The organism is Streptomyces sp. NPDC044719 (assembly GCF_056433405.1).
Genome location: NZ_JBWKHE010000009.1, coordinates 227,925 through 453,300, shown reverse-complemented (window position 1 = coordinate 453,300; position 225,376 = coordinate 227,925). Strand labels below are relative to the sequence as shown.

At 70.7% G+C, this 225,376-nt stretch carries 200 protein-coding genes and 4 pseudogenes (2 of these 204 only partly in view); 103 read left to right on the top strand and 101 right to left on the bottom strand.

The window, feature by feature from the left end; translation table 11 throughout:
- Positions 1-498, bottom strand: the 5' portion of a protein-coding gene (gene purU / locus AC07DF_RS34010) for a formyltetrahydrofolate deformylase (RefSeq protein ID WP_478980089.1). It extends 375 nt beyond the left edge of the window; 498 of the gene's 873 nt are visible here — the first part of the coding sequence; the start codon lies at positions 496-498; its stop codon lies beyond the left edge, outside the window.
- A gap of 190 nt (positions 499-688) precedes the next feature.
- On the opposite strand from purU, the gene AC07DF_RS34005 reads away from it, so the two are divergent.
- Together AC07DF_RS34005 and AC07DF_RS34000 are read left to right on the top strand one after the other, a co-directional pair.
- Positions 689-1,831: an aromatic ring-hydroxylating oxygenase subunit alpha gene (locus AC07DF_RS34005; RefSeq protein ID WP_478980087.1), complete on the top strand. Its 1,143-nt coding sequence runs from the start codon at positions 689-691 to the stop codon at positions 1,829-1,831.
- 190 nt (positions 1,832-2,021) lie between these two features.
- A complete protein-coding gene (locus tag AC07DF_RS34000) occupies positions 2,022-2,234 on the top strand; it encodes a hypothetical protein (protein WP_478980085.1) in 213 nt (70 codons plus the stop codon).
- On the opposite strand, the pseudogene AC07DF_RS33995 reads toward AC07DF_RS34000, so the two are convergent.
- Positions 2,221-2,904 (bottom strand): annotated as a pseudogene (locus AC07DF_RS33995) (L-serine ammonia-lyase); the annotation flags it as partial. The gene AC07DF_RS34000 and the pseudogene AC07DF_RS33995 overlap by 14 nt on opposite strands.
- A 76-nt stretch (positions 2,905-2,980) precedes the next feature.
- Complete coding sequence (locus tag AC07DF_RS33990; protein WP_478980083.1) at positions 2,981-4,096, bottom strand: hypothetical protein; 1,116 nt, start codon at positions 4,094-4,096, stop codon at positions 2,981-2,983.
- 745 nt (positions 4,097-4,841) lie between these two features.
- Here AC07DF_RS33990 and AC07DF_RS33985 point away from each other — a divergent pair.
- Genes AC07DF_RS33985 through pstB form a run of 4 tightly spaced genes read left to right on the top strand, consistent with a single transcriptional unit; the run spans position 4,842 to position 8,562 of the window.
- Complete coding sequence (locus tag AC07DF_RS33985; protein WP_478980081.1) at positions 4,842-5,780, top strand: PstS family phosphate ABC transporter substrate-binding protein; 939 nt, start codon at positions 4,842-4,844, stop codon at positions 5,778-5,780.
- On the top strand, positions 5,777-6,727 hold the full coding sequence (gene pstC, locus AC07DF_RS33980; protein WP_478980079.1) for a phosphate ABC transporter permease subunit PstC: 951 nt from the start codon (positions 5,777-5,779) through the stop codon (positions 6,725-6,727). The genes AC07DF_RS33985 and pstC overlap by 4 nt, the downstream gene beginning before the upstream one ends.
- The gene (pstA, locus tag AC07DF_RS33975; protein WP_478980077.1) at positions 6,727-7,638 is read left to right on the top strand and encodes a phosphate ABC transporter permease PstA; all 912 of its coding nucleotides are present in this window, start codon (positions 6,727-6,729) and stop codon (positions 7,636-7,638) included. Before pstC ends, pstA begins: the two co-directional genes overlap by 1 nt.
- A 6-nt stretch (positions 7,639-7,644) precedes the next feature.
- Positions 7,645-8,562, top strand: coding sequence for a phosphate ABC transporter ATP-binding protein PstB (gene pstB / locus AC07DF_RS33970; protein ID WP_478980075.1), 918 nt, complete (start codon positions 7,645-7,647; stop codon positions 8,560-8,562).
- A gap of 41 nt (positions 8,563-8,603) precedes the next feature.
- Here the strand turns inward: pstB and AC07DF_RS33965 are convergent, their stop codons facing one another.
- Complete coding sequence (locus tag AC07DF_RS33965) at positions 8,604-9,053, bottom strand: SRPBCC family protein (RefSeq protein ID WP_478980073.1); 450 nt, start codon at positions 9,051-9,053, stop codon at positions 8,604-8,606.
- 411 nt (positions 9,054-9,464) lie between these two features.
- Between AC07DF_RS33965 and AC07DF_RS33960 the strand changes: the two genes are divergently transcribed.
- Complete coding sequence (locus AC07DF_RS33960; protein WP_478980071.1) at positions 9,465-12,581, top strand: glycosyl hydrolase family 95 catalytic domain-containing protein; 3,117 nt, start codon at positions 9,465-9,467, stop codon at positions 12,579-12,581.
- Between the two features lie 86 nt (positions 12,582-12,667).
- Here the strand turns inward: AC07DF_RS33960 and AC07DF_RS33955 are convergent, their stop codons facing one another.
- Together AC07DF_RS33955 and rph are read right to left on the bottom strand one after the other, a co-directional pair.
- Positions 12,668-15,262: an alpha/beta hydrolase gene (locus AC07DF_RS33955; protein ID WP_478980068.1), complete on the bottom strand. Its 2,595-nt coding sequence runs from the start codon at positions 15,260-15,262 to the stop codon at positions 12,668-12,670.
- A gap of 421 nt (positions 15,263-15,683) precedes the next feature.
- Positions 15,684-18,302: a rifamycin-inactivating phosphotransferase gene (gene rph, locus AC07DF_RS33950; protein WP_478980066.1), complete on the bottom strand. Its 2,619-nt coding sequence runs from the start codon at positions 18,300-18,302 to the stop codon at positions 15,684-15,686.
- A gap of 388 nt (positions 18,303-18,690) precedes the next feature.
- Between rph and AC07DF_RS33945 the strand changes: the two genes are divergently transcribed.
- From AC07DF_RS33945 to AC07DF_RS33935, 3 genes are all read left to right on the top strand, one after another.
- Positions 18,691-19,341, top strand: a complete 651-nt coding sequence (locus AC07DF_RS33945; protein WP_478980064.1) for an aminoglycoside phosphotransferase family protein — start codon at positions 18,691-18,693, stop codon at positions 19,339-19,341.
- Positions 19,342-19,803: 462 nt separating this feature from the next.
- Entirely contained in the window at positions 19,804-20,367 is a 564-nt protein-coding gene (locus tag AC07DF_RS33940; RefSeq protein ID WP_478980062.1) for a snapalysin family zinc-dependent metalloprotease, read from the top strand.
- A gap of 51 nt (positions 20,368-20,418) precedes the next feature.
- Positions 20,419-20,532 carry a helix-turn-helix transcriptional regulator gene (locus tag AC07DF_RS33935; protein ID WP_478980060.1) on the top strand — a complete coding sequence of 38 codons (114 nt, stop codon included), beginning with the start codon at positions 20,419-20,421 and terminating at the stop codon, positions 20,530-20,532.
- 4 nt (positions 20,533-20,536) lie between these two features.
- Here AC07DF_RS33935 and AC07DF_RS33930 read toward each other — a convergent pair.
- The 5 genes and pseudogenes from AC07DF_RS33930 to AC07DF_RS33910 form a co-directional block, all read right to left on the bottom strand.
- Positions 20,537-20,884: pseudogene (locus AC07DF_RS33930) on the bottom strand (lasso peptide biosynthesis B2 protein); the annotation flags it as partial.
- Positions 20,885-20,919: 35 nt separating this feature from the next.
- A complete protein-coding gene (locus tag AC07DF_RS33925; RefSeq protein ID WP_478980058.1) occupies positions 20,920-21,129 on the bottom strand; it encodes a lasso peptide biosynthesis PqqD family chaperone in 210 nt (69 codons plus the stop codon).
- 28 nt (positions 21,130-21,157) lie between these two features.
- Positions 21,158-23,014 carry an asparagine synthase-related protein gene (locus AC07DF_RS33920; RefSeq protein ID WP_478980056.1) on the bottom strand — a complete coding sequence of 619 codons (1,857 nt, stop codon included), beginning with the start codon at positions 23,012-23,014 and terminating at the stop codon, positions 21,158-21,160.
- Between the two features lie 105 nt (positions 23,015-23,119).
- Complete coding sequence (locus AC07DF_RS33915; protein WP_478980054.1) at positions 23,120-23,260, bottom strand: lasso RiPP family leader peptide-containing protein; 141 nt, start codon at positions 23,258-23,260, stop codon at positions 23,120-23,122.
- A 210-nt stretch (positions 23,261-23,470) separates the two neighbouring features.
- Complete coding sequence (locus tag AC07DF_RS33910) at positions 23,471-23,989, bottom strand: hypothetical protein (RefSeq protein ID WP_478980052.1); 519 nt, start codon at positions 23,987-23,989, stop codon at positions 23,471-23,473.
- A gap of 182 nt (positions 23,990-24,171) precedes the next feature.
- Between AC07DF_RS33910 and AC07DF_RS33905 the strand changes: the two genes are divergently transcribed.
- A complete protein-coding gene (locus AC07DF_RS33905; protein ID WP_478980050.1) occupies positions 24,172-25,887 on the top strand; it encodes an IlvD/Edd family dehydratase in 1,716 nt (571 codons plus the stop codon).
- Positions 25,888-25,908: 21 nt separating this feature from the next.
- On the opposite strand, the gene AC07DF_RS33900 is transcribed toward AC07DF_RS33905, so the two are convergent.
- Positions 25,909-27,120, bottom strand: coding sequence for a cytochrome P450 (locus AC07DF_RS33900; RefSeq protein ID WP_478980048.1), 1,212 nt, complete (start codon positions 27,118-27,120; stop codon positions 25,909-25,911).
- A 126-nt stretch (positions 27,121-27,246) separates the two neighbouring features.
- Here AC07DF_RS33900 and AC07DF_RS33895 point away from each other — a divergent pair, with 126 nt between their 5' ends.
- The gene (locus AC07DF_RS33895; protein WP_478980046.1) at positions 27,247-27,906 is read left to right on the top strand and encodes a TetR/AcrR family transcriptional regulator; all 660 of its coding nucleotides are present in this window, start codon (positions 27,247-27,249) and stop codon (positions 27,904-27,906) included.
- 9 nt (positions 27,907-27,915) lie between these two features.
- Here the strand turns inward: AC07DF_RS33895 and AC07DF_RS33890 are convergent, their stop codons facing one another.
- Complete coding sequence (locus AC07DF_RS33890) at positions 27,916-28,308, bottom strand: winged helix-turn-helix transcriptional regulator (RefSeq protein ID WP_478980044.1); 393 nt, start codon at positions 28,306-28,308, stop codon at positions 27,916-27,918.
- 127 nt (positions 28,309-28,435) lie between these two features.
- On the opposite strand from AC07DF_RS33890, the gene AC07DF_RS33885 reads away from it, so the two are divergent.
- Entirely contained in the window at positions 28,436-29,281 is an 846-nt protein-coding gene (locus AC07DF_RS33885; RefSeq protein WP_478980042.1) for an NAD(P)H-binding protein, read from the top strand.
- Between the two features lie 194 nt (positions 29,282-29,475).
- Here the strand turns inward: AC07DF_RS33885 and AC07DF_RS33880 are convergent, their stop codons facing one another.
- Complete coding sequence (locus AC07DF_RS33880) at positions 29,476-30,678, bottom strand: acyl-CoA dehydrogenase family protein (protein ID WP_478980040.1); 1,203 nt, start codon at positions 30,676-30,678, stop codon at positions 29,476-29,478.
- A gap of 82 nt (positions 30,679-30,760) precedes the next feature.
- On the bottom strand, positions 30,761-31,765 hold the full coding sequence (locus AC07DF_RS33875) for an amino acid ABC transporter permease (RefSeq protein ID WP_478980038.1): 1,005 nt from the start codon (positions 31,763-31,765) through the stop codon (positions 30,761-30,763).
- A gap of 540 nt (positions 31,766-32,305) precedes the next feature.
- On the opposite strand from AC07DF_RS33875, the gene AC07DF_RS33870 reads away from it, so the two are divergent.
- Genes AC07DF_RS33870 through AC07DF_RS33840 form a run of 7 tightly spaced genes read left to right on the top strand, consistent with a single transcriptional unit; the run spans position 32,306 to position 38,787 of the window.
- Complete coding sequence (locus AC07DF_RS33870) at positions 32,306-33,442, top strand: LLM class flavin-dependent oxidoreductase (protein ID WP_478980036.1); 1,137 nt, start codon at positions 32,306-32,308, stop codon at positions 33,440-33,442.
- The gene (locus AC07DF_RS33865) at positions 33,439-33,936 is read left to right on the top strand and encodes a GNAT family N-acetyltransferase (RefSeq protein ID WP_478980033.1); all 498 of its coding nucleotides are present in this window, start codon (positions 33,439-33,441) and stop codon (positions 33,934-33,936) included. The genes AC07DF_RS33870 and AC07DF_RS33865 overlap by 4 nt, the downstream gene beginning before the upstream one ends.
- A gap of 2 nt (positions 33,937-33,938) precedes the next feature.
- Positions 33,939-34,889 carry an ABC transporter substrate-binding protein gene (locus AC07DF_RS33860; RefSeq protein ID WP_478980216.1) on the top strand — a complete coding sequence of 317 codons (951 nt, stop codon included), beginning with the start codon at positions 33,939-33,941 and terminating at the stop codon, positions 34,887-34,889.
- A 4-nt stretch (positions 34,890-34,893) separates the two neighbouring features.
- On the top strand, positions 34,894-35,826 hold the full coding sequence (locus AC07DF_RS33855) for an amino acid ABC transporter permease (RefSeq protein ID WP_478980031.1): 933 nt from the start codon (positions 34,894-34,896) through the stop codon (positions 35,824-35,826).
- Complete coding sequence (locus AC07DF_RS33850) at positions 35,823-36,587, top strand: amino acid ABC transporter ATP-binding protein (protein ID WP_478980029.1); 765 nt, start codon at positions 35,823-35,825, stop codon at positions 36,585-36,587. The genes AC07DF_RS33855 and AC07DF_RS33850 overlap by 4 nt, the downstream gene beginning before the upstream one ends.
- A gap of 34 nt (positions 36,588-36,621) precedes the next feature.
- Positions 36,622-37,605, top strand: a complete 984-nt coding sequence (locus tag AC07DF_RS33845; RefSeq protein ID WP_478980027.1) for an ABC transporter substrate-binding protein — start codon at positions 36,622-36,624, stop codon at positions 37,603-37,605.
- A gap of 54 nt (positions 37,606-37,659) precedes the next feature.
- Entirely contained in the window at positions 37,660-38,787 is a 1,128-nt protein-coding gene (locus tag AC07DF_RS33840; protein WP_478980025.1) for an LLM class flavin-dependent oxidoreductase, read from the top strand.
- Between the two features lie 54 nt (positions 38,788-38,841).
- On the opposite strand, the gene AC07DF_RS33835 is transcribed toward AC07DF_RS33840, so the two are convergent.
- From AC07DF_RS33835 to AC07DF_RS33815, 5 genes are all read right to left on the bottom strand, one after another.
- Positions 38,842-39,840 (bottom strand): sugar phosphate isomerase/epimerase family protein, encoded by a 999-nt coding sequence (locus AC07DF_RS33835; protein WP_478980023.1) that lies wholly within the window; start codon positions 39,838-39,840, stop codon positions 38,842-38,844.
- Positions 39,841-39,866: 26 nt separating this feature from the next.
- On the bottom strand, positions 39,867-41,063 hold the full coding sequence (locus AC07DF_RS33830; protein WP_478980021.1) for a Gfo/Idh/MocA family protein: 1,197 nt from the start codon (positions 41,061-41,063) through the stop codon (positions 39,867-39,869).
- A gap of 48 nt (positions 41,064-41,111) precedes the next feature.
- On the bottom strand, positions 41,112-41,237 hold the full coding sequence (locus AC07DF_RS33825; protein WP_478980019.1) for a hypothetical protein: 126 nt from the start codon (positions 41,235-41,237) through the stop codon (positions 41,112-41,114).
- 169 nt (positions 41,238-41,406) lie between these two features.
- The gene (locus AC07DF_RS33820) at positions 41,407-42,264 is read right to left on the bottom strand and encodes a sugar phosphate isomerase/epimerase family protein (RefSeq protein ID WP_478980017.1); all 858 of its coding nucleotides are present in this window, start codon (positions 42,262-42,264) and stop codon (positions 41,407-41,409) included.
- Positions 42,265-42,312: 48 nt separating this feature from the next.
- A complete protein-coding gene (locus tag AC07DF_RS33815; protein WP_478980015.1) occupies positions 42,313-43,344 on the bottom strand; it encodes a sugar ABC transporter substrate-binding protein in 1,032 nt (343 codons plus the stop codon).
- A 203-nt stretch (positions 43,345-43,547) separates the two neighbouring features.
- Between AC07DF_RS33815 and AC07DF_RS33810 the strand changes: the two genes are divergently transcribed.
- From AC07DF_RS33810 to AC07DF_RS33785, 6 genes are all read left to right on the top strand, one after another.
- Positions 43,548-44,585 (top strand): LacI family DNA-binding transcriptional regulator, encoded by a 1,038-nt coding sequence (locus tag AC07DF_RS33810; protein ID WP_478980013.1) that lies wholly within the window; start codon positions 43,548-43,550, stop codon positions 44,583-44,585.
- A 250-nt stretch (positions 44,586-44,835) separates the two neighbouring features.
- A complete protein-coding gene (locus AC07DF_RS33805) occupies positions 44,836-45,939 on the top strand; it encodes a sugar ABC transporter substrate-binding protein (RefSeq protein ID WP_478980011.1) in 1,104 nt (367 codons plus the stop codon).
- A gap of 98 nt (positions 45,940-46,037) precedes the next feature.
- Positions 46,038-47,099, top strand: a complete 1,062-nt coding sequence (locus AC07DF_RS33800; protein ID WP_478980009.1) for an ABC transporter permease — start codon at positions 46,038-46,040, stop codon at positions 47,097-47,099.
- A gap of 2 nt (positions 47,100-47,101) precedes the next feature.
- Positions 47,102-47,893 (top strand): ATP-binding cassette domain-containing protein, encoded by a 792-nt coding sequence (locus AC07DF_RS33795; protein WP_478980007.1) that lies wholly within the window; start codon positions 47,102-47,104, stop codon positions 47,891-47,893.
- 131 nt (positions 47,894-48,024) lie between these two features.
- A complete protein-coding gene (locus AC07DF_RS33790) occupies positions 48,025-49,125 on the top strand; it encodes a winged helix DNA-binding domain-containing protein (protein ID WP_478980005.1) in 1,101 nt (366 codons plus the stop codon).
- A 76-nt stretch (positions 49,126-49,201) separates the two neighbouring features.
- Positions 49,202-49,783 carry an Rv1733c family protein gene (locus AC07DF_RS33785; RefSeq protein ID WP_478980003.1) on the top strand — a complete coding sequence of 194 codons (582 nt, stop codon included), beginning with the start codon at positions 49,202-49,204 and terminating at the stop codon, positions 49,781-49,783.
- Positions 49,784-49,999: 216 nt separating this feature from the next.
- Here the strand turns inward: AC07DF_RS33785 and AC07DF_RS33780 are convergent, their stop codons facing one another.
- The 9 genes from AC07DF_RS33780 to AC07DF_RS33740 all read right to left on the bottom strand — a co-directional run bounded on the left by AC07DF_RS33780 (position 50,000) and on the right by AC07DF_RS33740 (position 58,566).
- Entirely contained in the window at positions 50,000-51,253 is a 1,254-nt protein-coding gene (locus tag AC07DF_RS33780; protein ID WP_478980001.1) for a cation:proton antiporter, read from the bottom strand.
- A 6-nt stretch (positions 51,254-51,259) separates the two neighbouring features.
- The gene (locus AC07DF_RS33775; protein WP_478979999.1) at positions 51,260-51,745 is read right to left on the bottom strand and encodes a cation:proton antiporter regulatory subunit; all 486 of its coding nucleotides are present in this window, start codon (positions 51,743-51,745) and stop codon (positions 51,260-51,262) included.
- Between the two features lie 131 nt (positions 51,746-51,876).
- Positions 51,877-52,332, bottom strand: coding sequence for a hypothetical protein (locus tag AC07DF_RS33770; protein ID WP_478979997.1), 456 nt, complete (start codon positions 52,330-52,332; stop codon positions 51,877-51,879).
- Positions 52,333-52,435: 103 nt separating this feature from the next.
- Positions 52,436-54,109 carry a purine-cytosine permease family protein gene (locus AC07DF_RS33765; protein ID WP_478979995.1) on the bottom strand — a complete coding sequence of 558 codons (1,674 nt, stop codon included), beginning with the start codon at positions 54,107-54,109 and terminating at the stop codon, positions 52,436-52,438.
- 135 nt (positions 54,110-54,244) lie between these two features.
- Positions 54,245-55,507 carry a glycosyltransferase family 39 protein gene (locus AC07DF_RS33760; protein ID WP_478979993.1) on the bottom strand — a complete coding sequence of 421 codons (1,263 nt, stop codon included), beginning with the start codon at positions 55,505-55,507 and terminating at the stop codon, positions 54,245-54,247.
- Positions 55,507-56,784, bottom strand: a complete 1,278-nt coding sequence (locus AC07DF_RS33755) for a bifunctional glycosyltransferase family 2/GtrA family protein (RefSeq protein WP_478979991.1) — start codon at positions 56,782-56,784, stop codon at positions 55,507-55,509. Before AC07DF_RS33755 ends, AC07DF_RS33760 begins: the two co-directional genes overlap by 1 nt.
- A 136-nt stretch (positions 56,785-56,920) precedes the next feature.
- Complete coding sequence (locus AC07DF_RS33750; RefSeq protein WP_478979989.1) at positions 56,921-57,442, bottom strand: cellulase; 522 nt, start codon at positions 57,440-57,442, stop codon at positions 56,921-56,923.
- A gap of 11 nt (positions 57,443-57,453) precedes the next feature.
- Positions 57,454-57,960 carry a SigE family RNA polymerase sigma factor gene (locus AC07DF_RS33745; protein ID WP_478979987.1) on the bottom strand — a complete coding sequence of 169 codons (507 nt, stop codon included), beginning with the start codon at positions 57,958-57,960 and terminating at the stop codon, positions 57,454-57,456.
- A gap of 240 nt (positions 57,961-58,200) precedes the next feature.
- The gene (locus AC07DF_RS33740) at positions 58,201-58,566 is read right to left on the bottom strand and encodes a DUF6479 family protein (protein ID WP_478979985.1); all 366 of its coding nucleotides are present in this window, start codon (positions 58,564-58,566) and stop codon (positions 58,201-58,203) included.
- 104 nt (positions 58,567-58,670) lie between these two features.
- On the opposite strand from AC07DF_RS33740, the gene AC07DF_RS33735 reads away from it, so the two are divergent.
- From AC07DF_RS33735 to AC07DF_RS33725, 3 genes are all read left to right on the top strand, one after another.
- Positions 58,671-59,045: a four-helix bundle copper-binding protein gene (locus AC07DF_RS33735; protein ID WP_478979983.1), complete on the top strand. Its 375-nt coding sequence runs from the start codon at positions 58,671-58,673 to the stop codon at positions 59,043-59,045.
- 75 nt (positions 59,046-59,120) lie between these two features.
- A complete protein-coding gene (locus AC07DF_RS33730; protein ID WP_478979981.1) occupies positions 59,121-60,299 on the top strand; it encodes an acyl-CoA dehydrogenase family protein in 1,179 nt (392 codons plus the stop codon).
- Positions 60,300-60,479: 180 nt separating this feature from the next.
- The gene (locus tag AC07DF_RS33725; protein ID WP_478979979.1) at positions 60,480-62,822 is read left to right on the top strand and encodes a hypothetical protein; all 2,343 of its coding nucleotides are present in this window, start codon (positions 60,480-60,482) and stop codon (positions 62,820-62,822) included.
- A 276-nt stretch (positions 62,823-63,098) separates the two neighbouring features.
- Here the strand turns inward: AC07DF_RS33725 and AC07DF_RS33720 are convergent, their stop codons facing one another.
- Together AC07DF_RS33720 and AC07DF_RS33715 are read right to left on the bottom strand one after the other, a co-directional pair.
- Positions 63,099-63,401, bottom strand: coding sequence for a hypothetical protein (locus tag AC07DF_RS33720; protein ID WP_478979977.1), 303 nt, complete (start codon positions 63,399-63,401; stop codon positions 63,099-63,101).
- A gap of 119 nt (positions 63,402-63,520) precedes the next feature.
- Positions 63,521-65,293 (bottom strand): PucR family transcriptional regulator, encoded by a 1,773-nt coding sequence (locus tag AC07DF_RS33715; RefSeq protein WP_478979974.1) that lies wholly within the window; start codon positions 65,291-65,293, stop codon positions 63,521-63,523.
- A 217-nt stretch (positions 65,294-65,510) separates the two neighbouring features.
- Here AC07DF_RS33715 and AC07DF_RS33710 point away from each other — a divergent pair, with 217 nt between their 5' ends.
- From AC07DF_RS33710 to AC07DF_RS33650, 13 genes are all read left to right on the top strand, one after another.
- The gene (locus AC07DF_RS33710; RefSeq protein ID WP_359636235.1) at positions 65,511-65,999 is read left to right on the top strand and encodes a general stress protein; all 489 of its coding nucleotides are present in this window, start codon (positions 65,511-65,513) and stop codon (positions 65,997-65,999) included.
- 51 nt (positions 66,000-66,050) lie between these two features.
- Positions 66,051-67,961 carry a molecular chaperone DnaK gene (dnaK, locus tag AC07DF_RS33705; protein ID WP_402074320.1) on the top strand — a complete coding sequence of 637 codons (1,911 nt, stop codon included), beginning with the start codon at positions 66,051-66,053 and terminating at the stop codon, positions 67,959-67,961.
- A gap of 9 nt (positions 67,962-67,970) precedes the next feature.
- Positions 67,971-68,588 (top strand): nucleotide exchange factor GrpE, encoded by a 618-nt coding sequence (locus AC07DF_RS33700; protein WP_402074318.1) that lies wholly within the window; start codon positions 67,971-67,973, stop codon positions 68,586-68,588.
- Between the two features lie 6 nt (positions 68,589-68,594).
- A complete protein-coding gene (locus tag AC07DF_RS33695) occupies positions 68,595-69,548 on the top strand; it encodes a DnaJ C-terminal domain-containing protein (protein WP_478979971.1) in 954 nt (317 codons plus the stop codon).
- The gene (locus AC07DF_RS33690; RefSeq protein ID WP_189591915.1) at positions 69,548-69,955 is read left to right on the top strand and encodes a chaperone modulator CbpM; all 408 of its coding nucleotides are present in this window, start codon (positions 69,548-69,550) and stop codon (positions 69,953-69,955) included. Before AC07DF_RS33695 ends, AC07DF_RS33690 begins: the two co-directional genes overlap by 1 nt.
- Positions 69,946-72,585 carry an ATP-dependent chaperone ClpB gene (gene clpB, locus AC07DF_RS33685; protein WP_388133662.1) on the top strand — a complete coding sequence of 880 codons (2,640 nt, stop codon included), beginning with the start codon at positions 69,946-69,948 and terminating at the stop codon, positions 72,583-72,585. Before AC07DF_RS33690 ends, clpB begins: the two co-directional genes overlap by 10 nt.
- The gene (gene trxA / locus AC07DF_RS33680; protein ID WP_388133660.1) at positions 72,582-73,040 is read left to right on the top strand and encodes a thioredoxin; all 459 of its coding nucleotides are present in this window, start codon (positions 72,582-72,584) and stop codon (positions 73,038-73,040) included. The genes clpB and trxA overlap by 4 nt, the downstream gene beginning before the upstream one ends.
- A gap of 6 nt (positions 73,041-73,046) precedes the next feature.
- A complete protein-coding gene (locus AC07DF_RS33675) occupies positions 73,047-73,310 on the top strand; it encodes a UBP-type zinc finger domain-containing protein (RefSeq protein WP_359636245.1) in 264 nt (87 codons plus the stop codon).
- Positions 73,310-75,091, top strand: coding sequence for an FAD-dependent oxidoreductase (locus AC07DF_RS33670; RefSeq protein WP_478979967.1), 1,782 nt, complete (start codon positions 73,310-73,312; stop codon positions 75,089-75,091). Before AC07DF_RS33675 ends, AC07DF_RS33670 begins: the two co-directional genes overlap by 1 nt.
- A 47-nt stretch (positions 75,092-75,138) precedes the next feature.
- The gene (locus tag AC07DF_RS33665) at positions 75,139-75,636 is read left to right on the top strand and encodes an Hsp20/alpha crystallin family protein (protein WP_478979965.1); all 498 of its coding nucleotides are present in this window, start codon (positions 75,139-75,141) and stop codon (positions 75,634-75,636) included.
- 470 nt (positions 75,637-76,106) lie between these two features.
- Positions 76,107-78,038, top strand: coding sequence for an MFS transporter (locus tag AC07DF_RS33660; RefSeq protein WP_388133654.1), 1,932 nt, complete (start codon positions 76,107-76,109; stop codon positions 78,036-78,038).
- 40 nt (positions 78,039-78,078) lie between these two features.
- Entirely contained in the window at positions 78,079-78,471 is a 393-nt protein-coding gene (locus AC07DF_RS33655) for a DUF2267 domain-containing protein (protein WP_356917600.1), read from the top strand.
- Positions 78,472-78,505: 34 nt separating this feature from the next.
- Complete coding sequence (locus tag AC07DF_RS33650) at positions 78,506-78,934, top strand: DUF2267 domain-containing protein (protein WP_356917601.1); 429 nt, start codon at positions 78,506-78,508, stop codon at positions 78,932-78,934.
- Between the two features lie 65 nt (positions 78,935-78,999).
- On the opposite strand, the gene AC07DF_RS33645 is transcribed toward AC07DF_RS33650, so the two are convergent.
- The gene (locus AC07DF_RS33645; protein WP_359636253.1) at positions 79,000-80,193 is read right to left on the bottom strand and encodes a PP2C family protein-serine/threonine phosphatase; all 1,194 of its coding nucleotides are present in this window, start codon (positions 80,191-80,193) and stop codon (positions 79,000-79,002) included.
- 148 nt (positions 80,194-80,341) lie between these two features.
- On the bottom strand, positions 80,342-80,791 hold the full coding sequence (locus AC07DF_RS33640; RefSeq protein ID WP_388133651.1) for a DUF1931 family protein: 450 nt from the start codon (positions 80,789-80,791) through the stop codon (positions 80,342-80,344).
- Between the two features lie 577 nt (positions 80,792-81,368).
- On the opposite strand from AC07DF_RS33640, the gene AC07DF_RS33635 reads away from it, so the two are divergent.
- Together AC07DF_RS33635 and AC07DF_RS33630 are read left to right on the top strand one after the other, a co-directional pair.
- Complete coding sequence (locus tag AC07DF_RS33635) at positions 81,369-82,502, top strand: hypothetical protein (RefSeq protein ID WP_402074313.1); 1,134 nt, start codon at positions 81,369-81,371, stop codon at positions 82,500-82,502.
- 244 nt (positions 82,503-82,746) lie between these two features.
- Positions 82,747-84,921, top strand: a complete 2,175-nt coding sequence (locus AC07DF_RS33630; RefSeq protein ID WP_361298753.1) for an FUSC family protein — start codon at positions 82,747-82,749, stop codon at positions 84,919-84,921.
- On the opposite strand, the gene AC07DF_RS33625 is transcribed toward AC07DF_RS33630, so the two are convergent.
- The gene (locus tag AC07DF_RS33625) at positions 84,895-85,431 is read right to left on the bottom strand and encodes a phosphate-starvation-inducible PsiE family protein (RefSeq protein ID WP_359636259.1); all 537 of its coding nucleotides are present in this window, start codon (positions 85,429-85,431) and stop codon (positions 84,895-84,897) included. The two genes, AC07DF_RS33630 and AC07DF_RS33625, sit on opposite strands and share 27 nt — an antisense overlap.
- A 449-nt stretch (positions 85,432-85,880) precedes the next feature.
- Between AC07DF_RS33625 and AC07DF_RS33620 the strand changes: the two genes are divergently transcribed.
- The 4 genes from AC07DF_RS33620 to AC07DF_RS33605 all read left to right on the top strand — a co-directional run bounded on the left by AC07DF_RS33620 (position 85,881) and on the right by AC07DF_RS33605 (position 91,628).
- Positions 85,881-87,038 carry an acetate/propionate family kinase gene (locus tag AC07DF_RS33620; protein ID WP_478979959.1) on the top strand — a complete coding sequence of 386 codons (1,158 nt, stop codon included), beginning with the start codon at positions 85,881-85,883 and terminating at the stop codon, positions 87,036-87,038.
- Between the two features lie 1,704 nt (positions 87,039-88,742).
- Positions 88,743-89,006 (top strand): helix-turn-helix transcriptional regulator, encoded by a 264-nt coding sequence (locus tag AC07DF_RS33615; RefSeq protein ID WP_361298760.1) that lies wholly within the window; start codon positions 88,743-88,745, stop codon positions 89,004-89,006.
- Between the two features lie 159 nt (positions 89,007-89,165).
- The gene (locus tag AC07DF_RS33610; RefSeq protein WP_466359058.1) at positions 89,166-90,074 is read left to right on the top strand and encodes a DUF6083 domain-containing protein; all 909 of its coding nucleotides are present in this window, start codon (positions 89,166-89,168) and stop codon (positions 90,072-90,074) included.
- A gap of 81 nt (positions 90,075-90,155) precedes the next feature.
- Entirely contained in the window at positions 90,156-91,628 is a 1,473-nt protein-coding gene (locus AC07DF_RS33605) for a UvrD-helicase domain-containing protein (RefSeq protein WP_466409617.1), read from the top strand.
- Positions 91,629-91,640: 12 nt separating this feature from the next.
- Here AC07DF_RS33605 and AC07DF_RS33600 read toward each other — a convergent pair whose 3' ends face one another.
- From AC07DF_RS33600 to AC07DF_RS33585, 4 genes are read right to left on the bottom strand one after another with little or no spacing between them, the layout of a single operon-like run.
- A complete protein-coding gene (locus AC07DF_RS33600; RefSeq protein ID WP_478979956.1) occupies positions 91,641-93,620 on the bottom strand; it encodes a TniQ family protein in 1,980 nt (659 codons plus the stop codon).
- Positions 93,617-94,867 carry an AAA family ATPase gene (locus AC07DF_RS33595; protein ID WP_478979954.1) on the bottom strand — a complete coding sequence of 417 codons (1,251 nt, stop codon included), beginning with the start codon at positions 94,865-94,867 and terminating at the stop codon, positions 93,617-93,619. The genes AC07DF_RS33600 and AC07DF_RS33595 overlap by 4 nt, the downstream gene beginning before the upstream one ends.
- Positions 94,864-97,269 (bottom strand): transposase, encoded by a 2,406-nt coding sequence (locus AC07DF_RS33590; protein ID WP_478980214.1) that lies wholly within the window; start codon positions 97,267-97,269, stop codon positions 94,864-94,866. The genes AC07DF_RS33595 and AC07DF_RS33590 overlap by 4 nt, the downstream gene beginning before the upstream one ends.
- A 17-nt stretch (positions 97,270-97,286) precedes the next feature.
- Positions 97,287-98,036, bottom strand: a complete 750-nt coding sequence (locus tag AC07DF_RS33585) for a TnsA-like heteromeric transposase endonuclease subunit (protein ID WP_402074308.1) — start codon at positions 98,034-98,036, stop codon at positions 97,287-97,289.
- 1,897 nt (positions 98,037-99,933) lie between these two features.
- Here AC07DF_RS33585 and AC07DF_RS33580 point away from each other — a divergent pair.
- On the top strand, positions 99,934-100,110 hold the full coding sequence (locus AC07DF_RS33580) for a hypothetical protein (RefSeq protein WP_388165623.1): 177 nt from the start codon (positions 99,934-99,936) through the stop codon (positions 100,108-100,110).
- A gap of 33 nt (positions 100,111-100,143) precedes the next feature.
- Here the strand turns inward: AC07DF_RS33580 and AC07DF_RS33575 are convergent.
- A pseudogene (locus AC07DF_RS33575) lies at positions 100,144-100,608 on the bottom strand (TniQ family protein); the annotation flags it as partial.
- Positions 100,609-100,890: 282 nt separating this feature from the next.
- Between AC07DF_RS33575 and AC07DF_RS33570 the strand changes: the two are divergent.
- Positions 100,891-101,150: pseudogene (locus AC07DF_RS33570) on the top strand (winged helix-turn-helix transcriptional regulator); the annotation flags it as partial.
- A gap of 196 nt (positions 101,151-101,346) precedes the next feature.
- Here the strand turns inward: AC07DF_RS33570 and AC07DF_RS33565 are convergent.
- From AC07DF_RS33565 to AC07DF_RS33540, 6 genes are read right to left on the bottom strand one after another with little or no spacing between them, the layout of a single operon-like run.
- Positions 101,347-102,390, bottom strand: a complete 1,044-nt coding sequence (locus AC07DF_RS33565; protein WP_478979951.1) for an LLM class flavin-dependent oxidoreductase — start codon at positions 102,388-102,390, stop codon at positions 101,347-101,349.
- The gene (locus AC07DF_RS33560) at positions 102,387-102,617 is read right to left on the bottom strand and encodes a tautomerase family protein (protein WP_478979949.1); all 231 of its coding nucleotides are present in this window, start codon (positions 102,615-102,617) and stop codon (positions 102,387-102,389) included. Before AC07DF_RS33560 ends, AC07DF_RS33565 begins: the two co-directional genes overlap by 4 nt.
- Before the next feature lies 1 nt (position 102,618).
- Positions 102,619-104,106, bottom strand: a complete 1,488-nt coding sequence (locus tag AC07DF_RS33555; RefSeq protein ID WP_478979947.1) for an aldehyde dehydrogenase — start codon at positions 104,104-104,106, stop codon at positions 102,619-102,621.
- Positions 104,099-104,830 carry an alpha/beta fold hydrolase gene (locus tag AC07DF_RS33550; protein ID WP_478979945.1) on the bottom strand — a complete coding sequence of 244 codons (732 nt, stop codon included), beginning with the start codon at positions 104,828-104,830 and terminating at the stop codon, positions 104,099-104,101. The genes AC07DF_RS33555 and AC07DF_RS33550 overlap by 8 nt, the downstream gene beginning before the upstream one ends.
- A 9-nt stretch (positions 104,831-104,839) precedes the next feature.
- Positions 104,840-105,391, bottom strand: coding sequence for an amino acid synthesis family protein (locus AC07DF_RS33545; protein WP_478979943.1), 552 nt, complete (start codon positions 105,389-105,391; stop codon positions 104,840-104,842).
- Positions 105,388-106,002, bottom strand: coding sequence for an amino acid synthesis family protein (locus AC07DF_RS33540; protein WP_478979941.1), 615 nt, complete (start codon positions 106,000-106,002; stop codon positions 105,388-105,390). The genes AC07DF_RS33545 and AC07DF_RS33540 overlap by 4 nt, the downstream gene beginning before the upstream one ends.
- A 253-nt stretch (positions 106,003-106,255) precedes the next feature.
- Here AC07DF_RS33540 and AC07DF_RS33535 point away from each other — a divergent pair, with 253 nt between their 5' ends.
- From AC07DF_RS33535 to AC07DF_RS33520, 4 genes are all read left to right on the top strand, one after another.
- A complete protein-coding gene (locus AC07DF_RS33535) occupies positions 106,256-107,872 on the top strand; it encodes a BCCT family transporter (RefSeq protein WP_478979939.1) in 1,617 nt (538 codons plus the stop codon).
- A complete protein-coding gene (locus AC07DF_RS33530) occupies positions 107,847-108,272 on the top strand; it encodes an ester cyclase (protein ID WP_478979937.1) in 426 nt (141 codons plus the stop codon). The genes AC07DF_RS33535 and AC07DF_RS33530 overlap by 26 nt, the downstream gene beginning before the upstream one ends.
- A gap of 26 nt (positions 108,273-108,298) precedes the next feature.
- Positions 108,299-108,802: a flavin reductase family protein gene (locus AC07DF_RS33525; protein ID WP_478979935.1), complete on the top strand. Its 504-nt coding sequence runs from the start codon at positions 108,299-108,301 to the stop codon at positions 108,800-108,802.
- Positions 108,803-108,899: 97 nt separating this feature from the next.
- Positions 108,900-109,547: a GntR family transcriptional regulator gene (locus AC07DF_RS33520; protein ID WP_478979933.1), complete on the top strand. Its 648-nt coding sequence runs from the start codon at positions 108,900-108,902 to the stop codon at positions 109,545-109,547.
- A gap of 35 nt (positions 109,548-109,582) precedes the next feature.
- Here AC07DF_RS33520 and AC07DF_RS33515 read toward each other — a convergent pair whose 3' ends face one another.
- Together AC07DF_RS33515 and AC07DF_RS33510 are read right to left on the bottom strand one after the other, a co-directional pair.
- Entirely contained in the window at positions 109,583-109,888 is a 306-nt protein-coding gene (locus AC07DF_RS33515; RefSeq protein WP_478979932.1) for a hypothetical protein, read from the bottom strand.
- Positions 109,889-109,906: 18 nt separating this feature from the next.
- Positions 109,907-111,556, bottom strand: a complete 1,650-nt coding sequence (locus AC07DF_RS33510) for a M6 family metalloprotease domain-containing protein (RefSeq protein ID WP_478979931.1) — start codon at positions 111,554-111,556, stop codon at positions 109,907-109,909.
- A 643-nt stretch (positions 111,557-112,199) separates the two neighbouring features.
- Between AC07DF_RS33510 and AC07DF_RS33505 the strand changes: the two genes are divergently transcribed.
- A complete protein-coding gene (locus AC07DF_RS33505; RefSeq protein ID WP_478979929.1) occupies positions 112,200-114,179 on the top strand; it encodes a M20/M25/M40 family metallo-hydrolase in 1,980 nt (659 codons plus the stop codon).
- Positions 114,180-114,231: 52 nt separating this feature from the next.
- A complete protein-coding gene (locus tag AC07DF_RS33500) occupies positions 114,232-116,247 on the top strand; it encodes a M36 family metallopeptidase (RefSeq protein WP_478979927.1) in 2,016 nt (671 codons plus the stop codon).
- Between the two features lie 54 nt (positions 116,248-116,301).
- Here AC07DF_RS33500 and AC07DF_RS33495 read toward each other — a convergent pair whose 3' ends face one another.
- Positions 116,302-118,065: an ABC transporter permease subunit gene (locus tag AC07DF_RS33495; protein WP_478979925.1), complete on the bottom strand. Its 1,764-nt coding sequence runs from the start codon at positions 118,063-118,065 to the stop codon at positions 116,302-116,304.
- Between the two features lie 6 nt (positions 118,066-118,071).
- On the bottom strand, positions 118,072-119,589 hold the full coding sequence (locus AC07DF_RS33490; RefSeq protein WP_478979923.1) for an ABC transporter substrate-binding protein: 1,518 nt from the start codon (positions 119,587-119,589) through the stop codon (positions 118,072-118,074).
- 226 nt (positions 119,590-119,815) lie between these two features.
- On the opposite strand from AC07DF_RS33490, the gene AC07DF_RS33485 reads away from it, so the two are divergent.
- The 3 genes from AC07DF_RS33485 to AC07DF_RS33475 all read left to right on the top strand — a co-directional run bounded on the left by AC07DF_RS33485 (position 119,816) and on the right by AC07DF_RS33475 (position 124,608).
- Positions 119,816-120,664 carry an oxygenase MpaB family protein gene (locus tag AC07DF_RS33485; RefSeq protein ID WP_478979921.1) on the top strand — a complete coding sequence of 283 codons (849 nt, stop codon included), beginning with the start codon at positions 119,816-119,818 and terminating at the stop codon, positions 120,662-120,664.
- 66 nt (positions 120,665-120,730) lie between these two features.
- Positions 120,731-122,959 (top strand): serine/threonine-protein kinase, encoded by a 2,229-nt coding sequence (locus AC07DF_RS33480; protein ID WP_478979919.1) that lies wholly within the window; start codon positions 120,731-120,733, stop codon positions 122,957-122,959.
- Positions 122,960-123,030: 71 nt separating this feature from the next.
- Positions 123,031-124,608 carry a phytoene desaturase family protein gene (locus AC07DF_RS33475; protein ID WP_478979916.1) on the top strand — a complete coding sequence of 526 codons (1,578 nt, stop codon included), beginning with the start codon at positions 123,031-123,033 and terminating at the stop codon, positions 124,606-124,608.
- Between the two features lie 4 nt (positions 124,609-124,612).
- On the opposite strand, the gene AC07DF_RS33470 is transcribed toward AC07DF_RS33475, so the two are convergent.
- Positions 124,613-126,394: a serine hydrolase domain-containing protein gene (locus AC07DF_RS33470; protein ID WP_478979914.1), complete on the bottom strand. Its 1,782-nt coding sequence runs from the start codon at positions 126,392-126,394 to the stop codon at positions 124,613-124,615.
- A 161-nt stretch (positions 126,395-126,555) separates the two neighbouring features.
- On the opposite strand from AC07DF_RS33470, the gene AC07DF_RS33465 reads away from it, so the two are divergent.
- The 3 genes from AC07DF_RS33465 (at position 126,556) to AC07DF_RS33455 (ending at position 130,577) form a co-directional block, all read left to right on the top strand.
- Complete coding sequence (locus tag AC07DF_RS33465; protein WP_478979912.1) at positions 126,556-127,668, top strand: NAD(P)H-dependent flavin oxidoreductase; 1,113 nt, start codon at positions 126,556-126,558, stop codon at positions 127,666-127,668.
- Positions 127,665-129,215: an acyl-CoA synthetase gene (locus AC07DF_RS33460; protein ID WP_478979910.1), complete on the top strand. Its 1,551-nt coding sequence runs from the start codon at positions 127,665-127,667 to the stop codon at positions 129,213-129,215. Before AC07DF_RS33465 ends, AC07DF_RS33460 begins: the two co-directional genes overlap by 4 nt.
- Positions 129,216-129,317: 102 nt before the next feature.
- Complete coding sequence (locus AC07DF_RS33455) at positions 129,318-130,577, top strand: DUF418 domain-containing protein (RefSeq protein ID WP_478979908.1); 1,260 nt, start codon at positions 129,318-129,320, stop codon at positions 130,575-130,577.
- Between the two features lie 44 nt (positions 130,578-130,621).
- Here AC07DF_RS33455 and AC07DF_RS33450 read toward each other — a convergent pair whose 3' ends face one another.
- Positions 130,622-133,048: an acylase gene (locus tag AC07DF_RS33450; protein WP_478979906.1), complete on the bottom strand. Its 2,427-nt coding sequence runs from the start codon at positions 133,046-133,048 to the stop codon at positions 130,622-130,624.
- A gap of 155 nt (positions 133,049-133,203) precedes the next feature.
- On the opposite strand from AC07DF_RS33450, the gene AC07DF_RS33445 reads away from it, so the two are divergent.
- From AC07DF_RS33445 to AC07DF_RS33435, 3 genes are all read left to right on the top strand, one after another.
- Complete coding sequence (locus AC07DF_RS33445) at positions 133,204-134,727, top strand: acyl-CoA synthetase (protein ID WP_478979904.1); 1,524 nt, start codon at positions 133,204-133,206, stop codon at positions 134,725-134,727.
- Between the two features lie 122 nt (positions 134,728-134,849).
- Entirely contained in the window at positions 134,850-135,692 is an 843-nt protein-coding gene (locus tag AC07DF_RS33440; RefSeq protein ID WP_478979902.1) for an alpha/beta fold hydrolase, read from the top strand.
- 65 nt (positions 135,693-135,757) lie between these two features.
- Positions 135,758-136,471, top strand: coding sequence for an alpha/beta fold hydrolase (locus AC07DF_RS33435; RefSeq protein ID WP_478979900.1), 714 nt, complete (start codon positions 135,758-135,760; stop codon positions 136,469-136,471).
- Here AC07DF_RS33435 and AC07DF_RS33430 read toward each other — a convergent pair.
- Both AC07DF_RS33430 and AC07DF_RS33425 read right to left on the bottom strand, forming a co-directional pair.
- Positions 136,443-138,305 (bottom strand): LTA synthase family protein, encoded by a 1,863-nt coding sequence (locus tag AC07DF_RS33430; RefSeq protein WP_478979898.1) that lies wholly within the window; start codon positions 138,303-138,305, stop codon positions 136,443-136,445. The two genes, AC07DF_RS33435 and AC07DF_RS33430, sit on opposite strands and share 29 nt — an antisense overlap.
- A 115-nt stretch (positions 138,306-138,420) precedes the next feature.
- Positions 138,421-140,040 carry an acyl-CoA synthetase gene (locus AC07DF_RS33425; protein ID WP_478979896.1) on the bottom strand — a complete coding sequence of 540 codons (1,620 nt, stop codon included), beginning with the start codon at positions 140,038-140,040 and terminating at the stop codon, positions 138,421-138,423.
- A gap of 175 nt (positions 140,041-140,215) precedes the next feature.
- On the opposite strand from AC07DF_RS33425, the gene AC07DF_RS33420 reads away from it, so the two are divergent.
- From AC07DF_RS33420 to AC07DF_RS33385, 8 genes are all read left to right on the top strand, one after another.
- Positions 140,216-141,016 (top strand): crotonase/enoyl-CoA hydratase family protein, encoded by an 801-nt coding sequence (locus AC07DF_RS33420; RefSeq protein WP_478979894.1) that lies wholly within the window; start codon positions 140,216-140,218, stop codon positions 141,014-141,016.
- An 18-nt stretch (positions 141,017-141,034) separates the two neighbouring features.
- Complete coding sequence (locus tag AC07DF_RS33415; RefSeq protein ID WP_478979892.1) at positions 141,035-141,976, top strand: Zn-ribbon domain-containing OB-fold protein; 942 nt, start codon at positions 141,035-141,037, stop codon at positions 141,974-141,976.
- Complete coding sequence (locus tag AC07DF_RS33410) at positions 141,973-143,037, top strand: thiolase domain-containing protein (protein ID WP_478979890.1); 1,065 nt, start codon at positions 141,973-141,975, stop codon at positions 143,035-143,037. Before AC07DF_RS33415 ends, AC07DF_RS33410 begins: the two co-directional genes overlap by 4 nt.
- The gene (locus AC07DF_RS33405) at positions 143,034-144,200 is read left to right on the top strand and encodes a thiolase domain-containing protein (protein WP_478979888.1); all 1,167 of its coding nucleotides are present in this window, start codon (positions 143,034-143,036) and stop codon (positions 144,198-144,200) included. Before AC07DF_RS33410 ends, AC07DF_RS33405 begins: the two co-directional genes overlap by 4 nt.
- 106 nt (positions 144,201-144,306) lie before the next feature.
- The gene (locus AC07DF_RS33400) at positions 144,307-144,549 is read left to right on the top strand and encodes a DUF397 domain-containing protein (RefSeq protein ID WP_215123856.1); all 243 of its coding nucleotides are present in this window, start codon (positions 144,307-144,309) and stop codon (positions 144,547-144,549) included.
- A gap of 163 nt (positions 144,550-144,712) precedes the next feature.
- Positions 144,713-145,615, top strand: coding sequence for a universal stress protein (locus AC07DF_RS33395; protein ID WP_478979885.1), 903 nt, complete (start codon positions 144,713-144,715; stop codon positions 145,613-145,615).
- A gap of 40 nt (positions 145,616-145,655) precedes the next feature.
- Entirely contained in the window at positions 145,656-146,255 is a 600-nt protein-coding gene (locus AC07DF_RS33390; protein ID WP_478979883.1) for a CGNR zinc finger domain-containing protein, read from the top strand.
- A gap of 72 nt (positions 146,256-146,327) precedes the next feature.
- Positions 146,328-146,825 carry a glycosyltransferase family protein gene (locus AC07DF_RS33385; RefSeq protein WP_003987988.1) on the top strand — a complete coding sequence of 166 codons (498 nt, stop codon included), beginning with the start codon at positions 146,328-146,330 and terminating at the stop codon, positions 146,823-146,825.
- Positions 146,826-146,899: 74 nt separating this feature from the next.
- Here AC07DF_RS33385 and AC07DF_RS33380 read toward each other — a convergent pair whose 3' ends face one another.
- On the bottom strand, positions 146,900-148,039 hold the full coding sequence (locus tag AC07DF_RS33380; protein WP_399014674.1) for an aminoglycoside phosphotransferase family protein: 1,140 nt from the start codon (positions 148,037-148,039) through the stop codon (positions 146,900-146,902).
- 234 nt (positions 148,040-148,273) lie between these two features.
- Between AC07DF_RS33380 and AC07DF_RS33375 the strand changes: the two genes are divergently transcribed.
- Complete coding sequence (locus tag AC07DF_RS33375; RefSeq protein WP_454363662.1) at positions 148,274-149,767, top strand: DNA-binding protein NsdB; 1,494 nt, start codon at positions 148,274-148,276, stop codon at positions 149,765-149,767.
- A gap of 4 nt (positions 149,768-149,771) precedes the next feature.
- On the opposite strand, the gene AC07DF_RS33370 is transcribed toward AC07DF_RS33375, so the two are convergent.
- The 3 genes from AC07DF_RS33370 to AC07DF_RS33360 form a co-directional block, all read right to left on the bottom strand.
- Positions 149,772-151,160 carry a PP2C family protein-serine/threonine phosphatase gene (locus AC07DF_RS33370; protein WP_478979880.1) on the bottom strand — a complete coding sequence of 463 codons (1,389 nt, stop codon included), beginning with the start codon at positions 151,158-151,160 and terminating at the stop codon, positions 149,772-149,774.
- A 271-nt stretch (positions 151,161-151,431) separates the two neighbouring features.
- The gene (locus AC07DF_RS33365) at positions 151,432-152,526 is read right to left on the bottom strand and encodes a baeRF3 domain-containing protein (protein WP_478979878.1); all 1,095 of its coding nucleotides are present in this window, start codon (positions 152,524-152,526) and stop codon (positions 151,432-151,434) included.
- A 75-nt stretch (positions 152,527-152,601) separates the two neighbouring features.
- Complete coding sequence (locus AC07DF_RS33360) at positions 152,602-154,173, bottom strand: alpha/beta fold hydrolase (RefSeq protein WP_478979876.1); 1,572 nt, start codon at positions 154,171-154,173, stop codon at positions 152,602-152,604.
- A 274-nt stretch (positions 154,174-154,447) separates the two neighbouring features.
- On the opposite strand from AC07DF_RS33360, the gene AC07DF_RS33355 reads away from it, so the two are divergent.
- Positions 154,448-155,131 (top strand): chaplin, encoded by a 684-nt coding sequence (locus AC07DF_RS33355; protein WP_478979874.1) that lies wholly within the window; start codon positions 154,448-154,450, stop codon positions 155,129-155,131.
- Positions 155,132-155,423: 292 nt separating this feature from the next.
- Here the strand turns inward: AC07DF_RS33355 and AC07DF_RS33350 are convergent, their stop codons facing one another.
- The gene (locus AC07DF_RS33350; protein WP_478979872.1) at positions 155,424-156,158 is read right to left on the bottom strand and encodes a class I SAM-dependent methyltransferase; all 735 of its coding nucleotides are present in this window, start codon (positions 156,156-156,158) and stop codon (positions 155,424-155,426) included.
- Between the two features lie 132 nt (positions 156,159-156,290).
- Complete coding sequence (locus tag AC07DF_RS33345) at positions 156,291-156,776, bottom strand: nucleoside deaminase (protein ID WP_478979870.1); 486 nt, start codon at positions 156,774-156,776, stop codon at positions 156,291-156,293.
- A 134-nt stretch (positions 156,777-156,910) separates the two neighbouring features.
- Here AC07DF_RS33345 and AC07DF_RS33340 point away from each other — a divergent pair, with 134 nt between their 5' ends.
- Entirely contained in the window at positions 156,911-157,834 is a 924-nt protein-coding gene (locus AC07DF_RS33340; RefSeq protein ID WP_478980212.1) for an NAD-dependent epimerase/dehydratase family protein, read from the top strand.
- Between the two features lie 148 nt (positions 157,835-157,982).
- Here the strand turns inward: AC07DF_RS33340 and AC07DF_RS33335 are convergent, their stop codons facing one another.
- Both AC07DF_RS33335 and AC07DF_RS33330 read right to left on the bottom strand, forming a co-directional pair.
- Positions 157,983-158,246: a GlsB/YeaQ/YmgE family stress response membrane protein gene (locus AC07DF_RS33335; protein WP_184595905.1), complete on the bottom strand. Its 264-nt coding sequence runs from the start codon at positions 158,244-158,246 to the stop codon at positions 157,983-157,985.
- Between the two features lie 160 nt (positions 158,247-158,406).
- Positions 158,407-158,847: an SPW repeat protein gene (locus AC07DF_RS33330; protein ID WP_478979867.1), complete on the bottom strand. Its 441-nt coding sequence runs from the start codon at positions 158,845-158,847 to the stop codon at positions 158,407-158,409.
- A gap of 228 nt (positions 158,848-159,075) precedes the next feature.
- Between AC07DF_RS33330 and AC07DF_RS33325 the strand changes: the two genes are divergently transcribed.
- Together AC07DF_RS33325 and AC07DF_RS33320 are read left to right on the top strand one after the other, a co-directional pair.
- Positions 159,076-159,255 carry a hypothetical protein gene (locus AC07DF_RS33325; RefSeq protein ID WP_189725354.1) on the top strand — a complete coding sequence of 60 codons (180 nt, stop codon included), beginning with the start codon at positions 159,076-159,078 and terminating at the stop codon, positions 159,253-159,255.
- A gap of 232 nt (positions 159,256-159,487) precedes the next feature.
- Positions 159,488-160,699, top strand: a complete 1,212-nt coding sequence (locus tag AC07DF_RS33320; RefSeq protein WP_478979864.1) for a serine hydrolase domain-containing protein — start codon at positions 159,488-159,490, stop codon at positions 160,697-160,699.
- Here the strand turns inward: AC07DF_RS33320 and AC07DF_RS33315 are convergent.
- Positions 160,696-161,745 carry an acyl-CoA dehydrogenase family protein gene (locus AC07DF_RS33315; RefSeq protein WP_478979861.1) on the bottom strand — a complete coding sequence of 350 codons (1,050 nt, stop codon included), beginning with the start codon at positions 161,743-161,745 and terminating at the stop codon, positions 160,696-160,698. The two genes, AC07DF_RS33320 and AC07DF_RS33315, sit on opposite strands and share 4 nt — an antisense overlap.
- A gap of 131 nt (positions 161,746-161,876) precedes the next feature.
- Here AC07DF_RS33315 and AC07DF_RS33310 point away from each other — a divergent pair, with 131 nt between their 5' ends.
- The gene (locus AC07DF_RS33310; RefSeq protein ID WP_478979859.1) at positions 161,877-162,227 is read left to right on the top strand and encodes a YciI family protein; all 351 of its coding nucleotides are present in this window, start codon (positions 161,877-161,879) and stop codon (positions 162,225-162,227) included.
- On the top strand, positions 162,227-163,459 hold the full coding sequence (locus tag AC07DF_RS33305; RefSeq protein ID WP_478979857.1) for an RNA polymerase sigma factor: 1,233 nt from the start codon (positions 162,227-162,229) through the stop codon (positions 163,457-163,459). Before AC07DF_RS33310 ends, AC07DF_RS33305 begins: the two co-directional genes overlap by 1 nt.
- On the opposite strand, the gene AC07DF_RS33300 is transcribed toward AC07DF_RS33305, so the two are convergent.
- Positions 163,434-164,537: a substrate-binding domain-containing protein gene (locus AC07DF_RS33300; protein WP_478980210.1), complete on the bottom strand. Its 1,104-nt coding sequence runs from the start codon at positions 164,535-164,537 to the stop codon at positions 163,434-163,436. The two genes, AC07DF_RS33305 and AC07DF_RS33300, sit on opposite strands and share 26 nt — an antisense overlap.
- A 221-nt stretch (positions 164,538-164,758) precedes the next feature.
- Between AC07DF_RS33300 and AC07DF_RS33295 the strand changes: the two genes are divergently transcribed.
- The 4 genes from AC07DF_RS33295 to AC07DF_RS33280 all read left to right on the top strand — a co-directional run bounded on the left by AC07DF_RS33295 (position 164,759) and on the right by AC07DF_RS33280 (position 168,699).
- Positions 164,759-165,196 (top strand): MarR family winged helix-turn-helix transcriptional regulator, encoded by a 438-nt coding sequence (locus AC07DF_RS33295; RefSeq protein WP_478979855.1) that lies wholly within the window; start codon positions 164,759-164,761, stop codon positions 165,194-165,196.
- A gap of 195 nt (positions 165,197-165,391) precedes the next feature.
- Entirely contained in the window at positions 165,392-166,282 is an 891-nt protein-coding gene (locus tag AC07DF_RS33290) for a glycoside hydrolase family 19 protein (RefSeq protein ID WP_478979853.1), read from the top strand.
- A 92-nt stretch (positions 166,283-166,374) separates the two neighbouring features.
- On the top strand, positions 166,375-167,739 hold the full coding sequence (locus AC07DF_RS33285; RefSeq protein WP_478980208.1) for a phosphoinositide-specific phospholipase C-related protein: 1,365 nt from the start codon (positions 166,375-166,377) through the stop codon (positions 167,737-167,739).
- A 42-nt stretch (positions 167,740-167,781) separates the two neighbouring features.
- Entirely contained in the window at positions 167,782-168,699 is a 918-nt protein-coding gene (locus tag AC07DF_RS33280; RefSeq protein WP_478979851.1) for an aldo/keto reductase, read from the top strand.
- Here the strand turns inward: AC07DF_RS33280 and AC07DF_RS33275 are convergent.
- Both AC07DF_RS33275 and AC07DF_RS33270 read right to left on the bottom strand, forming a co-directional pair.
- Positions 168,696-169,154 carry a pyridoxamine 5'-phosphate oxidase family protein gene (locus AC07DF_RS33275; protein WP_478979849.1) on the bottom strand — a complete coding sequence of 153 codons (459 nt, stop codon included), beginning with the start codon at positions 169,152-169,154 and terminating at the stop codon, positions 168,696-168,698. The genes AC07DF_RS33280 and AC07DF_RS33275 overlap by 4 nt on opposite strands.
- Before the next feature lie 62 nt (positions 169,155-169,216).
- Positions 169,217-169,612, bottom strand: a complete 396-nt coding sequence (locus AC07DF_RS33270; protein WP_478979847.1) for a tautomerase family protein — start codon at positions 169,610-169,612, stop codon at positions 169,217-169,219.
- A 127-nt stretch (positions 169,613-169,739) separates the two neighbouring features.
- Here AC07DF_RS33270 and AC07DF_RS33265 point away from each other — a divergent pair, with 127 nt between their 5' ends.
- Both AC07DF_RS33265 and AC07DF_RS33260 read left to right on the top strand, forming a co-directional pair.
- The gene (locus AC07DF_RS33265) at positions 169,740-170,132 is read left to right on the top strand and encodes a VOC family protein (protein WP_478979845.1); all 393 of its coding nucleotides are present in this window, start codon (positions 169,740-169,742) and stop codon (positions 170,130-170,132) included.
- A gap of 45 nt (positions 170,133-170,177) precedes the next feature.
- On the top strand, positions 170,178-171,257 hold the full coding sequence (locus AC07DF_RS33260; protein WP_478979843.1) for an adenosine deaminase: 1,080 nt from the start codon (positions 170,178-170,180) through the stop codon (positions 171,255-171,257).
- Here the strand turns inward: AC07DF_RS33260 and AC07DF_RS33255 are convergent.
- Positions 171,239-171,754 (bottom strand): mycothiol transferase, encoded by a 516-nt coding sequence (locus AC07DF_RS33255; RefSeq protein WP_478979841.1) that lies wholly within the window; start codon positions 171,752-171,754, stop codon positions 171,239-171,241. The genes AC07DF_RS33260 and AC07DF_RS33255 overlap by 19 nt on opposite strands.
- 41 nt (positions 171,755-171,795) lie before the next feature.
- Positions 171,796-172,680 (bottom strand): LysR family transcriptional regulator, encoded by an 885-nt coding sequence (locus tag AC07DF_RS33250; protein WP_478979838.1) that lies wholly within the window; start codon positions 172,678-172,680, stop codon positions 171,796-171,798.
- A gap of 120 nt (positions 172,681-172,800) precedes the next feature.
- Here AC07DF_RS33250 and mgrA point away from each other — a divergent pair, with 120 nt between their 5' ends.
- Complete coding sequence (gene mgrA, locus AC07DF_RS33245; protein WP_478979836.1) at positions 172,801-173,793, top strand: L-glyceraldehyde 3-phosphate reductase; 993 nt, start codon at positions 172,801-172,803, stop codon at positions 173,791-173,793.
- Between the two features lie 45 nt (positions 173,794-173,838).
- On the opposite strand, the gene AC07DF_RS33240 is transcribed toward mgrA, so the two are convergent.
- Positions 173,839-174,126 carry a DUF1905 domain-containing protein gene (locus AC07DF_RS33240; RefSeq protein WP_478979834.1) on the bottom strand — a complete coding sequence of 96 codons (288 nt, stop codon included), beginning with the start codon at positions 174,124-174,126 and terminating at the stop codon, positions 173,839-173,841.
- 69 nt (positions 174,127-174,195) lie between these two features.
- Positions 174,196-174,579: a nuclear transport factor 2 family protein gene (locus AC07DF_RS33235; protein ID WP_478979832.1), complete on the bottom strand. Its 384-nt coding sequence runs from the start codon at positions 174,577-174,579 to the stop codon at positions 174,196-174,198.
- Positions 174,580-174,906: 327 nt separating this feature from the next.
- On the opposite strand from AC07DF_RS33235, the gene AC07DF_RS33230 reads away from it, so the two are divergent.
- Genes AC07DF_RS33230 through AC07DF_RS33215 form a run of 4 tightly spaced genes read left to right on the top strand, consistent with a single transcriptional unit; the run spans position 174,907 to position 179,787 of the window.
- The gene (locus AC07DF_RS33230; protein WP_382488502.1) at positions 174,907-175,317 is read left to right on the top strand and encodes a hypothetical protein; all 411 of its coding nucleotides are present in this window, start codon (positions 174,907-174,909) and stop codon (positions 175,315-175,317) included.
- Positions 175,318-175,363: 46 nt separating this feature from the next.
- The gene (locus AC07DF_RS33225; RefSeq protein WP_478979829.1) at positions 175,364-177,694 is read left to right on the top strand and encodes an FHA domain-containing protein; all 2,331 of its coding nucleotides are present in this window, start codon (positions 175,364-175,366) and stop codon (positions 177,692-177,694) included.
- Between the two features lie 9 nt (positions 177,695-177,703).
- Entirely contained in the window at positions 177,704-178,804 is a 1,101-nt protein-coding gene (locus AC07DF_RS33220) for a hypothetical protein (RefSeq protein WP_478979827.1), read from the top strand.
- Complete coding sequence (locus AC07DF_RS33215) at positions 178,801-179,787, top strand: serine/threonine-protein kinase (RefSeq protein WP_478979825.1); 987 nt, start codon at positions 178,801-178,803, stop codon at positions 179,785-179,787. The genes AC07DF_RS33220 and AC07DF_RS33215 overlap by 4 nt, the downstream gene beginning before the upstream one ends.
- 10 nt (positions 179,788-179,797) lie before the next feature.
- Here the strand turns inward: AC07DF_RS33215 and AC07DF_RS33210 are convergent, their stop codons facing one another.
- Positions 179,798-181,093 carry a streptophobe family protein gene (locus tag AC07DF_RS33210; protein WP_478979823.1) on the bottom strand — a complete coding sequence of 432 codons (1,296 nt, stop codon included), beginning with the start codon at positions 181,091-181,093 and terminating at the stop codon, positions 179,798-179,800.
- Between the two features lie 179 nt (positions 181,094-181,272).
- Here AC07DF_RS33210 and AC07DF_RS33205 point away from each other — a divergent pair, with 179 nt between their 5' ends.
- Complete coding sequence (locus AC07DF_RS33205; RefSeq protein WP_478979821.1) at positions 181,273-182,433, top strand: DUF6777 domain-containing protein; 1,161 nt, start codon at positions 181,273-181,275, stop codon at positions 182,431-182,433.
- A gap of 1 nt (position 182,434) precedes the next feature.
- Here AC07DF_RS33205 and AC07DF_RS33200 read toward each other — a convergent pair whose 3' ends face one another.
- From AC07DF_RS33200 to AC07DF_RS33190, 3 genes are read right to left on the bottom strand one after another with little or no spacing between them, the layout of a single operon-like run.
- On the bottom strand, positions 182,435-182,851 hold the full coding sequence (locus AC07DF_RS33200; RefSeq protein ID WP_478979819.1) for a PRC-barrel domain-containing protein: 417 nt from the start codon (positions 182,849-182,851) through the stop codon (positions 182,435-182,437).
- A complete protein-coding gene (locus AC07DF_RS33195) occupies positions 182,848-183,432 on the bottom strand; it encodes a PRC-barrel domain-containing protein (protein WP_478979817.1) in 585 nt (194 codons plus the stop codon). Before AC07DF_RS33195 ends, AC07DF_RS33200 begins: the two co-directional genes overlap by 4 nt.
- The gene (locus AC07DF_RS33190) at positions 183,429-183,569 is read right to left on the bottom strand and encodes a hypothetical protein (protein ID WP_478979815.1); all 141 of its coding nucleotides are present in this window, start codon (positions 183,567-183,569) and stop codon (positions 183,429-183,431) included. The genes AC07DF_RS33195 and AC07DF_RS33190 overlap by 4 nt, the downstream gene beginning before the upstream one ends.
- A 190-nt stretch (positions 183,570-183,759) precedes the next feature.
- Between AC07DF_RS33190 and AC07DF_RS33185 the strand changes: the two genes are divergently transcribed.
- Entirely contained in the window at positions 183,760-184,224 is a 465-nt protein-coding gene (locus AC07DF_RS33185) for an ATP-binding protein (protein WP_478979813.1), read from the top strand.
- 153 nt (positions 184,225-184,377) lie between these two features.
- Here AC07DF_RS33185 and AC07DF_RS33180 read toward each other — a convergent pair whose 3' ends face one another.
- On the bottom strand, positions 184,378-185,262 hold the full coding sequence (locus AC07DF_RS33180; protein ID WP_391111546.1) for an RNA polymerase sigma factor SigF: 885 nt from the start codon (positions 185,260-185,262) through the stop codon (positions 184,378-184,380).
- A 243-nt stretch (positions 185,263-185,505) separates the two neighbouring features.
- Between AC07DF_RS33180 and AC07DF_RS33175 the strand changes: the two genes are divergently transcribed.
- Positions 185,506-185,898 (top strand): helix-turn-helix domain-containing protein, encoded by a 393-nt coding sequence (locus AC07DF_RS33175; protein WP_478979810.1) that lies wholly within the window; start codon positions 185,506-185,508, stop codon positions 185,896-185,898.
- A 21-nt stretch (positions 185,899-185,919) separates the two neighbouring features.
- Here the strand turns inward: AC07DF_RS33175 and AC07DF_RS33170 are convergent, their stop codons facing one another.
- The 3 genes from AC07DF_RS33170 to AC07DF_RS33160 form a co-directional block, all read right to left on the bottom strand.
- Complete coding sequence (locus AC07DF_RS33170) at positions 185,920-186,522, bottom strand: ClpP family protease (protein WP_478979808.1); 603 nt, start codon at positions 186,520-186,522, stop codon at positions 185,920-185,922.
- Entirely contained in the window at positions 186,522-187,163 is a 642-nt protein-coding gene (locus AC07DF_RS33165) for an ATP-dependent Clp protease proteolytic subunit (RefSeq protein ID WP_478979806.1), read from the bottom strand. Before AC07DF_RS33165 ends, AC07DF_RS33170 begins: the two co-directional genes overlap by 1 nt.
- A 107-nt stretch (positions 187,164-187,270) precedes the next feature.
- A complete protein-coding gene (locus AC07DF_RS33160) occupies positions 187,271-188,476 on the bottom strand; it encodes an epoxide hydrolase family protein (RefSeq protein ID WP_478979804.1) in 1,206 nt (401 codons plus the stop codon).
- Between the two features lie 122 nt (positions 188,477-188,598).
- On the opposite strand from AC07DF_RS33160, the gene AC07DF_RS33155 reads away from it, so the two are divergent.
- Positions 188,599-189,081 (top strand): VOC family protein, encoded by a 483-nt coding sequence (locus tag AC07DF_RS33155; RefSeq protein ID WP_478979802.1) that lies wholly within the window; start codon positions 188,599-188,601, stop codon positions 189,079-189,081.
- Between the two features lie 39 nt (positions 189,082-189,120).
- Here AC07DF_RS33155 and AC07DF_RS33150 read toward each other — a convergent pair whose 3' ends face one another.
- From AC07DF_RS33150 to AC07DF_RS33120, 7 genes are all read right to left on the bottom strand, one after another.
- A complete protein-coding gene (locus tag AC07DF_RS33150; RefSeq protein ID WP_478979799.1) occupies positions 189,121-189,996 on the bottom strand; it encodes an aminoglycoside phosphotransferase family protein in 876 nt (291 codons plus the stop codon).
- 32 nt (positions 189,997-190,028) lie between these two features.
- Positions 190,029-190,931, bottom strand: a complete 903-nt coding sequence (locus AC07DF_RS33145; RefSeq protein WP_478979797.1) for an SGNH/GDSL hydrolase family protein — start codon at positions 190,929-190,931, stop codon at positions 190,029-190,031.
- Positions 190,932-191,045: 114 nt separating this feature from the next.
- A complete protein-coding gene (locus AC07DF_RS33140; RefSeq protein WP_478979795.1) occupies positions 191,046-191,927 on the bottom strand; it encodes a geranyl diphosphate 2-C-methyltransferase in 882 nt (293 codons plus the stop codon).
- 44 nt (positions 191,928-191,971) lie between these two features.
- Complete coding sequence (locus AC07DF_RS33135; protein ID WP_478979793.1) at positions 191,972-193,060, bottom strand: family 2 encapsulin nanocompartment cargo protein terpene cyclase; 1,089 nt, start codon at positions 193,058-193,060, stop codon at positions 191,972-191,974.
- A gap of 622 nt (positions 193,061-193,682) precedes the next feature.
- Positions 193,683-195,140 (bottom strand): family 2B encapsulin nanocompartment shell protein, encoded by a 1,458-nt coding sequence (locus AC07DF_RS33130; protein ID WP_478979791.1) that lies wholly within the window; start codon positions 195,138-195,140, stop codon positions 193,683-193,685.
- A 482-nt stretch (positions 195,141-195,622) separates the two neighbouring features.
- Positions 195,623-196,027, bottom strand: coding sequence for a hypothetical protein (locus AC07DF_RS33125; protein WP_478980224.1), 405 nt, complete (start codon positions 196,025-196,027; stop codon positions 195,623-195,625).
- Positions 195,925-196,377: an alcohol dehydrogenase catalytic domain-containing protein gene (locus AC07DF_RS33120; RefSeq protein WP_478979789.1), complete on the bottom strand. Its 453-nt coding sequence runs from the start codon at positions 196,375-196,377 to the stop codon at positions 195,925-195,927. The genes AC07DF_RS33125 and AC07DF_RS33120 overlap by 103 nt, the downstream gene beginning before the upstream one ends.
- Here AC07DF_RS33120 and AC07DF_RS33115 point away from each other — a divergent pair.
- Positions 196,376-197,176, top strand: coding sequence for a VOC family protein (locus AC07DF_RS33115; RefSeq protein WP_478979787.1), 801 nt, complete (start codon positions 196,376-196,378; stop codon positions 197,174-197,176). The two genes, AC07DF_RS33120 and AC07DF_RS33115, sit on opposite strands and share 2 nt — an antisense overlap.
- Before the next feature lie 41 nt (positions 197,177-197,217).
- On the top strand, positions 197,218-197,931 hold the full coding sequence (locus AC07DF_RS33110) for a ribonuclease H family protein (RefSeq protein WP_478979784.1): 714 nt from the start codon (positions 197,218-197,220) through the stop codon (positions 197,929-197,931).
- Here the strand turns inward: AC07DF_RS33110 and melC2 are convergent, their stop codons facing one another.
- Both melC2 and melC1 read right to left on the bottom strand, forming a co-directional pair.
- Positions 197,932-198,753 (bottom strand): tyrosinase MelC2, encoded by an 822-nt coding sequence (gene melC2 / locus AC07DF_RS33105; protein ID WP_478979782.1) that lies wholly within the window; start codon positions 198,751-198,753, stop codon positions 197,932-197,934.
- A gap of 31 nt (positions 198,754-198,784) precedes the next feature.
- Positions 198,785-199,153: an apotyrosinase chaperone MelC1 gene (gene melC1, locus AC07DF_RS33100; protein WP_478979780.1), complete on the bottom strand. Its 369-nt coding sequence runs from the start codon at positions 199,151-199,153 to the stop codon at positions 198,785-198,787.
- Between the two features lie 407 nt (positions 199,154-199,560).
- Here melC1 and AC07DF_RS33095 point away from each other — a divergent pair, with 407 nt between their 5' ends.
- Together AC07DF_RS33095 and AC07DF_RS33090 are read left to right on the top strand one after the other, a co-directional pair.
- Positions 199,561-201,024 (top strand): MFS transporter, encoded by a 1,464-nt coding sequence (locus tag AC07DF_RS33095; RefSeq protein WP_478979778.1) that lies wholly within the window; start codon positions 199,561-199,563, stop codon positions 201,022-201,024.
- Positions 201,021-201,605, top strand: a complete 585-nt coding sequence (locus AC07DF_RS33090) for a TetR/AcrR family transcriptional regulator (RefSeq protein ID WP_478979776.1) — start codon at positions 201,021-201,023, stop codon at positions 201,603-201,605. The genes AC07DF_RS33095 and AC07DF_RS33090 overlap by 4 nt, the downstream gene beginning before the upstream one ends.
- Here AC07DF_RS33090 and AC07DF_RS33085 read toward each other — a convergent pair.
- Complete coding sequence (locus AC07DF_RS33085; protein ID WP_478979774.1) at positions 201,595-203,316, bottom strand: cholesterol oxidase substrate-binding domain-containing protein; 1,722 nt, start codon at positions 203,314-203,316, stop codon at positions 201,595-201,597. The genes AC07DF_RS33090 and AC07DF_RS33085 overlap by 11 nt on opposite strands.
- 153 nt (positions 203,317-203,469) lie before the next feature.
- Here AC07DF_RS33085 and AC07DF_RS33080 point away from each other — a divergent pair, with 153 nt between their 5' ends.
- Positions 203,470-204,453: an aldo/keto reductase gene (locus AC07DF_RS33080; protein ID WP_478979772.1), complete on the top strand. Its 984-nt coding sequence runs from the start codon at positions 203,470-203,472 to the stop codon at positions 204,451-204,453.
- A gap of 24 nt (positions 204,454-204,477) precedes the next feature.
- Here the strand turns inward: AC07DF_RS33080 and AC07DF_RS33075 are convergent, their stop codons facing one another.
- Entirely contained in the window at positions 204,478-204,822 is a 345-nt protein-coding gene (locus AC07DF_RS33075) for a hypothetical protein (RefSeq protein ID WP_478979770.1), read from the bottom strand.
- Positions 204,823-204,971: 149 nt separating this feature from the next.
- Here AC07DF_RS33075 and AC07DF_RS33070 point away from each other — a divergent pair, with 149 nt between their 5' ends.
- Positions 204,972-205,469, top strand: coding sequence for a DUF6328 family protein (locus AC07DF_RS33070; protein ID WP_478979768.1), 498 nt, complete (start codon positions 204,972-204,974; stop codon positions 205,467-205,469).
- 36 nt (positions 205,470-205,505) lie between these two features.
- Here the strand turns inward: AC07DF_RS33070 and AC07DF_RS33065 are convergent, their stop codons facing one another.
- The 3 genes from AC07DF_RS33065 to AC07DF_RS33055 all read right to left on the bottom strand — a co-directional run bounded on the left by AC07DF_RS33065 (position 205,506) and on the right by AC07DF_RS33055 (position 208,088).
- Positions 205,506-205,931, bottom strand: a complete 426-nt coding sequence (locus AC07DF_RS33065) for an SsgA family sporulation/cell division regulator (protein ID WP_454359782.1) — start codon at positions 205,929-205,931, stop codon at positions 205,506-205,508.
- Positions 205,932-205,993: 62 nt separating this feature from the next.
- Positions 205,994-207,025, bottom strand: a complete 1,032-nt coding sequence (locus tag AC07DF_RS33060; protein ID WP_478979765.1) for a hypothetical protein — start codon at positions 207,023-207,025, stop codon at positions 205,994-205,996.
- A gap of 91 nt (positions 207,026-207,116) precedes the next feature.
- Positions 207,117-208,088, bottom strand: coding sequence for an LLM class F420-dependent oxidoreductase (locus AC07DF_RS33055; protein ID WP_478979763.1), 972 nt, complete (start codon positions 208,086-208,088; stop codon positions 207,117-207,119).
- A gap of 73 nt (positions 208,089-208,161) precedes the next feature.
- Here AC07DF_RS33055 and AC07DF_RS33050 point away from each other — a divergent pair, with 73 nt between their 5' ends.
- Positions 208,162-209,595, top strand: coding sequence for a serine hydrolase domain-containing protein (locus AC07DF_RS33050; RefSeq protein ID WP_478979761.1), 1,434 nt, complete (start codon positions 208,162-208,164; stop codon positions 209,593-209,595).
- On the opposite strand, the gene AC07DF_RS33045 is transcribed toward AC07DF_RS33050, so the two are convergent.
- From AC07DF_RS33045 to AC07DF_RS33020, 6 genes are all read right to left on the bottom strand, one after another.
- Positions 209,587-211,224, bottom strand: coding sequence for a serine/threonine protein kinase (locus AC07DF_RS33045; protein ID WP_478980206.1), 1,638 nt, complete (start codon positions 211,222-211,224; stop codon positions 209,587-209,589). The genes AC07DF_RS33050 and AC07DF_RS33045 overlap by 9 nt on opposite strands.
- Positions 211,225-211,569: 345 nt before the next feature.
- A complete protein-coding gene (locus AC07DF_RS33040; RefSeq protein ID WP_478979758.1) occupies positions 211,570-212,529 on the bottom strand; it encodes a threonine/serine dehydratase in 960 nt (319 codons plus the stop codon).
- 101 nt (positions 212,530-212,630) lie between these two features.
- Entirely contained in the window at positions 212,631-213,650 is a 1,020-nt protein-coding gene (locus AC07DF_RS33035) for a polyprenyl synthetase family protein (RefSeq protein WP_478980204.1), read from the bottom strand.
- 140 nt (positions 213,651-213,790) lie between these two features.
- On the bottom strand, positions 213,791-214,858 hold the full coding sequence (locus AC07DF_RS33030; protein WP_478979756.1) for a tetratricopeptide repeat protein: 1,068 nt from the start codon (positions 214,856-214,858) through the stop codon (positions 213,791-213,793).
- Positions 214,859-215,042: 184 nt separating this feature from the next.
- Complete coding sequence (locus tag AC07DF_RS33025; RefSeq protein ID WP_478979754.1) at positions 215,043-215,720, bottom strand: AIM24 family protein; 678 nt, start codon at positions 215,718-215,720, stop codon at positions 215,043-215,045.
- An 80-nt stretch (positions 215,721-215,800) separates the two neighbouring features.
- A complete protein-coding gene (locus AC07DF_RS33020; RefSeq protein WP_478979752.1) occupies positions 215,801-217,252 on the bottom strand; it encodes a CAP domain-containing protein in 1,452 nt (483 codons plus the stop codon).
- A gap of 324 nt (positions 217,253-217,576) precedes the next feature.
- Here AC07DF_RS33020 and AC07DF_RS33015 point away from each other — a divergent pair, with 324 nt between their 5' ends.
- Positions 217,577-218,830, top strand: a complete 1,254-nt coding sequence (locus AC07DF_RS33015) for an SGNH/GDSL hydrolase family protein (RefSeq protein WP_478979750.1) — start codon at positions 217,577-217,579, stop codon at positions 218,828-218,830.
- Positions 218,831-218,996: 166 nt separating this feature from the next.
- Here AC07DF_RS33015 and AC07DF_RS33010 read toward each other — a convergent pair whose 3' ends face one another.
- The 4 genes in view from AC07DF_RS33010 to AC07DF_RS32995 are tightly spaced (at most 46 nt apart) and all read right to left on the bottom strand, a layout consistent with a single transcriptional unit that may run on beyond the window.
- Positions 218,997-221,933, bottom strand: coding sequence for a helix-turn-helix transcriptional regulator (locus tag AC07DF_RS33010; protein ID WP_478979748.1), 2,937 nt, complete (start codon positions 221,931-221,933; stop codon positions 218,997-218,999).
- A 46-nt stretch (positions 221,934-221,979) separates the two neighbouring features.
- Positions 221,980-222,342, bottom strand: a complete 363-nt coding sequence (locus AC07DF_RS33005; RefSeq protein ID WP_478979746.1) for a UBP-type zinc finger domain-containing protein — start codon at positions 222,340-222,342, stop codon at positions 221,980-221,982.
- Positions 222,339-223,784: an ATP-binding protein gene (locus AC07DF_RS33000; protein WP_478979744.1), complete on the bottom strand. Its 1,446-nt coding sequence runs from the start codon at positions 223,782-223,784 to the stop codon at positions 222,339-222,341. Before AC07DF_RS33000 ends, AC07DF_RS33005 begins: the two co-directional genes overlap by 4 nt.
- Positions 223,781-225,376, bottom strand: the 3' portion of a protein-coding gene (locus tag AC07DF_RS32995) for an NAD(P)/FAD-dependent oxidoreductase (protein ID WP_478979742.1). It continues 81 nt past the right edge of the window; only the last 1,596 of its 1,677 coding nucleotides appear in the window; its start codon lies beyond the right edge, outside the window; the stop codon is at positions 223,781-223,783. Before AC07DF_RS32995 ends, AC07DF_RS33000 begins: the two co-directional genes overlap by 4 nt.

Below are 225,376 nucleotides of genomic sequence, written 5' to 3'. Positions count from 1 at the left end.
GTCGACGAGCTCCAGCAGCCGCGCCTCCGCCTCGGGCTTCGTCTCCCGGGTCACGGGCACGTGGTGGAACGGGATCCCGTAGCTCTCGGCGAGCGGCTCGAAGTCCCGGTGGTTGGAGACGATCGCCGGCACCTCGATGTTCAGCGCGCCGGTGCGCCGGCGGAAGAGCAGGTCGTTCAGGCAGTGCCCGAACTTCGACACCATGATCAGGGCGCGTGTCGGGGTCGACGCGTCGTACAGCTGCCAGGAGATCCGGTACGCCTCCGCCACCGGGGCGAAGCCGGTCTTCAGGTCCTCCAGTGAGGTGCCCGGGTCCGAGACGTCGAAGTGGACCCGCATGAAGAAGCGGTCCTGCAGCCGGTCGTCGAACTGCTGGCTCTCCTGGATGTTTCCGGAGTGCCGGACCAGGAAGCCGGTGACCGCGTGGACGAGGCCCGAGCGGTCGGGGCACGACAGGGTGAGGACGAACTCGCGGCCGGTCGTGGGTCCAAGAGACATTGAGCCCTCCCTGAGGGTGCGCAATACGCAACAGTCGGACTGATACGCAACATGGTCCTGGTTGTGACGGCCTGTGGTCAAGGTCTTGACAGTGGTTCGGGCGGACTGCACTGTGAGTTGCGTAGCAAGAATCTCGTTGCGCATGAGGCAACCGTCCGCCCGCCAGGGGCGCTTCACTTCGAGGTGAACCATGACTACGACCGGCCTGCCGGAGAGCCTGATCGCGACCCTCCCCGGAGACCACTACACGGACCCGGAGATCTTCCGCCTGGAGCAGGAGCACATCTTCGAGTCGATGTGGTTCTGCGCGGCACGCTCGTCGGAACTGGCGAAGCCGGGTGCGTTCCGGACCGTGGACGTCGGGCGGGAGAGCGTGCTGCTGACCCGCTCGCGGGACGGCTCCGTCAAGGCCTTCTTCAACGTGTGCCGGCACCGGGGCGCGAGGCTGTGCACGCAGGAGTCCGGCGAGGTGAAGCGGGCCTTCCAGTGCCCGTACCACGCCTGGACGTACGACCTCAACGGCAAGCTCGTCGCGGCCCCCAACCTCACCAAGATGCCGGACGTCGGCCGGACCGAGTACGGACTGGCGAGCGTGGCGGTACGCGAGTGGCTCGGCTATGTGTGGGTGTGCCTGGCCGAGAACCCGCCGTCGTTCGAGGAGTCGGTGATCGCGGACGTGGTCGCGCGCCTGGGTGACGTGGAGTCCGTCGAACGGTACGACGTCGAGACCCTGGAGATCGGCAGGCGGATCGTCTACGACGTCAAGGCCAACTGGAAGCTGATCATCGAGAACTTCATGGAGTGCTACCACTGCGCGACCATCCACCCCGAGCTGACCGAGGTCCTGCCGGAGTTCGCCGACGGCTACGCGGCGCAGTACTACGTGGGACACGGCGCCGAGTTCGGCTCGGAGGTCCAGGGCTTCACCGTCGACGGCTCGGAGGGCCTGGACCGCATACCGGGCGTCACCGAGGAACAGGACCGCCGGTACTACGCGATCACGGTGCGCCCGCAGGTGTTCATCAACCTCGTCCCGGACCATGTGATCTTCCACCGGTTGTTCCCGGTGGCGGTGGACCGCACGATCGTGGAGTGCGACTGGCTGTACCTGAAGGGCGTGGTGGAGAGCGGCCGGGACGTCAGCCGGTCGGTGGAGCTCTTCGACCGCGTCAACCGGCAGGACTTCGACGCCTGTGAGCGCTGCCAGCCGGCGATGAGTTCCCGCCTGTACGCCAAGGGCGGCGTCCTGGTGCCCAGCGAGCACCACATCGGCGAGTTCCACGGCTGGGTCCAGGACCGCATCGGCATCCGCGCCGACCTCGCGGAGCACTAGACGATGGCCCGCAAGGCACCCGCCGAGACCCCGGTGACTCCCCTCTGTGGGTGGGCCCGCCGAAGAATCACGCCGCGGGCCTTCCCGCGGTCACGACCTCGCTGCGCCACGCCCACGCGCAGATGGGGGCCCGCCGCCGTCTGCTGACCTTGCTGAGCGTCAACCAGAAGCCGGGCTTCGACTGCCCGGGGTGCGCCTGGCTCCTCGTCGTGGGCAGAACCCGGGCACAGGCCTGCTGCGCTTCAAGAACCCCCAACGGCGGCCCTCCGGCGTACGGGGGGGCGGCACCCAACTCACCGACCGGTTCCCGCAGATCCGGCTCGGCGGCGACCAGGCCCTCCAGAAGACCGTCGTGTGCTGGGTGCCGCTCATACCCAGCCGCTGCGTCGTCAGCACTCGATGACGTTGACCGCGAGCCCGCCGCGTGCCGTCTCCTTGTACTTGACCTTCATGTCGGCGCCCGTCCCCTTCATGGTCTTGATGACCTTGTCCAGGGAGACGTGGTGGCGGCCGTCGCCCCGCAGTGCCATGCGCGCCGCGGTGACGGCCTTGACCGCCGCCATGCCGTTGCGCTCGATGCAGGGGATCTGCACCAGCCCGCCGACCGGGTCGCACGTCAGGCCCAGATTGTGTTCCATGCCGATCTCGGCGGCGTTCTCCACCTGTTCCGGAGAACCGCCGAGGACTTCCGCGAGGCCGCCCGCGGCCATGGAGCAGGCGGCGCCGACCTCGCCCTGGCATCCGACCTCAGCGCCGGAGATGGAGGCGTTCTCCTTGAACAGCAGGCCGATGGCACCGGCCGCCAGCAGGAAGCGGACGACGGCGTCGCCGTCGGCGCCGTGGACGAAGTTGGCGCAGTAGTGCAGGACGGCCGGGATGATGCCGGCGGCCCCGTTGGTCGGGGCGGTGACCAAACGACCGCCGGCCGCGTTCTCCTCGTTGACCGCCATGGCGTAGAGAGTCACCCACTCCAGCGCCCGCCCCGCCGGATCACCGTCGGCGCGCAGCGCCTTGGCCACGGCGGTGGCGCGGCGGCGGACCCTGAGCCCGCCCGGCAGAACACCGGTTCTCGAGCCAGTTGGGGTCCTCGGGGAAGGCCGCGTAGGCGCCGGTGCCGCCGACGACCGCGCCGGAGAGCGGGGCAGAAGGTCAGACCCTTTCCCGCGTCCACACCCTGCGCATCCGGCTGTCGGTGCCGACGTGGACCGTGCGCGAGTCACGGCCGACGTGCGCGTTCATCGCTGACCGCAGCCGGTGGCGGAAGGTGAACCCCGGGGCCGGACCTGCCTTCGCGGACCGCTCCCGTACGTCAGCCTTCGCGCACAGCACGTCCCACACCCGCTGCGGGCACTCCCCGCGCCGCCAGAGGAAGTCGCAGTAGGGGATGTGCGCGATCTCCAGGTTCAGCCAGCCGTCCTTCTTCAGTACGCCCTCCCACTCGGACAGGCGGAGCTTCAGGTAGCCGCGCGGCCGGTCGGACTTGTCGACGCTGGTGATGCCGAGCACGCGGACGAAACCGGGGGTGCGTTCCAGCACGACCACCGGACGCTCCTTGTAGGTGTTGTCGTCGTGGGTGAGCTCGGCCGTCCACACGTCGCCGACGGCCGGTGGCCAGGACGCCACTCCGGGGGGCGCTGGGCGGGCCGGCGGCCCCGTCCTCAGCCAGCGGACCAGGCGGAGGGCGGCGGCCACCGCGCAGCCGGCGGACAGTCCCACGAGCGACCACCACAGGACGGCGAGCAGCAGCGTCCCGGGGGTGGCCTCTTCCGGGTCGGGGAAGAGGGTGCCGCCGGTGTCGTGGATCCAGTACCCGGTCACGACGGCCAGGAGCGCCTTCCACAGCGCCGTCCGCAGCAGGACCAGCGGGAAGTAGCCGTGGTCCACGATCCGCATCAGACCCAGTACGGCGGCGTTCGTCGCGTAGACCACGGTCATCCCGGCCATGGGCTGCTTGTCGACCTCCGTCTCCAGCGGTGCCATGACGCCCGCCACGACGCAGCAGAGGCCCACCGCGCGTGCCGCGACCAGCAGGCGGCTCCCCTTGAGCCGCGCGGGCGCCACCATCCGGACCATCGGCCGGGCGACCAGTACGCACAGCACGAGCAGCGCGACGCATATCCAGGTGTTCCTGGTATCGGTGAAGCCGACGCGGAGCACCGGGAACATCAGCACCCACATCACCCAGGAACCGAGCCCCACCGCCAGCGGCGCCCCTGCCGAGTATTCGGGTGTCAGCCGCTTCGTCCTCAGCCGTGGCTGCTGCATCCCTCCCATCAGCGGCGTGCTCAGACACACCAGAAGTACCGCCCCCGCCAGAATCGCCTGCACGTTCCCCCCGGCTCTCGTCGCTGGGAGCAGCTTGGCCCCGCGACCGGCGTGCCCGGCCTCGTTTCGTCCTTCCGGACCAGCGCGCCGGGGCGGTCTGGTAAGGCGCCCGGCGGTCGGCATCCCGCAAGGGCCAGCAGCGCGCATGCGCTCGGCCAGCGGGTAGAAGATCCCAGTGGCGTCGCGGGCCTCACTGACGCCGTCCGTGTGCAACAGAAGGGTGTCGCGGGTTCGAGGGAAGGGTCTCCGCGGTGAAGGGGGAGTCGGTGAACTCGGCGACGAGGGAGTCGTCGACCAGCGCGGGAAGGCCGGCCGCTTCGGCGGCCACGTAGGCCGAGGCGACGCGAAGGGGGCCGATCCGGCGCGGCAGGGGTCGCAGGCTGGAGGCCGTGGTTGAGGTCGGTGAGGCTGGTGCGCACGGTCGCGACCACAGCCTGGGCCAGAACCGAGCGGAACCGCCGGCAGAGCCTGACGCGGCTCTCGTGATCGGCGAGGGCTGCGGGGCAGCCGTCGAGGCCCCATGGACCTGGATACACCTCTGATACCGCCGCCGACTCGATGGAATGCCCGAGTCGTCAGCTTTGTCCATTTGGTTCATAGTGGCGATGGGGAAGCCGACGCGAGGATCGGAAGCCACGTGGACATTCACACTTCGTCGCGCAGATCAGTGCCCCCTGTGGCACTGATGGCCGCTGCCCTGCTGGCAGCGAGTGCGTGCGGTGGTTCCGGCAGCGACCTCAGTTCCGGCGAAGGCGCTGTCGAAGGCGACCTGTCCGGCACCATCCGGGTGGACGGCTCCAGCACGGTGGCTCCGCTGTCCACGGCCGCGGCCCAACTGTTCCAGGGGGAGAACCCCGACGTCAGGGTGACTGTGGGCACGTCGGGGACGGGCGGCGGGTTCGAGAAGTTCTGTGCGGGCGAGACCGACATCTCCGATGCCTCGCGCCCGATCGAGAGCGACGAGAAGGCGGCCTGCCAGAAGAACGGCATTCAGTACGCGGAGCTCCAGATCGCCAACGACGGGCTGTCGATCGTGGTGAACAAGGACAACGACTTCGCGGAGTGCCTGACCGTGGCGCAGCTGAAGAAGATCTGGGCGCCCGGCTCGAAGGTGAACAACTGGAACCAGGTCGATTCCAAGTTCCCGGACGAGAAACTGGAGCTCTTCGGCCCGGGCACCGATTCGGGCACCTTCGACTACTTCACCGAGGCCATCAACGGTGAGGAGGGCGCCTCCCGTACGGACTACTCGCCGAGCGAGGACGACAACGTCACCGTGCAGGGCGTGTCCGGCTCCGAGGGCGGCATGGGCTACTTCGGCCTGTCGTACTACGAGGAGAACAAGGACGAGCTGAAGCTCCTCAGGGTCGACGACGGAGACGGCTGCGTCGCTCCTACCACCAAGACCGTGCAGAACGGCAGCTACAAGCCGCTCTCGCGGCCGCTGTTCATCTACCCGAAGGCGTCCTCGCTGGACAAGCCAGAGGTCGAGGGATACGTCGAGTACTACGTGCGGAACAGCGCCGAGATCGCGGAAAAGGCACAGTTCGTTCCGCTGAACCAAGAGCAGCAGACCGAGCTGAACAAGAACTGGGACGATCTGCGGGAGCAGCACGGGGCATGACCTTCACGCGCGGCAGGAATTCGGCCGCTTCAGGAAGCCCCGGCTTCCTCAAGCGGTCCCAGCCGCGCTATGGCGAGAAGGCCATCAAGGTGCTGCTCGTCGCCGCCTCATTGGTGTCGGTGCTGACGACCATCGGAATCGTCATCGCCCTCATCCCGCCCGCCACCGACTTCTTCGGCAAGGTGAGCTTCGGGGACTTCATCACCGGCACCACCTGGGCGCCGCTGTTCAAGCCGCCGCACTTCGGCGTACTGCCCCTGGTCACCGGCACTCTGATGGTCACCCTGATCGCGCTGCTGGTCGCCGTCCCGCTGGGCCTGGGCGCGGCGGTGTACCTGAGCGAGTACGCCAGGCCCCGGGTCCGCTCGGTCTTCAAGCCGATCCTCGAGGTGCTCGCCGGTATCCCCACCGTCGTCTACGGGTTCTTCGCCCTGCAGGCCGTCACCCCGCTGTTGCAGGACATCTGGCCGACCGGCGAGGGGCCCCAGGTCTTCAACGCGCTCTCGGCGGGCTTCGTCATGGGCATCATGATCATCCCGACGATCGCGTCGCTTTCCGAGGACGCCATGAACGCCGTACCGAACGACCTGCGCGATGGCGCCTTCGCCCTTGGATCGTCCCGTATGCAGGTCTCCACCCGGGTCGTCTTCCCGGCCGCACTGTCCGGCATCATCGCAGCGATCGTGCTGGGTGTCTCACGCGCGATCGGCGAGACGTTGATCGTCGCCATTGCCGCCGGCGGCCGGCCGAACCTGTCCTTCAACCCGCTCGAAGGCATGCAGACGATGACCGCGTTCATCGCCGCGGCCGGCATCGGCGACCTGCCGACCGGCTCCATCGGCTACCAGACGATCTTCGCGGTCGGCTCGCTGCTGTTCGTGATGACGCTGGTGATGAACCTGGTCAGCATTCGCCTGGTGCGCAAGTACCGGGAGGTGTACGAGTGATGGACACGCGTGTCCTCGACGAGGGACCGGAGGCCGACGTCCCGGAGGTGCGCCGGCTCAAGGGCGATGGCACTCCGTGGCGGGAGCGGTTCTTCCAGCTGAGCCTGTGGGCCTCGCTCGCCGTCGGTGTCGTCTTCCTCGGCTCCCTGCTCGTCTACGTCGTGGTGGAGGCGTGGCCCCGGCTGGACTCGCGGATCCTGACGAACTTCCCCGACATCATCGACCCGTCACAGGCCGGCGCCCAGTCGGCGATCATGGGCACCATCTGGGTCATCGCCTTCACCGCGCTGTACTGCCTGCCCGTCGGCATCCTCACCGCCATCTACCTGGAGGAATACGCCGCCCCCGACCGCTGGTGGAACCGCGCGATCGAGATCAACATCCAGAACCTGGCGGCGGTACCGTCGATCGTCTACGGCATCCTCGGGCTCGGCATCATCTCCCGCGGCCTCGGATTCGGGCAGACCGTGCTCACCGCCTCGCTCACGCTGTCGCTGCTGGTCCTGCCCACTGTGATCATCGCCGCCCGGGAGGCGATTCGCGCCGTACCGCAGTCCATCCGCGAGGCTTCCCTGGCGCTGGGCGCCACCCAGTGGCAGACCATCTGGCGCCAGGTGCTGCCCGCAGCGGTGCCCGGCATGGCGACCGGCTCGATCCTCGCCCTGTCCCGCGCCATCGGCGAGGCGGCGCCGCTGCTGCTCCTCGGCGGGCTGACGTTCATCACCTTCAACCCCAGCGGCCCGGACAGCGCCTTCACGGTGCTGCCCATCCAGATCTTCAACTGGATCAGCCAGTCCCGTGCCGAATTCGTCTCACTCGCGGCCGCCGCGATCGTGATCCTCCTGGTGATCCTGCTGGTCATGAACTCACTGGCCATCTGGCTCCGCAACCACTACTCCCACCGCTGGTGACGCGCCATGACCTCACAGCCCCCTCGCCGCCTCCACCGCCTTCGGCAGCGGATCCTCCGTCCCGCGCAGCCCTCCGTGGCCTCCCGCCCCGGCGTCCCCGACTCCACGAGCGGCGGTCAGGTCTCCTTCCGCGATGTCCCGCCGCTGGCCACCCCGGTCTTCGAGGTGGGCAGCCTGTCGGTGTTCTACGGCGACCTCGAGGCCGTCCGCGACGTCAACATGACCATCGCCGACCGTCAGATCACGGCGATGATCGGCCCCTCCGGCTGCGGCAAATCCACCATGATCCGCTGCTTCAACCGGATGAACGACCTCATCCCCACGGCCCGGGTGACCGGCAAGATCCGCTACCACAACGAGAACCTGTACGGGAAGGACGTCGACCCCATCGAGGTGCGCCGCCGCATCGGCATGGTCTTCCAGAAGCCGAACCCCTTCCCCAAGTCGATCTTCGACAACATCGCGTACGGGCCGCGCGTGGGTGGTTTCAAGGGCAACCTCGACGATCTGGTCGAGGAGACCCTCACTCACGCGGCACTGTGGGACGAGGTCAAGGACAAGCTCAAGACCTCCGCGCTGGCGCTGTCCGGCGGCCAGCAGCAGCGGCTGTGCATCGCCCGCACCATCGCGGTCAAGCCAGAGGTGATCCTCATGGACGAGCCCTGCTCGGCCCTCGACCCCATCGCCACCGCGAAGATCGAGGACCTCATGGAGCACCTGGCCCAGGAGTTCACGATCGTCGTCGTCACGCACAACATGCAGCAGGCCGCCCGCGTCTCGCACCGTACCGCCTTCTTCACGGCGGAAGTCGACGACAACGGCGAACGGCACGGCCGGCTCGTCGAGTACGACGAGACAGAGCGGATCTTCTCCACCCCCTCCGACCAACGCACCGAGGACTACATCTCCGGGCGCTTCGGCTGATGCCCGCGGCGGTCACGGCGATGCTGACTTGTCTGAGACGTCTAGATCGCTGCTTCAGCTGCCGCCTTGATCCGGGCTCCGAAGCTCGCGGCATCCTTGCGGGCCGCGGCGAGGGCCAGTCCGACGAGGAGCTTGCCGAAGCCGTGGCCCTCCAGAACGTTGTAAATACGGACCCGGGTCCTGTCACCGGCCAAGGGCTCCAGGTCGTAGCCGCCTTCCCTGGCCGTCACACTGTTCTTCGACACCTCGGCCCACCGGATCCTCACCGGGGCTTCGAGGTCGGTGATACGGAACTCCCTGGCAGTTTTCATCCCGGCGTCCTTGACCGTGCTGCGGAAGACCGTCCCCACGGCGGTCGGGCTATCGGGAACCCGCTCGATCTTGAGCACGCGGGGGCTGAACTGCGGATCGTTGCGTCCGTCGGCGAGATAGTCGAAGACTGCCTCGACTGGCCGATCGATCTCGATGGTCGCCTCGAACTGTCCTGACATGAGCGCTCCTCGATCGCCTGAGCCGTGGCGTGCCCGCGACTCTCTCCGGAAGATGCCCGCCCGGCCGCAGGCCTCTTCGGTTCCGCCCCGTACACACCCGAAGGGCCCAACCGCAGGCGGGCCGATCCTCACCGGAGACTTCGGATGTTCGCCTCACTCGGCCGGTGCTGTCCGCGCCGATTCGGGAAGTGGCGCACGCCTCTAGACATCCGATCTATTCCCCGGCGACGATGTTCGCGCCCCCGACACGAGTCGATGCGGCTGCCGCCGCCTCCGTGAAAAGAGCCGATGAATGGGCCGGGAGATCTCACCGTGATCAATGCATCCCAACCGCAGCGACGAAGCGTTCTCAAGGTCGGCGGTGGCCTGGCCTTCGCGCCTCTGCTCGCTCAGCTGGCCGGTGGAACTCCCGTGGGGCAGGCCGTTGCCGCCGGGGCCGACGCAGCGGCGGCTGCCCAGTGGCCGATTCTGTCGCGTGAGGCGCTGACCTACTCTGTCCCCGCGCTGGACTGGCAGTCGCAGGCACTGCCGATCGGCAACGGCCGGCTCGGTGCCATGCTCTTCGCCGATCCCTACGAGGAGCGCGTCCAGTTCAACGAACAGAGCCTGTGGGGCGGTGTCAACAACTACGACAACGCCCTCGCGGGCAAGCCGGACAGCGAATTCGACACCGGCATGACCGGCTTCGGCTCGTACCGGAACTTCGGCGACGTCGTCGTCACCTTCGCCCGCCGTGCGAGCCCGAAGGTCACGGCCCCGGGCGGGCCGTACAGCAGTTCCTCCTCGGAGGGCGTCGACAAGACGTACGACGGTGACTCGAGCACCAAGTGGTGCATCGATGGGCCCGGTTCGAAGGTGCGCTGGCAGGTCGAGCTTCCCGACCCCGTCGTGGTCGCCTCCTACCGTCTGACGAGTGCCAATGACGTGCCGCAGCGCGACCCGCAGGAGTGGACGTTCTCCGGTTCCGCCGACGGTGTCACCTGGACCCCGCTCGACAGACGCACGCTGGAAGCGCCCTTCGAAAGCCGCTTCCAGACCAAGGAGTTCAGCTGCGCCGACCCCACGGCCTACCGGTTCTACCGGTTCGACTTCGTCCCCAAGGCAGGCATCAGCCACTTCCAGGTGAGCGAGATCGCTCTGTCCGGCGTCGACCTCGGCGCAGGCGGCGCCCTGTACCTGTCGTCGCCGAGCGGGCACTCCGAGGGATCCGGCGACGGGGCCGGGCCCGGAGGCCGGGCCACCGACATCTCGAGTTCGGTGGACGGCGATCCGGCCACGGTCTGGCGGATCGACGCGCCCGCACCAGCGGTCGTATGGCAGGCCGAGTCGCCCCGCGCGGTCGCCGTCACGTCGTACGCGCTGACGGCGGCACCGGACCGTCCGAAGGACGACCCCCGGCGATGGCGGCTCGAGGCGTCGCAGGACGGGACCGTCTGGACGACCCTCGACACGCAGAACCCCGAAGCGCCCTTCGCGGGCCGCGGCGAGACCCGGACCTTCCGGATCGCCAACAGCACGGCCTACCGCGTCTACCGGCTCACCCTGACCCCTGGCGCGTCGTCCACCGGCTTCCAGATCGCCGAGATCGCGCTGGAAGGCAAGAGCTTCGACACGCGCACACAGCGGACGGTCGTCGACTACCGGCGCACCCTCGATTTCGTCAAGGGACTGCACGTCACCCGTTTCGGCGCACCGGGACAGCGTGTCCTGCGGGAGGCGTTCGCCAGCCGGTCCGCGGACGTCATGGTCTTCCGCTACACGTCGGACCGCGCCCATGGACTCTCCGGAGCGATATCGCTGACGTCCGCACAGGACAACACTCCGACGACCGTCGACGCCGGCGCCCGCCGGATCGCCTTCAGCGGTGTCATGGGCAACGGACTCAAGCACGCGTGCACCGTCCAGGCCGTACACACCGACGGCGACCTCCGCGCCGACGGATCGGTACTCCGTTTCAGCGGCTGCACCACCCTGACCCTGCTCCTGGACGCCCGCACCGACTACAAACTCGACGCCGCCGCGGGGTGGCGCGGCCCCGATCCGGGGATCGGCATCGCCAGGGCGCTCGGCAAGGCCGCCTCCCGGCCCTACGGCAAGCTGCGCGAGAAGCACATCGCCGAGACGCGCGCCCTCATGAAGCGTGTGTCGGTCGACTGGGGCAGCTCCGACGCCGCAGTCGTCGCTCTGCCGACCGACGTCCGGCTGGCGCGTTATGCGGCGGGACGCCAGGACCCCACACTCGAGCAGACGATGTTCGACTACGGCCGCTATCTGCTGGTCAGTTCCTCGCGCCCGGGCGGCTTGCCCGCCAACCTCCAGGGCCTTTGGAACGACAGCAACCAGCCGGCATGGGCCTCCGACTACCACACCAACATCAACATCCAGATGAACTACTGGGGAGCCGAGACGACCAACCTCCCGGAGTGCCACGAGGCACTGGTCCGGTTCATCGAGCAGGTGGCGGTGCCCAGCCGCGTGGCGACCCGCAACGCCTTCGGCAAGGACACGCGCGGCTGGACCGCCCGCACCAGCCAGAGCGTCTTCGGCGGCAACGCGTGGGAGTGGAACACCGTCGCGAGTGCCTGGTACGCACAACACCTGTACGAGCACTGGGCGTTCACCCAGGACCTGAGCTACCTCCGCACCCTTGCCTACCCGATGATCAAGGAGATCTGCGAGTTCTGGGAGGACCACCTCAAGGAACGCGAGGACGGACTCCTCGTCGCACCGAACGGCTGGTCACCCGAGCACGGGCCGCGCGAGGACGGCGTCATGTACGACCAGCAGATCATCTGGGACCTGTTCCAGAACTACCTCGACTGCGAGGCGGTGCTCAAGGCGGACCCCGCCTACCGGGCCAAGGTCGCGGACCTGCAGGCACGCCTTGCCCCGAACAAGATAGGCAAGTGGGGCCAGTTGCAGGAGTGGCAGGAGGACATCGACAGCCCCACCGACATCCACCGCCACACCTCGCACCTCTTCGCGGTCTACCCGGGCCGCCAGATCACCCCGAGAACGCCCGAGTTCGCGTCCGCCGCCCTCGTCTCCCTCAAGGCGCGATGCGGAGAGAAGGAAGGCGTGCCGTTCACAGCGGCGACGGTGTCCGGCGACAGCCGCCGATCATGGACCTGGCCCTGGCGGGCTGCTCTCTTCGCCCGCCTGGGCGACGGGCATCGCGCCCAGATCATGCTGCGCGGACTGCTGACCTACAACACGCTGCCCAACCTGTTCTGCGACCACCCGCCCTTCCAGATGGACGGCAACTTCGGCATCTCGGGCGCCGTGGCGGAGATGCTCCTGCAGAGCCACGACGGCGTCATCCACCTGCTGCCCGCCCTGCCGGAGGGCTGGAAGCCCAAGGGCTCCTTCACCGGACTCCGGGCCCGGGGCGGCTACGAGGTCAGCTGCGAGTGGCGCGACGGCAAGGTCACGTCGTTCAGCGTCACGGCCGACCGGGCGCGGAACCGGAGGAAGGTCACCGTGCGGGTGAACGGCACCGACAGGAAGGTGAAGCCGAGCAAGCCCTGAGTGAACCGAGGGACGCGGGGGGCGTGAAACCGGCCCCCGCGTCCGCCTGTGCCCGGCCGCCCGTCAGGGAGTGCCAGGCGCTTCGGCTACGGTGCGTCCACCACCGTGCCGTCGAGCATCGGGCCCTCCACTTCGCCGCGCTCGTCCTCCCAGAGGGACAGCCGCATCCGCAGTGACTCCTCCGGCTCGCTCACCCCGTCCACGACAGTGGGTACGGTCATCTCCGTGCTCAGCTCTCCCGCGGGTACGGTGATGTCCGGGTAGAACACCTCCACCTCGGACAGCGGCCGGGCCGGGCTCGGTGACTCGCCGGTGTTCCGCTCGAACCACTGCGGGTCGACGTCGGTGCTGGACAGTTCCGCGCCGCCGTCGACCTTTACGAACGCGGCCCCGAGCCAGAGATCCGTGTCGGCGGCCGCGGACTGGTCGATCCGCCACTTCAGGCTCTGGCCCTCGGTGACCCGGCCCGCGAGCGGTGTCGCCTTGAACGTGGGCATCGGGTCGTCGTCCGTCACGGTCAGGCCGCCGAGGTGGTTGCCGACCACGGCGCCCCGGACGGCCTTGGCGAACACGTTGTGCGTCGAGCCGTAGCTGAAGCGGGTGTTGCCGCGCACGTCGATGGGCACGTCGACACTGCCGCTGCCGGGGCGCACCGTCACCAACCGGGACGTGACCTCACGGGTCTCGGAGTCCGCGACGTAGAGCCTGATCTGGCCAGTGCCCTGCCCCGAGAGCCGCACCGGCACCTTGTGGGTCCGGACTCCGGAGTCGCCCTCGTCGGCCGTCAGCAGGCCGATGTCCACGCGGGGCAGCGCGACCGGCCGAACCGCCGCCATGCCGGGACGCCAGCCCCAGGCGTCCATCAGCCACGCCTGTCCCGATCCGCTGCGCGGGGTCAGTACCAGGGATTTCACCCGCTTCAGGTCCAGCCCGGCCGCCGTCGCGGCGGTCAGCGGTACGCGCACCTCCTGCCCCCAGTACGAGGCCGTCCGGTCGGAGCCGGGCAGTCCGTCGAGACGGATGGCACCCAGCTTCGCCTGCCGGCCCGCGGAGTCCGTGAGGGACACGTCCATACGGGTGCCGGTGGTGTTCGGCGGCACGATGACCCGCAGGGCCAGCGCCTCGGCTCCGCTCAGGGAGACCGGCCGCCCCGGCCGCACCTGTACCGCGGAACCCGGCGCCGACCAGTCGAACGCCACGGCGTTACGGCCCGGTTCCCGCTTCGTCTCCCACTCGGCGAAGTGCGGTGACCTGCCGGGCTTCTCAGGCTCCAGGCAGGCGGTGGCGGGGTCGGGGTCCACCTGTGCGCAGAGCCGGCCGCCGTCCACCGTGACCGGGGCGTCCGGCAGGAACGCGGCCGTGCGCCGGGCACCGACGGCGTGCGTCAGGACCCGCGCGGGACCCGCGGACGCCGCGCGGACGCCCGAGCCGTCCAGCAGCGGCCGGACCCGCTCGTCGCCCGCGACGAACAGCCGGGCCGCGGCGGCTATGTACGTCGAACCGGCGGCCTGCTGCCGCTCGGCCGTCAGCCGGGTCGCGGTGCCCGGCGTGCACACCGGGTCCGGCGGCGTCTCCTCGTCGTGCCAGAAGTCGTCGTCTGCCGGTGCCTCGGCCTGTCCCGGGGTCCACTCGGTGTTGAAGTAGTTGTGGTTGGCACCGACCATGTAGACCGCGCTGTGCAGGGCGGCACCACGGCTCACGCCGCGTGTCCCGTCCACGTAGATCTCGCCCTGCAGGTCGGACACGTCACCGTCGCAGCCCGGCAGGATCGTCATGGACGGCACATCCGGAGCCGGGTTCTGCCCGAAGACGGTGGGGCCGATGAGCACGGTCCCACGGATCTTCCAGCGCGCCGGACCCCGGTAGCCGTCCTTGTCCGCGGGCGGCTTGGCGAGGCTGTCCATCGCGGCCCGGTTCACGCCCTCGCCGCCGCGCGAGTGACCGACCAGGAGGACACGCGACAGGTCGGCCCGCGCGGCCTTCCGTACGATCGCCGGTGCCTTGGTCCGTCCGGCGCCCGACCAGTCGGCCCAGCGGGCGAGGTGCTGCCGTACCAGGGAGGAGCGGGCCTGGGTTCCGGCGTCCTGCGCCGCGTAGTCCTGCCCGTTGATGCCGTTGGCGGATATGGACACCGTCACATATCCCTGGGACGCCAGGAGCTTCTGGTCGTGCAGATAGCCGCGGTGGCTCGGTATCGGCTTCGAGCCGGTGGGGCAGGGCCACGCGCCGAGTGCCTCACCGTCCGCGCCCCCGGTGAAGCAGGTGGCGTGACGGCCGTGCAGGAAGAGGGCCAGCGGCCGCTTGCCCTGGGCGCCGGTGGGCGCGGTGACGGTCGCGCGCATCTCCACCGGGGCGGGGAAGTCGGGCAGTTGCACCGACTTCAGCGTGTACTCGCCGCTGACCGTGCGGTACGGGCCGGGGACACCGGGGTCCACGGGGTTGGCCGGCGGTAGGGCCGAGGGCTTCACCGGCTTCACCTGCTTCTTGGCGTGCCGGCGCTTCGCTGCGGCCTTGACGCCGGCCTCGTCGAGACGCCGCCCCGCGGCCCGCACCTGCAGGTCCTTCGCAGCTCCGAGCGTCACGCCTTCGAGGTCGAGGCGGAACGTGTGCCCGTCCTTGCCGGGCACGGGCCGGCCCAGGAGCCGGTCTCCGGAGTAGAACTCGACGGCTGCGTCACCCATGGGTACGGGTCTGTCCGAACGCCAGGTCAGATGCTGACCGGATCTCTTGCCGGTGATCTGCCAGCCGGCCGGCAGGCCACGGCCGGCGCCGGGGTCGGCGGATGGGGTGGACGGAGTCGACGGGGTGGGATCGGCGGCAGGTTGGGCGTGCGCCAGTCCTGGCGACCCCACCACCGCCGCCAGCAAGGCCGCAGCGGCGACCAATGTGCGCCGGGCATGGTTCAACGTGCTTCTCCTCCGGATGGGCTTCTGTGCCCGGGACACCACAGCTGTTCCAGGTGTCCCGGGCGCCTCTTTCGTTCCTTAGGAGAAGATGAGAAAGAAGTGTCGCAGGGTTGCTCGGTATTGATCGCCTACGGCGTCAAAACCAGCCAGTCCCACAGGAGTTGCTCGGGCACGTATGCGGGGCGAAGGACAGTGGTCAGGACAGGATCTCGATGTACCCGTCGGTTCCGTGCACACGGATCCGCTGCCCGTCCCGGATGAGCCGGGTGGCCCGCTCCACGCCCACGACGGCAGGCAAGCCGTACTCCCGGGCGATCACCGCGCCATGGGTCATCAGGCCGCCCACCTCCGTCACCAGGCCCGCGATTCCGACGAACAGCGGCGACCAGCTGGGGTCCGTGAAGGACGTGACCAGGATGTCGCCCGCTTCGAGATCGGCGTCCGCCATGTCGAGGACGACTCGGGCCCTGCCCTCGATGGTCCCGGCGGAAACCGGGAGGCCGACGAGGGCACCGGCCGGCACGTCGTCGCGCCGGTACGCCCCGGTGAGGGCCTCACCGTCCGAGGTGAGCACCCGGGGCGGTGTGAGCGTGGTGTACGACCGGAACGCCTCCTTGCGCTGCTGGATGAGCCGGTCGTCCACCCGGTGTGAGCGCACCACGTCCTGAAGTTCCTGGAACGTGAGGTAGAAGATGTCTTCCTTCTCGGCAAGCACGCCGGCCCGCACGAGGCGCCCGGCCTCCTCCAGCATGGCCCGCTTGTAGACGAAGTAGCGGCTGACGATGCCGTACTTCGGGTACTCCCGGTACCCGATGAAGGTTCTGACCCGGTCGATCATCCGCTTGGCCTCGTCGGCTTTCCGTTCCCCGTCCGGCAGGGCCCGCAAGCGCGACAGCACGTCCTGTTCCTTCTCCCGCGCCTTCCGCCGGCCTTCCTCGAAACGCCGCTCGGCGGCGCCCGGCTCGAAGTTCCTGACGTTGTCGAGGAGCACGGGCACAAGCGTGGTGGGGCGCTCGCGCCAGCGCGGCCTCGTGATGTCGATCTCGCCGACGCAGCGCATGCCGTACCGCTCGAGGTAGGCCTCAATGGCGTCGCGCGCTTCGGTCCCGCCCGCGAGCTTCGGCAGCTCGTCCAGGAAGTCTTCGTCCTCGACGTCCTTCAGGAACGCCACCAGCTCCGGATACGGGCGGATCACGTCCGCGACGTCGAGCAGCGCCAGCCCCATCTCCGAGGTGACGTTGCCGGGGGCGGACAGGGTGAGCGTGTCAGCCGCGTTCTTTTCGCCCAGCCACTCCCGCAGCTTGTCGTTGAGCCACCACGTGGAGTCCATCCCCGCCATGATCGCCTGCATGCTCAGCGGATCACCGAGGACTCGCTTGTGCTCCTCGAAGGCCTCCAGCAGGAAGTCGAGCAGCGCCGGTCCGGTCTTCGTCCGGATGCCGTCCTCCAGGGCGGCGATGGACGCCTCGCTGCGCTCGATCAGCTCGGTGACGACGGCCGGATCGGTCTCGATCGGGGCGGGCGCACCGCCGGCCGGCGGCCCGCCGGGCGTCGCGTCCGGGAGCGACGGGACGAAGTCGTCGCGGTCCAGGACGGTCTCCAGCGCGTCCCGGGTCAGCGGATCGCCTTTCCCGATGACGTCAAGGAGTCCGGCGCGGCTCGCGGGCGAGGCCAGGCGCCGGGTGACGTCGACGAACAGTCTCCCGCCGGCCTCGTGCATCGGCACCATGGCCGTCAGCTGCCACATGGAGAGCCCCAGGGGCTTCATGGGGTCGGTCATCATCTGCTGATGACCGACGGACACGTAGACGTGATTCTCCTGGTCGCCGGTCTCGGGGATGGGGAACAGCGTCGTGATCGGCCGGCTCTGCACGATCTGGAAGTCGTCGTCGACCAGGCACCACTCGATGTCCTGCGGGCGGCCGAAGTGCGCCTCGATCCGCCGCCCGAGCTCTACGAGCCGCACGACCTGCGCATCCGTCAGCGCCGGCTGCTCCTGCCGTCGCGAGTCGATCGCCACTTCCCGCGTTCCGCCGTCCGGCAGGGCGTGCACGGCACGTTCTTTGGCGGCGATCGCCTTGGCGACGACTTCGCCGTCCCGCACTTTGTAGACGTCCGGGTTCACCACACCGGAGACCAGGGCCTCGCCGAGGCCGAAGCCGGCGTCCACGGTGGCGACCTTCCGGTCGCCCGTGACGGGGTCGGCCGTGAACAGGATGCCGGCCGCGTGCGGGAAGACCATCCGCTGCACGACTACGGCCATGTGGACCGTACGGTGGTCGATGCCGTTGCGCTGACGGTAGGTCACGGCCCGCTCGGTGAACAGCGAGGCCCAGCACCGGCTGATGTCCTGGAGGATCGCGGTCGGCCCCACGACGTTGAGGTATGTGTCCTGCTGGCCGGCGAAGGAGGCCGTCGGCAGGTCCTCTGCCGTCGCGCTGGAGCGGACGGCGTAGGCGGCCTGCTCGCCGAGCCGGGTGAGCGGGCGGGTGATCGCCGCCGCGAGCTCGTCCGGGAGGGCGATCCCTTCGATGGCCCCACGAATCTCCGCGCTGAGCGTGCGGATCGCGTCCCGGTCGTCCGGGCTCAGACGCGACAGCTGGTCGATCCGCTCGTCGATCGACGGTGCATCCGCCATGATCCGCCGGAAGGCGTCCGTCGTCACGCAGAAGCCGGCCGGAACGCTGATGCCTTCGATCCGCGACAGCGCGCCCAGGTGTGCGCCCTTGCCGCCGACGACCGAGACCTGCGCCTCCTCGACCTCTTGCAGATCCCACACATACTGTCGAGCCTCATTCGTCGACAACACACGCATACCGTGTCCCCATATCCCCAGGTTGTGGCCTCGGCCGGAGATTCTGTGCCATCCCCCGGGTCTTGCCGCAAGCCCCCTGGTGCGCTATAAGTTGAGCGTGGCAAGGAGAGGGATCTCCTTGCCTTTGTGTTTTTGTCGGCGAGGCCCGAACGCCGTACACGGGTGCCCGCCGAATCGGTGCCGGTGTGGAGGGCGTCGTGTACCGGCTGGACGAGGGCCGGGTCGCCAAGGTGTGGAGCGGTCGGCCGCCGGCCGGAATCGAGCTCACCCGCCAGGTGTACGCGGACATCGCGCGGCACGCACTGCCGTTCGCCACTCCGGAGATCTTCGACGTCGAGGAGCACGAGGGCGTCCTGGTGACGTACACCGCGAACTGCCCGGTGTCCCGATGCGGGCGGACTCCGCGCACGCGGCCTTCGAGCGTGAGTTGGCCACCCAGCACAGCGACGGGGTCCTTGCCGTTCTGCGTGGCCTGGCGTCCGTGCCCGGCACCGAGGCCATGCGCCGGTTGACCGTCCAGGGCGACGACCGTCCGCTGTGGCGGGATCACGACCGCTTCCAGAACGCGCTCGCGGACCTGGTCGCCCGGGCCGTGGCACGGCACGGTGCCGCCCTGGCCGTCCATGTGCCGGACTTCGACGGGGGAGTCGCACGCACGCGAGAGGCACTGCGCTCGCTCCCCGACGCCCCGGTGAGCGCGATCCACGGCGACCTCGTCCCGCCCAACATCCACGTCGACTCGGCCGGCCGGCCCGTCGCCGTACTGGACTTCGGCTTCTACACGACCGCGGGCGACCCGGCCTTCGAAGCGGCCGTCACCGCTGCCGTCTGGGACATGTACGGGCCGCACGCCGAGGAGCACGCCGCGGAACTCACCCGGCTCTTCGCGCACGAACTCGACTACGCGCCGGGGACCCTTACCGCCTATCAGGCCGCATACGCCCTCACCACCTACGACCTCTTCGGGCCGGACGACAGCGACGGGCACTTCCGGTGGTGCGCCGAACTGCTGGGCCGCAACGCCGTGTTCAGCGCGTAGCGCGGCGGCCGGGCCCTCCACGACGGGTCGCCGCTACCGCGCCTTACCTGAGCCTCGACAGCTACGGCACCTCACCCATTCCGACCTGTAGCCGTCCTTCATCAAGGAGTACTCCCGGGTCAACGTCCTCCCCCTGCCTCGGCAGTCGAGACAGGCTCCGTCCGGGAGCTTTCGCGTGTACTCATAGATCGTCCAGACGACGCCCACCACGATGATGAGAACGAGCCAACCATCCATGACTCCTGGGTAGACGGGCCCGCGCCCGCCGCCAAGCTTCCGCCCCAAGGCGCTAGGCGCGTTTGACGGGCGCGCGGAAGCAGCCATTGCGAGATTGCGCTGGGTGGTTTCGCCGCACCGAATTGGGGCGCCGGTTCGGATTGACGGATTCATCTTCGTCCCCACTGGGCAGTGGGCCAGAGAATGTCATGAGCACGACTGCCTTTCCCCACAAGGAGGTCGATCATGCACGTCCGTACGCTGACCGGCGGCCTGGCCGCTGCCCTGGTGGTGTCCTTCTCCCTGGCCGGTGGCCAGGCCGTGGCCGCTTCACCCGACGCGGAGGGTGCTTCCCTCGCCGCTCGTGTCCTCCTCTACGACGCCGGCGGCTCCGCGGAGTTCAGGAGCGCGGTCGACCGGGGCGCGGCCATCTGGAACGAGAGTGTCGACGCCGTCGAGCTGCGGCCGGCCGCCGCCGGGCAACGCGCGAACATACGGGTGCTCGCGGACAACGGCTGGCCGCGCGCCCTGCCCACCACCCTGGGCAACGGAACCGTCTACATCGGGCGGCAGGCGGTGAACCAGGGCTACAACACGATTCGTATCTCCGCCCATGAACTCGGGCACATCCTGGGCCTGCCCGATCGCAAGCCCGGACCGTGCTCGAGCCTGATGTCCGGCTCCACCGCGGGCACCGCGTGCACGAACCCGTATCCGAACGCGGCGGAGAAGTCAGAGGTCGAAGGGAACTTCGGCGGCGCGCTCGCCGGGCCGGCCCCGGCGGCGCGTGCCGAGGTGATCGTGGACTGACTCGCGCCGCACCACACCTGAGGAACGCCCGCCCGCGTACCCGGGGCGGGCATGCTCAAGCCCCACTTCTCCCGCCGCTTCCGCGAGACCTACGGCACCAGCCCCAGCGCATGGCGAAGGCACTCCCTGGACGACCTGTCCCGCCGTGCGGCGCCTCCACGGTGATCAGCGTCCGGTAGGCGGTGGTGCCCGGGGGTTCGCCGACCGGGCGGTCCTCCGCCTCCACCCAGGCGTGGGCGGCGAAGGGTGAGGTGCGTACCCCGGAGCACCAGGTGGGCCAGTGGCCGTGCATCCGGCACAGCAGGGCGGTTGCCAGGGAACGGGGGAGGCAGTAGCGGCCCGCGCACAGGGTGCTGACGGCGGTCACGTCCTGCCGCGCCCGGAGGGCTTCGTCGTAACGGGCGGGCCGGGCGCCGCGGCGGGCCAGGCGCAGGGCGGTGCGGATGCGGCGGGGCGGCAGGAAGGCGATGAGCCGGGCGGCGGCGACGGCGGTGCGGGCGGCGATGCGGCGGCTCACCGGCGGCCGGTCGCCGCCGGTGTCCAGGACCTGGCTCACCGGGTGGTCACCAGCGCTTCCTTGAGGAGGTGGCCTAGGAGGGCGGTGACGTCGGCGGCTGCCCGCTCGCGGGTCACCGGTCGGGTCGCGGCCAGGCGGTCGGCCACCTGATCCGGTGCGGCGCCGTCGAGGAGCGCCTTGACGATGAGTGCGCCGGTGCTGTTGAGCTGCCAGTATCGGCCGGTGCGCTCGTCGAGCAGCACCATGCCGTCGCCTGTGGCGCAGGCGGTGACATCAGGGCGAAGTCGGTGCAACGTCCTTCTCCTGTGCGTCGTGCCGGGCATCGTGGTGTTCCAGGTCGCGCAGCCAGCCTTCCGCGCCGAGGGTGGCCTCCAGCTCCGGGGCCCCGCCGGTGAGCAGTTGGGGCGAGAGCAGGGCCCGGCGCAGCTGATCGGCGTCGGCCACTCCCGCGGCCACCAGCCGGGAGTCCTCGGCCCAGGCGGCCAGGGCGGGCCGGTGCCGCCGCAGGCCCTCTCGCCATTCGGGCCCGCAGTGGTCCTTGGTGGTACGGCGCAGGATGTGGTCGGGTACCAGGCCGTTCATGGCGGCGGCGAGCAGCGGCTTGTACGACCAGGGGCTCGCCGCCTCGTGGGGCCGGGCGGCCAGGGCGGCGTCGATGACGGCGTCGTCGCAGAACGGCGCATGGGCCGGCAGGCCCGCGAGCGCGGCGCGGTGGGTGAGGTGCCCGGCGGCCTGGCCCGCCTGCCGCGCTGTCCGGATCCAGTCGTGCCGGCCGCGGTCACGGTGCAGGGGTTCGGCTCGGTGCGCCGCCGCGCGCAGCTGATCGCGGCACAGCTCGACCGCCTGTGCGCTCGCCCACGCCGGGAGCCGCGGGCCCGGGCCCCAGCCCAGAGATGTCGGTGCCGCCGGCGAGAGCAGCTGCTCTGCGGCCTGGGTGAGCCACGACGCGTACGAGTGGCCCTCCAGCAGAGCGCGCACGGTCGCCCCGAGCGGCCATCGGTGCCGCGCGCGACGCCCGGCGGCATGCCGAAGCCCGGCCGTCGGCGAGTGCCGCAGCAGCCCGTGCAGATAGGCGGGCGGTGGCTGGACGACATGGTCTCCGCCGTGTCCCGACAGCCGCAGTCCGGCGCCGCGCGCGAGCATGGCTTCGGCCAGGTGGCGCTGTTGTGCCCGGTCGCGCAGCCCCGCCGTCGGCTCGTCGGCGGGCTCGCCGCGCTCGTCGAGCCCGCTGAAGTGGCCCGGCAGACCGGCGGAGGGGAACACCAAATGCTCCAGGCCGGGCAGCCGGCCCGCGGCATGCTCCGCGTAGGCACGGTCCTGGTTGGTGGGCGCGCTCCAGTCCAGGGTGACGGCCACCAGCGGCGCGCCCGCCTCGGCGGCCAGGAAGCACAGGGAGGTGGAGTCCATGCCGCCGGACAGATCCGCGCCCACCACCTCACCGGGGCCGACCCGCAGCGCGACCGCCCGGCGCAGTGCCTCCCGGAGACCGGCGGCGGCCTCGGCCAGCGGCAGTTCGGCGACGGGCGGCTGCCACCAGCCGCGCGTACGCACCCGGCCGTCCGGCCCCGACTCCAGGGCCTGCCCCGGCTGTACGCCGTGGATGCCGCGCCACAGCGCACCCCCGGCGAGCGGGTGCGGGACGCGGCCACCGGCCAGTCGCAGGGCCAGCTGCGCGGTGTCCAGTTCGGCTCCGGTCAGCAGCGCGAGTGTCAGCGAGCGGTCGGCACACACCGTGCCACCCTCCACCTCCGCCTGGTACACCCTCCGCTGCCCCGAGTGACTGCCCCGCACGTACGTGTGCCCGGCGACCGAGGCGATGACATGGAAACAGCCGTGGGCGCCCGACAGCGCCGCCTCGATGTGCGCCGGATCGCCGATCCTCCGGGCCCGCACGGCGAGTTGCGCGGGGTCGAGCGAGCAGGTCCCGGCCACGGCCAGCCGTACCGCACCGGCGGCGCACACGGTCATCTCCTCGCCGGTCCAGCGGCCGGCGAGCCACGGTCGGCCGGAGGGATGAGGCACGACCCGAAGCGCGTCCGGGCGGGCGCTGTCCCGCAGCCGGGCCATGACACGGGGGTGGATGTCCCGGTCGGGGAGAACGACGAACCAGCAGCCCTGGGCGGAGCGCATGGGCCTCTCCAAGAGGGGGGTGGGTGACGACGCAGGGGTGGGTGACGGGGCGGACCGGGTACCGGCCCGCGGCGTGAGAGCCGCGGGGCCGGCAGGAGGACGTGGTCACTCGTCGTGGTAGAAGAACTCGCCTTCGGGTTCCCCGCCTCCCTCGCCCTGGGTGAGGTCGGCGTAGGCGCCGGCCTCGGCCAGCAGCGGCGGCTCGTAGAAGTCCACGGTCTCCAGGGTCATGAGCGCTTCGTGCACAGCGGTCACCTCCGGTCGCGGGGCGGAATTCCCGCCCCCGGTGAAGCAGTTACGCATCCCGGAACCGGACGAGGCCAGGGGAACCCGGACAAACCCATCGTGTGAGGGATGAGAGACCGACGCCTGGCGCGTGCCGGGGAGGTGCACCGGCGCGCGGCTGAACTCCCGAACGCGCCGCCACCACTCACCTGCCCGGTGACGCCGGAGGCGTCAGGAGAGGCCCGATGCCCGGAACACCGCGTTCCCCGTCTCGTCGTCGATGCGGTGTCCGAGTCGTTCCAGGACATCCGCACCGTGGCGCAGCGTGCCACGCTCCAGGGAGCGGCGGACGCCCGTGTCGAGTTCGTGCCAGAGCATGGGGTTGGCCGCCAGGATCCGGGGGTCGAGTTCCAGGCGGTGGCCGTGGACGTCCCGCAGAACCAGGTGGGACGAGACCCCGTCGTACTGACGTACGGCCGTCAGCGCGTCCGTGCGGACCACGATCCGGCGCCAAGGGGTGCGAACGGCCAGCCACCCCGGGCCCGCGCTGACCTGTGGCGGCAGCAGGACACCCAGCACCGCGGCCGACAGGACGCCCCAGAGCAGCGCACGGAGAAGCGTCAGGCTTCCGCCGTCCCAGTCGACGAGAAGGCACATGGCGCAGAACACCAGAGCGCAGCTCACCGCGAGCCGCGCACCGTCACGCCAGTGACGGTCGCCGACCGGGGCTGCCGGTGAGCTCCGTTCCATGCCCTGAAGGTAGGCGCCCGTAGGGGCTCTGTGGCCCCCGCTGACGGGGTTCTGGCGCCGCCCGGGCGAATATTGACGGGTTTCCGACGCGCTCGGCGCGGTCTGTCGATCAGTCGACTGGCTGCTTATGCTTCATCACGTTCCGGAACGCAGACCTCCGTACCGTCGATCGGAAGGGCTCCATGGAGAGGCTCCGCAGCGCGCAGTGGTACGCGGGAGAGGACCGCAACGCCTACATACACCGGGCCTGGATGCGACGCGGAGTGCCGGGCGACGCCTTCGCCGGCCGGCCTCAGATCGCGATCGCCAACACCGCCTCGGACCTGACTCCCTGCAACGCGCACCTGAACGAGGTCGCGGCCTCGGTCCGCAACGGCGTGTACGAGGCGGGTGGCATCCCGCTGGACCTGCCGGTGGTGTCGCTGGGGGAGACGCAGGTGCGGCCCACCGCCATGCTGTGGCGGAACATGGCGGCGATGGCCACGGAGGAGATGCTCAGGGCCAACCCCATCGACGGTGTGGTCCTGCTCGGCGGCTGTGACAAGACGATCCCGTCACTGCTCATGGCCGCGGCCTCGGTGGACCTGCCCTCGGTCGTGGTGCCCGGCGGTCCGATGCTCAACGGCACCTTCCGCGGCGGCCTGCTGGGCTGCGGCACCGGTGTGTGGAAGCTGTCGGAGGAGGTCCGGGCGGGCACGCTCTCCCAGGAACAGTTCACCCGCTCCGAGTCGGCGATGATCCGCAGCCGCGGCCACTGCAACACCATGGGCACGGCCTCGACGATGGCCCTGGTGGCGGAGGCGCTGGGCACGGTCGTGCCGGGTACCGCCGGCATCCCGGCCCCTGACAGCCGTCTGCTGGAGGCCGCGCACCACACCGGCCGGCTGGCGGTGGACATGGTGGGCGCCGACCGGCGACCCGGGACGTTCCTGACCGAGGCGTCCTTCCGGAACGCCATCGTCGCGCTGGCCGCGATCGGCGGCTCGACCAACGCCGTCGTCCATCTCCTGGCCATCGCGGGCCGGTTGGGCATCGATCTGTCGCTCGACGACTTCGACCGCATCGGCTCCCGGGTACCGGTCCTGGTGGACCTCCAGCCGGCCGGGCGTTTCCTCATGGAGGACTTCCACCGTGCGGGCGGCCTGCTCGCCGTCCTGCGCGAGGTGCGCGACCTGCTGGATCCCGACGCGCTGACCGTCACCGGCAGGCCCTTGGCCGACTTCCTCGACGACGCCGGGATCTGGGACGGCGAGGTCATCCGCACCCGTGCCGAACCACTGGTCGCCGAGGGCGGCATCGCCGTCCTGCGCGGCAACCTCGCCCCCGACGGCGCGCTCGTGAAACCGGCCGCCGCCTCCCCGCACCTGCTCCGGCACCGGGGCCGGGCCGTCGTCTTCGACAGCGTCGAGGACTTCCACGCCCGTATCGACGACCCGGACCTCGACGTCGACGCCGACTCCGTCCTCGTCCTGCGCGGCTGCGGTCCCAAGGGCTACCCGGGCATGCCCGAGGTGTCGAACATGCCCCTGCCGAAGAAGCTGCTGGAACGGGGAGTTCGTGACATGGTCCGCGTCTGCGACGGCCGGATGAGCGGCACCGCGTACGGCACGGTCGTCCTGCACGTCGCACCGGAGGCGGCGGCCGGCGGCCCGCTCGCCCTCGTGCGGACCGGCGACTTCATCATCCTCGACGTCGAGGCCCGCCGGATCGACGTCGACGTCCCCGCGGACGAACTCGCCCGCAGAAGCCCGGACGAGGCCACCGTCACCGGTTTCGCCGACCCCCGGCGCGGCTGGGAACGCCTCTACGTCGACCACGTCCTGCAGGCCGACACCGGCGCCGATCTCGACTTCCTCGTGGGCTCCAGCGGCTCCGAGGTGACCCGCGAGTCGCACTGACACCGGGTCACCTCGGGAACATCACCAGGTCACGGGCAACTCGGTGACACCACCGGTGAGGGTCGTGCGCACCTCGAGCTCGTCCAGTTTCTTGGCGAGCCGCAGGCCGGGCAGCCGGCGCGCCAGGGTGGCGAACACGACGCGCAGTTCGACACGGGCCAGGCTCGCGCCGATGCAGAAGTGCACGCCATGGCCGAAACCGAGGTGGTTGCGTTCGGGGCGGTCGGGATCGAAGGTCTCGGCGTCGGTGTAGACGGAGGAGTCGCGGTTGGCGGCGTTGATCGACAGGACCACGGCGTCGCCGCGCCGGATGGTGACACCGGCGACGTCGACATCGGTGTGGGCGTACCGCAGCAGGCCGAGGTCGCCGGGCGCGCCGAGCCGCATGATCTCCTCGACGGTGGCATTGACCCGGCCGTCGGGATCGGCGGTCAGCGCCCGCCACTGGTCGAGGCGTGTGAGCAGGAAGAGCGTGCCCAGTCCGATGCGGTTGACCGTGGTCTCGTGCCCGGCGAACAGCAGCCCGACGCAGAGCTGGATCATGTCGGCGTAGTCGTAGTCCGCGTCGGTGCTCTGCGCGTGGACCAGGTCCGAGATCACGTCCTCGCCCGGCTGCCCGCGTTTCGTCTCGGCGAGTCCCGTCATGTACTCGTTGAACTCGTCCCGCGCCTGGTGGGCGGCGTCGCCGATGGCGTAGTCGGACATGCGCTCCGACAGTGAGGCGAAGCGCTCGCGGTCGCTCTCCGGCACTCCGAGCAGCCGGCAGATGACCGCCACCGGCAGCGGGAAGGCCAGCCCGGACTGCAGGTCGACGACCCCGCCGGGGGTGGTGGCGTGCTCGGTGATCAGCTGGTCGACGCAGTCGTCGACCAGGTGCTGGACGTGATCGGTCAGCATCCGCATCCGCTTGGCCGAGAACGCCGGGGTCAGCAGCCGGCGCATCCGCGTGTGGTCGGCCTCCTCGGTGTCGTAGTTGCCGGTGGGCCCGTCCAGTACGGCGGCGGACGTCAGGCGTGAGGCACGTTCCGGTTCGGGATGGGAGCGGCCCAGTCGCTTGTCGCTGAGCAGGTCGCGGACCTCCTCGAAGCGGGTGACCAGCCAGGCGGGGTCCCCGGCCGGGGTGGTGACCGGCGTGACGGGCGCCTCCCGGCGCAGCACGTCGTACAGAGGCGCGAGGTCGAGGACGTTCGGCCTCGGGAAGGGAAGTTGCTGACGCTCGGCGGTAACGCTCACGGCGCTCCTCCTGTGATCTCCGAATGCGATCTTCGAGCCGCCCCGACCGTAGCAGTTTGTTGGCAGTAACTGTCATTAAAGATTCGGTCAGTCCGCCCACGGTGCGGGACGTGTTTAGATCGCCTGATGGAGGACTTCGTGGCGGACAGCGGGCGCGTGCCCCGCCGGGGGCGGCCGCCGGTGAGCGACGAGCAACGCGGGCGGCAACGCCTGGACATCTCCCGCCACGCCGTCCGGCTGTTCGCCGAGCAGGGCGTGGCCGCCACGTCCGGCGAGCAGATCGCGAAAGCCGCCGGGGTCTCCGAACGCACGCTGTGGCGCTGCTTCCCGACCAAGGAGAGCTGCGTCGAACCGCTGCTCACACAGATGATCGACGCCTTCCGGACGGTGCTGCACGCCTGGCCGCCCGGACTCGGCCTGATCGAGCACCTGCGTACGGCCTACGAGCCCGTCATCGACTCGTCCTCCGGCGCGGATGTCGAGGCGGTTCTCGCGGTGGTCCGGCTGACCCACGAAGAACCCGCGCTGCGTGCCGCTTATCTGGCGCTCCGGGAGCGTGCGGAAGAGACGTTCACCGAGGTGCTCGCCGAACGCATGGGCATGCGGCCCGACACGTTCGAGGTCCGTGTGCAGGCCGGCGTGATGAGCGCCGTGCTCAAGGTCGCGGCCGACGATTTCGCCCGTGAGGCAGCCGGCCGGGGCATCACCCCGGAAGCACTGGAAGGACATCGCGACCACCTCGCCGACGCACTCGGGTTGGTCACCCGGGGGCTCTCGGGGCAGTAGGGCCGCGTCCTAGCGGGCCGGGTCTCCGTCGTACTCGCGGCGGGCCCGGTCGACCTTGTCCAGGTTGCCCGCCGCCCACTCGGAGAGATGTGCGAAGAGCGGAGCGAGGCTGCGGCCGAGTTCGCTGATCTCGTACTCGACGCGAGGCGGGACCTCCGGGTGGTACGTGCGCACGACCAGCCCGTCGCGCTCCAGTTGCCGCAGCCGCTGGGTCAGCACCTTCGGGGTGATGCGGGCGATGCGCCGCTGCAGTTCCACGAAGCGCTGCCGGCCGTGTGCGTGCAGGGTCCACAGGACAGGTGTGGTCCACCGGCTGAAGACGATGTCGACGACGGGCGAGATCGGGCAGGCGAGCACCGGTTCGGTCGTCTCGGACGCGGTCGGTGCGGCGTCGTGGGCCATGCGCTTCCCCTTCGGGCCGTTACTTTCCTGTAGGTACCTACTTTACTTCCGGTGCTAGCGTCCCCCTGTCTCGCCCGGACTTGCCGTCGGGCGGCGTCAACCACATGCAGAACAAGGGGAGTTACTCATGATCGTAGTGACGGGGGCGACCGGCAACGTCGGCAGTTCGCTCGTACGGACGCTCGTGGCGGCCGGTGACAGGGTGACCGCGACGTCCCGGAACATCACCGGCGCGGACGTCCCGGAAGGGCTTCCGCATCGCAGGGCGGACCTGACCGACGCCGAGAGCCTTCGCCCGCTTCTCGACGGCGCCGACGCGCTGTTCCTGCAGAACGGCGGACCCAGCGCCCACCTGCTCAATCCGCAGCACATCCTGGACGTCGCCAAGGCCGGGGGAGTCGAGCGGGTCGTGCTGCTGTCCTCACAAGGAGTCGCCACGCGGCCGGAGTCGGCCTCGCACGGTGGAACGGCACGCGCCATCGAGGACGCCGTGCGGCAGTCAGGCCTGGACTGGACCGTCCTGCGCCCCGGCGGATTCCACTCCAACATGTTCGCCTGGGCCGAGTCGGTACGTACCCGAAGGACCGTCGCCGCGCCGTTCGCCGACGTCGGCCTGCCCACGGTCGATCCGGGCGACATCGCCGAATCGGCCGCCGTGACGCTGCGCGAGAGCGGACACGCCGGCCGGACGTACGAGTTGACCGGGCCCGCGCTCAGCACGCCGAGGCAACGAGCCGACTCGATCGCGGACGCGCTCGGCGAACCTGTCCGCTTCGTCGAGCAGACCCGTGACGAGGCCCGGGCCCAGATGCTCCGGTTCATGCCCGAGTCCGTGATCGAGACGACGCTGGCCATCCTCGGCGAGCCCACCCCCGCCGAACAGCGGATCAGCCCCGACATCGAACGGATCCTCGGCCGCGCACCCCGCACGTTCGCGGCGTGGGCCCGACAGCACGTCGCGGCTTTCCGGTAGAGCCGAGGGATCGCTCTCCGGCGCCGCAGTCGCCCTGCTCGATCTCCTTCGCGCGGGTCGCGACCGCCCCCGGCCACTTGGGGACGGGGTCCAGGCTCGGCAGAGAGCCGCCGGCCGAGATGAGGGCGGACTCCGAGCCACTGCCCGCCCACGCCGACGAGCGGACCCGCCAGGACATCGCCGGCCCGGCCGGGTCAGACAGGGAGGACGAAAGGAGGATGCGTGCCGTTGAGGAAGTAGTCCCCGACATCACGGAGCCGATGGGCGACGGGCTCGTACAGGGTGTGGGTCCGGGCATTGCGCCAGAAGCGGTCGAAGCCCAGCCGCGCGGACGCGGAGCGGACGCCGATGATGTCGAGGGCGCGGGCGGTGGACTCCTGCACGGCCTTGGACGCGGCGGCTTCGGCCATGGCCACGAGGACGGAGATCTCCGCGTACTCCTCGTAGCCCAGCTCCTCGCCGCGTGCCAGCCCGTCGTGCAGGGCGTCCCGCGCCTGGTCGGCGAGCGCGGACGCGGAGCGGGTGAGCACGGTGAGTTCCCCGTACGCGGTCAGTACCTGAGGGTCCTGCGGTGAGCCGACCGGCCAGTCCGGGTGCCAGTGGGAGTGCCCGGTCCGGCTGTACTCACGGGCTTCGGCGAGCACGCCCTCGGCCATGCCGAGACGGAGCTGCACCGAAAGAAGACGCCCGACCGGGGACACCAGGGCAGTGCGGGGCGACAGGACCTCCTCGTCCGCGGCCAGCGAGCCCAGCACATCGTCGGCGGAGATCGCTACGGCGTCGAACTCCGCGCTTCCGCCTGCCGCGAGCCGCTGCCCGAAGGGGTCGGCGTCGCCGTCGATCACCACGCCCCGCAGGGCCGGATCGACCACGACGGCGAGCGGCTCGCCGGTGTCGGCCCGTACGGCCCGCACGGCGAGGCGGTCGGCGACCAGGACGCCGGCGGCGTAGCTCTGCCGGCCGTTCAGCACATACCCCTGCGCGTTCCTGACGAGTGACAGAGCGGGTTCCTGCCGCGCCAGACCACCGCCCCAGCACCACTGCTCCGCCGCGGAGCGCCGCTCCAGCCGGGCGGTGAGAGCGGCGTCGGTGAAGAACCGGGCGCTCCACGACATGAAGTAGTGACAGCCGAGCAGTTGGCCGATCGCACCGTCGGCCGCCGCGATCTCCCGGACCACGGCGTACGCCGTGGGCCAGTCCGCGCCGCCGCCCCCGAGCCCGGCCGGTATCAGGAGCGTCAGCAGGCCCGACTCGCGCAGTCGGGACACCTCGTCGAACGGGGGCTTGCCGGCCTGGTCCCTGGCCACCGCGTCCGTGGCCAGGTCGTCCGCCGTCTCACGCGCCACGTGCAGCCAGTGCGTACGTCCGGGCCCGGTCGGCGTAGGGGCTGGGCCCATGGCAGAGGTCTCCTCAACTTGTGTGGGTCATGCGTCATCCTGTGCGGCGGCCCGAGGCGCCGTCCATACTTTCCTAGTAATTCTATAGGGAATGTAGGGAACGTGGGGAGCGGTGATATCCGGCCAGCCGGGCCCTCAGCCTCCGCAGGGGTGTGGGCGGCAGGGTCCGCGCGGCGCCCCGCGCGTAGTGGCGCTCGACATAGAACTGCCCCACGCTGAGCACGGTGGTGACCGCGATGTACCAGAGCGTGGCGACCATCAGCAGCGGGATGACCTGGTAGGTCTGGTTGTAGATCAGTTGCGCCGAGTACAGCAGGTCGTGCACCGCCAGCACGCTGACGATGCTCGTGCCCTTCAGAGTGCCGATCAGCATGTTGCCGGCGGTCGGCACGATGGAGCGCATCGCCTGCGGCACCACGATCCGGCGCAGCGTGCGCGCCCTGCCGATGCCCAGGGCCTGGGCCGCCTCCGTCTGGCCCGCGTCCACCGAGAGGAGGCCGCCGCGCACCACCTCCGCGGCATAGGCGGCCTCGTGCAGTGTCAGGCCGATGACGGCGGTGAGCGCCGGACCGAGCAGGTTCACCGTCTTGACGGTCACGAACTGCGGGCCGAACGGGATGCCCAGTCCGAGCGTCGGGTAGAGGGCGCCGATGTTGAACCAGAACAGCAGCTGCACCAGCAGCGGCGTGGACCGGAAAATCCACACGAAGCCCCAGCTCAGCGTGGCCAGTACGGGGTTGCCGGACAGTCGCGTCACGGCCAGCGGAATGCCGAGCAGAAAGCCGAGCACCATCACCACACCGGTCAGCCACAGGGTGAGGAGCAGTCCGTCGAGCACGGCGCCACTGGTGAAGTACAGGCCGACCACGTCCCACTGGAAGGCGCGGTTGCGGACGACGGAGTTGACCACCATCGCGAAGAGCAGCAGCGCGACGGCCGCGGACAGCAGGCGGCCGACGCGCCGGCGCGGCACGATCCGTGGGAGATCGCCGTCGGGCCCACGGCCCGGAAGCCGGGCGGCGGACGCTGTCGGAGGCCCTGCTGACGCGGCAGGTGCGGAATCGGTGAGATCGGGCAGCGAGACCATCGGAGGGATCTCCAGGGAGGGAGGCGCGGCATGGGTACGGGACCGGATTCCGTCCTCGGCGTCATCACGCTCGCCGCGTCCCTCAACGCGGTGCGCCCGATCGTATGGGGCCGGCACACACCGGTGTCAACCACGCACAGGAACCGTTCAACTCCCGTCCGGCATCCGGGCCGTGGTTGACGAAAAGCGAGATGTCCTGCTCAAGTAGTCGCATGAACGCCGAGCAGCGCCTGGTCAGCCGGGTCCACATCGACTTCGGTCGAGTGTGGTCCGCGGCGTGTTGCGCCTGACACGGCAGCGGGCCGTCTGACCGGCCCTTCCCTCCCTCGGTGTCCCCGTCGCGGGCCGAGTCTCTCTCCTGACACGCGCTGCCGCCGCCCACCCCGCCCGGGCTCCGTCCCCCGGCGTCATCACGCCTGATCACCATTTGGTTCCCCACGCCCTGAGGCGCCGTCACACCCGGCCGCGCCGAGGGCCGCCCCGCCGTGTCCGCGTCCGAACTCGGCGCGACATCACAGGACTTGAGGAAAGGCCATACCCATGCCCGTGGAGTTCCTCGGCATCGCCGCCACCCACGACGGTTCCGAAACCAACCCGCGCTCCGGCGCAGCCTTCGACAAGGAGTACACACTCCGGCTCGCCCGCGCGCACGAGGACCACGACTGGGACCGGGTGCTGTTCGCCTACGGCTCCGGCTCGCCCGACCCGGCACCGGCCGCCGCCTACATCGCGAGCAGGCTGGACCGGCTCCAGATCCTCCTCGCCCACCGGCCCAACGTCTCGTACCCGACGTTCGCCGCGAAGACCTTCGCCACCCTCGACCAGATCAGCGACGGCCGGCTGACCGTGCACTTCATCACGGGCGGCAACGACCACGAACAGGGCCGCGAGGGCGACACCCTCACCAAGGACGAGCGCTACGCCCGCACCCGCGAGTACATCCGGATCGTCAAGAAGATCTGGACCACGCACGAGCCCTTCGACCACGAGGGCGAGCACTACCGCTTCCACGACTTCGTCAGCGACGTCTTCCCGGTCCAGCAGCCGCGCCCGAACGTGTCCTTCGGCGGCTCCTCGCCCGCCGCGTACGCCGCCGGCGGTGCCGAGGCCGACGTCTACTGCCTCTGGGGCGAGCCCCTGGCGAAGACCGCCGAGCAGATCGAGACGGTGCAGGCGGCGGCGAAGGCGGCGGGCCGCACCGACGTGCCGCGCATCCAGGTGGCCTTCCGTCCGATCATCGCCCCGACCGAGGAACTGGCCTGGGAGAAGGCCCACCGCACGGTCGGCGCGATCAAGGCCCGCAAGGAGCGGGGTGAGGCGATCACCAAGCGCCACAACGGACTGGCTCAGCCTCAGAACACCGGTTCGCAGCGGCTGATCGCCATCGCCGAGGCGGGGGAGCGCTACGACCGCGCCCTGTGGACCCCGACGGCCGCCGCGACCGGCGGCGCGGGCAACTCCAACGCCCTGGTCGGTACCCCGGAGACGGTCGCCCAGGCCCTCCTCGACTACTACGACCTCGGCGTCGACATCCTCTCCGCCCGCGGCTACGACCTGCTGGGCGACGCCATCGACTTTGGACGGCATGTGATCCCCATCGTCCGCGAGGAGGTCGCCAAGCGCGACGCCGAGCGTACGGCCCGCGGTTCGCAGACCCTCACGGCGGTGAACGGATGACCTCCGCACCGGAACTGACGTTCCTTCACGTCCCCGTCTCCGACCCCCGCGTCGAGCCGCTCCTGCGCGAACTCGGCCACGAGTACTCCAGACGCTACGGCAGGGACGCGCACGCCGAAATAGCCCGATATCCCGACGAGGAGTTCACCGAACCGTACGGCGGCCTGCTCCTGCTGCTCCTGGAACACGGCGAGCCCGTCGCGGGCGGCGCCTTCCGCCGCTACGACACCACCACGGCCGAGCTCAAGCGGATCTGGAGCCACTCCGCCCACCGGCGGCGCGGTCTGGCCCGGCGCGTCGTCGCCGAGCTGGAGCATCAGGCGGCCGTGCGCGGCTACCGCCGGATCTACCTCACGACGGGCCCGCGCCAGCCCGAGGCCCGTGGCCTGTACCTGGCCACCGGCTACACACCGCTGTTCGACACCGAGGCCGACCCCGAGACCATCGGCCCGCTGCCGTTCGAGAAACACCTCGGAGAGGCCCTCAAGCCGTGACCATCCGCACGATCAGAACCCGTCTGCGCGGCACCGCCGCGCTCGCCCTGCTGCCCGTCCTGGCACTGACCGCGTGCGGATCCGGCGGCACCCCCGGCACCAGCCCGGCGGGCACACAGGCGTCCCCCGCACCGTCCGACGACCCGGTCGCCGCCGTCCGCAAGGTGGAATCCGTCGCCGCCCTGCTGCCCGCCGACGTCCGCAAGGCGGGAACCCTGCGCATCGGCAGCTCCGTCGGGTTCCCGCCCGGGGCCTACTACCCGAACGGCCCCGACAAGGCCCCCGCGGGCCAGGACATCGACATCGCCGACGCGGTGGCCAAGGTCCTCGGCGTGAAACCGGCGCGGCAGGACGCCTCCTTCGAGACGATCCTGCCCGCCCTCGGCAGCGGCAAGTACGACGTCGGCACCGGCAACTTCGGCGTCACCACCCAGCGCCTGAAGACCGTCGACTTCGTCACCTACATCAACGACGGCCAGGGCTTCGCCGTGAAGAAGGGCAACACCACACTCAAGAAGAAGGTCACGGACCTGAAGCAGCTCTGCGGGCTGACCATCGGCACCGGCGCCGGCACCACCTTCGAGACGACCCTCACCGCGCAGAAGGACGTCTGCGCGAAGGCCGGCAAGAATCCGTACGAGGTGAAGGTCTACTCGGAGAACGGCGCCACGCTCACCGCGCTCCAGCAGGGCCGCATCGACGTGATCATGTCGACGATCAACGGCCTGCGCTACCAGGCGGACCAGCCCGCCGCGCGGACCACCTTCCTCGGCGAGTACCACCGCCTCGACGTCGGCTTCGCCTTCCGGAAGAACTCCCCGCTCACCAAGGCCTTCCAGGCCGCCGTCGACGCACTGATCAAGGACGGCACGTACGCCCGGATCCTCAAGAAGTGGGGCACCTCCGCCTCCGCGATCGACGCGTCGCAGATCAACCCGCCCGAACACAGGTGACCCCATGAGCAGCGACACCATCACAGAACCGGCCCCGAAACTGGTCGAAGACCCGGCCGAACTGAAGGTCGTCCCCACCCGCCACTACGCCCGCTGGGCCGCAGGCGCCGCCGTGCTCGTGCTGATCGCCCAGTTCGTCCACGGCCTGGCCACGAACCCCGTCTGGGAGTGGAACGTCTTCCGCGACTACGTCTTCTCGGAGACGATCGTCCAGGCGGTGTGGGTGACCCTCCAGCTCACCGCCTACGCCACCGTCCTCGGCTTCCTCCTCGGCACCGTGATCGCCTTCATGCGGCTGTCGCACAGCCCGCTGCTCTCGACCGTCGCCTGGACCTACATCTGGATCTTCCGGTCGATCCCGATGATCGTCCAGCTGGTGTTCTGGTTCAACCTCAGCGCCCTGTACAAGGAGCTGGGCCTCGGCATCCCCTTCGGCCCGGTGTTCTGGGCCGTCGACAGCAACACCCTCATCGGCACCATCGGCGCCGCCGTCATCGGGCTGACCCTGCATCAGGCGGCCTACGCCGCCGAGATCGTCCGCGGTGGCGTCCTCGCCGTCGACCACGGACAGCTCGAAGCAGCCGCCGCGCTGGGCATCCCCCGGCTGCGGCAGATCCGCCGGATCGTCCTGCCGCAGGCCATGCGCGCCATCCTGCCCACCGCCGGCAACGAGATCATCGGCCTGCTCAAAGGCACCTCGGTGGTCTACGTGATGTCCATCGGCGAGCTCTTCTACCAGGTGCAGGTGATTTACGGCCGCAACGGCCGGGTGATCCCGCTGCTGCTGGTCGCCACCGCCTGGTACGTCGTACTCACCTCCCTGCTGTCGGTCGCCCAGTACTACATCGAGCGCCACTACGCCCGGGGCGCCGACCGCACCCCGCCGCCCACCCCGTTCCAGCGCGCCCGGCGCTTCGTGACCAAGGAGAGCTCATGACCGCCGTCATGGTCGACGTCCACGGCGTCCACAAGAGCTTCGGACCCCTGGAGGTGCTGCGCGGCGTCGACCTGGAGGTCAGCGCCGGCGAGGTCACCGTGATCCTCGGCCCGTCCGGCTCCGGGAAGTCCACGCTGCTGCGCACCATCAACCACCTGGAGAAGGTCAACCGCGGCTGGGTCAGCATCGACGGCGAGCTCATCGGCTACCGCCGCTCGGGAAACAAGCTGCACGAGCTGAAGGAGAAGGACGTTCTGAAGCAGCGGACCAACATCGGGTTCGTCTTCCAGAACTTCAACCTCTTCCCGCACCTGACCGTGCTGGAGAACCTCCTCGAGGCCCCTGTCTCCGCGCTCGGCCGCCCACGCAAGGAGGCGGAGGAGACCGCCCGCCGGCTGCTGGAGCGGGTCGGCCTCGCCGACAAGACCGATGCCTATCCACGGCAGTTGTCCGGCGGACAGCAGCAGCGCGTCGCCATCGCCCGCGCACTCGCCCTCGAACCCAAGGTGCTGCTCTTCGACGAACCCACCTCGGCGCTCGACCCCGAACTGGTCGGCGAGGTCCTCGACGTCATCAAGGACCTGGCCCGCACCGGCACCACCATGATCGTCGTGACCCATGAGATCGGCTTCGCCCGCGAGGTCGCCGACACCGTGGTCTTCATGGACGGCGGAGTCGTCGTGGAGCAGGGCCCGCCCTCGGCCGTCCTCGACGCCCCGCAGCACGAGCGCACCCGCGCCTTCCTCTCCAAGGTCCTGTGACCGCCCACCCGTTCCGCACGCAAGGAGCACCACCGTGGCCACCCTCGCCGCCCGCCGCACCACCGCCGCGACGCTCGGACTCGCCACCGCCCTCGTCCTCGCCGGCTGCGCCAACCCCACCGACGGCGGCACCACCGAGGTCGCGGCCGGGCACGGCAGCAAGACGAAGATCAACATCAGTCCCGACCAGAAGCGCGTCACGACCGGAAAGGTCGACTCCATAGCGGCGGAGGTCCCGGAGATCATCCGCGAGAGAGGCACACTGGAACTCGTCTCCTCGTCCGGTTCCGCCGCGCCACTGACCTTCTACGCCACCGACAACAAGACCGTCATCGGCGTCGAGCCCGACCTCGCCCACCTGGTCGCGGACGTGCTCGGCCTCAAGCCCCACATCAACACGGTGTCGTGGGAGAACATCTTCGTCGGCCTCGACAGCGCCAAGTACGACGCGGGCCTCAGCAACATCACCGTCACCGAGGAACGCAAGGAGAAGTACGACTTCGCCACCTACCGCGAGGACAACCTGGGGTTCGCGGCGAAGAAGGGCAGCGGCCTGAAGATCACCGGGCCGAAGGACGTGGCGGGCAGGACAGTCGCCGTGAGCAGCGGCACCAACCAGGAGAAGCTGCTGGTCGAGTGGTCGGCACAGAACAAGAAGGCCGGCCGTGAGCCGGTGGACATCAAGTACTACCAGAACGAGAGCGACACCTACCTCGCTCTCCAGTCCGGCCGGATCGACCTCTACCTCGGACCCAACCCGACCGCCGCCTACCACGCGGCCACCAGCGGCAGGACGCAGGTCGTCGGCACCTACTCCGGGGCCGGGGCGGGCCTCCAGGGCCTCATCGCGGCCACCACCAAGAAGAACAGCGGGCTCGCCGAGCCGCTCGCCGACGCGATCAACCACATCATCGACAACGGCACCTACGCGAAGGTGCTGAAGCGCTGGGGCCTGTCCGACGAGGCCGTGACCAGGTCGGAGACCAACCCGCCCGGCCTGCCGAAGGAGGGCGGCTAGCCGCCACTCCTCGAGACCGTCCGCGACCACCAGACCGCTGAGGAGAACCCGACCATGTCCGGCATCCCTCTCGGGGTCCTCGACCTCGTCCCGATCCCGTCCGGCTCCACCGCCGCCGAGGCGCTGAAGAACACCATCGACCTCGCCCGGCGGACCGAGCAGTTCGGCTACAGCCGCTACTGGTTCGCCGAGCATCACCTCAACCCGGGCGTGGCCGGGACCTCACCCGCCGTCGTCCTGGCCCTGACCGCCTCCGCGACCTCCACCATCAGGATCGGCTCCGGAGCCGTGCAACTCGGCCACCGCACCGCCCTGTCCACCGTCGAGGAGTTCGGCCTGATCGACGCCCTGCACCCGGGGCGGCTCGACCTGGGCCTCGGCCGCTCCGGCGGACGACCCCCCGGACAGACGGCGGAACCCCGCCCGACCACGACCCCGGTCGTCGACGGGCGCACTCCTAACGGCCTGAAGATCCCGCCCCGGTTCTCCTTCGAGCACCTGCGCGGCTCACCGCGCCTCGAACTCCAGCAGCGGTTGTTGCGGCAGCCGGGCGCCGGCCACCAGGACTACGGCGAACAGGTCGACGACATCCTCGCGCTGCTGCGCGGCGTCTACCGCTCGCCGGACGGGCTCGAAGCGCACGCCGTCCCCGGTGAGGGCGCCGACGTGCAGGTGTGGATCCTCGGCAGCAGCGGCGGGGAGAGTGCCGAGGTGGCGGGCCGCAACGGCCTGCGCTTCGCCGCCAACTACCACGTCAGCCCGGCCACCGTGCTGGAGGCGGCCGAGGGCTACCGGGCCGCGTTCCAGCCGTCCGACCATCTCGACAAGCCCTTCGTCAGCGTCTCGGCCGATGTCGTCGTCGCCGAGGACGACGAGAGCGCCCGCGAACTGGCCACCGGCTACGGCCCGTGGGTGCGCAGCATCCGCACCGCCGAGGGCGCGATCCCCTTCCCGACCCCCGAGCAGGCCCGCGCCCACCCCTGGACGGAGCAGGACCAGGCCCTGGTCGCCGACCGCGTCGACACGCAGTTCGTCGGCTCGCCGGGGCGCGTCGCCGACCAGCTCGAACAACTCCAGGACGCCACCGGCGCCGACGAGCTGATCATCACCACCATCACGCACGACCACGCCGACCGTGTGCGCTCCTACCGGCTTCTCGCGGAGGAATGGCAACGGCGGTGAACCGGTCGCGACCCGGCCCCGTCCCGAAGGAACGGGGCCGGGCGCGAACCACTGTCAGAGCGCGGCCGCCGCGCCGTGCAGGCTCTTCGCGGCCAGGGCCAGGCCCTCGGTCTGCGAGTAGGCCGCGTCCTCGTGCTCGATGTTCACCGCCATGTCCGGGTCGACCTCGGCGAGGGCGCGCAGGAACTCCGTCCAGTAGGCCACGTCGTGTCCCTCGCCGACGGCGACGAACTTCCACGCCGGGTTCTGCGGCCAGGCGTTGCACCAGAACCCGTAGCCGGTGGGCACCTTGCCGGGCGCGTCGGCCGGTACGCGGGCGAACGACGTGTCCAGCACACCGCGGATGTCGGCACCCGGGCAGAGCGTGGCGTCCTTCGCGGCGGCGTGGAACACCAGCGGGCCCAGCCACTTGACGCAGGCGACGACGTCCATGCCCTGCCACATCAGGTGCGAGGGGTCCATCTCGGCGCCGACGTTCGTCAGGCCGCCCTCGTCGACGAGGCGCTTGAGGGTGACCGGGGAGAACACCACGTTGTGCGGGTGCATCTCGATGGCGACCCGGACGTCGTGCTCCCGGGCCAGCGCGTCGATCTCCTTCCAGAACTCGACCGCCACACCCCACTGGTAGTCCAGCACGTCCATGTAGACGCCGTCCCACGGGTTGACGACCCAGGAGGGGTACTTGGCGTCGGGGTCGGAGCCGGGGGTGCCGGACATGGTGACGACGTGCCTCACACCGAGCAGACCGGCGAGCCGGACGGTGCGGCGCAGGTCGTCGGCGTGCTTCGGGCCGACGCCCGGCAGCGGGTTGAGCGGATTGCCGTTGCAGTTCAGCCCGGTCAGTTCCATCCCGCGGTCGGCGAACGTCGCCAGGTACTCCTCGCGCGCGGTGGCCGAGGACAGCAGCAGGTCCACCGGGCAGTGCGGGGCGGGGATGAAGCCGCCGGTGTTGACCTCGACCGAGGTCAGCCCGTTCTCCTTCAGGATGTCGAGGGCCTCGGTGAGGGTCCGGTCGTGCAGGCAGGCGGTGTACGCGCCGAGCTTCAGGGCCATGGTTCGTGCTCCTTGTGTACGGGTGGTCAGGCGGCGGGCGGAACGTCGACGGCGGTGCCGCCGAGACGGGAGGACTCGACCACGGCCCGGATGATCTCCATGGTCCGCAGCGCGTCGGCGAACGTGGCGCAGGCCGGCAGCGGCTCGGCGACCCCCGCGACCTGGTCGAGGAAGGCCCGGGCCTGGTAGGTGAAGTTGTCGGCGTTGCTGGCGCCCACGCCCGGCGCCTCCATCGGGACACCGCCCGCGAAGTACGGCAGGTTCGGGCCGGCGATGATGTGCCGCGCGCCCCGGGTACGGGCGTCGGGCTGCGCGTCGTCGAAGAGGTACTCGGCGGGCCGGTGCTGGTCGAACGCGGCCCGCCCGCCCACGCCCAGGACGTCGAAGGCGAGCCCGTTGGGCAGCCCGAACGCGGTGCGGGACACCGAGAAGGTGCCGACGAGGCCCGAGGCGAAGCGGGCGGTGAAGGACGCGGTGTCCTCGTTCTCGACCTCGCCGAGCTCGTCGGAGACGGGCGCCGCGTTGTGCCCGACGACCGCGCCCAGCGGCAGGGGCCGCTTGGGGATCTGCGTCGACAGCGTGGCACCGGAGACCGAGACGATGGGCCCGGCCACGTACTCGGCCGCGTCGATGACGTGCGAACCGACGTCACCGAGCGCACCGGAACCCGGCCCGCCCTTGAACCGCCAGCTCAGCGGCCCCTTGGCGTCGGTGGCGTAGTCGCACCAGTAGCGGCCGCTGAAGAGCGTCAGGTCGCCCAGCTCACCGCGCAGCACGTGGTCGCGGATCGCGGCGATGCCGGGGGAGCGCCGGAAGGTGTAGCCGACGGCGGTCACGACCTCGGCGCCGCGCTCCAACTCGGCCATCGCACGGGCGTCTTCCAGCGATCCGGCCAGCGGCTTCTCGCACAGCACGTGCTTGCCGGCGGCCACCAGCGCCTCCGCGATGGGCCGGTGCAGGTCGTTGCCGACGACGATGCTGACGGCGTCGATCTCCGGGTCCTCGGCGACGGCCTCCCAGCTCGAAACAGCCTTGTCGTAGCCGTAGCGGCGGGCGGCGTCCTCGCCGAGCGCGGTGTTGGCGTCGGCGATCGCGGCCAGGCGGATGGGCGGCAGACCCGCGCCGTAGACCGTGTTGACGCTGCGGTATCCGGCGGCATGGCTGCGGCCGGCCATGCCGGCCCCGATCACCGCGACGGAGAGGGGTTTGCTGGACGTGGTCATGGCGGTGCCTTTCGAAGGTCGTGGGAGGAGATGGAGAAAGAGGCGTGATCAGATGGCGAACTGACGGCGGAAGTGGGACTCGACGGCCTCCATCGAGCGGCCCCGGGGCTCGGGAACGGTGCGCACGTAGCAGGCCGGCGTCACGGCAAAACCGAAGATCACGATGCGCAGCACCCATGGCGTGCCCAGATCCCGCCGGCCCGCCCGCGGCTCGTGGGCGTCGGAAGCGGATACACATCCACCCCGACGCGGCCCATGGTCAGCGCATCGAACGGCATCAGCGCTTCAAGTACGCTCAAGCGGCCACCCCGGGTGAGGTGCGGGCCGGGGCGGCCGCGGCTCGTCAGGACCAGTCGGTGAGGTACTCGCCGATCTTCTCGCGCATGAAGAGGGAGGACTCCTCGGCCCGCTCCTCCCAGGCGAAGACGCAGGCCGTCAGCGTGCCGTCGAAGCCGTTCGCGCGCAGTGCGCCGAAGAGCTCGCCGAAGTCGACCTCACCCTCCCCGATGTCCAGATGCTGGTGGATGCGAGCGGGGGTGCCCGGCGGGTTGAGGATGTAGCGGTTGCCGGAGGACGCCGTGTGGTCGAAGGCGTCCGCGAGATGTACGTGGGTCAGCAGGTCACCGGCGTACGCGATGATGCCCGGGGCGTCGTCGCCGATGTGGAACGTGTGCGGGGCGCAGTAGAGGAACGACACGTTGGGGTGGTTGACGCCCCGGACGAGGTTGATCGCGTCGTAGCCGTTCTCGATGAAGTCGTCGGGGTGCGGCTCCAGCGCGAGGTTGATGCCCTCTTGTTCGAACAGCGGCAGCAGGTCGTCCATGGACCTCCAGAACTGGGCCTCGCTGCGGTCAGGGTCCTCGGGGCGGCCGTTGAACTCGGAGATCATGCTGGTGACGCCGAGGTCGGCGGCGATCTGGATGGAGCGCGTCCAGTAGCGAACGGCGGCCTGCCGGGCGTCCTCGTCCGGTCCCGACCAGCGGAACAGGGGCAGGAGGGAGGAGATGGCGACGCCTGCGGCGTCCAGGGCCTTGCGGAACTTCGCGACCGTGCCGTCGTCGACACGGGGGTGCCGGAAGAAGGGGATGAAGTCCTCGCGAGGCGACAGTTCGATCCACTCGTAGCCCAACTCGGCCACCACGGCGGGAAGTTCGAGCAGCGGGACGTGGCGGATCATGTAGGGGTCGAGGGCGATCTTCACAAGCGTCTCCGGGTAGAGGGGACAGATGCGGTGCGACGGTGCGGGCGGTCAGCGCGTGCCCTTGGCGGCGAAGCCGGCGACGCTGTCGATGTTGCTCTTGTCGACGAAGGCCGGGCCGGTGAGGACGGGTGCCTCGCCGCCGCCCATGTAGTTGCCGTTGTTCCTGTAGAGCCACAGGGAGTCGACGGCGAGATAGCCCTGGAGGTAGGGCTGCTGGTCGACGGCGAACTCGATGTCGCCCTTCTTGATGGAACCGACCAGGTCCTTGTTGAGGTCGAAGGTGGCGACCTCGGCCTTGCTGGCGGAGTCCGACACCGACTGCACGGCTGTCAGCGCGAACGGCGCGCCGAGCGTGACCACCTGGTCGATGGCGGAGTCCTGCTTGAGCTTGGCGGTGATCGTGGACTTCACGGACGGCATGTCGTTGCCGTTGACGTAGACGTTCGAGACCTGGCCCTTGAATGTCTTCTTCACTCCGGCGCAGCGGGCCTCCAGCCCGACATGACCCTGGACCTGGACGACGCAGACGGCCTTCTTCGCCCCGGTCGCGTTGAGCTTCTCGCCGAACGCCTGGCCCGCGACGGACTCGTCCTGGCCGAAGAACTCCAGCAAACCCTGGTCCTTCCACTCGTCCATGCCCGAGTTGAAGCCCACAACGGGGATGCCGGCGGCACGGGCCTTGGCGACAGCCGACTTCATGGCGTCCGGCTTGGCCAGGGTGACGGCGATGCCGTCGACCTTCTGGTCGATCGCGTTCTGGACCAGGTTCGCCTGGCCGCCCGCACTCTCGTCGTTGGAGTAGATCAGCTTGACGTTGTCCTTGGCCGCGGCGGCCTCGGCGCCCTTGCGGATGATGTCCCAGAACGTGTCGCCCGAGGGCGCGTGCGTGACCATCGCGATGGTCATCCGGGGCGTGTCGGCCCTGCCGGCCGCGGCGTTCGCCCCGCCCTCCTCGGCCTTCTTGCCGCCGGAGCCGCTGGAGCAGCCGGTGGCGAGCAGGGCGGTGGCCGCGACGGCGACGCCGGCCGCGGTCCAGCCCTTTCTGCGGGGGCGGGTGTCTGGAGCGGTTGTGCGGTTCATGATCGTGCACCTCACTGGACGACAGGGGGTCGCTGCGTCCCACGGGCGGGGAGCGGAGACGGGCCTCGTGGTGACGGCTCATCGACCGGACGGGGTGGCTCAGGCAGTCGAACCTGCTCGCTTAAAGCGCTTTAAGTGCTGGTACTATCTGTGGCGTCACAGTCGTATGTCAAGAGTGTGGCCGCCAGTCGATGGGAGGTCATGTGGGCGAGCTCGACTCCGCGGCTCCCGCGGGCGGCAACGGCGCGGCTCCGCGCCCCCGGCTGGAGGACGTCGCCGCGCGGGTCGGTCTGTCCACCGCCTCCGTGTCGCTGGTGCTGCGCAATGTGCCCGGGCCCAGCGAGCGCACCCGGCAGCGTGTCCTGAAGGCCGCCGCCGACCTGGGCTACCGCCCCGATCGCACCGCCAGCGCGCTCGCCAGCAGGCGCAGCAGGCTGCTCGGGGTCATGGTCGACATCCACAGCCCCTTCCACGCCGAGCTGGTCGAGCACCTGCACACGGCCGCCGAGGAGATCGGCTACGACCTCGTCCTGAGCACGCTGACCCGGACCCGTGACGAGCACGCCGCCGTCGAGACGCTCCTCGCCTTCCGCTGCGAGGCGCTGATCCTCCTCGGGCCCGTGGCCCCCGCGTCCGCCCTCACCGACCTCGACCGCAAGGCGCCCGTCATCTCCGTCGGCCGCCGGATCGCCGACGCCGACCTCGATGTCGTACGCAGTGCGGACGACGACGGCGTGGGCCAGATCGTCGACCACCTGGTGGGGCTCGGCCACCGCTCCATCGTGTACGTGGACGGCGGCAAGGGCGTCATCGCCACCGACCGGCGCCGCGGCTACCGCAGCGCCATGCGCCGGCACGGGCTCGACGAGCACATCAGGGTCCTCCAGGGGGACAGCACGGAGAAGGCCGGCGAGAAGGCCGGCCGCCAGCTGGTCGGCGGCGGCGAACTGCCGACCGCCGTCGTGGCGTACAACGACCAGAGCGCCATCGGTCTCCTCACCGCCTTCCGGCGTGCCGGCATCGACGTCCCGGGCACGGTCTCCGTCGCGGGCTACGACGACGACACCCTGTCCCGGCTGGACGCCTTCGACCTGACCACGGTCAGCCAGAACGCCGAGGAGCAGGCCCGGCAGGCCGTCACGGCCGCCGTCGAACGCCTGGACCAGGGGCGTACCGAGCCTCGCGAGATCGTCCTCGCTCCGTCCCTGGTCACGCGCGGGACCACGACAGAGCCGCGCTGACCGTCGCGTGCCGCGGGCGTAGACAACAAAGCTCGCAATTCGAGGCCGGACCCTTGACACCTCTTTGAAACAGAAGCATGCTCTGCGGCACCCACTTAAAGCGGTTTAAAAGATCGCAGGGCTTTTCGTCACCGTTTCCCGGCCGGGGCAGGCACGCCTCCCTTCTTCGCCTGCCCGCCCCCGGTTCTCCGGCCTCACCTCTCGCCTCGCCCAGGCCGCCGCCTGGTACCGCACGAAGGAGACCCCGCACATGGAACGCAGCATGCCTGAGCGCCCGTTGGGCCGCCGTCTCTCCCGCAGAGCCCTGACCGCGGTGAGCCTGCTGGCCCTGGCGGCGAGCGCGCTGACCGGCTGCGCCAGCGGCAAGGCCACGGGCACCACCGACGGGCAGACGGAGGCGTCGGGCGGAACCGATTCGACGGGCGGGGCGAAGAACACCGGCAAGAGCAACGGGAAGAACTCCATCTACGTCATCGGCGGAAAGCCCGACGACCCCTTCTGGTCCGCGATCAAGCGCGGCGGCGAGGACGCGGGCAAGCTGGTCAAGGCGAAGGGCGGCTCGGTGACCTTTCTGGGCCCGAAGACCTACGACAACCTCGGCCCCGACGCCGCCAAGCTCACGCAGACCGCCCTGTCGCAGAACCCGTCCGCCATCGTCGTGCCGGACTGGGTCCCCGAGAACCAGGACGACGCGATCAAGCAGGCCGTGAAGAAGGGCATCCCGGTCTTCATCTACAACGCGGGCGGCGTCGACGCGGCCAAGAGGACCGGCGCCCTGAAGTACATCGGGTCGGACGACTACGAGGCGGGCAAGGCCGGTGGCGACAGGTTCGCCGACGAGGGCGCCAAGAACATCCTGTGCGTGAACACGGTGCCCGGCGCGGCCAACTCCGAAGCCCGCTGCGACGGCATCGCCGACGGTGCCAAGGCCGGGGGCGCCGAGTCCGGGCAACTGCCCTTGCCCTCCTCGAACTTCGGCAACCCTTCCGCCGTGACGCAGGCGATCAAGGGCGCGCTGCTGAAGGACGACAGCATCGACGCCCTGGTGACGATCGGCGTGCAGGACGCGGACAGCGCCGCCGCAGCGATCGAGCAGGCGAAAGCGGGGGACAAGGTCCAGCTGGGCACCTTCGACCTGTCGGACAGTCAGCTGGAGCGCATCAAGAGTGGCAAGCAGCTGTTCGCCATCGACCAGCAGCCGTACCTCCAGGGCTTCTACGGGGTGTCGGTGGCGAATCAGTACCTGTCCTACGGCGTGATGCCGCCCCAGAACCCGCTGCTGACCGGGCCGCTCCTGGTCACCTCCGGCAACGTCGACGCGGCGATCGACGGCACCAAGGCCGGCGTCCGCTGACCCGCCTCGGGGGTGCCCGGCCCTGACCCGGGCGCGGCACGCCCGGCCTCGCGTCCCCGCGCAGCACATCCCAGATGCACAAAGGTGGTAGCAGTCCGATGACAACGTCCCTGACCGATACGACAGCCGACGCGCAGAGCGCCGCCGCCCCGCCGCGACCGTCCGAGAGCCGGCTGACCCAACTGCGGCACCGCCCCGAGGCCGGGGCGCTGATCGGAACGCTGAGCGTCTTCGTCTTCTTCGCGATCTTCGGCGGTGAGAGATTCCTGGCCGCGGCCGGCGCGGCCAGCTGGCTGAACATCGCGGCCGAACTCGGCATCATCGCCATCCCCGTCGGACTGCTGATGATCGCCGGCGAACTCGACGTCTCCGTCGGCTCGGTGCTGGCGGGCAGCTCGATGACGCTGGCCATCGTCTCCGGCTACTGGGGCGCCCCGATGATCGTCGGCATCCTGCTGGCCCTCGCGCTGGGTCTGCTGACCGGCCTGCTCAACGGCATCATCGTCACCCGGACCAATGTCCCGTCCCTCGTCGTCACGCTGGCGACCCTGTTCGCCCTGTCCGGCCTCACCCTCGGCCTCTCGCGCGTCACGATCGGCACCACGAGCGTCGCCATCCACCCGGACCCCACCTCGAAGGCGCTCTTCGGCCAGCTGATCGGCGGCCAGTTCGAGGTCGCGATCTTCTGGTGGATCGCCGTGGCCGTCGGGGTCACGGTGCTGCTGCAGATGATGCCGTACGGCAACTGGATCTTCGCCATCGGCGGCGACAAGGAGAGCGCCCGTGCCACCGGAATCCCGGTCGCCAGGGTGAAGATCGCCCTGTACATGGCCAGCGGGTTCGGCGCCGCCCTCGTCGGCGTGATCCAGACGATCCTCTACAACGGCGCCCAGGTCGCCAACGGCCAGGCGTTCGTCTTCAACTCCATCATCGCCGTGGTCATCGGCGGCGTGCTGCTCACCGGCGGTTACGGCTCGGTGGTCGGCGTCGTGATGGGCACGCTCACCTTCGCCATCGTCAACCAGGGCATCTACTACACCGGCTGGAACTCCGACTGGGCCGCGCTGATCCTCGGCATTCTCATCCTCGTCGCGGTGCTGATGAACAACACCTTCCGCCGGCTCGCCCTGTCCACCCCCCGCTCCCCGAAGAAGGCCTGACCATGACCGCGCCCCTTCTGCGTCTGACCGACGTCAGCAAGTCCTTCCTCGGCACCCACGCACTGCGGGACATCTCCCTTGAGGTGGACGCCGGAAAGGTGCTGTGCCTGCTCGGCGACAACGGCGCCGGCAAGTCGACCCTCATCAAGATCCTCTCCGGGTTCCACAAGCCGGCCACCGGCACCATCGAGGTCAACGGCGAGCAGGTCGCCTTCGACAGCCCCCGGGACGCCTCCGCGCACGGCATCGCCACCGTCCACCAGTTCGGCGGCACCTTCCCGCTCATGGGCGTCGGCCGCTCCTTCTTCGTCGGGGCCGAACCCACCAAGGGGTGGGGCCCGTTCAAGCTGTTCGACAAGAAGCTGGCGGGCGAGATCGCCGTCCGCGAGATGCAGTCCCTGGGCATCACCCGGGTCACCGACGGCGCCCGCCTCGTGGGCAGCCTGTCCGGCGGTGAACGCCAGGCCCTGGCCATCGCGCGCGCCGTCTACTTCGGCGCCAACGTCCTCATCCTCGACGAGCCCACCGCGGCGCTCGGCGTCAAGGAAGCCGCGCACGTCCTGCGCATCATCATGCAGGCCCGCGCCAAGGGCGTCGCGGTCATCCTCGTCACCCACAACGTCCGCCACGCCATGATGGTCGGCGACCACTTCGCCGTCCTCATCCGGGGCCAGAAGGCCGACGACTTCCGCAAGGGGGAACGCACCCGGGAGGAGATCACCGACCTCATGGCCGGCGGCGAGGCCATGGCCGACCTGGAAGCGGAGCTGGCCCTGCTGCAGTCCGGGTCCTGAGGGCGCGACACCTCGGCACGACGCCGGATGCGGTCAAGACCTGACCGCATCCCGTGCGACGGTGACCGGGCAAGCCGCCCGGACCACTCGAACCACGGGCCGGCACACGACTCGAAGGCCGAGGTGCTCCTTTGACCGTTCTCGACGCCCGGGCGCTCAACCGTGCCACCCTCGCGCGGCAGTTGCTCCTCGACCGCGCCGACATGCCGGTGCTCGATGCCGTCGCGCATCTGTGCGGTCTTCAGGCACAGGAGCCGCAGGAGCCGTTCATCGGGCTCTGGTCCCGGTTGCGGGCCTTCGAGCCGACGGTGCTGTCGGATCTGCTGACCGGGCGGCGCGTGGCGCGCACCCACCTCATGCGCCGCACCGTCCACCTCGTCACCGCCGACGACCTGGTGGCCTGGCGGGCGCGCCACGACGCCATGCTGCGTCAGCGGGTGCTCGGCACCTACCGCCGCGAGCTGGAAGGGGTGGATCTCGGGGAACTCGCGGCGGCCGGTCGGAAGGTCATGGACGACGGTGAACCCCGCACGATGGGCCAACTCGCGCGTGCCTTCGTCGACCGCTGGCCGGCGGCCGGGCCCCGGCCCCTGGGCGAAATGCTGATCGCCGGCCTGCTCCCGACGGTTCAGCTGCCGCCGCGCGGGCTGTGGCGCACCACCGGGGCAGCGCGCTACGAGCTGGTCTCCTCCTGGCTGGGGCGCGAGATCGACCCACCGGACCCCGACGGCTCCGACCCCGTGGGGCAGACACTGGTACGGCGCTATCTCGCCGCGTTCGGCCCCGCCGCCTCGGCCGACCTGCGCGCCTGGTGCGGCCTGGCCGGACTGCCCGCCGCCGTCTCCGCCGTGCGCGAGGAACTGGTCTCCTTCCGCGACGAGCGCGGCCGGGAACTGCTGGACCTCCCCGACGCTCCGCGCCCCGACCCCGGCACCCCCGCCCCGGTGCGTTTCCTGCCTGCCTTCGACAACGCGATCCTCGGCTATCACAACCGCGGCCGGATCATCGACGACGCCCACCGCGGCCTGTCGGTCGCCGGTGCCCGTGTCGTCCTGGTCGACGGCCGCGTCGCCGCGAGCTGGCGCGTCGAGGCGGACACCGTCCTGATCACCCCGCTGGCCCGCTTCACCCGGGCCGAGCGCACCGCCGTCGGCGAGGAGGGACGGGCGATGGCGTCCTTCCTCTCCGGCGGCGACAGCCGTCGCGTACGGATCGAGGCGTCCCCCGGCTGAGCGCCACGCCGACAGGGGCACCGATCAGGCGCACACTGGAAGGGTGCTGCCGGTGCTCACGAGGGGGTGTCGGCCGATGGAAGCGTCAGAGCGTACGACCATGCGGTGGTGGCGGTGGCGACGCAACGCGCTCAAGCGGCGCGTCGACGTCGTCGAAGCCTGGGTGGTGCTCGCCGGCTGGGTGTTCGCCCTGCTGGGCGGGCTGGCCGGCGGGCTGATGGCGGCGGGTGCGGTCGAGCAGGCCGTCGAACGGCAACGGGCCGCGAGCCGTCAGGTCTCGGCGGTCGTCGTGAAGGACGCGCCGGGTCCGTCACCGGCCCGCGCGGCGAGCGACCACCGGGTATGGGGCGAGGTGCGGTGGACCGCGCCGGACGGTTCGACGCACAGGGACGAGGCACGGGTGCCGCCCCGGGCTCCCGCCGGGAGCACGGTCCCCGTGTGGGTGAACAACAGCGGTGACATCACGACCCCACCGGTGTCCGAAGGCGAGGCCTGGCTCCACACGACCATGGGCGGTGCACTGGCCGGAGCCCTGGCGGGCGGGGCGGTGCTGGGAGTTTCCTGGCTGATCCGGCTGTCCCTGGACCGGCGGCGCATGGCGCAGTGGGACGCGGAATGGGAGCGGATCGACACGCGGCGGGGGTGGAAGACGGGCTGACCGGGCGGTGGCTTGCCGGGGCTCACCGGGAGCCGGTGCGGACGAGGCCGTAAGGCTGACGGTGTGCCGGAGTCGTACGCGGTGTGCTGCCGGTGGGGACTGACGGGCCCATGCCGGGGGGAGCCGGACGGTGGTGTGCTCCCGGACGGGCTGGACCACGGCGGTGCCGCGGACTCTCACCGCGGCTCCGCCGACGCGCCCGGCGTGGGCCGTGCGTCAGGTGCGGCCGACAGGGTCCTGGCCCTCGAGGCTCTCGTGAGCGCCGGGGGCTACAGGCGCCGTCTCCCCGGGTGCCGCGGCCCTCCTCCGGCGCACCCGTCCGGTCAGCAGCGTGGCCACCGGCTCGGTCCAGCGGGCGGTCAGCGGGCCGAGGAGAACCAGGATGAGGACGTACGCCGTGGCCAGGGGGCCCAGGGAGGGCTCGATGCCGGACGTGACGGCGAGTCCCGCGATGACGATGGAGAACTCGCCGCGGGCCACGAGCGTGCCGCCGGCCCGCCAGCGGCCCTTGGGCCCGATCCCGGCCCGGCGCGCGGCCCAGTAGCCGGTGGCGATCTTGGTCGCGGTGGTGACGGCCGCCAGGGCGAGGGCGGGCAGCAGGACGGGCGGGATGCTGGCGGGGTCGGTGTGCAGGCCGAAGAAGACGAAGAACACCGCGGCGAACAGGTCCCGCAACGGCGCGAGCAGACTCGTCGCGCCCTCGGCGACCTCGCCCGACAGCGCGATGCCGACCAGGAAGGCGCCCACGGCCGCGGACACCTGGAGCTGCTGGGCGAGTCCGGCGACCACGAGGGTGACGCCGAGCACCACCAGCAGTAGCTTCTCGGGGTCGTCGCTGGAGACGAAGCGGGAGACATGGCGACCGTAGCGCACCGCCAGGACGAGGACGACCGTGGCCACGCCCAGGGCGATGGCCAGCGTGACGGCGCCCGCGGCCAGGCCCACCCCGGCCAGTAGAGCGGTGACGATGGGCAGGTAGACGGCCATGGAGAGGTCCTCGAGGACCAGGATGCTCAGGATGGCCGGTGTCTCCCGGTTCCCGAGCCGCCCCATATCACCGAGCACCTTGGCGATGACGCCGGAGGAGGACACCCAGGTGACGCCGGCCAGTACCACGGCGGCGACCGGGCCCCAGCCGAGCAGCAGGGCCAGTGCCGCCCCGGGCAGGGCGTTGAGGACGGCGTCGACGACCCCGGCTTGATAGTGGGTTCTGAGGTTGGAGACCAGGTCGGCGGCCGTGTACTCCAGGCCCAGCATGAGCAGCAGCAGGATGACGCCGATCTCGGCGCCGATGGCGACGAAGTCCTCGCTCGCGCCCAGCGGCAGCAGCCCGCCCTTGCCGAACGCGAGCCCGGCCAGCAGATAGAGGGGGATCGGCGAGAAGCGCAGACGCCCGGCGAGCCGGCCGAGCAGCCCGAGCCCGAGGATGAGGCAGCCGAACTCGATCAGGAAGACCGCGGAGGAGTGCATGGCGGGTCACTCCCGCCCGAGTATCTCGGCGGCCGCCTCCACGCCCTCGCGGGTCCCGATGACGATGAGGGTGTCCCCGCCGGCGAGCCGGAAGTCCGGCGCGGGGGAGGGGATGGCCTCGGCCCGGCGCAGCACCGCCACGATGGAGGCGCCGGTGTCGGTGCGGATCCGGGACTCGCCCAGCAGCCGGCCGTTCCAGTGCGAGGAGCCGGGCAGTTCGATCCGCTCGGCGACGAGCCCCAGGTCGGTGGTGGACAGCAGGTTCGGCGTGTGGTGCGCGGGCATCAGCGCGTCGATGAGCGTGGCCGCCTCCTCCGTCGTCAGGCGCACCGAGAGGTCGCAGGCGTCCGGGTCGTCCCTGCGGTAGGCGCTGATCGTCCGGTGGCCGTCGCGGTGGGCGACCACCGAGAGACGGCGGCTGTCCCGTGTCGTCAGGTCGTAGCGGACCCCGATGCCCGGCAACGGCGTACTACTGAGGCGTGGCGCGCTCATCCCTGTCCCCCTTCGGTCGGCGTGCGCGTTCCGGTGACTCGCCTGCGGGGGCCGCGCCCGGACGAGGGACCGGATCCGGCCTGTGCGCTCATCCTAGGCGGCAGGACGGAAGGGCACCCGTCCTGCGTGTGCTACCTGGAGGACTCCGGGACGGGCGATCCGGAAGGGAAGGGAGTGGCCGAGGGCAGCCTCGCGGTCGCCCCCTCCACCTGCCGTACGGTGCTGCTTCCCGGCTGATGCCCCGTGCCCGCGCCGGTGGAGAGCTGGGACCAGGCCCCGAGGGCCACGGCCACCGCGGCGGCGGTGGCGACGACCCGTCCCACGCGCCGGGCCTTGGCACGGCGGTCCAGATCCCGCCAGGCCACACGGACCCACAGGTCCTCCGGCTGCCACAGGTCACCGACGGAGTGCGGGGGTTGGAGGCGCCGTCCCGCCGCGCGCTCCTTCGCGGAGGGCTCCCTCGGGGCGGAGGCGCGTATGGAGTGCTCGCTGTCCGAGAGGAACTTCAGCCAGACCTCGTTTGGGATCGAGGGAACGCCGTCCGGCTCGTCGGGCTTTCCCCGTCTGCCCGGTCCTTCGGTGGTCATGTCCGTCATCCCCTCTCCGACCCTTGGCCTGATCACTGCGCAGCGCAAGATCAGTATGCCGCCCGGCTCGGCGAAAGGCCTCGCCGGAGAGGGGAATCCGGCTTCACTTCGCGGCGGGCGCCGCCGGCAGCACGTGGTCGCCGACCTTGTCGGTGCTCAGGCAGAGCGAGCAGACCACGGCGTCGTGCGTCTGACAGGCGGCCACGTCCGGCCGCTCGAACCGTTGCCGGCACACATGGCACTCGTAGGCGACGGCGCTGGGGTTGCCGTCCTCGTCGAAGAGCGGCTCGCAGATGCCGTCGTCCGTACGGCGCAGGTAGTACTTCCCTTTGGTGACCACGGCCATCAGCGGCGTGAGGACGAAGGCGATGACGGCCGCGGCGACGGGGGAGTACGGCTGGAGCGCGTCGCCCAGCGCGTGGAAGTACATGGCGATGGACAGCCCGGACGCGGCGACGAAGGCCACGACACCGACCGGGTTGACGGCGTAGAGCATGCCGCGGCGGAACTCGGGGGCGTGCGGGGACAGTTTCAGCACGTACTTGTTGATGCCGATGTCGGTGGCCACGGTGACCACCCAGGCGATCGCGCAGTTCGAGTAGAAGCTCAGGATGCTGTTGAGGAAGCTGAACATGTCGGCCTCCATCAGCGCGAGCGCGAAGCCCAGGTTGACCAGGACGAAGACCATCCGGCCCGGGTAGCGCCTTGTGACCCGGGTGAAGGAGTTGGTCCAGGCGAGGGAGCCGGAGTACGCGTTCGTCACGTTGATCTTGATCTGGCTGATCACCACCAGGATCACGGCCAGCGGGACGACGATCCAGGACGGCATCATCGCGTCGAAGGCGTGCTTGAACTGCTGGATCGGCTCGGGGGCCGCGGTGGGACCGACCTCGGCGATGATGTAGACCGCGAGAAACACACCGATGGCCTGCTTCAGCGCGCCGAGCACCACCCAGCCCGGTCCGGCCATCACCACGGCCGTCCACCAACTGCGCTTGTTCGCCTCGGTCTTGGGCGGCATGAAACGCAGATAGTCGATCTGCTCGCCGATCTGCGCGATCAGCGACAGGCACACGCCCGCGCCCAGCAGCACGGACGCGGTGTTGACGCCGCCGTCCCCGTCGGTGCCCGCGTAGGCGAGGAAGCGGTCGACGGTCCCCGGGTCGGTGGCGACCAGGTAGACCAGCGGACCGACCATCAGCAGCAGCCAGATCGGGGTGGTCCACACCTGGAGCTTGCTCAGCGCCGTCATGCCGTAGATCACCAGCGGGATCACCATGAGGGTGGAGACCAGATAGCCCAGCCACAACGGCAGTCCGAGGCCCAGCTTCAGGCCCTGGGCCATGATCGAGCCTTCGAGGGCGAAGAAGATGAAGGTGAAGCTGGCGAAGATGACGCTGGTGAGCACCGAGCCGAAGTAGCCGAAGCCGGAGCCGCGGGTGATCAGGTCCAGGTCGATGTTGTAGCGGGCCCCGTAGTAGGCGAGGGGGAAGCCGGTCACGAAGATGACGACGGCGGCGACGCCGATCGCGAGGAGCGCGTTGCCGGTGCCGTGCGCCAGGCCGATGCCGGCGCCGATGGAGAAGTCGGCCATGTAGGCGATGCCGCCGAGCGCGGTCGTCGCCACCACCATCGGAGTCCAGCGCCGGTAACTGCGCGGCGCGAAGCGGAGGGTGTAGTCCTCCAGGGTCTCCTTGACGGCCTGGTCGGAACCGGGCGCCGCCTGCCGCGCCGGTTCCGGATCGGTGACTTCTGCCAGTCGTGGCTCGGTACTCATGCCACGCCTCCTCGCTGCGGGTTGGGGACGACAAGGCAGGCACGGTAGGCAGCGGGCGTTACCCCTAAATACTTCCTGCGTGAAGGGAATGTTTCGAAGGGAATGTTTCGGGGCCATCTCGCGCGTCGACAGCGGCTACGGCACTCCGAGTTCGAAGAGCACGTACCCGGCGTACGACCCGGAGGCCAGCGCGGCCGTGCCGAGGGCCGTGGCCAGGGACGGCCATCCGAGCCGGCTCATCGCGAGAGCGAGAGGGATCAACAGCGGGAAGAGGGGCAGCAGATAGCGCGAGACGTTGCCGAAGATCTGCTGGGTCGTCATCACCATGAGGTACGACAGCACCGTGTAGACGACGAGTACGGCAGGCGGGCGCAGACGCAGCAGCAGCACCGTCAGCACCGGCACCGCCAGCACGACGCAGACGCCGATGACGTCCTCGAAGGCCCTGGCGAAAAGATAGTCGAAGTGCCCGACGGGAAGGGACGTCAGCACCTTGAACGTGTGGGCTCCCCCGTCGAACTTGTGGGCCCACGCGCCGTCCTGGAGCTTGGAGTAGCCGTTGATGTCGCCCATGCGGTAGTTGACCCAGGCGAGATAGCCGAACAGTCCCAGTGGTGCGATCGCCACGGCTGCCAGCGGACGCAGGACACCGTCCCGGCGCCGGCGCAGGGACAGCAGCGCGGCGACGGCGAGGGCGGCGATCAGCGCGGCGGCGGTGGGCCGGCAGAGCCCTGCCGCACAGGTCAGCAGACCGGCGGTCAGCCAGCGGCGGGACATGACGGCATGGCAGGCCCAGGCGGCGAGGGCCGTGTAGAGGGATTCCGAATAGCCCGACCACTCCGTGCCCGAGCCGGGCCAGACCGCCCACAGCCCGGCCGCGACCAGACCCGCCCGGTGGCCGCCCAGCCGCCGCGTCACGGCGTAGATGCCGAGCGCCGCGACGAACGAGGCGATCACGGACACCGTCATGCCGGCGCCGAACAGCCCGAGCCCGGTGCACTCCGAGACCAGGCGCATCAGCGCCGGGTACAGCGGGAAGAACGCCGCCGAGTTGCCCTCGAGGGTGATCAGGCCGGTCGCGCCCGGGACCGGTTCCAGGGCGGGGTCGTATCCGTGCTCGGCTATCTGCTGGTACCACCAGCCGTCCCAGCTGGCCAGGACGTCCCAGGGGTTCTCGCCGCCGCCGAAGCGGGGGTTCTTCTTCCGGAAGTCGCCCGTGGAATCCAGCAGATACATGAAGACGGCGAAGCCGGCCAGCTTCAGCACGCCGTACGTCAGCAGCACGGGACCGTAGCGCACGGCGGCCCAGCGCAGCCGATGGCGGAACTCCCGGGCTCTTCGGGGGACTTCAGGAACCTCGTGGCCCGACAGCGGTCGGCTCAGCTCGGTGGTGCTCATCAGGATCCTGTCGTACGGCGGTCGTTGTCACGGGCGGGGAACACCCAGGCCCGGAAGAGGAGGAAGCGCAGCAGCGTCGCGGCCAGGTTGGCGGCGACGAGCGTCGCGAGCTCGACCTCACGGCCGGCCCCGGGCGCGGCCTGGTGCAGGGCGGCCAGGGAACCGCTGGTCAGAGCCAGCCCCACCAGGAACGCCGCCAGGCCCTTGAGCTGGTGGCGCAGTGCGCCGCCGCGCCCCCGCACCCCGAAGGTGAGCCGGCGGTTGGCCGCGGTGTTGGCGACCGCGCTGGCGAGCAGGGCGAGGGCGTTGGCGGCCTGCGCCCCCGTCGCGGGTCTGAGCCCGAGGTAGAGCAGCAGGTAGCACAGGGTGCTGGCGACACCGACGGCGGCGAAGCGCACCGCCTGCCGTGCCAGGCCCGTCGGCAGTTCCCCGGCGAGGTCGCCGTCGCCGCGGTGCAGCGCGCTCAGCGGCAGCCGTCCGCAGGCCAGGGCGCGGCCCAGCCTCGCCATGCCCCGCAGATCGGCGAGCGCCGTGGAGACGATGCGCACCCGGCTGTCGGGGTCGTCCACCCAGTCCACCGGCACCTCGTGGATCCGCAGCCCCGCGCGCTCGGCGATGACCAGCAGCTCGGTGTCGAAGAACCACCCGCGGTCCTCCACCAGTGGCAACAGTCGTTCGGCGACGTCCCGCCGCACCGCTTTGAACCCGCACTGCGCGTCGGAGAACCCGACGGCGAGCGTGGAGCGCAGAAGCCCGTTGTAGCAACGCGAGATGAGCTCCCGCTTCGGCCCGCGCACCACGCGCGAACCACGCGCCAGGCGGGTGCCGATGGCGATGTCCGAGTGCCCCGAGATCAGCGGCGCGACCAGCGGCAGCAGCGCCGCGAGGTCGGTGGACAGATCCACGTCCAGATACGCCAGCACCGGGGCACGGGACCGCGACCAGGCGGCGTGCAGCGCGCGGCCCCGTCCCTTCTCGGCCAGCCGGATCCAGTCCGTGCCGGGCAGCTCGGCGGCCAGGCGTGCGGCGATCCGCGGGGTCCGGTCCGTGCTGGCGTTGTCGGCGATGGTGATCCGGAACGAGTAGGGGAACGTCTCGCCGAGGTGCGCGTGCAGACGCCGGACGCACGGCTCCAGATCGTTCTCCTCGTTGTACACCGGGACCACCACGTCGAGGACGGGGTCCGGGTGGTGCGCGGGCAGGGGCGCCCGGCGGGGCAACGCGGCGAGTTCTGAGGTCGGGCGGTCGAGCACGGCCGACCGCCGTACGGTTCTCATGGCTGCTTACCGGTCTCTTTCTGGCGCGCGGCATACGCGAGCGCCGGTTCTGGGCATGCCGAAGGCGCCCGTGTCGGTGGTGCGGTGACGAGAGGTCGGGGCGATGACGCCCCTGGCGGGAACCGCTCTCAGGCGGCTACTCGGTACTGACCGATGCGGAGGGCTCCTGTGTCGTCTCCAGGGCGGAGGGCGGCGCCGCCGTACGGGTCGGGGGAGGGTGCGACGAGGGGAATGACGTCGTGGTCCCGGTAGCGGTGGGCGTTGCGGTCGGCGTGGGACCGGTCGGCGTGCTCGTGGTCCCGGTCGGCGTGCTGCTGCCGGGCAGGGTCGCGGGCATCGACGACGCCGACCGGCTCGGAGCCGGGCTCGGATCGGGGGAGTCGGTCGTGGGCCCGTCGTCGTGCGTGGGCGTCGGGCTCGTCGCGGGCCGCGGCCGGGGATCCGCGGGCTGGGCCTTGGTGAGCATGCCGGGCAGCAGGGCGAGCCCGACACTGAGCCCGGCCACCGCGACGGCGGAGCCGCCCGCCTTCCACAGCATCCGTGACCTGCGGCGGGCCCGGATGCCCTGGTGCAGCCGCTGCCGCTGCGCGGGCTCGTAGGGAGTGTGCTGCTGGGCGTCGCGCATCAGCCGCGACAGGTCCCGCTCGAAGTCGTCCATCGTTTCTCCCTTCACCCCATGGGCCTGACGGCGTCGGACAGGATCTGGCGGAGCCGTGCGACTCCGCGTGACGCGTGGGACCGCGCGGTACCCACGGGGCAGCCCAGCGCCTGGGCGACCTGGGCCTCGGGCAGGTCCTCGTAGTAGCGCAGCACGACCGCCGCCCGCTGCTTCGGCGACAGCAGGGCCAGCGCGGTCTCCAGGCGCGAGCGCTCCGCCACGGTGGAGGACACGTCGCCCGGGTCGGCCCGGTCCGGCAGCTGCTCCACCGGGCGCTCACCCCACCAGCGCCGTCGCGCCGAGCGCGCCGCCATCCGCACCAGCACCGTGCGGACGTATGCCTCCGGGGCCTGCTCCGCGACCTTCGGCCAGGCGAACCACAGCTTCACCAGGGCCTCCTGCACCAGGTCCTCGGCCCGTTGCCGGTCGCCCCCCGTGAGCAGCCGCGCGACATGGAGCAGCGCCGACCAACGGGCGGCCACGAACTCGTCGAAGCCGTCCGCCCGAACCTGCTCCATCCTCACCGTCCCGCGTCTCAGTGGCCTCCTACACCTCTGAAAAGACGCTGGACCCCACCCCACGCTGCACCCGGATCCTGTGATCCACCTCACTCCGGCCGGACCCGGGTACGGAAAAGGGCCCGTGCACAGGCACGGGCCCTTCTGCGTACGACGTCATGTACGACCGGGGAGGGCGATACGTACGAAACCGGGGATGCCGATACGTACCGGGCCGGGGATGGCGATGTCGCGCGGAAGTCACCTGCCGCCCGGGCCGCCCCCGCCGAACGAACCGCTGCTGCCCTCGTCCCACCGCGGGCGCTCCTGCGACGCGCTCCTCCGGTCGCTCACGTTGCCGTGGGCCTTCAGCCGGTGCGGCGTCAGGCGGTCCTGGCTTCGCGGCACCTCCTCGGGCTCCCGGCGCTCACTGACCTCGCGGACCGGTCCGCCGTCGGGCAGCCGCGGCTGCTCGTCGGGGCGCGGCGTGGGCAGCTCCCTGCGCTTGATGCGAACGCCGAGGACGAAGGCCCCCAGCAGCAGGGCCACGACCACCACACCCGCCACTACCAGCCCGATGCCGAGGGCGCCACGGCCCGCGGCCATGTCCATCCATACGGTATTCATGGCGACGCGGGTACCCCTGGCCCTCACCCTGAACCTGCCCACCTCGGACGCGCGCCTTGGGAGCACCGGGTTTGACGGGCATCGGCGTGGGCTACCCGCGCGGTGTGACTTCGACGACATCCCAGCAGGAGCTGTTCCGGTTCCTGGAGGACCGCTTCGCCTGCGCGCAGGCGTGTACAGAGTGCGCACGGGCGTGCGCGCTGCGCGCGAGCCTGGTGGATCCCGACGGCACCGAGAACCAGGAACTCGTACGACGCAAGGGCATCATGTGCGCGGAGGTCTGCGACGCGACCTGCCGTGTGCTGTCCGAGCAGAACCAGGTGGACGAGGGCGCCATCCGCGCCCAGGTGGAGTGGTGCCGGACCGTGTGCCTGGAGGCCGCCCACACCTTCGACCGGCAGCCGGGGGCGGAGGACTCGGCGACGGCGTGCCGCGCGTGCGCGCGGGCGTGCACGGATTTCCTCGCCACGCTGAACTGACATCGCCATTCCCTATTTCTGAAACACGTTCTACGGTGTGCGCCGACAGGACCGGCCTGGGAGCCTGGAGGCGCCGTGCACCTCGAATACACGCCCGAGCAGCAGCGGCTGCGCACCGAACTGCGCGCCTACTTCGCCGAACTGGTCCCGGACCACGCCTACGCCCGGCACGGCGACCCCGCCGCGCAGAAGCGGTTCTACCGCGAGACGATCCGGCGGCTCGGCGCGGACGGCTGGCTCGGTGTGGGCTGGCCCGAGGAGTACGGCGGGCGCGGCCTGACCGCCATGGAGCAGTTCATCTTCTTCGACGAGGCCGCCCAGGCCGGCGTCCCGCTGCCCCTGATGGCGCTGAACACCGTCGGTCCGACGATCATGCGGTACGGCACCGACGAGCAGAAGGCCTGCTTCCTGCCGAAGATCCTCTCCGGCGAGATCGACTTCGCCATCGGCTACAGCGAGCCCGGTGCGGGCACCGACCTCGCGTCCCTGCGGACCCGCGCGGTGCGGGAAGGCGACGAGTACGTCGTCGACGGCCAGAAGATCTGGACCACCAACGGCGACACCGCCGACTGGGTGTGGCTGGCCGCGCGCACCGACCCCGACGCCCCGCCGCACAAGGGCATCACGATGCTGCTGGTGCCGACCACCGACCCCGGCTACTCCTGCACCCTGATCAACACCCTCGCCTCGCACGACACCACGGCCAGCTACTACGAGAACGTCCGCGTCCCCGTCTCCCGCCGGGTCGGTGCCGAGAACGAGGGCTGGCGGCTGATCACCAACCAGCTCAACCACGAGCGCGTGACCCTGGCGGCCCACGGCACCATGGCGATCCGCGCCCTGCACGACGTGCAGCGCTGGTCTACGGAGACCAAGCTCGCCGACGGCCGCCGGGTCGCGGACCTGCCCTGGGTGCGCCGCCTCCTGGCCCGCACCCACGCCCGGCTGGACGCCCTCAAACTGCTCAACTGGCAGATGGTCAACTCCGTCCAGGAGGGCACCCTCACCCCGCAGGACGCCTCCGCCGTCAAGGTCTACGGCTCCGAGGCCCGGCGCGACGCCTACGCCTGGCTCATGGAGATCGTCGCGGCGCCGGGAGCCCTGAAGGAGGGCTCGGCGGGCGCGGTCCTGCACGGCGAACTCGAACGCGGCTACCGCTCGGCGGTCATCTTCACCTTCGGCGGCGGCAACAACGAGATCCAGCGGGAGATCATCTCGTGGATCGGGCTGGGGATGCCGCGGGTGCGTCGCTGAACGAATGTGACGAGGATTTTTAGTTGGCACAGAAGAGGGATAGTTGGCACCAAGATCACTGCCCTCAAGGTGACGATGCAACATTTCGAGCAGAGAGCTCTTGCTGCGTTTAATCGCACGGGTGTGCCAACGACTTCCGGCTGGACCGACCTGTCGCGCTGGAGGTGGGGAACTGTGCGGATGCCTCAGCAGTCCTTCACCTTCCTTCCACTGTCCTATGCGGCCAGGCCACCCCGGATCGTCGTGGTGGCACCTGACGACGGTGCGCGCTGGGTCGAGTGGACGGCAGCGGCCCTGGGCAGACTGTCGACGGTGTGGGGCTGCAGCGGCAGTGTTGTGGTGCCTTCGAGTGCGGTCGGACATTCCGCCGTCGCCCGTTGTCTGGCCGGCTTGAACCCCGACCATGTGCTTGCTTACAACCCGTCGTGGGCAACATTCGACGCTCTGAATCCGGGTACGGCCGACCGCTTGCTGGCAGAAAACAAGATCACCGACAGTGCTGCGGCTGAGCACTTCATGCAGATGCTTCGTAAGGAGCCCTGGAGCGGCTCTCCCGTACACGAAGCAGAGGCAGCCGCTGACCAGCTCCGTTCGGCGCTGGCTACCAACAAGCGAGAAAACCTGATCCAGTGCAGCCACCTGTTTGACGACGACAACGCCCGCGAACTGACGCCCCTGGCTACGGTGGCCGGCACGTCCCTCCTCGGTGTGCCGAGAAACATTGTGACCACGGCTGAAGCACTGGCCTACGCCATGCATGTCGGCATCGAGGAATTCGCGTTTGATGGACAGATCACCGTAAAGGATTGGCGGGAAGCGGCCCTGTGCGGCACCGAGTCTCCGCTGCTGTCGCAGTTGCACCCGGGAGCTCCGGACGGTTGCACAATGCTGCGTTCACACGAAGCTGGTTTGTGTGTCCCGATCTCAAGAGCACTACGGTCCAGGGAGCGCGTGGCAGTTCTAGGCGATCAGCCCGAGGACTTCGCACTCGCCGAAGTTTTGCGGCAGTTCCGCGGCTCGGTGACATGGATTCCATGGAACGAGCCCGGACTCAGCGACATGTGGTTGTTCACTGGTCGCGTCTCGGAGCGGCTGCTGGTGACGAGCGCGTCGCTGAGCGTGGAGGAGACCCAGCAGCGTATCGATGCGAGGTGGGAGAAGCGCCCTGTCCGGCAGATCGAGCCGGCAGTGGAGGAGCCTCCGTTCGAGGTGGTGGCTCCGTCAGAGATCGATCTTGGGCATCCGTTCATTGTGGTGTTGAAGGACGCCTGGGAGCAACCGCGTTCTCTGCCGGTCACCGTGGAACCGGATGGGTCACTCCAGGCAGCGCTCTCGCAGGCTGCTGAGGTTCCGCGCGGTCTCGACCCGGACAGGCACCGTTGGCAGGTCACGCTCACAGCCGCCAACCACCCGCTTCCGCCGCTGGCCGCTCTCGGGTCATCCGCCGTCATCGCAACGGACCAGAACCCGTGGGAGACCTTCGTGCGCGCCGCTGACGGCGGCATCACGTACTGGTCCCACCGCTTCGACTTCGTGCCCAGCGGGGCGTCGTTGGCCGGCTCGCTGGCCTCGCCCAAGCTGGCCTGGCCTGGCATCAAACGCATTCTGCAGGTGGCGGCCTCGGCCGACGGTATTGAGATCCTCCCCAGCCCGGCCGGGAAGCGAGCTGCCATTACGGAGGGCCTCCTGGGATCTCGCGCAGCTCTGGAAGCGTTGGCCGTGGGTCCGGGGTGGCCGTTGCTGCGCCGCTTCCTGCCTGACGCCGCACCGAACGGCTGCCCGGAGGGCAGCTGGTGGAAGTTGAAGTCCGCGGTCGTGCTCTCGTGGGAAGCCGTCGCGGCCCACGACGACCCCGGCTGGGAGTTGGCGGTACGCAGAGAGCAGATCGACCAATGGACGTCACAAAGCGTGCTGCGCCGCGGTCTCATCCTCGGCTGTGGCCACTGCCCAATTCTCGAGTTCTATCCTCTTGCCGAGATCAGCCAGAACTACCGCTGCAGGCGCTGTGGAGGGGACAACCAACTGACCAACGAACGATGGAAACCAGCGGCACACGAGCCACGCTGGTTCTACGACCTGCATCCGGCGGTCCTGGAACTCGTCATGAACGACGGAGACGTGCCACTGCTGGCGACGCAGCACCTGCGCAACCAGTTCGGAATGCGGCAAGCCCTGGTGTGCGAAGAGTTCGAACTTCTAAGGGACGGCAACCCGTTTGTGGAGATGGACTTTGCACTGGCCACTACCGAGGATCTGTGGCTGGGAGAGGCCAAGAGTAATGATTCGCTCGGCGACAGCCCAAAGGCGCGACGGCGCGAGGCCGGCAAGCTCATGGAAGGGTGCGCACTCGTCGGAGCAGCGGGTCTCATCCTGGCCACAACCAAGGCTGAGTGGTCTGACACGACTGTCGAGGCTCTCAAATTCGAGATTGCAGGGCGCCGGAAAGCCGGAAAAGCCGTGCCGAAGGTCAGTTTGCTGACGGGCCTTGGAACATCTCCCCACCTTGCCCGATTGACCATCTGAAGCCGCAGCCCGCGGTGCCGGGCCAGCGTGTACATGAGTGTGTCGCCACACAATCAGGAAGGTGCTGGCCGGAGTCGGCATCCCAGTACCTTTGTACCGCGTCCTGACGTTCGGCTTGCCCCAGGGCAGCATCATCCGTCCCTTCGGTGGCTTTCCCGTAGGCCCTCCAGGGTCCATCGGCCTTCGGCAGAGCTCGGACGGCACCACACACGACCGGTGTGACTAGGATTTTAGTTGACACAAAGAGGGGTACTTGACACCAAGATCACCGGCCTTTCAGAGGTGTTGGCGCATCACCTCGATGCATGTGGCTCGGGCCGCGTTCGATCGGTCCCGGGGGTACGGGATTCCGAGGTTCATGCCGCGGTCGGTGGTGATCGGTGGTTGCTGCCAGGCGAGGCCCCTCTGCGCGCCGGCTTCCGCTCGTGCCGTGGCCACGAGGGTCGCGTAGGGGCCCGCGACGGTTGTGGCCTCGACCTGGAGCCATGCCTGGTGGAAGGCCATTCGTGCCAGCAGACTGCTGACCTCGTCGGTGAGCTGCTGTCGTATGGCGGACGAGGACTCGGCGCCGGGCGGCAAGGTCGCATTCGAGCCGCTGCCGACTGTCTGGTGATAGCTGACGAGGCAATTCGGCGGAGGGGAAGCCTGCTCCTATGGCGATGGGGACAGTGGAGCCGGCCCCGCGGTGCGTGGGATCCTCACCCCGGTCCGCCCAGCATGATCTTCCACACCCGGGTGGCGACCTGCAGGTTGAGGCGGTCCTCCACGCTCGTGAGGTCATGGCCGCTGATCTCACGGATGCGCTGGAGCCGGTAGCGCAGCGTGCTGCGGTGGATCGCCAGGGATTCGGCGGTCTCGGCGTAGTTGCCACCGCAGTCGAAGTACCGGGACAGGGTCTCCACGAGAGCCGTACGGTGCCGGCCGTCGTAGTCGACGAGGGGTCCGAGCCATTCCCGAACGAACGCCTCCAGCTCTTGGTATTCGTTTCCAGGCCCCAGGATGCGATAGAGGCCCAGATCGTCGAAGAACGTCGTGCCGTATCGCCTTCGGGACCGGCGGCGTACCTCCAGGGCGCGCAGTGCTTCCTGGTAGCGGCCGGGGATACCGTCCGGGGTGTCGCAGCGGGCGCTCACCCCGATCGTCCCGTCCGGTGTTCCGGTCTCCCGGGCGAGCGTCTCGTACAAGGCGTGGTCGTGGGGGCTGCCCTCGGCGACCAGGACCACGTGGTCGGAACGCCGAGTCACCAGCGACGGCATGCCCACGGCCGAAGCCGCCCGGCCCACGGTCCGCGCGAAAGCGTCGTCCGCGGCCTGGTTCCTCCACTGCACGACGACCACGTACTGGATGCGGTGCAGGTCGTGTCCGAACGCCTCGGACCGGGCGTAGGCGCTCGCCTCGTCCGTGCCCCCCAGGAGATCGTCGACCAGTTCGCGGCGCAGTCGCAGCTCGGCCTCCGCCAGATGGCGCAGGTGCGACAGTTCCACGGCGAGTGACGTGGCGGCGTGCTCCAGCGCGAACACGGTGTACTCGTCGGCGTCGTCCTCGGGATCGACCAGGGCCAGTACTCCGAGGACCTCACCGCGGGGGCGTACCAGGGAGATCAGCCGGTCGTCGATGCGCACGGGTCCGCCTCTCCGGGCGACCTGCTGGAGCATCTCCTCGTGGCGTGCGGGGTCCGGTTCCGGATAGGGGTCGGGCCGGCCAGGACCGGTCCAGGACCGCAGTCGTCCGAAGCGGTCCTCCACCAGCACGGGAAATCCGGTGAGCCCATGCAGCGCGCTGGTGATGGCCTCCTCGCCGCCGCCCGAGGCCGCGACCTCGGCGAGGGCCTCGTGCACGGCCCGTTGATATCCCAGCTCGACCACGAAAGAGGCCAACCGCTGCTGAAGTGTTGCCCGTTCCCGTCGCAGTCGGTGTAGCTCCAGGGCGTCCTCCCGCTGGCGGCGGTGCGCGACGGCAACCGACAGGGCCGCGGCGGTGAGGCGTACGAGCGTGGCGAGCAGGAAGTGCTGGGCCTCGGTAGGCCGCGAGCGAGACGTCACCACAAGGTAGCCATGCAGTCCACCGGGTCCTTGCAGGGCCAAGGCCCTGCCCCTGGACCGGCCGGGAACGGTTACGGGGACGTCCCGCCCTGTCAGCTCTCGCACCGTCCGGTCCACGGCTGGCGCATGACCCGGCCCGACCTGCGGGCTGGGGACCATATGGCCGTGCACCCTGAGGTATCCGGCCTCGGCTCTGTACGGGCCGACAGCCGACACGTGGTTCATGGCCAGGCGCAGGATCTCGCTTTCGTCCCGAGTGTCGAACAGAGCGCGAGAGACTGCCGGCCACTTGTGGGATGCCAGGGTCGAAAGGGGCGGGCGAGACCCGCGCCGCGAGATCGTGGGGTGCTGTCCCAGACGGCCCGGCGGAAGGCCGCCTTCCCGGTGGGGACGGTGTCGGTACCTGCTCCGGCCCCTGAAGCCGGCCATGGGATTGCTCCCTTCCCTGAGCCCCCAGAGAGGTGACAGCGCCTCTTCGCCTTCCCCGACCAAGGTACCTGAGATGTCCGGCGTGTCCCTCTCGTGCTCGCGGGGGGACGGGCTCCGTTGTTCTTTGACCTGCCGGGTGCAGGCGCAGAGCTGCTCGGTTCGCGAGTCTGGGGGGCGTGCCGGGGCCGCCGTGCACATGGGCAGGAAGGACTGGGCGATGAGCGAGCAGCCTCGTAGGCCCGTCGCCACGTACGAGACGTACCAGGAAGCCGAACGCGCCGTCGACCACCTCTCGGACCAGGGGTTTCCCGTGCAGCGGGTGGCCATCATCGGACAGGACGTCAGGCTCGTCGAGCAGGTCGTCGGCCGTATGGACTACGGCAGGGCCGCCCTGCACGGAGCGGCGAGCGGGGCCCTTCCCGGAGCGCTGATCGGCTGGCTCTTCGGCCTGGTCGACTGGGTGGACCCGCTCGTATCCGCCCTGCTCGTCGCCCTCTACGGCCTGATTTTCGGAGCGATCGTGGGCGCGCTGTTCGGCCTGCTGCTGTACGCCCTGCAGGGCGGCCGACGGGACTTCGCCTCCGTCCGCTCGATGCAGCCCAGCCGGTACGACGTCGTCGTGGACGAAGCGGTCGCCGACGAGGCGGTACGGCTGCTCGGCGCGTTGCGGACCGCCGGTGCCGGTGGACGTCCCGCCCCTACCTGAACGATCGGATCTGCAGTGCCGGCGCTTGCCGCCGCACGGGAGGAGTTCCTCATGGCCAAGGCAGTGGGCATCGACCTGGGCACCACGAACTCGGTGATCGCCGTGTGGGAGGGCGGCGAAGCTTCCGTCGTGCCCAACACCGAGGGCAACCGTACGACGCCCTCCGTGGTGGCCTTCACCGACACCGGGGAACGGCTGGTGGGCCAGCTGGCCCGGCGCCAGGCGATCCTCAATCCCAAAGGCACCATCTATTCGGCCAAGCGGTTCATCGGCCGGCACTTCGACGAGATCCCGGACGAGGCCAGGGCGGTGGCGTACGACGTCGTCGAGGGCCCGGGCGGCGTCGCCCGCTTCAAGGTGCGCGACAAGCTCTACGCGCCCGAGGAGATCAGCGCCCAGGTACTGCGCAAACTCGCCGACGACGCCTCCAAGCAGCTCGGGGAACGGGTCACGGAGGCGGTCATCACCGTGCCCGCCTACTTCAACGACGCCCAGCGCACCGCCACCAAGGACGCCGGGCGGATCGCGGGACTGGAGGTGCTGCGGATCATCAACGAGCCGACCGCGGCCGCCCTCGCGTACGGCATGGACAAGAAGCAGCACGAGACGGTGCTGGTCTTCGACCTCGGCGGCGGCACGTTCGATGTGAGCATCCTCGACGTGGGCGACGGCGTGGTGGAGGTGCGTTCCACGGCGGGCGACAGCCACCTGGGCGGTGACGACTTCGACCGGCGCCTGGTGGATTACCTCGCGGACGACTTCCAGAAGGAGAACGGCATCGATCTGCGCAAGGATCCGCAGGCCCTGCAACGCCTGTTCGAAGCGGCGGAGAAGGCCAAGACCGAGCTGAGCTCGGTGACGCAGACACAGGTCAGCCTGCCGTTCATCACGGCCGATGCCTCGGGGCCCAAGCACCTCACCGACTCGGTCATGCGGTCCACGTTCGAGCAGATCACCAGCGACCTGGTAGAGCGGTGCCTGGGGCCGGTCCAACAGGCCATGGCCGACGCCAAGGTGGGCGAGAGTGACATCGACGAGGTCATCCTCGTCGGGGGTTCCACCCGTATCCCCGCCGTCCAGGCCCTCGTGCGCCGGCTGACCGGCGGCAAGGAACCCAACATGAGCGTCAACCCCGACGAGGTCGTGGCCCTGGGTGCCGCGATTCAGGCCGGGGTGCTCAAGGGCGAGGTCAAGGACGTCCTGCTGCTCGATGTCACGCCCCTGTCGCTGGGTGTCGAGACACGCGGCGGCGTGATGACGAAGATCATCGAGCGGAACACCACCATCCCCGTGCGCCGCACCGAGACCTTCTCCACCGCCGAGGACAACCAGCCCGCCGTCGACATCGTCGTCCTGCAGGGCGAGCGCGAACGGGCCGCCGACAACCGGGTGCTCGGCCGCTTCCAGCTCACCGACATACGCCCGGCGCCGCGCGGCGAAGCGCAGATCGAGGTCACCTTCGACATCGACGCCAACGGCATTCTCAACGTCAAGGCCCGAGACCGGGACACCGGCAAGGAACAGGGCATCACCATCACCGAGAGCTCCAACCTCGACCGTGGCGAAGTCGAACGCATGGTCCAGGAGGCCGAGCGCAACCAGGGCCAGGACAAGGCCCTGCGCGAGGCCGTCGACGCCCGCAACGAGCTCGACGCCGTCGCCTATCAGGTCGACAAGCGCCTCGCCGAGCTGGGCGACACCGCACCCGCGCACGAGAAGGCACGCGCCGAGATGCTGGTGTCGGATGCCCGGGCGGCGGTCAAGGAGGAGGCAGGTGTGGAGCGGGTGCGGCCCCTGACCTCGGAACTCCAGCAGGTGCTGTCAGGGCTGGCGGCGCATCAGGGCGGCGCCACCACGGGCGGTCCCGACCGGGACACCACCGGGGACGGTGCGACCGGCGGCGGCCCGAGCGGCGGTGGCGGTGACGACGACGTCATCGATGCCGAGTTCGACAAGGACTGAGGAACCGCCATGCCGATCCACCCCAGGGAATCCGACCCGGCCGTGCCTGACCCGGCCGACCCGGCTCCGGAGGGCACCGTGCGCCCTCCCCGAGGGGATCTTCCGCCCTCGGGCCCGCCGACCGGGCCGGGGCCTGACACGGACGAAGATCCCGGCCCCGACGCGGCGGGCGGCCCTGCACCGTCCGAGGACGAGCACACGGCCGAGCTCAATGAACTCGAGGACCGCTGGCGGCGCGCGCTCGCCGACCTCGACAACCTCCGCAAGCGCCACGCCAGGGAACTGGAACGGGAGCGGACGTCCGAGCGGTCCCGCACGGCCGCGGCCTTCCTGCCCGTCCTGGACAACCTCGAACTCGCCCTGACCCATGCCGGATCCGACCCCGGCGCGATCGTCGAGGGCGTCCGGGCCGTTCGCGACCAAGCGGTGAACGTCCTCGAACTGCTCGGCTACCCGCGGCACGCGGAGACCGGCGTCGCCTTCGACCCGGCCCGGCACGAGGTCGTCGGCGTCGTCCAGGACCCCGACGCCCCACCGGGCACGGTCGTCGAGGTGCTCCGCCCGGGCTACGGGGACGGTGAACGCCAGCTCAGGCCCGCCGCCGTGACGGTCGCGAAGCGGGAGTGACCAGTCATGGCACCGGATTTCTACGAAGCGCTGGGCGTGTCACGGACCGCGAGCCAGGACGAGATCCAGCAGGCATACCGCAAACTCGCCCGCAAGTACCACCCCGACGTCAACAAGGACCCGGGCGCGGAGGAACGCTTCAAGGACCTCAACGAGGCGTACAGCGTCCTGTCGGACCCCAAGACACGGGCCCGTTACGACCGCTTCGGCGAGGACTTCCGGAAGGTCCCCGAGGACTGGGAGGAGCGGGTCGGTGCCGGCGCGGGGCCCGGCGGCGGCTTCCGTGCTCGGAGGACCGCGGGCGCGGGCGGCCCCCATGTCCGGTACACCGGCTTCGGCGACGACTTCGCAGCGGAGGGCGTCGACATCGAGGACCTGCTCGACTCGCTCTTCGGAGCCGGCGGCGCCCCCGGCGGTGTACCGGGAGCCGACCAGGAGGCCGAGCTGCCGCTCACCATCGAGGAGGCCTACAGGGGCGGCCGCCGCACCGTCACGCTCGCCGGCCCCACCGGGCAGCCGCGGCGGTACGAGGTCGACGTACCGCCCGGCGTCACCGACGGGCAGCGCATCCGTCTGGCGGGCGAGGGCGGCCGGGGCAGTGGTGACGCCGCCGCGGGCGACCTGTACCTGCGGGTGCGTATCCAGCCCCACCCCCGGTTCCGGCTGGACGGCCGTGACGTCCACGTACAGGTCCCCGTCACCCCCTGGGAGGCGGCCCTGGGTGCGACTGTGCCGGTGCCCACCCCCGGCGGCGGCACGGCCAAGGTCACGGTGCCCGCGGGCTCCTCCAGCGGCCGGCGACTGCGGCTGCGCGGCGAGGGCATGCCGAACCCGCGCGGCGCGAACGGCGACCTGTACGCCGAACTCCGTGTCATGGTGCCGCCCGCCCTCGGCGACCGGGAGCGCGAGCTGTTCGAGGAGCTCGCCGCCACCTCTGCGTACGACCCCAGGAGGACCTGATGAGCGACCGACCCTCATGGGCGGCGACCGGCGGTCGGACCGCCCGGGCCGACGCGGGCGGGCGTCCCGTACGGACGAGCGCCGGCTCCACGGCGGTGCGGTACGCGCTCGTCCCCGTGCCCAGGCTTTCCCTGGACACCGTGGCCCGCCGCTCGGGCCTCCACCCCGACCTGGTCCGCCGGTTCGTCGCCCTCGGCCTGGTCGACGCCGAACGCGACGCCGCGGGGCACCTCGTGTTCGACCCCGCGGCCCCGGCGATCCTCGCCCGCGTCCAGCGGCTGCGCTCCGGACTCTGCCTCAACTATGCATCCATCGGTCTGGTGCTCGACCTGCTCGACCGCATCAGCCTGCTCGAAGCCGCACTGCGCGACCGCGGCAGGAGGAGTGACTCACCCCCATGGACATGAACCGTCTCACCCAGAAGTCACAGGAAGCCCTCCAGGAGGCGCAGACTGCCGCCGTCCGCATGGGCCAGACCGAGGTCGACGGTGAGCATCTGCTGCTCGCGCTCCTCGACCAGGAGGACGGCCTGATCCCGCGGCTGCTGCAACAGGCGGGCAGGGAGCCCGAAGAGCTCCGTGCGGCTGTGCGTGAGGAGCTTTCCCGCCGGCCCAAGGTGACCGGCCCGGGCGCGGCGCCGGGCCAGGTGTTCGTCACCCAGCGCCTGTCCCGGCTGCTGGACGCGGCCGAGCGGGAGGCCAAACGCCTCAAGGACGAGTACGTGTCCGTGGAGCACCTCTTGCTGGCCCTGGCCGAGGAGGGCTCGTCCACCGCCGCCGGACGGCTGCTCAAGGAGCACGGCATCACCCGCGACTCGTTCCTGAGCGCGCTGACCCAGGTCCGTGGCAACCAGCGCGTGACCTCGGCAAACCCCGAAGTGGCCTACGAGGCGCTGGAGAAGTACGGCCGCGACCTGGTCGCCGAGGCCAGGGACGGCAAACTCGACCCGGTCATCGGCCGGGACGCCGAGATCCGCCGCGTCACTCAGATCCTCAGCCGCAAGTCCAAGAACAACCCGGTCCTCATCGGCGATCCCGGCGTCGGCAAGACCGCCATCGTCGAGGGCCTCGCCCAGCGCATCGTCCGCGGCGATGTACCCGAAGGACTGCGCGACAAGACCGTGTTCGCACTCGACATGGGCTCCCTGGTGGCCGGGGCAAAGTACCGGGGCGAGTTCGAGGAACGCCTCAAGGCCGTGCTGTCCGAGGTGAAGGCAGCCCAGGGGCACATCCTGCTCTTCGTCGACGAACTCCACACCGTCGTAGGCGCGGGCGCCGCCGAAGGAGCCATGGACGCGGGCAACATGCTCAAGCCGATGCTCGCCCGCGGCGAACTCCACATGATCGGTGCCACCACCCTCGACGAGTACCGCAAGCACATCGAAAAGGACGCCGCCCTCGAACGCCGCTTCCAGCAGGTCCTGGTCGAGGAGCCGAGCGTGGAGGACACCATCTCCATCCTGCGCGGACTGCGCGAACGCCTGGAAATCTTCCACGGCGTGAAGATCCAGGACACCGCGCTGGTATCCGCGGCCACCCTCAGCCACCGCTACATCACCGATCGGTTCCTGCCCGACAAGGCCATCGACCTCGTCGACGAAGCGTGCGCCCGGCTGCGTACCGAGATCGACTCGATGCCCGCCGAACTCGACGAGATCACCCGCCGCGTCACCCGCCTGGAGATCGAGGAGGCCGCCCTCTCCAAGGAGACCGACCCCGCGAGCAAATCCCGCCTGGAGGAGCTGCGCAAGGAACTGGCCGACCTGCGCGGCGAGGCCGACGCCAAACACGCCCAGTGGGAGGCCGAACGGCAGGCGATCCGCCGCGTGCAGGAGCTGCGCCAGGAACTGGAGCAGGTCCGCCACGAGGCGGAGGAGGCAGAACGCGCCTACGACCTCAACCGCGCCGCCGAACTCCGCTACGGCCGCCTCCAGGATCTGGAGCGCCGGCTCGCCGCAGAGGAGGAGCAACTGGCCGCGAAGCAAGGGGAGAACCGGCTGCTGCGCGAGGTCGTCACCGAGGAGGAGATCGCCGAGATCGTCGCCGCCTGGACCGGCGTTCCCGTCGCCCGCCTCCAGGAGGGCGAACGTGAGAAGCTGCTGCGCCTCGACGAGATCCTGCGCGAGCGCGTCATCGGCCAGGACGAGGCCGTTCAGCTCGTCGCCGACGCCATCATCCGCGCCCGCTCCGGCATCCGCGACCCTCGCCGCCCCATCGGCTCGTTCATCTTCCTCGGCCCCACCGGCGTCGGGAAGACCGAGCTGGCCAAGACCCTCGCCCGAGCCCTGTTCGACTCCGAGGAGAACATGGTCCGCCTCGACATGAGCGAGTACCAGGAGCGGCACACCGTCAGCCGGCTGATGGGCGCCCCGCCCGGATACATCGGCTACGAGGAGGGCGGACAGCTCACCGAGGCCGTGCGCCGCAAGCCGTACTCCGTTGTGCTGTTCGACGAGATCGAGAAGGCGCACACCGATGTCTTCAACACCCTGCTGCAGGTCCTCGACGACGGCCGCATCACCGACTCCCAGGGCCGCACCGTCGACTTCCGCAACACCGTGATCATCATGACCTCCAACATCGGCTCCGAGCACCTCCTCGACGGCGCCACCGCCGAGGGTGAGATCAAGCCGGACGCCCGCGCCCTGGTGATGGGCGAGCTGCGCGGGCACTTCCGCCCGGAGTTCCTCAACCGCGTCGACGACATCGTGCTGTTCAAGCCCCTCGGTGAGCGGCAGATCGAGCGGATCGTGGAGCTGCAGTTCGACGAACTGCGCCGCCGCCTCGCCGAGCGTCGCATCACCGTTGAACTCACCGAGACAGCCCGAGAGTTGATCGCCCACCAGGGCTACGACCCGGTGTACGGGGCCCGGCCGCTGCGGCGCTACATCTCCCACGAGGTCGAGACGCTGGTCGGGCGCGCCCTGCTGCGCGGCGACGTCCAGGACGGCGCGAAGGTCCGCGTCGACGCCGAGCACGGCGAGCTGGTGGTCACCTACGACCAGCCCGAGGACGAGAAGGGAGCGAGGGCGGCATGAGCACCGTGCAGGCCACCAACATCACTTGCCCGCACTGCGGGCGCACCAACCGGGTACCCGTGGCCGCCGAGGGCCGCCCCAGGTGCGCCAACTGCAAGCAGTCTTTGCCGTGGATGGCCGACGCGGGCGACGACGACTTCAGGGAGGTCGTCGAGCAGGCCACCGTGCCCGTCGTCGTCGACCTGTGGGCCACCTGGTGCGGCCCCTGCCGCATGGTGAGCCCCGCGCTGGAGAAGGTCGCCGCCGATCTTGCGGGAAAGATCAAGCTGGTCAAGGTCGACATCGACAAGAACCCGCGGCTGGCGCAGCGGTTCGAGGTCCAGGCGGTACCGACGCTGTTGGTCCTCGACAGAGGACAGACCATCGCACGGCAGGCGGGTGCCGCACCTGCCCCTGCCCTGCAGCGGTGGGTGGAGCAGTCGATCGCGGGACGCGAACCGGCCGGGAAAGGGTGATCAGCCATGACCGTACGAACCGATCCCCACCTCGCCCTCGTCCGGCCGGTCCAGCCACTGACCCCCGAGGGGTGTCAGGAGTGTCTGCTGCTCGGCTCCCCGTGGGTTCACCTCAGGCTCTGCCTGACCTGCGGCCACGTCGGCTGCTGCGATTCCTCGCCGAACCGGCACGCGCGCCGTCACGCCGCCGCCGACGGCCATCCGATCGTGGCGTCGCTGGAGCCCGGCGAGGACTGGCGGTGGTGCTTCGCCCACGAGGCGTTCGTGTGATGGCCGGCGACGAGACGCGGCCGGGCGTAGCGCCTGTGCCGGCCGAGGCGGAGGAGAGCGTCCCCTTCGAGACCGCTGACATCTACGGCGCCTATCCCCGTCTGCCGGATGACCAGATGGCCCGTTTGGCGCAGCACGGTCGGCGGCGTGCTGTTGACGCCGGTGATGTGCTGATCCGGGAGGGGGAGCCGTGCGAGACGTTCTACGTCGTCCTCAGTGGTTCGGTCGCCATCGTCGAGGGTTACGGCACGACCGGTGAACGCCTGCTGCGTGTGCACGGCCCCGGCCGCTTCATCGGGGAACTCGGTCTCCTGAACGGGCAGGTGGCCTTCTACACCGCCGTGATCAGGGACCCCGGTGAGGTCCTCGCCCTGTCCATGGATCAGCTGCGTGACCTGGTGGCCCGGGACTCCGTCCTTGGCGATGTGGTTCTGCGCGCCTGCCTGGGCCGCCGTGCTCTGCTCGTCGGACAGGGCGCCGGTTTCCGCATCATCGGCTCGCGCTATTCGCCTGACACCCGGCGGCTGCGCGAGTTCGCCGCCCGCAACCGGCTGCCGCACCGCTGGATCGATCTGGAGACCGACGAGGAGGCCGAGGAACTGCTGCGCCGCTTCGGCGTCGGCCCGGCGGAGACACCGCTCGTCATCTGGTGGGACACCACTCTGCTGCGCAACCCCAGTAACGCGGAACTGGCCCGGCTCATGGGCCTGCCCTCGCTGCCTGCCGGAAACCATCACGGCGATCTCCTGATCATCGGCTCCGGACCCGCTGGTCTCGCCGCCGCGGTGAACGCCGCCTCGGAGGGCCTGGACACGACCGTGGTCGAGGCCATGGCCAGCGGCGGCCGGGCCGCCACGTCGTCCCGCATCGAGAATCTGCTCGGCTTCCCCTCCGGCATCTCCGGCGCCGAACTCACCGAACGCGCTGTGCTCCAGGCCGACAAGTTCGGCGCCAGGATCAGCGTCCCGGCGGAGGCGGCTCAGGTCGAACCGCGGGACGGGCACTACGCCGTCGGGTTCGCCGACGGAAGCGAGATCACCGCCCGTACCGTCGTCCTGGCCACCGGCGCCCGCTACCGCCGCCTCCACGTGCCCGGCATCGAACGCCTGGAGGGAACGAGCGTCCACTACTCGGCGACCGTCTACGAGGCCCAGCAGTGCAGCACCGACCCGGTGGCCGTCGTCGGCGGAGGCAACTCCGCGGGCCAAGCCGTGCTCTTCCTGGCCGGATACGCACCGCAGGTGAATCTGCTCGTCCGTGGGCCGAGCCTCGAGGCGCACATGTCCCGCTACTTGATCGATCAGGTCGAGCGCCACCCGCGGGTGCGCGTGCTGCTGCACACCGAGATGACCGAGGCGTTCGGCGACAAGGTGCTGGAGGAGGTCACCGTGGTCGACCACCGTACGGGCGAGCACCGTCGGCTCGCGGTGCGGGCCCTGTTCGTCTTCACCGGCGCCGACCCCCACACCGAGTGGCTGTCCGGCGCGCTCGCCCTCGACGCGCGCGGCTTCGTGCTCACCGGCGCGGAGGCGCAGGCCTGCTCCGTCCCCGGACTGTGGCAGAGCCAGGGCCGCGACTGCCTGACGTTGGAGACCAGCTTGCCTGGTGTCTTCGCCGCGGGCGACGTCCGCAGCGGCTCGGTGAAACGCGTGGCCTCCGCGGTCGGCGAAGGCGCGATGAGCATCCACTTCGTGCATCGCTACCTGGGCCACACGGCCACGCCCGGCGGCACCGACAGCTCACCGCACACCCGTCCGAAGGAGTCCGCTTGGCTCGCATGACACCGAGCGGGCGATGAGATCACGAGAAGGAGAAGGAGGCGATGGGAATGGCCACGCCCGTCCGGCGCCACCGCGGTGGCGCAGTGCAGGACAGGCCCCTTGGCTGGGCACGCAATCCGCTGACGGAGTTCGACCAACTGCTCAGCGAGATGAGCGGACTGATCGAATCCACGGTGGGAGGCGCGGCGCCCGCAGTCGCGTGGACACCCCTCGCGGATGTCACGGAGGCCGACGACGCATTCCACATCGAGATCGAACTCCCCGGCGTCAAGAGCAAGGACATCGACGTCGAAGCGAACGGCCAGGAGCTGGTGGTCACCGGAGAGATCAAGGAGAAGGAACGCAAAGGCGTCCTGCGCCGGAGCACCCGCCGCACCGGAGCCTTCGAGTACCGGCTGCGGCTGCCCGGAGAGGTCGACACCGAAAAGATCAACGCGCGGATGTCGGACGGGGTGCTCACCATCAGCGTCCCCAAGGCCGAGGTCGCAAAGCCCCGGCACGTCGAGATCAGCGAGACGAGTGAAAGCACCGGGAGCGGCGGCTGAGACGCGACGCCGCGGTTCCGGACACCCGTCCGGAACCGCGGCCGGGCCGGCGAGGCGAGACACCGGGGTGACTCATGAATGACGTCCCGTATCACAACCCCTCACGGCGGCGGAGGCTCGGCATGTGGCTCGCCACCGGCTCCCTTTTGGCGCCGCAGACGCCAGGCGCGCAGAAGCCGAAGGGGGAGCAGACCCAGCGGGGCTCGCCGGCCCATGTCCGCCTGGTCCTCGCGGTCGAATGCCACTGCGTAACGCTCGGCGTCCTGGGCCGTCGGATATCGCTTGCTTCCCTCCGCTCCGCACCCACGCGCGCAGTGCCAGAGCATCGTGTCGCCCTGATGGCGAAAGCGAAAACGGTGTCCCAGAAGGTGGCAGCGCAGCACAGAAGACCACCCTAGGCGGATCGGCCTATTCCGGCCTGTTCTGTCCCTCCAGGCAACGGCCCACGGCCCTGAACGAGGAGGCATGGCATGACCACCACCGCCGAACTCGGTGTCGTCACCACCAAGGTCCCCGCCCGGCTTGACCGGCTGCCGTGGTCCCGATTCCACTGGCGGATCGTCATCGGTCTGGGAACCGTCTGGATTCTGGACGGACTCGAAGTGACGATCGTCGGAGCGGTTGCCGCCCGTATGACCGAGCCGGGCAGCGGCATCAACCTGACCAGCGCCGACATAGGCACTGCCGCCGCCATCTACGTGGCAGGTGCCTGTGCGGGCGCTCTTCTGTTCGGAAGGCTCACCGACCGCTACGGGCGCAAGAAGCTGTTCATGCTCACGCTCGTCATCTACATCCTCGCCACCGTCGCGACCGCGTTCGCCCACGACGCCTGGTACCTCTACCTCGCCCGCTTCATCACCGGTATGGGCATCGGCGGAGAGTACGCCGCGATCAACTCGGCCATCGACGAGCTGATTCCGGCCCGCAACCGCGGGCAGGTGGATCTGGCCATCAACGGCAGCTACTGGGTCGGTGCGGCGCTCGGCAGCCTGGTCGCCGTGCTGCTTCTCAACGAGAGTCTGCTGGCAGCCGACCTCGGCTGGCGGCTGGCCTTCGGCCTGGGCGGCATCCTGGGCCTGGGCATCATGCTGGTACGCCGCCATGTGCCGGAGAGTCCGCGCTGGCTGTTCATCCACGGGCATCAAGCCGAGGCTGAACGCATCGTCGACCGGATCGAGGCCGAGGTGCGCCAAGAGACCGGCAGCGAGCTGCCGGAACCGGGCGAGGCGGTCACCGTACGGCAGCGCGACGTCATTCCGTTCAGGGAAATCGCCGGCGCGGCTCTGCGGCGGTACCCCCGTCGCGCCGTTCTCGGTCTGGCGCTCTTCGTCGGACAGGCGTTCCTGTACAACGCGATCGTCTTCGACCTGGGCACGATCCTGAACGGCTTCTTCGACATCGGCTCCGGCTCGATCCCCTACTTCCTGGCCCTCTTCGCCATCGCCAACTTCCTCGGGCCGCTCCTTCTCGGCCGGCTGTTCGACACCGTCGGCAGAAAACCGATGATCGCGGGCACCTACTTCGGCTCGGCAGTCGTGGCAGCCGTCCTCGCCGTCCTGCTGGTCAACGGCTCCCTGACGACGTGGCCGTTCTTCCTGCTGGTCTCGCTGACCTTCTTCGTGGCGTCCGCGGGAGCGAGCTCGGCCTACCTGACCGTGAGCGAGGTCTTCCCCATGGAGACCCGAGCCCTGTCCATCTCGCTGTTCTTCGCGATCGGCACGGCCGTGGGCGGAATCACCGGCCCGCTGCTGTTCGGCCACTTGATTCACAGCGGCGATGCGGACCTGGTGGCCATCGGCTTCCTCGTCGGAGCGGCTGCCATGGCGCTGGGCGGGCTGGCCGAGGTCTTCTTCGGTGTCCGGGCCGAACAACAGTCCCTGGAGAACATCGCCCGGCCGCTCACCGCTGAGGAAGCCGAGGCAGCCTGGCGCAACGAGCCCGCGCCACAGGACGCACGAGACCGCCGCCGGCCCGAGCACGTCCGTCAGGCCGCGGACGAGCGGGAACGGCGGATCGCCGACCGCACTGCCCGCCGCCGGGAGCGGGAGCGCGCCGGAGCCCGCCGCTACCGCCCCGGCACCGGACCGGGCAGCCGGATGTACTCGCCGGGGATGGCCGGCACCGCGGGCACGGCAAGCCGTACGTCCGCCATGGCCGAACAACGCCTCGACGACGAGATCGAACAGATCACCCACGCGCTCCGAGAAACCGGCCCGACGAGCCGCGACCAACTCGAACAGGCCGTGGGCGGCCGTTCCTGGGGCCCCGGACGCTTCCACCGTGCCCTGCGTGAGTCCCAGCGGGAGTCCAGGGCCAAGAGCCTTGCCAACGGCAGCTACGCGCCGACGGACGGACGCGGCCAGGCCGACAGCGCCCCGGGCGACCCCCATGACCAGCGGTGACCCCTATGACCAGCGGTGGCCGGCGCAGAAGGAGGCAACGATGAAGTACGACGGATTCCTCGCCCACGTCCGCGAACGAGGCGAATACAAGGACCAGAGCGAAGCCGCGGACGTCACCAAGGCCGTGCTGGAAGTGCTGGCCCAACGGATCAGCCCGGGAGAGGTCAAGGACCTCGCATCCCAGCTGCCCGGCCCGCTGGGCCAGGTTCTGGACCGTGCCACGCCGCAGCAGGCGCAGAGCTTCGGGATCGAAGAGTTCTACCGCCGGGTCGCCGAGCGCACCGATGCCCGGCCGCGTACGGCGCAGTGGGACGCCAGCGCGGTCCTGACCACCGTTGCCGACGCTGTGACTGGCGGAGAACTGAATCAGATCATCAGCCAACTCCCCTCCAGTTACGCGGTCCTGTTCGGCAAGGCCGACCTCGCGGACTGAGCCGTGAGGCGTCCAGAACGAAAGGCCCACGAAAATGGTTGATACAGGTTTCTCCTCGTTCGACACCATGGTGGACAAGGCCAATCGGCTCCTCAAAGACGTCGAGGAGGCTTTCGAGTGGCCCAAAGAACGGCGTAAGCAGTCGTACGCGGCACTGCGGGCCGTGCTGCACCCGCTGCGGGATCGTCTCCCGGTCGAGACGGCCGTACAGTTCGGCGCCCAACTGCCGACCATCGTCAGAGGCGTCTACTACGACGGCTGGAGGCCTGCCGACACGCCCGTAAAGATGAGCAACGAGGAGTTCTTCGCACGGGTCCGGAGCGAATTCCCCTACGCCGTCGAAGGCGGCGACGAGAAGCTGGTGCGCACCGTATTGAAAACTCTGGAGCGCCATGTGAGCGCCGGCGAATGGCAGCACCTCAAATCTCGGGTGCCGAACTCGTTTGCCGCGCTCCTGCCGTGACCACCGACCCAGCGTCTGCGCCCGCGGAGTACGGCGCCACGGGCTGCGTCTTGGAGCTCTTGCGGTCAGGGATCAGGGGGCTGCCACTCGAACATCAAGATCGTGGCGTCGTCACTGAGTTCGTTGTGCTGATGCGCGAGGATGGCATGGATGAGCAGGCGCAGCACTTCCGGGGCGCTCTGCCCTGCTGCGGTCGACCGGATGATGTAGTCGGTGAAGCGCTCCAGGCCGAACTCCTCGCCCGCCTCGTCGCGTGACTCCACGACGCCGTCCGAGTAGAGCAGTATTCGGTCACCGGGTTCCAGGCTGACGTCGTGCACCTGACGGGCGGTCCCGGCGAGATTGGCGGGCAGACCCAAAGGAGGCTCCGGTGGCCGCTCCAAGGCCTTGTGGAGCAGGCGGTGTCGACGGATGAGCAACGGAGGCGGGTGGCCGCAGTTGCACCACCGCAGCACACCGGTGGGCATGTGCAACTGGGCGAAGACACCCGTGCAGAACTGCTCCGGAAGCCACTTCGCCAACGCCTCGTCCATGGTGCCCACGAGTTCGTTCAGATCTGCCCCGCTGCGTCGGGCGTTACGGCAGCCTGCCATGGCTACAGACGTGGCAAGTCCGGACGCCAGATCGTGCCCCATGCCGTCAAGGATTGCGGCGTGCAGAACGTCCTCGGTGAACGCATGGTCGAAAGCATCGCCGCCCAGTTCGTACGCGGGCTCCAGAACCGCCGTCGACACGACCCGCCCGGTGCCGATCGACCGGGGAGGGAGAAATGCCCTCACCATCTCCGTGGGCAGGTGCATCGGCCTGGTACGCATGCGCTGCGCGATGGTGTCGCTGTAGGTGCGCTTGGACGTGATGATCAGTGCGAGGAGCAGCGCCACCGTTCGGCAGCGCCGCAGCTTGAGCCCGTCCAGGGTGCTCATGTTCAGCTCCACGACGCCCAGCCGCTCCGCTCCGTCGGCCAGGGGCAGCCATACCTTCAGCCCGCCGGAGGGCACTTCTTCCACTCGGAGAGAGTCGGTGCGGTAGGTCCATCCGGCCAGCGAAGTGTCGAGCTCCAGTTCCGGCTCGCCTTCAACTAGCGGCAACAGCAGTCTCTGCTGGATGTCGATCAGGTAGATAACCACCCTGCCCATACCCATGGCCTCGGCATACCGGTTCAGAGCCACGGGCAGTTCCGCAGGTGATGCCAGCTGGGCTGCTCTGACCAGTTCCTCCAGCAGCCGCTCACCGGACCCGACGGACATGTCCCTGTCCATGCCTTCGATGATCCCTTCGAGGACGAGACGTCACCATCTGAGCTCTCCGACGCCCGAGCTGGGGCCGATCAGGTCGCTGCGCAGCCGAGGAGGCAGAACGCGCTGACGCTGCTCGGCCGTGGCCTGCACCGCCTGTTCCGGTCGCCACTCACAGCAGGAGGTCGAAGACGGCTCGAGCCTCGTCCCAGTGCTGGGTCTGGGGGTTTTTCAGGTCGGGGTGGAGGATCTTGAAGCTCTGGGCAAGGGCCAGGCTGAGTCCGCCGATGATGTCCGGGTAGGCCGCCTCGGTCTCCTCATCGGGCGTGCGGTCCAGAGCGGGATGGGTGGCGAGCTGTTCCAGGATCGGCTTGAGTTCTATTTCCTGGTCGATCTTCCGGAAGTGGTGAATGCTCTCCTGCAGGCCTTTCGTGATCGGCAGGTCACTGGTCCGGATGATGTCGCGCCCGTTGGCCTTGGCAGTGGCCTGGGCGACGGTGAGCAGATCGTAGAGCTTGGCGTCGACGAAGTCGCTGTGGCGCTTGAGATCGTTCTTGTCGACGTTGAGTCCTGCGGCCGCGCGAAAGAACCTCTCGAATCTGGCGATGGACATCACGGTCATGACGGCAACCTCCGGCTGCGGGCGCCGGGTCGCTCCCGGCGCCTGGGGTTCTCAGCCAGCCTGGCCGACGGGGGCGCGCGAACGCATGCGCATGTCGGGCCCAATTAGCCTCCCTGTATTGCCCTGCCAGGCCCAGGCGTCCGAGAGCCCGGGTTGTCGGGCGGACGTGCGGACCCAGCGCAGGGCCGGAGCGCGCTCCGGAGAGGCCGGTGAGCAGCAAGCCAGGGCCGGTTGACTCATCCCGCCCACCAGCCGCCCGACCGGGCAGGACGTAGCGCTGTGCCTCGCAGGCGTTCTGGATTTCCCGCGTGCCGGCCTCCGGCTCCCGGGCCGGGCACAGAGAAGCGGGGTGGTCGATGGCGCGGCGTGCAGTGCGTGCCGGAGCGGGTGTCCGCGGTGGCACAAGCGATGCCGGCCCGGTGGTGGGAGCAGGCCCTGTGCCGAGAAGACGAGGAGGTCCGGCCGTACTGCCTGCCACCTGCTGGCGGAGGCCAGCGTGTCACGCGGCGTCGACGTTACCTCGGCGGCGTCTGTGGGCACTCGGGACCGCGGGACAGCCGACTAGGAGGGTCCGCTCATGCGGGTGTCGTCTCAGGGCGTTACGGTCGTGGCTCTCCTGGCGGATCCGGACGCGCCGACGGAGATCGCGCAGCGCATGGCCCGGACACTTCCTGCTCGGCTCGCCGACAAGTCGGGCCAGGGGCGTCGGTTCGACGTCGAGGTCGTCAGTGAGCCCTTCACCTCCGGGACGGAGGACCCGCCCACTTTGATGCGCCGGATCATGGACCGTGGGAGTGCGGAGAACTGGGACATCGTCGTGGCCCTCACCGACCTTCCGCTGCACTCACACGGGCGCAAGCTCGCTGTGAATCTGAACCACGAACACGGCTTGGCGCTGTTCTCTCTTCCTTCGCTGGGAGGCCTGCGGCTGCAGACGAGGGCCCGGCGGGCCGTCGAAGAAGCCGTGCTCGGCTTGGCGGGTCCGCGAACTACCGAGGCTGAAGGACCTCCACGAAGTCAGCCGCTTCTGGGGCCCTTCGTCAATCGTCTCGCGCCTGTTCATCCGGGCCGAACCGATGAAAAGGAGACCGACGATCTTCGGTACGTCGTCGGCGGGCCGCGCGGTTACCTCCGGGTGCTCGCCGGTATGGTCCGCGCCAACCGGCCGTGGCGGTTGGTGCCGGGCTTGTCGAAAGCCCTGGCGGCCGCACTCGCCACGGGAGCGGTCGCCACCGTAAACTCCACCGTCTGGACCCTGGCCGCGTCCCTCAGCACGCCGCGCCTCGTGATTGCCACGGTCGGATCTGTCGCGATCATGATCGGCTGGCTGATCATAGACGCGGAGCTGTGGCATCGATCAACAGAGAGCTCGCCGGAGGCGAGGCAGAGGGCGCGGCTGTACAACGCCTCGACGGTCGTGACCGTGGGTATCGGCGTGCTCGTCTGCTACGTGGGTTTGCTGGTCATCAACTGGGTGTGGGCGCTGTTCATCCTCAACGACCAAGTGTTCGCTTCCGTGACACAAAACCCACTGCACGCCGAGGAGTACTTGACGTTGTCCTGGTTCGTCGCTTCGGTCGCCACCGTGGGCGGCGCGCTGGGATCGGGCTTGGAGAGCGACGAGGCGATCCGGGCAGCCGCCTACTCCAAGCGCGAACAGGAACGGCGCCACACGCTCCAAGACGAGCACGGTGACCAGCCCTCGAAGTGAACCGACACCGGCACAACTGGCTCCCGGCCACGTGTTCGGCATCGCAGCTCACCGAGTCCCGCGTACCGGGACTCATGGTCGCCTGCGGCAGTCATCCGGACCAATCAACGCCCGCTGAATTGGGGCCGCTCCACAACAGCCGGGAGGTCGGCTCGGGGGTGCGCGTCCGCCGAGCGCGGTGCCGTCAGGAGGCTGCGGCGCGGCCGACGCGCCCCGGCAGGGCGTTCCGGCTAGGCTCACATGAGTGAGGTGGCTGCGGACCTTCGGGGAGGTCGTGCGATCCGGGCTCACGATCGAGGAGGCGCGGCTGGAGCCCCTGCTCGCGCTGCGTACGGCTGCTGGGGTGGCGATCGTCATCGGGTCGGCGCTGTGGCTGGTCTCCCCTGCGTACGCCGCGTCCGCCGCCCTCGGTGCCTACTCCGCGGGTGCGGCCACCTTCCAGCGCACTTGGCGTCCGCGCAAGGTGATCGCGCTCGGCGCGGGCGCGGGTCTGGCTCTCAGCACCTTCGTGGGCTACCTGGCGGCGGGACGACTCGTGACGCTCCTCCCGCTGCTGGCCGTATGGGCCTTTGCCGCGGGGATGGCGTGGTCCCTCGGATCGACTGCTGGGATCGTCGCAGCGACGACGGTCGGCAGCATGCTGGTGACCATCACCCTGCCCACCAGCGTCGGGCGGGCCCTGGAACACGCCGGGGTCATCGCGCTCGGAGGCGTGGCGCAGGCCGCGCTGATCTTGCTGTTCCCGATTCGCCGCTGGGGGGCGCATCGTGACGCGCTGGCCGAAGCTCTGGCCGCCGTGGCTGACTACGCCCGCCGGCTGCGGCACGACCCGACCGCGCCGTTCGACCCGGAGCCGCTGATGACGGCCCGGGACGCGGCCGCCGTGACGCCATCACAGGCCCGCACCCGGCCCCCCGTCCTCCACGGCCCGCGGGGCCTCGCCGAGCGCATCCTGCCGGTCGTCGCCGCGCTCGCCGACCCGGACGTCGGCGCCCCGGCGGAGGGATCCGGGCGGGATCGCGCACGGGAGTTGCTCGATGCGGCCGCCGACGTCCTGGACGCGGCCGCCCGTTCGATCCGCCGCGGCACTCCCGCCGAGGTGCCGCCCGCGAGCGCGGAGGTCCTGCGCGTCGACGAGGAGGGCGAGGTGTTGGAGGGGCCCGCCCGCCAGGCCGCCGAACGGCTCGTGGAACTGCTCGCCGAGGCGTTGGAGATCGCCGGGAGCGGCGGGGCGCGCGACAAGGCGCCTGCGCCGCCCGGGCCCGCGAGCGCCCAGTTCTTGGTGCGCCCGACCATGCTCCGGCTGCTCCCGGTCGTCGTCCGGGCGGTCCGCCGGGAGCTCCGCCGGGACTCGCCCGTGTTCCGGCACGCAGTCCGCCTGGCGGCAGTGGCCACGCTTGGCTATCTGATCGCTTCCCGGCTGCCACTGGAGCACGGCTACTGGGCGCCCATCGCCTCGGTGATGGTGATGCGGCCGGACTTCCACCAGACGTACGCGCGTGCGGTGGGCCGTCTCGCCGGGACCCTGGCGGGGGTCGCGCTCGCCACCGGCATGGTGCAGGCCCTGGGCCCGGACGCCCCTGTGTTCGGCGCCCTGGCGGTGGTCTCGGCGGCCCTGTCGTACACGCTGCTCCGTACCGGCTACGCCTACTCCCAGTGCTTCACTGCCGCGTACGTCGTCTTCCTGCTCGGCATGGGCGGCCAGGCATGGGAGCAGACGGTCCCGGAGCGGGTGGTGCTCACCCTGCTCGGCGGGGCCCTGGCGATGCTGGCGTACGTGGTGTTCCCCGCATGGGAGACTCCCCGGCTGCTGGGCCGACTGGCGGACTGGCTCGCCGCCGACGGCCGCTACGCGGCCGCAGTGCTCCGCAGCTACGCCGAACCGACCCGGGAGCATCGCGCCGACATGCGCAGGGCCTTGCTGGCGAGCAGGGAGGCACGCGCCGCCTGGCAGGCGGCCTACGACCAGGCAAGGCAGGAACCGGTCGGCCCCAGAGGTCTGACATCGCGCGAGGCGGAGGAGGCGCAGGAGGCGCTCCAGGGACTTGACCGGGCGGCGATGCTCATGGAGAGCCACGTCCCGCGGGCCGGCAGTCGTTTCGCCCCCGAGGCGGAGCGGTTCGCCGAGGCATTGGAGGCAGACACCGCGCGGGCGGCGGTCGATGTGCGTGAGCACAGGAATCCGGACTGGGGGCGCGTGGAGGAGGCGCTCCACGCGTGGGAGGGCGCCGCCGGGGACCGGAGCCCGGTGCTTCGGCGCGGGGCAGAGCTGCAGAAGCGGGCCCTGGAGGACCTCGCGGCAGCAGTGGGCCGCACACCCCTGGAACGGGACGTCAGCTCAGCTCGCGAGGAGCAACGGGTGCGGGCGGCCGTGGCTGGGGAAGGTGACGGATCAGGACCCGCGCACCGGGGTGGGTGACGGTTCCGGCGACCGTGAGCGCCGCGCCTCCTGGAGCGGGCCGTAGTCTCCCGGCCGTGTCGAGCGCCGCCACACGTACACCGCTGTCGCCATCACGAGAATCAGCCCCGCCAGGACGAGCAGTTCGATCCCCTCTACGTTCCACCGGAAGGACTTCTCCGCCTCGGCCGTCACGATGAGCACCTTGCGGATGCCGGCAATCAGGCCGACGACGAGGAACGGCTCCGCGTCGAGGGTCCGGTTCCTGATGGTGAGGCGGACTGTGTGGAGCAGCTCGGCCACGATGAACAGCACCAGGCTGCTGTCCAGGGCGGAGAGAACGACCGTCTCTTCGCGGTACGGCCCTTGGACCGACCGGATGACGTCATGGACGACCCCGACGGTCAGGATCCCCGCGAGCAGTACGAGGAGCGCCGCGACGACGAGGTGGATGCCGTCCTCGATGAGCTGTAGGAGGCCCTGTACCCGGCCGCCCTCGATCTTCGGGAGAATGGGTCGCACAGTCAGCATGTTAGGAGTGCCCCGGCCCGCAGGCGCTGCGTGCTGGGCGAACGGGTGGACGGGCGGATCCCTCCCTGTCGTGGCAGCCTGGGGAAGCGGCGGAGCACGACAGGCCTGCCATGCAGCAGGCACCACCAGGTAACCCGACGCGGATACAAACGGCAGGAACCTGCGGCCCGTCCTGGCGCCGACCCGGGGTCTGCCCTCCGATTCGGCCCGGGACCTCGCCCCGGCCTGCGGGAGGAACCGCGCCGCCGCACCGCCAGGCGGACACCGATGGTGCCCCCTTGCGGCGAGCGAGCAGGTCGACGTGTCCGACGTGGCCGGAACGTCGGCACCGCCTGGAGGACGGCGGCTGGGACATCGGCGTCTTCCTGACCCAGGCCGACCATGAGGGCAGAGCGCACTCCGTGGCGGGCGCACCGTGCCGGAGGACGCAGGTGCACTGGAGGTGTGTGATGAGAGCTGACCGCTCCCACGAGAGCCGTGATGGTCACGTACTGGTCCTCGATGCCGGTTCTTCGAGCCTCCACATCGCTCTGTTCGCGGCGGACGGTGAACGGGTGGCGGAGCGAGACGCCTCGGAGCCTCCGGGGCCTGCTGCGGCGGCGGAACTGCGGAACTTCCTCAGCGAGGTGCCCGCTCCTGCGGCGGTTGGTCACCGCATCGTCCACAGCGGTCCGCACCTGACTGGACATACGCTGATCGACACACCCGTACGGGCTCTGCTGGCGGACGTCGCCGATCTCGCGCCGCTGCACGTGACCCCTGCCCTGCGTGTGGTCGATGCCGCACGGGAACTCCTGCCCGACGTTCCTCATGTCGCCTGCTTCGACACTGTCTTTCACAAGGATCTGCCGGCACAGGCGCGCACGTACGCCGTGCCGGAGCGATGGCGAGCCGAATACGGGCTGCGCCGGTACGGCTTCCACGGGCTCTCCTACTCGTGGGCGCTGCAAAGGACGGCGCAGGCGTTGGGCCGACCCGTCGACAACCTCCAGGTCGTGCTCGTGCACCTGGGCGGCGGCTGCTCGGCCTGCGCCGTCCGGAACGGACACAGCGTGGACACCACCATGGGCCTCACTCCGCTGGAGGGCCTGGTGATGAGCCGGCGCAGCGGCAGCCTCGACCCCGGCGCGCTGCTGTGGCTGCAGCGGCGGCACGGTCTGAGCACGGACGAATTGGATGACACACTTCACCGGCATTCCGGTCTGCTCGGCCTCTCCGGTACCTCAGGAGACACCCGGGACCTGGTGCGCGCCCGCGCGGAGGGTGATGCCGCGGCCGCGTTGGCGCTGGCGACGTTCACACTCAGCTGCCGCAGGGGCATCGCCTCGATGGCCGCCTCGCTGGACCGGCTGGACGCGCTGGTCTTCACCGGCGAGATCGGCGAGGACCAACCCGAGGTTCGCGAGGAGATCTGCTCGGCCCTGACTGTTCTCGGTGTACGAGGCGGGCTACTCGTCCCCGAACTGGAGGATTTGATGCGGGAAGGCCTCCGCCGCATCGATCAGGCGGTGAGAAGTGTCCCGGTCCTCGTGGTCGCAACCGGCGAGACACAGCAGATCGCCGTCGAGACCCGACGGGTGCTCGGCGTTGCTGACCGGACACGGTAGCTGTCACCAGTTGGACAAGTTTGTTGTCATGTCTGGTGCGTGGCCAGTCGTGTTGTTACCAGATAACGGACGTCGCCCTCGAGGACCACCACCTGGACGAGGCTCGGAGCCAGGGCTGAAGCGTGCTCGCTGTGGGCCCCGCGAGCGTCGTCACGGACCCCCACGCATGAGGGCAGATCGACACCCACAGTTGCGCCGGGCACAGCTGCGCGCGGTACACACCTGGCGGGTACCGTTCTCCCACGGCTTTGCCGACGCCGAGGCGCGTGCCCGGTGCAGGGCGGAGGAGAGCGCGAGCTGGCGGAGCTTGCACCGCGGCACGAGAAGTACCCGCGCCGCCGTCGTGAAAGAAGAGCTCCACGAGGGATGGCTGGCGCCGCCCCTACATTGCCTGCTCGGACCGGGGTGACTGCCCTTCCAGCGGTAGGTCGATGCCGGCGAGCGTGAGATGGCTGTTTTCCCTTCGCTCTCCGGTTTCACCCTGGTGCCGCATCGACCGCTTGTCCGCTGATACCGATGCCTCCGGCAGCAGTTCCCAGTGCAGATCTCCCGAGCTGGAGACAACGTGCCAGCCGATGAGACATGTGGCCAACCGATCGAGCACAGGGATGAGCTCCGCGGGAACGAGTCCGCACTCACGCGCGATCCGCTCCAACTCGGCACATCCTCGACCAGCGGAGGCATCTGTGTGCGCCGCAAGGCAGAGAGCGGTAAGCCGCAGAGGCAGGTTGCCGGCGGCCATACATCCACCGCTCGCCATACGGAGAGCCCAGTCAGCGGCGCTCCTGCGGTCCGGACGCGCGGGACTCTGAGTAAACAACACGCCGTCTAGGAGCTGGGCGGTAACCACGCCGTCGGCTGCCCCTGTCGCAGTAAGCGTTCTGCGGAGCCAACGTGACTGCTCCAACTCCCTCCACGGAAGCGGGTCACGGCCCAGACGAAGACTGCGCATCACGCCGGCCGCCAGCCGGACTTTCGCCTCTGAATCCATGCGTAGGGCGCACTGCACGGCGAGCAGCCGGGCCGCAGCACCGGTGTGGCTGGGCAGGGCAGCGGCCAGGTAGCTGAGCATCTCGCGCACCCGAATCTGGTCACCCGGACCCTTGGGCCGCCGGTTGCGACGCCGCGCGACGCTGCTTCCGGAAGACGTCATGGTCACACGCGGGACGCTTTCAGGCACCACGGCGGCCTGTTCCGTCACCGACGCGCATGCCGTACATGCATCCGCAAGCCGCCAGAGGCGGCCGCCCCGCTCGCGGGTGAGAAGTAGACGGACAGGTCCTGCACAGCCACGGTGGCGTGGGTGCCAGCGGCAGCCTCGCTCACGGCACTGGCAGATCCGCATGTATGACGGCAGAGCGTCACGCCGGGCATGTCCCACTAGATGCTCGAGCGCCGCTGAGCGCGCGGAGGCGGCCACGAGAACCATTCCCCCGTGGCCGCACTGCTGACAAACAAGCTGCGGCCCGCCTGAACCGGTCCGCAGTTCCACTGTCCAGGCACGCTGCGTCGCTGAGCGTGTTGTACGGAGTCTCATGGAACGCGCGCTCCTCCCAATCGATCCCGCGCTGTCGTCCTCTCGTGCGAGAGCGACGGCCGCACACGGTAGTGCAGACCTCTGCCCTCTCGCTCGCATCCTCACCGGCAGAAATAGGGCAGAGGTCTGCACTGACAGGGCAGTGGTCTGCCCCGTCGGATGGTCAGGTGACGATCTTCCCGCCCGATCCGGACTTCGAGGCCCTGCGCCTGGAGCTCGCGCGCCTCCGGGCGGTCCGCGGATGGAGCTATGACGAGCTTGCTGCCCGCAGCGGACTCGCCCGGCGCACGCTCATCGAGATCGAGCAGGGCCGCACGATTGGGACTCTGAAGTCCTGGCATGCCCTTGCGCATGCCTTGAACACCCCTCTCGATGAACTCTTCGCCGCCCTGTGTAATGGGCATCAGCCCCCCAAGCACGCCGACGGGTGACGGGGATTGAGAGCGACGGTTGCCATCCGCCCAGATCGGTGACTGGCTACGAACCCGTGTTCGGGCGCTCGAAAATCAGTGTCATCAGATGCGGCAGTCCGGGGGACATGAGCGGTGTGACGCCGGCTGGTCGGCGTGTTGCCTGGCAGGTTCGCCCGCATGCGATCAACACCCCTTCCTTCACGCCATTGGGACGGCAGCCTCTTCCATGTCCGTAGGAGGCGTTCCCTGCGCCTGAGCAGCGACAGCGCAAGCCGTCTGCTGCGATGCGGTCAGGGTGACCGCTGCCGGGATTGCGGCAACCGAATCGAGTGGTACCACAGCACCAACGAACGGCCCGTCCGCCTGCATCCTCACGAGCTGCCTGCTGAGAAAGTGCCGCCATCGTGCCACTGGCACGTCAGCGGTGGCGTCGCACATCCGGCAGGGGACGGCAGCGGCTGGTGCCGCCTGCCGCACGCCATGGTGTGTCCGGCTCGCGACACCAATCCGGCCGCGCCGGAACTGACAGGGCTGCGTCGCGCTCTGGCGGTCAACACCCGTCGCCTGATCGACAGTGGCGCATTCGTTCCCCCTCCCGCCCTGCCGGACACCAAAGCGTCAGCGAGCACTACCTGCCGTCCGGCCCGTCCCGTCGTGCAGCTCCTGTATCTCCGCTACCTCGCCAATCACCCCGTGGACGAAATCCAGTGCGTTGCCCAGACCCGCCGACGTCACCGCTGCACCAGCCCACTCCTCACCCATGACACGCGGGCAGGTGTCTGGACTCTCCTGCCCTCCACCACATCGCACGGCCAGCTTCCCTTGCCTGGCGAGTTCATGGCCGTCTACTCACTCACCGGTCTGTCCTACGCAGAGCAACTTCGCTGGCGGGCTCAACGCTGCCCTGAGCACGCCGCCATTCCGACGGCCGCCGATGTGGCGCTGGTCGAATGGGAGCCCTTCGACCCGCTCCTCCACCACGAGCACATCCGCACCCGGCTCCCGACGCTCGCCCGAGGCCGGGCGCCTGCTGGCTATGGCAGCAAGGCACCCCGAGCTGACCGCGCACCGCACCGTGGGAGCTGATGAACTCGAGGACCTTCCCCAGCCGTCACAACAGCCCGTTTCAGCGCTCCGTCCTGCTCCGCCTCTTCCTGAGGAGCCCTTGTGCCTACCCCGACCGACGAACAAGTCCGAGCCGCCGACACCTTCCGGGCGGGACACCACCTCGTCCTGCAAGCGGGAGCCGGTACCGGGAAGACGACCACCCTCGCGATGCTCGCCTCCAGTACAAAACGCCACGGTCGCTACCTGGCCTTCAACAAAGACATCGCTCGTGACGCCGCCGCACGCTTCCCCCGCACAGTGATGTGCAAAACGGCCCATGCGACCGCGTATGCGGCGCTCGGGCACCGCTATGTGAGTCGACTCAACGGCCCACGCCAACCAGCCTGGAAGACCGGCCAGGCCCTCGGTATCACCCGGCCCGTCCGCATCGGTGATCACGAGATCAGTCACAAGACGCTCTCCCACACGGCGCTACGAACCGTGACACGCTTCTGCTACTCCGCCGATCGAGCTCTGGCTCGCCACCACGTGCCGCGCCTTCGCCGACTGACGGCGAACGACGAACACGCCGAGCTAACGGACGTCGTCATGCCGTTCGCGACCAAGGCCTGGGCCGATCTACAGGATCCCGAGCAGGGCGTGGTCCGCTTCGAACACGACCACTACCTGAAGATGTGGGCCCTGACTGAGCCCAAGATGGCAGCGGACTTCCTCTTCCTCGACGAGGCCCAGGACACCAACCCGGTGCTGGAGCATGTCTTCAACGCCCAACGCGATCATGCCCAACTCGTCATGGTCGGCGATTCTGCCCAGGCCATCTACGGCTGGCGCGGCGCACGCGACGTGATGACTGACTTCGACGCCACTGCCCTCACGCTGACCTGCTCCTTCCGCTTCGGCCCACGTCTCGCCGAGCATGCCAACCACTGGCTCGAACTCGCCGAGGCACCCATCCGTCTCACCGGCAGCGAATCCATCCCTACGGAGGTCGGCGACGTCACCCACCCGCACGCGGTGCTGTGCCGCACCAACATCGGCGCCATGGCCGAAGTCATGCGTCTCCTTTCCGCAGGCCGCCGAGTCGCTCTGGCCCGCGGTGGCCACACGCTTGCCGCACTTGCCCTGGCGGCTCGTGACCTCAAGGAAGGCCGCCGCACCAGCCATCCGGAGCTCGTCCTCTTCGCGTCTTGGGGAGATGTGCAGGACTACGCGGCGTACGACCCCGCCGGCGGAGACCTCCAGCCCTTCGTCGACCTCGTCAACACGCATGGTCCGGACGCCATTCTCACCGCGGTCAACGAGCTCACCGGCGAGGACCGTGCTGACGTCATTGTGTCCACCGCCCACAAGGCCAAGGGCCGAGAATGGCAGACCGTCCGCATCGGTGAGGACTTTCCACCGCCCAAGGACACTGACCAATGCGACGCCGAGGGCCGCCCAATTCCGGAGCCCATCAAGGACGCTGACGCACGCCTCGCATACGTAGCCGTGACCCGGGCACGCCGCCGCCTCGACCTAGGGGGGTTGTCTTGGGCCGAACCGCCAACAGTTTCCAGCATGGTTGCAGGCTGATGATTCTGGCGGTCAGCGAACCCCGAGCCACCAGGTAGCCCCTTCTTCCTCTCGGCCCTGCACATGTTGCTCAGCAAGGACAGCGTCCGTAATGAGCTGGCTGCCGCGCGTCTGATCGCACACGAGTGCCAGACGACTTGCGAAATGCCCCAGCCGATCAGCCAGCAGTGCTTTCTCCCCCTTACGCCGGCAGGCAGCTCGGAGGACCTGGTTCAGGCTGGCGACCACGTACTTGGTGTCGCCTCCGGACGCACGCAGGTCACGGAGAACAGGACTGTGCAGGTAGTCGCCTTGAGTGACTTGAGCCCAAACCAAGACGGTCGCGGCTGCCGGGCTAGGCGAGGTCGGTGCGCCACTGAACGTATTGAGTCCATCGGACAGCTCGCTCCATGCTGCTTCGGACAGGCGCCAAGAGTGCAAAGCGCGACGTCGCTTCGCGTAGTCGATGCGTTGTGGATCTGAGTCCAGGTCACAGGCGATTCGTTCAACTGATCGGTCGAATTCCGCCCGCGACTTCGTCGGATCCAGTACTTGCTTGAGGACTCTGAGGCTCTGCTGTGCTGTGGCCCAGGGAATACCGAGGGCTTCAGCGCACTCGGACCACGTGCCACCTGCCGCCATCTCTGCAAGTTTCAGTGAGGTGGCCCGGCGTAGATGGCGGATATTCCAGTTTGTGAGGGGACCCATGCGTTCCTGGAGCGGGGTGAAGTGAAGGGCCGCACTTGCTGTGGGCAGTAACGCTGGAACGTGCTCGATACGGAAGAGGCACTCCCGCGATGGTGTTCTGAGGCTGGAGCCACGGTGGCCGCCCGCCTGGTAAAAGCCGTTGAACTTACGAGCCAGTGCACGGGCGAGAACCGGTGAGAAATCCATACGACGGAAGCCTGCGGCCTGGTTCGGCGTCAGCCGCTCGAATGCTGTGCGCGCCAGCGGCTGCACTCGGTCCCGGAACTCTGCATCGCCTTCATCCCGGTGGCTGAGAACCTGGGCGGCCGCAACGAGGAGGGCGGCGCATTGAGCTGGATCGTCAGGAGCAGGCCACGGGCTGGATGACCGTTGGCCCCGGTCGTGCGCCTGATCCAGCTGCCGGGCGATTACCGTTGCATGGCTGTCGATCAGTGAGCACAAGCGTGCCGAGCCGACCAGGGGAGCACCTAACGGCCAGCTGCATTTGATGAGATGAGCGACGGCGACCAGATCGAGGAAGAAGTAGGGATCATTCTTTGTGCGGTGGGAAGGCCCGGTGAACAGGTTCCGTTCGATGCGGAGCTGGAGAGCGAGAACGCGATCAAGTTCCTCGGGCGTCATCATCGGTGCCTTGCTGGGTGACCGATCGAGCCGGGCTCCGCAACAGCGGTGGCTCTCGGTCGTGGCCGAGCGGGCGCTGTCCAGCGGCTGACGGCATTGTGCCGGATGGAGCCCGATCGCGGCCCGCTGCATGAGCAGGCCGGAGCGTTCCGTTCCGGGGGGCCGGTTGGCCAGATTGCCGCACTGTGGGCAGGCGCTGGACAACAGCGTCGCGTGCTTGGTACAGGCGAACACGACGGGGAGGTGCCATCGGAGCTTCCACGCACCACCAAGTGCATCCTGTACTGGGCTTCCGTTGCCGGTCAGGCATTGGGGGCAGAAGCGGCTGGACAGGTTGATCGCCCAGCGCCGTCGCGCGGCGGCATGGTTACGACCTTGGTCCAGACGGGTCGTGCGGAGCGGCGCGTATGTCGAGGCGAGCCCCGACCCAGCGAGGGTGAGCCCCTGTGCTTCGGCAGAGGAGAGCCGTGTGGCTTCACCGAGGGCGGCAGCGGCCTGCGGAGGCAACGTGAGCAGATAGTCGGCGGGCAGGCGACGGTGCATGGTGCTGAGCCCGCACAACTTGCCGATGCGGGCAGGCGACCGTTCCAGTCGGCAGGCGAGTCGGAGCAGGAATCCGGGCAGCGACTCTTCAGACAACGGGGCCAGGCTGCGGGCTAGTGCCCGGCTCTCCAGCCGGTTCACCCCGCCGACCCGGCGGCTTCCGGACCAACGTCGTCAAACACGGTGTTGCGGCCCTTGGGCTTCTTCTTCGCCGTTGCTTCGTGTGGCGGGATAGTGGGCTGTTCGCCGGATGCGGCGTCGAGGTCGGGCATGTCGCCGGGAGTTACGGTGAACTGGTTGAGAAGGCATTTCGTCAGCCGCTCGCTGCCGTCCTCAATGGCGAGTCGCAGCCCGCGCTGGATGAGCTTCTCCAGTACTCCTACGATGCCCCCGGTGCGGCGGAACAGGTACTCCGGCATGTCGCCGTCGGTCAGCATGCCTTTGGTGTCCGCCAGGAGCCGCATGTGGCCCTCCAGTCCGCGCAGATGGGTAATCCAGGCCTTCATCTCCTTTGCAGTGCCGTACCGAAAAGGACCCAGATCGACCACCTGGAAGCGGCGCTCGTGCTGACTGGCGGCGTGGTCGTTGGGGCTGCGGCCGCGGTCCCTCACCGGCGGATAGATCCACTCACCCGTCTTCGGATCACGACTGCCATCACGCAACAGCCCTGAAGTGGGGATGCCGACGCCGACGAGCACGAGCGTGACGGGCATGCTCATCATCTCGCGGATCAGGTCCAGGACGTCCTGATCGGCTTCGCGATGGAGCTTGAGGCGGGTGATGTCGTCGATCACAAGCGCCTTCGTGGCGTGCTCGATGATCGCCGTTTTGACGGTGCGGATCAGATCCTCAAGCCGCATGCCCTTGTAGTCCTCGCCGTAGAAGTCGAGGATGCGCTGACAGGTGGAGATGGGCGTGGCCTTCACCGGGCAGCGCACGTAGGCGACCGGTGCGACCAGATCGCGAGTGCCGGGCATCGCATCCGGGTTCATGTAGTTGTGCAAGTGCAGCCACTCCTCCATGAAGAGCGCCATCGCCTCGCACACTGTTTCCGTCTTGCCCTGGGCGCCGTCCCCATTGACCATGATCCCGCCGCGCGTGCCGGCCTTGTGGCTGAAGGCGCCTTCCTCGACCCTGGCTCGTACCGCGTTGGCGACTCTCTCGCTCATCGGGGTGGCCTCGATTGGCAGGCTGCTGTGCGTGGCGATCCGGTACAGGTTGTAGAGGCGCTGCTGGCGTCGTGACATGCGAGCAAACTCCTCTGCTGTGAGTACGGGAGCGGGAATGAAGTCCTTGCGGGTCTCGCACCAGCGCTGCCAGCCTTCCCAGGTGGTGCGATCCAGCGGGGGTCCGGGCAGGAAGGAAGGATTGCTGCATTCGAGGCTCACTGGCTGGCTTCTTCCTCGGTCCTGGCGGTCGGCTGGCCAGGTTCCTCATCGTCGAAGTCGTCATCAGGCAGGGCCATAAAACTTGAGGCACGCAGCCGTTCGGACAGATCCTGGGGCGGAGCGGGTTGCTCGGGCACAGCGGCCTCCCGGCGGCGTCGGCGTTCGCGGGTCACCGCATCCTCGCCCTGCTGAGCGCGCTCCTTCCAGCGCAGGGGGACGACCTTGCCGTCGCCGGAGCCGGCTCGAACTGTCGGAACGGCGACGACGGGTGAAGGCATTGCTTCTTGCTTGGCTTTCTTCTTGGCTGTGGCGCCTGTGGGGCGGTCGGCTGCTGCCGCGGCCGCCTGAGCCACCTCACGTGCATGCTCGGTGCGCTCTTTCTTCGACAACTGCGTCGGCCATTGGTCGACCGGGACTTTCTTCCCAATCAACTCCAGCAGTACGGGGAGTAGTTCGGTGTCCGCCTTGGGCGCGAGGCCCCGTCGGCGCAGCTCCCGCATGGCCTCGCGTACCCGGGCGTCGTTGAAAGCCGGCACCTTGCCCTCGTCGGGCAGCCCCGTCCAGCGCAGAGTGTGCCAGTCATGCGTGCGGGGGTCCTGGAAGAACACGAAGCACGGATCGCGCGGGTCGCGGTGGATGATGTATCTGTTCTTGTGCCGCCCACCGCGACGCGAGAGCTCACCGCGGTAGGGATCCAGGGCGTCGCCGTCGTACCAGAGGTTCTTGATCTTCACGCCGCGCTTGCCGTGGATCATGACTTTGTGCCGCGGCAGCAACTGGTAGTACAGCTCGGCAGACGGAATCCGCAGTGCGAAGCCGCCTTGGGCCATGGCCGCGGCGAACAGGCTGTTGGGACTGTGAGCGCCGCCTGGGTCCCAACTCGGCGCGTACGAGTCGAAGCGCCGATTCTGCCAGACCTTCACGATCCACGTGGCGATGAGATGTTCCAGCTCCGCCATCGTCAGGCAGGCGTCGGCCTCCGGGTCTACGCCGCGGTCGGCGGTGTCCACGCCCTGATAGCCGGGCAGGATGCCGAACACCAGTGACTGGATGGCGCCGAACGTCCGTTCCACCGACCATTTGTCGGTGGGACGCAGCACGCGACTGGGCTTGATGTTGGCTTTGATAACCCGCTGTACTTCAACCAGATGATGGTTGCGGTAGACGGCACCATGGTCGGTGGTGACGGTCTCGGGGGCGAAGAACGGAAGCCCGGCCACCTCATGCCCGGCGAAGTCCGCGACCACCGTGCCAGGGACACCAGGGTAGGCCCATTCCATGTCCTCGCCCCAGTCCGGACGCATCGGCAGCGGCATCATCATGTCCCGTAACACCATCGCCACGTCCATCGAGGTGTCGGAGACGAGACTGAGCCGGAACGCGACGATCGAGCGCGTGTAGACATCCAAAGCCAGCGTCAGGTACACCGACACTGGATCGCCGAACACGTTCTCCAGGACCTTGACCGGCAGCACCGTGGTGTCCAGGGCCACCACCTGTCCGGGCCGGTGCACGACGACGTGCCGGCCCGTCGCGTACCCCTTCGCCTTCGCCGCCGAGCGCGCATAACGCTGCCGAGCCCCGTTGGAGCCGAACCACTCCCTCCAGATGGCCCGCAGGGTGTCGTATCCGGGGATCTCCACGTGCTGAGCATCAGCGGGCTTGGCATCCGCAGATCGGGGGATCTCCACATGATGTTCGTCGGCGGACTTGGCGTCCGCCGAGCCGAACACCTCGCGCATGTACTGGTGGATGAGGCGTTCTTTCTCCCGCATGGTCAGTTTCGAGCGGTGCTGTGCCTCGGCGTGCACCGCGTACAGGGCCTCGCGCAGTTCGGGAGAGATCTGGTGGCCGGTTGCCTCCCGCAACCACCGGTCATCTGCCACGCCTACGGGACCGTACTTGCCCCGTCCGATGTCCCAGCGCACCAGGGTGCGCAGGCTCACCCGGTGCAGGCCGTTCGCCTTCGCCTGTGTGGGTGCTTCAGCAGCGGCACGGCGTAGTTCCTGTACTTTCGCGAGGCGACGCTGGGTGAGCGTCGTAGTGTCCGGGTCGTACTGCGGGCGTGGTTCATGCGGCAGCGCGGCAAGCGGGTCGCCGCTCCGGTAGCCGGTCTCGACCTCGCACAGGTGCTCCAGCCGGAGCATGACGATGGTGCGCTCCACCGGATTCAGGTCGTCCATCGACTTCGATTGGCGACCCCGGTCAGCGGCCGGCAGATCCATGCGGGTCCGAGTCGAAGGGCGGCAGTCCGGACGATGGATCAGTTCGCTCACTGAGGTCTTCCACGACCCGCCGTCGTCGTCGACGAGCGTAACCCGACCCAGGTGGGGCAGACAGGACTGGATCCGCCATGCGGCGCCGCTGACGATCAGCTCTGCGCCCGGTTCCAGCGTCCACATGGCCTCCACTGCGGTGCTCACCGCTCAAGCCTCCGGTGTCGTTGCTGCGGAGCCAGCCGGATAAGGCTGGCGTTCCCGAACGGCACGGAGAGATCCACGCCGAGGTGCCGATTCCACAGCAAATGGATCGCGTGCGCCCGGCCGATCGCCGGCAGGCAGCAGCGCTCGACCAACTCTCCGTACGGTAAAGGCGCTTGCGCGGCCGCCTCCTGTAATTGCGCCTGGATTCCGAGCACATCTGGCAGCGGGCGCCGCTCCGCCGACAGCGCGTCCACGTTGGTCAGCACATGCTGTCGCCACCCCACCACGACGCCGTACCGCCAGCCCGCTGACAGCGCGGCTTCCGCTGCAGCGGCGAACTTCAACGCGTCTTCCGCCTTGATCTGGCCGGCCGGACGTACATCGATCAGGAAAACCCCGGAGTCAGTCACCAACAGAAAGTCCGGCGTGTGCGTGATCGCCTTCCCCTCGGCGAAGAACCTCAGCCGGAACGGCTGAGACAGGGCCTCCACGAGACCCGCGGCGAAGTCGGAGACCAGCAGCAGACACTCTTCCTCATAGCTCTCAAAGCCATGGTGCCGGTCCGTCGCCATCAGGTACTCCAGCCCCGGCCGGTGGAACTGGTCCGTGCGCCACGTGAAGCGGCGCACAGGAACGCTCCGTCCGATACTCACCTGATCCAGGCCACGCACCGGGATGGCTACCGGAGAATGGCCGAACTTCCACGTCGTCGTCCAGCGCGCGGGCCACTTCTCGTCGAGGTCCAATACCTCAACGTAGTCCGAGAATTCGGTGTACAGAAGCGCAAGGTCCTCAAGGCGACACGCATCTGACCACGCAGGACCGGGGGATGTTGCCGATCCCGAAGACCAACGCCATGTAAAACTAGCCGAGTTCATCAGTAAAAGTCTGCCCCTGACCGCCTCTGTCAGTATGGTCCAACTTGAAAGAGCACGATGACGGTACGGCGCCGTAACTCCCCTGTGACGGCTAGTTTTTGGTGTGTCACACGTACGAGTGAATGGGTGCGTGTTTCTCTCCTTCACGCCAGGAACTGGCTAAGGCAGGGGGGCCTGGAACTGCCGTCGTTTGGAGCGCGGGGCGGCGTTCTAGCCGTAACGGCGCCCGGCGCTGCCCGGCCCAGCCTGGCGAATGGGGGTTCTCACGCCATGAAGCAAGGGCCGATTGGCCGGCGCCAGCCGATCCTCGAGGTGTAGCGCCAGCCGCTCAGTGCACGGCGCCCATGAGCATGGTCGAACGGGTTGTCGTCTTGGTCGTCCCACGGGTGACCTCGGCGACGGCAACCGAAAATCGGCCAAAGGTGGGTAACCCGGCCGGTATCCCCTCGGGCGGCGGAGCGGGGACTCTGAGGCAGGGGGCGCGGCGTCACAGCGGTGCCCGCTGGCTGGCAGAGACCGCGTTGTCGGCTTGCAGTACGTCGCTCACTGAGACGTGTAGCGCATGACCTCGGTCGCAGGCGGTGGCGAGTTGACTGGCGTACTTGTCGACTCGTTGGCGGATCGTCTCGCTTGGGCCCCCTGGCGACGCTGGGCTGATGAGCCGGTGGATGACCAAGGTAAGGCTTCTTCCTCCGCTGCCAGAGCGGCGCATATCCTGGAGGATCGGACTGTGGCGGTACTCGGCTTGTGTGACGTTACTCCATATCAGGATGCCGAGTGGAGAGGGGTCTCTTTGGGTGCGCAGCGCGCGCAGTTTACGGAGGTCCTCACACATCGCGGCGTGGTCTGCTTCTGGTAGACGCCACTGGGCCATCAGCTGTCGGCGTCTGGCGTAGTTAACACGGTTCTCGCTGTGATGCCATTCCTGAGCGATGCGATCGACCACGTCCTCGAATACTGGCCACAGGTTAGCATTGGAGAACTCACGCCCCAAGACGTTGAGTGCTATCCGGGCACTTTCCTCAGGGACTCCCACGAGGAGTGCGCACTGGCGCCAGGTTGCCCTCGTGATGAGCTCAGCGAGCCTCAGTGATGCGGCCCTGCGTAGGTAGCGTTGCAACTCGCGGGTAATGTAGGGCAGCCGCCTGGTTAGGGGAGTGAAGTGCCTGTCAAAGAGTGCTTGAGGCAAGAATGCGGGAACATCTTGGATGAGGTATCGATGACTGCTCGGTGCTAGGCGAGGGTTCGCCCTGTTTGAGTGACCGTATACGCGCCGGGCTGCGGCACGGGCAAGCGAGATGGAGATATCTGTGTCGCCTAGCAGTTTGCTGACATAATTCATGCGCCGCCGGTAGGCCTCACGAGCCAGGGGCTGGACGCGTTCGTAGAGGGACGCGAGGTTTCGATCGCCTAGTAGGTTGTGGGCCGCTAGCAGGAGGGCCCCGCATTGGGCAGGGTCGGTAGGGGTGTACCGGGTATCGCGGTGTCTTTGGGGCGACGATGCGCCGCGCTGTGCGGGGGCGGGCGGCGGGACCGGTGCGCAGTGCGTGTCGACCAGCGCCGCCAGGGCTTGCGACGGCAGTAGTGCTTCCCCGACCGGCCAGCTGAGTCTGACGAGATGGGCTGCCATGACCAAGTCCGGGAAGAACGACTTGTCGGCAGGGCGAGACAACCGAGCAGGCTGCTCATTTGCTGCTAGCTCCTGATCCAACAGCTGCTGCAGAGCGAGTAGACCGCCGAGATCCTTGCTGTCCAACCTGCCGTCGTGATCGAGAACCTCATCGAGTCGTGCACCACATGCGGTGGCGGTCCTGAAGGCGCGTTTGCCGATCTGATCGGCCGGAATGTGGCGGCACTGCAGTGGATGGAGGCCTGTGACGCGCGGCAGCTTGATCAACCTGACTGTCCCCGAGCTGTTGTTGTTCGTGTTGAGAGGGTTTGAGCAGGACGGGCACACGGTGCGCAGGAGGCGGTGGTGCTGCAAGCACGCGAAGGACATCGGGAGGTGCCAGCGGATGTTCCACGCGCCGCCGAATGCAGCCTGGACCGGACTGCCGTTGCCACGAAGACACTCGGGGCAGAATCTGGTGGAAGGGTTCACCGCCCAGTTTACTAATGCGCTACGTCCCGTGAACGCTGCATCTGTCTGCACCCGCTGGAGCAGGGGGTAGGTTGAAGCGAACCGTTGCATGGTCATGGAGGCGACTTCCTCCATCCGCAGTCCAGCCGCCGCTGAGAACTGTGCTGAGACCGCAGCCGGAACAGCGCGCAAGTTGCGGTGGGCGATGGCTGTCTGGAAGGTGCCCAACCCGCACAGCTCACCGATGCGCCAGGGCGAGCGGTCCAGCCGGTAGGCGAGCCGGAGTACATACCCAGGCAGTGACTCTTCGGGGAGCGGGGCGAGACTTCGCGGGAGTACCCTGCGTGTCGGATGAGTCATCGGTTCGACCCCGCAGCCGGGCTGGTGTCATCGAAGGCCGCAGTACGCTTTTTCTCTGTGCGGAGATGTACACCGTCGGTACAGCACTGCGACTCGCACAGAAGCATCGCGTGTTCGACAGTCCCGCCCGCAGGGAGCGAGGCGAGCCTCAATCGCTTCGTCTTCATGGCGCACAGCATGCTCTTGCCGGAGTGCCCCGACCATCGAACAGCAGAATTCGAAGTAGAAGTCGCGGATTCAGAGCTTCGATGTGCAGACCGCAGCAGTTGCAGTCCTGATCCGCGGCAACTTCAGCGCGCATCGATGGAATCTCTCAGCGGATGCTGACGCTGACCGTGCGCCGGCTGGAACGCGACGGGCTGTTAATTCGGACCGTCTACCCAACCGGGCCTGCCCAGGTCGACTACCGACTCACCGAGACCGGCGCAATCCTGACCAACCTCGCCAAGGCACTGGCCGACTGGTCGCTCGAGCACCGAGACACCATCGCCCATGCCCGCCAGGCTTACGACGCGCAGCATCCCGACAACGAGATCCGATAACCAACGGCGTCAACAACGTCATGACCCGCAACACGGCGACACGCCCCGTGACCTGCGCTGTACCAAAGTGCCAACTATCTCTCTGATTCCGTATCTCCAGCCGCTGAAGGTAATTGGCCTCAGCGCAGGTCACCAGCGTTGCCTTGTGCCAACTATCGATCCTGGTCACAACGAATGCGGTGATGGTGGTATCGACTCACTGGAAGGCCGGTACGACTTCCTTGATGAACAGTTCCAGGGACGTGCGCTTCTCCTCGTGCGACAGGCTGGTGTCGATCCAGAAGCTGTACTCGTCGACGCCGAGCTCCTCGTAGGCGCGCAGCCGCTCGATGATCTCGGCGGGGGTGCCGATCATCGCGGTCTTGTGGAGCGACTCCGGCAGGAACTCCGGTCGGTCTTCGAACTTCGACTCCGGGCTGGGCGGCAGGAACCCGTTCTGCGGTGTGGTCCTGTTGCCGAACCAGGCATCGAAGGTGCGGTAGAAGCGGTTGATCGCCTCCGCGGCCGGGCGCCAGCCGTCGGGCTCGTCGGGAGAGTGGACATGGGTGTGCCGCAGCACCATCAGGTCGGGGCGTGGCACCTCGGGGTGGTTGGCCACCGCGGTGTCGAACTTGGCCTTGAGGGCAACGACTTCCTCGTCGCCCTTCATCAGCGGCGTCACCATGACGTTGCAGCCCTGCGCCACCGCGAAGTCGTGGGAGGCGGGGTCGCGGGCGGCGATCCACATGGGCGGGTTGGGCTGCTGCACCGGCTTGGGGACGCTGGTCGAGGTCGGGAACTGCCAGATCTCACCGTCGTGGGCGTAGTCACCCCGCCACAACGCCCGTACAGCCGGTACCAGTTCGCGCAGATGCTTCCCGCCGTCGGCGGCCGGCAGCCCGTCCGCCAGCCGGTCGAACTCGAACTGGTAGGCACCCCGGGCTAGTCCGACCTCCATCCGGCCGTTGCTGATGACGTCGAGCAGCGCGCATTCACCGGCGGCCCTGAGCGGATGCCAGAACGGGGCGATGATGGTCCCGGCGCCCAGGCGGATGGTCGAGGTCTTCGCGGCCAGATGGGCGAGCAGCGGCATCGGGCTGGGGGAGATCGTGTACTCCATCGTGTGGTGCTCGCCGATCCACACGGTGGCGAACCCGCCGGCCTCGGCCATCAGGGCCAGCTCGGAGAGGTTCTCGAAGAGCTGCCGGTGGCTGACCTCCTCGTCCCAGCGCTCCATGTGCACGAACAACGAAAACCTCATGACTGCTCCTCGTGTGCTGTGGGAACCGAGGCGCCGGCGGCGTCCAGCTCGGTGAGGGTGACGTCACCGGTGGCCCAGTGCGTCCGGGGGACTTCGTGGACGACGACGCGGATGTACTCGGGCCGGGTGTCCACGGTGCGCAGGACCGCGCTGTGCACCTCGTGCATCAGCTCCCGGACCTGCTCCGGGGTCCGGCCCTCGGCGAGGGTGATGGCGACCTGTGGCATGTCAGCTCCGCATCGTGAACGGGTCGGCCACGGGCTCCTCGCTCGTGTTGATCCAGACGCTCTTGAGCCGCGTGTACTCCTTGATGGTCTCGGTGCCGTGCTCCACGCCGACGCCGCTGGTCTTGAAGCCCTGACGCGGTGACATCGGGGACATGGCCCGGTAGGTGTTGACCCACACGGTGCCGGCGTCCAGACGTGCCGCCATGCGATGCGCCCGGGAGAGGTTCGTCGTCCAGACGCCGGCCGCGAGTCCGTAGTCGGTGTCGTTGGCCAGACGCACGGCCTCGTCCTCGGTGTCGAACGGCATGACCGCAAGGACGGGGCCGAAGATCTCCTCCCGTACGACGCGCATGCCGTTGTCGACGTCCACGAGGACGGTCGGTTCGTAGAACCAGCCGCCGAGGCCGCCGTCGGTGGCCCGGCCACCGGTCAGCACCCGGGCGCCTTCGTCGCGGCCGAGGTCCACGTACCCGGCGACCTTGTCGCGCTGGTCCTCGAAGGCCAGCGGGCCGAGCTCGGTCCTCTCGTCCAGGGGGTCGCCGATGACGATGGTCCGGGCGCGCTCCGAGACCCGCTCGAGAAGCTCGTCGTAGACGGACCGGTGCGCGAACACCCGGCTTCCCGCGATGCAGGTCTGCCCGGCGGCGGCGAAGATACCGGCGACGACGCCCATCGCCGCGTTCGCGATGTTCGCGTCCTCGAAGACGATGTTGGGCGACTTGCCGCCGAGTTCGAGCGTGGAACCGATGAAACGACTCGCCGTCGCGGCCGCGATACGCGCCCCCGTGGCGGTGCTGCCGGTGAAGGAGATCTTCGCGAGGTCGCGGTGGTCGACCAAGGCCTGTCCTGCCTCGGCACCGAACCCCGTGACGACGTTCACCGCACCCGGCGGGAAGCCCGCTTCGAGTGCCAGCTCGGCGAGTCTGAGCACCGTCGCCGAGGTGTACTCCGAGGGCTTGATCACGACCGTGTTGCCTGCGCAGAGCGCGGGCGCCAGTTTGCTGCTGGTCAGCGTCAGCGGGGAGTTCCAGGGCGTGATCGCCCCGACCACGCCGAGGGGTTCGCGGGCCGTGTAGTTGAGTACCTGCCGGTCGGAGGTGGGGATGAAGTCGCCGTGGATCTTGTCGGCCAGTCCGGCGTAGTAGTGGTAGTACTCCGGCAGGGTGGCCAGCTGCCCGCGCATTTCGCGCAGCAGCTTGCCGTTGTCCTGCGTCTCCATGCGGGCCAGCTCTTCGGCGTTCGCGGCGATCAGGTCGCCCAGGCGCCGCAGCAGGTGTCCGCGCCGTGTCTGGCTCAGGTCGCGCCAGCGCGGATCCTCGAACGCCTTCCTCGCGGCGGCCACGGCTTTGTCGATGTCGGCGGCGTTGCCGCGCGCGGCCCGGTAGAGGACCTCGCGGGTGGCCGGGTTGCTGCTCTCGAAGTACTCGCCCGACATCGGCTCGGCCCATGTCCCGCCGATGAAGTGCCGCGACGTAGTGAGGTCAGACATGTGCGCACTCTCCGATGAAAGTGGTGAGGCAGTCGGCGAACGCCTCGGGGCGCTCGACGGGCAGCATGTGACGCGCCTGGGGGATGACCACCGCGCGGCAGTCGGGGAGCGCCGCAGCGAGCCGGTGGGTCATCTCGGGGGTGGACCCCGGATCGTTCTCGCCCGTCACTGCCAGCGCGCGGACGGCGATGGCGGCCAGGTGCGGTGCGAGGCCGGCGTCGGCCGTGGCGAACACGCGGTAGCAGTTGAGGAAGGACGCGATGTCGTTGGCGAGCAGAGTGGCCTCGGTGCGGGCCACCAGCTCGGGGCCGACGTCGGTCCCGTCGTACCAGCGCTTCAGGGACGCGGCCGCGCTCGCCGGGAAGTCGGTCTCCGCCGTGCGCAGCCGGTCCAGTACGGACGCCCGCTCCTCGGCCGTACGCTCGCACACCGCACTGACCGAGGTCAGCGTGGCCACCAGCTCCGGGCGGTGCAGCGCCACCTGCTGGGCGACCAGTGCGCCCAGCGAGAATCCGACCAGGTGCGAACCCGGCGGGATCTCGTCGACCACGCCGTCGGCGAGGTCGGTGAGCGTCACCCCGTCGCTCGCCGGCGGGTGGGTGCCGTGGCCCGGCAGGTCGGGGGTGAGCACGGTGAAGCGGTCGGCCAGGAGTACGGCGGTGGGCTCCCACATGGTGTGGTCGAGCCCGACGCCGTGCAGCAGCACCACGGTGGGCTTGCTCATGGACGCTTCCTACTGCTCGGTGGAGAGCGGCGCCAGGCGCTGCTGGGGGCGTCCCTGGGCGGCCGCGGCGAGCGCGACGACGATCTCGTTCGGGTGGGGGGCGTCGCTCAGCCTGACCTCGACGGTCTGGTGGTGGGAGCGGATCGTGGCGTCGGTGATGTGCTTCAGCGGGATGTCGAAGACCACACCGGCGGGCCCGCGCTTCTCGACCGCGGGCAGCAGGGTGGTGGCGTTCGCGGCCTTGCGGAAGTGGTCGCCGAACTTGAGCGTGTGGATCAGCGCCGAGCCGTGCTCGATCTCGCCGTCCAGGCCGACGATGGCCGCCTTCCCGTACGCCTCGGCGGGGGCCTCGAGAGCGTCGAGCACCGCCGGGGCCAGCAGCGCGCCGAGGCCCGAGGCGTTCGCCTCGATGCCGGGATTCAGGTCCTCGACGAAGCCCTGACCGGCCCAGGGGTTCTCGATCACCGCTGCGACGACGGCGATCCGGGCGGGGCGGCCGACCGCGCGACCCCCTTCGGTGCGGATCTCCTCGACGACGGTCACGATCTTGCGGACGCTCATGAGGGAACAACCTCCAGAGTCTCGGTGGTGACGACGGGGTCGGTCATACGGTCCCCGATACGGGGGTGCGGGCGCGGACCCGTCGACGCGGCGGCGATGACGACGATCTCGTCCGGGCGCGGGGCGTCGGAAACGCGGGCGCTGATGGTCTGGTAGTGACTGCGCGTCGCGGCGTGTGTCTTGTGCCAGAGCGGGACGGTCAGCGTCTCGCCGGCCTCGGCACGCGTGTCGGCGAAGCAGATGATCGACTCGCCCTGGAGGAACTCCCTCACCAGATTGCCGAAGTACGGAGTGTGGATGAGGGCCCCGGCGTGCTCGATCTCGCCCGCCGTACCGACGATGGCAGCTTTGCCGAACGATTCGATCTCGTCCACGCCACCCAGGCAAGCGATGAGCCGATCGGTCAGCAACCTGGCCAGAACCGGGGCGATGTGCCCCTGCGCCATGGACAGATCAGCCGATGGGCCGGTGCCCACCCACGGGTTCCGTATGACCGCGGCGACGCTGGCTCGCCGCGCGGGCTGAGCCGGTCCCTCGCCCGCCTCGGTCAGGACGACGTCGCGGTAGAGCACGAGCTTCCGGAGACCGATGCTCTCGTCAGGATGTGCCATGCGCTCTTGCATGGCACAGGACGATAGGCATCGTCTTTCTGGTTGGTCAAGAGGTTGAACGAGAGGGCTCTTCTGTGGTCCCTCTCTTTTTGTTGGGCCCGGTAGTAGGCCCTTGAGCTGCACTTATTGTTGGTGTTCACGGTGGCAGCGCGATTCCGCGGTCCGAACCCTTGACGCTCCATCGACGCCGTGCCTTACTGCTGCTTGTATGCCAGACCAGGTGGCCATCGGCCCCGCGGACCCAAGGAGTTACATGTCCAGTCACCTTGGAACGGGCGCGGAAACGGCGCCCGCGACGCCGTCGGGCAGCGGTGAGCAAAGCGCCACGGACGGCACCGGCGGCGCCCCCGACGGCGGCGGCAGACTCGGTTCCGTTTTCTGGAGTTCGATCGGCATCTCCGCGATCTTCGTGGCCTGGGCGGTCCTCTTCACGGACAACCTGAACAAGGTCACCAACACCTCGCTGAACTGGGTGACGGCCACGTTCGGCTGGTCCTATCTGGTGGTCACGCTCGCCATCCTCGTCTTCCTGGTGTTCCTGGCCTTCAGCCCCGCCGGCGACATCCGGCTGGGCAAGGACACCGACCGCCCCGAGTTCTCGACGCTCACCTGGTTCGCCATGATCCTCAGCGCGGTCATGGGCATCGGACTGGTCTCGTACGGCGTCGCCGAACCGATCTCCCACCTGGCGACGCCACCGCACGGACTCGCCGAGCCGAACACGCCGGCGGCGGCGGTGCGCGCCCTGCAGTACTCCTACTTCGACTGGGGCCTGCACGCCTGGGCGATCTTCGCCGTCTTCGGTCTCGCCATCGCGTACTCGACGTGTCGCAAGGGCCGGCGCACCCTGGTGAGCCAGTTGTTCGTGCCGCTGCTCGGCGACCGCGTGAACGGGCCGATCGGCAAGGCGATCGACGTGCTCGCCGTGTTCGCGACGCTCTTCGGCACCACGACGTCCCTCGGCCTGGGGGCCCTTCAGGTCAACAACGGTCTCGGCAAGTTGTTCGGGATGCCGGTCAACTCGGTGAGCCAGGTGCTCATCATCGCCGCCGTCACATCGATCTTCACGCTCTCGGCCGTGACCGGGGTCAGCAAGGGCATCAAGTACCTGAGCCAGGGCAGTTCACTGCTGGCGATCGCGCTGTTCGTCTTCATGCTGATCGTCGGCCCGGCCGTGTTCCTCGCGAACCTGTACATCGAGTCCGTGGGCCAATGGGCCACCGACTTCTTCCGGATGAGCCTGCAGGGCACCGCCTTCGGCGGGCTCCAATGGATGCAGTGGTGGACCTACTTCATGATGGCCTGGTGGGTCTCCTGGGGCGCCTTCGTCGGTGTCTTCCTGGCACGGATCTCGCGGGGCCGCACCATCCGCGGCTTCATCATGGGCGTCCTGGTCGTCCCCAGCGTCGTGTTCTTCACCTGGTTCACGGTCTTCGGGGGCACGGCGATCCACGTCGACATGTTCGAAGGCGGTGACATCGCCAAGCAGACCGCGGCCGACATCAACAGCGCGTTCTTCGCGACCCTCGACCACTTCCCGCTGGCCGGCGTCACCTCGGTGATCGCGATCATCCTGGTCGTGATGTTCTTCGTGTCCGGCGCGGACGCCAACACCTACGTGCTGTCCATGATGACCTCCGACGGATCGCTCACCCCGCGGCGCCCGGTGCTCATCCTCTGGGGTGTCCTCACCGGCGTCACCGCCGTCGTCCTCATGCTCGCGGGCGGTCTGAACGCCCTGCAGAACACCGTCATCGTGACATCCCTGCCGTTCCTCGTGATCATCGCCGGCCTGGCGGTGTCCTTCTGGAAGGAACTGAGCACGGACCGAAAGGAGAAGACCGGTGTCACACCCCGAAGCTCGTCGTGACCTCATCGAGAAGGCGTGGACCGCGGCCTGGGGCGAGGGCGACGCCGACGCCCTCGACACCCTGCTGAGCCCGGACTACCTCCGCCGCACCAGCGACCCCCACCCGCTGGACCTCGATGCCTTCAAGGCCTCGATCGTCTCTACCCGGGCGGCTTTCCCGGACCTCGTCACGACCATCGACGAAATCGTGGTCGAGGGCGACAGGGCCGCGATCCGCTGGCACAGCAGCGGAACCCACGTGAACTCGTTCCTCGGTGTCCCTCCCACCGGGCGACACGTCGACGTCAGCGGCGCCACCTTCGCCCGCTTCGACGGGGACCGGATCGTCGAGGAGCACGTGACGTGGGACCCCCGGGCGCTGCTCTCGGCGCTGGGTGTCATCCGCGTGGGACAGGACTGACGATCAAGATGACTAGGAGCAACTCCATGGCCCCGCTCGCCTCGAAGCCCGACCTCGACGTGATGAAGCAGGTCAACCGGCAGTTCGTCACCGGTGTCACGGTCGTGACCGCGATGGACGGAGAGACCCCCCGCGGGCTGGCCGTCAACGCGTTCTCCAGCATCTCGCTCGACCCCGCCACGGTAATGGTGTGCGTCCAGTGCACCTCCTCCACCCACGACTGCCTGTTCCGGGCCGACCACCTCGCGATCAACATCCTGTCCACCGATCAGCTCGACGTCGTCGGCACGTTCGCGAGCAAGGCCGCCGACAAGTTCAGCGACGTGGAATGGGAGCAAGGCCCGTTCGGCAGCCCGCTGATCGCCCGGAGCAGCGCGCGGATGGAGGTCGAGATCCGTGAGCGGCTGCAGGCCAGCACCCACACGGTGTTCATCTGCCGCGTGGTGCACGCCGAGGCCGCCGCGAACCCTCCCATGGTCTACAGCGCCGGTAAGTTCTTCGACGGTGGCGCGCTCGCGCCGCTGGGATGACCGGCGGGCGGCTCGGGAGACGGAGGAGGGTTCGGTGAATCGCGCACAGAGCGAACCGAAGTGGGGTTCCCCCCGGCCGAAGGGTGGGGGAGGGTCGATGCAGGCCAGGGTGATCGCCGAAATGCGCCGGCGGATCATCAAGGGAGACATCGAGCCCGGGGCTCCGCTGTCGGAGTTCGCCCTCGCGGAGGAGTTCGGCGTCAGCCGCACCCCGGTACGCGAAGCCCTCAAGCAGCTTCAGACCGAAGGGCTGGTCGAGATCCGGCCCCGCGTCGGGACGTTCGTCACCACCCCCTCCCGCCGTGAGATCACGGAACTCTTCGAGATGAAGGAACTCCTCGAGGGCGCGGCCGCCCGCCTCCTCGCCCGGCGCGGCCGCGTCACGGAGATCGACCTGCTCGAGCGGAACCTGCGCGAGGCCGACGAAGCGGTGGACCGGGACGATCGGGAGCGGTACGCGGAACTGGTCCAGGAGTTCCACGACTTGCTCATCGCGGGTGCCGACAACAGCAAGTTGGAGGCCCACTACCGGATGCTGATGAATCAGCTGGCCTATTCCCGGCTGGTGAACACGTCGCTGAGCCGGCCGGGCCGTGCCCTGCAATCGGATCGTGAACACCACCTCGTCCTGGAGCTGATCATGGACAAGGACGGCGACAGCGCCGAGCACGTGATGCGTGAGCATGTCAGGGCCAGCCGCCGTGCGCTGCTGGCGGGGCTGCCCATCAGCTCTGGTGCCGACTAGCGATCCTGGTCACATCGACCGGTCCGGCCCGGCGCCTACCCGGGTTCGACGACGAAGTCCCCGGGCGCCGGACGGCTCTCGGCGGTCACTTGTCCCGGTCCCGTGACCCGGGCCCGCAGCCGGATGGTGTCGCCGGGTTCCGCGTCCACCAGCAGTTCGGTGCGGACTGCCAGTTCGAGGCGCTGCCCGACTTGGCGGGACAGCAGGTCGGCGTAGCCGGGCACCGCCCTGGCATCGAGGACCCGCACCACCGCCTGGTCCCAGCCGGCCAGGCGGTGGCCAGTGTCCTTGGAGAGCAGCCGCACGGTCAGGACGGTACGGTTCTCGATCACCTGGACCATGGCGTACCGCCCTGCCGTTCAGTCGCTGCGCGGGGTGCCGAAGCGGGGCATGCGGCCGGGCACGGCGCCGCCCCTCCCGTCGGTCGGCTCACTGCCGGCCGGGGCCGAGTGAGTGATCTCCCTCAGATAGGCCTCGACGGTCTCCCACGGATACCGCCGTACCGTCCGCTCCAGGCCGGCCAGGCGTTGCCGCAGGTCGTCGAGGTCCCGGGCCAGTCCGGACGGTGCGAGTTCCGCTTCCCGGGCTCGGGCGCCGGCGGGGACCCCCGGGGCCTGGACCGCAGGAGCCGCACTCACCGAGACGGACGCCGTGATGAGGGTGCGGCACTCCGAGATGTCCGTGATGGACACCCCCGTGGGCACTCCGTCGTACGACACGGAGCTGGGCCGGCTGGTCGGGGTGAGGGAGGTGTTGGCGCCGGTCCCGGGATACGGGTCGCCGGCGTCGCCGCGGTTCCTTCCCTCCTCCAGATCGTTCTGGTTGTCCGCTTGGACGAGACCCACCAGGTAGTGCGGTTCGGCGGTGTTGTCGGGCTGGCCCTCGTCGATGTGCCAGGCGAGCAGGCCGTGGCTGGGCAACGAGTCGTCGTAGCCCATCTGTTGACGGTTCTCGAGCAGGAAGTACTCCTTGCCCGGCTGTCCGTCGGTCCATACCCGGTGCACCTGATGGCTGACCTGCACGTTGGGCAGCGTGAGGGTGCCGTTCTCGGTGACGTCGACCTGGTCGACCCAGCCCTGCCGGAGCTTGCACCAGGCGGACGGATGCGTCGGGATCTCGCCTCCGCCGCCCCACGAACCACCGCCCATCAGGCACCAGTTGCCGACACCTTCGGAGCTTCCGTCGGCGTCGTACAGGTCGGGCAGACCGAACAGCAGGTGTCCCAGCTCATGGGCGCAGACGCCGATCCTGGCGTCCTCGGGGACGGTGAGGTACGCGAAGATGCCGGCGCCGTCGGCGTGGAGGGTGTTGGGCAGGACCCACTTGTGGGACCAGATGTCGCCCGGGTCGAGGGTGGCCTCACCGCCGGGTCCGGAGTGGATCACCATGAAGGCGTCGACGAATCCGTTGCCGTCGTTGTCGTAGGGCGCGTAATTGACCAGCGGATCGGCCGATATCGCGGCATCGCGCGCCATGAGCTGCGCGCGGGGCACTCCGGTCGGCCTGCCGATACCGAAGTTCCCGTTCGCGTACCAGGACAGTTCGTGTGGCAACCGCACCGGACCGATGATCTCGCCGACGATGTCGACCAGACCGTGGCTGACCTCCCGGAAGTAGTCGCGCACACTGCCGTTCTGCAGCTCGTTCTCCGAGAAGAAGAGCTTCTCGAAATGCTCCTTGCTCGCGGTCATCTCCTTGTCCGGGAAGTCCACCAGCACGGCGACCACCCGGACCGTACCCCTGAGCGGGGCACGTTCGGCAGCCGCTCTGCGGAGGGCTCCGGAGGGGGTGCCGGCCGTGAACATCTCTGGCGGGAGAATGATGTTGTCGTCGAACCCGGGCACTCGCGGCTGTCCGCTGGGCACGAACTGCCGGGCCATCGGCAACTCACCCCGGAGCCTTTGCAACTCCTCGTTCATCCTGTCCCGCGCCTCCGGACTGGGGCAGACGGCGCAGAAATCCGACCACACGGCGGCCGCGGCGCTCCTGCGTACTGGGATTTCAGTCATGATATTTCTCCTGCCGCTGGTAAAATCGCGCTCTTTTCCCCCTTCTCCAGTAGGTGCGCTGCGGAGGATTCTGTCAAAGCGATCTCGTTTTTGATTGAAGCGCAAATTCTTGAACCGGCGACAAAGATGCGTGGGGTCCATTCCTTCTGGCGCGGGAAAATCAGCCAAGCGCGGGAAAGGTAATACTGCTGTCCGTGCTCTCATTTCCCTAAGGTGTCTCTTCGCATCCCTTCACCGAAAGGAAAGGTGGAAATGCCCGAGCCGATTCCGCCGGAGAATTGGAGTCGTCGTCGACCACTCCAGCGTACGGCGGACGTGCCCCATTCCGGCGGGCACGAGCACGGCGCGTACGAGGCCCCGAGCGAAACGCCCGCCACCGCGCCGGCGCCGAGCACCGGGACCCGGAGTCGGGCGCGCTCCGTAGCTCTTTCAACTGTCCGGAGTTGAACGGCATTCGCCTACACCCCGGGATGCGAGCGCGCAACCGAAGGCGGACGATGGAGAGGTGGGGGCAGGTCCGTGCGGGGCCTTCACAACGGTTCCCCTGTCGCGATCCCCACCTTTGCGAACGGCCCGTGCCACCCGGGACGTTCACTCGGTCACGTGCCGATTCCGGACCGGTTCACTGCGTGGAGGCACCGAAATGTCCGTGCTCTTCTTCGACATAGAAGCGACCCTGGCGGATGCCCGGGAGGAGGCGGACGGGTCCCTGACGTTGCTGCCACGACCTCGCGTTCTCGCCGTGCTCGACACCTTCCCCGACGTCCCCCGGGGCATCATCTCCAACCCGGGCTCGAGCGAAGGCGCCGCGGAGCGGGCCGCGTCAGCCCTGCGGGAGGCGTTCCCCGGCCGGTTCGCCAGCGACGCGCTGATCCACTGGGGCCCCAAGAACAGCCGGGAGATCTTCGACGAGGCGGTGGCCGGCACGGCGGGCGAGGGAGTCCCTGCCTCCGCACCCGGCGAGTGCGTCTTCGTGGGCGAGGACCACCAGGAGCGCGCGTTCGCCGAGCAGGCGGGGCTGCGTACCGCCGCCCACCCCGTGTTCACCGGCGCCGCCCTGGAGAACCGGCCCGTGCTCTGGGCCCGCATCGAACTGCCCGAGGACCGGGGGCTGCCCGCGCTGGAGACGGTCGCGAACCACACCGAGGTCGTTCCCGTGCACATCGCCTCCGCGCGGCTCGTGCTGGCCATGGCCAGCATGCGCGGAGCAGCCGCACTCGAGCAGGCCGGGTTCGCGGTCGACCTCCGGGGGCCGGTGGAGGACACGGCGGCCTTCCTGATCCGCGACGACCGCCCCCTCACCACCGGCCAGGGCTTCGCGGACGCCCCGGACAGGGCGACGACACGCGCCACGTCCGCCTTCGGCGTCGTCGCCGGCGAACTCGCCGCCCTCGAGGCACCGCCCCTCCTCCCGCTGGGCGCCGCGCCGGGCGGTGTCTACGTCGCCGCACCCGCGGGCGCTCCGATCGAGGACGTCCACCTGCCGGGCGCGAAGCCCGGCCACACCGAACGACTGCTTCCGGACCCGGCGCTCCTGTCCCGCCCCGGTGAGGCACGTGCGGCGCAAGGCCGCGCCGCGGGCCTCACGGAAGGCCCGGCGGAGCCGGGTCCACCCGCGCCGGCAGCCGGTGACGGCCACCCCTCCCCGGAAACGGTCGCCGCGGTACGGGCGGCCGTGACCCCCGACGTACTGCGCGGTCATGTCGCGCGCATCTCCGGCGTCGAACCGCTCAGAGACGGCGGGGCGCTCCTGGTCCGCAGCCGTGACGCCTCCGCCGCGGACAACCCCAAAGTCGTCGAGGCACTCGCGGACCGCTTCCAGAACCTCGGCATGACGGTACGACTGCACCGATTCCGGTGGCGCGGAAGCCGGTTGTTCAACGTGGAGGCCGAGCACCGTGCGGCCGGGGCGGACTCCACGGTGCTCATCACCGCGCACTTGGACTCCACCGCCTCCAGCGGCGAATTCGTCGACGAGAGCGGCGCCCCACGCCCCTACGACCCCGCTGTGGACCCCGCACCGGGCGCCGACGACGACGGCAGTGGAACCGCCGCCGTCATGGCCGCGGCCGAGTGCCTGCACGACCTGCTCGCCGAGGGCAGGACACCGACCAGGAACGTACGCTTCGTGCTCTTCAACGCCGAGGAACAGGGCCTGGTCGGCAGCAAGTTCTATGCGCGGGCCGCCGCCGCTGCGGACGACCGTATCGCCGGTGTCTTCCAGATGGACATGATCGCGGGTCGCCAGGAGGGCAGCGCACCCACCGTCGAGATCCACGCCGGCTCCTCGGTGCCGGGTCCGGTCGTCGGAGCCTCCGACGCGCTGGGCGCTCTCGTCGCGGACACCCTCCCCGCCATCGACCCCACGGTGACCGTCCAACAGCTCACGGGCCCCGGCGATCCGGCGATCGGACGGAGCGACCACGCCAGCTTCCATGAGCGGGGGTGGGCGGCCATCGCCGTCTCCGAGGACATTTTCGCTCCGGACGGCGGGCCCGGTACGGGCACCAGGCAGTACCACACCCCGGGAGACACGCTCACCGACCGAGATCACAGCCCGGAGTTCGCGGCCACGGTCGCCCGCTCCGTAACGGCGACCGCGCTCACCCTCGCGGGCCTGTAACCCACAGGACAGCAGAAGCCGGGCTTCGCGCCCGGTGACAGGAGCAACCGTCATGACACAGCTGATCGACAAACGGGACATGGATTACGACCGGCTCGCCCGGGTCCAGGGCGCCGAGGCGTTTCTCGCCGAGACCGATCGCGTGGCGGAGTCGGTGCACCACACCCTCATCGCCGACGACAGCAAGGTCAACCGCTTCACCGGGCACCTGACCGAGCTGCGGGTGGAGGGCGCACCGGCCGGCCTCGCCGAACGGGCGGGCGCCGAGTCCGCCGACGGCGACTACATCGCCCGCGCCAAGGAGTACCTCTCCTCGGTATCGGGGGCGATCGGGTTCGCCGCCGGAGAGCCCGCCGAGTTCGAGGCCGACCCGAAGGTGACGTCCACGAGCGGCGGCATGCGCGTGGTCAGCCTCCAGCAGACACTCAACGGCATCGACGTATGGGGCATGGCCCCCAAGGTGTGGCTGCGTGAGGACGGCACGGTCGACAGGGTCGTCGGGGACACGGCGAGCGTGCCGGGCAGCGTGCCCACGATGCCGGTGGTGCCGGTCGAGGCAGCTCTCGCCGCAGGTGCCGCGAAGGCCGCCGCACCGGTCACGATCGAAAGTCCCTTCGGTGACGACGCCCTCCCGGCCCTGGACATCTCCGCCGGCTTCCGCCGGCTCAGCTCCCAGGCGCGCAACGACCAGCCGATGACCTTCGACCAGGGCGCCTTCGACGAGGCGATCCCCGCCCGGCTCGTGTACTTCTACATGGGCGACGCCGTCCGGCTCGCGTGGTCGTTCAGGTTCTCCCGCGCGAGGGGTGCCGTGCAGTACCACGCGCTCGTGGAGGCCGACGAGACGACGCCGGACAAGACGGCACCCCAGGTCCTGTATCTCCAGGACCTGTCGAACCATGTCATCGGAGGCGTGGTGGTCCGGCAGAACCCGGCCGAGACCGGATTCGCGCTGGCCTCCTTCCCGCTTCCCCTGAGCGACTACCCGGTCAAACCGCCGCCGGCGCCGACGCCCGGACTCTTCGGACCCTGGGTCACGCAACAGAACGGGCATGTGGCGACCGTCGGGAACAACGTCGAGGCCGTCGACGGCGTCACCGGCAAGAGCTTCGAGGTCGACCTCGACTCGGCGGGCAACGCGCTCTTCGCCCCGGACCCCGACACTCCTGAGCAGCTGATCACCAACGTCTTCTACGGCTGCAACTACATGCGTGACTTCTTCGTCATGCTCGGCTTCACGGAGGAGCACGGCAACTTCCAGACCGTCAATGTCTCGGGCCTCGGCCATGGCGCCGACCCGGTCCGCGCCTTCACGCATCCCGTGGCGATTCCGGGCACCGCCACCATGCTCACCCGAGCCGACGGTCTGGCGGCGGAGATGAACATGGGGCTGGTCGAACGGACCGGCAGGCACACGGCCCTGGCCATGGACGTCATCGTCCACGAGGCCACGCACGGTACGACCAACCGGCTCGTCGGCGGGCTGCACGATGCCAACGGCCTGCGAGAACCGCAGTCCCGGGCGATGGGCGAGGGCTGGTCGGACTACTTCGCGCTCACCATTTTCAACTTCTTCCGCGAGCACGAGCACACCGTGGTCGGCGACTGGGTCATCGACGACCCGGGCGGCATCCGTCAGCGACCGTACGACGACCGCTACCCCGGTGACTTCGGGGACATCGGACAGGTTACGGGCGGACTCGACTACACGAGGATTCACAACGTCGGCGAGATCTGGTGCGCCGCGCTCATGGAGATGACCCGCCGGATCAGCGCGGAACTCGGCGGCAGGGAGCGCGGGTACCGGGTGGCCTGGCAAGCCGTCGTGGACGGGCTGAAGCTCACCCCGAAGAATCCGTCGTTCCTCACCGCCCGTGGCGCGGTCCTGCGGGCTCTGAAGGACCTCAAGGGCAGCTCATTCACCGAGGCCGAGTACCCCGGGGTGCGCAATGCGGCCTGGGGATCCTTCGCCCGGTACGGCATGGGCTTCGACGCCTTCTGCCCCAACACGTCCTTCATCGGCTGCCGGGCCGGCACCAAGCTGCCTCCGGCCGGACACGAGGACTGAGGCGGTCCAGCCGGTCCAGCTGTTCCAAGGGGCCTTGTCACATGACGCCTGGCGCTAACTGCCCTGCGTGCCCTTCTCCCGCCCCACCGCGCTGCCCGTCACCGCCAGCACGGAGAGCACCACGAGCGCGGCGGCCGGACCCAGAACGGTCCAGGGGGCCAGTTCGGCGTACGGCTGGTTCTCGGACAGGAGCCGGCCCCACTCGGGGGTGGGCGGCTGTTCGCCGAGGCCGAGGAAGCCGAGCGAGGCGAGGACCAGGACGGTGGTGGGCAGCCGGAGCAGGGCGTTGCGCAGCAGGGCCGGGATCACCGCGGGGAGCAGGTGGCGCCGCAGCAGGTGCGTCCGCCCCGCCCCGAGCGCGGCGGAAGCGGCGATGTGACCGCTTGCCCGTTCCTGTTCGACAAGCGCGGCGGTCTGGGCGGCGTAGGGGCTCCAGCCCACCGCGCAGACGGCGCAGGCCGCTCCCCACACCGACGGGCCCATCACGCCCGCGATCAGCAGGCCCGAGAGGACGGCGGGCAGCGTCGACACGACCTCCGTCGGACCCGCGCTCGCCCGTGGCGCCATGCCCAGCAGCAGTCCGGTGACGGCGCTGAGCGCGGTCACCGCGAGGGCGACTCCCGCCGTGCGCACCGCCCCGTGACCCAGCCGGGCCAGCAGATCCCGGCCCAGAGCGTCGGTGCCCAGGGGATGTTCGGGAGAGGGTGACAGCAGCCGCGCCGTCGTGTCGACCGCCAAGGGGTCGCGCAGGAGGCCCGCCGTGACCAGGGCCAGCAGGGCCAGCGCACAGACCGCGCTGATCCAGCGCAGGGAGCGCGGCGCGACGAGCGGGGGCCTGTGCAGCGCCGGCAGGGCGCCGTCGCGCAGGGGACGGCCGAGGAGCGCGTGGCGCAGGGCCCGGATCAGGACGCCGGCGCTCACGCCGAGCAGGACCAGGGCCAGGGTCGCGGTCTGCAGCACCGGGAGGTCCTGCGCGACGGCGGCCTCCAGGGCGAGCCGGCCGAGCCCGGGGATGTTGAAGATCTTCTCCACCGCGACCGCGCCGCCGACCAGCGCCACGACGGTCGGCAGCAGTTGCGGCAGCATGCCGGGCAGGGTGCGGCGCAGCGCGTTGCGGGCGATGTGGCCCGGCGGGAGACCGACGGCGTATGCCGTGCGCGCCCACGGTTCGTGGAACGCGGCGGGCAGCGCGTGGTCGAGCAGCCCGCCCAGCATCGCGCCCGAGGGGATGCCGAGGGCGAGCGAGGGCAGCACCATCGATCGCGGCCCCTCCCAGCCGCTGGACGGGAACCACCCCCACCAGACCCCGCCCACCGTGGCCAGCACCGAGGCGAGCAGGAACTTCGGCAACGCGGCCAGCACAGCGGCCGTCGTACCCGCCCGGTCCTGACGCAGCCGGCGCCGGGAGCCGAGGAACACCGTGCGGGCGCACACCAGCGCGGCCACCACGGCGGTGACCACGGACGCGCCCAGCATCAGCGTCAGGGACACCGAAAGGGCGGTCCCCACCTGCGGCATGACGGCTTCCCCGGACACCCACGAGACGCCCGCGTCCCCGCGCGGCAGGCCGCCCAGCCAGTGCCCGAGATGCGTGAGCGGCCCCTCGTCCAGACCCAACTGCTCCCGTACGACGGCCAGTTCTGCCGGTGTCGGGTTCTGGTCGGCGGAGCGGGCCCGCAGTACCGTGCGGGCCGGGTCCGCGCCGGTCAGCCACGGCAGCAGGGCCACGGCCCCGAGCAGCGCGACCGCGGCGAGCACACGGCCGGCCGCCGCCGGCCAGAGGGACGGGCGGGCGGCCGGGGTGCGGGCGACGCTCATGCGGGGCTACTTGACGCGCGTGTCGATGTCGACGAGAGAGCGCTCGCGCGGGTCGAGGATCACGCCCTCGACACCGGACGCGATGCCCTGCACGGCCTGCTCGTGGACCAGCGGCACTACGGCGTCGGTGCGCAGGATCTCCGCCTCCGCCTTCATGATCTTCTCCTGGCGGCGCTCCGTGTCGCGCTCGGCGGCGGCGGCCCGGATGGCCTTGTCCACCGCGGCGTCCTTCAGGCCGGGGATGTTGTAGACGCCCTCGCTGGTGAAGTCGCTGGCGAGGTAGTCGACCGCGTCACCGGTGTCGAGGAGCGTCACCCGGGAGAAGACGAGGGCGTCGTACTTGCCCGCGAGGAGGTCGGCCTCCATCTGCGTGTACTCGCGCACGTCCTGCTTCACCGTGAACCCGGCCTTCTCCAGCTGCTGCTGGAGCACGGTCGCGGCCTCCGGGAGCTCGGCCCGGTTGGTGTAGGTGGCCAGCCGCAGGGTCCTGCCCTTGGACGCGGACTTCACCTGGGAGGTGGTCGCGGGCTCAGTGCGCCCGGACACCTTCACACGCTTGTCGTCGGCCCACGGGACGGCGGGCCCGAACAGGCCCTCGGCGGGGTCGGCGTAGCCGCCGAAGACGGAGTCGACCAGCGCGGAGCCGTCCACGGCCTCGCGGGCGGCGGCGCGCAGCGGGGCGTCGGCCAGCAGGCCGCTGCCGGTGTTGAGGATCAGGCTGTCGGTGCGCACCGAGGGCACCTCGTGCCGGGTGTTCTTGTCGAGCAGCTTGGCCTGGGCGGTGGGGATCCACTCGGCGATGTCGGCCTCGCCGCCGCGCAGGGCGTTGGCGCGGGCGGTGCCGTCCGCGATCCAGCTGACGTCGATGCCCGGCGCCTTCGCCTTGCCGCCCCAGTAGCCGTCGAAGCGGGTGAGCGTGGCCTTCGCCTTTCCGCTCAGCCGGGTGATCTCGAACGGGCCGGTGCCGGTGCCGACGGGGCTGACGGCGCCGTCCTTCGCGTACGCCTTCGCCGACAGGATCGCCAGCGCGGGGCTGGCCAGCCGCAGCGGCAGCACCGGGTCGGGCGACTTGGTGGTGAGGGTGACGGTGTCGGCGTCCTGGGCCTCGGCGGTGAGGGCCACATCGCTCAGGACGCGGGGCTTGGGCTTGGCGCGGCCCGCGTGGTCCAGCGCGTCGACGACGGACCGGGCGGTGAGTTCGGTGCCGTCCTGGAATCTGGCCTTGCGCAGTTCGAAGGTCCAGGTGGTGTCGCCGTCCTGCTTCCAGGACTTCGCCAGCGCGGGCTTGGCCGTGCCGTTCTTGTCGAGGGCGGTGAGGCCCTCGGCGACGGACAGCTTGCTCAGCACGGTGGCGTCGTTGCTGTACGGGGAGAGCGCCTGCACCGGCGGCACGGCCAGCGCGACCCGCAGCCGGCCACCCGATCCGGCTCCGGCGCCCTCGCCGCTGTCGCTCGGTGCGAAGCAGCCGGCCAGCAGAGGGGTGAGAGCGAGTGCCGCTATGAGGCCGCGGGAGGTGGTGCGCATGTCGAGTCCTGTCGTGCGGGAGGCCGGGCATGCCGCTGCGGCCCGGTGCGGGCTTGATCGGCGGCGCCAGCCTATAAGGGCAGCCTTACCAAACCCTTAACCGGGTGGGTGAAATCTCAACGACTGGACAGTCCTGCCGCCGGCCGGGGCCGCTGCCCGGGTGTTCTCGCGGTGTCGACCTGCCGTTCGAGCTGTGTCATCGTGGGCGCCGGGCGGAGGTGAGTCGATGACCGGCGCGGACCCGGGGCTGTTCACTCCTGATTCGGTGACCTGGCAGATGCACGGCGACCCGATGATGTGGATCGCCGGCATCCGGGCGCTCTACCTCCAGGCCCTGCACCCGCGCGCCGTACGCGGAGTCATGCAGAACTCCGACTTCCGCCGCGACGCCTGGGGCCGGCTGATGCGCACCGCGCACTTCGTCGGCACCACGACGTACGGCACCACCGAGGCCGCCGAGCGGGCGGGCGCCCGAGTCCGGAAGATCCACCGCATGCTGACGGCGACCGACCCGGACACCGGTGAGCGCTACGGCGTCGACGAACCCGACCTGCTCCTGTGGGTCCACTGCGCCGAGATCGACTCCTATCTGCACGTGCTGCGCGAATCCGGGTTCCGGCTCACCGACGCCGAGGCCGACCGCTACATCGCCGAACACCGCCAGAGCGCACGCCTGGTGGGACTCGCCCCGGACGCCGTGCCCGCCGACCGAGCCGAGCTGGCCGCCTACTTCGACAAGGTGCGCCCGGAGCTGGACGCCGGGCCCGAGGCACGCGAAGTGGACGACTTCCTCCTCCATCCGCCGACGCACCCTCTCCTGGTACCGGTGCGCGAGGTGTTGTGGCGGCGCGTGGCACAACTGGCGTACGCCTCTCTGCCGCCGTACGCCCACAAGCTGTACGGCAGACCGGCCCCCGCACCCGCCACAGCCGCCCGGCAACTGCGCCTCACCGGTCTCTTGTTGCGCCGGATTCCCGCACGTCTGCGGTGGCAACTCCCGCCCAAACACATCCTGCGCGCCATGGCGAGGCTCGGCCCGGACGCGCGCCCGGCACCGTACAAACTCGGACGATAGGCCGCCATACTGAGTGGGCCAGTGGGAGGAGCGAGCGAACAGCTACCGGGGGGAGCGTCGCGCGACATGGGGGAGACCAGGCTCATCCACGGCCGATACCGGCTGCTCGATCTGATCGGGCGCGGCGGCATGGGCGAGGTGTGGCGGGCACGGGACGAGTCCCTGGGCCGGCACGTCGCCGTCAAGTGCCTCAAACCGCTGGGCCCCAACCACGACCACGCCTTCACCCGGGTACTGCGGGAGCGGTTCCGGCGCGAGGCCCGGGTGGCCGCCGCGCTCCAGCACCGGGGTATCACCGTCGTGCACGACTTCGGAGAGTCCGACGGCGTCCTCTACCTCGTCATGGAGCTGCTGGACGGCCGCAATCTCAGCCAGCTCCTGGAGGACAACAAGCAGCATCCGCTGCCCGTCGCCGACGTGGTGGAGATCGCCGAGCAGGTCGCCGCCGCGCTGGCGTACTGCCACGAGCAGAACATCGTCCACCGCGACCTGAAACCCGCCAACATCGTGCGGCTCGGCGACGGCACGGTGAAGATCTGCGACTTCGGCATAGCCCGTCTCGGCCACGACATCGGCTTCACGTCCCGGCTGACCGGCACCGGCATCGCCATGGGCACCCCGCACTACATGTCCCCGGAGCAGATCAGCGGCACCGAGGTCGACCAGCGCAGCGACCTGTACTCCTTCGGGTGCGTGCTCTACGAGATCGCCACCGGCGTACCGCCGTTCGACCTCGACGACCCGTGGGCGATCCTCGTAGGCCACCGTGACACCCCGCCCCGGCCGCTGCGCGAACACCGCCGCGAACTGCCCGAGTATCTGGAACGCGTCGTCCTGGACCTGCTGGCCAAGGAACCCGGGCACAGACCCGATGACGCCCGCGAGCTGGCCCGCCGGATCAGCACGCACCGGGCCGCGCCCGCGTATGTGCCGACCGTGCCGGCGGCCCGTCCGGTGCCCGACGCGCTGGCGGGAGCGGGGCGCATGCCGTCCTGGACCCAGGGCATGACCACCGGTCACAAGGCGGCCGGTGCCGGGCTGCGCACCACACCGCCGGACCCGGCTGCCGGGCTCTCCGGCGAATGGATCGCCCGGCCCGCCGCCGGGCCCGTAGAGGAACCCGTCCCAGAGGCACGGCCGACCCCGTCCCCGGACGTCCTGACCGCCCTGGCCGGCCGCCACAACGCGGGGCTGAGCCTCGGCCGGCTCGGCCGCTGGGCGGAGGCGGGGGAGGTGCACCGGGCGGTCGCCGCCGAACGCGAGCACCTCCTCGGCCCCGACCACCCCGACACCCTCGCCAGCCGCTACGAGGTCGCCTTCACCCTCAGCCGCACCGGCCGCGCCCCGGACGCCCTGCGCGAGTACAAGCACGTCGCCGAGGCCAGGATCCGCAGCCACGGCGCCGACCACCCCGACACGCTCGCCGCCCGCCAGGAGATGGCCTACGTGCTCGGCCAGCTGGGCCGCCCCTTCGACGCCCACCGGGTGTACACCTCGGTGCTCACCGCCCGGGAGCGAACCATGGGGCCCGACCACCCCGACACCCTGCGCTGCCGACACAACCTCGCCTTCAACCTCAGCCGCCTGGGCCGCCTCGAGGACTCCTACCGCATGGCCCGCGAGGTGGCCGCCGCCCGCGCCCGGGTGCTCGGCCCGGACCACCCCGACACCCTCGTCACCCGCTATGAAGTGGCCTATGCCCTGGGTCAGTTGGGGCGCTGGGCCGAGGCCTTGGAGACCTACCGTGAGGTCGCCGGGGCCCGCGCGAGGGCCCTCGGCGCCGACCACCCCGACACCCTTGCCGCCCGGCACGAGATCGGCATCAGCCTGGGCCGTCTCGGCCGCAGCACGGAGGCCCTGGACCTCTATCGCGACCTGGCCGAGGACCGCACCCGCGTCCAGGGCCCCACTCATCCCGAGACCTTGCGCGCCCGACACGGCTGCTGCGTCAACCTCGGTCGGCTCGGCCGCTGGGAGGAGGCCCTCGCCGAGTCCCGGGACGTCGCCACCGTCCGCGAGCGGGTCCTCGGCCCGGACCATCCGGACACCCTGGTCAGCCTCCGCGAGGTCGCCGTCGGCCTGGGCTGGCTGGCCCGCTGGGCCGACGCGCTCACCGAGTACCGGCGCGTGGCCGCCGCCCGCGAACGCGTCCTCGGCGCGGACCACCCCGACACCCTCGCCAGCCGCAACGACGAGGCGCACTGCCTGCAGCAGCTGGGCCGCGACGCCGAAGCCGTGGCGCTCTACCGCCAGGTGGCGGCCCTGCGGGAGCAGCGGGCGTCGGCCGGGCGGTGACACGAGACGGACCTCGCGGGCCCGGCCGTCGTCATCTGGCCGACTTGGATCACCCCGTGTTACGAAGAACCATGACCGCACCCGAGGGACCCCGCGCACACCGGACGTACGACGCCGTCATCGTCGGCGGCGGACACAACGGCCTGGTCGCCGCCGCCTACCTGGCCCGGGCCGGGCGCTCGGTGCTGGTTCTGGAGCAGTTGGATCACACCGGTGGCGCTGCGGTGTCCACCCGGCCGTTCGCCGGGGTCGACGCCCGGCTGTCCCGGTACTCGTATCTGGTGAGCCTGCTGCCCAAGAAGATCGTGCGGGACCTCGGCCTGGACTTCCGCGTCCGCACCCGCACCGTCTCCTCCTACACGCCCGCCGAGCGCGACGGCCGGCCCACCGGCCTCCTCGTCGGCGGCGGCGAACGGCGGACCAGGGAAGCCTTCGCCCGGCTCACCGGCTCGGACCGCGAGTACCGGGCCTGGCAGGAGTTCTACGGCATGACCGGCCGCGTCGCCCAGCGGGTCTTCCCGACCCTCACCGAGCCGCTGCCCACACGCGAGGAACTCCGCGGCCGCCTCGACGACGAGCAGGCCTGGCGGACTCTGTTCGAGGAGCCGATCGGGGCCGCCGTCGAGGAACGCTTCGCGGACGACCTGGTGCGCGGCGTGGTCCTCACCGACGCGCTCATCGGCACCTTCGCCGATGCCCACGACCCCTCACTGAAGCAGAACCGCTGCTTCCTCTACCACGTGATCGGCGGCGGCACCGGCGACTGGGACGTGCCGGTCGGCGGCATGGGCGCCCTCACCGACGCACTGGCCGACGCGGCACGCGCCGCGGGCGCCGTCCTCGCCACCGGCCACGAGGCGCTGCGTATCGCCACGGACGGCCGTACGGCCGAGGTCACCTACCGCACGGCCGAAAGCGAAGGCACCGTCGCCGCCCGGCACGTCCTGGTGAACGCCTCCCCGCAGGCCCTGGCGGAACTGACCGGCGGCACACCCCCGGCCCCCGCCGAGGGCGCCCAGCTGAAGGTGAACATGTTGCTCAAGCGACTGCCGAGGCTGCGGGACAGCGTCGTGGACCCGCGCGAGGCGTTCGCCGGCACCTTCCACATCGCCGAGGGCTACCACCAACTGGCCACCGCCCACGCCCAGGCCGCCGCCGGTGGCCTGCCCGCCGCGCCGCCCTCCGAGATCTACTGCCACTCGCTCACCGACCCGACCATCCTCGGCCCCGACCTGGCCGAGCAGGGCTACCAGACGCTCACCCTCTTCGGTCTGCACACCCCGGCCCGTCTGTTCGAACGGGACAACGACGCCGTACGCGAAGAGCTGCTGAAGTCGACCCTCGCCCAGCTCGACGCGCACCTGGCCGAACCGCTCGCCGACTGTCTGGCCACGGACGCTGACGGGCGGCCCTGCGTCGAGGCCAGGACCCCGCTCGACCTGGAGCGGGACCTCGGCCTGCCCGGCGGCAACATCTTCCACCGCGAGCTGAGCTGGCCCTACGCCCAGGACGGCACCGGCCGCTGGGGCGTGGAGACCGGCCACGCCAACGTGCTGCTGTGCGGTGCCGGAGCCGTGCGAGGCGGCGGAGTGAGCGGGGTGCCCGGGCACAACGCGGCGATGGCGGTACTGGAGAAGGAACCCCGCTGACGCCTCAGTCCGCCGACGGCGTCCACCCCACCGCCTGAAGGCGCGACGCGTCCGCCGGGCGGGTCTCGTCGAACAACGCGCCGCCCGCCGCCTCGACCCGCAGCCCGTCCACATAGCAGCCACGCCCGACATACAGCCGGTCCGTCGCGTACCGCCAGCGCAGGACGAGTTCCCGCGCGGCGGGAACGTCGGCGGTGAGCCGGTGCCAGACGCGGCCGGACCAGCCGGTGACCGAGCCCGACGGATGCTCCCGGGGGTCCTCGCCCTGGCGGGACGTGGTGAAGGGCACCGGCCGCCAGGTCGTGCCGCCGTCGGTCGTCGCCTCCAGGACCAGGACGTCGGCCTTCGGCTCGGTGTCCCACCACAGCGCACAGCGCAGCCGTGCCCCGCCGCCGGACGTGTCGAGCGCGGGGAGAGCGAGCGTCGCCGTCGCGGAGACCGCCGTCCCGGAGAACCAGGCGCCGCGTCCGCGCACCGGCCGGACCGGCACGGCCCGTGCCAGGTTGTTCGCGGCAGCGACCCGGGGAGCCGACCCCGAACGCCAACTGCGCACCGGATGCACGGAGTTGCCGAGCACGACCAGGAAGGAGTCGGTCGTCGGGTCGAGCACCAGCGAGGTGCCCGTGAAGCCGGTGTGCCCGGCCGTGCGCGGCGTGGCCATCGCGCCCATGTACCAGTGCTGGTAGAGCTCGAAGCCGAGGCCGTGCTCATCGCCGGGGAAGGCGGTGTTGAAGTCGGTGAACATCAGCTCCACCGACTCCCGCGTGAGGATCCGCTCCCGCCCGTAGACACCGCCGTTGAGCAGCGTACGGCCGAGGACCGCGAGATCCCACGCGTCGGAGAACACACCCGCGTGCCCCGCGACCCCGCCCAGGCTGAAGGCGTTCTCGTCGTGCACCTCGCCCCACACCAGGCCCCGGTCCAGGCCGGACCACGGAGGGCGTGCGTCCTCCGTGGCCGCGATCCCCGGCCGCCAGGAGGCGGGCGGGTTGTAGCGGGTGCGGCGCATGCCGAGCGGCGCGGTGATCTCCTCCCGCAGGAGGACGTCCAGGGAGCGGCCCGTGATCCGTTCCAGCACGAGCTGGAGCGAGATGAGGTTCAGGTCCGAGTACAGGTACGCCGTGCCCGGCGCGCTCACCGGCTTCTCGCTCCAGATGAGCTCGAGCTTCTCCTCGTACGTCGGCGCGCTGTACAGCGGGATCCAGGCGCGGAAACCCGAGGTGTGCGTGAGGAGCTGACGGATCGTGATGTCCTGCTTGCCCGCGCGCGCGAAGTCCGGCAGGTACGAGGCGACCTTGCCCTCCAGCTCCAGCTTGCCCCGCTCGATCTGCTGCACGGCGAGGATCGAGGTGAACAGCTTCGACACCGACGCCAGGTCGAAGACGGTGTCCTCGGCCATCGGGATCTGCTCGCCGGGCGGTAACTCGATGCCGGTGTCGGTCTTCTCGTCGTAGGCCCGGTAGCGCACCGCCATGCCGATGGGCCGGTGCAGGGCCACGGTGCCGCCGCGTCCGGCCAGCAGGACGGCGCCCGCGTACCAGGGGTGCTTGGGGGAGGGGCCGAGGAACGCCTCGGCGTCGGTGACGAGCCGGCGAAGGTGTGAGGGGAGCAGCCCGGCGCGTGCGGCGGAGCCGTGCCTCAGGGTCGGGCGGTGGCCGGTCGCCGCCGGGGTGGCCTCGGCGGGTCCGGCGGGCAACGGTGCGAGAGCGAGCGCTCCGCCCAGGGCCAGGCCCGCTCTGCTCAGTTGACGGCGGGTCAGTTCATTGCTCGCCGGTCTGTCGGTCACCGCACACACCCCTTCGCCTCAACCGCCTCGCATGTCCCGTGAAGTATGTCCGTCGTAGGCCTCCGTACAAAGACCGCACGCTCGAACCCATCACGTCCTGAATCTGACGGAACATCAGAAAACCCCTTCCGTCCTCCGGAGGACTCCGGCATCCTGCGCCCATGCAGACGGAGCTGAGCCAGAAACTGGGAGTCGAGCACGCCGTCTTCGGCTTCACGCCGTTCCCCGCCGTCGCCGCGGCCATCAGCCGGGCCGGCGGCTTCGGTGTGCTCGGCGCGGTCCGTTACACCGCCCCCGACGAGCTCAAACGCGACCTGGACTGGATCGAGGCGCATGTGGACGGCCGGCCGTACGGCCTGGACGTCGTGATGCCGGCGAAGAAGGTCGAGGGCGTGACCGAGGCAGACGTCGAGGCGATGATCCCCGAGGGGCACCGGCAGTTCGTCCAGGACACCCTCGCCAAGCACGGCGTGCCCGAACTCGCCGAGGGCGAGGCGTCCGGCTGGCGCATCACCGGCTGGATGGAGCAGGTCGCCCGCAGCCAGCTCGACGTCGCCTTCGACTACCCGATCCGGCTCCTGGCCAACGCCCTCGGCTCCCCGCCCGCCGACGTCATCGCACGTGCTCACGACCAGGACGTGCTCGTCGCCGCGCTCGCGGGCAGTGCCCGGCACGCCCGCAAGCACCAGGACGCCGGCATCGACATCGTCGTGGCGCAGGGCTACGAGGCCGGCGGCCACACCGGCGAGATCGCCTCCATGGTGCTCACCCCCGAGGTCGTCGACGCTGTCGCCCCGCTGCCCGTGCTGGCCGCCGGCGGCATCGGCAGCGGACAGCAGGTGGCCGCCGCGCTCGCCCTCGGCGCCCAAGGGGTGTGGCTGGGCTCCCTGTGGCTGACCACCACGGAAGCGGACCTCCACTCGCCCGCCCTGACCCGCAAACTGCTCGCCGCAGGCTCCGGAGACACCGTCCGCTCCCGCGCCCTGACCGGCAAACCCGCACGCCAGCTGCGCACCGAGTGGACCGACGCCTGGGACGACCCGGCAGGGCCCGGCACCCTGCCCATGCCGCTGCAGGGCCTGCTGGTCGCCGAGGCCGTCTCACGCATCCAGAAGCACGAGGTCGAACCGCTGCTCGGCACCCCGGTCGGGCAGATCGTCGGCCGGATGAACAGCGAACGCAGCGTCCAGGCCGTCTTCGACGACCTCACCCGCGGCTTCGAACAGGCCGTGGACCGCGTCAACCGCATCGCCGGAAGGAGCGGACAGTCGTGAGCACACCCGCAGTGGGCTTCTGGGCCCAGGCCACACAGGAGCCCGGCCGCAGCGTGCTCGTCGCGCCCGACGGTGAGGAGTGGACCGCCGGGCGCCTGCACGCCGCCGCCAACCGTCTCGTGCACGGCCTGCGCGCGGCCGGACTCGAACGCGGCGACACCTTCGCCGTGGTCCTGCCCAACGGCGTCGAGTTCCTGACCGCGTATCTGGCCGCCAGCCAGGCCGGGTTCTACCTCGTCCCGGTCAACCACCACCTGGTCGGACCGGAGATCGCGTGGATCGTCTCCGACTCCGGCGCCAAGGTCCTCCTCGCCCACGAGCGCTTCGCCGACGCGGCACGCCACGCCGCCGACGAGGCCGGCCTCCCGGCCACCCACCGGTACGCCGTCGGCACGGTCCAGGGCTTCCGGCCGTACGCCGAACTCCTCGACGGGCAGCCCGAGTCGGCGCCCCCCGACCGCACCCTCGGCTGGGTCATGAACTACACCTCGGGCACCACCGGCCGCCCCCGCGGCATCCGCCGCCCCCTGCCCGGCAAACCGCCGGAGGAGGCCTACCTCGGCGGTTTCCTCGGCATCTTCGGCATCAGGCCGTCCGACGGCAACGTGCACCTGGTGTGCTCGCCGCTCTACCACACGGCCGTCCTGCAGTTCGCCGGCGCGTCCCTGCACATCGGCCACCGGCTGGTCCTGATGGACAAGTGGACCCCCGAGGAGATGCTCCGCCTCATCGACCGCCACCGCTGCACCCACACCCATATGGTCCCCACCCAGTTCCACCGCCTGCTGGCCCTGCCCGACGAGGAGAAGGACCGCTACGACGTCTCCTCGATGCGGCACGCCATCCACGGCGCCGCCCCCTGCCCCGACCACGTGAAACGGGCCATGCTCGACTGGTGGGGCCCCTGCGTGGAGGAGTACTACGCGGCCAGCGAGGGCGGCGGCGCCTTCGCCACCGCCGAGGACTGGCTGAAGAAGCCCGGCACCGTCGGCAAGGCCTGGCCCATCAGCGAACTCGCGGTCTTCGACGACGACGGCAACCGGCTGCCGCCCGGCGAACTCGGCACCGTGTACATGAAGATGAACACCGGCGGATTCTCGTACCACAAGGACGAGGCCAAGACCCGCAAGAACCGCATCGGCGACTTCTTCACCGTCGGCGACCTCGGCCACCTCGACGAGGACGGGTACCTCTTCCTGCGTGACCGCAAGATCGACCTGATCATCTCCGGCGGCGTCAACATCTACCCGGCCGAGATCGAGTCGGCCCTGCTCGCCCACCCCGCCGTCGCGGACGCCGCCGTCTTCGGCATCCCGCACGACGACTGGGGCGAGGAGGTCAAGGCGGTCGTCGAGGCGGCCCCCGGACACCGGCCCGGACCCGCGCTCGCGGCCGACCTCCTCGACCACTGCGCGCACCGGCTCGCCGGGTACAAGCGGCCCAGGAGCGTCGACTTCATCACCGAGATGCCCCGCGACCCCAACGGCAAGCTGTACAAGCGGCGGCTGCGGGAGCCGTACTGGGAGGGCCGGAACCGACCGGTGTGAGACGGCACAGCGGCTTTGGTCGCACGGACGTCATCCTTTGGTCGGTGAGCTCTCGCCCTCCGGCCGATCCCCGGCGGCGCCCCGCGTTCCTAGCGTCGAAGCATGACGATCGCGACCGACAAGGGACCGCTGCGGCGGGGCGCCGTACGCCCGGGCGAGCGAGCACTCGCCCCCGATCTCGCCCGCGGGATCATGCTGCTGGGCATCGTGCTGTCCAACACCGCCTTCCACCTCTGGGCGGCCCGGCGCGGGCCCTCCGGATGGCAGCCCGTGGACGGCACCTGGCTGGACCACGCCGTGCAGTTCACCATGATCATCGTGCTCGACCTGCGGGTCTATCCGCTCTTCGCCTTCCTCTTCGGCTACGGCATGACGCAGCTCTACCTCCGCCAGACCGCCGCGGGCACCGACGGGCGCGACGCCGCGAAGATCCTGCGCAGGCGCAGCCTCTGGCTGATCGTCATCGGCCTGACGCACGCCGCCCTGCTGATGGCGGGCGACATCATCGGCTTCTACGGAGTCCTGAGCCTCGTCCTGGGCCTGGCCTTCCTGCGGCGCGGCGAACGCGCCCTGAAGTGGTGGATCGGGATCGGGGTCGCCCTGATCGTGCTCGTCTCGGCCGGACCCGCCCTCTCGGCCCTGTTCCGCGGCGAACTGGGCACGTTCGGCGACGCCGGGGCCGAGCCGGGGTTCAAGGCGTACGCGGCGGACGAGGCGAACTGGCTCACCGCCGCGGGCACCCGGCTGCAGACCGGCCTGTTCATCACCTTCGCCGCCTCCTTGCTCACTCTCGTCGGCGGCGGGTACGTCCTCTTCCTGCTCGGCTTCTGGGCCGCGCGCCGCCGCATCCTGGAGGAACCCGGCCGTCACCGGACGCTGCTGCGCCTGACGGCGGTGCTCGGGATCGCGGTCGGCTGGCTCGGGGCGCTGCCCGCCGCACTCGCCCACATCGGCGTCCTGCGCGTGCCGGACGACATGCAGAGCGAGTCCGGAGCGCTCACGGTGCTCCGCGACATCACCGGCAACGCCGCGGGCCTCGGCTATGTCGGGGCCGTCGCCCTCTTCGCGCACTGGTGGACCACGCGTACGACCCGACGCGGTGCGAAGGCGGTGACCGCGGTGGCCTCGGTCGGCAAACGGTCCCTGTCCTGCTACCTCGCCCACTCGCTGCTCTTCGCCCCGGTACTGGCCGCCTGGGGACTGGGCCTCGGCGAGCACCTGGGCAGCGCGACCATGGCGCTCTTCGCGTTCGCCGTCTGGCTGGTCACGGTGGCAGGGGCGTACACCCTGGAACGGGCCGGCCGCCGGGGTCCCGCGGAAACGGTGCTGCGCCGGCTGATGTACGGCCGCCGGGCGGGATGAGCGGGGTGCCGCCCCAGCCGGGAGCGGCACCCCACCCGGCACGGTCAGTGCCGCTCGTGCACCCGCACGACCTTCAGCTTCGGCGAGGACAGGATGTCCTTCTCGCAGAAGCGCGACGTCACCCACTTCTCACCGGAGAACAGCCGCGTCTGGTCCGCGAAGTGCGGTGACTCGGGGTTCGACGACTGGGAGTACGTCAGCAGGGTGCGGGCCACCGGACAGCGACTGCCGTCCCAGCCCACCGCCTGGAGGTGGCTGGAGCCGAACGGCACCTCCGTGTAGCCACCGCCGGCCGCGTCCCACGTCGGCTGGATCACGTTCCACACCCCGAGCTGCCCCGCACCGCCCGGTACCGGAAGGCGCTCGCCGTCGCGGACGACGAACTGGTGCGCGCCGAGCGGCGCGTCGAGCACGATGCCCGCCGCCCGCAGTTCCGTGACCGTGTCGGCGAGGGCGGTGGCGAGGCCGGGAGCGTCCGTGTTCAGCGTGTTCGGGGTACGTACCGGGTCGGCCGCCGAGAACGGCACCTTCCACAACCGCTCCGGGGGCACCGCCCGCTCCAGCCTCCGCCAGAACCGGTCGAAGAGCAGCGCTCCCCGGCTCCCGGTGTCCATGGTGCGGTCCCACGCCTTCAGCACCCCGCAGGCCTCCGACACGTCGACCGACGCGCCGTCGCTGCCCGTCGCCTTGCCGCCGGGCAGCGCGGCACATGCCCGTGCCACGTCCTCGGCGGCGAGATCGCCCGCGGGCACCCGGTTGGCGAACTGCTGCCGCTGAAGGTCGCGTACGGTCAGACGGCCCTTGTCCGCCATCGCCGCCACGTCCTCGATCCCGCCCCGTGTGCGCAGGCCGAGCTCGGTGCCCACCGTGCCGAAGACCCGCTCGTAGCCGGTGATCGGCCGGTCGGCGTTGGTCATCCACGAGGTGCCGTTGGAGTTCTCGACGTACGGGGCGTTCTTGAGCGTCGGCATCCTCGAGGGGCCGAAGATGCCCGGCCCGACGGCATCGGGATCGCTGCCGAGGGCGCAGTCGCCGCGCGAGCCGTCGAGGATCGCGATACCGGACGCCGGATACGTGGTCCTGCCGAGCTCCGTCGAGCAGCGTTCCGCCAGTCCGTCGGTGATCCGAGGGAGTACCTGCGACTGGGTGTAGAGGGAGTGTCCGGCCCGGTCGGCGGCGATCGTGTTCACCCAGGGGATGCCCTGGTGCCGCGCGAGGGACGCGAGGACCTCGTCCGTGCTCCGTGCCTTGCCGAAGCCGAGCGAGGTGTCGGCGAAACGGAGGTTCGCGGCGTTCGGGTCGTACAGCGCGTACGCCGTCGTGCCGGTCCACGGCAGCGGGACCTGGGAGTTGAGCGAGGTGACGACCGGGCCGTAGCGGGTCCACCACTGGGTGCGGGTCACCGGCGCGCCGTCCTTCACCGCGACCGTCACGGTCCGCTTCCCCATCCGCTCCGGCTTGCCGTCCACGAGGTACGTCGTGGGATCGGCCGGGTCCAGGGTCAGCCGGTGGAAGCCGGCCGGGATGCCGGTCGAGACGGTGTGGCTCCACGCCACCTGTGCGTTGAACCCGATGGAGATCACCGGGGTGCCGAGCAGGGAGCCGCCGGAGACGTTCAGCTCGCCGGGGATCGTCTGCTGGGACTGCCAGAAGCGGCGCCCGCCCTCCCAGGGGTAGTGCGGATTGCCCAGCAGCAGACCGCTGCCGTTCGCCGTCGTGTCACCGCGGAAGGCGACCGCGTTGGAGCCCATGCCGGGGTCGCCCCACAGCTCGTCCGCCGCTTTCGCCACGGTCTTGGCGTCGGGCGTGCGGGCGGACTTGGCGCCGGCAGCGGTGTCGGCTCCTGTCGGAGGCCGCGCGGTCGTGATCGTGTCCACGAAGCGCCCCTCGCCGGAGATCGAGGCGATGGCGAGACCACGGGCGGCCACGTCGAGCTCGGTGACCGGCCGGACCCAGGAGGCGCCCGCACAGGCGGGATCCGTGATCTCGTTCTTCTTCAGCCAGGCGTTGTAACCAGCCGCCCAGCCCCGCATCATGCCCCGGACCTCGCGGCTCGGCCCCACGGGAGCGGGCTCGGCGAGCACCTTCTGCACGGTGCGGCTCTCACGGACCCCGCGGAAGTACAGATCACTGGCGAGATTCGTCCTGGCCCCGGAGAGGGCGCCGTCGGTGGCTCTGTCGGCGCCGAAGTACCGGGAGCGCTCGCCCCGCAGGGTGACGAACCCGTCGGCGAGCGTGCAGACCTCGTCGGCGGCCTGCGCCCAGCCCGTGCCGAAGCCCAGGTCGGCGTAGTTCTTCGCGAGGATGTGCGGGATGCCGTACTCGGTGTAGCGGATGACGGCGGACATACCGTCACGGGAAAGGTGCTGCTCCGCTCGCCCTTGGTTCGGGGCGGCGGCCGCGGGTAACGCGGACGCGGCCGTGAACAGGGCCGTGGCCCCGAGGACGAGGCGTCTCAGGCGGCTGCGCATGGTGCCCTCCGACATCGTTGAGGGAAAGGAGACTTGAGCGTGCAAATGTTCCTGGTTCATACGTCAGTACCATCACAGCGGACGCCTCTGGCGACGGCAGGGTTGAGCCGGTCGGTCCTTGACCTCTCTGGACGGTCGGCCGAGGATCACTTCTCATGACGACGCCCGGACACGGCAGCACGGTCGACGGAGTCCTACGACGCAGCGCCCGGCGCACACCGGCGCGCGTCGCGGTGGAGTACGGCGAACGCACCTGGACCTACGACGAACTCGACACCGCCGTCTCCCGCGCGGCGAGCGTCCTTCTCGGCCAGGGCCTGTCCCCCGGCGACCGGGTCGGAGCCTACGGCCACAACTCCGACGCCTACCTGATCGCCTTCCTGGCCTGCGCCCGAGCCGGCCTGGTGCACGTACCCGTCAACCAGAACCTCACCGGCGACGACCTCGCCTACATCGTCGGCCAGTCCGGCAGCTCCCTGGTCCTCGCCGACCCGGACCTCGCCGGCCGGCTCCCCGACGGCGTACGGACATCGCCCCTGCGCGACCACGACGACTCGCTGCTCGCGCGGCTGGCCGAAGCGCCCGTGTACGACGGCCCCGAGCCACGCCCCGAGGACCTCGTGCAACTGCTGTACACCTCCGGGACGACCGCGCTGCCCAAGGGCGCGATGATGACGCACCGGGCCCTGGTGCACGAGTACCTGAGCGCCATCTCGGCCCTCGACCTCAGTGCGGGCGACCGCCCGGCGCACTCGCTGCCCCTGTACCACTCGGCGCAGATGCACGTCTTCCTGCTGCCCTACCTCGCGGTCGGCGCGACGAACCTCGTCCTCGACGCACCCGACGGTGACCGGCTCCTCGACCTGGTCGAAGCGGGCCGCGTGGACAGCCTGTTCGCCCCGCCCACCGTCTGGATCGCCCTGTCCAACCGCCCCGACTTCGCCACCCGCGACCTCAGCGGCCTGCGCAAGGCCTACTACGGGGCGTCGATCATGCCGGTGCCCGTACTGGAACGGCTCAAGGAACACCTCCCGAAGCTGGCCTTCTACAACTGCTTCGGCCAGAGCGAGATCGGCCCCCTCGCCACGGTCCTCGCCCCAGAGGAGCACAAGGGCCGTATGGACTCCTGCGGCCGTACCGTGCTGTTCGTCGACGCGCGCGTGGTCGACGAGGACGGCGAGGACGTACCCGACGGCACCCCCGGCGAGATCGTCTACCGCTCCCCGCAACTGTGCGAGGGCTACTGGGACAAGCCCGAGGAGACCGCCGAGGCCTTCCGCGACGGCTGGTTCCGCTCCGGCGACCTCGCGGTCCGCGACGCGCACGGCTACTTCACGATCGTCGACCGGGTGAAGGACGTCATCAACTCCGGCGGCGTCCTGGTCGCTTCACGCCAGGTCGAGGACGCCCTGTACACCCACCCCCGAGTCGCCGAGGCCGCCGTCGTCGGCCTCCCCGACGACCGCTGGATCGAGGCCGTCACAGCCGTCGTCGTCCCGCGCGGCGAGGTAACGGAGGCGGAACTGATCGACCACGTCCGCGAGAACCTGCCGCACTTCAAAGCGCCGAAGAGAGTGCTCTTCGTGGACGAACTCCCGCGCAACGCCAGCGGGAAGATCCTCAAGCGGGAGCTCAGGAAGGACCTCGGAGGCGGGACGGGGGCGGTCGTGTCCAGGTAGCGGCACGAGGGGTCCCTCTCGAGGCGGCCGTCGCCGTAGCCCGCGAGGCCTTCCCGATCTGCCTGCACCCGCTCTGACAACTCCGTTGCCACCGGCCGCGCTCGCCCCCGATGATCGACGGCATGCCGATCTTCAGCGCCCCGGACGGGACCCGGCTCGCCTGTCACCTACGCGGCGCGGGCGAGCCGCTCGTCGTGCTGCCCGGCGGCCCCATGCGGGCCTGCGCGTACCTCGGGAACCTGGGTGGGCTGGACGCGCACCGGCAGTTGGTCCTCCTCGACCTGCGCGGCACGGGGCGCTCCGAGATCCCGGCGGATCCCACGACGTACCGCTGCGACCGGCTCGTGGACGACGTCGAGGCGCTGCGGCGACACCTGGGCCTGGAGCGGATGGACGTGCTCGCGCACTCGGCGGGCGGGAGTCTCGCCATGCGCTACGCAGCCCGGCACCCGGAGCGGTTGGGACGGCTGGCGCTGATCACCGCCACCCCGTGGGCACTCGGCATGCCCGCGACGCCCGAGGACCGGCTGGCCGCGGCCCGGCTGCGCGCGCCGGAACCCTGGTTCGCGGACGCGTTCCCTGCGTTCGAGGCCTGGCTGTCCGGCACCGGGGACTTCGACCCCGTCTTCGTCCCGTTCTTCTACGGGCGATGGGACGACACGGCCCGGAGCCATGCCGAGCGCGAGGAGGACGAGACGAACGACGACGCGGCGGAGGTGTACGGGGCGGACGGCGCATACGACCCGGACGCGACACGGACCGGGCTCGCCCGGGTCGCGGCACCGGTACTCGTCCTGGCCGGAGAGATGGACGGTGGTCCGAGACCCGCCCTCGCCCGGCGCACCGCCGGCGCCTTCCCGGCGGCCGAGTTCGCCGTGCAGCCCGGCGCGGGACACTACCCGTGGCTCGACGACCCGGAGTGGTTCGTACGGCGCGTGACCGCATTCCTCTCCGGACGGGAGTGAGAGGTCCTTCTGCTGTGGGCAGAGCGAGCCCGGCCGGCCGGGATCATCTCGCTAGCGTGCCCGGCATGGACACGGAACCGCGCACCGTACAGGCGAACGGCATCACCCTGGCCTACCGCGCCTGGGGACCGCAGGACGCTCCGCCCGTCCTGCTCCTCCACGCCCGCGGGGCCGACGGTGCCGACTGGTCCGAGATCGCCACGGCACTGGCCGCCGGGCCCCGGCGGGTCTACGCCCCGGACCTTCGCGGGCACGGCCGCAGTGACTGGCCCGGCGACTACGCCTACGCGACCATGCGCGACGACGTGCACGCCTTCCTCGGCGCCCTCGGTATCGCCCGCGCCGACGTCGTGGGGCACTCGCTCGGCGGCGTGGTCGCCTACCTGCTCGCCCAGCACAGCCCGCGGCTCGTGCGGCGGCTCGTCCTGGAGGACGTACCCGCGCCCTTCCCCCTGGACCCGCCGCGCCCGCTCGCCGAACGTCCCGAGGGGGACCTGCCGTACGACTGGGCGATGATCCTCGCCACCGACCGGCAGCGCAACGCCCCGGATCCTGTGTGGTGGGACCACATGGGGCGAATCACCATGCCCACGCTGTTCATAGGTGGTGGGCCGACCAGCCCGATCCCCCAGGAGCAGATCGCCGCTCTCGCCCGACTGCTTCCCCGTGCCCGGCGTCTCACCATCGACGCCGGGCATCTCGTGCACGAAGCTCGGCCCGGGGACTTCCTCGCGGCCGTGGAGGAGTTCCTCAGCCCTGCGGACCGTACGCCGTCATGAAGCGGTCTCGGAACTTGTCCATGCCCCACCGGGGCGCGTTCTCGGCGGGCTTGAGGCCGTCGGTCCAGCCCCAGTCGGCGACCCGGTCCAGGACCTTCTTGTCCTTGGCGACGATGGTGATCGGTACGTCCTTTCCGGTGTCCCCGGCGGTGACGGTCGGCACCGGCTGGTGGTCGCCGAGGAACACGAGCACCGTGTCCTCGTCGCCGTAGCGCTCGAGCCACTCGGTCAGGCTCCGGATCGAGTACTCGATGGCCTTCCGGTACTCGGTGCGCACCTTCTCCGGGTCCTTCCAGACCTCCGTGGGGTTGGTGCCCTCCTTCTTGATCTGGTGGAACACCGAGCCGTCGCCGAGGTCCTCCCAGTCGATCATCCGCGCGATGGGCGACCAGGGGTTGTGGCTGGAGGCGAGGATGATCTCCGCCATGATCGGCTTGCGGTCCTTCTTGCCGTGCTCCAGACGCTGGAAGGCCTCCATGCTGAACTGGTCGGGCACGGGCGTCCAGCTGAAGTACGGGCCGTGGTAGCCGAGGTGCTCGGAGTCGTAGATGTGGTCCAGGCCGAAGTACTTCCCCTCCGGCCAGGCCCGGCGCACCCCGGGCACGACACCGACGGTCCGCCAGGCCTTCGTCTTGCCGAAGTAGTTGGTCAGCGTCATACGGTCACTGGTGGTCAGGCTGCGGTACCGCTGCTGGTTCTTGATCCACAGCCCGGACAGGAACGTCGAGTGGGCCAGCCAGCTGCCCGCGCCCGTCACCGGCGACTGCAGCCAGCCGCTGCGCGATGCGAACCCGGCCGACTTCAGCCTGCCGGTGCCCTCCTTGAGCACGGCGTCGGTCTGCTTCGCCATCGCCGGGTCGTCGATCGCGACACGGCCGTAGCTCTCGATGAAGGTGAACAGCACGTCCTTGCCGCGCAGCCCCGTGAGCAACTGGTCGGGCGGCGTCTTCGCGAAGGCGTCCACGGCGGCCTGCTTCCGGAAGACCCGCGCGTCCTTCAGGCCCGCTTGCACCTGGTCCACCCGGTTGCCGATGAACTCGGCGTTGCCCTTCGTGGCGAACGGCACGCTGCCGACCTGGACGCCCAGCGTCATGGCGGTGATCCACGCCGTGCCCAGGACCAGGGTCGCACGGGCGGCGACGGGACGGTGGCTGACCATCAGGTTCGTCAGCCGCACCACGGCGAGGGTGGTGAAAACCAGCACCGCGATGAACAGGACGATCACGCCGGCCACGGCCAGCACCTGGCCGGTGCGGCCGAACGTCTCCCTCAGGAAGTCCGTCGCGTTCTCGATCAGTATCCAGTCGAGGACCAGGTCGAAGGGCCGGGCCAGCACCTGGTAGAAGCCCATGTCGACGAATTTCAGGCTGGTGACCAGCCCGAGGAACGCACCCGAGACGACCGCCGCGATCCGCCGGGGCCGCGGCGGCAGGGCGAGCAGCAGGCCCGCGAGCAGCACACCCTCGGCGGGGATGCGGACGAACGAGGCGAACTCGATCTTCTCCATCTGGTTGGGCACGAGGAGTGCGAAGAACACGAGCGCCCCGGCCAGGACGGTCGTGCCCACGCTGACTCCGCGTGCCGCCTTGGGGTAGCGCCGCCGCCAGCCGAACCAGCCGGGCTTCGTCGCGTCCGGTGCGTCCTCGGCGGCGGCTTCATGTGCGACGTCGGCGCCGGGGGGCTCCTCCGGGGCGTCCGCTGATGTGCCGGTGCCGTCGCCTGCCGGTGCCTGCGCGGCTTCCTCCGCGACCGCTTCACCACCGGTGTCGTCGTCCGGTTTCGCCCCGCCCCCGGTCGGGTCCGATTGCTGACGGGAGCGAGTGAAGAGCGACACCCGGAGGTCCTTCCGTGCGGTCTTGCTAGGCATGGCAAACAGAGCCCGGTGAGCCGAGCCTGCCACCACCAGTACGTCCGCACGTCACCTTAGGTTCAAACGACAGGCCGGAGAATCACCCGTCCGCCGCCACCGCCACCTCCCGCGCCCACCGGTAGTCCGCCTTGCCGCTCGGTGACCGCCGGACCGACTCCGTGATCACCAGCCGGCGCGGGATCTTGTAGCCGGCGAGCCGGTCACGGCAGTGCGCCCGGATGTCCTCCAGCGACGGCCGCACCGCCCCCTCGCGCAGCTGCACCACGGCCGCCACATGGTGGCCCCACTGGGGGTCCGGCACCCCGGCCACCAACGCGTCGTAGACGTCCGGGTGGGACTTCAGGGCCTGCTCGACCTCCTCCGGGTACACCTTCTCGCCGCCGGTGTTGATGCACTGCGAGCCGCGTCCCAGGACGGTGACCACGCCCTCCTCGTCGACCGTGGCCATGTCGCCGAGCAGCACCCACCGCTCGCCGCCCCTCTCGAAGAAGGTCCCGGAGGTCTTGGCGGGGTCGTTGTAGTAGCCGAGCGGCACATGTCCGCACTGGGCGATCCGGCCCACCTCGCCGGGCGCCACCGGTTCGTACGTGGCCGGGTCCACCACCTGCGTACGGGCGTGGACACGGATCCGGAAGCCTCGCTCGGGGCCCGAGTCCTCGGTCGCCGTGCCGTTGAAACCGGACTCCGACGAGCCGAAGTTGTTCAGCAGCATGGCGTTCGGCACCAGCTCCTGGAACTGCCGGCGCACCGTGTCCGACATGATCGCGCCGGACGACGACACGCTGAACAGCGACGAGCGGTCGATGTGCTTCAGCGGACCGGCCAGCGCGTCGATCAGCGGCCGCAGCATCGCGTCGCCCACCAGCGAGATGCTGCTGACCCTCTCCTTCTCCACGGCCCGCAGCACCTCCTCGGGCGCGAACTTGCGGTGGATGACGACCCGCTGCCCGAAGTTGAAGCCGATGAACGCCGTGAGGGTGGAGGTGCCGTGCATCAGCGGAGCCGTGGGGAAGAAGGTGATCCCCGCGCCACCGGCCGCTACCCGCTCGGCCAGCTCCTCCGGCTTCTTCACCGGCTCACCGGTCGGGGCGCCCCCGCCGAGACCCGCGAAGAACAGATCCTCCTGCCGCCACATCACACCCTTGGGCATCCCGGTCGTACCGCCGGTGTAGATGATGAACTGGTCGTCGGCCGAACGCGCCGGGAAGCCGCGCGCCGGCGACCCCGCGGCCTCGGCATCCGCGAACTCCGTGCACGGCACCTCGGCGGCCCCCTGCGCCGGCGCACCCACCCGGACCAGATGCCGCAGCTTCCCGGCCCGCGGCCGTGCCGCCGCCACCCGGTCCGTGAACTCCGCGTCGAAGACCAGCGCCACCAGATCCGCGTCCCGGTAGAGGTACACCAATTCCTCTTCCACGTAACGGTAGTTGACGTTGACCGGGACGATCCGTGCCTTCAGGCAGCCCAGCACCGTCTGCAGATACTCCACCCCGTTGTAGAGGTGGAGACCGAGGTGCTCACCGGGCCGTATCCCGCTGTCGAGCAGATGGTGGCCGACGCGGTTGGCCGCCGCGTCCAGCTCCGCGTACGTCAGACGCCGTTCCGCGCCCGTACCGGGATGGTCGGCGTACACCAGCGCCTCACGGCCGGGGACGACGTCGACGACCGACTCGAACAGGTCGGCAAGGTTGTACTCCACCGCTCCTCCTGACCCGGGACGTGCCTGGCATCGGACGGTTCGCCGGTCATCAGAGCAAAGGGCGGTCCAACTGTGAAGGGTCCGCGCGAAGAAAACTGACTACCTGTCAGAAAACCCTTGAAGTGCCTCCCGCCCTACTGCAACCTGTTCTCGTTCTTCGAGAGGGGAGTTGGCCATGGGTGGGACGGAACACCTCACCGTGCAGCGCGAAGGCGCCACACTGGTGCTCACGCTCAACAGGCCGGAGGCGAGGAACGCGCTCTCGCTGCCGATGCTCGTCGGCCTCCACGACGGCTGGCTCGAGGCCGACGCGGACGACTCGGTCCGATCGATCGTCTTCACCGGCGCGGGAGGCTCGTTCTGCTCGGGCATGGACCTCAAGGCGCTCGCGGGGAACGGCATGGCCGGCGAGGAGTACCGCGACCGGCTCAAGGCCGACCCCGACCTGCACTGGAAGGCGATGCTGCGCCATCATCGCCCCCGCAAGCCGGTGATCGCCGCCGTCGAGGGGTACTGCGTCGCGGGCGGTACCGAGCTGCTCCAGGGCACCGACATCCGCGTCGCGGGTGAATCGGCGACCTTCGGCCTGTTCGAGGTGAAGCGGGGCCTGTTCCCCATCGGCGGCTCCACGGTCCGGCTGCAACGCCAGATCCCGCGCACCCACGCCCTGGAGATGCTCCTCACGGGCCGCCCCTACAGCGCCTCCGAGGCCGCCGCCATCGGCCTGGTCGGCCACGTCGTCCCCGACGGCACCGCGCTCGCGAAGGCACTGGAGATCGCCGAACAGATCAACTCCTGCGGCCCGCTGGCCGTCGAAGCCGTCAAGGCCTCCGTCTACGAGACCGCGGAGATGACCGAGTCCGACGGCCTCGCGGCCGAACTCACCCGGGGCTGGCCGGTGTTCGACACCGCCGACGCCAAGGAGGGCGCCCGCGCCTTCGCGGAGAAACGACCGCCCGTCTACAAGCGCGCCTGACCGAAGGAGCCCTCCGGCATGCCCGAAGTCCTCAAAGCCCCCCTCGTCGTCGAATTCCCCTTCACCCGCTCCCTCGGCCCCGTCCAGAGCGCCTTCCTGACCGGCCTGCGCGAACGCGTCGTGCTGGGGGTACGCGCGAGCGACGGCCGCGTTCTCGTCCCGCCGGTCGAGTACGACCCCGTCACCGCCGAGGAGAACCGCGACCTCGTCGAGGTCGCCCCCACCGGCACGGTCACCACCTGGGCCTGGAACCACGACCCACGCCGCGGCCAGCCCCTCACCACCCCCTTCGCCTGGGCCCTGATCCGCCTCGACGGCGCCGGCACCGCCCTTCTGCACGCCCTCGACGCCCCGGGCCCCGACGCCGTGCACACCGGCATGCGCGTCCGTGTCCGCTGGGCGGAGGAGCGCACCGGAGCCATCACGGACATCGCCTGCTTCGAGCCGTACGACGGCGATCCCGCACAACCCACTGGACACACCGGCGAGTTCGACGATCCCGTCACCGGCATAGTCGCCGCCGCCCGCCTCGACTACACCTACTCACCCGGCCGCGCCCAGACCGCCTACATCAACGCCCTCGCCGGGCGGCGGACCGTCGGCGAACGCTGCCCGTCCTGCCGCAAGGTGTACGTCCCGCCGAGGGGTGCGTGCCCCACATGTGGTGTGGCCACATCCGAACAAGTCGAGGTGGGTCCCCGCGGCACCGTCACCACGTTCTGCATCGTCAACATCAAGGCGAAGAACCTCGACATAGAGGTGCCCTACGTCTACGCCCACATCGCCCTCGACGGCGCCGGCCTCGCGCTGCACGGCCGGATCGGCGGCATCCCCTACGACGAGGTCCGCATGGGGCTGCGGGTCGAACCCGTGTGGACGGAGGGCGCCCGCTACCCCGACCACTACCGGCCCACGGGCGAGCCCGACGCGGACTACGACACCTACAAGGAGCTGCTGTGACGAGCGCACCGCGAAGCCGCGAGATCGCCGTCGTCGCCTTCGCCCAGACCGCCCACCGGCGCACCAGCGAGGAGCTCTCCGAGGTGGAGATGCTCATGCCGGTGCTGCACGAGGTCCTCGACCGCACCGGCCTGAAGGCCGCCGACATCGACTTCACCTGCTCCGGCTCCAGCGACTACCTCGCCGGCCGCGCCTTCTCCTTCACGCTCGCCCTCGACGGCGTCGGCGCCTGGCCGCCGATCTCCGAGTCCCATGTCGAGATGGACGGCGCGTGGGCCCTGTACGAGGCCTGGACCAAGCTCCTCACCGGCGACGCCGACACCGCCCTGGTCTACTCCTACGGCAAGTCCTCGCCCGGCCCGGTCCGCGACGTGCTCACCCGCCAGCTCGACCCGTACTACGTGGCACCCCTGTGGCCCGACTCCGTGGCGCTCGCCGCCCTCCAGGCCCAGGCCCTCATCGACGCCGGCGACACCGACGAGCCCGCCCTCGCGGCCGTCGCCGCCCGCAACCGGGAGGCGGCCTCGGCCAACCCGTACGCGCAGCTCAAGGGGGCCGTGGAGCAGGGGGAGTACCTGGTACGGCCCCTGCGCACCGGTGACTGCCCACCCATCGGCGACGGGGCCGCCGCCGTGATCCTGGCGGCCGGGGACCGGGCGCGTGACCTGTGCGCCCGCCCCGCCTGGATCCGGGGCATCGACCACCGCATCGAGGCACACGGCCTCGGCGTGCGCGACCTGACCGACTCGCCGTCCACCCGCCTGGCCGCCGAGCGGGCCGGCGCCTTCGAACGGCCCGTCGACACCGCCGAGCTGCACGCGCCGTTCACCGCGCAGGAGATCGTCCTGCGCAAGGCCCTCCGGCTCGACGACGGCGTCCACGTCAACCCCTCCGGCGGAGCGCTCGCCGCCAACCCGATCATGGCCGCCGGCCTCATCCGCCTCGGAGAGGCCGCCGCCCGCATCCACCGCGGCGAGTCCGACCGCGCCCTCGCCCACGCCACCTCCGGCCCCTGCCTGCAGCAGAACCTGGTCGCCGTACTCGAAGGGGAGCCCCGATGAGCAAGGAGCCCGTGGCCGTCGTCGGCATCGGCCAGACCAAGCACGTCGCGGCACGCCGGGACCTGTCGATCGCCGGGCTGGTCCGGGAGGCGGCACGACGCGCGCTCGACGACGCCGAGCTGACCTGGGCCGACATCGACGCCGTCGTGATCGGCAAGGCGCCCGACTTCTTCGAGGGCGTCATGATGCCCGAGCTCTACCTCGCCGACGCGCTCGGAGCCGTCGGCAAACCCATGCTCCGTGTGCACACCGCCGGGTCGGTCGGCGGCTCCACCGCGCTCGTCGCCGCGAACCTCGTCGCGGCCCGCGTCCACGGCACCGTCCTCACCCTCGCCTTCGAAAAACAGTCCGAGTCGAACGCCATGTGGGGCCTGTCCCTGCCCATCCCCTTCCAGCAGCCCCTGCTGGCCGGGGCCGGCGGCTTCTTCGCCCCGCACATCCGCGCGTACATGCGACGCAGCGGCGCACCCGAGACGATCGGCGCCCTCGTCGCCTACAAGGACCGGCGCAACGCGCTGAAGAATCCCTACGCCCACCTGCACGAACACGACATCACCCTGGAGAGGGTGACGGCCTCGCCCATGCTCTGGGACCCGGTCCGCTACTCGGAGACCTGCCCCTCCTCCGACGGCGCCTGCGCCATGATCCTCACCGACCGCGCCGGAGCCGCCCGGGCACCCAGGCCGCCCGCCTGGATGCTCGGCGGCGCGATGCGCAGCGAACCGACCCTCTTCGCCGGCAAGGACTTCGTCTCCCCGCAGGCCGGCCAGGACTGCGCCGCCGACGTCTACCGGCAGGCCGGGATCACCGACCCGCGCCGCGAGATCGACGGCGCCGAGATCTACGTGCCCTTCTCCTGGTACGAGCCGATGTGGCTGGAGAACCTCGGCTTCGCCGGCGAGGGCGAGGGCTGGAAGCTCACCGAGGCAGGCGTGACCGAACTGGACGGTGACCTGCCCGTCAACATGTCGGGCGGCGTCCTGTCCACCAACCCGATCGGCGCCTCCGGCATGATCCGCTTCGCGGAGGCGGCGCTCCAGGTGCGCGGACAGGCCGGGGAACACCAGGTGGACGGTGCCCGCAAGGTCCTCGGACACGCCTACGGCGGCGGATCGCAGTTCTTCTCGATGTGGCTCGTGGGAGCACAGCCCCCCGAGTCCTGAAACGACTCCCGGAACGACTCCTGAAAGGTCCCCCTCACGTGCCCTGTTGGCCGTGGGGCACGATCGCTAGGCTGGCCGCGGACGACGAATCGGGAGGAGCACGGACGTGGCCGAGACCACCACCCAGCAGCGCCCGCTCATGGGCTGGGACAAGCCGGAGCTGGACCTCACCAACGCCGACTGGCAGTCCAGCAGCCGTGGCGTGGGGGATGTCCAGATCGCCTTCGTGGAGGGCTTCATCGCCATGCGGAACAGTGGCCGCCCGGAAAGCCCCTCCCTGATCTTCACGCCCGACGAGTGGGGCGCGTTCGTGTCGGGAGCGCGGGAAGGGGAGTTCGACCTCACGTGACGCGGGCCGGGTGAGCCGTCCCGGACGGCCGTGATCCGACGGCCGATCCGGGGGTGTCGCACCCGCATTTCCGGACACGCGACCCGAGACATCCTCCCGGGGCCGGCGCCTGAGCCAGGCTGGCCCCCAAAAGGGACGGTCGTAACCCGGAGGTGAGGAACCCGTGAGCATCCTGCCGGTCATCGCGGCGGTCGACGGTTCGGACGACAGCCTGCGCGCCCTGGAGTGGGCCCTCGACGCCGCCCGCCGGCGTTCGGCGCCCCTGCGCGTGGTCCACGTACGCCAGTACGCCCACTGGGCACAGCCCGAGATCCTCGCCGCCGGGCCGGCGGACCCACAGGACGACCCCGTCCTCGACCGGGTCCGCACCCGCCTGGAAGGACGCGCCGAGCTGCCGGACACGGAGTACGTCGCACTGGAGGGCGCGGTCAGCGCCGTCCTGCCCGAACTGGGCGCTTCCGCCCAGCTGCTGGTACTGGGCTCCCGGGGCCGCGGCGGCTTCGCCAGCCTGCTGCTCGGCTCCAACGGCATGGCCGCCGCCCGCGACGCCGAGTGCCCCGTCGTCGTGGTGCCCCGGGCCGCGGGCGACGTGCGGGACGAGACATCCGAGGGCCCCGGCTCGCGCGTCGTCGTCGGCCTGAAGGTGGACGGCCCCGACGAGGCCACGCTCGAGTTCGCCTTCGCCGAGGCCGCCCGGCGCGGCGCGCGGCTCCAGGCGGTCGCCGCCTACCCGTGGCCCGCGCAGCCCTGGATGATGCCCGGGGAGATGCCCCCGCCGGTGGTCGACCAGGACGTCATCGAGGACGAGGCCCGGGTCCTCGCCGAGGGTTTCCTCGCCCCCTATCGCGAACGGCACCCCGACGTCCCGGCCGAGCCGCTCGCCGCGGCCGGGGACGCGGCCGGACACCTCGTGGCGGCCTCCCGGGACGCCGACCTCGTCGTGGTGGGCCGGCACCGCCGGCACCTGCTGGCACCCGCCCGCATGATGGGCTCGGTCACCCACGCCGTCCTGCTGCACGCCGCGAGCCCCGTCGCGGTGGTCCCGCCGGCGCCGCCGGAGGACTGACCTCGCTGTAATGGATACCGACAGGCCTATCATTAGCCCCATGCGGGAACCGATCAGCAGGGACGCCCGGCTCGCCCTGGACCTGGCCCTCACCATCCGGCACGACGGCGACGGCGGCGTCGCCGACGATCTGACCGACCCGGAAGGCCTGACCACCTGGGTCCGCGCTCACGCCGAGGTCCTGCCGGACACCGAGGGGTTCGCCGCGGACGCCGCGCGGCTCGCCGCCGTCCGCGAGCTGCGTGCCGCCACCCGCGCGCTCTTCGCCCGCGCCGTGCGCCCCGGCGAACCCAGCCCCGCGGACGCGGCCCGCCTCCCGCCCGAGACCGAGGCCGTGCGGCACCTCAACGAGGCAGCCGCCCGCACCCCCACCGTGCCGGTCCTGCACTGGCCCAGGGAGGCCGGACCCGTCGTCCACCAGCGGCCGGTACACGGAGCCGACGACCTGACGGCAACCCTCGCGCACGCCGTGATCGCGTTCCTCGCGAGCCCCGACCGCGACCGGCTGCGAGCCTGCCACGCACCGCGCTGCGTGCGGTACTTCCTCAAGGAGCACCCGCGCCAGGAGTGGTGCAATCCGTCCTGCGGAAACCGTGCCCGGGTCGCCCGCCACCACCAACGGCACCGGGCGACGACTTGAGGCCCTGTCGCGGGCCGACCGGGCCGCCGCCCGCCCGGCACTTCGCAGGCCGGGGCACGTACCATTGGCGACATGTCGTTCCTCCGCCGCCGCAGCGCCACTCCCGCCGGGCCTGACTTCGACGTACTGGCCATGGACCCGGGCGACTGGCCCGGCAACCTCGGTGCGGGACTGCTGCCCGCCCCCGACGGCACCTGCCAGGGCGTCTTCCTGCGCTACGACCTGTTCGGCGGCCGCGGCCCCGCGATGATCATCGGCAATCTGCCCGAGGGCTCCCCGGCGCGCGAGGTCCCCGAGGGGCAGGTCCCCTTCGAGGTCGCCCAGCTGCTGCTGGCGCTGGAGAACGACGAGGAGGTCACCGTCGTCAGCACCGAGGACGTGCCGGTGATGCAGGGCGACAACCTCCTGATCGTGCGCCGCGTCAAGCTCTCCGAGGGCCGGATCTCCTGCGTGCAGTTCGACCGCAGCGACAACGTCCTGGTGACCATCGCCGCCTGGGACCGCCCCATCACGGACGACCTGTACGCCCTTCTCAAGCCCCTGCCCGCTGAACTGTTCCAGCAGGGCTGAGCCGACGGCTGAACGCCACACACGAAAGGGCCGCTGCGCGCCTCCCCAGGCGCACAGCGGCCGCTTCGTCCCCGTCAGCGAGTGCCGACCGCCGCGCGCACGGCCCGCCGGGCCAGCTGGCAGTCGTCGTGCAGCCGCCGCAGCAGCAGGCGCTGCTCCTCGCCGGACGGCGCAGCACCAGGATGGGCCGGGCCCGGTGCCGCCGGGGCCGCGTCGTGCATCGAACGCTGCACGGCCGTCTCGTACGTACGGATCTCACGGGTCAGCACCAGCATCAGGTTCACCAGGAAGGCGTCCCTCGAAGCGGGGCCCGCCGACTGGGCGATCTGACTGATCTGGCGACGGGCCACCGGTGCGTCCCCGAGCACCGACCACAGCGTCGCCAGGTCGTAGCCCGGCAGGTACCAGCCCGCGTGCTCCCAGTCCACCAGCACTGGACCGGCTGGTGACAGGAGGATGTTCGACAGCAGTGCGTCGCCGTGGCAGAACTGGCCCATTCCCTGCCGCCCGGCCGCCTGCGCGATGCCGTGCAGCAGCTTCTGCAGATCGCCCAGGTCCCGGTCGGTGAGCAGGCCCAGCTCGTGGTACCGCGAGATCCGTGCCGCGTAGTCGAGCGGGGCGTCGAACGTGCCCGCCGGCGGCCGCCAGGCGTTCAGCCGGCAGATCGCGCCCAGCGCGGCTCTGATGTCCGCCCGCGGCGGCGCCTCGGCCGGATGCCGCTGGAGCGCCGCCACCCGCCCGGGCATCCGCTCGATCACCAGTGTGCAGTTGTCCGGGTCCGCCGCGATCAGTCTCGGCACCCGCACGGGAGGGCGGTGCCGGACGAACGAGCGGTACGCCGCTATCTCGTGATGGATCCGCTCGGACCAGGCGGGGGAGTGGTCCAGTAAACACTTGGCGACAGCGGTGTTGCGACCGGTCGTACCGACCAGGAGTACGGACCGGCCGTTGCGGCGCAGCACCTGCACCGGGGCGAACTCCGGGCAGATGCGGTGCACCGACGCGATCGCGGTGCGCAGCTGCGCGCCCTGGGGGCCGGACAAGTCGAGTCTTCCGCTGAGCGGTTGGGTTCCGAGGACCGCGCCGCGCCGTGCCCTGCCCGCACCGAGCACGGGGGCCGCCGGCCGCGCGGGGGCGAGGTAGGGGCCGCTGTCCGCGGGACGCGGGTGCAGCGACCTGGGCGGTGCGGACACGGAGGACGATGCTGCGTACATGGGCGAGACAGATCCCTTCGTGTGCCTGCGACGACAGCGCACCACCCGGCCCGGACCCCCGGGTGCATCCTGGGGAATGTCCCTGCGGCGACCGGGTCGGGGTGGCGCGTTCCTACCTGACACCGGATGGCCGGTGGCACACCATCTGGCGAACCCTGGCGAACCCTGGCGAATAGTCGCCCGGCAAGTCTCCCCGGGCTACTGTCAACTCAGCCGAGTACCTGGGGGCTTGATGTGAGCGGACAACCCAACACCCGTCTCTCGGACCTGTTCGGCCTGGCCGGCTGGTCGAAGGGCGAACTCGCGAGGCTGGTCAACCGGCAGGCGGCGGCCATGGGCCACCCCCAGCTCTCGACCGACACCTCCCGGGTGCGGCGTTGGATCGACACGGGAGAGATCCCGCGCGATCCGGTGCCGCGGGTGCTGGCGGTTCTGTTCACCGAGCGTCTCGGCCGTGTCGTGACCATCGAGGACCTCGGTCTGGTCCGGCACGGGCGTGCGGGGAAACGGCAGGGCGGCGGGAGTGCGGAGCCTCCCGACGGTGTGCCGTGGGCGCCCGAGCGGACCGCCGCGGTCCTCACCGAATTCACGGGAATGGACCTCATGCTCAACCGACGCGGCTTGGTGGGCGCGGGCGCCGCGCTCGCCGCGGGATCCGCACTCAGCAGCGCCATGTACGACTGGCTGCACACCGACCCTGCCCTGGCTGTCGACGCTCCCGACCTCGATCCGTCCCTGCATGCCGACCCCGCTGGGTTCGACCGTTACGAGGCCGCCCCCATCGGGTCGCAGGAGATCGAGGAACTGGAGCGCTCGGTCGAGGTGTTCCGCGCCTGGGACGCCGCCCGTGGCGGCGGGCTCCAGCGCAAGGCCGTGGTGGGCCAGCTCAACGAGGTGGGCGGCATGCTCGCCTACCGTCACCCACCCCATCTCCAGCGGCGCCTGTGGGGCGTCGCCGCCAACCTGGCCGTCCTCGCTGGCTGGATGTCGCACGACGTCGGCCTGGAACCCACGGCCCAGAAGTACTTCGTCATCGCCGCGCACGCGGCCCGGGAGGGCGGGGACCGGCCCCGCGCGGGTGAGGCACTCTCCCGTGCGGCCCGCCAGATGGTCCATCTGGGCAAGCCGGACGAGGCCCTGGACCTGATGAGGCTCGCCACCTCCGGCTCGGGCGACGACGTACTGCCCCGCACCCGGGCGATGCTCTGCACCATCGAGGCCTGGGCACAGGCCGCCATGGGCAAGGGCCAGGCCATGCGCCGCACACTCGGGCAGGCGGAGGACCTGTTCGTCTCCGACAAGGCCGACGTACCACCGCCGGACTGGATGCAGACCTTCAAGGAGGAGGACCTCTACGGCATGCAGGCCCTGGCCTACCGCACGCTCGCCGAGTTCGAGCCGGGTGCGTCCGCGCATGCCCAGCACTACGCGGAGAAGGCGCTGGCCCTGCGGATCGACGGCCGGCAGCGGTCGAAGATCTTCGACTATCTGTCGATGGCGTCGGCCTGCTTCATCGCGGACGACCCCGAACAGGCGGACCGGTACGCGCGGTTGGCCCTGGTGTCCATGGGATCGAACTCCTCCCACCGCACCTGGGACCGGCTGCGTGAGATGTACCGGCTCACCGCAGAGTACGCCGGTTATCCGAGGATTCAGGAGCTGCGGGAGGAGATCAAGCTCGCCCTGCCGAAGACGAAGGGCAGGGGCGGCAACAGCGCGCGGGCCTGAGTTCCTATGCCGTGACCTTGGCGACGAGCACACAGGCGTTGTCCTCGCGCACGCTCTCGCCGAACTCCTGGACGACCGTCGCTATGCAGTCCTCCGCTGTGCGGTCCCCTGCCAGGCGCGGGGCCAGATCGAGGAGGAGGTTCACGGCCGCCGCTCCGGTGTGCCCGGGTACCAGCCCGTCGGTGTGCAGGAGCAGCAGGTCGCCCACCTCGAGGGTCTCCTCGGCCTGCCCGTAGACGGCGCCCGAGGTGGCGCCGAGCAGGACGCCGTCCGGTGTGTTCAGCGCACGCCCCGTCCCGTCGCGGAACAGCAGCGGGGCGGGGTGCCCGGCCTGCGCCCACACCAGGGTGCGGGTCCCGGTCCGGTAGCGGCAGCAGACGGCACTGCCGAGGGCGGGTTGCACGGTGGCGTCGAGTAACTGGTTCAGCCAGGCCATCAGCTGGCCCGGCGGGGCGCCGGCCATGGCCATCCCGCGTACGGCGCCGAGCAGCATGGTCATGTTCGAGGTGACACCGACTCCGTGTCCGGTGAGGTCGCCGACGCTCAGCAGCGTTTCGCCGTCGGTCAGTTCGAGCGCGTCGTACCAGTCGCCGCCGATCAGCGTGTTCGTGGACGCCGGCAGGTGGTGGGCGGCGAGGTCGAGGTTCCCCGGGCCCCGGTGCGGGAGTCGCAGGGAGCCGCGCCACGGCGGAAGCACGGCCTCCTGCAACTCGACCGCGAGCCGGTGTTCGGTCCGCGCGGCATGCCCCTGGTGGTGGAGCGAGTCACGGGTCTCGCTGACCACCCGCTGGCTGCGGCGCAGTTCGCTGACGTCCCGCAGCACGGCCCACATCGAGGCGGTGCTGCCGTCAGTGTCGAGCACCGGTTCGCCCATCATGTGCACGGTGCGGACGTCGCCGTCCCGGCGTGCGATGCGGAACTCGCCGTCGATGGGCCGGGCGTCGACGAGGCAGTTCGTGACCATGGCCGTCAGCTTCGGCCGGTCCTCGTCGAGGACCAGGGACGGCATCTCGTCGAGGGTGAGCGGCGGAGCGTCGGGGTCGCGGCCCAGGATCTGGTAGAGCTCCCCGGACCAACTGGCCTCGTCCGTCAGCAGGTTCCACTCGGCGCTGCCGACCCGGCTGAGCAGCGAGCCCTGCGGGGGCGTGGCGGACGGCGGGCCGTCCCGCAGCTGCGCCAGATGCTCGTCGAGGTCGTTGAGCTGGTGCAGGGCCAGGTCGTACAGGGCGCGCTGCCAGCGACCCCGCGGGTGGTCCGATCCGTCCCCCTCGGCGTCGCGCCGCACCGCGTCCATGTCGCCCTTGAGCCGCCGCGTCTGCGATATGAGCGCGTCGACCGAGCCGCGTCCGGGCGGCTGGGCGGCTGGGCGGTCCGCGGAGAGGTGGGACGGCATGACGCACTCCGATGCGGGGACGGTACGACCAGGGCGGACGGAGGGACCGTTACGACTGTCGCACAGCCCGCGACGCCCTGTAAGGGATTTGGCAACACACGATACGGTGGTGCTTCCGGCATATGCCACAGGCTCGCGGAGTTACTCCGAGGTAGGTGCGAAGTGTGCCGCCCGGATGCCCAAGTCGTAGGTTACACAGGGTATTTGACGCCTCGTGGGTGACGTCGCACCTCGATGATGCGTGTGTTCGACGGCCCTGCGTTCGAGCTCTTCAGTACCGCAGCACCCCGGCGATGCCGTCCGCCTCACCGAGCGCGCCGTCCGGTACGAAGCGGACGTCGGCGCCCGTCTCCAGGCACTGCTCGACGATCTCGTCCACGATGTCCTCGCGGGAGTCGAGATCGCCGCTCTCGGTGAGGATCAGATGATCCCCGGCGTCGCGGACCGTCACGCGGTAGTTCTCCTCGACGGCCAGCAGCCGGACGCGGCCGTCCCGGGCGCTCTGCCACAGTTCGTCGACCCCGGCGGCGAACTCCCGCCGTCCGCGGGCCGTTTCGAGGGCCCGGCTCACGGCGTCCGTGCTCCGGCGGGCCTCCGCCTCGATCACCGGCCGCATGGCCTGCCACACGGTGTCGGGGGTCCCGTGGGCGAGGCCGCCGTGCGGAACGTGCACCGCGCTCCTGGCGGTGGTGCCGGCCTCGTCGATCAGCGACAGGGCGGCCGGCTCGCCGGTGACGTACAGCCGGCGCGGGTGGTCGCGCAGGACGGCGTTCATCACGGTGTCGGCCTCGCGGAGGAACTGGCGGGTGCGTTCCTCCCGGAAGGCGCTCGGCGTGTCGCCGATCCGCTGCAGCCGTTCCGGGTCGAAGTTCTCCACCCGCCTGGTCAGCGGGAAGCCGCCGACGCGCGCCTCCACGACCCGGTCGGCGCCGCCGTTCCACAGCGTGACGCGGTCCGCGGCGAGCGACAGCACCCAGAACGGCCGCCCGGCCGTCTGGGCGGAGACCAGGTTCCGGGTGAGGAAGGTGTCCGAGAGCACCACGCGTTCGGGTACGGACCGGGCGAGCGACCACACCTGGTGCTCGCCGGGGGCCGCGAAGATCACCAGGCCGTCCTCGGTGTGCGTGAGATCGACCTCGGACAGGGCCCGGTCGAGGTGCCGGGCGACCTCGGCCCGGCGTTCCCGGGTGACGGCGGGGTCGACCTCCAGTTGCCTCTTGGCCTCGGCCACGACATTGCGCAGCCGGACCTGGTCCTGGGCGTTGTAGGGCTCGCGCCGGTGGGTCGGCGTCAGCACGGAGACCGCGGGGTAAGGGCGCGGGCGCCGCAGCTCGGCAAGGGTCGCGGGACTCAGAACGTGCTCCATGACAGCACGATAGAGCCGATTCGCGATTGGGGCATTTGGGGCAATCGGTTCGCCGGTTCGAGTGGGGGTGGCGACTCACTCGGTGTCGTGGTCGGATCCGCAGGAGCTGCCGTCCGGCGGGAGGGTGCCGTACAGCAGGAAGGCGTCGACCTTGCCGTGCACGCACTTGGAGGACCCGTAGCCGGTGTGGCCCTCGCCCCGGTTGTCGAGCACCACGGCCGACGAGCCGAGCCGCTCGGCCGTCTCCACCGTCCAGCGGTACGGCGTGGCGGGGTCGCCCCGGGTTCCGACGAGCAGCATCCTCGGCGTGTCGACGTCCTTGACCTCGTCGCGGATGAAGTCGGTGCCCTTGGGGCGGCCGTAGCAGAGCAGCACCTGGGTGAGCCGGTACCTGCCGAAGACCGGTGACGCCTGCTCGTACCGGGCGCGCAGCCGCCCGAGGTCCTTGGTGACCTGCGCGGCGGCGGGGCGGTCGGGATCGTCCGCGCAGTTGACCGCCATCAGAGCCGCCGGCAGGTTGTCCAGGGGCACGTCGTCCGGGTCGACGAGGCCGCGGTGCTTGCCCCGCAGCGGCGGGAGCGTGACACCTCCGGACGCGAAGGTCTCCAGGCCGCGTGTGTCGCCCTCCTCGAGCAGCTGGGCGACCGCGCGCTGCAGCAAGGGCCACAGCTCCCTGCTGTAGAGGCCCTGCCCGAGCGCGCCCGCGAAGTCCTGGCCGGAGAACGCCTCGCCGAAGTCCGTCGGCACCGGGTCCTCGTCGAGCGACTGGACCACCTGGACGACGCCTTCCCTGGCCTTTCGCGGATCCTGACCGAACGGGCAGGCGATGTCCTCCGTGCACCAGGTCAGGAAGTTCTCCAGCGCGGTCTGCAGCCCCCTGGCGCTCACCATGCCCTGCTCGGACAACGGCTCGGTCAGCGTGTCCACGCCGTCCAGCGCCACCCTGCCGACGTTCTCCGGGAACCGGGCCGAGTACACCGCCCCGAGCCGGCTGCCGTACGAGAAGCCCAGGTAGTTGAGCTTGTCGTCGCCGAGCGCGTCGCGCATGACGTCCAGGTCGCGGGCGGCGTTCACCGTGCCCATGTGGCGCAGGATGGGTCCCGAGTGCTCGGCGCACTCGGCCGCCGCCGCGCGCAGCTTCTCGAGCACGGCCTGCGGATCGGCGACCTCGGCGTTCCCGTCTGTCGCGTCCAGTGCGCCGTTGGAGGCGTTTCCGCAGCTCACCGGTGCGGAGCGGCCGACGCCGCGAGGGTCGAAGCCGACGACGTCGTAGCCGTTCGTCAGGCCCATGAAGTGTTTGCCGCCGAGGGCGAGTTGGGTCACGCCCGGGACGCCCGGTCCGCCGAAGTTCAGCAGCACCGAGCCCCGGGACTTGCCCGTGGCCCGGTAGCGGGCCACGGCGAGATCGAGAGTCCCCTTCTCGGGTCTGGCGTAGTCGAGCGGGACGGTGACCTTGCCACACTGCAGGTCCTTGGGCATGTCCACGCCCTCGCACGGCGACCACGTGACCTTCTGGTCGTAGAAGCGTGTCAGGCCGGGCGGGGGGTCGTCGGCCGCCGGCAGGCCCGCGCCCAGCAGGGCCAGCCCGGCCACGCCGGTGACCGCGCAGCGCCGGATCGAGAGGTGCGTGGACAGCTTGGCCAGCATGAATGCCTCCAGGGGCGCCCCACAGCGGACCGGGAACCGGCGCCCTCGCTCACCATAAGCGGGCCCCGGAAGCGCCGCCTCCGGGCGGGTACGGCGGCTGGAAGTGGCTCGGGGCGCACCGCTCCGTGCCGCATACGAAGGGCTTTACCGCTAGTTCGACAACCGGGCCGCTCGATGGAGTGAAAGGCCGATAAGCCATAACTCGGATCGCGCGCCCCGCGTTCTATCCCGTGCGGGCGAGTGCCCGCGACGATGTCTGGAAGGCAGGGAACCTATGAGACGGGTTACCCGAAACGGTGTGATCGCCGTCGCCGCCGCCTCGGGCGCGATGGCCATGGCCGGTCCCGCGTACGCGGACTCCGCGGCGGACGGATCGGCGGCCGGTTCGCCCGGAGTGGTCTCCGGCAACACCGTTCAGCTGCCGGTGCATGTCCCGGTGAACGTGTGCGGGAACACGGTGAACGTGGTGGGGGTCCTGAACCCCGCCGCGGGCAACAGCTGCGCGAACAAGGGCGACGGGCGGGCCGGCCGGCCGGACAAGCCCGGCGGTGCGGTCGCCGAGAGCAGCGGAAAGGATTCACCGGGTGTGGTCTCCGGCAACGGCGTACAGCTGCCGGTCGATGTCCCGGTCAACGTCACCGGCAACAGCGTGAACGTGGTCGGCATCGGCAACGCGGCGACCGGCAACGAGTCCTCGAACACCCCCGGGGGCCGGCCGGTCCGCCCCCACCACCCACCGAAGCCGGCGGCCCCGAAGCCGTCCGTCCCGCCCCGGGCCCATCCTGCCCCCGACCCCGCCCCTGCCCCGCATTCCGCTCCGCAGGCCACGGGCGCCCTCGCCCACACAGGCTCGGACCACACCCTGCCGGCCGTCGCGGCGAGCGCGGCGCTGGTGCTCGGGGGAGTGGTGCTGCGCCGACGGTTCCGCCCGGCGACAGAGGGCTCGCAGCGCCGCTGACGCGACGGAGCCCTGGCGGCGGTCCCGCCGGGCATCCGCACGCGATGCCGATCCCCGGGGTCGAAGGGGCGGCGCCCTCGCGGCCCTGCCGCTCGGTGGCAGGCGACACCGAACTGTCCGGGCCCGGTCGCCGGGGCGTCCCGGCTGCTTTGCCGACTGGTGGCACGTCGTGATGCTCTGGGGCGGGAACCCGCCGGGCGGGCCGCCCCTACGGCGCCGCCGAGACGGCGATACGTCGCCGCTTCCGCACCGGGAGCGGCGACGTCCTGGGCGGCCTCGGCGGCCCGTGTCGTCAGACCGGCTCCGCCACCCCCGTGAGCAGCACCATCCCGGAGTCGCCGTGGTCCGGCTGAGTGCGGTCGGTGTCGATGTGGGTGACGTCCAGGTCGTGGGTCAGAGGGGTGAAGACCTCCGTGACCGTCGTCGGGTTCACCGGGCAGCCCGGCCAGTGGGACGCCGGGCCGATGCGGTAGGTCGGCAGGTTCTCCATGAAGGCGGCGACCAGGTGGCCGCCGGGCGTGACCGTGCGGACGAAGGTGCGGCAGAAGTCGGCGAACTCGGCGAAGTCCTCCGTGGCGCCCTCGGCGACGAAGTGCATGGAGGCGAGTTCGTAGAAGCCGGGCGGCAGGGTCCGGACGTCGGCGTGGACGACGTTCACCGGAGCCAGCGCCCCGGCCAGGGTCGCCGGCACGTCGGGATTGAGCTTCCGGCACAGCTCGTGGAAGGGGAGCCAGCTCGCGTCGAGGCGGTGACAGATCTGTTCCTGGAGATAGGCGACACTGCTCGCCCCCGCTTCCACGGCGTCGATCCTGCGGCACGCGGCGGACGCGAGGATCAGCGGATAGAGGTTGGGGCCCGCCCCGAACTCCACCGAGCGGTCGATGCCGCCGGGCGGGAAGCGCCGGTAGAAGGCGCTGTGGTGCCTGATGATCGCCGCGTCCGAAGGATGCACCTCGCGGTAGTTCTCCGCGAGGTAGTCCGCGACCGGCCAGCGATCCCAGTCCACGTCGTCGTTGTGCGTCGTCATGGCCGTTCAGCCCTTCAGCCGCAGCGGGAATCGCTCGGACAGCCGGGCGTGACGCCTGGTCCAGTTGAATTCGATCGTAGATTCGCTCGTGCGGCCCCGCATCTCGGGCGGGCCGGGGAATCCAGGGGTGGATCAGCCGCGCCCGCAATGGAACCGCACATGCAAATCCCGGATCCGTTCCGTCAGTTCGGGCACCGGACCGTCCACGATCACACCGGGTGCGACCTCGCGCACGGGGAGTGGCCGCACCGGTGGCGCGGGGATGCCCAACTCGCCCAGCCAGGCGACGAGTTGCTCGGACGAGGCGACGTAGGCGACGCGGCCCAGACCGACCCAGGCGTGCGCGGCGGCGCACATCGGGCAGTGCTCGCCGGAGGTGTAGACCGTGGCCGCCGCACGCTCCTCGGGCGTGAGGTGGGCGGCCGACCAGCGGGCCAGCTCGAACTCGGGGTGCCGGGTGCGGTCGCCCGAGGCCACGCGGTTGCGGTCCTCGGCGAGAACCGTGCCGTCCCGCCCCACCAGAACCGAACCGAACGGTTCGTCCCCGGCGTCCAGTGCCTCCGCCGCGAGCTCCACGCAGCGGCGCAGGTGAGGCAGTTCCGTGTCCTTCACGACCATGGTGCCGGGCCCTTCCTCGTGACGAAGTGATCAGCAGGACTGTACGGCGGGCGGGCGTACGGCCCCACAGCACAGCGCGCCGCCCGGTCGTCGTCGGATGTCACATCCGCACCCGTCCGCTCCGTCGCATGGTCATGACGACGATCCAGAAGCACCAGAGCATCCTCCTCGCCGGCGCGAGCGGTGTCCTCGGCCGGCACATCACCCACGCGCTCACCGAGGCGGGCCACAAGGTCACCGGACTCGGCCGGAGCCGGGGCAACGGCATCCGCGCCGACCTCACGGATCGCGACGCGCTGCTGCGCGCCGTCGACGGACATCACTTCGACACCGTGATCCACGCCGCGACCGCCCTGCGCAAGCCCCCGATGCGCGACCGCGACATGGACACCACCGACGCGCTGCGCACCCAGGGCACGGCCCACCTCGTCGAGGCCGCCCGCGTGACCGGTGCCCGCCGCTTCGTCGCGGAGTCGATGGTCTTCGGCTACGGCTACGGGGACCACGGCGACCGCCCGCTCACCGAGGACGACCCCTTCGGCCCGCTCGGCAGGACACCGCGGCTGGAGCAGCACATCGCCGCCATGCGGACCAAGGAGCGGCTCACCTTCGAGTCGGAGGCACTGGAGGGCGTCGCACTCCGCTTCGGCCTGTTCTACGGCCCCGGCGGCACCGACACCCTGCTGCCGCTGCTGCGCAGGCGGCAGCTGCCCATGCCCGGCGACCATGACCGGGTGCTGCCGCGGGTGGAGCTCACCGATGCCGCCCGCGCGGTGGCCGCCGCCGTCGAGCACGGCCGGCCGGGACAGGCGTACAACATCGCGGACCGGACGCCGCTCGGCTTCCGCGCCCACATCGAGAGCGTGGCCCGGGCGTTCGGACTGCCGAAGCCGATGACCGTGCCGCTGTGGCTGATGAAGCCCATGTCGTACGCGCACACCGTGATGGCGTCGCGGCTGCGGGTGTCCTGCGCCAAGGCGGAACACGAACTGGGCTGGACTCCGCGCTACGCGTCCAGCGTCGAGGGGCTCGCCGCGATGCGGTCGGCGGGCCGTTGACGCCGGGGGAGCACCGGCCGGGTCCGGCTCCGGTGTGCCGGGGCCGCCGGGCCGCGGCACACCGGGTGCCAGGTGACTCCTGGTGCGACGTCTGGTGTGACGCCGGTGTCGCGCACGTACTGTCGATACGCCGTCGCTCGCTACGCCGTCAGCGGCCTGCCTTCGAACGGTCCAGCGCGGCGACGCCGAGCGCGGCGAGGCCGATCTGGATGAGCCATTCGACCCAGTCCACACCCTTGGTGTCGGCCACGCCGAACGCGCCGGCCAGTGCGGAGCCGATCAGCGCGGCGATGATGCCGACGACGATCGTCCACAGAATTCCGATGCGCTGACGGCCCGGGACCACGAGCCGGCCCAGGACGCCGATGACGATGCCGATCACGATGGCACTGATGATGCCGTCGACTTCCATCTCCGCCCCTCCTCCTCAGGACCCCCGCTGCAGTGCGTCTGCCCCCTGGCGGCCGGGACACTCCGGGTTCCGCGCCGCGTGACCGCTGGCGTCGCGGACGCGGACGCGAAAGGGCCGGTCCGGGAGCGCGGACCGGCCTTCGTTTCCCTTCCGACGGGGGCTACGGCCTCGGGGAGGCCTTCGCCGCCGTGCCGGCGCACACCATGCCCAGGAGCAGGGCCAGTGCACCGATGATGATGTTGTTCCACACGACCCCGGCGTCCGGGCTCTCGCCGACGATCCACGGCGAGATGATCATCCACACCCCGAGGGCGCACATGGCCCAGCTCAGCCCGTACATACGCTCCGGAGCACGAGTGAACCCGAGCGCCAGCAGACCGATCGCGATCCCCATGATCAGGTTGTGCGTCACGAGCGGCGGCTGACTGGTCGTGTAATGGACTATCCACGGGGAGGCCGCGCAGTACAGACCCAGTAGGAACACCGGTCCGTCCACGAGCGCCACATCGCGTCCACCGAGCATGCGGGCGTACCGATCCCGCATCTCGGAGGCATCAGGGTGGCTGGTGATGTCACCTCTGGTGGGCGAGACGTTGGCCATGACTCGTCTCCTTCGTCTTACAGGGCGACCGCGTCTGGTGGGGTATGCGGTAAGCGCCGCGTAAGCACATTCTGCTCTTATTTTTCCTTTATGTGTAGGGGTTGTGCGGGGGTGTGGACTCCTACCGGGCGGTACATGTCCGGGCGGATCGCGGGCAACCGGAGGGATACGGCAGTGACCGATCGACGTCGCCCGGCGGGCGGCGCGGGACAGCGGAGGGCAGCGAGCATGTCTACGGCGATCAGCGCGAAGGTGTTGGAGCGGTTCCCGGCGGGAGCCCCGCGCGGATCGTGGCCGGCGGAGGAGTACGCGGCACGCTGCCGCGCCGAGGGCGAGCCCGCCACCGTCGTGATGGACCTGGAGTCGGACGCCTTCCTCGTGGTGGTTCCGTCGGACGACGACGCCTGAATCCGGCCGGAACCCGGGGTCTTCCTCGTGCGCCTGAATCCGTCGCTCTGTCACGCCCTTCGAACACGGCGGGCCGCGGCAGGACGCGGCTGAAGACGGCGTCTCCGAGACGTCCGCACCATCCCCGCCGAGACACCCCCGACTCTCCAAAGATCAACCCTGGAGCCCGGCTTCGGCGTCATCCGCACCGAGGGGCAGGCCTTGCCCCTCGGTGACCAGGAGGCACACACGCATGAAGCAGCGGTCCGCACGCACCGTCTTATTGGCTCTGGCCGTGGCGTTGTCCGCCGGAACGTCGGTCCTCGCCCCGTCCGCACAAGCGTCACAGTCAGGGCACGGCCACGAGGCCACCCGAACCGCACTGCGGAATCTGGTCGAGAAGGGCGGGCTCCCCGGCGTGGCGGCCGAGGTCCGTGACGGCAAGGAGAGGTGGTCTGCCGTGTCCGGTCACTCGGACACCGGCACCGGCCGCGAGCGTTCGCCCGCCGAACACTTCCGCGGCGCCAGCATCACCAAGACGTTCGTCGCGACCGTCCTGCTCCAACTGGAGGCCGAAGGGAAACTGAGCCTGGACGACACCGTCGAGTCGTGGCTGCCCGGCCTGGTGCGGGGCAACGGCTACGACGGAAACGAGATCACCCTGCGCCGGCTCCTCAACCACACCAGCGGCATCGCCGGCTATACCGACGACCCCGCGTTCATCCACGACGCCGCCGGCCCCGGCTTCCCGGACCACAGGTACGACACCCACACGCCCGGGGAACTCGTGGCGATCGCGCTGAAGTACCCGCCACTGCCCGACCCGGAGACGGCGCCGGTGTACTCGAACACCAACTTCGTCATCGCCGGGATGGTCATCGAGAAGGCGACGGGCCGCTCGTACGCGCGGGAGATCACCCGTCGCGTCATCCGGCCGCTGAAGCTGCGCGGGACGTATTTCCCCGGGACGTCGCCGAAGATGCCGAACCCGCACCCCGTCGGCTACTCCCGGCTCCACGAGGAGGCACCGGACGCCGAGATCCTTGACGCCACCGAACAGAACATGACCTGGCTGGGCGCGGCCGGAGACATCATCTCGACCAGCGGAGACCTCAACCGCTTTCAACGAGCTCTGATAAAGGGCGACTTGCTGCCGCCGGCCCAGATGAGGGAGATGTTCGACGAGGTCCCGTCGGGGGAGGGGCTGGGGTTCGGGCTCGGGGTCGAGTTCGCTGAGCTGTCCTGCGGTGCGAAGGTGGTGGGCAAGACCGGCCGTACCAATGGCTCCCTGTCCGCGATGGTGGGCACCCGGGACGGCAGGCACCAGCTGACGTTCAACATCAACGGTGACTGGCTCCAGGACGGATCGCTCTACGTCGATGTGATCGAAGCGGAGTTCTGCGGCAAGGCCCCGTCCCCGACCGGAAGTCCGACCGGCAAGCCGCTCCTGCCTCAGCTCGGCTAGCCGGACGCCAGCGACCCGAGGTGCCTCCGGCGCGCCTCGGCCGTCTGGCCCTGCACCAGCAGGAACATCCCCTCGCGGGCCAGCCGCTGCGCCCGGCTGTCCAGGGCCATGGACCGGCCGCCCCCGGCCACGACCGCCGCGGTCGTGGCCGCGCGCATGAGGTCGTAGGCGCGTGTCTTGACGGCCAGCCGTTCCGGGACGCACTCGTGGGGGACCGGGTGGTCGGCCAGCGTGTAGGCCTCCCGCCGGACGTCGTCGATCCGGGCCCGTAGCGAGCCTGCCGTCTCCTGGCCGTCCGGGGCGGCCGCCACCAGGTCCAGCGCCGCGTACGCCACACCGAAGACGGCCGGACTGGTGTTGGCGGCCTTCGGCAGGTCGACGAGGGCGAACTCCGGCTGCGGCACGCGCAGCACGACGGCCTCGTCCGGCACCCACAGGCCGTCCAGTTCCAGAGAGACCGTACGGGCGGCGGTGAGCGCCGCGAGCCGCATCGGCGCCGAGGGAGACAGCCCCGGCTGCTCGCGTGCCTCGGTGAGGGCGAACACCACCTCGGGCGCGTCCGTCACACCGGCCAGCAGCATCACGTCGTTCAGACCCCAGCCGGTGAACCAGGGCACCGTTCCCTCGAACCGCCAGCCGCCCCGCTCGGGCACCGCCCGCACGGGGACGCGGGGAAAGGCACGGACATGGGCGTACGCGATACCGGCCAGCACCTCGCCGGTCGCCAGCGGACGCAGGAATTTCTCGCGGACGGGCGAGTCGTGTGTGGCGATCAGCTTCACCGGAGTGTGGTGCTGTGTCTGCACGAACCATGTGGAGCAGCACGCCCCGGCCAGGATCTCCGCGGTCTCCCGCGCCACGCCGACGGGCGCGTCCGCCCCGCCGTACTCCTCCGGCGCGCCCACCCCGAGCAGCCCCGACCGCTTCACGGCCGTGATGTGGCTCGCGGGCACACCCTCCTGGTCGACGCGCTCGGCGTGCGGGACGAGGAGATCGTGCGCAAGTCGCTGTGCGCGGGTGACGAGGGGATGGGGTGTGGTGGTCATGGGAGAAATTCTCCCGGTCGCGCGGCGCGGGGTGTCGATCCGGGGGTGTGTCGTTCGTGTAGGAGGTGCCAGGACACCCCGACACCCCCCCTGTACCGACAGCCCGAGACCCGAACGCCATGGAGGCCGTCATGAAGTACTACCTGCTCAGTGTGATGCAGCCGGTCGGCGATCCGCCCGCCCCCGAGATCCTCGCGGAGATCGGCGAGAACCTCGACGCCTTCCACCAGGAATTGCGCGAGGCGGGCGCCTGGGTCTTCGCCGGCGGCCTGCACGGCCCGGAGTCCTCCACCGTGCTGCGCCCCCGCGACGGCGACGTCCTGATCACCGACGGTCCGTACGCGGAAGGCAAGGAGATGCTCGGCGGCATCTGCCTCGTCCGGGCGCCCGACCTGGACGCCGCCCTGGAGTGGGGGCGCAAGGCGGCCCTGGCCACCACGCTTCCGATCGAGGTGCGCCCCTTCATGGGGGACGCCGACTGATGGGCGTGGACGTCGAGGCGGTCTTCCGCGCGGAGTACGGCCGCGCGGTCGCCGTCCTGGTCCGCTTCCTCGGCGACATCGACCTCGCCGAGGAAGCGGTCCAGGACGCCTTCACCACGGCCGTGCGGCGCTGGCCGGAGACCGGCGTCCCGCCGAGCCCCGCCGGGTGGATCATCACCACGGCCCGGAACCGGGCCATCGACCGGCTGCGCCGCGAGTCGTCCCGACAGGCCCGGCACGTCGAGGCCGCCCTGCTGCACGCCTGTGACGCACCGCCCGAGGAGGGCCCCGTGCGCGACGACCGGCTCCGCCTGATCTTCACCTGCTGCCACCCCGCGCTCTCCCTCCACGCCCGGGTCGCCCTGACCCTGCGGCTGCTCGGAGGCCTCACCACCGCGCAGATCGCCCGCGCCTTCCTGGTGCCGGAGCCGACGATGGCCCAGCGGCTGGTCCGGGCGAAGGCGAAGATCCGCGACGCCGGGATCCCGTACCGGGTGCCCCGCGACGCCGACCTGCCCGACCGGCTCGGCGGGGTCCTGGCGGTCGTCTACCTGATCTTCAACCAGGGCAACGAGGGCTCGCCCGACCTGTCCGCCGAAGCCGTACGGCTCGGCCGTCTCCTGTCCTGGCTCATGCCGGACGAACCCGAGGTGACCGGTGTGCTCGCACTGATGCTGCTGGTCGAGGCACGCCGCGACGCCCGCGAGAACGACCAGGGCGAACTGGTGCCGCTGCCCGAGCAGGACCGGGCACGCTGGGACCGTGACCTGATCACCGAGGGGCAGACACTCGTCCGTCGTTGCCTGCGCCGCGATCAGCCCGGGCCCTACCAGGTCCAGGCCGCCATCCAGGCCGTGCACAGCGACGCGCCGAGCGCGGACGCCACCGACTGGGCCCAGATCCGGCAGCTGTACGGCCAGCTCATGGCCCTCGCCCCGAGCCCGGTGGTGGCCCTGAACCGGGCCGTCGCCGTCGCCGAGACCGAGGGCCCCGGGCCTGCCCTCGCCCTGGTGGACGCCCTCGACCTCGAGGGGTACCACGTCCTGCACGCCGTCCGCGCCGACCTGCTGCGCCGTCTGGGCCGGGACACCGAGGCCGTACGGGCGTACGAGGCGGCCATCGCGCTCGCGGAGAACCCGGCGGAAGGCGCGTTCCTCGACCGCCGCAGAGAGGCGCTCGTACGGCGGCGCCGGGCGGAGGGCCCCTTCAGGGACGGCCGTCCAGCTCCGTGAGCACGTCGAAGTCGAGCCCGTCGGCACGGGCCAGGTAGATGCGCTGGCGCACATGACCGTCCTGGAGGTGCAGCAGCCCGCGCGGGCCCTCGTACGACACCGCGCCCGCCGCCGCGCCGATCGCCGACACGTCCAGCGTCCCGGCCCTCCTCAGCAGCGCGGCCAGCAACAACACGCCCTCGTAGCAGGACTCGCCGAGGCTGCCGAGGGCGGGTGCCTCGATGCCGTAGCGGGTGGCGTACCGCCCGTGGAAGTCGAGGGTGTCCCGGTTGGCCAGCGAGGCGAAGAACCCGGCCGTGCTGTAGAGGTCCTCGGTGGCCGCCGGGCCGCTCGCCATCAGCATGTTCTCGTCCATCAGCGTGCTCAGCCGCAGACACCGGGCGTGCAGGCCGTGCGCCGCGAACGCCCGGTTGAAGCGCACCGCGTCGCTGCCGACGAGCAGCATCAGCACCCCGTCGGCGTCCGCGCGCTCGACTCGGCGCAGCACCGGCCCGAAGTCGTCGGTGCCGAGCGGGAGATAGGCCTCACCCGCGACACTCCCACTGGACGCGCGGGCGTACGCCTGGGCAGCCCGGGCCGTACGCCGCGGCCACACATAGTCGTTCCCGACGACGAACCACCGCCGCACCCCGCGCTCGCGCGCCAGCAGGTCCATCGCGGGCCGCAGTTGATCGCGCGGGGTCTCGCTGGTCAGGAACACTCCCGCCGTGTCCTCCCCGCCCTCGTACAGCGCCGTGTACACGTACGGGACGCGGTGCGCGATCCTCGGCGCCAGCGCCTGGCGCACCGAGGAGATGTGCCAGCCCGTGACGCCCTGCACGACGCCCAGGTCCACCAGCGTCTCCACCTGGCCGGCGACCTCGTGCGGCGGACCCGAGCCGTCGACCGGCACCAACCGGAGCTCCCTGCCGAGCACGCCGCCGTCCCGGTTGACCTCCTCGGCGGCCATCCGCGCGCACAGCTCGCACGTCGGCCCGAAGATCCCGGCCGGGCCCCGCAGGGGAAACACCAGAGCCACGCCGAGCACGGAGCCGTCGGCCGTGAACCACTCGGGCGCGGGGAGGTCGTGCCGGAACATGGCGTCATGATCCCGGCTCCACCGTACGAACTCCAGTGCGTCTCTTACCATGGACGCACCTCTGAGCCAGGGCCTGTCGTTCGGATCGGGTCGGCTGAGAGAGACTGCGCCTTTCAACCGACCCGAGCGTGGGGGAGTCGGCCACCGACGCCAACGCGGCAGAGGTGCGTGCCACGCCCCGCGCCCCCGACATGATGCAAACGACAGGCCCTAGGAGCGGCATGCCCACCCCACCCCCGCGTCGGCCCGACGACCTGGTGCAGTTGCTGACGCGGGCCGAGCGGCTCGCGGCGGGGCGGCTGCAGGCCGTTCTGGAGGAGGAGGGCTGCTCGCTCGACGCGTGGCGCGTGCTGGCCCTGCTGTCCGACGGCGAGGGGCGCCATATGACGGCGATCGCGGAGGCCGCCTTCCTGCCGCCTCCGACGCTGACCAAGCTGGTCGACCAGCTGGTCGACCAGAACCTGCTGTACCGCCGGGTCGACCCCTTCGACCGCCGCCGCATCCTCGCCCACCTCACCCCGCGCGGCCGCGAGTACTGGCAGCGCGTCGACCGAGCGGTCCGGGCCGGCCGGCCCACGCTCGGCGACGGCGACGACGAACTGCTGCGGTCCCTGCTGGACCGACTCGCGGCGGCACTGGCGGAGTCGGCCCCCGTATGAGCCTCCGTCAGCCGCGATCGCGGATGACTGGTCTACACCCTTGACTGGTACAGACCAACGCGGTTGAGTGTGCCTCCACAACCCCCCCACCACGGCCGCGCCCACGCCGTGACCGGCTTCGCCGACGCGTGCGCCAAGGCTCTGCTTCGCCCTGCCCCGCGGGGTGCGGCCGTGCTCCGCAAAGGAGTTGATCGCGTGTCGAGACGCCGTGTGTCCGCCGTCCTGGTCACCCTCGCCCTCGCGGGCACTGCCCCCGTGCTGCTGCCCGCATCGAACGCCTCCGCCGCCGCGTGCTCCAGCTACCCGAACTGGGTGGCGGGCAAGTCGTACGCGGCCGGCAACATCGTCCGCTACACCGACGGCAAGGCGTACATCGCCGAGCACGCCAACCCGGGCTACGACCCGGTCATCAGCACCTGGTACTGGGAGCCGTACGCCTGCGACAGCGGGCCGGGCACGCCCAACGCCCGCTTCGTCGTGACCGAGGCGCAGTTCAACCAGATGTTCCCGAACCGGAATTCCTTCTACACCTACAGCGGGCTCACCGCGGCCCTGAGCGCCTACCCCGGCTTCGCCAACACCGGCAGCGACACGGTGAAGAAGCAGGAGGCCGCCGCCTTCCTCGCCAACGTCAGCCACGAGACCGGCGGTCTGGTGCACGTGGTGGAGCAGAACCAGGCCAACTACCCGCACTACTGCGACTGGAGCCGCCCCTACGGCTGTCCGGCCGGCCAGGCCGCCTACTACGGCCGCGGCCCGATCCAGCTCAGCTGGAACTTCAACTACAAGGCCGCGGGCGACGCGCTCGGCATCGACCTGCTCAACAACCCCTGGCTGGTCCAGAACGACGCGGCCGTCGCCTGGAAGACCGCCCTGTGGTACTGGAACACCCAGACCGGCCCCGGCACCATGACCCCGCACAACGCCATGGTGAACAGCGCCGGCTTCGGCCAGACCATCCGCAGCATCAACGGCTCCCTGGAGTGCGACGGCAAGAACCCGGCGCAGGTGCAGAGCCGCGTCAACAACTACCAGCGGTTCACGCAGATCCTCGGGACGTCACCCGGTGGCAACCTCTACTGCTGACGCCGGACCCCAGGGCGTGGTGTCATGCAGGATGTCATGCACCTGATCAGCGGTCACTCTGATCAGTACGAGGAAGGACATCCCTCATGCGTCTGCGCACCCCCCACGTCCTGCTCGCCACGACCGCCGCGCTGGCCGCCGCGGTCGTGGCTCCGCCGCCCGCCGCTGCCGCCGCCGTTCCGGCCCCGGGCACGTACTACGTCCAGAGCGCCACGACCGGGCTCAACGCGGCCGACAACGGTGGCGCGGTCGAGCAGCACAGACCCCGCGGCAACGAGGACCGCCAGCAGTGGCAGCTGAAGCCGAGCGGGTCGTCCTATCTCCTGGAGAACACCGTCGCGCCCGGTAACTGCCTCGGCCGCAACGGCGACCAGGCCGCGACCGTCGCCTGTACGAGCGCCGACGCCGCCTGGGAGATCACCCCGGCCGGCACCGACCGCTACACCCTCAAGGCACCGGGCACAGCACGTCACCTCGCGGTGGCCCCCAAGCCGCCCAACGCCAACTACCCCGCCCGGCTCGCAGTCGGCGGTGCGGGCGACCTCGCAGCGTGGTACCTGACCCCCGTCGACCCCGCCACCGGCCCCACGCCGCCGCAGGGTCAACGCGCGCTGGACCAGGTCACGTTCCTCACCTCGCACAATGCCTACGCCAACGGCGTCGACGGCGGTTTCGCGCCGCCCTTCATCAACCTCGTGCCCAACCAGACCCGAGGTATCGAGCGGCAACTCGCCGACGGTGTCCGTGGATTCATGCTCGACATCCACCAGACCCCGGACGGTGCGATCCTCTGCCACAACAGCTGCACCCTCGTCAGCAGGCCGGTCGCCCTCTGGGTCGACCTCCAGCGCATGGTGGACTTCCTCAAGGCCCACCCCGACCAGTTCGTCACCGTCTTCCTCGAGGACTACGTCGACCCGGGCGTCCTGCGCGCGGAACTCGCCCGCGTCAACGGCCTGTCGGACGTGCTGTACCGGCCGGACCTCACCGGCGTACGGCAGAACGGCTGGCCGACGATGGCGGACCTGGCCGCCGCCGGCGACCGGCTGCTGATCTTCACCGACCACAGCCGCTCCGCCGACCAGGCGGCGGGCCTGACCCGGGACAGCTTCGGCGTCTTGTACCAGCGCGAGTGGACCGTCGAGAACTACTGGTCCATGGGCTCCGGCATCGGCTCCTCGGACTGGTCCTGCTACAGCCGCTGGTACGACGCCGGCACGAACATCCCGCTGACCCGCACCGAACCCGGTTTCCGCCCGCTGTTCGTCATGAACCACTTCCGTGACGCCGGCATCACCTCCACGGCCACGACCGACAACACCAAACTCGCCGACCGCGCCCGCCGGTTCTGCCAGCCGGCCGCGCGCAAGAAGCCCAACTTCCTCGCCGTGGACCACTACGACCGCGGCAACCCGGCCTCAGCCGTCGCCACCCTCAACTCGTACACCTATCCGTAAAGCGGCTCCACCGGTCCGCGCCGGGTGTGTGAGAATCCGCCGATGAGCTCACAGACGATCACCGCGGACGCCGCGGGCAGCTGGAACCTGGGCGACCTGCCCGTCCACCGCCTCGGCTACGGCGCGATGCGGCTGACGGGCAGCGCCGCCTTCCACCACGGCACACCGAGCGACCGCGGCAGGTCGATCGCCGTCCTGCGCAAGGCGATCGACCTCGGCGTGAACCACATCGACACGGCCGCCTTCTACTTCTCGTCGCTGCGCTCCGCCAACGAGCTCATCAACACCGCGCTGGGGCCCTACCCCGACGACCTGGTCATCGTCACCAAGGTGGGCCCGCACCGGACGCACGACGGGGAGTGGGGCACCTCGGCCCGCCCCGAGGATCTGCGCGGCCACGTCGAGGAGAACCTGCGCCAGCTGGGCCGAGACCACCTGGACATCGTCAACCTGCGGCGGATGCCGAAGTACGACTCCATCGCCGAGCACTTCGGGGCCCTCGCGCGGCTCCGGGAGGCGGGCCTGATCCGGCACCTGGGGGTTTCCGGCATCGAGCCACGCCACCTCGCCGAGGCGCAGGCCATCGCGCCCGTGGTCTGCGTGCAGAACCGGTACGCCCTCGACCGTCCCGACCCCGCGACCGACGAACTGCTGCGGATCTGCGGCGAACAGGGCATCGCCTTCGTGCCGTTCTACGCCGTCGCCGGCGAGGGCGGGGAGCACGGTGCCACCACCGCCCACGACGAGGAGGTGCGAGCCGTGGCGCGCGCCCACGGTGCGAGCCCCGCGCAGATCCGTCTGGCCTGGACGCTGCACCAGGGCCCGCATGTCCTCGCCATTCCCGGCACCGGCGACCCCGACCACCTCGCGGAGAACGTGGCGGCGGCTGCCATCCGCCTCACCGGTGAGGAACTGGACCGGCTGGGCGCACCGCGGCAGCGGGCCGGGCAGACCGGCTAGAGCGCCCAGACCCCGTCCCGCATGAGATGCCTGCGGGGCAACTCCCGCACCTCGCACCACGCCTGCACCGCACACGGCCGCACCCGGAAGTACGCGTACGACGCGTGGTCCTCGCGCGGATCCCAGCCGGTCTTCGCGAGGAACGCCTCGGCCGCGGCGGGCGGCACCCCGGCGGATGTGAAGGTCTCCACCTCGCCGTCGACGAGCACGACGTCCCGGGTGTCCCCGAGGGCCAGCCGGGCCCGCCCGCCGTCCCGCAGATTGCGGCCGGTGGGGTTGGTCAACCGGGTGCACAGCCACACGGCCTCGTCGTGCCAGACGAACCACAGCGGAACCAGACACGGCACCCCCTCGCCGTCGGCCGTGGCGACCCAGATGTCCATGTCCCGCTCCAGCCGGGCCAGCAGGTCCGCCTTGCGCTGCTCGGGGGTGCGAGGTGGCTCGGTGATCTTCATGGACGGGACGCTAGCGGTCGGGCCGGCTCTCCCGCCTCGGGCCGAAGACGTAGGCCGAGGGCCTAGGCCCTCGCGGAATCGAGGTACTGCGCCACCCCCTCGCCCAGTGACCAGTCGGCCGACTCGTTCTCGGTCAGCACCACGAACACGTTCCTCGGCTCGGTGCCCGCGTACGCCTGGGCGAGCTCGGCGATCCTCCGGTACAGCGCCTGCTTCCGCTCGGGCGTGCGACCGGAGCGGAGTGTGATCTCGACGTAGACGATGCCGTCGTCGCGGTGCACGCCGAGGTAGTCGTCGTACCGCAGCGTGCTGTTCGTGCCGTCGTGGTCCCGCAGGATCTGGAACCGGTCGTCGGGCGGAATGCCGATCGTCTCCCTCAGGGCGTCGTGGACGGCGCGGCCGATCGCGGCGAGGCGCTCCGGGCCGGCGCGGAGCGTGTCGATACGGACCAAGGGCATGGGACCTCCGGGGTGTCGTCGATCGTGAGTGTACATACTAGTAGTTACAGGGATCCGCAATGCGGCTGGCGTCCTGCGCGTTTTACGTATAACCTCTCCGGTCAACCGCACGCTCCGAGAGGTCCCGATGAGACGTATCGCCCTGGTCACCCTCGTCGTCGACGACTACGACGAGGCGATCCGCTTCTACACCGAGGCCCTCGGATTCCGGCTCACCGAGGACGCGCCCCGGCCCGACGGATCCCGCTGGGTCGTCGTCGAACCCGGCGCCCGGGGAGCCGGCACCGGCCTGCTGCTCGCCCGCGCCAAGGGGGAGGCCCAGGCCGCCCGCGTCGGTGACCAGACCGGAGGGCGGGTCGGGTTCTTCCTGCACACCGACGACTTCGCCCGCGACCACGCCCGGATGACCGCCGCGGGCGTCTCCTTCCTGGAAGAGCCGCGGCACGAGCCGTACGGCGTCGTCGCCGTCTTCCAGGACCTGTACGGCAACCGCTGGGATCTCCTCCAGCCCGCCGGCTGACGCTCCCCGCCGCTTCGAACCGCACGATCGAGGAAAGACCCCGCCATGACTGCTACGCGCGTAGACAACGACCTGATCCGCCGCCTCCCCAAGGCCGTGCTGCACGACCACCTCGACGGCGGACTGCGCCCCGCCACCGTGGTGGAACTCGCGGACGCGGTCGGCCACGCCCTGCCCACCACCGACCCCGACGAGCTCGCCGCCTGGTACTACGAGGCCGCCAACTCCGGCGACCTGGTGCGCTACATCGCCACCTTCGAGCACACCCTGGCCGTCATGCAGACCCGCGAGGGTCTGCTGCGCACCGCCGAGGAGTACGTCCTCGACCTCGCCGCCGACGGTGTCGTCTATGGCGAGGTGCGCTATGCCCCCGAGCTGATGCTCAACGGCCGGCTGACCCTGGCCGAGGTCGTGGAGACGGTCCAGGAGGGCCTCGCGGCGGGCATGGCCAAGGCGGCCGCCGCGGGCACGCCGGTGAAGGTGGGCACCCTGCTGTGCGGGATGCGGATGTTCGACCGGGTGCGCGAGGCCGCCGACCTGGCCGTGGCGTTCCGGGACGCCGGTGTCGTGGGCTTCGACATCGCCGGTGCCGAGGACGGGTTCCCGCCCGCCGACCACCTCGAGGCCTTCGAGCACCTGCGCCGCGAGAACGTGCCGTTCACCATCCACGCCGGGGAGGCGCACGGCCTGCCCAGCATCCACCAGGCCCTCCAGGTGTGCGGTGCCCAGCGCATCGGGCACGGCGTGCGCATCACGGACGACATCCCCGACCTCGAGGCGGGCAAGCTCGGCCGTCTCGCCGGCTGGGTGCGCGACCGGCGCATCGCCCTGGAGATGTGCCCGACCTCCAACCTCCAGACCGGCGCCGCGACCTCCATCGCCGAGCACCCGATCACCGCGCTGAAGGACCTCGGCTTCCGCGTCACCCTCAACACCGACAACCGGCTGGTCTCGGGCACGACGATGACCCGCGAGATGTCCCTGCTGGTCGAGCAGGCGGGTTGGGGCGTCGAGGATCTGCGCACGGTCACGGTCAACGCCCTGAAGAGCGCGTTCCTCCCCTTCGACGAGCGGAACGCCCTCATCCGGGACGTCGTGCTGCCCGGCTACGAAGCCGCGCTCTGAAGGAGCCCGCGCAGGTAGGCGGCCTGTCCGATGTGCTGGAGATCGTCGGACAGGACGCTGACCAGCCGGACCCCCAGGGCGACCGGCGGGTCCCAGCGCTCGTCGACGACGCGCTCCAGGTCCTTGGCGGCCAGGCCGCGCAGGGCGTCCAGGCTCTGGGCGTGCACGGCGTCGTAGTAGCCGGTCAGCATCTCGCCCGAGTCGACCCGGACCTTGGCGACCTTGGCGGGGCTGTGGCCGTAGCCCGTGTCGTGGCGGGGCAGGCCGAGGGCGAAGCGCTTCTCCCAGTCCTGGGAGAGCCACACCTGCTCGAGGCCGAAGGCGTCGGCGATGTGGTCGTCCTGGACCCGGGTGAGGTGCCAGACGAGCCAGGCGACGGAGTTGGCGTCGGGGGAGGGGCGGGCGGCCAGTTCGTCGGGCCCCAGGCCCTCGACGGTGGCGTGGACTTCTTCGCGGATGCGGTCGTAGCCGTCGATGAGGATGTCCTTCGCATGCATGGCTCCACCATCGCGCATCACCGCGCGCCGTGCGCCCCCGCTCACGCGCCGGTGGTCTCCAGCAGCCCCATCAGCGCACGGGCCGCAGGACTGGTGGCCCCCGGGGGCGGCAGCAGGGCCACCGTCTCGTACACCGCCTCGCCCGTGCCCTTGACGGGCAGCGCGGTCAGGGAGGCGCGCTTGTGCGCGAAGTGCCGCGGCACCACCGCGACGCCGAGGTTCTCGTCGACCAGGTCGAGCAGGGTGTGCACGTCGTTCACCTCCAGGGCCACGGTCCGCCGTACGCCCGCGGCGGCGAACACCGTGTCGGTGCTCCGGCGCGGCCCCCAGTCCGGGTGGAAGTCGACGAACACCTCCCTGCCCAGCTCCTCCGGTGTGACGGCCGCACCGGCGGTGGCGAGCCGGTGGCTGGAGTGGCACAGCAGCGTCATCGGCTCGCTGGTCAGCGACACCGACCGCAACTGGTCGCTGTCCTCCTGGGTCCGCACGACGAACGCCAGGTCGAGCCGGCCCGCCGCGACGTCCTCGGCGAGGGCGCCCGACCCGGCCTGCCGCAGACAGATCTCCACGTCCGGATGACGGTGCCGGAACGCGGCGAGCAGCCCCGCCACATGCACCCCGGCGATGCACTGCTCGCTGCCGAGCGCGAGCATGCCGCGCAGCACGCCCTGCACCGCCGCCACCGCCTCATGGGCCGTCCGCACCTGCGCCAGGATCCGCTCCGCCTCACCGAGCAGCGCACGCCCGGCCGGGGTCAGCGTCACCCGGCGGGTCGTCCGCACGAACAGCGGCGTCTGCAGCTCCCGCTCCAGCGCCCGGATCGAGGCCGACAGGCCCGACTGGGAGACCAGGAGGCGTTCCGCCGCCCGGGTGAAGTGCTGGTCCTCGGCGACCGCGACGAAGTGCTGCAAGTGGCGCAGTTCCATGACTGAGAAGCGTAACCGCTGAATTCCATCGGATTCTTCTGTTGGACGCATGGGCGCAGGTCACGCCAGAGTGGACAGCGGTTTCATCCGACCGCGCCAGCCAACCCCTCTGGAGTCGCGTTGTACACCGCACACCCCGACCGCTACGCGGACATGCCCTACCGGCGCACCGGACGCAGCGGCCTGAAGCTCCCCGCGCTCTCGCTCGGCCTGTGGCACAACTTCGGCCCGGACCGGCCCGTCGAGACCCAGCGCGCCATCCTGCGCCGCGCCTTCGACCTCGGCGTCACCCACTTCGACCTCGCCAACAACTACGGCCCGCCGCCCGGCTCCGCCGAGTCCGCGCTGGGCGGGTTCCTGAAGTCGGACTTCGCGGCGTACCGCGACGAGCTGGTCATCTCCACCAAGGCCGGCTACCTGATGTGGCCCGGCCCGTACGGCGAGTGGGGCTCGCGCAAGTACGTGCTGTCCTCGCTGGACCAGAGCCTGAAGCGGATGGGCCTGGACTACGTCGACATCTTCTACTCGCACCGCCCCGACCCGGACACTCCGCTGGAGGAGACGATGGGCGCCCTGCACTCGGCGGTGCAGCAGGGCAAGGCGCTGTACGTCGGTGTCTCCAACTACTCCGCCGAGCAGACCCGCGAGGCCGCCCGCATCCTGGGCGAGCTGGGCACCCCGCTCCTCATCCACCAGCCGCGCTACTCGATGCTGGACCGCCGCCCCGAGGACGGGGGCCTGCTGGACGCCCTCGACGAGCTTCAGGTCGGCTCCATCGTCTTCTCCCCGCTGGAGCAGGGCATGCTTTCCGCCCGCTACCTGGACGGTATCCCGGAGGGCTCCCGGGCCGCGAGCGACAGCCCGTTCCTGAACTCCGACGCGCTCACCGAGGAGCTGGTGGGACGGCTGCGCGACCTGAACGACATCGCCAAGTCGCGCGGCCAGACCCTGGCCCAGATGGCGCTGGCCTGGGTGCTGCGCGGCGGCCGGGTCACCTCCGCGCTGGTCGGCGCGAGCAGCCCGCAGCAGATCGAGGACAGTGTCGGAGCCATCCGCAACCTGGACTTCGACGCGGACGAGCTGGCCCGGATCGACGCGATCGTCAAGCAGTAGCGGTCTCCTCGGCCGGGGGCGGGTGGCCGCCCCCGGCCGAGCCGTCTAGGGGCTGATCCGCTCCTCCAGGCGCACGGTCACCGTGTCGCCCTCCTCCTTGCCGATGGCCTTGCGGATGCCGGCCTTCACGGGCAGCTTGTGCGTGCCGTCCCCCAGCGCCATGAACGAGCTGCGGAACGGGTGCCCGTCGATCGTCCCGCGGACCTTGACCAGGCCGCGGGTGCCGAAGAACTCGACGGACCGGGGCCAGACCAGGTAGGTCCAGCCGCCCTCGGCGGGGCTCTTGCGCAGGACCGCGGTGAACTCCGCGTCCAGATCTGCGGTCGTGGCCATGGCGTCCTCCGGTGCTCGGCGGCCTGTCACACATCAGACCGCCGGACACCGGAGAACTCATCGCCGGCCTCACGCCCCGGCGGGGACCCGGTCCAGAAATCCGAGAACGGCCCTGATCCGGTCCTGCCCGTCCAGCGTGATCACATCCGAGCCCGCGACGGGCGCCGAGCCGTCGGTCTCGCTCACCAGCTCCCACGAGAAGCGGGCGGTGTCGTGGTGCCCGTCGACGGCCCCGGCGAGCCTGAACACCAAGCCCGGGAACTGCTCGCGGACCGCCGCGATCAACCCGGCGATCTGCTCGTGGCCCCGGACGTCGGCGAGCGGGTCGGTATAGCCGCCGTCCTCGGTCCAGGCGGCGGCGACCGCTTTCTCTCGCGCCGACGGGGTCTCGGCGTTCCAGGCCTCGAAGTAGCGGGCGACGGCGTTCTCGTAGCGCTGGGCGGGTGCGGACATGGGAGATCAGCCTCCGGAAAGGTCGTGTCTGCTGGTCAGGGCCCGGATCACGTTCGCGGCGGACCCGGTACGCACCACCCTGCCCGCGCCGGGCGGGACCGTCGATTACCTCCGGAGTCATGCGCTCTGGGGTGGCCTGCGGAATTTCGGCCAACTCGGGGTGTGAATATGCCAGGAGAGTGGCCGGAAAGTACTGGTGACAGTGTTTCAGCAGTGAACATACTGACCTGCGAGAGCGTTTTCACATCCAGCGACGGCGCCCTCACGCACAGCACGCGAGCCGCGGAGGCGAGTCCGGCGGGCGGGCAGGGCATCGGGGGAGGTCACGTGCACGACGAGTTCCTGTGTCACGTCACTGCGTACGGGGTCTGCGACGGCCGTCGCATCGGAGTCCCCCTGGGGACCTACCGGGCGCCCACCCTCGCCCTCGCCCTGTGGTGGCTGCGCGACCGGGCCTCCTGGATCGCCCAGCGTCTCGACCCCCAGCCCGACGCCGAGCACTTACCGCCGGGCGCGCTCGTGCCGGTCGCCGACACCGTGCCCGACGTGCCCACACAGCTGCGCGCCTGGTGTGCCGACCCCGGCTACCAGGAGCGGGTCGCCGAGGAGTTGGCGGCCGGACGGCTGGTGCGCATCGCCACCAGCGACGACACCACCGAGTACGAACTGCTCGCCGAGTCCGTGGACGCCCTCCGGATGCAGCGGACGGCCCCCGGTCTGGGGATCCCCGTGGCCTGACCCGCTCGCAGAGGCACGCATCGGGCAAATCGGTAGAATCTTGGTCATGGCGCAGTCGTCGGTAGCACCAGAACTCGTCCTGGAGACCGAGACGGGCTCCACCGTGATGATTCCCGGTCACGACTATCACGTCGGACGCGACCCGTTGAGCGACATCGTCATCGACGACGACCGGGTCTCCTGGCACCACGCCGTGCTGCGGCCCACCGACGGCCACTGGACCCTCGAGGACGAGAACAGCACCAACGGCACCTACGCCGAGGGCCGCCGCATCCACGAGTGGGCCGTCGGCCCCGGCACCGTCATCCGCTTCGGCAACCCGGCCGACGGACCGCGCGTGATCCTGCTGGGCCGCCCCGCACCGGCCCCGGAACGCCCCTCCGCCGTCTCCATGCCGGCGGCGACCGGCACCTACCGGCAGCCCACCACCGTACGGCCGCTGCCCGCCCGCACCGTCCGCATCGGCCGCGCCACCGACAACGACCTGGTCATCGACGACCTGGTGGTCTCCCGCCGGCACGCCGAGCTGCGCGCCCTGCCCGACGGCACGTACGAGATCACCGACCTGGGCAGCCACAACGGCACGTATCTCAACGGCAGCCGCGTCACCAGCGCCCCCGTCCGCCAGGGCGACATCGTCGGCATCGGCCACTCGGACTTCTGCCTCGTCGGCGACGAACTCCAGGAGTACGTCGACACCGGAGAGATCTCCCTCGACGTACAGGACCTCGCGGTCACCGTCGACCGCGGCCGCAAGACGCTGCTCGACCACGTGTCGTTCCCGGTGGGGGAGAAATGCCTGCTCGCCGTCGTCGGCCCGAGCGGCGCCGGAAAGTCCACGCTCCTCAACGCCCTCACCGGCCAGCGGCCCGCCGACCACGGCACCGTCCTCTACGACGGCCGCGACCTCTACCGCGACTACGCCGAGCTCCGCCAGCGCATCGGCCTCGTCCCGCAGGACGACATCCTGCACGCCCAGCTGACCGTCCGCAAAGCCCTCTCCTACGCCGCGGAGCTGCGCTTCCCGCAGGACACCGCCAAGGCCGAACGGCGCGCCCGGGTCGACGAGGTGATCCGTGAACTGGGCCTGGAACAGCGCGTCGACCAGCCCGTGCACAGCCTGTCGGGCGGCCAGCGCAAGCGCGTCAGTGTGGCCCTGGAACTGCTGACCAAGCCGTCGCTGCTGTTCCTCGACGAGCCGACCTCCGGCCTCGACCCCGGCATGGACCGCTCGGTGATGCACATGCTGCGCGGCCTCGCGGACGACGGCCGGACCGTCATCGTGGTCACCCACAGCGTCCTCAGCCTGGATGTGTGCGACCGGCTCCTCGTGCTCGCGCCCGGCGGGAAGATCGCCTACTACGGGCCGCCCGAGGACGCCCTGGCCTACTTCGGCTTCGAGCAGTGGCCCGAGGCCTTCGAGGCCTTCGAGCGGGACAAGGACCGGGACTGGGCGGGCGACTACCGCGCCTCGCCGTTCCGGGACCACTACGTCGCCGACGCCACCGCCCAGCCCCGGCAGCCCCGGTCCGGGCCCGTCGTCATCACCGCGCCGCCCCGGCCGCGCAGCCGGGCCGCCCAGCTGGGCACCCTGGTGCGCCGGTACGCCTCCGCGCTCAGCGCCGACCGCACGTTCCTCATCATCATGATCGCCCTGCCGTTCGTGATGGGCGTGATGGCCCGGGCCCTGTCGGGCGGCAAGCTGAGCTTCGACACCGCGATGAACACACTGCTCATCCTGTGCGTCGGCGCGGTGCTCACCGGCGCGGCCAACGCCGTGCGCGAACTCGTCAAGGAACGCGTGATCTACCAGCGGGAACGCACGGTGGGCCTGTCCAGGTCGGCGTACCTGATGTCGAAGGTCGTCGTCCTCGGCGTCATCACCGTGCTCCAGGCGGTGGTGCTCACCCTCGTCGCCCTGCTCGGCGTGGACCTCGGCGCGCCCGGCGGCGAAGGCGTGCTGATGCCGCCCCTGGTGGAAATCGCGGTCGCCGTCGCCCTGTTGGCATTCACGGCCATGATGCTCGGGCTGCTCATCTCGGCGCTGGTGCGCAAGGAAGAGGTGACGATGCCGCTGCTCGTGCTCGTCGCCATCGTCCAGGTCGTCTTCTGCGGTGCCCTGCTGAAGCTCGACGGCGTGCCCGGGCTCGAGCAGCTCGGCTGGCTGGTGCCCGCGCGCTGGGCGCTGGCCGCGATGGCCGGCACCGTCGGGCTGGCCCGGATCGTGCCCGACGATCTGACCAAGGATCCGCTCTTCGAGCACTCGGCGGGCATGTGGCTGCTCGACATCGGGATGCTGGTCGTGCTGTCGGCGCTCTTCGGTTTCCTCGTGTCCCGGCTGCTGCGCCGGCACGAACCGGCCGTGATGCGGAAGTAGGGAGCCCCCATGACGACTCCCGGCTTCCGGCCCACGCACGTCGTCCCGCAGCACGGGATGCCCGCCTGGGAGGCCCCCGACCCGGCCCGGCCCACCGTGGACCTCGACCCTCTGCTGCCGGTGCAGCTCGTCGAACAGCAGGGCGACTGGGGGCATGTGCTGTGCTTCAACGGCTGGTCGGCCTGGGTCGACGGCCGCCGCCTGGTCGCCGTACCGCAGGATCCGCCCGCCGCGGACGGGCCGCTCACCCGGACCGCCGATCCGCGTCCGCTGCTGACCCGCGCGCAGGAGGCCCTGGCGCGCTACCGGTCCGCGGTGGAGGACCTCGCGGGCGGCCTCGACCGGGAGTCCTTCCACTCCCGCACCCACGGGCTGCGGATCGGCGTCGTCGTCGACGGCGAGTCGGTGTGGCTCTATGACGCCGCGCACGGGCACTGGGTGTACGCGGACGGCACCCGGGCGACCACGTACGCGACGGACGAGACACCGAGTTCTCATCCGGAGTCCCGGCCGTCCGAGACCCCGGTGCCGGCGCGTACACCCACTCGGGTGGTGCCTCCGGAGGGGGTCGAGGACCCGCCTCGGGTGGAGGAGCAGCTCAGGGTGGAGGAGCCACATCAGGTCGAGGAGCAGCTCCGGGTGGAGGAACCACATCGGGCCGAAGAGCTGCCCCGGGTTGAGGAGAGACATCGGGCTGCAGAGGAAGCGCATCCGGCCGGGGAGCCGTCCACGCCGGGCGTTCCGCCTGAGCCGACGCGGGTGGTGTCTCCCGAGGTGCCTGAGCCGACGCGGGTGGTGTCGCCTGGGGCGCCTGAGCCGACGCGGGTGGTGTCGCCTGGGGCGCCTGAGCCGACGCGGGCAGCGCCGCCCGAGGCGCCCGAGCCGACACGTCTCGTGTCTCCCGACGCCCCCGAGCCCACTCGTCTCGTGTCTCCCGAGGAGGCCGAGGAGGCGGCCCGCCCCGCGGACGCCCCGCCCACGCGTGTCGTGTCGCCTGAAGAAACGGAGGAAGAGGCCGAGGAGCCGGACCGCCCCGCCGAGGCGCCGCCCACGCGCGTCGTGGGGTCCGAGCCCACCCGGGTCGTGTCGCCCGAGGGTGACACCCGTTGACCCGCGAGACGAGCCTGTTCTCCGGGCGGCCCTCCGAGCTGCTCGGACAGCAGATCGCCGGCTACCGGATCGAGAAGGAGATCGGGCGCGGCGGCATGGCCGTCGTGTACCGGGCCCGCGACCTGCGTCTGGAACGCACCGTCGCGCTGAAGCTGCTCGCCCCGGAACTCGCCCGCAACGACACCTTCCGGCGCCGCTTCACCCACGAGTCCCGGGCCGCCGCCGCGATCGACCACCCGCACATCGTGCCGGTCTTCGAGGCCGGTGAGACGGACGGCGTGCTGTATATCGCCATGCGGTACGTCGTCGGCAGCGATCTGCGCCATCTCCTCGACCGGGAGGGCCCGCTGTCGCCCGCCACCACCCTGCGTGTCGCAGCCCAGGTCGCCTCCGCGCTCGACGCGGCCCACGACCACGGTCTGGTGCACCGGGACGTGAAGCCCGGCAACATCCTGGTGGCCCGCGGCACCGACAGCGACCACCCCGAGCACGCCTACCTGACCGATTTCGGCCTGACGAAGAAGTCGCTGTCCCTGACCGGCTTCACCACGGTCGGCCAGTTCGTCGGCACGCTCGACTACGTCGCCCCCGAGCAGATCTCGGGCCGCCCGGTCGACGCCCGCTGCGACGTGTACGGCTTCGCCTGTGTCGTCTACGAGATCCTCGCCGGCCATCCGCCCTTCCGCCGGGACGACGACATGGCCCTGCTGTGGGCCCACCAGTACGACGAGGCGCCGCCGCTGACCGAGGCCCGGCCCGACCTCGACCCCCAGGTCGACCCCGTCCTCGCCAGGGCCCTCGCCAAGAGCCCCGACGACCGGTATCCGTCCTGCCTGTCCTTCGTCGCCGCTCTGCGCGCCGCGACGAGCGGCGACGCGCCCGGCGTGGGGCACGTCCCCGCCCGGGTGAGCCGGGAGCCGGGGGAGGAGCGGCCGAAGCCACCGCCTCGCTGGGCCGAACCGGTCTTCCCGCACCGGACGTAGCGCCCCGGCGTCAGCTCCTGTTCTCGGAGCGGACCTCACCTCGGCGCCGTACGTGCCGTGCCAGCAGCGCCCCGGCGAATCCGGTCAGGAGCCCCCAGGGGACGGCCAGGCCGACGGCACCCCACAGCCGGGGTCTGAGGAAGAGTTCGCCCCCGAGACTCCCGCCCAGGTCTCCGATGCCGAGCACGGACAGGCCGTAGTGCGCGGAGATGCGTCCGACGAGGCAGATCATGAACACCGTGAGCATGAGGGCGACCGCCATGTGCACGGCGTGCTGCCAGGCCCGGACCCGGGCCGGTGACCGGGCCGCCATCACGAACGCGGCGGCCAGCAGCAGCACCACGTCGACGACGAGCAGCCACCACACCCGGCCGTCGTGCTCGGAGAGCGTCCGCAGGTTCAGCTCCGAGATGTCCGGAGTGCGCAGCACCTCGTCGAGCACCTGCGGCATGGGCAGCCCGAACGGCCCCTCCACCCGGCCCGTCCAGGTCGCCCCGAGGCCGATCGTCAGCGCCAGCCACACCAGGTTGGGCATGCCGAGCAGAATCACGGCGAACGTCTCCGCCGCGTGGCCCCGCGTCGCCGCGACGACCAGCGCGATGACCACGCCGATGGCGACGTACGCGAGCAGCAGCGCGACCATCGCGTACGCGGCCGGCCGCACCGAGGCCTGGAAGCGCAGCAGCCCGGCCGGCAGCGGGGCGCCGCGCGACACCAGCAGGGCCAGCACCAGCACGCCGGCCAGCCAGACCAGGCCGACGAACACGGACAGCGGAACGTCGGTCGTGAAACCGATCTTCGGTGAGGCGCCGAACAGGTCGCCGAGGTCCCCCAGCTGCTCGTCGCCGAGGGAGATGTCGAACGTGTGGCGGGCGGCGAGGGTCACGCCGATCAGCGCGAGCAGCCACAGGGCCGCGATCCTGGCGGCCCAGCCGGCCAGCTCCGCGGCGCCGGCGACCGCGCGATGGCGCAGCGGCCGCAGGAAGCCCCAGGCGATCACCAGCGCCCCGGTGAGTGTGACGGACAGCGGGATCACGGTCAGTCCCGCCTGTGTGTCGGCGAAGTCACCGGCACTTCCGGAGAGCTTCACCGTGCCACCGAAGGCGGTGACCACGGTCGCCATGACGACCGGGCCGAACGCCCCGTCCGGAAGGTCCGCGGCCCCGGCGGCCCACAGGCCGAGCGTGGCCACCACCGTCATGGCGAGCAGCCCGCCGAGCACCGTGACGAGGGCGTGCACCCAGCCGTGGCGGGCGACGGCCCGCGCGGAGGTACGTGCCTGGCCGGAGGAGGTGCGTGAACTCACGCTGCCACGCTAAGCAGCGCCCGCGCCGGGCGCCCGCCGGGAGGTCCGTCCGCGTCGGCTTGCGGGCCGGACGGGACCGGGGCACACAATGAACTCGTAGTGGAAAAAGCGGTATATACCAGGACTGATCGCCTCGGGTGTGCGAAGGCCGCACAGAACCCACGTGGGAAGAAGAGCTCGTGAGCGTCGAACCGCCGTCGTCCGGTCGCCCCACAGGACCCCCCTCGGGCCCGCTGTCGGGCCCCTCCCAGCCGCCCTCGGGGGGTGGCGGCCCGCCCCCCGAACCTCCGAGCGGGGGTGGTGAGCCGCCGGAGCCCCGTCGCCCGTGGTGGGGCTCCGTACCCCGTGTCGCGCTGATCGCGGGCGCGGTCGTGGCAGCCGTGGTGCTGGCCGTGGTGTTCACCCGCCCCGACGGCGGCACCGGCGCGTCCGACGGAGGTACCACCAGCACCTCCGACGGCGAGGTCCTGCTGCAGCCCGCGGCCGACACCGGCCCGGACCCGTTCACCGACTCGACGGCCAAGGAGAGTTCAGGCCCGTCGGTCAAGCCGACGTCCGCCGGATCGGCGTCGCCGAACACCGTCCAGGCCGTACGGGGCGGGGCACCCGGCCTGTACGGCGGCACCCGCAACGTCGCCAGCTGTGACGTGGAGAAGCAGATCAAGTACCTCGAGCAGGCTCCGGACAAGCAGCGCGCGTTCGCGTCGGTCCAGCGCATCGACCCGTCCGAGGTCCCCGCCTACCTGCGCTCGCTCACCCCCGTGCAACTGCGCATGGACACCTGGGTCACCAATCACGGCTACAAGAACGGCCGCCCCACGCAGTACCAGGCGGTCCTCCAGGCCGGCACGGCCGTGCTCGTCGACGACCGCGGTGTGCCCCGGGTGCGCTGCGCGTGCGGCAACCCGCTGACGCCGCCGGTCGCCCAGCAGAAGAAGACGACCGGGGACAAGTGGCCGGGGTACAAGGCGTCGGACGTCGTCGAGGTCAGGCCGGCCGAAGAGCCGATCGACGTCTTCGTCATGTGCGAGCCAGACGGCGAGTGGTTCAAGCGCGAGAAGGGCGACACGGGCGAGAACGACCGCAAGACCGCTCCGCCGAGCAAGCCCACCCCGTCGGCGACCGTCACCACGCCGACCGGCTCGCCCACGTCGGAGCCGACCACGAGCGAACCGCCGACCACGGAGACGTCCGGACCGACGACGGACGAATCGCCGCCGACCGACGAATCGCCGCCGACCGACGAATCGCCGCCGGCGGACGACTCACCGCCCCCGCCCGCGAACGACTCAGGCCGGGACACCGGGGGTGGCGCGACGGACCAGGCCCCGGCTTCCTGAGTCAGCCGGCGCGGACGACCAGGGCGTAGTCCCCGAGCCCGAGCAGCCGATCGGCCGGCACATCGCCCTGGGCGGTGACGACCGCCTCGATGCGGCCGGTGTCCGCTTCGAACGCGACGTCCTGGACCGTGCCGAGATAGTCGCCCGTCTCGGTGAGGATCCTCAGGCCCGGCAGCTCGTGGTGCGAGGGCACCTCGGCCGGGACGGCGGCGGAGCGGACGAGCACGGCGTCCGGGCCGAGCGCGTGCAGGGCACCCCAGGCCAGCACGGTCTCCTTGCGGGAGTGCCGGCCCCGCACCCGGACATGTGTGACCACACCGGCCGCCGCGTCGACCGTGAGCGACCGTACGACGCCGAGCTCGTCCGCCTCGGCCAGGGTCAGCACCGGCAGGCCCCGCGCCTGCGAGAACAGCATCATGACGGCGTCTCCTCGTGCCCCTCCTGGAAGGCGCCCACCCGGGCGACGAAGGCCGGCAGGTCGTCGGCGACGTAGCGGGTGGCGTCCGCCGGGATGACCAGGGCGCGGCCGGAGACCGCGAGTGTCTCGCCGCGCGGTACGTACACCCGGTGCCGGCGCCGCCGGGAGGCCCGCACCAGTTCCTTGGCCGCGGCGATCCTGAACCCCACGACCCGGCCGCTGGTACCGCCCTCGACGACCACGTCGAGCACCGTGCCCACCTCGGCGCCCTCGTCGGTCAGCACCTTGGCGTGCAGCACCCGGCCCTGCTGGGCCTCGCGGCGTGCCACCACCACGGGCGTCTCCGCCAGGGCGCCGGCGTCGACGACCATGACCGCGTACGGGCCCAGCGCGTGCACCGCCGGCCAGGGCAGGCTCTGCCTCAGCGGACCCGACAGCAGGCCCCTGCCGCTGAGGGTGAAGCCGGTGATACGCCCGGCCGCGGCGTCGAAGACGGTGTCCTTGATCTGTGCGACGGCGTCACCGCCCAGGGTGACCACCGGCAGCGTCGTCAGGCTCCGTGCCGCCATCAGCTGGTTCATCGCAGACCCTTCCCGCCGGGCCGGCGCCGGACCGCGATGACCGTGCCCGACCGCCGGCCGGCCTGTACGGCGAGCGTCAGCACGGCGACGGCGGCGAGCGCCGCGACCACCACGACCAGCCACGTCCACCAGGCCACCGCACACCTCCGGCGATCCGGCCCGGCCGCCCTCGGCCGGTCCTGATTCCTTCCGAGTGCCCCGCGCGCGGGGGACAATGCCCAGGGCACGGGACGGGCGAAAACGTGTCAGGACTGCGAAGCCCGACTCGGGGTACGAGCACTGGTGCAGAGCGTCCGGCCAGTCCGGCTTCTTCCCAGAAAGAAACGAATGATCGACCACCTGGACGGGGCAGTGATACCGACTGGTTTCGACGTGCCCGTTGAACCGCTGAGGCGGGCGGCACACTATTCGGGCGAGCAGGGATGCATCGCCGAGGCGCGGTCCTTCGCCGCGCTCTTCCTCGATCAGCTCCGGACCGAGTGGTGCGCGAGCGTCGACGACCGGGCCGACGGCGCGGTGCAGCTCGTGGTCAGTGAGCTGGTCACCAACGCCGACCGGCACAGCAACGGGCCGTACATCCTGGAGCTCGTGGGCACGGACACCGCCGTGACCGTGTCGGTCTACGACAGCAGCTCGGCCCTGCCCCGCATCTTCCCGCGCAACCCGGAGCGCGTCGGCCGGCACGGCCTGGAGATCGTCCACGCGCTCGCGGAGCAGGTCAGCGTGGAGCGGGTCCCGGTGGGCAAGCGCGTGCGCGCCGTGCTGCCGCTCGCCGAAGCCACCAGTGCCTGAACCGTCCGGATGAGGCGTCCCCCTGCCGGATGAGGCGTCGCCATGGGGGTGCTTCTCACGCCGTGTGAGCCGACACGGTCGCGGGTGCCGTCCCCTCCCGCATGGGGGACAGCACCCGCTGGTCGCCGTTGCCCGGCCGGCCCGCCGACTGTCTCAGGCGCAGCCGAGCTCGCCCAGCATGCCTTCGCGCAGCCGGGTGATGATCCGCTTGATCAGGCGCGAGACGTGCATCTGCGAGCAGCCGAGCTCCTCGCCGATCTCCGCCTGGGTGGCCTCCTCCACGAACCGCATGTGGATGATCTGCCGGTCGCGCTCGCTGAGCTCCGCCATGAGCGGGGCGAGCGAGTGGAAGTCCTCGACCAGCCGCAGCCCGTCCTCCTCGACGCCGATGAAGTCGGCCAGGACCGCCTCGCCGCCCTCCGGCCCGTCGCCGGTGAGCGCGGCGTCCAGCGACGACGAGTTGTACCCGTTCGCCGCGATCTGCCCCTCGACGACCTCGTTCTCGGAGATGTTCATCAGCGTGGCCAGCTCGGCGACGGTCGGCTCACGGTCCAGCCGGCTCGCGAGTTCCTCGCGGGCCTTGGCCAGCTCCACGCGCAGCTCCTGCAGCCGCCGCGGCACGTGCACCGCCCAGGTCGTGTCCCGGAAGAACCGCTTGATCTCACCGACGATGTACGGCAGCGCGAAGGAGGTGAACTCGACCTCGCGCGACAGCTCGAACCGGTCGATGGCCTTGATCAGGCCGATCATGCCGGTCTGGACGATGTCCTCCATGTCGTCGCCGCGGCCCCGGAAACGGCCGGCCGCGAACCGCACGAGCGACATGTTCATCTCGATCAGGGTGTTGCGCGCGTACTGGTACTCGTGCGTGCCCTCTTCGAGTTCCGTCAGACGCTGGAAGAACTGGCGGGACAGCGCCCTGGCGTCCCGCGGGGCCACGGAACGCGGGTCCACGACCGGCAGTGCTCCGTCACCCGTCCCGGCCTCGGCGTTCTCCCCGGCGACCTCTGCCTTCGACCGGATCACGGCGGTCTCCATTACCTCTCCCCACGAAGTCACGGCTACATCTGCCTAGGTCCTTCCGGGTTGCGGGTACCCGGGGAGGCGCAACACATGCCCGCGAATGCCGTGCGGCGGAAAAACGATGGAGCACGGCATTCCGGTCCGTTCATGCTCACCCATTCGGCCGACTGTGGGCAAGAGACGTGCCCCGCCCATGATTCCACTCAGGGCGCAACGCCGGTCCCTTCCCTCCGCGTCCGGCGCTCCTAGGCTGGACAGGTGACCAACCACGTGCCGAACGAAGCCCGCGTCATCCCGCTGCGCCCGCAAGGTGCGAGCCCCCCGCCCCCCGCCGTGAAGGAGCCGCTCTGGCGCGACCTGGTCGGCGACGTCCTGCGCCGTGAACGCCTCGCGCAGGAGCGTACGTTGAAGGACGTCGCCGACGAGGCACGGATCTCCATGCCGTATCTGTCGGAGGTCGAGCGCGGCCGCAAGGAGGCCTCCTCGGAGGTCCTCGCGGCCGCCGCCCGCGCCCTCGGACTGGGCCTCGGCGACCTGTTGTCGAGGACGCAGGGCGAACTGACCCGCGTCACCTCGCGGTACACGGGCAGCGCGAGCCGCCGCGGGGCGGCGTCCCCGTCGTCGTACGACGGAATGTGCCTGGCCGCCTGAGTCCGCCTGCCGGCCGGCGCCTCAGACCCGCACGAGGCGCCGGCTGAGCACCTCGTCGGCCAGCCCGTAGCCCACCGCCTCCTGCGCGGTGAACACCTTGTCGCGGTCCATGTCGGCCCGCAGGGTCGCCACCTCGTGCTGGGTGTGCCGCGCCAGCACCTCCTCGACCTGGGAGCGGATCCTCACCATCTCCCTGGCCTGGAGCGCCAGGTCGGAGACCATGCCGCGCTGCCCTCCGCTCGCCGGCTGGCCGAGCAGCACGCGCGCGTGCTCCAGCACGAACCGCCGTCCGGGGTCCCCGCCGGCCAGCAGCACGGCCGCTGTGGAGGCCGCCTGCCCGACACAGAACGTCGAGATCGGCGCCCGCACGTACGACATCGTGTCGTAGATGGCCATGAGCGAAGTGAACGAGCCCCCGGGCGAGTTGATGTAGATCGCGATCTCGCTCTCCGGGGACGAGGACTCCAGGTGGAGAAGCTGCGCGATGACGACGTTGGCGACGCCGTCGTCGATCTCCGTGCCGAGGAAGATGATGCGCTCGGACAGCAACCGGCTGAACACGTCATAGGACCGCTCGCCCTGCGGGGTGCGCTCGACGACGTTCGGAATCGTGTAGCTCCCCATCACTGCAGCCCCATCCTTCGCCGGCCGGCCGTCGGGCGGACGTCCGCGAGGGACTCCACGACCCGGTCCACCATGCCGTACTCCCTGGCCTCCTCGGCCGTGAACCAGCGGTCCCGGTCGCCGTCCCGGGAGATCGTCTCCTCGCTCTGGCCGGTGTGCTCGGCGGTGATCCGTTCGATGGTCCGCTTGGTGAACTCCAGGTTCTCCGCCTGGATCTCGATGTCGGCGGTGGTGCCGCCGATCCCCGCCGACGGCTGGTGCATCATGATCCGCGCGTTGGGCAGGGCGTAGCGCTTGCCCGGCGCGCCGACGCTGAGCAGGAACTGGCCCATGCTCGCGGCGAAGCCCATGGCCAGCGTGGAGACGTCGTTGGGGACGAGCCGCATGGTGTCGTAGATGGCCAGGCCCGCGTGCACCGCCCCGCCGGGACTGTTGATGTACAGGCTGATGTCGGTGCGCGGGTCCTCGGCGGACAGGATCAGCAGCTGGGCGCAGACCCGGTTCGCGGAGACCTCGTCGACCTGGGTGCCCAGCAGCACGATGCGCTGCGCGAGCAACTGGGCCGCCAGTTGGTCGTCGAACCGGGTCGGAGGGGTGTCGCCCTCCTCCGCCCGTGGGGCGAGTGTCATGAGTAAAGTCATCGGTTCTCCTCGTGGTCGGGGATGCCCTCGACTCCACTCTTGACCTCGGACGACGCCGTCGTACGGATTCTCTGCCCGCGGCAGATTCGCCACGGGCAGAGCGGGCGTCAGCCCTTCTCGCGCAGCTCCCGGAAGAACGCCCGTACGTCCTCCACCAGCAGGCCGGGTTGCTCCATCGCCGCGAAGTGCCCGCCCCGTTCGAACTCCGTCCAGCGGACGATGTTCTCCGTCCGCTGCGCCTTGTGGCGCAGCGGGATCTGCGGGTCGCCGGAGAAGGACGCCACCGCGGTCGGTGCCGTGGAGGGCTCGTGCGGGGCGGCGATCCGCTCCCCCCGGGCGTGAGCGCGCTCGTAGTAGACCCGGGCGGACGAACCCGCCGTGCCCGTCAGCCAGTACAGCATCACGTTCGTGAGCATCAGATCCCGGTCGACGGCCTCCTCGGGCAGCTCCTCGGAGTCCGTCCACTCCCGGAACTTCTCCACGATCCAGGCGAGTTGGCCCACCGGTGAGTCCGTGAGCGCGTACGACAGGGTCTGCGGCCGGGTGGACTGCACATGGAAGTAGCCCGTCCCGTCGCGGGACCACTCCTCCCACCGGCGCCACGAGGTCAGCGCGCGCTCCCGCTCCGCCGGGCTCAGCGCGTCCAGTTCCTCGGCGGTCGGCTCGGTGGCCGCCTGTCCGCCGGGCAGCAGATTGAGGTGGATGCCGAGGACCCGGCCGGGATGGACGCGGCCCAGTTCGCGGGAGATGGCCGCACCCCAGTCGCCGCCCTGGGCGCCGAACCTCTCGTAGCCGAGGCGCGTCATCAGCTCGGCCCACGCGTCGGCGATCCTGCGCGCCTCCCAGCCGGTCTCCCGGGTGGGCCCCGAGAACCCGAAGCCGGGAATGCTCGGCAGCACCACGTGGAAGGCGTCGGCCGGATCGCCGCCGTGCGCGGCCGGGTCCGACAACGGCCCGACGATGTCGAGGAACTCGACGATCGAACCCGGCCACCCGTGCGTGACGATCAGCGGGGTCGCGTCGGGTTCGGGGGAGCGGATGTGCGCGAAGTGCACCCGCGCGCCGTCGATCTCGGTCGTGAACTGCGGCCACGCGTTGAGCCGCGCCTCCGCCGCCCGCCAGTCGTACGTGTGCCGCCAGTACCGCACCAGCTCCCGCAGATAGCCCGACGGAACGCCGTACGTCCATCCCACCCCGGGCAGCTCGTCGGGCCACCGGGCCCGGTCGAGGCGGTCGTGGAGGTCGTCGAGGTCGCTCTGCGGTGTGTCGATGCGGAAGGGAAGGATGCCGCTGTCGGCGGGCGTGGACGTCATGACCGCGATGCTAGGTCCGAACGGTGTAGCGGCCACCTGAATTGCCCGCCGGCCGGCCGATGAGTTCCGGGGCCAAGGCCGGTCGACAGTGGTGACAGCGTTCCACGCGCCCAGGAGGACTCATGACCACCGACGGTTTCACCACGTGCCTCTGGTTCGACGACCAGGCCGAGGAGGCCGCCCACCTCTACGTCTCGATCTTCAAGAACTCCAGCATCGGCGAGGTCGCCCGCTACCCCGAGGGAACGCCCCACCGTGCGGGCACCGTCATGACCGTCGAGTTCACGGCCAACGGCCACAAGTTCCTCGCGCTCAACGGCGGCCCTCAGTTCAAGTTCACCGAGGCGGTCTCCTTCATGATCTTCTGCGCGGACCAGGAGGAGATCGACTACTACTGGACCAGGCTCACCGAGAACGGCGGCGAGCCCGGCCCGTGCGGCTGGCTCAAGGACAAGTACGGCCTGTCCTGGCAGGTCGTCCCCGACCGGCTCCAGGAGATGATCACGGACCCGGACCCGGCGAAGGTGGCCCGCGTGACCACGGCGTTCATGGCCATGAGCAAGTTCGACATCGCGACCCTGGACAAGGCCTACGCAGGCGAGTGAGGAGCGCACTCCGGTCGAGGGGCAGGACCCTGCCCGCCCCTACGCCGTCTCGGCCAGGATCTCCCGGATCACATGCCGGGAGTTCTCCGCGACCGGCGGGTTCGTGTCCCAGTAGTACGGCAGCGCGACGAGCGCGATCGACAGGGCCCAGCCCCGGCCTCGCGCCCACTCTGCCTCGCCGGCGCCCGTGGCCGCACGGAAGACGCCACGGACCCCGGCGGGCAGCACACACCAGGCGCTGATGAGGTCGACGGCGGGATCTCCCACCCCCACCGTGCCGAAGTCGATCACGGCGCTCAGCCGTCCGCCGGTGACCAGCAGGTTCCCGGCCATCAGATCGCCGTGCGCCCAGATCGGCGGCCCGGTGTACTTGGGTGCGCGCAGGGCCTCCTCCCACACTTCCGTCACCGCCGCGGTGTCGATCCGCCCCGCCAGTCGGGCGAGCGCCTCGCGCACGAAGCGGTCCCGGGCCGCCAGCGGAACTCCCCGGTAACCGGTCGGGCCCTGCGCCGGGTGGATCCGGCGCAGGGCCGCGACGTAGGCGCCCAGGTCCTCGGCCAGCAGTCCCGGCTCGTCCAGGGCGCCGGGCACCGGGTTGCGGCCGTCCAGCCAGCCGAACACCGACCAGGGCCACGGGAAGCCCTCGCCGGGCTCGCCCCGCCCCAGGGGTTCGGGCGAGGCGGCGGGCAGGCCAGGGCCCAGCCGGGGCAGCCAGCGCAGTTCGTGCGCGATGGCATCGACGGCGCGGGGGTGCCGGGGGAGGCGCACGACCTTGTCCGCGCCGAGGCGGAACATGGCGTTCTCGGTCCCGGAGGACTCCAGGCGCCGCAGGGGCAGCCCGGCCCACCGCGGGAACTGTCCGGCGATCAGCCGGGCGACGAGCGGGACGTCGACGTCCCGCTCGTCCTCATGCATTCGCACAGCGCACATGACGCCCATTCGAGCGGTCAGTCGGCCGACTGTCGAATGGTTTTGGTGATCTCCCGCGCGATGCGCAGGATGCCGGGGGAACGCACCGGGCAGGGCTTCGGCGTGGACGTCGTGGGGGCCAGGCAGAAGTGCAGGTAGTCGTCGTCGCGGTGCAGGGCCGTCCGGTCGCGGCCGGGCTGGGTGCAGTAGTCGGGGTGGGCCCGCTCGTAGGCCGTGCAGGGGAGGTGCTGCGTCCATGTGTAGCGGTCCGAGCCGGGGCTCACCGTCCGCCCGGCGTCGGCGACGACGTCGTCCGAGTCGGCGGCCAGCCGTTCGTACAGCCCGTTCACGCGCCGCACCCGGTCGGGCGTGATCGGGTCCGGGCCCTGGAGCACCCACACGATCCGCGGCCGGCGCGCCCCGCCGGCCGTCGCGATCTGCTCGACGAGCCGGCGCGCGTCGGCCTCGTACCGCTTGAAGTACCGCTCTCGCGAACCGTCGTACGTGATCTTGTCCATGCACCAGGTGAAGTCCCAGGCGCTGCCCCAGAACTGGAGCACCACGAAGTCCGGCCGCAGCGACCGCACCAGGGCGGCCGCCTTGTCCCGTGCCGGCACGAGCGACCGCTCCGCAGTGCCCTCCAGGTAGTCGCACAGGGTGGTGCCCGAGTAGGGGGCGCTCGTGTACTTCGCGCGCAGGTCCCGGCGCAGCTCCTGGCCGAGGACCTTCTGGTTCTCCATGGCGAGCGAGTCGCCGAGGTACAGCACACGGGGCGCCTTGACGGGGGCCCGGGCGCTGGGTGAGGCCGGGGCCCGCTGGTGCGTGGTGGTGGACCCCTCCGGCGCGGACGGCGGGGACGCGCCAGGTCCGGACGACGGATCCCCGCACGCCCCGAGCAGCAGCCCGGCCAGCAGGACACCCACGATCCACGGTCCGCGCATACGGCAACTCCCGCCCCGGCCGGTGAAACGGCTCCCCAGGCAAGCACAGCCGGGCCCGGGGCGGAAGACGTGCGTCGGCCACGAGGTGCCTGTGGCCGACGACATGACGATCCGTCAGACGCGGTCGGCCACGATCAGCAGGTACTGGAAGCTGCCGTTCTTGTACGCGGTCAGGAACGTGTCCTCGATGCCCGTGACGAGATGGTCGGCCCGCTTGCGGAGCTCCCAGTAGGGGATGGCCGTGTCGGTGAGGTCCTGCACATGGACGGGAACCAGCCGGTTGCGGGCCATCGCCCTGAAGTACTCCGACCGCGGATGGATGTCGCAGATGTAGTGGGCGTTGATCAGGGACACCTCGCGCGAGGCCCGCCCGTAGGTGTCGTTGTAGCAGCCGGTGATCACCACGTAGCGTCCGCCGCGGCGCAGCAGCCGGGCGTGCTCGGCGAACAGCAGGTCCAGCTCCACGTACATGGTCGACTCGTTGTTCCACGACGCCGCGAACGCGCCCGACGGGAAGCCCGTGTCGAGCATGTTCCGGCAGTGGTAGCGGACCTTGCCGTCGATGCCGCGCTGCCGGGCCTGCTCGTTCGCGAAGTCCGCCTGCTTGGCCGAGAGGGTCACGCCGTCGGCGCGGCAGCCGTATCGCAGGTTCGCCACGACGCTGCCGCCGCCGCGTCCGCAGCCGGCGTCGAAGACACGGTCGGCGGGGGAGAGGGGGCCGAGGTGGGTGGCGAGCAACTCCGCCTGGGCGTGCTCCAGGCGGTGCAGTTCGCTGGTGACCCGCTCGCGCAGCAGCGCCGGGTCGGGCTCGTCGAGCACGGACCAGTCGGCGTCTCCGACGCCGTAGTGATGGTGGTACAGGTTGTCGATCTTCCCCAGTTCGAGGTTGACCGGGTTCTCCTCGGCGTTCCAGTAGTCGGCCACGCGGGTCTGGTACGTCGAGTGGGCGGCGGACGGGGACTGCAGTGCTGCCGGGGTGGCGGCGGTGGTGGTCAAGGACGGCTCCTCGTGCTTCTCGCGTGACGTCAAGGGACTGTGCTCTACCAGTAGTCGGGCAGGTGGTAGCGGTGGGTGTTGGTGGCATGCCACTCGTGGTTGCCGGACACCCAGGCGGCCAGGCTCCGGGCGTAGCGCTCGACGAGCGGTGAGGCGGCGGACAGGACCGCGCACTCCTCCTCGAAGGCGTCCATGATCTGGTTGTGGATCTCGACGGCCTTCAGATAGGCGGCCTTGAGTCCGCACTGCTCGTCGGCGGCGATGACCAGCGGCAGGTTGAAGTGGTCGGGTTCGGCCGCCAGCTCCTTGGTGAAGGAGTACAGGTCGTTGACGATCGTGGTGGCGTTGCACGCGAGGGCCGTGATCCGCTGGATCTCCGGCCGGGCGTAGACCGCCTCGGGCAGTTCGTAGCCGTCCACGGCGTCGACGATCGACAGGCAGGGGCGGAAGTTGTTGAACTGCCGCATCACCAGGTACTCCCAGACGCGCGGCACGTACCGGGTCTCCGCCCAGGCGGCCTCGGCGACGTAGCCGAGGTGCAGCCGGGCGATGTCGTGCACGAACCGGTCGGTCTGGCTGGGCGTGGCGAACCCGGCGTAGTCCTGCAGCGCACGGTGGTACGAACGCAACGGCCCGTCGGCGGTCAGCCCCTGGCGCCACTCCTTCTCCGCCTCCGGTGGGCCGTGGAAGGGGTCGAGTGCCGACTGGGCGATGACCAGGCGTCCGCCGAGACCGCGGGAGGAACCGCCCCGGTCCTCGTCCTCGGAGCAGTAGCAGCTGTCGACCAGGTTCTCCGCCAGCAGCAGCTCGCCTGCGACGGTGAGGCGGTCCAGATCGGCGGCGCCCGGATGCTGGAGCACCACGGCCCGGCCGAACTGGAACCCCGCGAAGTCCCCCGTCCACGCCGGCGGAAACAGATCGAGACCGTGCGCCCAGGCCTCCAGCCTCCGGTCGACCTCCTTGACCTTCTCGGGATCGGCGGGCACGGCGGCCTGATACCGAAGCCCGGGCACGGGCCCACCACGCCGGGCCCGTCCGTCACGGGCGAGGCTCGGGGGGCCGGGTGGGGTGCGGCGGGGGGTGGACCGGGCCGGGGAGTCGGGGGTCGGTCGGGCCGTTGGGCTCGGGGGCACCGAAGCCCGGGGCCCGAGGGCCGCTGAGCCCGGGGGGCTTGAGAAGGAGAAGCTGAGTGTGGGCGGGGCGGGCGGGCGGAAGGCCGGGCGGGTCGCGGAACTCGGTGGTGGAGGGGCCGCAGGTTCTGCCGTCGTTGCGAGGCGGGGGGATGCTGGGCCCGGAGGTGCGCCGACTGGACGGGCTTCGGAGCCCGGGGTGATCGCGGAGTCCGCGGGCAGTGGCGCCGGCACCGGAGACCTGAGGGCCGGCCGGGCTGAGAAACCGAAGACCGGCGGGGACGGAGGCCGGAAGTCCGCCCGTTGTGCGGAACTCGGTGGAGTCGGAGACCCTGGCCCCGGTGGACCGGGTTGGGGCGCGGAGGTCGAGGGCGGTGCGGCCGGGAACTCGGCGTTCGATGGGGTCGGCAAGCCGGGGTGTGGTGGGGCCGGAGCCTCTGGTCCCCGCGCGTCAGGTCGGGGCGCCGAGGCCGAGGGCAGTGGCACCGGGGAGCCGGTTGATGGCAGGGCCGGAAGGCCGGGCGTCGGGTGGGGCTCCAGGTCGGAGGGCTGGTTGGTGTCCGCGGCGGGAAGCTGCGAACCCGGGGACGAGGGATTGTTCATCGGCGTACTCGAGTCCACCCCGTCAGCCGGCCGTCCGGCCGATCTGCACGTTCTCCAGGATGCCCGCGGCGTCGGGCACCAGAATGGCCATCGAGTAGTACGCGGTGACCAGGTAGCGGATGATCGCCGTCTCGTCGACGCCCATGAACCGTACGTTCAGGCCGGGCTGGTACTCCTCCGGGATACCGGTCTGGAACAGTCCGACAACCCCCTGGTCGGCCTCGCCGGTGCGCAGCGCGATGATGCTGCTGGTGTGGTGGTCGTTGACCGGGATCTTGCCGCACGGGAAGAACGGCACACCCCGCCAGGCGGGTACCTCGTGCCCGTCGACGTTCACCGTGCCGGGCACAAGACCGCGCTTGTTGCATTGCCGGAAGAACGCCGCGATCGCCTTGGGATGAGCCAGGAACAGCCGCGTCTTGCGCCGCATCGACAACAGCTCGTCCATGTCGTCCGGGGTCGGCGGCCCCGAGAACGTGCTGATGCGCTGGCTGTAGTCGATGTTGTGCAGCAGCCCGAACTCGCGGTTGTTGACCAGCTCCCACTCCTGCCGCTCACGGATCTCCTCGATGGTCAGCCGGAGCTGCTGCTCGGTCTGGTCCATCGGGTCGTTGTAGAGGTCGGCGACCCGGGAGTGGACGCGCAGAACGGTCTGTGTGAGCGACAACTCGTACTCGCGCGGGGCGAGTTCGTAATCGACGAAGCCGCCGGACAGCACCGGCTCGCCCACGTGCCCGGCCTGCACCGGCACATCCGCCTCGCCTTTGCGGTTCATGGGCTTGCTCTGCTGTTCCGCGTAGGCCTGCAGATGGGCCGCGAGGGACGGGACGCGGTCCGTGTACTCCCGGAGGGCGTCCCAGGACAGCACCAGCACGACACCCGAGGTCTCCGCCCGTACGGACGTCAGCCACAGCGGGTCGGCCCGCCCGACGGCCTCGTCACCGAGCCCCTCGCCGTCCGTGACGACCCCGATGACCTCCTCCTCGCCGTACTTGCCGGCGGCGTACCGGGTGAAACGGCCGTGCACGATCAGGTAGGCCTCGGTGACGGGCTGGCCGGCCTCGAAGAGCACCTCGCCGACGCGCACCTCACGGACCTCGAAGCGCGACGCGATCTGCTTCAGCACCTCGCCGTCGGAGTAGCCGCGCAGCACGGGAAGTTCGGTGAGCGTCTGGGGGATGACCCTGATGTCGTCGGCACCGTTCTGCTCGAACTGCACCCGGCCCCGGCCGAGACGCAACGTCAGACGCCGGTTGACCCGGTAGGCACCGCCCCTGACGTCGACCCACGGCAGCGTCTTGAGCAGCCAGCGCGAGGTGATGGCCTGCATCTGCGGCACGGACTTGGTGGTGGTGGCGAGCTGGCGCGCCGCCTGCGTGCTGAGACTGGTGAGCTGAGCCTCGGCCGCGCCGGCGGCGGAAGCGGGGTCGGGGACGGGGTCCTCGGTGGCGGGGCCGGTGGTGCTTTCGGGGGCGGACACATTCCCTCCCTGGGATCGAACGGGCTGTTCGCTGAGTGAGCGGGGCGGAGTCCCTGCTGAACAGGGGTGGCATGGGACACGGGTGCGCCCTGTTCCGCCCCGGGCCTGAGCGGAGTGGTCGGCTGGGACGGACGGAGTGGTGGCAGGGACGGTGGGGTGGCCGGCGAAGGCGGCGGTCTCGTGGCGCCGGTGAGCCGGACGAGCCGCGAGGCATAGCCAAACAGCGGCAGAGGCGGCCGGATAACCGCGTGAAGGGGGCGGCTTCTCGCGCCGGAGGTGGCAAACCAACGATGGGTGTGGAGGACCAGCGGGCGGCTGCCCCCACGCCGGTCGCCCACCTCGTGCCGCCCGGCGCACAGGGCGCACGGACGCCGCGTATCGCCGGAGCCACCTCCCGGCCTCCTCCGGCGCACACCCCGCCGCGACTCACACGCCGGACCCGCCCCGTACGCACAGACGCCGGCCCCACCGAGGGCCCAGCTTCACCGCCAGTCGTTCACCAGCACCGCCGCCCCGTCGAACCGCCCCGCCTTCAGCTCCCCGAGCGCCTCCGCGGCCCGCGACAGCGGGCAGGGACGCGTGGTCGCGCGGACGCCGTAGCGGGCCGCCGGCGTCAGAGGGCGGCCGGGACCAGTTCGCCGGCCGGGGCGCAGAGGATCGCGCTGTCCAGCAGCTCCGGCGGCCTCGCGTATGCGTCCTGCGCGGACGTGGCGCCCAGCTCCAGCCGCCTCGCGGCCGCACCGCGCGGTCGCCGATGATGCCCGCGCACAGGAGGGCGCCGGTGTCACGTCCGGCACGTCGTCCGGCATCCGATAGGCGAACGCGGCCGGTACGGTCGTGTACTGCGCGTAGCCACCGTCGGCGTGCCAGCCCGTGTACTCGGACACTCGGGACAGAGGTCCTCCGCGCCGCGTGCGCAGGATGCGCAGTCGCCGTCCGTGCGGCGCGGCCAGGCCACAGCGACCCGATCGCCCACCGCCATGCCGTGCACCACCGCGCCCGCCCCGGCCACCTTCCCGACGACCTCGTGGCCGGGCGCGACACCCACCTGGCGAACGGGCAGATCGCCCTCGTCGACATGCAGATCGGTACGGCACACTCCGCAGGCGCGCACCCGCGCCCGCAACTCGTCGTCCGCACGTACCGGCGGAACCGCCCGTTCGGCGCGCGGGCCGACCCGAGGGTGACTAGCGTGAGGAAACGGACTATCCACCCATCCGGAGGGGGCCGCAGCCATGGCCGTGCAACCAGAAGGAGCCCCTTGCTGGGCCGACGCGATGTTCAGTGACCTCGAAGGCGCCAAGAACTTCTACGGAGACGTCCTCGGCTGGACCTTCGCCGAGGCCTCGGCGGAGTACGGCAACTACACCCAGGCCTACGCGGACGGCAAGGCGGTCGCCGCCGTCGTCCCGCCCATGCCCGGCCAGCCGGAGGCCCCGTCGCAGTGGTGCCTGTACCTCGCCGCCCGGGACACGGCCGCCACCGCCGCCCGGATCCGCGACAACGGGGGCGAGGTGCTGATGGAGCCGATGCAGGTCAGCGACTTCGGCACCATGTGCCTGGCCCGCGACCCGAGCGGTGTCGTCTTCGGCGTCTGGCAGGCGGGCACCCACGAGGGCTTCGAGGTGATGGCCGAACCGGGCGCTTACACCTGGGCCGAGGTCTTCACCCGCGAGCCCGAGAAGTCCGACGCGTTCTTCCCGGCGGTCTTCTCCTACCGGCAGCGGGACATGGAGGACGGTGAGATGGACTTCCGCATCTACGACCTCGGCGAACGCAGCGTCCTGGGCCGGATGAAGATGACGGAGGAATTCCCGCCCGAGGTGCCGCCGTACATCAACGTCTACTTCGCCGTCGGGGACTGCGACGACGCCGTGGCGAAGGCGACCAAGCTCGGCGGCGTCCTGCGGTTCGGCCCCATGACCACGCCGTTCGGCCGGTTCGCCGCCATCAGCGATCCGCAGGGCGCGAACTTCTCGGTGATCGACACCACGACGACCGAGGGAGACATGCCGAAGCTGACCGACGTGTCGTAGCCACCCGGCCCTCCCGGCCGGGCGGACCGTGCGGCCATGGCATGATCGAGCCCATGCGTGAACGTGTTGTGGCCGCGTGCGACGGGGCTTCGAAGGGAAACCCGGGGCCCGCGGGCTGGGCCTGGGTCGTCGCCGACGCTTCCGAGAGCCCGGTGAGCTGGGAGGCCGGGCCGCTCGGCAAGGCCACCAACAACGTCGCGGAACTGACCGCGCTGGAGCGCCTGCTGGCGGCGACGGACCCGGACGTACCGCTCGAGATCCGGATGGACTCGCAGTACGCGATGAAGGCCGTCACCACGTGGCTGCCCGGCTGGAAGCGCAACGGCTGGAAGACGTCCGCCGGCAAGCCGGTCGCCAACCAGGACCTCGTCGTGCGCATCGACGAGCTCCTGGACGGCCGCTCGGTGGAGTTCCGCTACGTGCCCGCCCACCAGGTCGACGGCGACCGGCTCAACGACTTCGCCGACCGAGCCGCCAGCCAGGCCGCCACCGTCCAGGAGCCCGCGGGCAGCGAGCTCGGATCCCCCGAGCCGCCGCCCGCCCCGGACACTCCGGCCAAGGCTCCGCGTTCCCGGCCCCGCGGCGGCTCGGCGCGCACCGCGAAGGGTTCCGGATCGAAGGGCTCCTCGCGCACCATCAAGGCGAAGTTCCCCGGCCGCTGCCAGTGCGGCCGCTCCTACGCGGCGGGCGAGTCCATCGCCAAGAACGACAGCGGCTGGGGGCACCCGGACTGCCGCACGGCCGCGACCGCCTGATCAGGCGTCGAACGTATAGTGCGCCGTGTGGTCCAGCAGATCCGCCGGGCTCGTGTCGTGCCACGGCCGCATCGTCTCGTTGAGGTCGATCACGTTCGGCGTGCCCGCGGTCGGCAGATAGCCGGAGCCGGGGTGACGCCGCTGCCACTCGGCCCACAGCTTGTCGATGTACGCGTGGTGCAGCCAGAACACCGGGTCGTTGGGCGAGGCGCCGGTGGCCATGTGCCCGCCCACCCAGACATGGACGCGGTTGTGCAGATTGACTCCGCGCCAGCCTTCGAGGTGGTTGCGGAAACCGTCCGAGGCGCTGTTCCAGGGCGCCATGTCGTACGTCGGCATCGACAGCACCGACTCGACCTCGGCCGCCGTCGGCAGCTGGCGTCCCCCGGCACCCAGGGAGCGCCGCAGGAACGTACGCCCGTCGACCCGTACGTTGATCGTCCAGTTGCCGGCGGACGCGGCGAACGGCCCGTCCGGCACCCGGCCGTCCCGCTCGCGCCCGGTGCCCCCGAGGAAGTCGGGCGCCCACAGCGAGGCACGCGGCGTCCGGTCGACGGTCCAGTCCCAGTACGGCAGTGCCACCGACGCGTCCACCGACTGGAGTGCCCGCTCGAACTCCAGAAGGAATCTTCGGTGCCAGGGCAGGAAGGACGGTGAGCGGTGGCCCGTCCGCTCGCCGTTGTCGGTGTCGGAGACGATGAAGTCGTTGTGCGTCGTGACGAATTCGTCGTAGCGGCCGCTGCGCTTCAGCTCCATGAGGGCGGCGGTGAAACGCCGCTTCTCGTCGGTGGTCAGGGCGGACTGGTTCTTGCGGACGGTCATGTGCGGGTGCTCCAGAGCCTTTCGGTGCGGGTCAGTTGGCGGGGAAGGGCAGCAGCGGCGCGCCCTGCAGCTCGTCCACCGCGGCGCGGGCGGCGGCGCGCGGGGTGGCCACCGGGTCGTAGTGGCTGACGACGCTGATCCAGGTGCCGTCCGCGTTGCGCATCACATGCAGTTCCACACCGTCGACGAACACCGCGTATCCGGCGCCGTGGTGGTGATGACCGGTCCCGGTGGCCGGTCGGCCCTGTATCCGGCGGCCCTTGTAGACCTCGTCGAAGGTCCCGGGGGAGTCGTGCTGCCCGGTGGCGGCCGTGGCGGGTACGACGGCGGGCAGAACGCCGGCCGTCCCGGCGAGGACGGCCGCGGCGGTGAGCGCGCGGCGACGGCTGAGTTCCGGCATGCGGACCTCCTGGGTCGGTTCGGGGGTTGACCTGGGCATGCCTACCGGTCCGTCCGGTACCGGGAGAAATCCGCGCGAGCCGGTTGGCTGCGATCCGGGCAATTCCCCTTATGTCATGCAAGATTGAACGAAGGTGATCTTGCTCCCAGGGGTGGGGGAGCGGGTGCGGAAGGGGAAATTCCGCCCGCGAGGGGTGCCGGGGTGGTTGTTCCTCCCCGCGTGGTCCGCTGCCCGTGGCGCACATCACGCCGCGAAAGTGGCGCGATCCGGCGGTCCGGTCGTCAGGACTCCCGGCGTGTCCTCGGGGCCGGACCTGACCTCCCGGCTTGGGTGAATGACAATTCACCGGCTAAGGTGAATTGTCATTCACCCGCCGCCTCGCCCGGGCGCCGCCCACTGGAGAGCCGATGGACCGGACCGCCGCGATGCGCAACCGGCTCACCGTCCCGGTGCTCGCGTTCGGCGGCATCCTCATGGCCGTCATGCAGACCGTGGTCGTGCCCCTGCTGCCCGACCTGCCCCGGCTGACCGGCGCCTCGGCCGGTACGGTCTCCTGGATGGTCACGGCCACCCTGCTGTCCGGGGCTGTCCTCACCCCGGTCCTGGGCCGGGCCGGCGACATGTACGGCAAGCGACGGGTGCTCATGGCGGCCCTCGGACTGATGACCCTGGGCTCGGTCCTGTGCGCCCTGACCTCCGACATCGGCGTGCTGATCGCCGCCCGCGCCCTGTCCGGCGCCGCCGCCGCGGTCGTTCCGCTGTCCATCAGCGTCCTGCGGGACGAGCTGCCGCCGGAGCGCCGGGGCTCGGCCGTGGCGCTGATGAGCTCCACCGTCGGCATCGGCGCCGCGCTCGGCCTGCCGCTGGCCGCGGTGATCGTGCAGTACGCGGACTGGCACACCATGTTCTGGGTGACCAGCGCCCTCGGGGCCGCGGGCGTGACGCTGGTGTGGTGGGCGGTGCGGGAGTCGCCGGTGCGCGAGGCGGGCCGGTTCGACGTGCCGGGCGCGCTGGGACTGGCCGTCGGCCTGGTGTGCCTGCTGCTCGGGGTCTCCCAGGGCGGGCAGTGGGGCTGGGGCAGTCCGCGCGTCGTCAGCCTGTTCCTGGCCGCCGCCGTCGTCCTCGCGCTGTGGTGGTGGCAGCAGCTGAGGGCCGAACAGCCGCTGGTGGACCTGCGGTTGGTGGCCCGGCCCCGGGTCGGACTGTCCCATGTGGCCGCACTGCTCGCCGGATTCGCGTTCTACGCCAACACCCTGGTGACCGCCCAGCTCGTGCAGGCGCCCGAGACGACCGGGTACGGGCTCGGTCTGTCCATCGTCGCCACCGGCCTGTGCCTGCTGCCCAGCGGCGTGGTCATGCTGCTGCTGTCACCCGTATCCGCCCGGATCTCCGCCGCGCGCGGCCCGCGCGTCACCCTCGCCCTCGGAGCGGCGGTCATCGCCGCCGGGTACGCGGTCCGTATCGCCGACAGCCGCGATCTCTGGATGATCATCGCGGGGGCCACGGTCGTCGCGACCGGGACCACCCTGGCCTACTCGGCGCTGCCCACGCTGATCCTGCGTGCCGTGCCGGCCGGGCAGACCGCCTCAGCCAACGGCGTCAACGTCCTGATGCGGACGATCGGCCAGGCCGGCTCCAGCGCCGCCGTGGCCGCCGTCCTCGTGCACCACACCAGCCTGATCGGCGGGGCCCCGGTCCCCACCCTGCAGGGGTACCTGCTGGCCTTCGCCATGGCCGGAGCGGTCGCGCTCCTGGCCGTCGTGGCGGCGCTGTGCATCCCGGGCGACTCCGCGTCCGGCGAACCGGGCGGTCCTGAACCGGGCGGGGGCCGCACCCGGGGCGCGCACGACCGGGCGATGGAGGGAGCATGAGTGCCGTGAGCACTCCACCCGTCACGCCCACGCCGGCCCGCAGGGACGCCGAGGCGACCAAGGCGGCCATCCTGAAGGCGGCCCGGTATCTGCTGGCCCGGCACGCGCACGCCGACATCACGCTCAAGGCGGTCGCCGAGCGCGCCGGTGTGAGCCCGCCGCTGATCCTCAAGTACTTCGGCAACAAGGACACGCTGTTCGCCCGGGTCATGTCCTTCGAGAGCGACGCCGCAGCCCTGCTGTCCGCGCCGCTCGAGGAACTCGGACCGCACATGGTCCGGCACGTCCTGGTCAGCCAGTTGGAGCAGGGCGCCGACCCGCTGCTGCGGATCGTGTTCGCGCCCCTGCACGGCGAGCAGGGCGACATCCTGCGCGCCAACTTCCGCACCCAGGTGACCGACCGCCTCACCGACCGTCTCTCCGGGCCCGACGCCGGTCTGCGCGCCGAACTGGCCGTCGCCACCCTGCTCGGCCTGGGCGTGATGTACGGCATCGCCCGCGGCACCGAGGTGCGGGTGAGCACGGTCGACGCCCTGGTGGACCGCTACGCGCCCTCGGTGCAGGCGCACCTCACCCCGTAGCGCCCTGGCCGAACAGCCGGTCCAGGAAGGCGTTGCCGTAGACGCGGTGCGGATCGAGCCGGTCCAGCGCCGCGTCCGCCTCGGCCCACTCGGCCGGACCGACCGCGGCCGGAACCACCGAGCCGAGCACCTCCTGATCGCTCCACACCCCGTCGTCCGTGTACGCCCACCCCTTGGACCACTCCACCCGCGTGAGTGCGAAGCCGCCGTCGAAGGTGCGCAGCAGGAACTGCTCGATCTCACGCAGGAACGCCTCCGCGTCCGGCGTGCCCGGCAGCGTCAGGACGTCCAGCCACACGGCCGTGTCCCACTCGGGGTGGTCCTCGCGCGGCCGGAGCGCGGACAGCAGCGGCGGGCGGGCCCCGGCCACTCCGGCGTCGCCCGGCTCGTCCAGGCCGGTCACCCGGATCTCCACCGAGCCGTTGACGGGGAAGCTGCCCCGGGCCGCGTACGCCGCCAGCCGCTCCCGGTAGAAGGCGGCGAACTCGGAGACCACCCGCTGCACCTGCTCCCGCGAGGTGAGCACCGCGTACCCGTCGGCGTGCACCCGCAGGGTGGTCGGCTTCAGGTACAGCAGCGTGTTCTTGGACGGCCCCCAGAGGTCGGCGGACAGCGTCGTCACAAGCCCGAGCGCGGCCGCGTCGTACTGCGCGGTGCCCAGCACCGGTGCCAGGTACCAGGCAGCGTCCGACGTCATTCGCCCCACCAGCTCCGCCACCGGTGCCGGGATGTTGTCGGAGAAGGGGTAGTTGTACGGCCGTGTCACGGGCCGCGAGGTCAGCGGCCGGGTGGGGGAGACGCTCCACACCTTCAGCCACGGATGCTCGGTGAAGGCGAACCAGATCGCCTCGACCCGCCCGGCCTCGTCCAGGAAGCGCGAGAAGGTACGCCCGGAGGAGCCGGGTGCGGCGAACAGTTCGCCCGCCGGGATGTCCGTACGGCTCACGCACCGCAGGTTCGTGTTCGCGCCCACCCGCAGCACCACTTCGGTCACCAGGGACCGTCCGAGATGGGTCAGCAGCGCGGCGCAGTCCGCCTCGTCGCGGCGGAACGTGCGCAGCACGTACGCGTCGGCCCGGGAGTCCCAGACGACCGCCGTCAGGGACAGGATCAGATTGCTGAGCGAGCCGTACGTGTGCCCGGCCGGCCGGTGTTCGTCCCGCGCGGGGACGGCCGTGCCGTGCGCGTCGATCGCCAGGGCCCCGCCCAGCGTGAGGACACCGGGAGCGGGTGCGGCCGTGACGCCCAGGCCGTGCTCCTCCAGGAAGGTCAGCAGCGCCTCCATGGTCACGCCCGTTCCGGCCCGCACGGCCGTCGGCGAGTCCAGCGCCAGGCCGGTCAGGCGGGGCGTGGTGTCGACGAGCAGGACCGGCGCGCCGGACGGCGTCCCCTCGGTCACGGTCAGGGGTGACCAGCCGTGCGAGGCGCCCCGGGCGCGCACCCGCCACCCGTGCCGCCACGCCCAGTTGACGACGTCGGCCACCTGTTCCGGGCTCGCCGGCGCACAGGCCCACAGACCGTCGGCGGTGATCTCGCCGACCCAGTTCCGGTACGCGGAGCGGTACAGGGCGACGTCCGCCGGGAAGTCCGGCAACTCCGCCGCCGCGACCGCCGGATCCGCGGGCAAGCCCGGCACGGCTGCCAGGGCGGCCGCCGTGCCGAGGAAGCGCCGGCGCGTCCAACGCGGGTCCCGCGAAGGGAGGTTGCTCACTGAACCAGTAGTCACGTCGAGTCACGCTAGGCGCCGGTTGACACGTGACATATTCATGTCGCATCTATTCACTCGTGTGAGTGAATTTGGCGGGTTCGGCGGCCGGAGCGGCACCTTCCGCGCGGACCCGTGACGGATGACAGACTGACGCCCATGGACGAGCGCACATTCGACAGGTCGGGTCAGCACGCTTCCGTCGTAGGCCTGGGCACATGGCAGCTGGGTGCCGACTGGGGGGACGTCGACGACAAGGAAGCCCTCGCGGTACTGGAGACGGCGGCCGAATCCGGGGTGACCTTCTTCGACACCGCCGACGTGTACGGCGACGGACGCAGCGAGCAGACCATCGCCGCGTTCCTCAGCGGCAGGCCGGACCTGCACGTTCTGGTCGCCACCAAGATGGGCCGCCGGGTCGACCAGATCCCCGGGAACTACGTGCTCGACAACTTCCGCGCCTGGAACGACCGGTCGCGGCGCAACCTCGGCGTCGACCGGATCGACCTCGTGCAGCTGCACTGCCCGCCGACGCCCGTCTACTCCACGGACGAGGTGTTCGACGCCCTCGACACCCTGGTCGAGGAGGAGCGCGTCGCCGCGTACGGCGTCAGCGTCGAGACCTGCGAGGAGGCGCTGACCGCGATCGCCCGGCCGAACGTGGCGAGCGTGCAGATCATCCTCAACCCGTTCCGTATGAAGCCCCTGCGCGAGGTGCTCCCGGCCGCCCGTGCGGCAGGGGTCGGCATCATCGCCCGTGTCCCGCTCGCCTCCGGTCTGCTGTCGGGCAAGTACACGCGGGAGACGGTCTTCCCCGAGAACGACCACCGCGCCTACAACCGGCACGGCGAGGCCTTCGACGTGGGCGAGACCTTCTCCGGCGTCGACTACGCCACCGGTGTCGGGGCGGCCGCCGAGTTCGCGGCGCTCGCTCCCGAGGGATACACCCCGGCCCAGCTGGCCCTGCGCTGGATCGTCGAGCAGCCCGGCGTCACGACCGTGATCCCCGGCGCCCGCTCACCCGAGCAGGCCCGTGCCAACGCGAACGCCGCGCGCCTGCCGGAGCTGTCCGGCGAGACGCTGGCGGCGGTCCGCGACCTCTACGAGCGGCGCATCAAGGACCAGGTCGAATCCCGCTGGTAGAGCCGGCCTCCCGCCCGGGATCCGTCACGGCACCAGGAGCAGTTGCCGTTCCTGCTCCTGGTCGCCGGAGGCGACACCGTCGTCGCGGGCCGTGAAGGCCCGGGTGAGCGTGTCGCTCGCCCGCCGCACCGCCTCCGGGGTGCCCTGCACGGTGACGGTCACCGGCGCGGACAAGCGCTCGCCGCTCGCCGCGGGGCTTCCGGCGTCACCGGCCTCCGCGTCGCCGAAGGTCGCCATGTGCACCGTCGCGTTCTCGTCGGCGGGAAGCTCGTCCGGCGCCCCGAACGTGCCTTCCAGGGCACGGACGACCGCTCGCGCGTCGTCCGTGCCACCGCCGCTGAGCGTCACGGTGAGCTGCGTTCCGGACATGCGTCCACGACCTCCTCGGGTTCTGCGTTCTTCGCGTCGTCCGTGTAACCGGCGCCTGATCGCTCAAACCGCCGCGCGACCCGGGACGACGGCGTTTTACGGGGAACTCGCGGGAGAGAAGGACGCGAGGTCTCACAGCGGGAGGAACAGTGTCGGACACGGCAGAGGGCGGGGCCAGGCGCCGGGGGCGCGACGAGACCGAGGAGGAGAGAGCGGACCGGATGTGGCAGGAGCTCATCCAGGAGGTCCGCGTGGCCCAGATGGGCGTGCAGATCCTGTTCGGTTTTCTGCTCACCGTGGTGTTCACCGAGAAATATGACGATCTGACCAGCACGGATCAGACGATCTACCTCGTGACGGTCGTCCTCGGCGCGTGCGCGACCGGGGCCCTCATAGGGCCGGTATCGCTGCACCGCCTCGTCTCCGGGCGGCGCGTCAAGCCGCAGGCGGTTCGGCTGGCATCCCGGCTGACGCTGCTCGGCCTTCTTCTGCTGCTGGCCACGATGACGGCCTCGCTCCTGCTGATCCTGCGCGTGGCCACGCACGACGGCTTCGTGCCCTACCTGGTCGCCGGAGTGGTCTGCTGGTACCTGCTGTGCTGGTTCGTCCTGCCCCTGTGGACCAGGTACCGCCATACGTCGGAGTGACGGCGGTACCGCTGAGCCGGCCCATGGCTCCGGGGATCAGCCCCCGGCGATGACGTCCGCCAGGAAATCGTCCACATGGACCTCCTCGCGGCCCGGCGGGACCATCTCGTGGGTCTCGCGCAGAAACGCAGCGAACCCCGGGGCCCACGCGAACACCAGGGCGTGATGGCGGCCGCCGTCGGGGCGGGCGTCACCGAGGAACTCCAGGCGCAGCTCCTGCCACATGCCCCGCGACACCGGGCGGATCCGCACGTCGCCCATCCCGACCGGACGCCGCAGCCCCTCGGCGAGCATCTCGCGGTCCAGCTGCCACCGGGCGAGGACCCGCCCGTCGTGGCTGAACACAAGGGTCACGGCGAACGGGTCCGCGGCGTCGTAGCTCAGGTGGGCGAGTACCGAGAAACGGTCCGTGTCACCGGCCTGGAGCTGCACCACCAGGGTCTTGTGCACGAAGGAGTTCACGAAAGGGCCTCCGGGATGAACCGACGTAGAGCCCTCTAGTACCCCTCACACGCGCAAGATGCTCAGCCCTCCGGGTGATTCCCGCGGGCACCGCGCAGGGACTCGATGCACACGGCCACGGCCCGCTGCAGCTCCTCCAGGCGCTCCACCATGTCGTCCTCGTAGAACTCCGGGGTGTCGTCGAAGGTCAGTTCCTCGAACACCTTGGTCGCCTTCTGCAGGCTGCTGTAGAACTTCGTGCGCCGCTCCCGCACCCGCAGCCCCGGGTCGGTCTCCACGGTCTCGACGACGAGGGACTTCATGGTGTCGTACGCCTCGGTGGCCCACTCACCGGCATCCTCGTTCTCATCCAGCTCGTCGATGAGCGACAGATGCCGCTCGGCCTCCTGGCGCAGCTCGGCCGGCGCGTCGAGGGTCTGCCCCGCGGGCGTCTTGATCTGCCCCGACTCGGCGATCTGGCGCACGTATCCGATGCGGTCGGCCGCCCTGCTCTCGCCGGCGACGGCCTTCTTCAGCTCGTCGGTGCGCACGACGTCACGGGCCAGCTCGGCCTGCAGGCCGGGGTCCTCCCGGACCCGGTCCAGCAGGGCCTGACGGGCCGCGCGGGCGGTGGAGGGGTCGGCGAGGATCGCGGCACGCAGGGCGGTGGGATTCTCCGCGACCTCCAGCGCCTTCGTGGGCCGGATGCCCTCCGCCTCGGCGGCCTCGGTGATGGCGGTGCCGCGCTCGGAGGTGGCGCTGTTGCGGGAGACGTAGTAGCTCAGCCACACGTCGGCGTCCGGCAGTTCCACGTCCTGGCCCGGCGTCAGCGCCTCGAAGTGCGGGACCAGGCCGTCGTCGGCGGCCCGGTCCCACGCCTTGTAGTAGCGCATGACCCGGTCCGCGGAGCACCCGGCGAGCTCCGCGAACTCCTTCGCCGACACCTTCGGCGTCTCGTCCGCGCCCTGCCCGCCGGGCCGCACGCTGCGCGCCACCTTCAGCCCGAAGGCCCACCCTCCGGTCCGGGCGTACGCCCCGAACTCCCGCGCGTCCAGCGCGACCAGGTCGGAGACGGGCGACGGGGAGGTCTCGGGCGGGGTGATGGCTACGGTCACGGACGACTCTCCTGAAGGGGGTTGGCTGCATCGAGTACGTGCAGGCCGGAAGCCTATCCCCACCGGCGGAGAGCCTTTCGCGCCACCGGCCTCAGCCGAAGGCGTCACGCAGGGCGGGCAGCAGGGTCTTCTCCGACCAGTCCAGGTACGCCGGCTGCGACTCGCCGCCGATCTGGACCAGGGCGATCTCGGTGAACCCCGCCTCGGCGTACGGGCGGACCGCATCGACGAACGCGTCCGGGTCGTCACCGCACGGAATGGCGTCGGCCACGTCGTCGGGCGTGACGAACTGAGTGGCCGCCTCGAAGGAATCCGGGTGCGGCAGCTCCGAGTTGACCTTCCAGCCGCTGCCGAACCAGCGGAACTGGGAGTGGGCGCGCTTGACGGCCGTGTCCCGGTCGGGGTCGTAACACACCGGCAGCTGGCCGATGCGGGGCTTGCCCGCGCCGCCGTGGCGGTCGAACGCCTCCAGCAGCCCCGCCTTGGGCTCCGTGGCGATCACCAGGTCGCCGAGCCGGCCCGCGAGTTCGCACGACCGCTCCCCGGAGACCGCGACACCGATGGGCGGCGCCTCGTCCGGCAGGTCCCACAGCCGGGCCGACTCCACGTCGAAGTGCGTGCCGCGATGGTTGACGTGGCCGCCCTTGAAGAGGGCCCGGATGATCTCCACGGCCTCCTCGAACATCTCGTGCCGTACGTCGACGGACGGCCAGCCGCCGCCCACCACGTGCTCGTTGAGGTTCTCGCCGGAGCCGAGACCCAGCCGGAACCGGCCCTCGGACAGCAACTGCAGCGTCGCCGCCTTCTGCGCCACCACCGCCGGGTGGTAACGGAACGTCGGGCACGTCACGTACGTCATCAACGGGATACGTGACGTGGCCTGGGCGGCCGCTCCGAGCACGGCCCACGCGTAGGGCGAGTGGCCCTGCGAGCGCAGCCACGGAAAGTAGTGGTCAGAGGTCACCGAGAAGTCAAAACCCGCCTCCTCGGCCCGCACCACATGGTCGACGAGCTCTCGGGGGCCGGTCTGCTCGGTCATCATCGTGTATCCGATTTGCACCATAACCGGCGAGTCCCCGGACAGCGGGCGTGAAAACGGCTCGATCAAGGTTCGCCGGCAGGGGGAGGATGCCTCCATGAGTGCCTCCGCCCTGCCCACCGGCAGCCCCGCCGCCCAGGGCGTCGACGCCGCCGGCGTCCACGCCTTTCTCGACGCCCTCGAAGCGGCCCCGGAGATCGAGCCGCACAGCCTGATGATCATGCGGCACGGACATCTCGTCGCCTCCGGCTGGTGGGCGCCCTACACCCCCGACCGCCCCCACCTGCTGTACTCGCTCAGCAAGAGCTTCACCGGGACCGCCGCCGCCCTGGCCGAGGCCGAGGGGCTGCTCGACTTCGACGCGCCCGTGATCTCCTACTTCCCGGAGTTCGAGGCCGACATCACCGACCCCCGCAGTCGCGCCATGCTCGTACGCCACGTGGCGTCCATGTCGAGCGGCCATGACCGGGAGACGGTCGACGAGGTCTTCGAGCTGGACCGGGCGGAGCCCGTGCGCGGGTTCCTGCTGCTGCCGCCGGACCGCGACCCCGGCACCGTCTTCGCCTACAACCAGCCCACCACCTACACACTCGCGGCGATCGTCCAGCGGGTGACTGGGCAGCCGCTCACCGAGTACCTGCGCCCGCGGCTGCTGGACCCGCTGGGTGTCGGCGAGGTGTTCTGGCAGCGGGGCCGCACCGGCCGCCAGATCGGCTTCAGCGGTCTGCACGCCACCACCGACGCCGTCGCCCGGCTCGGTGAGCTGTACTTGCGCGACGGGGTCTGGGAGGGCAAGCGGCTGCTGCCCGAAGGATGGGTGGCCCGAGCCGCGCACCCGCACGTCGCGACCGCCGGTGCCATGGGAGACGCGGACCGGCAGGACTGGGACCAGGGCTACGGCTACCAGTTCTGGACCTCCCGGCACGGGTACCGGGGCGACGGCGCCTACGGACAGTTCTGCCTGGTGCTGCCCGAGCACGACGCGGTGATCGCGACGACCGCGGCGACCGAGCGGATGCAGGACTTCCTGAACCTCGTCTGGAAGCACCTGCTGCCTGCCTTCGGCCCCGAGCCGCTGTCCGGCCGGGAGGCCGACGACGCGGCCCTGCAACAGCGCCTCGCCGGGCTCGCGCTGCCGCCCGCCCCCGGCAGTCCCGCACCGCCCGAACGGGCCGAGGACTGGGCCGCCGCCGAGTTCGTCTCCTCCGAGGAGGACGGTCCGGCCCGGTCGGCCGGGCTCGTGCGGGACGCGGACGGCTGGACGCTCGGGCTCACCGAGGGCGAGGCCCGGCTGGACCTGCGGATCGGGGCAGGGGGCTGGACGGTGGCGGAGGGGCCGCTCCCGACCGCGGTGAGCGGCGGCTGGACCGATTCCGGCACGCTGGCCGTGGAGGTGGTGTTCCTGGAGACCCCGCACCGCCTGGGCCTGACCTGCTCCCTCGCGGACCGCACGCTCACCGCGCGCTGGCGCACACAGCCGCTCCAGAGCGACCGGATCGCCGCCCAGCGCGCACCGCGCGGCTCAGTCTGAATCCGGCCGGAAGGTCTTGAGGACGGTGCGCAACGTCTGCTCGTTCGCGCTGTCCTCCCAGTCGGCGGCCGGGGTCGTCCAGCGCAGCGAGAAGCTCCGGCCGCCGCCCAGCAGGATGCCCCGGCCGAAGGTGCGCACGCGGGTGTCGCCGATGTCCGCCGTCCACTCCATGTCGGCGGCCTCGCGCCCCTGGTACGTCGTCGCGTGGATCGCGCCGATCCGGTCGTAGCCATCGGACTGCTTCAGGTTCGGTTCGACGTCGTCCCGCCACACGGCCACGGGGTCCGGGCCCGCGTCCGCGCTGTAGGTGACGGCCAGCGTGCGGTCGTCACCTTCGGCGCCGAAGACGACCCGGTACGCCAGGCCCTCGCGGTCGGTGTCCAGCCGCTTCCAGTTCTCGGGGAGCGCGACGGAGAAGCCCTCCGGCGCGTGGTAGCGCTGGAAGCCGGGCGGCAGGCCGGTGGCCGGGGCGGACGGCGTGGGCTCGGGGGGCGACGGGGTGGGCGTGGGGGAGGAGGGCTTTTCCGTCGGGCTGGGCGTCCGGGACGGCTCGGGAGCGTCGCCGCCGGCGCTCTCGCCCGGCGAGGCGGCGGAGGCCGGCGGCCGGGGCGGCGAGTCGGCCGCCTCGCTACCGGTGTCACTGCCGGGCAGCCCCTGGGTCGCGGCGAGCACGGCGACCGCGACGGTGACCACGGCCAGGGCCGTCCCGGCCACCATGGTCCGTCTGCTCCAGGCCGGGTTTCCCGGCAGCATGGCCGCGTAGGAGCCGCGCAGCCGCGGGGCCTGCACCGACCCCAGGGCCGCTTCCGGGTCCTCGCTGAGCGCGCGGGTCAGCGCCTCACGGACCACCTGGCGGGTCAGACGCTCCCGTGAGTCCTTGCGGAGCAGCCCCTGCACGACCTGGGTGAGCGGCCCGGTGCGCACCGGCGAGCGCAGCGGCAGCCGGTCCACGGCCTTCAGGGTGTTCTCCGGGCGCCCCCGGTCACGGAAGGGCGGGCGTCCCTCGACCATCGTGTAGAGGATCGCGCCCAGCGCCCACAGGTCGGCCGCCGGGCCGATGCGCTCGTCCCGGGCCTGCTCCGGAGAGGCGTACGCGGGGGCCGTGAGCCGGGGCGCGAGGGTGGCGCCCGCCAGGCCGTAGCCGGTGACGACGACCGAGTGGTCCTCGCGGACGAACACCTGGCCGGGGCTGAGTTCGCCGTGGGTGATGCCCTCGGCGTGCGCCGCGTCCAGCACGTCGAGCAGCTCCAGACCGACGCGCGCGGCCCGCACGTAGTTGAACGTGCCCTGCTCCGAGAGGAGTTCGCCCAGCGGCGTGCCGTCGATCCACTCGTTGACGGTCCACAGGGCGCCGGCCTCCTCGACGGTGTCGACGACCGTGGCGATCCGGCCAGGGCACAGCAGCGCCATGTTCTCGGACGTGCGCAGCAGCCGGGCGGAAGCCCGGCGCTCGGGCTCGAGCGGGTCGTCCGGAAGCCCGATCTGGGTGACGAGACACGGCCGCGAGACCTCGCCGGCGCCGGTGTCCTCGGCGTACCAGCAGATGCGGTTGGTCTCGCGCTGGATGATCTCGAGCAGCCGGTACCGGCCGGCGACCAACTGGTGTGTGGAGACGTGCGCCCTGCCCATGGCCATCCCTCGACTGGAAACCTGGCTTTCAACCTTTTCCAGAGGTACGGGGAGTGAGGCGCACTCCGTTCAATCGGAGAGCAACTCCGTGTTCATTCTTGTCTTTTGTTCAAGAGGTGGGGGCAAGTGCCCGAGGAAAAACGGTCTTTCACGCGCTCAGGGCCTCCTTACCTCGGCCGCCCGGGCCTCCATGGTGCGGAGAATTCGCCCCGCCACCGCCCCCGGATTCGCGAATTCCGGGCTGGCCTGGTGGTAACCGCCGGTAAATGTGGCGGTGTACAACATCTGAACTCGCAGCCCTCCGATGAATTCCGCGACGGATTCCCCGCGAGGCGGGCCCGATCCTCAGCGCAGACCGAAGCGATGCGACCACGCGGTCATGTCCTCCGTGGTCACGTTGCCCCCGCACACCACCAGACCGAGCCGGGCTCCGTCATCGACCCGCTCCAGGACCTGCCGGGCGGCGGGCAGCAGACAGCCGGCGGCCGGTTCGGCCCACACCTTGGCGTGGTCGGCCAGCTCCAGCGAGCCCCGCACGGCCTCCCGGTCCGGGACCACGAGCACCTCGGTGACCAGGGCGGAGACATGGTCGTACGTCAACCGCGACACGGACGGGGCGCTGAGCGTGGAGACGATCGACGACAGGGCGACCGGCAGCGGGCCGCCCGCCGCCAGCGCCTCGGACATGGCCTGGGCGCCCTCGGTCTCCACGCCCCAGACCCGCACCCCGGGCCGCCGGGCCCGCAGTGCCGCGGCGACACCGGAGATCAGCGCGCCGCCCCCGATGCTGACCAGCACGTCGGTGAGCTCCCCGGCGTCGTCGGCGAACTCCAGGCCGACCGTGCCCTGCCCGGCGATCACCACCGGGTCGTCGAAGGGGTGGACCAGGGTCAGCCCCTCCTGCTGAAGCCGCGTCATGAGCGCGAACGCCCCGTCCATGTCGTCGGTCAGCCGCACCGAGGCGCCGGACGCCTCGGCGATCTCCACGGCACGGGAGGGCGCCGAGCGGGGCATCACCACCGTGGCCTTCACATCGAGGGCCGCCGCCATGACCGCGACGGCGATCCCGTGGTTGCCGCCGCTGACCGCCACCACCCCGGCGGCCCGTTCCGCCTCGCCCAGCGACAGCAGCTTCGCCGCCGCCCCGCGCGCCTTGAACGAGCCGGTGCGCTGCAGCAGTTCCAGCTTCGTGGTGACCGGGGCGCCCAGCAGTTCCGACAGCCCCGGGCTCGGCACGGTCGGCGTGCGCACGACACGCCCGGCGATCCGCTCGGCCGCTGCTTCGATCTCCGAGATGCCGATCACGGCTGTCGTCCTTCCGGCGCGGGGTCGTGGAACGCGCCTGGTCACAACCCTCGCCCGCCGACCCGGCCGAGGTCAATCACGGCCGGGCGGACGCATTCGGATCAGACGTCGCGCCGTACCAGGAAGCCGAGCAGCGACCGCAGTTCCCCGACCGCTCCCGCCGCCAACGGCACCCCCGCGAGCGCCGTCTCGACGGCGGCGAGGTGATGCCGGGCCTCGGCCAGTGCGGCCGAACGGCCGCCCGCCTCCTCGATCAGCGCCGCCGCCGCATCGGGCTCCTCGCCGCTCTCCAGGAGCGCGGCGAGCCTGCCGCCGCTCGGGGAGCCGAGCGCGACCAGTACCGGGAAAGTCTTTTTGCGCTCCCGCAGATCGCCGTGGACCGGCTTGCCGGTGACCCGGGGGTCACCCCAGATGCCCAGCACGTCGTCGACGATCTGGAAGGCGACCCCGAGGTGCCGGCCCGCACGGTCGAGCGCGGTGGCAGTCTCCGGGGCGGCACCTCCTAGCACGGCACCCAGCGCGGCGGCGCAGCCCAGCAGGGCGCCCGTCTTGTGCTCCGCCATCGTCCGGTACTCGTCGGGACGTACCCGCCGCGGTCCCCTCCAGGGCCGTTCGGCGAACAGCAGGTCGTCCGCCTGTCCGCGCACCAGGTCGCCCAGCGCTCCGGACAGCGTCCGTACGGCACCGGCGCCGCCCGGCTGCGCGGCGAGCGTCTCGACGGCCAGCGCGAACAGGGCGTCACCCGCGAGCACCGCGGGCCCCGTGCCGTAGGCCTTCCACACGGTCGGGCGGCGTCGCCGGTCCGCGTCGCCGTCCATGATGTCGTCGTGCAGCAGGGAGAAGGTGTGCACCAGCTCCACCGCCACGGCCGCGGCCACCCCGGCCCGGCCGGGCGCACCGGCCGCCTCGGCGCCGAGCACCGCGAGTGCCTGCCGTACGCCCTTACCGCCGGAGGCGACGGCCGGGGCACCGCCCACCTCGCACCAGCCGAAGGAGTACGCGGCCATCTCGCCGACCCAGGGATGCAGCCGCCCGACGGCCTCGGCCAGGGCGGGGCGCACGAGGGCGCGGCAGCGATCGAGGACCGCGTGGGCGTCGCCGGAGCGGCCGGAGTCACCCATCAGCCCCTGCGGCTCGCCGGGCGTCGCGGTGTCCTGCCGGATCGCGTGCGCGGTGGTCGGGGACTCCGCCGCCGTGTCTTGCCGCGCTGCCCGTACCGCCGTGTCCCGCCGTGCCGTCTGTACCGTCGTGGGGAGCGCCGTCATCGTGCCGCCTCCGTCGCACCCGCGAGGGCGAGCCCCTTGTCCGGTATGCCGAGCTCCTCATGGGCGCGGGCCACCATGGTGCGGGCGTGCTGGAGGCCGATCCGCTCCAGCACGCCGGCGAGGTCGGCCAGTTCGGCCGCCGTCTCGCCGCGGTCGCGGCCCAGCCGGGCCAGGGACTTGGCCAGCCCGAGGCGCGAGAGCGCCTCCCCGCGCGGCTCGCTCATCTCGCGGAACTCCGCGAGCGCCTGCTCGTACAGGGCACGCGCCTCGGTGTAACGCCCTGCCCGGTACAGCACGTTGCCGCGCATCTTGTGGTTGTACGCCAGCGCGCTGGACAGCCGCATCGCGCGGCAGGTCGTCTCCGCCTCGCTCAGCAGCTCCAGGGCCCGCTCGGTGTCCCCGTCGCGCACCGACACGACGTCGGCCAGTCCGCGCAGCGCCCACGCGTGTCCGCGCCGGTCCTCGGCGCGGGCGGCGATCTCGGCGGACTCCTCGAACAGGGCGTACGCCCTGTCGTAGTTGCCGGTGTTGCGGTGCATCTGCGCGATGCCCTCCAGCGCCCACACCGTGTGCCGCGCCTCCCCGCGCCGCCGGGCCTCGGCGAGCAACTGCTCGTGCAGCCGGCCGACGGCCTCGTAGTCGCCCTGGATGCGGCCGGTCTCCGCGAGGCCCGCCAGCGAGTAGCCGCGTACGACGATGTCCCCGCCGCGTTCGCCCAGGTCGGCCGCGAGCTGGAGGAGGCGGCGGGCCAGCGGGAGCGCGCCGCGCTGCCGGGCCAGCGTGCCGCCGCTCCACAGGGCCCAGGCCATCGCCCCGGTGTCCTCGGCCTCGCGGGCGGCGCGGTAACTCGCCTTCCAGGCCCGGTCCGCGTCCGCGACCCGGCCCAGCCGGCGCTGCGCCTCCGCCACCGCGAGTCCGGAGCGCGCCACCTCCCCGGGCTCGCCGGCGCGCTCGGCCGCCCTCAACTGCTCGGTGCCGGCGGCCAGTACGTCGGTCAGTGAGGAGTTGACGGACAGGGTGGTGAGCGCGCCCTGGTACTCCGGGGCGAATGCCTTGCCGTACATCGATGCCTTTCGGTCCGTATGCGCACCATGTATACACACTGCGTATACATGGTGCGTATAGAAGGGGGGAAACCGGCCCTGGCCACAAGGGCCAGGGCATCACCTGTTGCCGATCAAGACGTCGGCGGAACGGACCGGGTTGCCTGTGAGGCGTAGATCACCCGAGGGGGCCTCGGTGCCGGAATCAGTGCTGCCCGGGTTTCTGCGGCGTCGCCTCGCTCGGCCGTACGACGACGTATCCCTCGCCCTGGAGCAGCAGTTGAACGGCCTCGCCGGAGCCGCCGCGCAGCATCGACCCGATGGACTGGGAGCGGTGCAGGGAGGTCTGCAGGCCCGCCGTCCAGCCGACGATCGCGTCGGTGTCGACGTACACCGGGTACTGCGCGGAAACGGGGATGACGAGCGGGGTGCCCTCGCAGACCAGGCCCAGTTTGCCGTGGCCGGTGAAGACACTGTTGAACAGACCGCCGCCGGTGATGCCGGCGCCCTTCACCGTCGCGATGCGATACGACAACGTGGCGTCGAAGCACAGCACGTTGCGGCCGTTGACGGTGAACTCGTCGCCGGGTTCGACGTCGACGATGAAGCAGTTCTGCGCTTCGTGGGCGAACCAGGCCTCGCCTTGCCCGCGCACCGCCATCAACGGCAGTCCCTCCCCGGTGACCGCGCGCTTGAGCATGCCGCCCACGCCCTGGCCCTTGCGCTCGAACTGGAGATTGCCGCGGTATGCGATCATCGCGCCCTGCCGGGCGAGCATCTCGCCGTTCACCGTGTACCGGACGCACTTGGCGTTCTCGACCGTCATGCCCGCCGCGACGGCCGGCTGTGCCATGTGCTCATTGGAAAAGAGGTCACCCTTCATACCGGCATCCTCGCCCGGAGCGTTTCCCTCCGCCAAGATCGCGGGCGGGGTTGACGGTTGCGGGGCGCGGTGATGCGGTGTCAGGCGCCGAAGAGCTGCGTCCAGTAGGTGCCTGCCCGGCCGCCGCCCGCGAAGCCGATGCCGATGTGGGTGAAGCCGGGCTTGAGGATGTTGGCCCGGTGACCCGGGCTGTTCATCCAGCCCTCGACGACGTCGGCGGGGGAGCGCTGGCCGCAGGCTATGTTCTCGCCGATGGAACGCCGGGCGGATCCTGCCGCGGTGGCGCGGTCCCAGGGCCGGCTGCCGTCGGGCGCGGTGTGCGAGTAGAAGGCGCGGGCGACCATGTCGGCGCTGTGCGCCTGCGCGGCGGCGGTGAGGAGAGGGTCGACGGCCAGGGGCGGGAGCCCGGCCTGTGCCCGCTCCCGGTTGGTGAGGTCCGTGACCGCTGATGCCGTGGCCCGCAGCCCGTCCGTTGTGAACGGCCCGGCCCACAGGGCGGTCCAGTAGGTGTCACCGGAGGGACCGTCGTGGACGTGGGCCAGTCCGGTGTGGGTGAACGCCGGGTCGAGCAGGGTGCGGCGCGCGGGGCCGGTGCGCAGGCAGTACGCGACGAACTCGGCGGGTGAGCGCGGGCCGGACACGAGGTGCTCGCCGATGGTGAGATACGCGTACCCGACGCCGGTGACGCGCTGGTAGACGGAGACACCGTCCCGGCTCTCGACGCCGAGGCGCCCCGTCATCGCCATGGCGGCCGCGTGCTCCCGGGCCGCGGCCGCCAAGCGGGCGTCGAGGGCGGTCGGCGGTGAACCGGCTTCGGCCCGGGCGGAGTTGACCAGGGCCACGAAACCGTCGGGGGCTGGTGCCGAGGGAGCGTAGGCGGGAGGGCCGGGGGAATGGGCGGCGGGTCCGGTGGCGGTCCCTTGCCGCGCGGCCGGAACCCGCGCCTGCCCGGCCGCGGGCGCGAAGGCCGCTTGCCGCGCCCCGCGGTCGAGCGGTCCGGGCCGCGCGCCCGGCGCCCCGCCTGCCGAGCCCGGCCCGGACGCGGCTGTGTCGTCCACGACGTCGACACCGAAGTCCCGGGCGACGCCCGCCAGTCCGTCGGCGTACCCCTGGCCCACGGCCCGCAGCTTCCAGCGGTCGCCGCGCCGGTAGAGCTCGGCGAGCAGCAGCACCGTCTCCTGGCGGGGGCGCGGAGGGGTGAACCGGGTGAGCGGGCGGCCGGCGGCGTCGCTGACGTGCAGCGTGGGGGAGGGCAGGCGGCCGAGGGCGGTGCCGGGCTCGGCGGGGCTGACGGCGACGGTGACCCGGGTGGCGCCGGCACGCAACCTCGCCGGGGTCACGGTGAGCGTGTCGCCCCGCAGCACGGCTCCCGGCGCGGTCGGCTGGTTGTAGAAGACGAAGTCGCCGTCGCCCCCGACCCTTCCGCTGTCGTCGGTGATCAGCGCGGACACGTCGAACGGCCCGGGCACCCGGACGGTGACCGCACCGCCCGGCAACGCCAGATTGCCACCGGGGACCAACTCGCTCGCCACGCCCGGACAACGGCCCTGGGGGGACGAGGGTTCCCACCGTCGGACGCCCGCGGCACCGCCACGACCGGAGTGATCCGGCCCGGAGGATCGGGTCCACCGACTGCCAGGCCCGTTCCGGCGACCGCGAGGTGGTCACCCCTGGGCGGCGGTGAAGCCGTCCTGACCGGCCCAGGAGGCACCCGGGCGGACACGAACCCCCTGTCCGGCCCCTCCACCCGCACGGCGTCGGAGGCCGCACCGTTACCGTGTCGTACGCCGGGACCACCCCGGACGACCCGCCTCGCGCATGAGAACGCCCGCCGACCGGCCGAAGGAGCGCCGACGATGCCCCGCGCCGCACGCCCCCGCACCGCCCTGGCCGCCCTCTCGATCTGTCTCGTGCTGGGCTGCGGAGCCGGTGCGGCGCCCCAGGGGGCCGGGCCTGCCCGGCCGCCCAGTGCCCCGGCGGAGCCGGGGGACGGCGTGGTCACCTGGGCCTCCTCGGCCGACCGCATCGGCGAAGCGGTCGACGGCCGCGGCTACCGGCTGGTGGTGCACACCAGCATCGGCGGCAGCGGCCTGCGGGTGCGGCTGTCCAACGCCTTCGGCGACCAGCCGGTGACCTTCGGCAACGTCCACGCCGGCCTGCAGCGGGACGGGGCCGCCCTCGTCCCGGGCAGCAACAGACGCCTCACCTTCGACGGATCGCGCTCCGTCACCGTCCCGGCCGGCGGCATCGTTCACAGCGACCCGTTGCCCGGCCATGTCCCCGCCGCGAGCTCGCTCGTCGTCAGCCTGTACGTCCCCCGGGCGGGAGGCGCGCTCACCGGGCACTGGATGGCTATGCAGACGTCGTACACCGCCGAGGGCGATCACACCGCCGAGGAGAGCGCGGCCCACTGGAAACAGCGGACCGGCTCCTGGTTCTACCTCGACGCCGTCACCGTGCGGCCACGGTCCGCGGCGGGCGCCGTGGTGGCCCTCGGCGACTCGGTCACCGACGGCTGGCAGTCCACCACCGACCTCAACCGGCGCTGGCCCGACTACCTCGCCCGCCGGCTGGCCAAGTCCCCCACGACGACCGTCGAAGGGGTGGCCAACGCGGGGATCGCCGGCAACAGGGTCCTGACCGATGTTCCCGGGCAGAGCGCCCTGAACCGCCTCTCGCGGGACGCGCTCTCGCTGCCCGGCGTGCGCACGGTGTTCCTCTTCCAGGGCGTCAACGACATCAAGGCCGAGCCGGGCGCCACGGCCGCCAGGCTGATCGCCGGATACCGCGCCCTGGTCAACCGGGCGCACGCGGCCGGCAAGTGCGTCGTCGGCGCCACGATCGCCCCCTTCAAGGGCTGGCGGGAATGGGACCCCTCCGGGGAGGCCGTGCGCCAGGAGGTCAACACCTTCATCCGTACCAGCGGCGAGTTCGACGCGGTCGCCGACTTCGACAGCGTCCTGCGCAGCCCCTCCGACCCGGAGCGGATCCAGCCCGTCTTCGACGGCGGCGACCATCTGCACCCCAACGACAAGGGGATGCGGGCGATGGCCGACGCCGTCGATCTCGAGAGCCTCGACTGCGGGAGCCGTCAGCCCGGTCAGGGATAGGCGACCGGATTCGCCACGTTCGTCGCCGAGTCGGACGGCCCGCCCCGGTCCGTTGACGACGTGATGGCCCCGTTGCCGCCCGGGGAGACGGTGGCGAAGGCACGAAGGCGCGGGGGCCCGCCGCCCAGGCCCGCCCGGCAGCCGGCCGGAAGGCCGGTCGTGCCGGTCAGCCGGACGCCGACGGCTCCGGGGTGATCAGACCCTCCCGGTAGGCGATCGCCACCGCCTCGCCGCGGCTCGACGCGCCCAGCTTGGCGAGGATGTTGGAGACATGGACGCTCGCCGTCTTGCCGCTGATGAACAGTTCGTCGCCGATCTGCCGATTGCTGCGGCCGAGGGCGAGCAGCCGCAGCACCTCCTGCTCGCGTGCGGTGAGCGCGCCGGCCCGGTCGCCGGTGTCCGGTGTGTCCGAGAGCCGACCGCGCCGGACCAGGGCGTCGACCTGCTCCCGCAGCGGCGTAGTGCCGAGGGCGTCGGCTGTCTCCCGGACCGCCCGGGCCTCCGCCACCGCCTCTTCTCGACGCCCGGCCGCCACCAGCGCCTCGGTGTACCGCAACCGGCAGCGCGCCTGCTCGTAGACATCGCCGTAGCCGAAGGCCTTCACCGCCTCCGACCAGGCTGCCGCGTCCGGGCCCGACACGGCGCGGAGCCACTCCGCCTCCGCCCGGGCCAGCCATGCCTGTCCCTCGGGACCCTGGGGCGTGCCGTTCTCGCCGTGGGTGGCGGTGGCCCGCGCCATTTCCACCAGTTCGGTCGCGGTGTCCGTCCAGCGGCGGGTCCCGGCCTCGTCGCCGGTCAGCCGCAGCCCGGCGGCCTCGTCGGCCACCGCGGACAGCGCCAGGGCGGCGAGCCGGACCGTGGCGTTCGGGCGGGGGACCGCCTCGTCGGCGAGGGCCGTGACCGTGGACCGCATCCACCGCACGGCGTCCTCGGGATCACCTCGCAGACCCGCGGCGTCGGTGAGCACGATGCCCGCGACCAGGGTGGCCATCCAGTCGAAGGGCCCCTCCAGCAGGGCACGCGCCCGGTCGGCCGCCGCGAGATCGCCGCGCGCCAGCATCACGGACAGCGCGGGACCGACGGTGTAGCCACCGGCCGCCGGCAGCACCTCGGCGTCGGCCGCCGCCGCGCGCACGCACTCGTCCCAGCGGCCCAGCACATGCAGCACCATCAGCCGCAGATACCGCATCTCCAGCGGGTACGGCGAGGACAGCAGCCCGGCACGCCGGGCCCGGTCCAGGCCCTCGGTCAGCCAGGGCACGCACTCCGCCAGGGCACCGGACTCGTAGCAGCCCATCGCCAGGTTGAACAGGGCCCGCAGCTCCACCGAGGCGTTGCCCGAACTCCGCGCCAGATCCCGCGCCTTGAGCAGCCGCTCACGGCCCTCCGGACCACGCCGCCCGTCCCCGTCGAAGACGGCCAGGGAGATCAGCAGGTCCGCCTGGGCGTCGGTCACCCGCAGCCGCTCCGCCACCCCCAGGGCCCGGCGGGCGACCCGCAGCGCGGTCTCGTTCTCCCCGACGTGGCGTGCGGCCAGGACATGGGTGGCCGCCGCCCACACCCATGTACGCGACGGAGGGTCCTCGGGGATCATCCCCAGGGCCTCGCTGCTGTAGGCGAACGCCGCCGTCAGGCTGTCCACGCTCAGCAGATTCCCGGCGAGGGTGTAGCGGACCCGGGCGGCCAGCTCGGAGTCGGCGTCCTGGCCGAGCTCGGCCAGCGCGGACCGGCTGAGGGAGACCGCGCGGTGCAGCTCCCCGGCGTGCGCGGCCGCCGCCGAGGCGCGCAGCGTCAGCGTCACCCGGTCGACGCCCCCGCCCGAGGGCCGGGCCTCGGGAGCCACCGCCGGCCACAGATCGAGGGCCGCTTCCAGATGCCGCTGCTCCTCGGCGGGCGCACCGACGCGCTGCGCGTGGTCGGCGGCCTCCAGCGAGGCGGCCAGCGCCTCGGCCAGGTCGTGGCTCTCCCGGTAGTGGTGCGCGCGCTCGGCGGCGCTCTCGGCGGTCCGGCCCCGCCCGGCGAGCAGCCGTGCGAACGCGCCGTGCAGTCTCGCCCGCTCCCCGGGGAGCAGATCCCCGTAGACGGCCTCACGGGCGAGGGCGTGCCGGAAGGAGTACGTGTCGTCGTCCCCGGCCACGAGCAACTGCCGCCCCACCGCCTCGCGCAGCGCCGACTCCAGTTCCTCCTCGGGCAGCCCGACCGCCTCCCGCAGCACATCGTGCTCCACCCGGCGCCCGGCGACGGCCGCGGTCCGCAGCGCCTGCTGCGCGGTGTCGGAGAGCTGCTCGAAGCGGATCAGCAGCACATCGGCCAGTCCGCCGGGCACCGCGCCGGGGTCCGAGTCGGAGGCCGCCAGCAGTTCCTCCGCGTAGAAGGCGTTCCCCTCGGCGCGCTCCACGATCCGCCGCACGGTGGTGTCCGGCAACGGCCGGTGCTCCAGGGCACGCACCAGCCGGGCCACATCGGGATCGGCCAGCGGCCGCAGCTCCAGCCGCTCCACGGCGGGCAGCCGTATCAGCTCCGCCAGCAGCGGCCGCAGCGGATGCCGTCGATGCAGGTCGTCGGCCCGGTACGAGGCGAGGACCGCCAGCCGGTGCCGGAGGACACCCCGGCCGAGCAGGAACCGCAGCAGATCCCGCGACGACTGGTCGGCCCAGTGCAGATCCTCCAGCACGAGCAGCAACGGGGCGACGTCCGCCGCACCGGCCAGCAGCCCCGCCATCCCCTCGAACAGCCGCAACCGCCCGTCCACGTCGCGCACGCCACCGGTCCCGGCCCCCAGCAACCGCTCGACCACGGGATGCGCGGCGAGAGCGCCCGCGAACCGCTCGTCGGCGGCCAGCATCCCGAGAATCTCGGTGAACGGCAGATACGGCAGCCCGACGTCCCCGAGATCCACACAGTGCCCGGTGACCACGGTCATGCCGCTCTCGGCGGCCCGCCCGGCCATCTCGTCCAGCACCCGCGTCTTACCGACTCCGGCATCCCCGGCGACCAGCACGGCCCGGGCCTCACCGGCACGTGCACGCTCCAGTACGCCGGAGAGCCGCTCGAGTTCGGCATCCCGCCCGACAACGGGCGTGGCCGATGAAGCCTGCGGCAACGAAACCAACTCTCTTTTCCGCCGTGTCTCGGACAGCCCCGGGCTCCTAGGCCCGCAACACCTTCGCCCAGTCAACCGGCACCCGCCCCGCAGGCCCCGGCGTCGGCTGATCCGCAGGATGACTCGCAGGCGGAGCCAGTTCAGGCCCGGTTTCGTACAACTCGTTCGCCGAGTAGTCCCAGTACCAGTTCTCCCCGGGCTCGAAGCTCTGCACCAGAGGATGCCCGGTAGCCCGGAAATGCCCCGTCGCGTGCTTCGCCGGCGAACTGTCACAACACCCCACGTGCCCGCACTGCGCACACCGCCGCAGATGGAACCACCACCCGCCGGCCGCATCGCAGTCGAGACACCCGTTGCCGCTCGGCGGCACCCCCGGGTCGATCCCAATGACACCACTGTCGCCACTCATGAAGGCTCCTCCTCGACCGATGTGAGCGGAAGCAGCACCTGGAACCGTGTGTCCCCCGGCTCCGACTCCACCTGAATGCTCCCGTGGTGCTTGTTGACCACGATCCGCCAGGAGATGTCGAGGCCGAGCCCGGTCCCCTCACCCACCGGCTTCGTGGTGAAGAACGGATCGAAGATCCGCCCCCGGTCCGCCGCCGGGATACCGACGCCCGTGTCCCGGAACTCCACCAGCAGCCGGTCGTGGTCCGGAGCCGTCCGCACGGTCAACGTCCCTTGGCCGCCCGCGCTGTTGATGGCCGACACCGCGTTGTCGATCAGATTCGTCCACACCTGGTTGAGCTCCGCGGGGTACGCCGGGATCCTCGGCAGCGTCCGGTCGTACTCCTTGACGACCTTGATCTCCTTGCCGATCTTGGCCGACAGCATCAGCAGGGTGGAGTCGAGGAGTTCGTGCACATCCGCGTTCTGGAAGGGCGCGCGGTCGAGCTGCGAGTACTGTTTCGCCGCGTCGACGAGATGCGAGATGCGTGTGGTCGAGTCGTTGATCTCGTCCATCAGCAACTCGGTCTCGACCGTGTAGTTGAGCCAGCCGATCGCGCTCGGCAGGATCTCCGCGTCCACGGCCGCCGCGATCTGGTCCAGCCAGTCCACGTCCAGACCGGCCTGGACGAAGGTGGGCGCGATCCGCCAGCCGTCGGGGATGCCCTGGTCGTCGAGCCAGTCGCTGAGCGCGTCCTCCCGGTCGGAGGCCTCCAGCGGACTCAGCGTGGGGGCCTTGGCGACCCGCTCGGCGGTGCGCTCCTGGATGTCGATGAGCTTCGCCATGACCTCGGGGGAGTACGAACCCTGCGCGATGATCGCCAGCTTGTGCCGCATCTTGCCGACCCGCTCCCGCAGCGTCGCGGTCGCCCGTACGGCCGCGGCGGCGGGGTTGTTGAGCTCGTGCGTGAGCCCCGCCGACAACGAGCCCAGCGCCAGCAGCCGTTCGCGCTGCCCGATGGCCCGCTGGGTGCTCTTGGAACCGAAGAACAGCCCCTCCAGCAGATGCACCGCCATGGGGAACCACTCCTGCATGATGTCCGCGAAGGTGTCGGCGGGCAGCACGAAGAACCGCGTCGGCTCGGTGACGCGCATGGAGTTGTTGTAGACCTGCCGCACCCGGTCGCCCAGATACGCCTGCATGGACCCCGCGTACACCCCGCGCTGGGAGGTCCGGGTCACCTCCACGTCGTCCCCGCCGACCCGGCGGTACAGCACGACCGTGCCCTCGAGCATCACGTAGAAGCAGGTGGCCGGGTCGCCCTCGGTGTACACGGGGCCGGGCTGGAACCGCTCGACCCGCCCCTCGCCGCAGAGCCTGCCGAGCTGCTCGGGAGTGAGCTTCTCGAACAGGAACAGTGCCCCGATCTCCTGGGGGTTGCAGGGCATCGACTGCCCGCTCATGACTGCTCCAGATACCGGTGGACGAGCATCACGGCCATGGCTCCCTCTCCGACGGCGGACGCGACGCGCTTGGCGGACTCGGCGCGGGCGTCGCCCGCCACGAACACCCCGGGCACGTTCGTCTCCAGGTGGTACGGCGGCCGGTCCAGCTCCCAGTCCCGCGGCGGGCGGCCGTCGGCCGTCAGATCGGGCCCGGCGAGGATGAACCCGCGCTCGTCCCGCAGCACCGTGCCGTCCAGCCAGTCGGTCAGCGGGGCCGCGCCGATGAACACGAACACCCACTGGGCGTCGACCTGTTCGGTGTGCCCGCTGTCCACATCGCGCAAGGTCAGCCGCTCCAGGTGGCCGTCGCCGTGCGCGGCCTCGACGACCGTGCGGGAGCGCACCTGGATGTTGGGCGACTCCTCGATCTGCTGGATCAGGTAGTGCGACATCGACGCCGACAGCGACTCGCCACGCACCAGCAGGGTCACCGACTTGGCCCCCCGGGACAGATACATGGCCGCCTGCCCTGCGGAGTTGGCGCCGCCCACGATGTACACGTCCTGCCCCTGGCAGGAGGGTGCCTCCGTCAGGGCCGACCCGTAGAACACCCCGCACCCGGTCAGGTCGTCGCAGCCGGGCGCCGCCAGCTGCCGGTAGGACACGCCGGTCGCCAGGATCACGCTGTGCGCGGCGACCGCCGAGCCGTCGGAGAACCGCACGATCCGGGCGGCGCCGTTGACCTCCAGCGCCGTCACCTCGCGCGCGGTGAGGATCTCCGCGCCGAACTTCGCAGCCTGCCGCCGTGCCCGGTCGGTGAGCTGCGCCCCCGAGACGCCGTCGGGGAAGCCCAGGTAGTTCTCGATGCGCGAGCTCTGCCCCGCCTGCCCGCCGGTCGCCGACCGCTCCACCAGCACGGTGCGCAGCCCCTCGGAGGCGCCGTAGACGGCGGCGCCGAGCCCTGCCGGGCCGCCGCCGATCACGACCAGGTCGTAGAAGTCGGCCGTCGGGGTCGTCGCCAGCCCGACCCGGGCGGCGAGGTCGACGGCCTCGGGTTCGACCAGGGGCGTCCCGTCCGGGGTGATGACCACCGGCAGCCGCATCCCGTCCGTGCCCGCCGCGGCGAGCAGCCGCCGCCCTTCCGGTTCGTCGGCGGAGTACCAGCGGTACGGCACCTGGTTGCGGGCCAGGAACTCCCGTATGTCCGAGGAGCGTGACGACCAGCGGTGCCCGACCACCTTCGTGCTGGGCACGGGCCGGAAGTCGCTGGTCCGCCACGCCTGGAGCAGATCGTCGAGCACCGGGTAGAGCTTCTCCTCGGGCGGGTCCCACGGCTTGAGGAGGTAGTGGTCGAGGTCGACGACGTTGATCGCGTCGATCGCCGCGTTGGTGTCCGCGTACGCCGTCAGCAGCACCCGCCGAGCGCCCGGGTACACGTCCAGGGCCTGTTCGAGGAACTCGATGCCGTTCATCTGCGGCATCCGGTAGTCGGCCAGGATCACCGCCACGAGATCACCGCGCAGCTTCAGCTCCCGCAGCGCGTCGAGTGCGGACTCGCCGGACTCCGCGCGCACGATCCGGTACGACGCGCCGTACCGCCGCCTCAGATC

What these genes read in the sequence shown, in the direction of transcription:
- AC07DF_RS34005 (WP_478980087.1), top strand. Translation starts at nt 689, where the DNA reads ATGACTACGACCGGCCTGCCGGAGAGCCTGATCGCGACCCTCCCCGGA.
- AC07DF_RS33990 (WP_478980083.1), bottom strand. Translation starts at nt 4,096, where the DNA reads ATGCAGCAGCCACGGCTGAGGACGAAGCGGCTGACACCCGAATACTCG.
- AC07DF_RS33985 (WP_478980081.1), top strand. Translation starts at nt 4,842, where the DNA reads ATGGCCGCTGCCCTGCTGGCAGCGAGTGCGTGCGGTGGTTCCGGCAGC.
- pstC (WP_478980079.1), top strand. Translation starts at nt 5,777, where the DNA reads ATGACCTTCACGCGCGGCAGGAATTCGGCCGCTTCAGGAAGCCCCGGC.
- pstA (WP_478980077.1), top strand. Translation starts at nt 6,727, where the DNA reads ATGGACACGCGTGTCCTCGACGAGGGACCGGAGGCCGACGTCCCGGAG.
- pstB (WP_478980075.1), top strand. Translation starts at nt 7,645, where the DNA reads ATGACCTCACAGCCCCCTCGCCGCCTCCACCGCCTTCGGCAGCGGATC.
- AC07DF_RS33965 (WP_478980073.1), bottom strand. Translation starts at nt 9,053, where the DNA reads ATGTCAGGACAGTTCGAGGCGACCATCGAGATCGATCGGCCAGTCGAG.
- AC07DF_RS33955 (WP_478980068.1), bottom strand. Translation starts at nt 15,262, where the DNA reads ATGGGTGACGCAGCCGTCGAGTTCTACTCCGGAGACCGGCTCCTGGGC.
- rph (WP_478980066.1), bottom strand. Translation starts at nt 18,302, where the DNA reads ATGCGTGTGTTGTCGACGAATGAGGCTCGACAGTATGTGTGGGATCTG.
- AC07DF_RS33945 (WP_478980064.1), top strand. Translation starts at nt 18,691, where the DNA reads ATGCGGGCGGACTCCGCGCACGCGGCCTTCGAGCGTGAGTTGGCCACC.
- AC07DF_RS33940 (WP_478980062.1), top strand. Translation starts at nt 19,804, where the DNA reads ATGCACGTCCGTACGCTGACCGGCGGCCTGGCCGCTGCCCTGGTGGTG.
- AC07DF_RS33935 (WP_478980060.1), top strand. Translation starts at nt 20,419, where the DNA reads ATGCTCAAGCCCCACTTCTCCCGCCGCTTCCGCGAGACCTACGGCACC.
- AC07DF_RS33925 (WP_478980058.1), bottom strand. Translation starts at nt 21,129, where the DNA reads ATGGTGCTGCTCGACGAGCGCACCGGCCGATACTGGCAGCTCAACAGC.
- AC07DF_RS33920 (WP_478980056.1), bottom strand. Translation starts at nt 23,014, where the DNA reads ATGCGCTCCGCCCAGGGCTGCTGGTTCGTCGTTCTCCCCGACCGGGAC.
- AC07DF_RS33910 (WP_478980052.1), bottom strand. Translation starts at nt 23,989, where the DNA reads ATGGAACGGAGCTCACCGGCAGCCCCGGTCGGCGACCGTCACTGGCGT.
- AC07DF_RS33905 (WP_478980050.1), top strand. Translation starts at nt 24,172, where the DNA reads ATGGAGAGGCTCCGCAGCGCGCAGTGGTACGCGGGAGAGGACCGCAAC.
- AC07DF_RS33895 (WP_478980046.1), top strand. Translation starts at nt 27,247, where the DNA reads ATGGAGGACTTCGTGGCGGACAGCGGGCGCGTGCCCCGCCGGGGGCGG.
- AC07DF_RS33890 (WP_478980044.1), bottom strand. Translation starts at nt 28,308, where the DNA reads ATGGCCCACGACGCCGCACCGACCGCGTCCGAGACGACCGAACCGGTG.
- AC07DF_RS33885 (WP_478980042.1), top strand. Translation starts at nt 28,436, where the DNA reads ATGATCGTAGTGACGGGGGCGACCGGCAACGTCGGCAGTTCGCTCGTA.
- AC07DF_RS33880 (WP_478980040.1), bottom strand. Translation starts at nt 30,678, where the DNA reads ATGGGCCCAGCCCCTACGCCGACCGGGCCCGGACGTACGCACTGGCTG.
- AC07DF_RS33875 (WP_478980038.1), bottom strand. Translation starts at nt 31,765, where the DNA reads ATGGTCTCGCTGCCCGATCTCACCGATTCCGCACCTGCCGCGTCAGCA.
- AC07DF_RS33870 (WP_478980036.1), top strand. Translation starts at nt 32,306, where the DNA reads ATGCCCGTGGAGTTCCTCGGCATCGCCGCCACCCACGACGGTTCCGAA.
- AC07DF_RS33865 (WP_478980033.1), top strand. Translation starts at nt 33,439, where the DNA reads ATGACCTCCGCACCGGAACTGACGTTCCTTCACGTCCCCGTCTCCGAC.
- AC07DF_RS33855 (WP_478980031.1), top strand. Translation starts at nt 34,894, where the DNA reads ATGAGCAGCGACACCATCACAGAACCGGCCCCGAAACTGGTCGAAGAC.
- AC07DF_RS33850 (WP_478980029.1), top strand. Translation starts at nt 35,823, where the DNA reads ATGACCGCCGTCATGGTCGACGTCCACGGCGTCCACAAGAGCTTCGGA.
- AC07DF_RS33840 (WP_478980025.1), top strand. Translation starts at nt 37,660, where the DNA reads ATGTCCGGCATCCCTCTCGGGGTCCTCGACCTCGTCCCGATCCCGTCC.
- AC07DF_RS33835 (WP_478980023.1), bottom strand. Translation starts at nt 39,840, where the DNA reads ATGGCCCTGAAGCTCGGCGCGTACACCGCCTGCCTGCACGACCGGACC.
- AC07DF_RS33830 (WP_478980021.1), bottom strand. Translation starts at nt 41,063, where the DNA reads ATGACCACGTCCAGCAAACCCCTCTCCGTCGCGGTGATCGGGGCCGGC.
- AC07DF_RS33815 (WP_478980015.1), bottom strand. Translation starts at nt 43,344, where the DNA reads ATGAACCGCACAACCGCTCCAGACACCCGCCCCCGCAGAAAGGGCTGG.
- AC07DF_RS33805 (WP_478980011.1), top strand. Translation starts at nt 44,836, where the DNA reads ATGGAACGCAGCATGCCTGAGCGCCCGTTGGGCCGCCGTCTCTCCCGC.
- AC07DF_RS33800 (WP_478980009.1), top strand. Translation starts at nt 46,038, where the DNA reads ATGACAACGTCCCTGACCGATACGACAGCCGACGCGCAGAGCGCCGCC.
- AC07DF_RS33795 (WP_478980007.1), top strand. Translation starts at nt 47,102, where the DNA reads ATGACCGCGCCCCTTCTGCGTCTGACCGACGTCAGCAAGTCCTTCCTC.
- AC07DF_RS33785 (WP_478980003.1), top strand. Translation starts at nt 49,202, where the DNA reads ATGGAAGCGTCAGAGCGTACGACCATGCGGTGGTGGCGGTGGCGACGC.
- AC07DF_RS33780 (WP_478980001.1), bottom strand. Translation starts at nt 51,253, where the DNA reads ATGCACTCCTCCGCGGTCTTCCTGATCGAGTTCGGCTGCCTCATCCTC.
- AC07DF_RS33775 (WP_478979999.1), bottom strand. Translation starts at nt 51,745, where the DNA reads ATGAGCGCGCCACGCCTCAGTAGTACGCCGTTGCCGGGCATCGGGGTC.
- AC07DF_RS33770 (WP_478979997.1), bottom strand. Translation starts at nt 52,332, where the DNA reads ATGACCACCGAAGGACCGGGCAGACGGGGAAAGCCCGACGAGCCGGAC.
- AC07DF_RS33765 (WP_478979995.1), bottom strand. Translation starts at nt 54,109, where the DNA reads ATGAGTACCGAGCCACGACTGGCAGAAGTCACCGATCCGGAACCGGCG.
- AC07DF_RS33760 (WP_478979993.1), bottom strand. Translation starts at nt 55,507, where the DNA reads ATGAGCACCACCGAGCTGAGCCGACCGCTGTCGGGCCACGAGGTTCCT.
- AC07DF_RS33755 (WP_478979991.1), bottom strand. Translation starts at nt 56,784, where the DNA reads ATGAGAACCGTACGGCGGTCGGCCGTGCTCGACCGCCCGACCTCAGAA.
- AC07DF_RS33750 (WP_478979989.1), bottom strand. Translation starts at nt 57,442, where the DNA reads ATGGACGACTTCGAGCGGGACCTGTCGCGGCTGATGCGCGACGCCCAG.
- AC07DF_RS33745 (WP_478979987.1), bottom strand. Translation starts at nt 57,960, where the DNA reads ATGGAGCAGGTTCGGGCGGACGGCTTCGACGAGTTCGTGGCCGCCCGT.
- AC07DF_RS33740 (WP_478979985.1), bottom strand. Translation starts at nt 58,566, where the DNA reads ATGAATACCGTATGGATGGACATGGCCGCGGGCCGTGGCGCCCTCGGC.
- AC07DF_RS33725 (WP_478979979.1), top strand. Translation starts at nt 60,480, where the DNA reads ATGCCTCAGCAGTCCTTCACCTTCCTTCCACTGTCCTATGCGGCCAGG.
- AC07DF_RS33715 (WP_478979974.1), bottom strand. Translation starts at nt 65,293, where the DNA reads ATGGCCGGCTTCAGGGGCCGGAGCAGGTACCGACACCGTCCCCACCGG.
- AC07DF_RS33710 (WP_359636235.1), top strand. Translation starts at nt 65,511, where the DNA reads ATGAGCGAGCAGCCTCGTAGGCCCGTCGCCACGTACGAGACGTACCAG.
- dnaK (WP_402074320.1), top strand. Translation starts at nt 66,051, where the DNA reads ATGGCCAAGGCAGTGGGCATCGACCTGGGCACCACGAACTCGGTGATC.
- AC07DF_RS33700 (WP_402074318.1), top strand. Translation starts at nt 67,971, where the DNA reads ATGCCGATCCACCCCAGGGAATCCGACCCGGCCGTGCCTGACCCGGCC.
- AC07DF_RS33695 (WP_478979971.1), top strand. Translation starts at nt 68,595, where the DNA reads ATGGCACCGGATTTCTACGAAGCGCTGGGCGTGTCACGGACCGCGAGC.
- AC07DF_RS33690 (WP_189591915.1), top strand. Translation starts at nt 69,548, where the DNA reads ATGAGCGACCGACCCTCATGGGCGGCGACCGGCGGTCGGACCGCCCGG.
- clpB (WP_388133662.1), top strand. Translation starts at nt 69,946, where the DNA reads ATGGACATGAACCGTCTCACCCAGAAGTCACAGGAAGCCCTCCAGGAG.
- trxA (WP_388133660.1), top strand. Translation starts at nt 72,582, where the DNA reads ATGAGCACCGTGCAGGCCACCAACATCACTTGCCCGCACTGCGGGCGC.
- AC07DF_RS33675 (WP_359636245.1), top strand. Translation starts at nt 73,047, where the DNA reads ATGACCGTACGAACCGATCCCCACCTCGCCCTCGTCCGGCCGGTCCAG.
- AC07DF_RS33670 (WP_478979967.1), top strand. Translation starts at nt 73,310, where the DNA reads ATGGCCGGCGACGAGACGCGGCCGGGCGTAGCGCCTGTGCCGGCCGAG.
- AC07DF_RS33665 (WP_478979965.1), top strand. Translation starts at nt 75,139, where the DNA reads ATGGCCACGCCCGTCCGGCGCCACCGCGGTGGCGCAGTGCAGGACAGG.
- AC07DF_RS33660 (WP_388133654.1), top strand. Translation starts at nt 76,107, where the DNA reads ATGACCACCACCGCCGAACTCGGTGTCGTCACCACCAAGGTCCCCGCC.
- AC07DF_RS33655 (WP_356917600.1), top strand. Translation starts at nt 78,079, where the DNA reads ATGAAGTACGACGGATTCCTCGCCCACGTCCGCGAACGAGGCGAATAC.
- AC07DF_RS33650 (WP_356917601.1), top strand. Translation starts at nt 78,506, where the DNA reads ATGGTTGATACAGGTTTCTCCTCGTTCGACACCATGGTGGACAAGGCC.
- AC07DF_RS33645 (WP_359636253.1), bottom strand. Translation starts at nt 80,193, where the DNA reads ATGGACAGGGACATGTCCGTCGGGTCCGGTGAGCGGCTGCTGGAGGAA.
- AC07DF_RS33640 (WP_388133651.1), bottom strand. Translation starts at nt 80,791, where the DNA reads ATGACCGTGATGTCCATCGCCAGATTCGAGAGGTTCTTTCGCGCGGCC.
- AC07DF_RS33635 (WP_402074313.1), top strand. Translation starts at nt 81,369, where the DNA reads ATGCGGGTGTCGTCTCAGGGCGTTACGGTCGTGGCTCTCCTGGCGGAT.
- AC07DF_RS33625 (WP_359636259.1), bottom strand. Translation starts at nt 85,431, where the DNA reads ATGCTGACTGTGCGACCCATTCTCCCGAAGATCGAGGGCGGCCGGGTA.
- AC07DF_RS33620 (WP_478979959.1), top strand. Translation starts at nt 85,881, where the DNA reads ATGAGAGCTGACCGCTCCCACGAGAGCCGTGATGGTCACGTACTGGTC.
- AC07DF_RS33610 (WP_466359058.1), top strand. Translation starts at nt 89,166, where the DNA reads ATGCGATCAACACCCCTTCCTTCACGCCATTGGGACGGCAGCCTCTTC.
- AC07DF_RS33590 (WP_478980214.1), bottom strand. Translation starts at nt 97,269, where the DNA reads ATGTGGACGCTGGAACCGGGCGCAGAGCTGATCGTCAGCGGCGCCGCA.
- AC07DF_RS33565 (WP_478979951.1), bottom strand. Translation starts at nt 102,390, where the DNA reads ATGAGGTTTTCGTTGTTCGTGCACATGGAGCGCTGGGACGAGGAGGTC.
- AC07DF_RS33560 (WP_478979949.1), bottom strand. Translation starts at nt 102,617, where the DNA reads ATGCCACAGGTCGCCATCACCCTCGCCGAGGGCCGGACCCCGGAGCAG.
- AC07DF_RS33555 (WP_478979947.1), bottom strand. Translation starts at nt 104,106, where the DNA reads ATGTCTGACCTCACTACGTCGCGGCACTTCATCGGCGGGACATGGGCC.
- AC07DF_RS33550 (WP_478979945.1), bottom strand. Translation starts at nt 104,830, where the DNA reads ATGAGCAAGCCCACCGTGGTGCTGCTGCACGGCGTCGGGCTCGACCAC.
- AC07DF_RS33545 (WP_478979943.1), bottom strand. Translation starts at nt 105,391, where the DNA reads ATGAGCGTCCGCAAGATCGTGACCGTCGTCGAGGAGATCCGCACCGAA.
- AC07DF_RS33540 (WP_478979941.1), bottom strand. Translation starts at nt 106,002, where the DNA reads ATGGCACATCCTGACGAGAGCATCGGTCTCCGGAAGCTCGTGCTCTAC.
- AC07DF_RS33535 (WP_478979939.1), top strand. Translation starts at nt 106,256, where the DNA reads ATGTCCAGTCACCTTGGAACGGGCGCGGAAACGGCGCCCGCGACGCCG.
- AC07DF_RS33525 (WP_478979935.1), top strand. Translation starts at nt 108,299, where the DNA reads ATGGCCCCGCTCGCCTCGAAGCCCGACCTCGACGTGATGAAGCAGGTC.
- AC07DF_RS33520 (WP_478979933.1), top strand. Translation starts at nt 108,900, where the DNA reads ATGCAGGCCAGGGTGATCGCCGAAATGCGCCGGCGGATCATCAAGGGA.
- AC07DF_RS33515 (WP_478979932.1), bottom strand. Translation starts at nt 109,888, where the DNA reads ATGGTCCAGGTGATCGAGAACCGTACCGTCCTGACCGTGCGGCTGCTC.
- AC07DF_RS33510 (WP_478979931.1), bottom strand. Translation starts at nt 111,556, where the DNA reads ATGACTGAAATCCCAGTACGCAGGAGCGCCGCGGCCGCCGTGTGGTCG.
- AC07DF_RS33505 (WP_478979929.1), top strand. Translation starts at nt 112,200, where the DNA reads ATGTCCGTGCTCTTCTTCGACATAGAAGCGACCCTGGCGGATGCCCGG.
- AC07DF_RS33500 (WP_478979927.1), top strand. Translation starts at nt 114,232, where the DNA reads ATGACACAGCTGATCGACAAACGGGACATGGATTACGACCGGCTCGCC.
- AC07DF_RS33495 (WP_478979925.1), bottom strand. Translation starts at nt 118,065, where the DNA reads ATGAGCGTCGCCCGCACCCCGGCCGCCCGCCCGTCCCTCTGGCCGGCG.
- AC07DF_RS33490 (WP_478979923.1), bottom strand. Translation starts at nt 119,589, where the DNA reads ATGCGCACCACCTCCCGCGGCCTCATAGCGGCACTCGCTCTCACCCCT.
- AC07DF_RS33485 (WP_478979921.1), top strand. Translation starts at nt 119,816, where the DNA reads ATGACCGGCGCGGACCCGGGGCTGTTCACTCCTGATTCGGTGACCTGG.
- AC07DF_RS33480 (WP_478979919.1), top strand. Translation starts at nt 120,731, where the DNA reads ATGGGGGAGACCAGGCTCATCCACGGCCGATACCGGCTGCTCGATCTG.
- AC07DF_RS33475 (WP_478979916.1), top strand. Translation starts at nt 123,031, where the DNA reads ATGACCGCACCCGAGGGACCCCGCGCACACCGGACGTACGACGCCGTC.
- AC07DF_RS33465 (WP_478979912.1), top strand. Translation starts at nt 126,556, where the DNA reads ATGCAGACGGAGCTGAGCCAGAAACTGGGAGTCGAGCACGCCGTCTTC.
- AC07DF_RS33455 (WP_478979908.1), top strand. Translation starts at nt 129,318, where the DNA reads ATGACGATCGCGACCGACAAGGGACCGCTGCGGCGGGGCGCCGTACGC.
- AC07DF_RS33450 (WP_478979906.1), bottom strand. Translation starts at nt 133,048, where the DNA reads ATGCGCAGCCGCCTGAGACGCCTCGTCCTCGGGGCCACGGCCCTGTTC.
- AC07DF_RS33445 (WP_478979904.1), top strand. Translation starts at nt 133,204, where the DNA reads ATGACGACGCCCGGACACGGCAGCACGGTCGACGGAGTCCTACGACGC.
- AC07DF_RS33440 (WP_478979902.1), top strand. Translation starts at nt 134,850, where the DNA reads ATGCCGATCTTCAGCGCCCCGGACGGGACCCGGCTCGCCTGTCACCTA.
- AC07DF_RS33435 (WP_478979900.1), top strand. Translation starts at nt 135,758, where the DNA reads ATGGACACGGAACCGCGCACCGTACAGGCGAACGGCATCACCCTGGCC.
- AC07DF_RS33420 (WP_478979894.1), top strand. Translation starts at nt 140,216, where the DNA reads ATGGGTGGGACGGAACACCTCACCGTGCAGCGCGAAGGCGCCACACTG.
- AC07DF_RS33415 (WP_478979892.1), top strand. Translation starts at nt 141,035, where the DNA reads ATGCCCGAAGTCCTCAAAGCCCCCCTCGTCGTCGAATTCCCCTTCACC.
- AC07DF_RS33405 (WP_478979888.1), top strand. Translation starts at nt 143,034, where the DNA reads ATGAGCAAGGAGCCCGTGGCCGTCGTCGGCATCGGCCAGACCAAGCAC.
- AC07DF_RS33390 (WP_478979883.1), top strand. Translation starts at nt 145,656, where the DNA reads ATGCGGGAACCGATCAGCAGGGACGCCCGGCTCGCCCTGGACCTGGCC.
- AC07DF_RS33385 (WP_003987988.1), top strand. Translation starts at nt 146,328, where the DNA reads ATGTCGTTCCTCCGCCGCCGCAGCGCCACTCCCGCCGGGCCTGACTTC.
- AC07DF_RS33380 (WP_399014674.1), bottom strand. Translation starts at nt 148,039, where the DNA reads ATGTACGCAGCATCGTCCTCCGTGTCCGCACCGCCCAGGTCGCTGCAC.
- AC07DF_RS33370 (WP_478979880.1), bottom strand. Translation starts at nt 151,160, where the DNA reads ATGCCGTCCCACCTCTCCGCGGACCGCCCAGCCGCCCAGCCGCCCGGA.
- AC07DF_RS33365 (WP_478979878.1), bottom strand. Translation starts at nt 152,526, where the DNA reads ATGGAGCACGTTCTGAGTCCCGCGACCCTTGCCGAGCTGCGGCGCCCG.
- AC07DF_RS33360 (WP_478979876.1), bottom strand. Translation starts at nt 154,173, where the DNA reads ATGCTGGCCAAGCTGTCCACGCACCTCTCGATCCGGCGCTGCGCGGTC.
- AC07DF_RS33355 (WP_478979874.1), top strand. Translation starts at nt 154,448, where the DNA reads ATGAGACGGGTTACCCGAAACGGTGTGATCGCCGTCGCCGCCGCCTCG.
- AC07DF_RS33350 (WP_478979872.1), bottom strand. Translation starts at nt 156,158, where the DNA reads ATGACGACGCACAACGACGACGTGGACTGGGATCGCTGGCCGGTCGCG.
- AC07DF_RS33345 (WP_478979870.1), bottom strand. Translation starts at nt 156,776, where the DNA reads ATGGTCGTGAAGGACACGGAACTGCCTCACCTGCGCCGCTGCGTGGAG.
- AC07DF_RS33340 (WP_478980212.1), top strand. Translation starts at nt 156,911, where the DNA reads ATGACGACGATCCAGAAGCACCAGAGCATCCTCCTCGCCGGCGCGAGC.
- AC07DF_RS33335 (WP_184595905.1), bottom strand. Translation starts at nt 158,246, where the DNA reads ATGGAAGTCGACGGCATCATCAGTGCCATCGTGATCGGCATCGTCATC.
- AC07DF_RS33330 (WP_478979867.1), bottom strand. Translation starts at nt 158,847, where the DNA reads ATGGCCAACGTCTCGCCCACCAGAGGTGACATCACCAGCCACCCTGAT.
- AC07DF_RS33325 (WP_189725354.1), top strand. Translation starts at nt 159,076, where the DNA reads ATGTCTACGGCGATCAGCGCGAAGGTGTTGGAGCGGTTCCCGGCGGGA.
- AC07DF_RS33320 (WP_478979864.1), top strand. Translation starts at nt 159,488, where the DNA reads ATGAAGCAGCGGTCCGCACGCACCGTCTTATTGGCTCTGGCCGTGGCG.
- AC07DF_RS33315 (WP_478979861.1), bottom strand. Translation starts at nt 161,745, where the DNA reads ATGACCACCACACCCCATCCCCTCGTCACCCGCGCACAGCGACTTGCG.
- AC07DF_RS33310 (WP_478979859.1), top strand. Translation starts at nt 161,877, where the DNA reads ATGAAGTACTACCTGCTCAGTGTGATGCAGCCGGTCGGCGATCCGCCC.
- AC07DF_RS33305 (WP_478979857.1), top strand. Translation starts at nt 162,227, where the DNA reads ATGGGCGTGGACGTCGAGGCGGTCTTCCGCGCGGAGTACGGCCGCGCG.
- AC07DF_RS33300 (WP_478980210.1), bottom strand. Translation starts at nt 164,537, where the DNA reads ATGTTCCGGCACGACCTCCCCGCGCCCGAGTGGTTCACGGCCGACGGC.
- AC07DF_RS33295 (WP_478979855.1), top strand. Translation starts at nt 164,759, where the DNA reads ATGCCCACCCCACCCCCGCGTCGGCCCGACGACCTGGTGCAGTTGCTG.
- AC07DF_RS33280 (WP_478979851.1), top strand. Translation starts at nt 167,782, where the DNA reads ATGAGCTCACAGACGATCACCGCGGACGCCGCGGGCAGCTGGAACCTG.
- AC07DF_RS33275 (WP_478979849.1), bottom strand. Translation starts at nt 169,154, where the DNA reads ATGAAGATCACCGAGCCACCTCGCACCCCCGAGCAGCGCAAGGCGGAC.
- AC07DF_RS33270 (WP_478979847.1), bottom strand. Translation starts at nt 169,612, where the DNA reads ATGCCCTTGGTCCGTATCGACACGCTCCGCGCCGGCCCGGAGCGCCTC.
- AC07DF_RS33265 (WP_478979845.1), top strand. Translation starts at nt 169,740, where the DNA reads ATGAGACGTATCGCCCTGGTCACCCTCGTCGTCGACGACTACGACGAG.
- AC07DF_RS33260 (WP_478979843.1), top strand. Translation starts at nt 170,178, where the DNA reads ATGACTGCTACGCGCGTAGACAACGACCTGATCCGCCGCCTCCCCAAG.
- AC07DF_RS33255 (WP_478979841.1), bottom strand. Translation starts at nt 171,754, where the DNA reads ATGCATGCGAAGGACATCCTCATCGACGGCTACGACCGCATCCGCGAA.
- AC07DF_RS33250 (WP_478979838.1), bottom strand. Translation starts at nt 172,680, where the DNA reads ATGGAACTGCGCCACTTGCAGCACTTCGTCGCGGTCGCCGAGGACCAG.
- AC07DF_RS33240 (WP_478979834.1), bottom strand. Translation starts at nt 174,126, where the DNA reads ATGGCCACGACCGCAGATCTGGACGCGGAGTTCACCGCGGTCCTGCGC.
- AC07DF_RS33235 (WP_478979832.1), bottom strand. Translation starts at nt 174,579, where the DNA reads ATGTCCGCACCCGCCCAGCGCTACGAGAACGCCGTCGCCCGCTACTTC.
- AC07DF_RS33225 (WP_478979829.1), top strand. Translation starts at nt 175,364, where the DNA reads ATGGCGCAGTCGTCGGTAGCACCAGAACTCGTCCTGGAGACCGAGACG.
- AC07DF_RS33220 (WP_478979827.1), top strand. Translation starts at nt 177,704, where the DNA reads ATGACGACTCCCGGCTTCCGGCCCACGCACGTCGTCCCGCAGCACGGG.
- AC07DF_RS33200 (WP_478979819.1), bottom strand. Translation starts at nt 182,851, where the DNA reads ATGATGCTGTTCTCGCAGGCGCGGGGCCTGCCGGTGCTGACCCTGGCC.
- AC07DF_RS33195 (WP_478979817.1), bottom strand. Translation starts at nt 183,432, where the DNA reads ATGAACCAGCTGATGGCGGCACGGAGCCTGACGACGCTGCCGGTGGTC.
- AC07DF_RS33185 (WP_478979813.1), top strand. Translation starts at nt 183,760, where the DNA reads ATGATCGACCACCTGGACGGGGCAGTGATACCGACTGGTTTCGACGTG.
- AC07DF_RS33180 (WP_391111546.1), bottom strand. Translation starts at nt 185,262, where the DNA reads ATGGAGACCGCCGTGATCCGGTCGAAGGCAGAGGTCGCCGGGGAGAAC.
- AC07DF_RS33170 (WP_478979808.1), bottom strand. Translation starts at nt 186,522, where the DNA reads ATGGGGAGCTACACGATTCCGAACGTCGTCGAGCGCACCCCGCAGGGC.
- AC07DF_RS33165 (WP_478979806.1), bottom strand. Translation starts at nt 187,163, where the DNA reads ATGACTTTACTCATGACACTCGCCCCACGGGCGGAGGAGGGCGACACC.
- AC07DF_RS33160 (WP_478979804.1), bottom strand. Translation starts at nt 188,476, where the DNA reads ATGACGTCCACGCCCGCCGACAGCGGCATCCTTCCCTTCCGCATCGAC.
- AC07DF_RS33155 (WP_478979802.1), top strand. Translation starts at nt 188,599, where the DNA reads ATGACCACCGACGGTTTCACCACGTGCCTCTGGTTCGACGACCAGGCC.
- AC07DF_RS33150 (WP_478979799.1), bottom strand. Translation starts at nt 189,996, where the DNA reads ATGCATGAGGACGAGCGGGACGTCGACGTCCCGCTCGTCGCCCGGCTG.
- AC07DF_RS33145 (WP_478979797.1), bottom strand. Translation starts at nt 190,931, where the DNA reads ATGCGCGGACCGTGGATCGTGGGTGTCCTGCTGGCCGGGCTGCTGCTC.
- AC07DF_RS33115 (WP_478979787.1), top strand. Translation starts at nt 196,376, where the DNA reads ATGGCCGTGCAACCAGAAGGAGCCCCTTGCTGGGCCGACGCGATGTTC.
- AC07DF_RS33120 (WP_478979789.1), bottom strand. Translation starts at nt 196,377, where the DNA reads ATGGCTGCGGCCCCCTCCGGATGGGTGGATAGTCCGTTTCCTCACGCT.
- AC07DF_RS33110 (WP_478979784.1), top strand. Translation starts at nt 197,218, where the DNA reads ATGATCGAGCCCATGCGTGAACGTGTTGTGGCCGCGTGCGACGGGGCT.
- melC2 (WP_478979782.1), bottom strand. Translation starts at nt 198,753, where the DNA reads ATGACCGTCCGCAAGAACCAGTCCGCCCTGACCACCGACGAGAAGCGG.
- melC1 (WP_478979780.1), bottom strand. Translation starts at nt 199,153, where the DNA reads ATGCCGGAACTCAGCCGTCGCCGCGCGCTCACCGCCGCGGCCGTCCTC.
- AC07DF_RS33095 (WP_478979778.1), top strand. Translation starts at nt 199,561, where the DNA reads ATGGACCGGACCGCCGCGATGCGCAACCGGCTCACCGTCCCGGTGCTC.
- AC07DF_RS33090 (WP_478979776.1), top strand. Translation starts at nt 201,021, where the DNA reads ATGAGTGCCGTGAGCACTCCACCCGTCACGCCCACGCCGGCCCGCAGG.
- AC07DF_RS33080 (WP_478979772.1), top strand. Translation starts at nt 203,470, where the DNA reads ATGGACGAGCGCACATTCGACAGGTCGGGTCAGCACGCTTCCGTCGTA.
- AC07DF_RS33075 (WP_478979770.1), bottom strand. Translation starts at nt 204,822, where the DNA reads ATGTCCGGAACGCAGCTCACCGTGACGCTCAGCGGCGGTGGCACGGAC.
- AC07DF_RS33055 (WP_478979763.1), bottom strand. Translation starts at nt 208,088, where the DNA reads ATGGTGCAAATCGGATACACGATGATGACCGAGCAGACCGGCCCCCGA.
- AC07DF_RS33050 (WP_478979761.1), top strand. Translation starts at nt 208,162, where the DNA reads ATGAGTGCCTCCGCCCTGCCCACCGGCAGCCCCGCCGCCCAGGGCGTC.
- AC07DF_RS33045 (WP_478980206.1), bottom strand. Translation starts at nt 211,224, where the DNA reads ATGGGCAGGGCGCACGTCTCCACACACCAGTTGGTCGCCGGCCGGTAC.
- AC07DF_RS33035 (WP_478980204.1), bottom strand. Translation starts at nt 213,650, where the DNA reads ATGGGTGACTCCGGCCGCTCCGGCGACGCCCACGCGGTCCTCGATCGC.
- AC07DF_RS33030 (WP_478979756.1), bottom strand. Translation starts at nt 214,858, where the DNA reads ATGTACGGCAAGGCATTCGCCCCGGAGTACCAGGGCGCGCTCACCACC.
- AC07DF_RS33025 (WP_478979754.1), bottom strand. Translation starts at nt 215,720, where the DNA reads ATGAAGGGTGACCTCTTTTCCAATGAGCACATGGCACAGCCGGCCGTC.
- AC07DF_RS33015 (WP_478979750.1), top strand. Translation starts at nt 217,577, where the DNA reads ATGCCCCGCGCCGCACGCCCCCGCACCGCCCTGGCCGCCCTCTCGATC.
- AC07DF_RS33005 (WP_478979746.1), bottom strand. Translation starts at nt 222,342, where the DNA reads ATGAGTGGCGACAGTGGTGTCATTGGGATCGACCCGGGGGTGCCGCCG.
- AC07DF_RS33000 (WP_478979744.1), bottom strand. Translation starts at nt 223,784, where the DNA reads ATGAGCGGGCAGTCGATGCCCTGCAACCCCCAGGAGATCGGGGCACTG.